A 227,258-nucleotide genomic window follows, 5' to 3' on the forward strand; every position below is an offset into this window, starting at 1 on the left:
GAAGACCAGCTCGGCCATCAGGCCACCACCAGGCAGGGCACGAGCATCTCGTGGCGCGTCAACGACCCGTGCACCCCGACGAGGTCCAGCGACGCGGGCGTCTGGGTCCGCGAGTCGACGACGGTCGCGCGTCCCGCCATCGCCACCACCACGTCCCCGATCACGGGCAGCACGTGCTCCGCGACGTCCCCGAACCACCGGTCGGACCTCGCCTCGTCCCGTGTCACGACGACCGCGGCCGAGCCGAGCGTGTCCCGCCACCGGTCGGCCACCTGCGTCGCGTCGACGTCCGGCTCGAGGTGCAGGTGCAGGGCGCGGGGCTCCCCCGCCACCAGCGCGACGCCCGCGCCGAGGACGGGATCGGTCCCGACGTCCCACCGCTGCGACCGGTCCACGTCGACCATCCCGTGGTCGGCGGTCACGACCAGGACCGTGTCCCGCGGCAGGAGGCGGGCGAGCCGGCCCAGCTCGGCGTCGAGTTCCGCGAGCGCGTCGCCCCACTGCCACGACCCCCACCCGTGGTGGTGGCCCGCCTTGTCGACGTCCCCCCAGTACAGGTAGGCCACACCGGGCCGCCGCAATGCTTCCACGGTGGCGTCGACCCGGGCGGCCAACGACTCGGCCGCCTTGTAGGTGGGGCCGCGCAGTGCGGCCTCGGTGAGTCCCGACCCCGCGAACCGCGCCGGACCGACGCTCGTCACGCTGGTCCCGGCCGCGACCAGGCGCTCGAACACGGTCGTCTCGCGCTGCCACTGCCGCGCGGGCGGCAGCCCGGTCCAGCTGACCAGGTTGCCCAGCTCGCCCGTCGCGGGGTCACGGACGGTGTACCCGAGCATGCCCGTGCGCCCCGGTGGCAGGGCGACCCCGAACGTGCCCATCGCTGTGGCCGTCGTGGAGGGGAACGTGCTGGTCAGCGGCGTGGAGTCGGTGAGCCGACGGCGCAGGAACGGTGCGTGACCGGCGCGCTCGGCGAGATTCGTGTGGCCGAGCCCGTCGACGAGCACCACGCAGACTCGCGTCGCGTCGGGGAGCCCGAGCAGGCGCTGCGAGTCGGACGCCTCGGGGACGTCGAGCACGCCGATCGCGCCGGCGACGGCCGGCAGCACGCGACCCAGGCACGCGTGGGCCGAGCCGGGCGCGAGGAGGTCCGCCGCCTCGACCTCGGCACGCACCCCGGTCGAGACCCTCGACGCCGGCGCCTCGAGGCCGGTCATCGGGCCCGGGCGCTCGCTGCGGACAGCTGCCGGGCGAACGCCGTGGCGGCACGCACCGAGTCGAGTCCCTCAGCCGCCGCACTGACCCGCACGACCACGTCGTCGGGCGCGAGGGTGCCGGTCAGCCCGTGGTCGGCGTCGCAGTTCGGGTCGCCGCACGTGGCCGGCTCCAGGTCCACCCGGGAGACCGCACCCCAGCCGATCACCAGGGTGAGCTCCTGCGCGGGCCGACCGCGCTCGTGCTTCTCCGGCAGCGGCACGACGTGGGTCAGCGCGACCGAGGTGAGCTCCGCGATCGGCACCGCCTCGGTCGTCGCCGACGCGGAGGCCGACGGGTGCTCGGAGTCCGCCGGGTGGTCGTCGACGTGGGCGACGATCAGCCGCGTCGGCGTCAGCACCAGCACGGTGACGTGGCGGCGCACCTCGGCGGCGTCGAACGTCGTCTCGGGGTGGACCAGGTGAGCCACGACCTCTTCGTCGGCGAGGGCCACGTCGAGCACGTCGACGACGAGCTCGGGGTAGTAGCCGGCACGGTGGAGGTCGTGGTGCAGGGCGGGAGCAGCAGCAGGCACACGCCCATCCTCCCACCTCGACGGCCGTGTCCCGCGAGCGTGCACAGGGTCACACCCTCGGCAGTCGTCGCGTCGCGTCCGCACGGTCCGCGCGGGAGACCGCGGCGCGGGCACCGAGGACCACCGCACCGTGCTCGGAGACGACCACGGGGTTGAGCTCCAGCGAACGCAGCTCCGGCAGGTCGTCGGCGAGCACGGAGACCCTCGCGATGAGGTCCTCCAGCGCGGCGACGTCGAGCGCCGGGAGCCCCCGGTAGCCGAACAGCCGGGGCGCTGCCCGTGCCGTGCGGACCAGCTCGGAGACGTCCACGTCGGTCAGCGGCGGCACGCCGTACGCGATGTCGCCCAGCAGGTCGGAGGCGTCCCCGGCCAGCCCGAAGCTGATGATCGGGCCGAACAGGGGGTCCTCGACGGAACGCACCACGCACGCGGAGCCGTGCGGCGCCATCGCCTGCACCTCGAGGGGTTCGTCGCCGTCCGGCGTCTCGAATCCCGCGGCGAGCGCGAGCACCTGCGCCACGTCCGCCCGCAGCTCGGCCTCGTCCGCGACGTCCAGGCGCACCCCGCCGAGGTCGGCACGGTGGCGCAGCGCCGGCACGGTCGTCTTGAGCGCGACCGGCCACCCGATGCGTTCCGCGGCGGCAACCGCCTCGTCGGCGTCGTGCACGCGCGTCGACGGCAGCGGCCGCACGCCGACCGTGGCCAGCAGCTGCGCGGTCTGCTCGGAGTCGAGCGCGAGCGCCCCGTCGCCCGGGGCCTCCGCGGCGAGCCACCCCGCGACGAGCCGCCGGGCCGACCGTGTCTCGGCGCCCTCGGGGTGCAGGGGCTGCCCGCGGTCCCCGGCCCGCCAGCGCGCGTAGCGAGCCGCGTGGCCGAGCGCCAGCGCCGCGTCCTCGGGCGTGCTGTACGCGGGGACCGTCCACTCCCGGCCGTCGTCGTCGCGGGCGGTCAGCTCCGGGGTCAGGCCGTGCAGGTCGTAGATGCACGCCACGGTCGTCCGCCGGGAGCGGGCGGCCCGCTGCGCGACGGCGTCCTGCAGGACGGCGTCCGGCCCGCCGACCGTCGGGATGCGGACCACGACCACGACGTCGCTGTCCGCGTCGTCGTAGAGCGCGTCGACGGCCGCACGGACCCGGTCGGGCGAGGCGTCCTCGGCGAGCAGCTGCACGTGCCCGCTGACCACGAGGCCCGCCGCCGCGACCGCCTCGGCGACGAGGGCCGCCACGGACGCGGAGCTGGCCAGGATCGCGGTGCGACGGCCGGTCGGCAGCGGCTGGTGCGCGAGCACCTGGGCGACGTCGAGCAGCTGGTGCGTGTTCTCCACGCGCACCACGCCGGACTGGCGCAGCACCTCGGCGAGCGTGCGCGGCGGGGCGTGGGTCGGTCGGACGGCGTGGCCCGGCGGCACCACCTGGCCGGACCGGCCGGCGGTCACGACGATCACCGGCTTGAGCAGCGACAGGCGCCGCGCCACCCGGGAGAACTTGCGCGGGTTGCCCAGCGACTCGAGGTACAGCCCCACGACGTCGGTGCCGTCGTCGTCCGCCCAGAACTGCATGAGGTCGTTGCCGGAGACGTCGGCGCGGTGCCCGGCGGACACGAACTGCGAGACCCCGATCCCCCGGCGCCGGACCGCGGCGAGCATCGCGACCGACAACGGGGCCGACTGACAGAACAGGCCGACCCGCCCGGGCGGCGGAGGCACCTCCGCGAGGGACGCGTTGAGCTGGAGCCCGCCCTCCCGTGTCGAGACGATCCCGTACGAGCTCGGTCCGACCACACGCATCCCCGCACCGTGCGCCGCGCGCAGCACCGCGCGCTGCCGGTCCCGCCCGTCCGGACCCTCCTCGGCGTACCCGGCGGTGAGCACGACGATGCCGTGCACGTCCAGGCGCGCGAGGTCGCGGGTCACGTCGGTCGCGGCAGCGGCCGGGACGGCGACGACGGCGAGCCCGACCGGTCCGGGCACGTCCGCCAGCCGGTCGTGGACCGGGGTCGGCGGGTCGCCCGGGACGCCGACCGCGTGCACGACCACTGACGGGTCGCCGACCAGGAGGTTGGCCAGCACGCGCGCGGCCAGCCGACCGGCGAACGTGTCCGCCGCGTCCTTCCCGGGCCCGACGACCACCACCGACGACGCGTGCAGGACCCCCCGCATCGACCGTGCCTCGGCACGGTGCTCGCGGTCGGCCATCACCGCGAGCGACCGGTCCGTCGGGTCGATGTCGAACCCCACGGCCACGATGCCGTCCTCCGTGCGCTGCCGGACCTCGTACCCGGCCTGCTTGAAGACGGAGATCATGCGGCCGTTCTGCGGCAGGACCTCCGCGACGAACCGTCGCACGCCCCGCTCGCGTGCCGCCGCCGCGAGGTGCTCCAGCAGCACGGACCCCAGGCCGCGGCCCTGGTGGGCGTCCGCGATGTTGAACGCGACCTCGGCCTCGTCCGAGCCGATGCGGTCGTACCGGGCGACGCCGATGATCTGGTCGGCGCCTGTGGGTCCTGTCCCGCTCGACACCGCAACCAACGCCACCCGGTCGACGTGGTCGACGTTGACCAGCCGGGTCAGGTCGCGCTCGGACAGCCGCTCGAGCGGGGCGAAGAACCGCAGGTAGGTCGACCTCTCCGACTGCCCGACGTGGAACGCCTGCAGGGCGTCGGCGTCGTCGGGCCGCAGCGGTCGCACGTGCGTCGTCGAGCCGTCGTGCAGCACGACATCGGCCTCCCACGCAGCCGGGTACGGGAGACCCGGGTGCGGGCGGCCGTCAGCCGTGACGTCTGCCATGACGGTCACGGTAGTGCGGAGAGCAGCGCGCCGCGCCCGTCGAAGGTCCCGGACGGTCCACAATGGTCGCCGCACAGCCGTACCGGCCCCGAGGAGCAAGCAGCATGGCGCGTCGCCCCGCGACACCCGACCTCCCACCCGAGGACCTCGTCGAGCGCATCGTCGACATCGACGTCGCGACCGAGATGGAGGGCTCGTTCCTCGAGTACGCCTACTCCGTCATCTACTCGCGGGCACTGCCCGACGCCCGCGACGGACTGAAGCCGGTGCAACGCAGGATCCTCTACCAGATGTCGGACATGGGTCTGCGCCCCGACCGCCCGTACGTGAAGTCGGCGCGCGTCGTCGGCGAGGTCATGGGAAAGCTCCACCCGCACGGCGACGCCGCGATCTACGACGCCATGGTGCGGCTGGCCCAGCCTTTCTCCCTGCGCCTGCCGCTGGTCGACGGTCACGGCAACTTCGGCTCGCTCGACGACGGTCCGGCCGCGCCCCGGTACACCGAGGCGCGCATGGCGCCGGCCGCGCTCGCGATGACGACAGGGCTCGACGAGGACGTCGTCGACTTCGTGCCCAACTACGACAACAAGCTCACGCAGCCCGAGGTCCTCCCCGCGGCGATCCCGAACCTACTGGTCAACGGCGCGTCGGGCATCGCGGTCGGCATGGCGACCAACATGGCACCGCACAACCTCGTCGAGGTCGTCGCCGCCGCGCGCCACCTGGTCCTGCACCCCGACGCCACCCTCGAGGACCTGCTGCGCTTCGTCCCAGGCCCCGACCTGCCCTCGGGCGGCAAGATCGTCGGCCTGGAAGGCGTCCGGGACGCGTACCGGACCGGCCGCGGCGCCTTCCGCACCCGCGCGACCGCCCGCATCGAGAACGTCACGCCCAAGCGCAAGGGCATCGTCATCACCGAGCTGCCCTACACGGTGGGCCCGGAGAAGGTCATCGAGAAGATCAAGGAGGGCGTGCAGAGCAAGAAGCTCTCGGGCATCTCCGACGCGGTCGACCTGACCGACCGGGCGCACGGCCTGCGCCTGGTCATCGAGATCAAGACGGGCTTCGTCCCGGAGGCCGTGCTCGAGCAGCTCTACCGCTACACGCCGCTCGAGGACTCGTTCTCGATCAACAACGTCGCCCTCGTCGACGGTCAGCCGCGCACCCTCGGGCTGCGCGAGCTGCTGGTCGTCTGGGTCGAGCACCGCCTCGTCGTGGTGCGCCGGCGCTCGCAGCACCGCCTGGCCAAGCGGCTCGAGCGCCTGCACCTGGTGGAGGGTCTGCTCGTCGCGATCCTCGACATCGACGAGGTCATCCAGGTGATCCGCACGTCCGACGACGCCGACACGGCCCGGGCACGGCTGCGCAGCGTCTTCGACCTGTCGGAGCCGCAGGCGGAGTACATCCTCGAGCTGCGCCTGCGCCGACTCACGCGATTCTCCCGGATCGAGCTGGAGAAGGAGCAGCAGCAGCTCGTCGAGGAGATCGCCGAGCTGCAGGCGATCCTCGCCGACGAGGCCCGGCTGCGCGGTCTGGTCTCCGACGAGATGGCCGAGGTCGCCGCGACGTACGGCACCCCGCGGCGCACGATCCTGCTCGAGTCGGCGGGCGGGACGTCGATCACCGGAGCACCTGCGGCACGCGGTGCGGCGGCTCCGCTCGAGATCGCCGACACGCCCTGCTGGGTACTGCTGTCGGGGACCGGGCTCCTCGCGCGGACCGCGTCGGAGGACCTGCCGGCACGCGGCGACGGAGCACGCCGGGCCAAGCACGACGTCGTGGCCGCGTCGATCCCCGCCACCGCGCGTGCCGAGATCGGCGTCGTGACATCGCAGGGCCGGATCGTGCGGGTCTCCGTGCTCGACCTGCCCGGGCTGCCGCCGACGGACGGTGCCCCGTCGTTGTCGGGCGGCGTCCCGCTCGGGGAGGTGGTGACCCTCCTGCCGCGCGAGCGGGTGGTGGGCCTCGCCTCGCTCGCGACCGACGCGCCGACGCTCGCGCTCGCCACCGTCCAGGGCACCGTGAAGCGCGTGACGTCCGGCGACGTCCCGGGCAACCGTGACGCCTGGGAGGCGATCTCGCTGAAGGACGGCGACGAGGTGGTCGGCGCGGTCGCCGTGCGCGACACCGACGAGCTCGTCCTGCTGTCCTCCGACGCGTCGCTCCTGCACTTCCCCGCGTCGGCGGTCCGGCCGCAGGGGCGTTCCGCGGGGGGCATGGCGGGCATCAAGCTCGCGGCCGGGCAGCGTGTGGTCGCGTTCGGCAGCGTCCCGGCCGACTCGATCGCCGAGTCGGTCGTCGTCACGGTCGCGGGCGCGTCCGGCGCCCTGCCGGGCACGCAGGAGGGCTCCGCGAAGGTCACCCCGTTCGAGGTGTACCCCGGTAAGGGGCGCGCGACGGGTGGGGTCCGGGCGCACCGGTTCCTGCGCAACGAGGACGCGCTCCTGCTCGGCTGGGTCGGTGCTGCGCCGGCGTGGGCGACGGGCTCGGCGGGTCAGCCGATCGACCTGCCCCCCGTCGACCAGCGTCGCGACATGTCGGGCACCCCGCTGTCCGCACCCGTGCACGCCATCGGCTGAGAGTCCTCAGACGAGCGCGACCACGTTGTCGGGCACCGGCGGCCGCTGGGCGTAGGTGCGCGCGGGCCGCGGCTCGGGCGCCCGACGCTCGGCCACGTTGCGTCCGATCACGGCCGCGGCGAGGAGCCCCTGTCCGACCGTGTAGGTGAGCATCACCCAGAAGCCCTGCCCGGCGAGGTTCCACCAGGGCACGAACGCCTCGAGCGCGATCAGGGCGTCGCTCACCAGGAACACGGCGCCTCCGACCGCCGCGAGCCTGCCCAGACCGGTCGCGAGGACGGCCATGGCGACGAGCACGCCGCCGTACAGGGCGACGGGCACGAGCAGGGCGTCCGCACCCGGCGCGCACAGAGCGACCAGCACGACCAGCACCGCCGCGTACGGCAGCAGCAGGACCGGGCGGGTGTGCACCACGGACCGGCGGACCAGGGGCGCGAACGCCACGACGTACGCGACCTGCGCGAGCAGGAAGAACCCGACCATGACCAGGAACGCGGCGTCCTCGCCCACCAGGGACGGCACGAGGTCACCGAGCCAGGAGAACCCGAGACCCACCAGGGTCCACGTCACGACGTGACCACGCGGCCAGCGCGTCGCGGTCAGGACGACGGCGGCCAGCGCCGGCATGAGCGTCCACTGGCTGACGCGGGCGACGCCCTCCGCCCCGACGAGCTGAGCCACCAGGTGCACGAGCACCAGCACGACGGTGACCGCGACCCACACCCGCGCGGCCATGGACAGCGAGCGCCCCACGACGACCTCCTCGACGGCGGACGTCCTCGTCCGGCGACAGCGACGGCAGGACGTCGTCGTCCTGCCGCGCCGATGCTAACCCGGGACGGGCGTCGTCCGGCGCGGTTCAGAGCTCGATCGAGTACATCGTCGAGCTGTGGAACACGGCGTACCCCAGGCCCTCGTACAGCCGGTGCGCGCCGGACTGGTTCGCGGTGTCGACGCCGAGCTCGGCCATGTCCATCCCGTCCGCACGGTAGGCGGCCATCACGGTGGCCAGCAGCGCCGACCCGAGCCGACGACCGCGCCACGCGCGACGCACGCCGAGCAGGTCGGTGTAGCCCGCCTTGTAGCCGAGCAGCGGCCAGTCGTGCTCGAACCGGGCGGACAGGAGGTACCCCGCGACCTCGCCGGTGGCGTCGTCGATCGCGGCGAAGCTCCAGGTCGGGGCGAACATGCTCCGCCCCTGCACCCACTCCTGCGCGGTGCGCGGCTCGCTCCCCCAGTGGTCGGCGAACGCCTCGTTGTGCGCGAGCCGCACCTGCTCGTCCAGCTCGGTCGTCCACGGGACGATCCGGAGGCCGTCGGGCACCTCGATCCGGGGGAGCTCGATGTCCAGGGGGCGTCGCATCTCGGCGTAGAACCGGGCCGGGGTGAAGCCGCCCGCGCGCACCAGCCGGATCGCGGAGTCGGCGTTGTCGTGGAGGAACACCGCGAGCCGTGCCGGCAGCTCCTTGCCCGAGGCCGCCAGCAGCTGACGACCACGGGCCGTCTCCCACGCGAGCACCTGGCGTCCGATCCCCCGACCGCGCCACTGCGGGTCCACGGTGCCGTCGAGGAAGACCCTGACCACCCGCGTGTCACCCGGCGGCTGGTTCGCGCGCGCGTAGGCGCGGATCACCCCGTCGGCGTCGACGCCTGCGAGCGTGTCGCGGGTGTGGTCCTTCCAGTCACCATCGAACTCGTCGTCGATCTCCTCGGCCGAGGTCCGGTACGGCGCCTCGTCGGCGTCCTCCGCCGCCGTGACGAGCCGGGCGAGTGCCGGGACGTCGTCGCGTGTCAGTGGACGCCAGGTCAGGCTCTCGGTGCCGGTGGGCAGCGGCACGTCGGCGGGTGCCGCGGCGCGGACGGCGATGGGAGCGAGGTCGGTGGCGGTCACGTCGTCCACGATCCCCGCCGCCACACCCCGACGGCAACCGGTTTGTGATCAGGCGTCGATGCGGCTGCGGTCCAGCCCGTCGGCACCGGCGACGATGAAGTCCTTGCGCGGTGCCACGTCGGAGCCCATCAGCAGCTCGAAGATCTCCTCGGCCCGCTGCGCACCCTCGACCGTCACCCGGCGCAGCGTGCGGTGCCGCGGGTCCATGGTCGTCTCCGCCAGCTGGTCCGCGTCCATCTCCCCCAGACCCTTGTACCGCTGGATGTCGTCCTTGTACCGCTTGCCTGCCCGGTCCAGCTTCTTCAGCGTCGCGACGAGCTCGGCCTCGGAGTACGTGTAGACGTACTCGTTCTTGCGCCCTCCGCCCCCGATGACCTCGATCCGGTGCAGCGGCGGGACGGCGGCGTAGACGCGTCCTGCCTCGACGAGCGGTCGCATGTAGCGGAACAGCAGGGTGAGCAGCAGGGTGCGGATGTGCGCGCCGTCGACGTCGGCGTCGGTCATCAGCACGATCTTCCCGTAGCGCGCACCCTCGAGGTCGAACGAGCGACCGGAGCCTGCACCGACCACCTGGATGATCGCGGCGCACTCGGCGTTCTTCAGCATGTCCGTGACGGACGCCTTCTGGACGTTGAGGATCTTCCCGCGGATGGGCAGCAGCGCCTGGAAGTCCGAGCTGCGCGCCAGCTTCGCGGTGCCCAGTGCGCTGTCGCCCTCGACGATGAACAGCTCGCTGCGCTCGACGTCGTCGCTGCGGCAGTCAGCCAGCTTGGCGGGCAGCGAGGACGTCTCGAGCGCGTTCTTGCGCCGCGAGATCTCCTTCTGCTTGCGCGCCGACAACCGGGCGCGCATCTCGCCCACGACCTTGTCCAGCAGCAACGAGGACTGCGCCTTGTGGTCGCGCTTGGGTGAGGCGAAGATCGCGGCGAGCTCGGTGTCCATCACCTTGCCGACGATCGCGCGGACCGGTCCGGTGCCCAGCACCTCCTTGGTCTGCCCCTCGAACTGCGGCTCGGCCAGCCGGACGGTGACGACCGCGGTCATCCCGGCGAGCACGTCCTCCTTCTCGATCCGCTCCGACGTGTCCCGCGACGAGATCTTCAGCCGTCGCGCGTTGGCGTCGACCGCCTTGCGCATCGTGCGCAGCAGCCCTGCCTCGAACCCGGCCAGGTGGGTGCCACCCTTGGGCGTCGAGATGATGTTGACGAAGCTGCGGACCTCGGTCTCGTACCCGGTCCCCCACCGCAGCGCGATGTCCACGTCGCAGGTCCGCGACACCTCCTGCGCCGTCATGTGCCCGCGCTCGTCGAGCACCGGCACCGTCTCGGTGAAGGCCCCCGAGCCGGTGAGGTGCCACGTGTCCGTGACCGCGGTGTCGGGCGCCAGGTGGTCCACGAAGTCGACGACGCCGCCGCTGTGCAGGAACGTCTCCTCGTGCGGACCGTCGGCGCCGGGGGTGCCCGCGATGCCGCGCTCGTCGCGCACCGTCAGCGTGAGCCCGGGGACCAGGAAGCTCGTCTGGCGGGCGCGCGTGACCAGCTCGTCGTAAGCGAACACGGCCGTCTTGGGGAAGATCTGCGGGTCCGCCCAGTACCGCACGCGCGTGCCGGCCCGCGCCTTGGCCACCTTGCCGCTCACCGTGAGCTCGGACCCGGAGACGAACGGTTCGAAGGGGTTGTCCGGCCCGATGCCGGCGCGGTCGTCGAAGATGCCGGGCTCGCCGCGGTGGAACGTCATCCGGTGTGTCCGACCACCCCGGTCGACCTCGACGTCGAGGCGCGCCGACAGGGCGTTCACGACGGACGCGCCGACGCCGTGCAGGCCACCGGACGCACCGTAGGAGCCGCCGCCGAACTTGCCGCCCGCGTGCAGCTTGGTGAACACGACCTCGACACCGGTCAGTCCGGTCTTCGGCTCGATGTCGACGGGGATGCCGCGGGCGTTGTCGCGCACCTCGACGGAGGAGTCCGCGTGCAGCACGATCTCGATGCGGTCGCCGTGGCCGCCGAGGGCCTCGTCGACCGAGTTGTCGATGATCTCCCAGAGGCAGTGCATGAGCCCACGGCTGTCCGTTGTGCCGATGTACATGCCGGGGCGCTTGCGCACCGCCTCGAGCCCTTCCAGCACCGACAGGTGCCGGGCGGTGTAACCGGACTGGGGGGAGGTCGTCGTCACGGGGTGATGGTAGTCGCCGGGCCCCGTGGGCCGCGGGAACCAGGCCGTCGGCAACGAGCATGTTTCAGGTGTGTCACGGTCTGCTACGCGGTGAGCGAACCACCCGGTCCTGGTGCCGTGGATCTGGCGCGGGGATGGTTCTATTGATCTGTGACCGGGACCATGACGCATCCACTGACCGCGGCCGACCGCTGCGACCGCTGCGGCGCACAGGCCTATGTCCGAGTTGTCCTCGCGGTGGGAGAGCTGCTGTTCTGTGCGCACCACGCGCGCGAGCACGCACCGAAGTTCGCCGAGCTGGCGACCCACGTGCAGGACGAGACCGACCGCCTCCTCGCCGAGCACGGCGCGGGAGCCGGCGCCGCGATCTGACGCCGCACACCACCCTCTGACGCCACGAGGCCCGGACCTGATGGTCCGGGCCTCGTGCTGTCCCTATGCTCGGCGGCGACGGGCTCTGCCGCCCGTCGTTCCCCGACCGAGCAGGAGCCGTCCCGTGACCGAACCCGACGTCGACAAGGCCGAACAGCTCGAGCTGGTCAGCCGTGGTCTCCTGCAGGGCGAGGAGGTGCTCGCCGTCTACGACTGCATCGGGACCGGTACCGGCTTCGTCGGGCTCACGACGCTGCGGATCGTCATGCAGGACAAGAGCTTCGTCGGCAAGCGGGTCGCGATCACGTCGATCCCGTACCGCCACGTGCGCTCCGTCTCGGTCGTGAGCAACACGTCGTTCGCCGGCAAGTTCACGTCCAGCAGCAGCATCGCCATCGACGTCGGCGGCGTGGTGCACGAGGCCGACTTCCGCGGCGTGGACAAGGCGCACAAGGCGCACGACCTGATCCTCTGGTACATCACGCGCTGACCGTCAGGCCAGCACGTCGCTCCACGCGTGCACGCGGTACGCCCGGACGACGCCGTGCACGACGAACGGGTCGGTCGCCGCGAACGCCTCCGCGGCCGCCCGCGTGGTCAGCACGCACATCGACCCGTTCACCTCCGGCTGCTCGAACGTGCCGATGGCCGAGAGCAGACCCCGGGCGGCGAAGCCCTCGTAGTGGGTGACGTGTGCCGCCATGTGCACCGGGGCGAGCTCCAGCACGTCCGGCCCCGACTCGTAGAGCACCACGTACCGCACCCGGGTCACGGGGCACCGTCCTGCGCGTGCGCGGCCAGCCGGTCGAGGATCGTCGCCCACCCCCGGACGTACGAGCCGCCGCGGTAGCCCTCCGGCAGCGCGCACGCACCGCCCAGCTGCTCCTCGGTCATCCTCTCCCAGCCCCGGTGCTCGACGCTGACCCGCGTGAGCGCGGCGCCGAGCGGACGGAACGTCAGCTCGACCTCCGTCGGCTCCTGGGTGAGCAGCCACGACATCGTGAACCCGTGCGGCGGGTCCCAGGCCACGAGCTCACCCCACACGTGCGCGGTGCCGTCGTCCCAGGTCTCGATGACCTTCCCGCCGGGCCGACGCTCCACCGAGACGTCACGCACCCGGTCGCCGCCGGTCGAGAACGGCTCGACCGGCCACCAGAGGCCGATCTCACGGACGAACACGTCGAACGTCCTCGGCACGTCCGCGCGCACGGTCGTCGCCTGGCGGACCGGCGGCGCAGCAAGCGCGACGACCTCACGCCGTGGCCCGGTCATCGGTCTCACCGCCGTCCGGCACCAGGACTCCGACCTCGGTCTCGACGAGGCGACGGGCGATGTCGAGCGACGCGGCCCACGTCTCGTCGAGGTACGCGCGCAACCCGGCTAGACCTTCGGGTCGAACGCGGTAGAAGTTGCGCGTGCCCTCGGTGCGCCGGGTGACCAGGCCCGCGTCCTCGAGCACACGCAGGTGCTGGCTCACGGCGCTGCGTGTCACGTCGAACTCGGCGGCCAGACGCCCGACGGGCACCTCGTGGTGCGCGAGCAGCGTGAGGATCTCCCGTCGGCGCGGTTCGGCCAGTGCCCGCAGCACGGTGTCCGTGCGCGAGCCCACGGTGCTCGCGTCGCTCATGCCCACAGCCCGTCCGGGTCCGCGGCGCCGATCCCCGCGCTCACGGCCTCCAGCCGTGACCCGGTGTCCAGCAACGCGTAGCCGCCGCGCCGGGGTGGAGCATCCGCCGTCCGGCCGAACAGGCTGGTGCAGAGCTCGCGCGTACGCCCCTGGTCGGTGCTGCTGCTCTTGCACCACATGACGGGAGTCCCCACCACGCACCTCCGGGTGTCTTGTTCGAAGGATCTATCGTCAGCCTCTACTAACCGTTAGTCAAGCCTTACCGTCTAGCAGGTCGCGAGCATCGTCTCGAGCGCATCCAGCTCCGACTGCGTGACGGTGAGGGCGCTGTCCTGCTTCACCGTGGCCCAGGCTGTCGCGTAACCGCACCAGGCGTCCTCCGCCGGCGGCTTCCACTCGTCCGGACCGCGCGAGCCCTTCGACTGGTTGAGACCGTCCTCCACCGCCACGAGCGCGTCGGGGTTGGTCAGGTCGTTCGCGTAGGTCTCCTTCGTCGTCGCCCCCCAGGACCAGGCTCCCGAGTCGTGCGCATTCTTCAGCGGGACGAGGTGGTCGATGTCCAGGTCCGACGCCTGGTGCCACGTCAGGCCGCTGAACGGGTCGACCCACGTCCCCGAGACGACGGAGCAGCCGTCGGCCGTGAGGACGACGGGACCGGTCGACTCCGCGATCAGCACCTCGGCCCTCGTGTCCTGACAGTCCCCGTCCGCATCGGTCCAGTGGTTCCAGGTCGCCCGGTCGTAGGTGACCGAGGGCTCACCGGCTCCGCGGACCTGCAGGCCCTCGAGAACCGGGTCGACGGACGACTCGCTCGTGAAGTAGCCGAGGACGTCCACGAGCATGTGGGCGCGGGTCGACGTGTAGAGCGTCACCCGATCGCCGTCACCGAGCGCACCGATCGACGCGTTCGCGACCGTCTCTCCCGCGCCCGTGAAGTTCACGCTGGACGAGGCTCCGGCGACCCCCCGCCCCTCGGGGAACAGCTGGAGGTAGCCGGCGCCCGTCGTCTGCGTCGCCGTGGCGTTCACGAACACCGCCGACACGCCACTCGTCGGGACGCCGAGCTGACCCGATGGGCTGAGCGCGGCCTGAGACCCGCCCGCCGGCGCGGGACCCGTGCGGCTGTCGAGCAGCCGTCCCGGGGTCACCGGCACGAACAGCCCGGTCGAGCTGGCGGTCGCGTTCTGGTCGGTGAAGTAGCCGACCACGTCGACGATGACGTGGGCGCCGCTCGACGTGTAGAACGAGACGTTCCCGCCTGCCCCGAGAGGCACGACCACGAGGTTGGCCACCGTCTGCCCGGCACTCGTCAGATTGACGTTCGACGTGGTCCCGAGCGGGGTTCCGCCGCCCGTCGGTATCACCTGGATGAAGCCCGCTGACCGGGACTGGGTCGCCGTCACGGTCATCGCGACCGAGGAGACGTCGGACGACGGCACGCCGCCACGGCCCGTGAGCTGCACGGTGAGCGTCTCGGCCGGAGCCGGCCGGGGATTCGGGTCGAACGGCGGCGGCCCGGGCGGAGCAGGCGGCGGCTGCGGGGACGACGGCTTCCCCGAGAGCGACTCGCACGGGATCAGGTCATTGTTGCCGTCGAGCCGGAAGACGTCTCCGTAGTGCGGGTAGTACTCCCAGAACGCTGCGTTCGCGGCCGCCCATGTGGAGAAGTCGCCGCAGTTGTACACGTCGCCGGGGTACGGGGGTGCCGTCGGCCCAGGCGGTGGTGTGAGAGCCGGCAGACCCGTACGGTCGCGCGAGTCCACGACACGCACCGGGCTGAGCGCGTGATAGCGACCGTCCGCGCTCTGTGCCGTGTGGGCGAAGTATCCCGACACGTCGACGACAAGGTCGCCGCCCGCCACGTCGTACAGGGAGATGCTGCCCCCGTCACCGACCGGGACCGTGATGAGGTTGGACGCGGTCTGGCCGGGATAGAACACGTTGATGTTCGACGACGCGCCCGGAGTGCCTCGGCCCGTCGGCAGCGCCTGGACGTAGCCGAGCTGGCGCGGGTTGGTCACCACGACGTTGAGCGCGACCGCGGCGACTCCGGTCTCCGGCACTCCTCCGCGCCCCGTGATCTGCACCTCCACCAGCGCACCGGCGGCAGGTCGCGCCAGCGGCGCGCCCAGACCCACCCTGGTGTCCAGGATCCGCGTCGGCGCGAGCGGCACGTACTTGCTCGTTACCGCGGGCTCCGCCGCCCCCGCGACCGTCGGCAGGGCGACCACCCCGCCGGCGAGGGTCAGGGCAACGACTGTCGCGCGCGCGAGCAGCCGCGCCCATCCGAGGTGGCGCATCGTGGAGGCTCCAGGCATCGAGGGGCGGTAACTCTGCACCATCGACGGATCCAGGGCCGACCTTGAGCCGGAAGGCGACGGCGCGACCCTGTCGCCGCAGGTCACACACCCCGTGCATCCTGAGACGCGACGAGGCCCGGACCATCCGGTCCGGGCCTCGTCGTCGTTCGGCTGCTGCCTGTCAGTCGAGGTAGTCGCGCAGGACCTGCGAGCGCGACGGGTGCCGCAGCTTCGACATGGTCTTCGACTCGATCTGACGGATCCGCTCACGCGTGACGCCGTACACCTTGCCGATCTCGTCGAGCGTCTTCGGCTGACCGTCCGTGAGGCCGAACCGCATCGAGACGACGCCCGCCTCGCGCTCGGAGAGCGTGTCGAGCACCTGGTGCAGCTGCTCCTGCAGGAGCGTGAAGCTCACGGCGTCCGCGGGGACGACCGCCTCGGAGTCCTCGATGAGGTCGCCGAACTCGCTGTCGCCGTCCTCGCCGAGCGGGGTGTGCAGCGAGATGGGCTCGCGACCGTACTTCTGGACCTCGACGACCTTCTCGGGCGTCATGTCCAGCTCCTTGGCCAGCTCCTCCGGCGTGGGCTCACGGCCCAGGTCCTGGAGCATCTGGCGCTGGACGCGGGCGAGCTTGTTGATGACCTCGACCATGTGCACCGGGATACGGATGGTGCGGGCCTGGTCGGCCATGGCGCGTGTGATGGCCTGACGGATCCACCAGGTCGCGTAGGTCGAGAACTTGTAGCCCTTGGTGTAGTCGAACTTCTCGACCGCACGGATCAGACCGAGGTTGCCCTCCTGGATCAGGTCCAGGAAGAGCATGCCGCGACCGGTGTAGCGCTTGGCCAGGGAGACGACGAGGCGAAGGTTGGCCTCGAGCAGGTGGTTCTTGGCCCGCCGACCGTCGTTCGCGATCCACTCGAGCTCGCGCTTGATCTTGGGCTCCATGGTGATGCCCGCGTTCAGCCGCTCCTCGGCGAACAGCCCCGCCTCGATGCGCTTGGCGAGGTCGACCTCCTGCTCGGCGTTCAGCAGGGCGACCTTGCCGATCTGCTTGAGGTAGTCCTTGACCGGGTCAGCCGTCGCGCCGGCCGTGACGACCTGCTGGGCGGGAGCGTCGTCGTCGTCGGCGTCGGAGTAGACGAAGCCGCTGTCCTCGCTCTCCTCCTCCTTCGCGGCGGGCTTCTTCTCGCCGTCCTCCGAGTCCTCGTCGTCCGAGTCGGCGGCGTCATCGACGACCTCGACGACCTCGACCGCCTCGACGACGACCTCCTCGATCGACTCGATGTCGGGCTCGTCGCCCTCGACGACCTCGACCTCGTCGTCCGTGGCCTTCTTCGCGGCGGCGGACTTGGCCGCGGGCTTGGCTGCGGCGGTCTTGGCCGCCGCGGTCTTGGCTGCGGTGGCCTTCGCCGGCGCCTTGGCACGTGCGGGCGCGGCGGGCGCCGCAGCACCCTCCGCGGGGGTCACGACGGCCTTGGTCGACGGGCGAGCCTTCGCGCTGGTCGCAGCGACCGCACGGGCGGGCGCCGCCGGGGCGGCGGGCTCACGGACGCCGATGCCGGCGGTCGACAAGCCGCGGACGACGGCACGCAGGCGCTTGGCGTCCTGGACGTCCGCCTGCTCGCACGCGGTGCGCAGCTCCTCGGCGCCCACGGTGCCGTGAGTACGCCCACGCAGGACGAGGTCCTGCAGGGCGGGGTGCTCGAACTCACGCGGAAGAGCGGGATGCGGGGTCTGGGACGACACGAACGACCTTTCGGCAGCGCGACACCCGGAACGGGGCCGGGAGGTAGATGGATATTGTACCGACCCCACGGGCAGGTCGGCGCGATCACGGGCACGACGAGTCGGCCGTCGCGGACGGCGGTCATGGGGTTCTTGTGCTCAACGAGCGGCGGGCGCAAGAGATTCCCGCGCCGAAGGACACGTTCGGCCGAGCAGACGATCAGCCGTCCGGGGTGTGTCGGCGGTGGCAGAACCGGTCGCGTCAGCCCGGGCCGGGCTTGACGGTGAGCACCGGGCACGGGGCGTCGAAGAGCACCCGCTGCGCATTGGCCCCGAGGATGAGCTTGCCGACGGGGCTGCGGCGCCGCAGGCCCAGGACGACCAGCTGCGCACCGACCTCCTCCGCGGTCAGGATGAGGTCGTCCGCGACGTCGCCGCCGCTGAGCAGCCGCACCTCGTGGTCGACGCCTGCAGATCCGAGCTCCGCCCGGACCCGGTCGAGGTCCGCCTCCAGGGCGCTGCGCTGCTCCTCCGGAGCATCGGGACGTGTGCTCACGACGACCACGACACGCGTGTCGCGCTGCCGTGCCTCCTCGATCGCCGCCCCGAGGGCCGCCCGACCTTCCGGAGTGGCCAGATAGCCGACCACGATGCCCATCGGTCCTCCCCTCGTCCCGCGGCAACACCGCCGTGACCGTGACGCTACCGGAGGCGACGGGCCGCGACGACCGCACCGGCGGGATCTCCTTGCAGGTCAGTCACTGTGCCGGACCCATCCGGGCGGGATCGCTGCCGTCAACGCGTCGTCGAGGAGCTCCGCGAGGTGGTACTCGGCGTCGGCGTCGAGCGCCCCGTCCAGCAGCAGACGCGCCCGCGCGCCGTCGCCGCGCCACCACGCCAGAAGCGCCAGGAGGGTCAGCGCAGGAGCCTGCGCCCCCGTCCTGCCCCGCGCTACGACCGCCTCGAGCACCGCCTCGTGCACCGCGGTCGCGTGCGCGGGAGGCACGACACCGCGGCGCGGGTCGAGGATGAGCGCCATCGCACCGCCGAGGGCCGCGTCGAGCTCGGGCGTCGAGGGCACGGTGCGGACGCACCGCTCGGGCAGGTCGGCCGTGCCGGGGACCAGTGCGACCAGCACACCGTCACGCACGCGGCGGTCGGTGAGCCCGGCCTCGATGCGCCCCCACGGCGATCCCCCGGAACCGGGCTGACCCGCACCGACGATCGCCACGGCCTGACGCCAGGCCGCGAGCGAGTCCTCCCTCCACCGGCCCACGGCGTCGTCGCCCGCGACCACGGCCTGGGCGCACCGGTCCTCCCACCGACGCCGGACCCGCGCCGCGGACCGACGGACGTCGGCCCGCTGCGGGCGGATCCGCGCGATGTCCTCCCGCGAGTCCGCGACGGCGGACCCCGCCAGCACGAGCGTGGCGCCCACCTGGGTGGAGTCGAGGTCCCGCAGCGGCCTGCCACCAGGAGGGCAGCAGTCCTCGACGCAGTCCAGGGAGAGGTAGCCGGTCGGGGTGACCACCCACGCGAGCACGTCGCCGAGCGCGTCCTGCGCCGCCTCGCGGACGTGCCGGGCCGCCATCTGGGCGGGGCCTTCCTCCCCGCGCGGGTCCCGGTCGGTGTAGAGCACGAGAATGCCGCGGCGCGCCCCGTCACGGCCGAGGTGCGCGACGAGCGTCCGGGCGAGCAGGGGTCCGTCGGTCGGGTCGGCGAGGTGCGGCAGGTCGACGCGCACGACGAGCCCGACCGCGCCCCGCGGTGGTCGCAGGCTGACGGCGACCGCACTGTCCCGGGGCCGGAAGCCGAGCCGATGAGGGACGAGCGCGAGGATCTCCTGGGGTTCGCTCACCCGGAGCGTGGTGGTCTGCATGGCGCCAGCCCACCCCACCGCCGTCCGACCACGGACACCTCTCGGCGGATCTGTGCACGGTGTCTCCCGACGAGGGGCATGTGGGCGTCTCGGCGCCGGGCGTGCGGCTAACCTGTCGCGATGCCCCGTCCCGCCCTCCGCTCAGCGCGCGCCCGGTCCGGCCTCGTGGCCGCCGGCGTCGCGCTGACGGTCGGTGTGTCCGCGGCTGCGTGCTCGACGAGCGCTCCCGGCCAGACGTCCCCCACCGGCAGCGCCGCCGCTCTGGCCACCCCTCGGCCCGCTCCCTCGGAGACGCTGCTCCCCGAGACGGCCGACGACGCGCACTCCGCGGTCGGTGAGCTCGTCCCCGGCTTCCCTGCCACCCTCGTCCCGGTGCCCGACGGTGCCGAGGTGCTGCTGTCGTCCGCGGAGCCCGTGGACGGCACCGACCTCACCGAGATCAGCCTGAACCTGCGCACGGCACAGGACGCCGTCGGCCTGCTCGACGCGGTGCGGGCGCCGCTCGTCGCAGCCGGCTTCGTCGAGAATGCTCCGCCTGCCGCCGAGCCGGGTCTGGCAGCGCAGTCCACGTTCTCCCGGGGCGACGGCTCGGAGCTGCTCGTCGTCGGCGTCCTCGACCGGGACGACGAGCGCACCCTCACCCTCGGCGGGCGGGTCCGCGCGGCAGCGCCGTAGGCTGCCCGCGTGAGCCCCGCGACCCCGTCCCTCGTCGACGTCGAGGACGTCCGACCCCGCATCGACGAGCTGCTGACCAGGCACGTCGCGAGCCTGCGCTCCGTGCTCTCGGCGGCGAGCGGCGACGCGGACGTGCTCGCCGACGCGGTCGCCCAGATCCTCACGGGCGGGAAGCGGCTCCGGGCGGCGTTCTGCTACTGGTCCTGGCGAGCGCACGGAGGTCAGGCGGGGACACCCGAGGCGGACGCGGTGCTGCGCGTCGGCGCAGCGCTCGAGCTGTTCCAGGCGGCCGCGCTGTTCCACGACGACGTGATGGACGACTCCGACACCCGCCGCGGGTTCCCCGCCGCGCACCGGGCGTTCGCCGGTCTGCACGCCCGGCACGGCCTGACCGGCGACGCCGAGCGCTTCGGGATGTCGGCCGCGATCCTGCTCGGCGACCTGACCCTCATCGCGAGCGAGCAGGAGTTCGCGGGAGCACTGGCCCTGCAACCGCTCGCCCGGGCCGAGCGCGCCCGCGCCGTGTTCGACCTGATGCGGACCGAGGTCACCGTCGGGCAGTACCTGGACGTGCTGGCGCAGGCGCTCCCGTGGGGTGACGACCCGGTGGCCGACGAGGCCCGGGCGCGCGAGGTCATCCGCGCGAAGGCCGCCCGCTACAGCGTCGAGCACCCGATCGTCCTGGGCGCCTCGCTCGCGGACGCCGGCGAGGAGGAGCTCCAGGCGTGCCGCGCGCTCGGCCTGCCGCTCGGCGAGGCCTTCCAGCTCCGTGACGACCTGCTCGGCGTGTTCGGGGACCCGCAGACGACCGGCAAGCCTGCAGGTGACGACCTGCGAGAGGGCAAGCGCACGATCCTGGCGGCCCGGGCGGTGGCCCGAGCCCGAGCTGCAGGCGACGAGGCCACCGTGGACCTGCTGCGTGCACGACTCGGTGACCGCGCGCTCACGGACGCCGACGTCGCCACGCTCGCGGCGGCCATCCGAGACACCGGTGCCCCCGACGACGTCGAAGGGCTCATCGACGACCTGGCGGGCAGCGCGTTCGCCCGCATGGACGAGCGCCCGTGGGGCGAGCCTGCGCGCACCCAGCTGATCGGGCTCGCGCACGCCGCGGTCGACCGGCACGCCTGAGCCGCGCCGCCGTCAGAGCTCGGCAGCGGCCCTGCGCCGGATCTCGGTCTTGCGCCCCGTGCGGAGAGCCTCGATCGGCGTCCCCGGGAGGGAGTCGTCGGGGGTGAAGAGCCACTCGATCGCTGCCTCGTCGGTGAACCCCGCGTCGGTCAGGACCGTCAGCGTGCCCTGCAACGAGGCGAGCACGGTCCACGGCTGCCCCGCGTCGGGCGTGGTGGGCTGAGCCGGGTTGGCGAGATGTCCCGGCACGAGGAACGCAGCGGGGACGACGAAGACGCGCGGATCGCCGCGGCGGACGCCGATGATGCGGCGCTCCTGCACGATGCGGCGCACCTTCGAGGCGTCGAGGCCGAGCCGGTCGGCGACATCAGGGACGGTGAGCCACTCGTCGACCAGCCGGTCGAGGGTCTCTGCAGAATCGTTCACCCGACAAGAGTACGCATCGTTGAATTACACCCGGACAATTCCCTCGCGCGCTTTCCCCTGGTGCCGTATTCGGATACGTTCGCATTCTGTCACTTCAGTCACACAGGCACCATCCGTTCACTTCCGCACCACGAGGTAGGCATCATGTCGCACCAGCACGCCACCGCCCGCCGCGTCGCCACAGGCACCGGCGCCACGCTCGCGCTGGCCGTCGTGGGGGTGACCGCGACCGCCGGTGCGGCCCACGCCGACGAGTCCTACACGGTGCGCAGCGGGGACACCGTCAGCCACATCGCCACCCGCAGCGGCACCACCGTGGCGGCGATCGCCCGCGCCAACGCGCTCGCGGACGTCTCCCGGATCCGCATCGGCCAGGTGCTGACCATCCCGACGGCGTCCGCCCCAGCTCCCGCGGCGGCGGCCCCGGCTCCGGTCGCGGCCACCTACACGGTCGTCCCGGGTGACACGGTCAGCGCCATCGCCGCGAAGCACGGCACGACGGTCGCCACCGTCGTCGCCGCGAACGGGCTCGACTCCCGCGCCTTCATCCGCATCGGCCAGAAGCTGTCGATCCCGGGTTCCGGCGGCTCCGCGACGGCTGCGCCCGCTCCTGCTGCCGCGGCGCAGGCCGCCGGCTCCGTGTCCCACACCGTGCGGTCCGGGGACACGGTCACGGCCATCGCCGCCAAGCACGGCGCCACCGTCGCCGCCGTCGTCGCGGCGAACGGGCTCGACTCCCGCGCCATGATCCGCATCGGGCAGACCCTCACCGTCCCGGTACCCGTCGCCGCACCGTCCCCGGCGACGGTCGGCAACACGTTCGCAGGGCGCACGTACGCCGACTCCGTCGTCGCCGCCGCGAACGCGAACCTCACGACCCTGCGCAGCTCCCCGACGCCGTCGAAGGCGGAGATGCAGGCCAAGATCGTCGCGACGGCCCGGGCCATGGGGGTCGACCCGGCGCTCGCGCAGGCGGTCGCGTTCCAGGAGTCGGGGTTCAAGCACGCGGTCGTCTCCCCCGCCAACGCGATCGGCACCATGCAGGTCATCCCGACGTCGGGACAGTGGGCGTCGGACCTGGTGGGTCGGCAGCTCAACCTCGTGAACCCGGACGACAACGTGACGGCGGGCGTCGCCATCCTGCGCGCCCTCGTCGGCAACGCCCCGGACCTGCCGACGGCGATCGCCGGGTACTACCAGGGCGCGTCCTCCGTGAAGAAGAACGGCATGTTCGCGGACACGCGGCGCTATGTCGCCAATGTCCAGACGCACATGACGCGGTTCCGCTGAGGCCCTGCCTGCGGCATCTGGGGCGGCGGCGACCGTAGACTCCCTGGCGTGGGAGCCACCATCACCGATCCGTTCGTCGGCCGCCTGGTCGACAGCCGGTACGAGGTCGTGTCCCGCATCGCGCGCGGAGGCATGGCGACCGTGTACCTGGCGGTCGACCGGCGTCTGGACCGGGACGTGGCGCTGAAGGTCATGCACGCCCACCTCGCCGAGGGCACGTCCGGCTCCGACTTCGTCGCCCGGTTCCGGCGCGAGGCCAGGACGGCCGCCCGCCTCACTCACCCCGGGCTCGTCGGGGTGTACGACCAGGGCGTCGACGGTGAGACCAGCTACCTGACGATGGAGTACATCGACGGGTGCAACCTGCGTCGGCACATCGGCGAGCGCGGCGCCCTGACCGTCGGGGATGCGCTGCGCATCGGCGAGAGCGTGCTCGACGCGCTGGCGGCTGCGCACCGGGTGGGCCTGGTGCACCGCGACATCAAGCCCGAGAACGTGCTGCTCGCCACCGACGGACGCGTGAAGCTCGCGGACTTCGGCCTGGCGCGCGCCGTCACCGAGGTCACCTCCACCACCACCGGGACCGTGCTCGGCACGGTCGCGTACCTCGCCCCCGAGCTCGTCGTCCGTGGCGACAGCGATGCCCGCACCGACGTGTACGCCTGCGGGATCCTGCTGTACGAGATGCTCACCGGGCGCCAGCCGTTCACCGGCGAGACCCCGATCCAGGTGGCGTTCCAGCACGTCAACAACGACGTCCCCGCGCCTTCGGAGCTGGTCCGCTGGCTCCCCATCGAGATCGACGACACCGTGCGCGCGCTCGCCGCCCGCGACCCGGACGACCGGCCGGTCGACGCCGCGGCCGCGCTCTCGCTCCTGCGTCGTACCCGCGCGGCACTGGACGACGAGACCCTCGCGCGCCACGCCGCCGTCTCCCCGTCGATCGTGCTCCCCACGGCGACCGACCCGGCCGAGACCGACCTCGACGCCGACGAACCGGACGACGCCGACGCCTCGCCCGACGAGGAGTCGGCGACCGACGGCGACGAGACCGCCCTCATCGAGACCGGCGACGCCCGCGGGACGACGGTCGCGCTGCCGATCGGCCTCGGCGTCGGCGTCGAGGTGCTGACCGCTCCCCCGGCCGAACCGCCGCGCACCCGGCACCGCGCCCGCTGGATCGTCCTGGTCGCCGTGCTCGCGGCCCTGATCGGCGCCGGCACCTGGTGGTACCTCCAGGTCGGGCCGGGCGCCTACACGACGGTCCCGACGATCCTCGGCCAGAGCGAGGCGGAGGCGATCACCATCCTCGACCGCGCCGGGCTCGCGGCCGACCCGACCTCCGCGTTCCACGCCGAGGCACCCATCGGCGAGGTCTTCGCGACGACCCCCGGCCAGGGCGACCGGATCCGCAAGGACGGCGCGGTCGCGTTCACGATCTCCAAGGGCCCCGACTACGTGCCCTTCCCCGAGGGGGTCGTCGGAATCGAGCAGGCCACCGCGGAGGCGACGCTCGTCGCCTCCGGACTCAAGGCCGCGTACGCCGAGGCCGAGTACAGCGACACGGTGGGCAACACCTTGATCATCAGCGCGACGCTTCCCGACGGGACACCCGCCGAGCCCGGGGCTCAGACGATCCGGGACACCGAGATCCGGCTCACGGTCTCCAAGGGCCCGGAGCCGGTCACGATCACCTCCGTCGTCGGCATGACCGTCGCGGACGCCACCGCCCAGCTCGAGCCCGACAGGCTCACGCTCGCACCCACCGAGGTCTTCAGCGACACCGTCGCCGCGGGCCTGATCGTCGACCAGAGCCCCGTCGCGGGCGCTGAGGGCCACCGAGGCGACACGATCGCGGTCAACGTGTCCAAGGGCCCGGAGATGCTTCCTCTGCCCAGCACGTACGGCCAGAACGTGAAGACGGCTGAGGCCGCTCTTCAGGCGGCCGGGTTCATCGTGAAGGTCGAGCACCCGCAGGGGATCTCCCCGCTCAACATCGTGTACTCCCAGAAGCCCGAGGGTGGCGAGGGCAAGACGGCCCCCAAGGGCAGCACGATCGTCATCAACGTCTTCTGACAGCGCTGCCGCCCCGCCCGCGTGAGCGGGACCAGGGCAGCAGCGGACTTGCGAGCCGTCAGGACGCGCGGAGCAGCTCCACGACCTGGAACGCCATCTCCAGCGACTGCTGGTGGTTCAGCCGCGGGTCGACGAGCGTCTCGTACCGGCGCGCCAGCCCCTCGTCGTCGATCTCCTCGGACCCGCCGAGCACCTCGGTGACGTCGTCGCCGGTGAGCTCGATGTGCAGTCCGCCGGGCACGGTCCCGAGGCCGCGATGCACCTCGAAGAACCCGGCGACCTCGTCCATCACGTCAGAGAAGCGACGCGTCTTGTAGCCGGACGCCGACGTGATGCCGTTGCCGTGCATCGGGTCGCACACCCACGTCACCGGCCGACCGTCGGCCGTCACCTTCTCGACGAGCGCGGGCAGCAGGTCGCGGACCTTGCCGGCGCCCATGCGCGTGATGAAGGTGATGCGCCCGGCCTCGCCCTGCGGGTTCAGCTTGTCGATGAGCGCCAGCGCGTCGTCGCCCGTCGTGGTCGGCCCCAGCTTGATACCCAGCGGGTTCTGCACGCGCGAGAAGTAGTCGACGTGCGCGCCACCGAGCTGACGGGTCCGCTCGCCGATCCACACGAAGTGCGCCGAGCAGTCGTACGGCAGCCCGGTGCGCGAGTCGATGCGGGTCAGCGGACGCTCGTAGTCGAGCAGCAGACCCTCGTGGCTGGAGAAGAAGTCGACGGACCGCAGGGCGTCGAAGTCGGCGCCGCACGCAGCCATGAAGCGGATGGCCCGGTCGATCTCCGCCGCGATCTCCTCGTAGCGCGAGTACGACGGGTTGGCCATGAAGCCGCGGTTCCACTCGTGCACGCGCAGCAGGGACGCGAAGCCGCCCGTGGTGAACGCCCGGATGAGGTTCAGCGTCGACGCGGACGTGTGGTACGCCTCGAGCAGCCGCTGCGGGTCCGGCGTGCGGGCCTCGGGCGTGAACTCGTAGTCGTTGATGATGTCGCCGCGGAACGCGGGCAGGGTCACGCCGTCGCGGGTCTCGGTGTCCGAGCTGCGGGGCTTGGCGTACTGCCCGGCCATCCGGCCCATCTTGATGACGGGCAGGCTGGCGCCGTACGTCAGCACGACGGCCATCTGCAGGATCGTCTTGATCTTGTTGCGGATGTTGTCCGCGGTCGCCGTGCTGAACGTCTCCGCGCAGTCGCCACCCTGGAGCAGGAAGGCCTCGCCCCGACCGGCGGCGGCCAGCTGCGCGCGCAGGTGGTCGGCCTCCCCCGCGAACACGAGCGGCGGCAACGTCGACAACCGGGACGTCACCGCGTCGAGCGCGGACGCGTCCGGCCACTGCGGCTGCTGGAGCGCCCCCATCGACCGCCAGGCGTCCAGCCCGGCGACGACCTGCGGGTCCGGCTCGACGCTCATGAGTGGCTCGCCGGGACGAGGGGCTGACCGATGTCCTGCAGGAGCGCGCCGAACCAGGGCTGCGAGACGTCGAACGCCTTGCCGCCCGCGATGCGCGGGAACTCGATGGCACGCAGCACGTCGCCCTGCTCCTCGTCGTGACCGATCACGCCGGACTCGCCGCGCAGGGCGGAATCGACGGCGAGGTCGGTCATCGACTTGATGAGCCGGAGGTCCTCGGCGTTCGCGGCCGCGGCGCGCGAGTAGTACCCGGACTTCTGCACCATCGTCTTCTCCGCGCCCAGCTTCTCGCCGAACTGCTTGGCGAACCACTGCCCCGGGTTCACGGTGTCGAGCTTCACGTGCCCGAACGGGTCACGCTCCACCGGCGTGCCGGCTGCCTCGAGCTGGTCGACGATCTCGTGCATGCCGGCGCCCTCGGACAGGAAGATGTTCACGTTGCCCTGCTCGTCCATGATCGCCTTGAGGCGTGCGGCCTCGGCGTCGATGTCGAGCGCGAGCTCGGGCACGAAGACGGCGTGGATGTCCCAGCGCTCACGCGTGAGACCGATGCCGGGCACCCACTCCTGCGTGTCGAGCCACTTGCGGTACTCGGCCGCGGCGGCGGCGGTGAGCCACCCGCAGTGCCGGCCCATGACCTCGTGCACGATGAGCATGCGCGGACCGGAGCGGTGCTCGCCAATGATGTTCGCGGCGAACCCCGCGGCCTCCTCGGCAGCCGTCCAGGCACCGAGCGACTGCTTGATGGGCACCACGTCGTTGTCGATCGTCTTGGGCAGACCGACGACGGTCAGGTCGTAGCCGTTCTCGTGCAGGTACGCGGCGAGGTCCGCGGCGGTCGTGTTCGTGTCGTCGCCACCGATGGTGTGCAGCACGTCGACGCCGTCGGCCTTGAGCTGCTCGGCCGCCACCTGCAGCGGGTCCTGGCCCTCCTGGACGAGCCCGCGCTTCACGCAGTCCTTCGCGTTCGTGAGCTTGACGCGGGAGTTGCCGATCGGCGAGCCGCCGAACTTGTGCAGCAGACCGGCCTTCGCGCGCGTCTCGTCGTCGACCACGATCTTGTCGCCGCGCAGCAGGCCGTAGTACCCGTGCTGGTACGCGATGATCTCGATGTCGGGAGCGATCTCCGTGTACCGCTCGATGAGCCCGCCGACGGCGGACGACAGGCACGGGGCGAAGCCACCTGCGGTCAGGAGGGCGACGCGACGAACCGACATGAGACACACCTCTCGTAGACAACCTTCGGCGCACCGGCAACAGGGGCACGCCACGACGTCGGCGCTGCGGCCGACCGCGTCATCCTACTGACGTCCCGCTCTCGTCCTGCGGCGGTACCGGCACCTGGACGTCCGGCACGGGACGCCCGCCCGGAGCGGCCGGCAGGTGGTCGGCGGCGTCGCCCGCGACGGCCGGGTGACCGGTCGCGATGCGGGCCTTCTGCGTGGCCGCGTAGACGTCGACGTACTCCTGCCCGGACAGGCTCATCACGGCGTACATGATCTCGTCGGTGACGGACCGCAGGATGAACCGGTCGTTCTCCATGCCCTGGTAGCGGCTGAAGTCGAGCGGCTCACCGATGACGACGCCGATGCGCATGACCTTCGGGATCCGTCGGCCCGGGGGCTGCGCCTCGTCGGTGCCCACCATGGCGACCGGGATCACCGGGGCGCCGGACTCCAGCGCCAGCCGCGCGATGCCCGTCTTGCCGCGGTACAGGCGACCGTCGGGGCTGCGGGTGCCCTCCGGGTAGATGCCGAAGAGGTCCCCGTCCGCCAGGCGGCGCAGACCGGTGCGCAGGGCTGCCTCGCTCGCCTTGCCGCCCCCACGGTCCACGGGGATGGTGCCGACGCCGCGCATGAACCCCGCGGTCAGCCGGCCCTTGACCCCGGCACCGGTGAAGTACTCCTGCTTGCCGATGAACACGAGCTCACGGTCCAGGACCAGGGGCAGGAAGAACGAGTCGATCACCGCGAGGTGGTTGCTCGCCATGATGGCGGCACCCTCCTCCGGCACGTTCTCGGCGCCGCGCACCCACGGCCGGTAGACCAGGTGCAGCAGCGGGCCCACGAACACCCGCTTCATCAACCAGTAGAACAACGGCTCACCTCTCGACCCGACACACGGACTGTCCGTCCACCCGAGCCTGGTGCTCGCTCCCGACGACCTCTCGCGGCAACCGGAGCGGAGCGCGAACCACCCCGACTGCTCGGTCCGACTCTAGAGTGCTCCTATGGCACCTCGCCCCGACGACTCCGACGACGGCGTCCAGCCGACGGACGCGGACGTCCCGCCGCCGTCGCCCGACGCGTCCGACGAGCTGCCCGATCATGCCGCACCACCGGAGCCCACCGACGACGAGGTCTGGGCCGCGATCGTCGCCGAGCTGGGCGAGCTCGACGGGTACGACGGCGTCGAGCAGACGCCCGAGAGCGTGCCGCCGGCGGGTGCGGGCACGGAACCGACGTCGGGGCTGTCGTTCCCGGTCGCGCCCTGGGTCGCGGACCGTCGTGTCGTGCGTCCGGCCGCGGACGCGTCGCCGGAGCTGAGCGGTCGCGACTGGGACGGCACCTCGCAGATCGACGACGCCGAGGCGAGCATCGACGCCGAGGAGCACTTCGTGCCGCCCGACCCCGGACCCGTCCTCGGCGGCGACCCGCTGCTCACGATGGCGTGGTGCGCCGCCGCGGGCGTGCCGATCTTCCTGCTCGTCGTGCTCGTGGTCTGGCGTGACGCTCCCCCCGCCCTCGTGCAGGCGGCCGCAGCGGTCTTCGTCATCGGGGTCGGCGTGCTGCTGTGGCGGATGCCGCACCGGCGGGACCCGGACGACGACGACACCGGCGCGGTGGTCTGACGGGCTCTGGTGACCGTCGTGACCGGCACCCCGTCGTCAGCCGCGTGCGAGGTCGGCCGCGCCGACCAGGCCCGCGTCATTGCCCATCGACGCCACGACGATCGTCGCCTCCGGTCGGTGGCCGCGGCCCGAGAGCTGCTCGGCGAAGGCCTTCCGGGCGGGGGCCAGGAGCAGCTCGCCCGCGTCGGCGACCCCGCCGCCGACGACGATCAGCGCGGGGTCGAGGAGCGCCGTGGCCGAGGCGGCACCCTCGCCGACCCACCGGCCCAGCTCCGTGAGCAGCTCGACGGCGAGCGGGTCGCCCTCCTGCGCCGCCTGCGTGACCTGCGGACCGGTCAGCTTGTCGACGTTGCCCCCGGCGAGCTCGAGCAGTCGTGTCGCGCGCTCGGGGTGGATGATCACGGTGGCCTGCGCGTCCCGGACCAGCGCGCTGCCCGAGGCGTACTGCTCCCAGCAGCCCTCGTGACCGCAGCCGCAGTAGTGCCCCCCGGGGACCACGCGCATGTGACCGATCTCGGCGGCGACACCCCACGCCCCCCGGACGAGCTTCCCGTTGGACACGATGGCACCGCCCAGACCTGTGCCCACCGTGAGCATGAGCATGTCGTCGACGTCGCGCGCCGCACCGAACTGGAACTCGGCCCAGCCGGCCGCGTTCGCGTCGTTCTCGACGACGATCAGGACGTCCTCGTCACCGAGGATCGCCTGGACCTTCTGGCGCAGCGGATAGTCACGCCACGCGATGTTCGGCGCGAAGAGCACCGAGGAGCGGTCCGCGGACACGAACCCGGCAGCTGCCACGCCGACGGCGCCGACCTCGTAGGACCCGCTGAGCTCGAGGTAGACCTCGGCGATCGCCTTGTCGATGCCCGCCACGTCGTCCGGAGACGTGTCGCGGCGCGTCTGCGCAAGGATCGTGCCGTCCTCGTCGACGACACCCGCCGCGATCTTCGTCCCGCCGATGTCCACACCGATGGCGTGCATGTTCGTGTGTGCTCCTACGCGCTCGTACCCGTGCTCGCTACCGTCCGGTGCGGGCTCCCACGCTATCCGCCTGCGCGGCCCCGGGCTCACACGCCCGTCGACACCGCCTCCTGCCCGCCGCAGAGCGTACCCATTCGGGTGCTCCCTGCGTCGGGCCGCACGTCCCGTATCCTCAGGGCACACTTCGCCCCTCTGTCACTGGAGCCAGCATGGACGAGTTCCACCTCCCGTTGCGCGTCGAGGTCGACCCCTCGAAGAACCTCAACGACCTGTTCGCCGAGCGCGTCACCAGCACGCCCGACGGAGTGCTCGTCGAGCACAAGTCGCAGCAGGACGGCCCCTGGATCCCGCTGACCGCGCGGGAGTTCGACGCCGAGATCGTCTCCGTCGCCAAAGGCCTGGTCGCGCGCGGCGTGCAGCCCGGCGACCGCGTCGGCATCATGTCGCGCACCCGCTACGAGTGGTCGCTGCTCGACTGGGCCGTCTGGGCCGCCGGCGCGGTGCCGGTCCCGCTCTACGAGACGTCGTCGGCCGAGCAGGTCCTCTGGATCCTGACGGACGCGGACGTCTCGCTGCTGGTCGTCGAGTCCGCCGCGCACGCGGCCGTCGTCGACGAGGTCCGCGCCGAGGCGCCCCACCTGCGCGAGCTGCTCGTCATTGACGACGGCGCCATCGACGCGCTCGTCACCGGCGGCGCCGACGTGACGGACGACGAGATCGCACGACGCCGCGCGCTCGCGTCGCTGACCGACGTGTCGACGATCATCTACACGTCGGGCACCACCGGTCGGCCGAAGGGCGTCGAGCTCACGCACGGCAACTTCTACGAGCTGACGGTCAACGCGGTCGCCGACCTGCACGAGGTGTTCAGCGAGCCCGGTGCCCGCACCCTGCTCTTCATGCCTCTCGCGCACGTCTTCGCGAGGTTCATCGAGGTCTTGTGCATCCCCGCCGGCGCGGTCCTCGGGCACAGCCCGAGCACGGTCACGCTGCTGGAGGACCTCGGCACGTTCCGGCCGACGTTCATCCTCGCGGTCCCCCGGGTGTTCGAGAAGGTCTACAACTCCGCCGAGCAGAAGGCTGCCGCGGCGGGCAAGGGATCGATCTTCCAGCGAGCCGCCAAGACGTCGATCGTCTATTCGCGCGCCCTCGACAACCCCCGCGGACCCAGCCCGTGGCTCCGCCTCCAGCACAAGGTGGCGGACGCCCTCGTGCTGCACAAGCTGCGCAACGCGCTCGGCGGCCAGGCGCGCTGGGCGGTCTCGGGGGGCGCACCTCTCGGCGAGCGGCTGGGTCACTTCTACCGCGGCCTCGGCCTGAACGTGCTCGAGGGCTACGGCCTCACGGAGACCACGGCGCCCGCGACGGTCAACCGGCCCGGCCGGGGGACCAAGATCGGGACCGTCGGGCTCCCGCTGCCCGGCAGCGGGGTCCGGATCGCCGCGGACGGTGAGATCGAGCTCCAGGGAGTCCAGGTCTTCCGCGGCTACCACAACAACGACGCCGCGACCGCGGAGGCCATGCACGACGGCTGGTTCCGCACCGGTGACCTCGGCTCGCTCGACGACGAGGGCTACCTGCGGATCACGGGACGCAAGAAGGAGATCATCGTCACGGCAGGCGGCAAGAACGTCGCGCCTGCGGTGCTCGAGGACCGCATCCGCGCGCACCCGCTGGTCAGCCAGGTGGTCGTGGTCGGCGACCAGCGCCCGTACATCGGTGCGCTCATCACGCTCGACCCCGAGGGTGTCCCGGGCTGGCTCGCGGCGCACGGCAAGTCGGAGATGACGCTCGCGGAGGCCAGCAAGGACGCCGACGTCCTCGCGTCGCTCGACAAGGCCGTCGAGAAGGCCAACAAGGCGGTGTCCCGGGCCGAGTCGGTGCGCAAGTACCGGATCCTCGACACGGACCTCACCATTGCCAACGGCTACCTCACCCCGAAGCTCAGCATCCGGCGCAGCGAGGTGCTGAAGGACTACGCGGGCGAGGTCGACGCCCTGTACGAGGGGCCCGCGCAGGACTGACGGCTCACACCGCACGCACCAGCCGCAGGGGCGGGACGAGACCCGAGGCCGCGAGCACGCCGATGGCGTGCTGCTCCGCGGCATCGAGCTCGACCGCCCCTGCGGCTGCGCCCGGCTCCGTCCCCGCGGAGACGGGCACGGGCGGCGCCGCGCGCACGGGGATGGTCAGGAACGTCACGACGCAGTCCGCGCACGCCGTGGCGCGCGCCGTGCAGGTGTCGCAGTCGATGATCATGGGTCGGACGCTAACGACGACCACCGACAGCCGGACGTCAGAGGCGCTGCAGGCGGGAGACCAGGGTGCTCGAGGGAACCACCCAGGCGCCCGCGGTCTCGACGTCCCGGACGACCTCCCGGTCGCTCGTCACGACGACGAGCACCCGTCCCGGCGGCTCCGCCTGGACGAGCCGGCGGATGAGGTCGTCGGCGATCTCGCCCACCGCGAACAGCACCCGCACACCCCGTGCGTGCCCCCCGGACGGCTGCGCCTGACCTTCCTGCCCGTCGAAGCAGCACGTCACCTCGGCGCCCGTGCGCGCCGCGATCCCCGCGAGCCCGTCGACGAGGCGGCGACGCTGCTCCGCCAGGGACAGCTCGCCGAACCCCGACTTGGAGACGTTGTAGCCGTCGACCACGAGGTGCGCCCACGGCTGGCGCAGCAGCTCGTCGAGCAGGGCGGGGTCGTCCACCGAGCGCCCGCGCGAGCCCGGCCGGACCGCGGCACGCTCCGTCGGCGGGCTGACCAGATCGGCCGGCAGGTCCGCCACGGGCGGCAGCGCGAGCTCGGACCGCAGTCCGCTCGCGGCGTCGACGATGGTGTCGAGCAGCAGGCGCACCCGGACGTCGGCGAGCTTGCGGGCCGCTCGCAGCTCGGCACGGGCCGCCGTGCGCTCCGCGTTCGCGGAGCGTCGCTCGTCGAGCGCCTGCCTCAGGTCCGCCTCGGCGCGCGACCGTGCGAGCTCGGCGGCGTCGAGCGACGCCCGGGCGTCGTCGGCCGCCCGCCGCCCCTCGCTGCGTGCGCGGTCCGCGTCGGACCGCAGCCGCCGGAGCTCGCGCTGGAGCGCCGCGAGCTGGTCCTGGGCGGCGCGCGCCTCCTCCCGGGCCGCGGCGGCATCGGACCGGAGCCGTTCGGCCTCGGCCTGGGCACGCGCGAGCCTGGCCTGCACCTGGGCGGCGTCGGCGCCACCGTCGACGTCGTCCGCCGGGAGGAGGTCACGCCAGGCCGTCGTCCCGAGGAGCCAGGCGCCCACGGCGGCCCGCAGAGCCGGCCGGGCAGGATGCTCGGCGTCGGCGGCGAGGCTCCCGGCGAGCTCAGGGTTGTTCTGCGCCCAGACGCGGGCCACCCGGGCGCGGAAGGCGTCGTCCTGCAGCGCCAGCCAGAGCGGGCCGGCGCCCGCGGTCGCGCGCCGTCGGGGGGCGAACTTGTGCACCGCGCGCAGCGACTGCGGGACCTCGGACGGTTCGGCGGCCCCGAGCACGTCGGCCGCCACCTGCACGAGCGCTCCGCGCAGCGCAGCCGGCACCTCGCCGGCATCGTCGACCGTCGCGTCCGCACCACCCATGCCCTGCACCCTAGGTCGCGACGCGACGCGACGCGGCCCGACGACCTCCCCGCGAAGGGTGGACGTCGGGCCGCGCCCGTGTGCCGACGTCAGGGGGTCGTGGCGCCCAGGACGTACGAGCCGGAACCGGAGTACGCCAGCACGACGTACCGGTAGGTGCCGGACGTGCCGTTGTACGTGACCGCCTCGTTGTTCGACGAGGTGGTGCCCTGTGCGACGGTCGACCACGACGAGCCGCTGCGCTTCTGCAGGTAGAGGTCGAAGTCCGCTCCCGACGGACCTGCGAGGCACAGTCGGAAGGTGCCGCTGCGCGTCACGGTCACGGACCCGCCGGACGGCTGGGCGACCGCTGCGCCCGAGCTGAGCGAGCCCTGATAGCTGGCGCCGTAGCCCGAGCACGAGGTCGTCGGCGGCGGCGTCGTGCCTCCACCAGTGGTCAGCGTGAGGCCGTACGCGGAGAGGATCTCGTTCACGGGCTGGAAGTAGGTCGTGCCACCCGACGAGCAGTTGCCGGACCCGCCGGACGTCACGCCCTGCGCCTGCGTGCCTGCGATGAGCGAGCCGCCCGAGTCACCCGGCTCGGCGCACACGTTCGTGCGGATCAGGCCGCTGACCGTGCCCTGCGAGTAGGTGACGCTCGCGCCCCGGGCCTGGATGGTGCCGCAGCGCCACCCTGTGGTCGACCCGGACCGGCAGACCGAGGCGCCGATCGCCGCGTCGGTCGACCCGGCCACGCTGACCCGGGAGCCGTCGTAGCGGTTCACCGCACCGACGGGTGTGTTGCCCGAGGCGGCCCGCACCCACGCGTAGTCGTTGCCGGGGAAGCTCGACCCGGCGAACGTCCCGCTCGGCGACGTCGTCGTCGCGCCCGACCGTCCGCAGTGTCCTGCGGTGACGAACCCACCGGTCACGGCGAACCCGACCGAGCACCGTGAGCCGCTGCCGATGTAGTACGCGTTGCCGCCGACGATGTCGATGTACGTCTGCGGCGCCTCCTGCGTGGCCTCGAACGTCACCGAGGCGGCCGGCACACCCGCACGCTCGACCAGCGCCTGGGCGGCCGCCTCACCGCCGGCCCGCACCGAGACGACGACGGAGTTCGTGGCGACGTCCACGTACCAGCTGGGGATCTGGTCGGGCGCGTCCGAGCCCGCCGCGTCGAGCGACGCCTGCCAGCCCTGAAGATCGGCGAGCGTGTCGTCGACGACGACTGCCTTCGCTCCCCGCGCCTGGACCGCGACGGCGGCGCTCGCATCGGCGACGCCGACGTACAGGACGTTCTTCGTGGGGTCGACCCAGGCGCCGGCGAAGGCCGCGCCGAGCTTGCGTTGCAGGTCGACCTCGATCCCGGCAGCCCGGGACTGGAAGGTCAGCCGCGCTGCAGCGTCCGACCGACTGATCCCGAGGTCCCGTTCCAGGGCGCGCGCGATGCCGGGGTCGACCTTCTGCACGATGCCGAGGTCGTGGGGGCTGGTGGATCCGGGGTCGGACGCTGCGGCAGTCGATCCGACCGCCAGCGGTCCGGCGACGAGCGCACCGGCCGCACAGGCCGTGACTAACGCTCGCCAGGTGTGTCGCGTCATCTCTTGTCGTCCCTCCGTCGTCACATCGGCCGGGTAGGCCGGTTGTCACACTAGGGATGACAGGTGTTGGAGCAACAGATCACTCCCGGGGCATAGCACCACGGTTATGGCCCGGCGCCAGCCAGTCGACGAACCGCGGGCTGCTCCGGCTCACCGCCTCGGCGTGCGCACCAGCAGCGGCCTCGACGATGCCCTCGACCGGCAGTGCCGCGCTCTCGTCGCGCCATCCGACGTGGTGCGCCCAGTGCAACGGGGCACCCGCGAGCGGGACCACCGAGACCCCCGGGGTGTCCGGGAACGTCGGCTGCACCAGCGCGACACCGTGCCCGGCACGCACCAGGTCGACGCACGCCGCACGGTCCGCCTCGCTGACCTTGCCCGGCGTGAACCCCGCCCGCGCGCACGCCGTGACGAAGCACCGCTGGAAGCAGCCCGCGCCGGTCACCCCGAACCACTCCGCGTCCGCGAGGTCGCCCAGCGTGACCACCGGGCGCACAGCGAGCGGGTGGTCGTCGGGAACCAGGACGAACACCGGGTCGGTGCTGACCCGTGACCACCGGACCCCGTCCGCCGCCGGCGGCTCCGCTGTCCCGCACAGCCCGACGAGCGCGATGTCGAGTGCCCCCGACGCCAGCTGGTCCGTGACACCGTCGACGTCGGGCAGCGTCACGCTCGTCACCTCGACCTCGAGCTCCGAGATCAGCCGGTTGACGAAGAGACCTCCGAGCGCGGTGCTCGCGGTGCCCACCCGCACCGAGCTCGCCCGCACCTGCGTCCCGGACACGATCGTGTGCGCGTCCTCGACCAGCGCCGCCATCGCGGGGAGCAGGACCTTGGCCCGGGCCAGGACGAACTCGCCCAGCGCGGTCGGTCGCGCGCCCCGCTGGTCGCGGGTGAACACCGCGGCCCCGAACGTGTTGTCGATCCGGTTCAGCTGAGCGGTCAGGGCCGGCTGCGTGAGCCCGAGAGCGGTGGCCGCACGCGTCACCGAGCCCTGCTCCGCGACGGTGACGATCAGGCGCAGGTGACGCAGCTCGAGCTCCATCGGTCGAAACTATCGACCTGTCACCCCCGGGGGGAGGTCAGGCAGCGACCCACCGCGTCCGGATCCCGGCCGTGTCGGTGGCCGTGGGTACCGTCCGGGTCATGTCGACCGTCCGCCGCCTGCGCCCCGTCTGGGCGGACGCCACCCCCGACCCGGCCGGGCACCCCGTCCAGCTCAGCCTCGAGGACCTGGGGACGCCGCTGTCCGACGTCACCTTCGTCGTCGTCGACCTGGAGACCACGGGTGGCACCCCTGCGGACTGCGCGATCACCGAGATCGGGGCGGTCAAGGTGCGCGGCGGCGAGGTCCTCGGCGAGTTCCAGACGCTCGTGGACCCCGGAGGCCCCGTCCCGGCGTTCATCCAGGTGCTCACCGGGATCACCACCACCATGCTGATCGGCGCCCCACCGATCGAGCAGGTGCTGCCCAGCTTCCTCGAGTTCTCCCGCGGAGCCGTGCTCGTCGCGCACAACGCCCCGTTCGACATCAGCTTCCTCAAGGCGGCCGCGGCCCGGACCGGCCACGCGTGGCCCGGCAACCAGGTGGTGGACACGGTCCGGCTGGCCCGGCGGGTCGTCACGCGCGACGAGGCGCCGAACCACAAGCTCTCGACCCTCGCCGGGCTCTTCCACGCCACCGTGACGCCCAACCACCGGGCCCTGTCGGACGCGCAGGCGACCGTCGACGTGCTGCACGCCCTCCTGTCCCGGCTCGCGCCCCTCGGCGTCACGCACCTGGAGGACCTCGCCACCGCGACGGACCCCGTACCGCAGGACGTGCGACGCAAGCGCACCCTCGCCGACGGGCTCCCGGACACCCCGGGCGTCTACCTGTTCCGCGGACCCGGAGACGAGGTCCTGTACGTCGGCACGTCCACCACGTCGCTGCGTCAGCGCGTCCGGTCCTACTTCACCTCCGCCGAGAAGCGCAGCCGGATGATCGAGATGGTCCGGGTCGCCCACCGCGTCGACCCGATCCCGTGCGCCACGCCCCTCGAGGCCCGCATCCGGGAGCTGCGGCTCATCGCCGCCCACTCCCCCCGGTACAACCGCCGCTCCCGGTTCCCCGAGCGGATGCCGTGGGTCAGGCTGACCTCCGAGCCGTACCCGCGCCTCTCCGTCGTCCGGGAGGTCAAGGACGAGGTCGGCGCCACCTACATCGGGCCGTTCACCTCGGCGTCGACCGCGCAGCTGGCCGTCGACGCCCTGCACGAGAGCTTCCCGATCCGGCAGTGCACCCGGCGGCTCCCCCTGGTGGCGCCGGCCGGCTCCTCCGCCTGCGTGCTCGCCGGGCTGGGCCGGTGCGGGGCGCCCTGCACCGGTCACCAGAGCGCTCCGGACTACTCCGACGTCGTCGACCGCGTGCGGCACGCGATGCTCGCCGACGCCGCACCGGTGGTCGAGGCCCACGCCGACCGGATCGCCCTGCTCTCGGCGCAGGAACGGTTCGAGGAGGCCGCGACGGTCCGGGACCGGCTCGGCGGGTTCCTGCGCGGCGCGGCACGGGCCCAGCGGTTCGCGCCGCTCGCCTCCTGTGCCGAGCTGGTCGCAGCTCGCCGGTCCGACGACGGCGGGTGGGAGGTCGTGCTGGTGCGCTACGGGCGCCTCGCCGGGACGGCGCGCGTCGACCGTCGCACCGACCCCCGGCCGACGATCGCCACCCTGCAGGCCACCGGCGAGCAGGTCGAGCCCGCCGTCGCACCCGCGACGGCAGCCCACCCCGAGGAGACCGACCTGATCCTCGCGTGGCTGGAGAAGCCCGGCGTCCGGCTCGTCGCCGTCGACACCCCCTGGGCGTGCCCCGTGCGCTCCGCCGAGGCGCTGGGCGACCCCGCCGCGGCGGTCGGCTCCCTGGTCAGACCCCGTCTCGCGACCACCGAGGACGGTCGCGTCGTCCAGCTGGTGCCGGCATCCGACGGTGCACCCGGAGAGCGGGAGCTGGACGTCACCGAGGCACGGCCCGTGTCGCTCGACCTGGACGACGCGCGGGTCATCCCGATCAGCGCCCGTCCGCCGCGCACGGCATGATGACGAGCATGCTGACCGCCATCGTTCTCATCGACTCGGACGCCGCGAGGATCCCCGAGGTCGCCGCCGCCATCGCGGACCTGCCCGGGGTCAGCGAGGTCTACTCCGTGACCGGGGAGGTCGACCTCATCGCCATGGTCCGGGTGCGTGAGCACGACGACCTCGCGGACGTCATCGCGGACAAGGTGAGCAAGATCGAGGGCGTCCTGCGCACCCAGACGTACATCGCGTTCCGCACGTACTCGCAGCACGACCTGGAGCAGGCGTTCGCCCTCGGTCTGGAGGACTGAGCCGGAGCGCAGCGCAGGGTGAGGGGCGCGGAGCGTCACTCGCCCGGAGCGGAGCGCAGGCTCAGTCCGACCAYCAGCACYGGAGGACTGAGCCGGAGCGCAGCGCAGGGTGAGGGGCGCGGAGCGTCACTCGCCCGGAGCGCGTCAGCGCGCGCTCGCCTCGCGCCAGCGCGCCAGCGCCGCCGCCGCCGCGCCGCTGTCCAGGGCGGCCCGGGCGTGCTCGCTGCCCGCCGCCAGCCGCTCGACGAGCGTGCCGTCCGCGGTGCCCGGCAGGGTGCCGTCCGCGACGAGCGCCGCCGCGACGTTGAGCAGCACGGTCTCGCGCACGGGGCCGGTCTGACCGTCGAGCAACCGCCGTGCGACGTCGGCGTTGTAGTCCGCCTTCGCCCCGCGCAGCGACTCGAGGGTGATCCGTGCGACCCCGAGGTCGGTCTCCCAGTCGATCACCGACTCGGTGACGCCACCGTCCCGGACCTCCCAGAGGCGCGTGGGCCCGGTCGGGGCGATCTCGTCGAGCCCGTCCTCGCCGCGGAACACGAGCGCACCGGCACCTCGCCTGGCGAGCACGCCGGCCAGGAGTGGTGCCATCCGCGCCTCCGCGACACCGATCGCGGCGGACCGTGGCTGGGCGGGGTTGGTGAGCGGCCCGAGGAAGTTGAAGGCGGTCCCGATGCCCAGCTCGGTGCGCGCCGCGGCGGTGTGCCGGAACGAGGGGTGGAACACCTGCGCGAAGCAGAAGGTGATGCCCACCTCGGTGGCGAGCTCGGCGATGCGGGCGGGTGTGTGGTCGAGCCGGATGCCCAGCTCCTCGAGCACGTCGGCCGAGCCGGACGACGACGACGCGGCACGGTTGCCGTGCTTGACGACCGTGATCCCGGCGCCCGCGATGACGAGCGCGGACATCGTGGAGATGTTGACCGTGTGGGACCGGTCGCCGCCGGTGCCGACGATGTCGAGCGTCCGCCCCGGGACCTCGATGCGGACGGCGTGCCCGAGCATCGTGTCGGCCAGCGCCATGAGCTCGTCCACGGACTCGCCCTTGGTCTTCAGCCCGAGCAGGAACGCCGCGATCTTCGGGGTCGACGCGGCGCCGCTCATGATCTCGGACATCGCCCACGACGTCTGCGCCGTCGAGAGGTCCTGCCGTGACGCCAGCGTGGCGAAGAGATCGGGCCACGTGGGCGGGGCCGGTGCGGTGGGACCGTCCGTCATCGGGTGACGGCCGACGGCTCGACGATCGCCGCGACGGCCCCGTGCAGCTCGACCGGGTCGAGGGGCCGGCTCACGACGGCATCGGCGTTCGACCAGGACGCGAGCCACGCGTCCTGCGGGCGTCCGGTGAGGACCAGGGTCGGCGGGCACCGGAAGATCTCGTCCTTGAGCTGGCGCGCGAGCCCGAGGCCCCCGACCTTGTCGGCCTCGCCGTCGAGGATCAGGAGGTCGAGCCCGCCCGACTCGGCCTGCGCGATGACGGCCGCGGCGGTGGCTACCTCGACCCACTCGATGTCGGGTGCGCCACGCCGGAGACGACGACCGACCGCGAGCCGCACCTGCGCACGGGCGTCGACGTCGTCGCTGTACAGAAGGATCCGCGGACCGGGGGTGGCCGCTCCTGCGTTCTCGGGCTGCGCCGTGCTCATGGAAGGTCCTCACTCGTCGTCGACGTGCGTCCGTTGGGGATTCTGGCACGGCTCGTCCCACCAGCGCGGGCAGGACCGTGGACGGGTCGCCCGGACGCATATCACGCGGCGCGCGACGCGCCCGCGCACGACGGGACGGCGAACCCGTGAGCACCGGTTCACGCCCCGTCGTGCAGGGCGAAGATCCGCATGATCTCCGGGCCGCTCCTCGCGCGCGAGGCTCCGGATCATGACGGTGTGACATTTCCCTGTGGCCACGCTGAGGGTCCGACGTCCCATGTACGGGTGTCATCAGCCATAATGGCGATCGTGTCGACCGCAACGGCTGCCCCGCGCACCAGCCCCCACGTGAGCGTCAACCGACCGAACCCTGTCTCGGTGGGGACGATCGTCTGGCTGGCCAGCGAGCTCATGTTCTTCGCCGGCCTCTTCGCCATGTACTTCACGCTCCGTGGCGCCGATCCGGCGGCCTGGGCGGAGAACACGCCCAAGCTCAACATCACCTTCGCCGCGATCAACACGACGGTGCTGGTGCTGTCGTCGGTGACGTGCCAGATGGGTGTGTGGGCCGCGGAGCGGTTCCAGCCGGTGCGCACGGGTTCGCTGTTCCAGGTGAACCGGTGGGGCATGAACGAGTGGATGGCCCTCACGTACATCATGGGCGCCGTGTTCATCGGCGGCCAGATCTACGAGTACGCCGAGCTCGTCCACGAGGGCCTCACGATCTCGTCGAGCCCCTACGGCTCGGTGTTCTACCTGACGACCGGGTTCCACGGTCTGCACGTCGTCGGCGGTCTGCTCGCCTTCCTCTTCCTGCTCGGTCGCTCGTTCAGCGCCAAGCGCTTCGGTCATCACGAGGCCACGACCGCGATCGTGACGTCGTACTACTGGCACTTCGTCGACGTCGTGTGGATCGCGCTGTTCGCCGTCATCTACCTCCTGAAGTAGGGGCGGCGGGCGCCCCCGCCCGACGCCTCGTAGTCCCTATCCCCCATGTGCGAGACGAGGATCGATCCGTGAAGGCACTCGCAGCCCGCAGGCAGGATCGGCGTGCGCCGATCGTGCTGCTCCTGCTGGCGCTGCTGCTCACCGGTGGCCTGTACGCGGTGCTGGCACCGACGTCGGCCGACGCGGCGCCCGTGCAGGCGAGCACGAACGACATCGCGACCGGCGAGAAGCTGTTCCAGGCCAACTGCGCCTCCTGCCACGGGCCGGCCGCGTCCGGCACGGCGAGCGGCCCGTCCCTCATCGGGGTGGGCGCCGCGGCTGTCGACTTCCAGGTCGGTACCGGTCGCATGCCCATGCAGATGAGTGGTCCGCAGGCGCTCCCGAAGCCGGTCCAGTTCGACCAGGAGCAGATCAACGCCCTTGCGGCGTTCGTCGCCTCCTTGGGTGCAGGACCGGCCATCCCCACGCCTGAGCAGGTCGATCCCGCCCTCGGTGACGTCGCCAACGGCATGCTGATCTTCCGCACCAACTGCGCGATGTGCCACAACGCCGTCGGCGCCGGTGGTGCGCTCTCCCAGGGCAAGTTCGCGCCCAACCTGTGGGAGACCACCCCCACCCACCTGTACGAGGCCATGCTGACCGGCCCGCAGTCGATGCCCGTCTTCAACGACGCGAACATCACGCCCGAGGAGAAGCGCGACATCATCGCGTTCATCGACCAGCAGGGTGGTACCTCACCCGGCGGGCTCGACCTCGGCTCCCTCGGACCGGTGAGCGAGGGCCTGTGGGCCTGGGTCGTCGGCATGGGCCTGCTCATCGGCGCAGCCGTCTGGATCGGAGCGAAGTCCTCGTGACCAACCACGACACCGGCCACGAGGCCAGCAACGAGATCGTCACGCACGAGCCGGGCGCGCTGCCCGACCGGTTCGAGGACCCGGGGCACCCGGAGCACCACGACCGCATGGGCGACAACGACCCGAAGGCCAACAAGCGGGCCGAACGTCAGGTCGTCGCCCTGTTCGCCGTCTCCGTGCTCGCCTCGATCGGCTTCCTGGTCGCCTACTTCGCCGTCCCGCCCGGTGAGACGCCCGAGTCGATGCTCCGATCGAACCTCGCGCTCGGCCTCGGCCTCGCACTGAGCCTCCTCGGCATCGGCTTCGCGGCCGTCCACTGGGCGAAGGCGCTCATGAACGACCACGAGAAGTCCGAGGACCGGCACCTGCAGCGCAGCTCGGACGAGAACCGAGAGGCTGCAGTCGTCGCCCTCAAGGACGGCGCCAGCGACTCGGCCATCGGTCGTCGCGGGGTGCTGCAGGGCGCGATGATCTCGGCCCTCGCGCTCTTCCCGGTCGCACTGCTCGTCCCGTTCATCGGCAACACGGGCGGTGACTGGAACGTCTCGAAGTTCCGTCACACGATGTGGAAGAAGGGCACCAAGCTCGCGACGGACCCGTCGGGCCGGCCGATCAAGGCCGCCGACGTGACCATCGGCTCGGTGTTCCACGTGATCCCCGAGAACCTCGACGAGGCGGAGCACCCGCTCGACGAGAAGGCCAAGGCCGTCGTCCTGCTGGTCCGCCTCGACCCTGCAGACCTCACCGAGGCTGAGGACCGCAAGGGGTGGTCGTACGACGGGATCGTCGCCTACTCCAAGATCTGCACCCATGTGGGTTGTCCGGTCGCGCTGTACGAGCAGCAGACCCACCACCTCCTGTGCCCGTGCCACCAGTCGACGTTCGACGTGGCGGACGGAGCGAAGGTCGTGTTCGGACCGGCGAAGCGGCCTCTGCCGCAGCTGCCGATCACCGTCGATGACGAGGGCTACCTGATCGCTCAGAGCGACTTCACCGAGCCCGTCGGCCCGAGCTATTGGGAGCGTCTGGCCAGATGACGACCACAGCCACCCCCACCCCTGTCGAGAAGGTCGCCGCGGGAACCGCGGACTACCTCGACCAGCGCACCGGAGTCGGGACGTTCGTCAAGACGTTCGCCCGCAAGATCTTCCCGGACCACTGGTCGTTCCTGCTCGGTGAGATCGCCCTGTTCAGCTTCATCACGATCCTGATCTCGGGCGTGTTCCTCACGCTGTTCTTCGTGCCGAGCATGAACGAGGTCCACTACGAGGGCCCCTGGGCCGCGATGAACGGCGTCGAGATGTCCGAGGCGTTCGCCTCGACGCTCCGCCTGTCGTTCGAGGTCCGCGGTGGGCTGCTCATGCGGCAGATCCACCACTGGGCCGCCCTGATCTTCATGGCCGCGATCGTCACGCACATGATGCGGGTGTTCTTCACGGGCGCGTTCCGCAAGCCCCGCGAGGTCAACTGGGTGGTCGGCTTCCTGCTGCTCATCCTCGGCCTCGCCGCCGGCTTCTCGGGCTACTCGCTCCCGGACGACGTCCTGTCGGGCAACGGTCTGCGCATCACCGACGGTGTCGTGCGCGCCATCCCGATCATCGGCAGCTACATGTCGTTCTACATCTTCGGTGGAGAGTTCCCCGGGACGGACCTCATCCCCCGCCTCTTCACCGTGCACATCCTGCTGGTGCCCGGCATCATCCTGGCGCTCATCGGCCTGCACCTGTTCTTCGTCGTCCTGCACAAGCACACCCAGTACCCGGGCTCAGGTCGGTCGGACAAGAACGTCGTCGGCTACCCGCTGTTCCCGATCTACGTGGCGAAGGCGGGCGGCTACTTCTTCACCGTCTTCGGCGTCATCGCGCTCATGGCGGCGACGATGTCGATCAACCCGGTGTGGAACTACGGCCCGTACGACCCGTCACCGATCTCGGCGGGAGCTCAACCGGACTGGTACATGCTCTTCCTCGAAGGCTCCCTACGTCTGATGCCAGGGTTCACCGAGGTCGTCATCGGGCACTACACGCTGTCCCTCAACGTGATCATCCCGGCGATGGTCGTGCCGGGCATCCTGTTCACGCTGCTCGCGGCGTACCCGTTCATCGAGGCGTTCGCGACGGGCGACAAGCGTGAGCACCACGTCCTGGACCGCCCCCGCAACCGGCCGTTCCGGACCGCGTTCGGCGTCTCGCTCCTGACGGCCTTCTTCATCCTGGTGCTGGCCGGGTCCAACGACCTGATCGCGACGCACTTCCACATGTCGCTCAACGACATCACGTGGGCGTTCCGTGTCCTGATCTTCGTCGGTCCCTGGTTCGCCTTCTGGGTGACCAAGCGCATCTGCCTCGGTCTGCAGCGCAAGGACCGCGAGCTGGTCCTGCACGGTCACGAGACGGGTCGCATCGTGCGGTTCGCCAACGGTGAGTACATCGAGGTGCACAAGCCTCTGGACGCCCATGAGCGCTGGCTGCGGGTGCAGCACGACGCGATCCGCCCGCTGGAGATCGAGCCGGCGGAGGACTCGCGTGGCGTCCGCCGCAAGGGCTACCGGCTGGACCGGATGCGCCAGCGTCTCTCGCAGACGTTCTACGAGGACCGCATCGAACCGGTGACGCCCGCCGAGCTGGCCGCGTCGCACTCGCACGGCCAGCACGACGCGATCGAGCCCACCGGTGAGCACGCGCCGGCCGAGCTGACCGGCGCCGTGGGCGGCGGGCAGCACCTGGTGGATCCGCAGGATGAGACGGCGCCCGACAGGCGGAATCGCTGATCCTGGACGAGAGTTGACCGTGGAGTCGGGCGGCTCGCCGTAACGGCGGGCCGCCCGTTCCTTTTGTACAGAGCGGACCGCGACATGTGGTCCCAGACCGACGCAGGAGAGGTGTACTCACGCATGGCTGACTACTCGCTTCCGGATCTGCCCTACGACTACGCGGCCCTCGAGCCGCACATCTCGGGCCGGATCATGGAGCTGCACCATGACAAGCACCACGCCGCGTACGTGACGGGCGCGAACACGGCGCTCGAGAAGCTCGCGGCGGCCCGTGCCGCCGACGACTTCGCCGCCGTGAACCTGCACGAGAAGAACCTCGCGTTCAACCTCGGCGGTCACGTCAACCACTCCGTGTTCTGGCAGAACCTCTCCCCGGACGGCGGCGACAAGCCGACCGGTGAGCTGGGTGCCGCGATCGACGAGTTCTTCGGCTCGTTCGAGGCCTTCCAGAAGCACTTCGCCGCGAACGCGCTCGGCATCCAGGGCTCCGGCTGGTCGATCCTCGCGTGGGACTCCATCGGTCAGAAGCTCGTGATCGTGCAGCTGTACGACCAGCAGAGCAACATCGCGCTGGGCCTGGTTCCCGTCGTCGTCCTCGACATGTGGGAGCACGCCTTCTACCTCGACTACGTCAACGTCAAGGCGGACTACGTCAAGGCGTGGTGGAACATCGTCAGCTGGGCTGACGCGGCCGCGCGCTTCGACCGCGCACGGACGCAGACCGCGGGCCTCATCGTCCCCGTCTGACCGTCGTCACGCCTGAGGGCCGCCACCCGTTCGGGAGGCGGCCCTCAGGCACGTACGGGCAGCTCAGGAGTTCGGCTGCAGCGTCCCGATCTCGATGCCGTTCTCGTCGGCGAAGATCAGGTTCTCGCCCTCGACGGTGGCCTTCACCGCGAGCGACAGCCAGGTGTCGACGCTCTGGCACGCCATCCGCGTCGTGGCCCACTCCCCGAAGGCGACCTGGGTGCCGTGCTGCTCCCAGGTGCCCGACATCCGGTTGCACCCGTCGGTCCCGGTGGCGGTGCCGTCCTCGGCAAGCTCGAGCGAGGCGATCCCCTCCGTGTCCTGCATCCCCCAGAGGCCGGTGACGTCGTCGACGGGGTCGCTGCTCGGGGATCCGTCGGCGCACGCGACGAGCGCCGCACCCGCGAGGGTGAGGGCGATCACCGACGTGGTCACCCGGGACCGGTTCACTCAGACTTCTCCAAGGTCCCGATCTCCTTGTCGCCCTCACCGAGCACGGTCATCTCGCCACCGTCGATCGTGGCGGACTCGGCGCCGACGAGCCACGTGTCGACGTCCTCGCAGGCCATCATCGTCGCCGCCAGGTCGCTGAAGTCGACCTCGGTCCCGTCGACCTCCCACGTCCCCGTGAGCTGGTTGCAGCCGTCGCTGCCGGTCAGGGCACCGTCCTCGCCGAGCTCCAGGTAGACGCGTGGTTCGGAGTCCGGCTGAGACCACTCACCGGCGACGTCGGAGTCGGCGAGCGCCGCACCCGACCCGGAGCTGCTCGCACATCCCGCGAGCACACCTCCTGCGACGACGAGGAGCGCGAAGGAACGGGCCGCAGATCGACGCGAATGCCTCATACCGCCGACGCTAGCGCAGAGGACGCGAGAAGGCCCTCACCGGGACGGTGAGGGCCTTCTCGGGCATGTCGGTCAGTGGGCGTGCTGCCCGCGGGAGAACTCGAACACCCAGCCGACCAGGCCGATGACGCCGAGGGCGATACCGATGTACGACAGCCACCAGCCGACCGCGAGGCCGGCGAACGTGATCGCACCGGAGATGCCGAGCACCAGCGGCCACCAGCTCCACGGGCTGAACACGCCCTGGTCGCCGGCGCCCTGCTCGATCTCGCCCAGCGGGTCGTCCTCGGGACGGTCGTCGATCCGGCGCGACAGGAGAGCGAAGTAAGCGCCGATCATGCCGACGAGCCCACCGACGAGCGGGATCCCGACGGTACCGACCGCCTCGCCGCCGCTCCACCAGGCGTAGATCAGTCCGACGGGGACGAAGAACAGGACGCCGTAGAGGAAGAGCTTGGTCTCGAGCTTCATCGGGTGCCCTCCTCCTCGGCGCCCGGGCGGTCGTCGACGATCGTCGCGGACGACTGCTCCGGCTCACCCTTGTCATTGACGACGCGGTCGGCCGCGACCTCGCTCTCACCGCGGCGGTCCGCCTCCCAGTCCAGCGGACCGGGGTTGGGTTCGACGTGGTCCATGGCGGCGACCTCGGGGTGGTGCAGGTCGAACGCGGGACGCTCGGACCGGATCCGTGGCAGCGACGTGAAGTTGTGCCGCGGGGGCGGGCAGCTGGTGGCCCACTCGAGCGACGCGCCGTAGCCCCACGGGTCGTCGACGGTGACCAGGGGTGCGTTGCGCCACGTCGTGTAGACGTTCCAGAGGAACGGCAGCGTCGAGGCGGCGAGGATGACGGCACCGATGGTGGAGAGCTGGTTCATCCATGTGAAGCCGTCGTCGGGCGAGTAGTCCGCGTACCGCCGCGGCATGCCCTTGACGCCCAACCAGTGCTGGATGAGGAAGGTGGTGTGGAAGCCGATGAACAAGAGCCAGAAGTGGATCTTGCCCAGCTTCTCGTCGAGCATCCGGCCCGTCATCTTGGGCCACCAGAAGTAGAAGCCCGCGAACATCGCGAACACGACCGTGCCGAAGACGACGTAGTGGAAGTGCGCGACGACGAAGTAGGAGTCCGACAGGGGGAAGTCGAGCGCCGGGCTGGACAGGATGATGCCCGTCAGGCCACCGAACAGGAACGTGACGAGGAAGCCGATCGTCCAGAGCATCGGCGTCTCGAAGGTGAGCTTGCCGCGCCACATCGTGCCGATCCAGTTGAAGAACTTCACACCGGTCGGGACGGCGATGAGCATCGTCATGAACGCGAAGAACGGCAGGAGCACGGCGCCGGTGACGTACATGTGGTGCGCCCACACGGTCACGGACAGCGCGGCGATCGCGATCGTCGCGTAGACCAGGCCCTTGTACCCGAAGATCGGCTTGCGGCTGAAGACCGGAAGGATCTCCGTGATGATGCCGAAGAACGGCAGCGCGATGATGTAGACCTCGGGGTGACCGAAGAACCAGAACAGGTGCTGCCACAGGATGGCTCCCCCGTTCTCGGGGTTGAACACCTGGGCTCCGAGGCGCCGGTCCGCACCGAGCGCGAACAGCGCGGCGGCCAGCGGCGGGAACGCCATGAGCACCAGCAGCGACGTCACCAGGGTGTTCCAGGTGAAGATCGGCATCCGGAACATCGTCATGCCGGGCGCACGCATGGTGACGATCGTGGTGATGAAGTTGACGGCACCGAGGATGGTGCCGAAGCCGGCGAGCGCGAGCCCGAAGACCCACAGGTCACCACCGACACCCGGCGAGTACACGGTGTTCGACAGGGGCGCGTACGCGAACCAGCCGAACGACGCGGCACCCTGCGGCGTGAAGAAGCCGGCCCCCGCGATCGAGCCGCCGAAGAAGAACATCCAGTACGCCAGCATGTTCAACCGCGGGAACGCCACGTCGGGCGCGCCGATCTGCAGCGGCATGATCACGTTGGCGAACCCGGCGAACAGCGGCGTCGCGAACAGCAGCAGCATGATCGTGCCGTGCATCGTGAACGCCTGGTTGTACTGCTCACGCGACTGGAAGACGTCCATGCCCGGCGCGAAGAGCTCGGCGCGGATGAGCAGCGCCAGGATGCCGCCGATGGCGAACCAGACGAACGACGTGATCAGGTACAGGTAGCCGATCGTCTTGTGGTCGGTCGAGGTGATCCACTTGATCACCGTGCGCCCGAGGGTCTGACGCGAGGGCGCCAGGCCGGGGATGTGCTCCGCGACGGCGGCCATCAGTTCTCACCCTCCTGCGGAGTGCTGTCCAGGTCCTGCTGGCGGCTGTACTCGAGACCGAGCGAGCCTTCCTGACCCTTGGCCTTCAGCTCCTCGATGTGCGCGTCGTACTCCTCGCGCGAGACCACCTTGACGTTGAAGAGCATCGACGAGTGGTACTCGCCGCAGAGCTCGGCGCACTTGCCCAGGTACTCGCCCTCCTCGGTCGGAGTCACCTGGAACGTGTTCGTCTTGCCCGGGATCATGTCCATCTTGAAGAGGAACGCGGGGACCCAGAACGAGTGGATGACGTCGCGGGAGTCGAGCGTGAACTCGACCCGCTCGTCCACCGGCAGGTACAGGGTGACCTGGTCGCGGAGCACGCCGGTCCCGGCGGAGCCGACGTCCTGCGCGTGCTGACCGGTGTCGTACGCGTCGTCGTCGAGGTAGTTGAAGTCCCAGCTCCACTGCTTGCCGATGACCTGCACGTGGACGTCCGCCTCGGCGTCGGTGGCGACGATCGCGGAGGTGTCACGGTTGGTGTAGTAGAAGAGCACCCCGACCATGATGATCGGCAGGATCACGTACATGACCTCGAGCGGCACGTGGTACCGCAGCTGCACGGGGAGGGTGTCGTCACCCTTGCGCTTCCGGTAGACGGCGACGCACCACAGGATCAGGCCCCAGGTGATGAGGCCGACGATGAGCGCGGCGATCCAGGAGCCGACCCACAGGTTGGTGATGCGACCTGTCTGGTCGGTGATCTCGGCGTCGGAGTTGCCGGGGAGCCAGCCGCGCTGCACCTCGGCGGAACAACCGCTGAGTGCGACGGCGACGACGCCAAGCAGACCGGCCAGCAACGCGGCTGGTCGCCGCGTGCGACGGGGGGTGTCCGGGTGCAACGGGGGGACCTCTCACTCGCGTCCCGTCGACACCCCTGCATTGCGGAAGGGCACCGTGCGGGACCTTCGTCCTCGACCTGTGCAGCCTAGCGCGCCGTCCAGATCCTTTCGTGCTGACGACACCCGTTGACGACACCGTGTCAGCACCATCACACCGCGCCGCCTTCACGAGACCCGACGTCCGTCCCGGCGCCGATCCCGGTGGTCCCGCGCCTGGTCGCGGCTCTGCGGGGTTACGGTGCCCCCGTGAGCAGCCCGTCCGACCGCGACCGCGCCGACAGCTCGGCAGCACCTCCTGTGACGCACGCCACTGCCCGCCGGGTCGTCCTCGACGCCGGCGGCCGGGCTCCCCTCCTGCCCGAGGCACGCACGGCGTTCCTCGAGGCCCTCGACCAGGGCTGGGCCGACCCTCGGCGCCTGCACGCCGAGGGCAGGCGGGCGCGGATGCTGCTCGACGGTGCGCGCGAGGCGATCGCCGCGTCTGTGGGTGCGCGGACGCCCGAGGTCGACCTGGCCCCGTCGCACACCGCCGCGCTGCACGGTGCCGTCCGGTCGGTCGCCCGGGGGCGTCGCCGGGTCGGCCCGCAGGTCGTCGTCGGTGCCGTCGAGCGCGCCGCGGTGCTGAACGCGGCGGACTTCGCCGGGGACCGCGCCACCGTCCCGGTCGACCGCTACGGGCGGGTGGATCCCGAGGAGTTCGCGGCCGCGCTCGCTCGTCCGGGCGTCGCGCTCGCCGCGCTGCAGCACGCCAACGGTGAGGTGGGCACCCTGCAACCCGTCGGGGCAGTGCACCCCGCGGCCCGGGCGGCGGGCGTCCCGCTGCTGGTCGACGCGGGCGCGAGCCTCGGCCACGTCGACGTCGGTGACGACTGGGACCTGCTCGCGGCAGACGCCGGCGACTGGGGCGGACCCGGTGGTCTCGGGGTCCTCGTGTCGAGGTCCGGGGTCCGTCGCTCCCCCGACTGGCCGGAGGACGAGGACCGGTGGTTCCCGGGCGGGGTCGGCGTGCCCGCGGCACTGGCCGCGGCGGTCGCGCTCCAGGTGGCGGTCTCGACCAGGAGCGCGGACGACGCCTCCCGTCGCCGGCTCGTCGACACCGTCCGCACGCGGGTCGTCGCCGACGTGCCGGACGTCGACGTGGTCGGTCACCCCGTCGAGCGACTCCCCCACGTGCTGACGTTCTCGTGCCTGTACGTCGAGGGCGAGGCGCTCCTGGCGGCGCTGGACGCGCGCGGCTTCGCGGTCGGCTCCGGGTCCGCCTGCACGTCGAGCGCACTGGAGCCGAGCCACGTGCTGGCCGCGATGGGAGCGCTGACGCACGGCAACGTCCGCCTGGCGCTCCCGCGCGGGACGACCGCACAGGATGTCGACCGCTTCCTGGCCGAGCTGCCCGGCATCGTCGCGGGCGTCCGGCAGGCGTGGGGGGTCGGCGGGCTGTGACGACCGTCGACGCGCGGGGCCTGCGCTGCCCGGCACCGGTGATCCGCCTCGCCCGGGCCGCCGCCGACGCGCCGCCCGGGACGGAGCTCACCGTGCTCGCCACCGACCCGGCTGCCGTGCACGACGTACCCGCGTGGGCACGCATGCGCGGTCACGAGATGGTCGGCGCGACCGAGCAGGACGGCGTGCACTCCCTCACCGTGCGGACGCACCCATGACGACGGCCCGGTCCCCGAGGGAGACCGGGCCGTCGTGGCTCAGATCAGCTGAACGAGCCGCCGCACGCGCACGCGCTGCCCGCGTTCGGGTTGTCGATGGTGAAGCCCTGCTTCTCGATCGAGTCGGCGAAGTCGATCGTCGCGCCGTCGAGGTACGGCACGCTCATGCGGTCCACGACGACCTCGACACCGTCGTAGTCCTTGACGACGTCGCCGTCGAGGACCCGCTCGTCGAAGTAGAGCTGGTAGATCAGGCCGGAGCAGCCACCGGGCTGGACGGCGACCCGCAGACGGAGGTCGTCGCGGCCCTCCTGCTCGAGCAGGCTGCGGACCTTCGACGCGGCGAAGTCGGTGAGGAGGACGCCGTGCGTCTCGGTCGCGTTCTGCGTCGCGGTGGTCTCGCTCATGGGTCTCTCCTGGGTGCTCGCTGGACAGCAGATCTGGTGCGTCAACCTCGGCAACAGCACCGAACGCGAGGTTGTTCCCGTCCAGGGTACGACCCCGACGCCGGACTTCCGCTCAACGTGACCAGGTTCTCGCCACGCGGGTGACGCGCGCGGCGAGGGTCTGCCCGGGCGCGGCGAGCGCGGCGGCCACCTGCTCCGGGTTCTCACCGACCGCGTAGGCGGCCGTGATCCCCGCGGCGGACAGCTCGCGACGGCCGACCAGCACCTCCCCCGCGACGACCACGGTGGGGACCGCGTGGGCGAGCGCGCGCGACGCCACCTCGGAGACGACCTTCCCGTGCAGCGACTGCCAGTCGAACCGGCCCTCACCGGTGACGACGACGTCGTGGTCGCCGATGAGGTCGCCCAGCCCGACGGCGTCCGCGACGAACACCGAGCCCGGCACGAGCCGAGCGCCGAGCAGGGCGAGCCCGAAGCCCAGCCCGCCGGCCGCACCGGCCCCGGGCGCGGCGGTGAGCCGCGACGCCGTCGACGACGGTCGCGCGCCGGCGAGCAGGTCCGGGCGCACCGTGTCACCGAGCGCCGCCGTGGCGGCGTGCGCGAAGTGGCCGAGCGCCCGCTCCAGGTCCTGCGCCTGCTCGGGCGTCGCTCCCTTCTGCGCGGCGAACCCGGCGCTCGCGCCGTGCAGGCCCAGCAGCGGGACGTCGACATCGGTCGCGACGACGAGCTCGACGCCGCGCAGGCGGTCCCGCAGCTCCCGCAGGCCGCTGAGGTCGTCGGCAGTCACGTCTCCGAGCGTCCCGCCGCCGGCGGCGAGGACGTCCGCCGGTCCCGGCAGCCCGAGAGCCCGGGCCAGACCGACCAGGGCGCCCGCGCCGGCGTCGTTCGTCGCCGAGCCACCCAGCCCGACGACGACCCGTCGAGCGCCCGACCCCAGGGCGGCGGCGAGCAGCTCGCCCACCCCTCGGCTCGTCGTGCGGGTCGGATCGCGCAGCCCCTCCGGCACCAGCGGGAGGCCGACGGCCTGCGCCGACTCGACGTACGCGGTCGTCCCGACGAGCAGGACCACGGCGGGTACGGGCGTCCCGACGGGCGACGCGACGGTCACAGGGAGCAGCTCGCCGCCGAGCGCCGACTGCAGCGTGGCGACGAAGCCGGGGCCGCCGTCCGAGAGCGGGCACTCGGTCACGTCGTCGTGCGGAACGGTCGTCCGCCAGGCTCCGGCGATGGTCTCGGCGGCCTCGGCGGCCGTCAGGCTCGAGCCGAAGCTGTCGGGGGCGATGAGCACGCGCACGGCCGCATCGTGGCACGGTCTCGCGCCGAGATCGTGCAGCCGCCCGTGTGCGAGGATCGCCGCGTGAGCACGAGCACCTTCTCCGAGCCTGCCCCGTCGGCACTCCTGCTGCTGGGCCGCGGTGTCGACCTGGCCTCCGAGCGCGGCGTCGAGTGCGTGGGCGGCCTTCCCGCCCCGAGCGACCCGGACCTCGTCGAGCGCGCCCGCGCTGCCCGTGCCGCCCTCGGTTCCCGCGCGTTCGTGCTGGGCCACCACTACCAGCGCGACGAGGTCATCGAGTTCGCCGACGTCACCGGCGACTCGTTCAAGCTCGCACGCGAGGCGGCTGCCCGGCCCGAGGCCGAGTTCATCATCTTCTGCGGCGTGCACTTCATGGCCGAGTCCGCCGACATCCTCACCTCCGACCAGCAGCAGGTGATCCTGCCGGACCTCGCCGCGGGCTGCTCGATGGCGGACATGGCGGCGATCGACCAGGTCGAGGACGCGTGGGACGTGCTGGCCGACGCCGGTGTCGCGGAGTCGACCGTGCCCGTGACGTACATGAACTCGGCGGCGTCGATCAAGGCGTTCACCGGCCGGCACGGCGGCACCATCTGCACGTCGTCCAACGCGCACGTCGCGCTGCGGTGGGCCTTCGACAAGGTGGGCGGCCTCGGCGGCACCGGCAAGGTCCTCTTCATGCCGGACCAGCACCTGGGCCGCAACACCGCCGTCCAGCAGCTCGGCCTGTCGCTCGACGAGTGCGTCGTGTTCGACCCGCGCAAGCCCGGTGGCGGCCTGACCGTCGAGCAGCTGCGCGACGCGCGCATGATCCTGTGGCGCGGCCACTGCTCGGTGCACGGCCGGTTCTCGGTCCGGAACGTGACCGACATCCGCGCGGCGGTCCCCGACGTGACCGTGATCGTGCACCCGGAGTGCCAGCACGAGGTGGTCCTCGCGGCCGACCTCGTGGGCTCGACGGAGTACATCGTCAAGGCGCTCGACGCCGCGGCTCCGGGCAGCTCCTGGGCCGTCGGCACCGAGCTCAACCTGGTCCGCCGGCTCGCGGCCGCGCACCCGGACAAGAACATCCACTACCTCGACTCGACGGTGTGCTTCTGCTCGACCATGAACCGCATCGACCTGCCGCACCTGGTGTGGGCGATGGAGTCCCTGGTGGCGGGGCGGCCGGTGAACCGGATCGTCGTGGACGCGGACGACGCCCACTGGGCGCGCGTGGCGCTCGACCAGATGCTCGCCCTGCCGGGGTACTGATCGTGCCGACGGGACACCACCTGCGGGTGGGAATTTTCGTGTTCGACGACGCCGAGGAGCTCGACGTCGTCGGCCCGTACGAGGTGCTCGCCTACTGGGCACGGCACTCGGAGCTGCGGCCCGAGGTGGTGACCTTCTCGCTCGACGGCAGCGGGATCCGCTGCGCCAAGGGACTGCGGCTGGTCCCCGATCTGGCCGCGGACGATGCCGGTCCGCTGCACGTGCTGGTCTACCCGGGCGGGTTCGGCACCCGCGCGCTCCTGCGCGACCCGGCCCACCTGGAGTGGGTCCGCCGGATGCGGGCGTCGACGCCGCTCCTGACCAGCGTCTGCACGGGAGCGCTGGTGTACGCCGCGGCAGGTCTGCTGTCCGGTCGTCCGGCGACCACCCACTGGCAGGCCTTCGACGAGCTGGCCGTGCTGGACCCGAGCGTCCTGGCGGACACCGAGGCACGGTTCGTCGACGACGGCGACATCGTCACCTCGGCCGGGGTCTCCGCGGGGATCGACATGGCCCTGCACCTGGTCGCCCGGCTGGAGTCCGTCGACGCGGCCCGCGCGGTGCGCCGCGGGATCCAGTACGACCCCGAGCCGCCCGTATGACGGGGCTGCTCGACGCCCCGGTGCTCGAGCACGCCCTCCTGCCGGTGCGCGCGGGCGAGCAGGACGCGTTCGAGGCGGCGATGACCGAGGCGGTCCCGCTCGTGTCCAGCATCCCCGGCTTCCGCGGCATCCGCGTCTCGCGGGGCGTCGAGCAGCCGGGGACGTACCTGCTGCTGATCGGGTGGGACTCGGTCGAGGCGCACGAGGTCGGCTTCCGCGGGTCGCCGCAGTACGTGCGGTGGCGCGAGCTCCTGCACCACTTCTACGAGCCGTTCCCGGTGGTCGAGCACTTCGTCCCGGTTCCGGTCGAACCTACTCGCGAGTAACATCGCGGGAATGACCCGGATGATCCAGCTCGCGCTGGCGACCACCCGTCCCCGCCGTGCCGTCCCCGGCCGGGGGGTGCTCGACCCGTCGGTCACGCAGCTGCGGGTGCGCATCGGCGACCTGGACTTCTACCGCCACGTGAACAACGGCGTGTACCTGCAGATGATGGACGTCGCTCGGAGCAACTACCTCGCGGACCTCGGGGCGTTCGAGCTGCTGAACGAGCGTGGCTGGTACCCGGTCGTCGCCTCGTCGACCATGTCGTACCGCCGCTCGTTGACCCTCGGCCAGCGGTTCGAGATCACCACCCGACTGCTCGGCTGGGACCCTCGCTGCGCGTACCTCGAGCAGGTCTTCACACGCGCCGGTGAGCACGTCGCCCGCGGGGTCATCGCCGGCCGGTTCCTCAGCCGCGACGGTGCGCGCGTACCCGCCCCGGACGTCATCGACCTGCTCGGGACACACGACGGCCCGTCGCCCGAGCTCCCCGCCGAGGTCATCGCCTGGGCCGAGGCGGTCGGGGTGGCGCACCGGGAGCAGCCCGCCGGCTGAGACGCCTGGTTGGATGAGGGGATGGCCCGTGCTGTCCCGATGCTCCCCTGTGGCCCGCTGGGTGAGACCGTCGACTTCTACGGTGCCCTCGGCTTCGAGGTCATGGAACGCCAGGAGCGGCCGTACGCCTACGCCGCGATGCGTCGCGAGGACATCGACCTGCACGTCTACGGCATGCCCGACTGGGACCCGGAGACGTCGCACTCGACCTGTCTGATCATCGTCGACGACACCGAGGCGCTCTGGGCCAAGTGGGCGGCGGGCCTGCGGAAGAGGTACGGACGCGTGCCCCTGACCGGTCTGCCCCGGATGACCCGGCCGCGCCGCCGGGCCAACGCCGGCGGCGCCAGCGGGTTCTCCGTCGTCGACCCGAACGGCAACTGGATCCGCGTCTTCCCGGACCGCGCCCCACCCGCGGTCGAGCCGGGCAGCCGCCTGGCTCGCGCCGTCGAGAACGCGGTGGTCCTGGCCGACTCGAAGGACGACCTGGTCCAGGCGCTCAAGGTGCTCGTCGGCGCCGAGCGCAGGGCCGACGACAGCACCCCACCGCAGGACCGCCTCGCCGCGCTCGCCCTGCTGGCCGAGCTCCAGGTCCGCGCCGGCACCCCCGACGACGCGCGTGCCACGCTCGCCCGCCTCGACGCCCTGCCCGTCGAGGACGGACCGGAGGTGGCAGCCGTGCGTGCGCAGGCGCGCGAGCTGGCCCGCGACCTCAGCTAGTCGCCAGCCGCTCCAGCAGCAGCGCCTCGGCGAGCACGACCTTCTCCAGCTCCCCCAGGTGCACCGACTCGTTGGCACCGTGCGCGCGACCGTCGGGGTCCTCGACGCCCGTGACCAGGATCGCGGCGTCCGGGTAGACCTCCAGCAGGTCCGCGATGAACGGGATGGACCCGCCGACCCCGGTGTCCACGGGCTCGGTCCCCCACGACTGAGCGAACGCCCACCGCGCCGCCTGCATCGCCGTCGAGTCGGTCGGCGCCTGGAACGGCTTGCCCTTCTCACCGTCGGTCACGGTGACGCGCGCGCCGAAGGGCGCATGGTCGACGAGGTGCGTCCGCAGGGCGTCCATCGCGGCGTCCGGGTCCTGGCCGGGCGCGAGCCGGACGGAGAGCTTGGCCGATGCGCGCGGCGCGATCGTGTTCGACGCGCTCGCGACCCGAGGGGCGTCGAGCCCGATGACGCCGATCGCCGGGCGCGTCCACAGGCGCGCGGTGATGGGTCCCGTGCCCGCGAGACGGACCCCGTCGAGCACGCTCGCGTCGGTGCGGAACGTCGCCTCGTCGTAGTCGACCGCGGGGTCCGGCGCCTGCACGAGCCCGGCGACGGCGACGTCGCCCTCGTCGTCGTGCAGCGTGGTGATGAGGCGCGCCAGCAAGGTGGGCGCGTCGAGGATCGCGCCGCCGAACATGCCGGAGTGCACGGCGTGCTCCAGCACCGCCACCTCGACCACGCAGTCCACGAGCCCGCGCAGGGACGTGGTCAGACCGGGGACACCGATCGCCCAGTTGGAGGAGTCCGCGACGACGATGACGTCCGCGCGCAGCAGGTCACGGTAGGTGTGCAGGAACTGCGTGAACGTCGGCGACCCGATCTCCTCCTCGCCCTCGATGAAGACCGTGACGCCCACGCCCAGCTCGTCGCCCAGCACGCGCAGGGCGCCCACGTGCGCGATCACGCCTGCCTTGTCGTCCGCGGCACCGCGCCCGTAGAGGCGTCCGCCGCGCTCGGTCGGCTCGAACGGCGGGCTGTCCCAGTCGGCGTCGTCCCCGGGCGGCTGCACGTCGTGGTGCGCGTACAGGAGCACGATCGGTGCGCCCTCCGGGGCGGGCCGACGGCCGACGACCGCGGGAGCGCCCCCCGGCACCGAGAGGACCTGGACGTCGTCGAGACCCGCACCGCGCAGCAGCGCGACGACGGCGTCCGCGCTCGCGACGACGTGCGCCTGGTCGAACTCGGCGTTGGACACGCTCGGGATGCGGACGAGGTCCTCCAGGTCGGCGCGCAGGGCGTCGAAGGCGGCCGCGGTCCGCGCACGCAGCGCGTCCGTCCGGTCACCGGGGAGGAGGGACGAGGAGGAGGAGGCGTCGGTCACGGACCAGCACGCTACTCGACTACCCTGGCGGGGTGTTCGGACGCAGCAACGACCCCCAGCCCGTGACTCCCGCACTGACGGAGAGCACGCCCCCGCCGACCGACGCCGGCAAGGGCCGCCCGACGCCGAAGCGGAAGGTCTCCGAGGCGGCGAACAAGCGCCCCCTCGTGGCACCCGCCACCAAGAAGGCCAGCCGCGAGCGGGCGAAGGCGCAGCGGGACATCGAGTACCGGGCGATGCAGACCGGCGACGAGCGCAACATGCCGGCCAAGGACCGCGGACCCGTGCGTCGCTTCATCCGCGACTCGGTCGACGCTCGTTGGAACCTCGGGGAGTTCTTCCTGCCGGTGGCTGCGGTCTTCCTGGTGCTGCAGTTCGCCCTGTCGCAGACCACCATCGCCATCTACGCGATCCTCGCGCTCTACGTCTACATCATCGCGGCGGTGCTCGACGCGTGGCTGATGTGGCGCGGACTGAAGAAGCGGCTCGTCGCCAAGTTCGGGATCGAGCAGATGCCCCGTGGCGCCGCGATGTACGCGGTCCTGCGGGCGTTCCAGATCCGTCCGTCGCGCATGCCCAAGCCGCAGGTCAAGCACGGGCAGCGGCCCGTCTGACCCCGCCGTAGGGTGGCGGGCATGGTTTCCTACCGCTCCCTGGGCCGCTCCGGCCTGAAGATCACCGAGATCACGTACGGCAACTGGCTCACGCACGGCTCGCAGGTGGAGAACGACACCGCGAAGGCCTGTGTGCGCGCCGCGCTCGACGCGGGCATCACGAGCTTCGACACCGCCGACGTGTACGCGAACACGAAGGCCGAGACCGTCCTCGGCGAGGCGTTGAAGGGTGAGCGTCGCCAGTCGCTCGAGATCTTCACGAAGGTCTACTGGCCGACCGGACCCGGCGGCGCGAACGACTCCGGCCTGTCGCGCAAGCACATCCTCGAGTCGATCGACGGCTCGCTGCAGCGCCTGCAGACGGACTACGTCGACCTCTACCAGGCGCACCGCTACGACCTGTCGACCCCGCTCGAGGAGACGATGCAGGCGTTCGCCGACGTCGTGCGGTCGGGCAAGGCGCTCTACATCGGCGTCAGCGAGTGGACCGCCGAGCAGATCCGTGCGGGTCACGCTCTCGCGCAGGAGCTGAACATCCAGCTCATCTCGAACCAGCCGCAGTACTCGGCCTTGTGGCGGGTCATCGAGGGCGAGGTCGTCCCCACCTCCGCCGAGCTCGGGGTGTCGCAGATCGTCTGGTCGCCGGTGGCCCAGGGCGTGCTGACCGGCAAGTACAAGCCGGGCGAGGCGCCGCCGACCGGGTCCCGCGCGACCGACGAGAAGGGTGGCGCCCGGTTCATCGGCCGGTTCCTCGAGCAGCCGGACGTGCTGCAGCGGGTGCAGGACCTGACGCCGGTCGCCGACGAGCTCGGCCTGTCCCTCGCGCAGCTGGCCGTGGCGTGGGTGCTCCAGAACGAGAACGTCGCCGCGGCGATCATCGGCGCCTCACGGCCCGAGCAGGTCACGGAGAACGTCAAGGCCTCCGGGGTGACGATCCCGGCCGAGCTGCTCGCGCGGATCGACACGATCCTGGGCGACTCCGTCGTCTCCGACCCGGGCGAGACCGCGAAGAACGCGCCGCCGGCCCGCTGAGTGCAGGACCCGGCCCCGGTGACGGGGCCGGGTCACCTCAGACCGTGACGGGTTCGTCGGCCACGGTCGGGACCGTCAGTCGCGGCAGGAACAGGTGCACGAGAGGACCGATCGCCACGGCGTAGGCGAGGGTCGCGAACCCGACGGTGCCGCCGAGCGCCCAGCCGACCGACACGACCGCCACCTCGATGCTCGTGCGGACCAGCCGCACCGAACGGCCGGTCCGACGCACGAGCCCGGTCATGAGCCCGTCACGCGGACCCGGCCCGAGGCGGGCACCGACGTAGAGGCCCGTCGCCAGCCCGTTGAGCACGATGCCGGTGGCCGCCAGCGCGATGCGCACGCCGATCGCGTCGGGGAGCGCGTCGAGGAGCACGAGGAACGGGTCCACGAGCGCACTGATCACGACGACGTTCGCGACGGTGCCGACGCCGGGGCGCTGGCGGAGCGGGATCCAGCACGCCAGGACCACCAGGCCGGTCAGCAGGGTGACGACGCCGAACGACAGCCCCGTGCGCGCCACGATCCCCTGCGTGAGCACGTCCCACGGCATGCTCCCCAGTCCGGCGTCGACGAGCATCGCGATCGACGCCGCGTACAGGACGAGACCCGTGAGCAGCTGCACGGCCCGGCGCGCAGGGCGTGCGTCGGGACGCATCCAGGACGACACCGCGCGAGCATACGTGCGCTCGTCGGCGGTGCTCACGTGAGCTGCTCGAACGACGTCGGGCGCGACGCCGGCGGTGGGCGGTGCCCCAGTCCGTCCCGCCGGATCGCCCGCCACAACGGCACGAGCAGGCCCGCGAGCAGGACGACCGCTATCCCTGACCACAACCACATCTCCATGAGCAGCAACATTGGCCTCTAACTGGCATCACTTCCAATAGCCACTTCTGGCATAGTGGCCTCATGCCCGCCGACGACCTTCCCGCCGACCGCCGGATCAGTGGCCTGCGCCTGGACGCCGTCCTGGGTGCGTGGCAGCGCCCCGGTCCGGCCTACGTCGCACTCGCCGACGCACTGCGCGCCGCGATCCTGTCCGGAGCCGTCCCGTTGAGCACCCGCCTGCCCAGCGAGCGCGAGCTCGCCGACGCATCCGGCGTGTCCCGGACGACCACCACCGCGACGTACGGGCTGCTGCGCGACGAGGGCTACCTCGTGAGCCGACGCGGCTCCGGCACGGTCACCACCCTGCCGTCGGGCCCGGGCGCGCGCGTCTCGATGGCGGAGTCCGTCGGGCACGAACCCGGTGTCGTCGACCTCGCGATGGCGGCACCGTCGGCCCCCTCGTCGCTGCACGGCGCGTACCTCGCGGCGCTCGACGCACTCCCCCGGCACCTGTCCGGCACGGGCTACTCCCCCCTCGGGCTGCCGGTGCTGCGCGAGGCCGTCGCACGCTGGTACACGGCCCGCGGCACACCCACGAACCCGGACCAGGTGCTCGTCACGACCGGTGCGCAGCAGGCGATCCACCTGCTGGTCACGGCGCACGCAGGCCCGGGCGACCGCGTGGTCGTCGAGCACCCGACCTACCCGCACGCGATCGACGTCGTCCGCGCCGCGGGTGCCCGGCCCGTCCCCGTGCCGTCGGGTGGTTCCGGCCTGGACATCGACCTGCTCGAGTCGACGCTGCGGCAGGTGTCACCGCGGCTCGTGTACCTGATCCCCGACCACCGCAACCCGACCGGGACCAGCCTCGACGACGAGGAGCGCGCGCAGGTCCGCGCCCTGGCCCGGCGGTACCGGACGGCGATCGTCGGAGACGAGGTCCTCACCGAGCTGACCCTCGACGGTCCGGCGCCCAGCTCGTCCGCGGGCGACGGCACGGCGTCGGCCTACGTGATCTCGATCGGCTCGGCGTCGAAGAGCTACTGGGGCGGGCTGCGGGTCGGCTGGGTCCGCGCCCACCCCGACCTGGTCGCGCGGCTGGCCAGCACCCGCGCGCACACCGACATCGGGACCGCGGTGCTGGAGCAGCTGGTCGTAGCCGAGCTGCTCGCTCAGCCGACGGACCTGCTGGACCGTCGACGCACCGAGCTGCGAGCCCGGCGGGACCTCCTCGTCGGCCTGCTGCTCGACCAGCTGCCGTCGTGGCGCTTCGACGTGCCCGCCGGCGGGCTCTCGCTGTGGGCGGACCTCGGCGCACCGGTGTCCAGCGCGCTCGCCGCCATCTCGACCCGGCACGGGGTCCGGGTGGTCCCCGGGACGGCGTTCGGGGTGGACGGCAGCTTCGAGCGCAACCTGCGGCTGCCGTTCACCACGTCACCCGACGACCTGCGCCGGGCCGTGGCCGGCCTCGCGGCGGCGTGGGCCGGGCTGGGGATCACCGCACCAGTCACGGGACCCGAGCGGGTGCACGCGCTGGTGTGAGGTCAGATGAGCGGCAGCGTGAGGGTCGGCGTCGCCTGAGCACCTTCGTGCAGGAGCCCCACCGCCTGGACTCCCTGCGCGGCGAGCGTGCGCCAGTGCTCGCCGAGCCACTGCTCGGCGTCGTACTGCGTCGTGAACACGGGACTGACCGGCCGGTCGAGCACGGACCCGTCCGCACCGTCGAACCGCCACTCCCACTGCGGTCGCACCACCATCACGCGACCGCCTTGCGCCGGGCCGGACCACGCAGCGCCTCGTCGGACGCGAGCGCGCGGGCGATGCGCGACGCGTACGCCGGACCCTCGTAGACCAGGCCCGTGTAGCCCTGCACGAGGGTCGCGCCGACGGCCACGTACTCGCGGGCGTCGGCGGGGGTCGTGATGCCGCCGACACCGATGATCACCGCGTCGGGACCCAGCTGGTTGCGCAGGCGTGCCACCACGTCGAGGCCGCGCGCGAGCACCGGCGGGCCGGACAGGCCGCCCGGTCCCAGGTCGTGCCCGATGGTGGTGTTGACCGCGACGATCCCGTCGAGACCCAGCTCGGCGGCGAGCTCGGCCACCGCGTCCACGTCGTCGTCGGACAGGTCGGGGGCGATCTTGACCAGCAAAGGCACGGGAGCGTGGCCGGCCGACGCGGTGGCCTCGTCGGCCGCCACGCGGGTGGCCTCCAGGATCGGGCGCAGCGCCTCGACCGACTGCAGGTCACGCAGGCCCGGGGTGTTCGGCGACGACACGTTCACCACCAGGTAGTCGGCGTACGGCGCGAGGCGGCCTGCGCTGGTGGCGTAGTCGCCGGGCGCCTGCTCCGCAGGGGTCGCCTTCGTCTTGCCGATGTTCACGCCCACCACGAGCCGTCGGCCCGCCGGCGTCGCACGCAGACGTCGCAGCCGGTCCGCCACGGCCGCCGAGCCCTCGTTGTTGAAACCCATCCGGTTGCGCAGCGCCCGCTGCTCCAGGACGCGCCAGAGCCGCGGCGGCTCGTTGCCCGGCTGCGCGTGCGCGGTGACCGTGCCCACCTCCACGAAGCCGAAGCCGAGCATCGTCAGGCCGGCCACCCCGACGGCGTTCTTGTCGAACCCGGCCGCCAGCCCGAACCGCGAGGGGAACTGCCGACCCCAGACCTCCACGGTGCCCTCGTCGGACGCCCGGAAGACCCGGTGCACCGCGCCACGCAGGAGCGGGACCTGGGCCACCACCCGGATGAGCCGGAACGCGACCTCGTGGGCACGCTCCGGATCCATGCGACGGAACACGAGGTCGAACAGCAGTCGGTACACGTTCTTCACCCTAGGTCGTCCGGCGCGGGCGGCACGTCGGGTGTCCGCCCCGTGCGCCACAGCCACACCAGGCCCAGGAAGGGGAGCACCAGCGGGACGTAGCCGTAGCCCTGACCGAACGCGGACCACACGGTCTCGTCGGGGAAGTCACCCACGTCGACCAACGACAGCACCCCGACCGTCAGCACCCCGAGCATCTCGATCGACACGGCCCACCAGGCGAGCGTGCGCCGGTCCGTGGCCAGGGCGACGGTCGCGACGACGTACACGAGACCCGCGCCGAGCGAGAGCAGGTACGCGACCGGTGCCTCGTCGAGCTTGGTGGCCACCTGGTAGATCCCACGGGCCGTCGCGGCGAGCGCGAGGATCCCGTAGACCGCCACGAGGAGCCGGCCGGGACCGCTCCCCGTCCGTCGCTGGCTCATACGGTCCCCCAGATCTGGAGCAGTCGGAACTCGAGGAACGCGACGGTCACCGCCGCGACGAGCAGGACCACCGAGCTCCACCGGGTGCGCTCGGCGAACGCCCAGGCGGCAGCGATCGGCAGGACCAGCGCCTGGGTGAGGACGTAGCCCCAGAGCAGGACGCCGTCGACGTCGGGCGAGCCGGTCGCGGCCAGGACGCCCGCGATCACGGCCTGCAGGACGAGCACACCCTCGATCACGGCGGCACCCCACAGCTGCCGCAGCACCACGGCACGGTCCCGGGCGACGAACCAGGCGGCCCACGCGCCGAGCGCCAGGCAGAGGGCGCCGACGAGCAGCGCGAGGGGGACGATCACGATGCCCCACCGTACCGGCGCAGCGAGACGGAGCGGACCGCCCCGACAGGGCTCGCGCCTATCATCGACGCGTGACCGTCTCGCTGACCGCCCAGGACCCTGCCCGCCTCGCCGTCGACGCCCTCGTAGTCGCGGTCGCCCAGCAGGACGGCGTACCGGCTGTCCTCGGGCTCGAGCGGCTCCCCAAGGAGCTGCGCGCCCAACTCGCCGACGCCTCCGCGCTCGGCATCACCGGGGCGGCCGACGAGGTGCGACGGCTCCCCGGCACCGGGCTGAGCGCCACGATCCTCGTGCTCACGGGCGTCGGAGCATCGGACACGATCACCGCCGAGGCGCTGCGTCGGGCTGCGGGTGCCGCGACGCGCGAGCTCGCCGGCACCGCGAGCGTCGGTCTCGCGCTGCCCGCCGACGACGCCGAGTCGGTCGCGGCCGTCGCAGAGGGCGCCCTCCTCGGCGCGTACTCCTACACGCGCTACCGCGCCTCCGAGGCCGCCAAGCAGGCACCCGTCGGCGCGATCCAGATCGTCACCGCACACCCGAAGGACCGCACGACCCTGGCAGCGGTCGCCCGTGCCGAGGTCGTCGCCGCCGCGGTGCACGGCACGCGCGACCTGGTGAACGCCGCACCGAACGACCTCTACCCGGCCGCGTTCGCCGAGGCCGCGAAGGCCGCGCTCAAGGACTCCGGCGCCAAGGGCCTGAAGATCACGGTGCTCGACGACAAGGCGCTCGCCGCCGGCGGCTACGGCGGCCTGATCGGCGTGGGCCAGGGCTCGGTCCGCGGGCCCCGGCTCGTCAAGGTCTCCTACTCGCCGTCGCGACCGAAGGCGAAGGTCGCCCTGGTGGGCAAGGGCATCACGTTCGACTCGGGCGGCATCTCGATCAAGCCCGCCGCCGGGATGGAGGCGATGAAGTCCGACATGGCCGGTGCGGCCGCGGTGCTGCACACCGTCGTCGCGGCTGCGCGACTCGAGCTGCCCGTCGCGGTCACCGGTTGGTTGTGCCTCGCGGAGAACATGCCGTCCGGGACGGCTCAGCGCCCCTCGGACGTGCTGACCATCCGCGGCGGGAAGACCGTCGAGGTGCTGAACACCGACGCCGAGGGCCGGCTCGTGATGGCCGACGGGCTCGTCGCGGCCATCGAGGAGAAGCCCGACGTCGTCATCGACATCGCCACCCTGACCGGCGCGCAGCTCGTGGCGCTCGGGCACCGCGTGTCCGCCGTGATGGGCACCGACGCCGTGCGCGGCGAGGTCGTGGCCGCCGCCGACGTCAGCGGCGAGCAGTTCTGGCCGATGCCGCTGCCCGCGGACCTGCGCGCCTCGCTCAAGTCGAAGGTCGCGGACATCGCCAACATCGGCGACCGGTTCGGCGGCATGCTCACCGCGGGGATCTTCCTGCAGGAGTTCGTCGGGCAGACGCCCTGGGCGCACCTCGACATCGCCGGACCCGCCTACAACGAGCGGACCGCGCACGGGTACACGCCCGTGGGCGGCACGGGCGTCGGCGTGCGGACGCTCCTGGCCCTGCTCGAGGGACGGGCGCCGACGGCCGCGTGAGCTAGGCGTGCTTGCGCTTGCGCGCGAGCCGCTGCCGCGAGTTCCAGTCCCGGACGCGCTGCGGGTAGCCGGTCCGCTGCACGTCGTACACGGGGATGCCCATGTCGCGCGCCAGCTCCCAGGCGGTCTTCGGGTCCGGCACCCGGCGCCGGGTCCACTCCCCGTCCGTGGCGACGAGCATCATCGTCGTCGGCGTGGAGTTGGTCTGCGGCTCGACATACGCCTCGACCCCCACGCGGGTGGCGACGAAGTCCTTCAGGTGGGCGAGCGTCGCCTCGCGCGCGGCCCGGTCCGTCGGCGCGTCGGTGGCGGCCGGCTTGCGGCGTGAGAACAGGCCCATGGCGCACGAGGGTAACCTGCGAACCTGTCGAACTGCGGGGTGAGACCCGCACGAGACGCAGAAGACGGAACAGCAGTCATGGGACGACTGTTCTGAGTGTCACATGGTCGCGCGCGCCGTCCGGGTCGTTCCATGCCCGCCGGGATGACAGGATGGTCGGCGAGCTCGAGACCACCAAGTCTGCGTATGAGGAGTCTGCACGTGGCCGACACGAACGGCACCGCTTTCGACATCGTCGTCCTGGGCGGAGGCAGCGGCGGCTACGCGGCTGCACTGCGCGCCGCACAGCTGGGCAAGACCGTCGCCCTCATCGAGGCCGACAAGGTGGGCGGTACCTGCCTGCACGTCGGCTGCGTGCCCACCAAGGCGCTGCTGCATGCCGCCGAGCTGGCGGACAACGCCCGCGACGGCGCCCACTTCGGCGTCCACACCAGCCTCGACCACATCGACATGAACGGTGTGAACGAGTACAAGGCCACGGTCATCGGCCGCCTGTACAAGGGCCTGCAGGGACTGATCAAGTCCCGCAAGATCACCGTCTTCGAGGGCTACGGCAAGCTCGTCGCGAAGGACACGGTCGAGGTCAACGGCGAGCGGGTCACGGGTGAGTACATCGTGCTCGGCACCGGGTCGTACGCGCGCTCGCTGCCCGGTCTGGAGATCGGGGGCCGCGTCATCACCTCCGACCAGGCCCTCCAGCTCGACTGGGTCCCGAAGTCCGTCATCGTGCTCGGTGGTGGCGTCATCGGGTCGGAGTTCGCGAGCGTCTGGAAGTCCTTCGGCGCGGACGTCACGATCATCGAGGCGCTCCCCCACCTCATCGCCAACGAGGACGAAGCGCTGTCGAGGGCGTTCGAGCGGCAGTTCCGCAAGCGCGGCATCAACTTCAACCTGGGCGTCCGGTTCGCCGGCGTGACGCAGGACGACAACGGCGTGCACGTCTCGCTCGAGGACGGCAAGACGTTCGACGCCGACCTCCTGCTCGTCGCCGTGGGGCGCGGACCGCGCACCTCCGGCGTCGGCTACGAGGAGCAGGGCATCACGCTCGACCGCGGCTTCGTCATCACCGACGAGCGCCTGCACACCGGTGTCGGCAACATCTACGCCGTGGGAGACATCGTCCCCGGGCTCCAGCTCGCGCACCGCGGGTTCGCCCAGGGCATCTTCGTCGCCGAGGAGATCGCCGGGCTCAAGCCCGCCGGCATCGTCGAGTCGGGGATCCCGCGCGTGACCTACTCCGACCCCGAGGTCGCCTCGGTCGGTCTCACGGAGGCACGCGCCAAGGAGGTCCACGGGGCCGACGGCGTCGAGACGCTCGAGTACAACCTCGGCGGCAACGGCAAGAGCCAGATCCTCGGCACCCAGGGGTTCGTCAAGCTCGTGCGCCAGAAGGACGGACCGGTCATCGGTGTCCACATGATCGGTGCACGTGTCGGCGAGCTCATCGGCGAGGGTCAGCTCATCGTGAACTGGGAGGCCTACCCCGAGGACGTCGCCTCGCTCGTGCACGCCCACCCCACGCAGAACGAGGCCCTCGGGGAGGCGCACCTCGCGCTCGCCGGCAAGCCGCTGCACGCCCACAACTGACCTCACGATTCGAAGGAGACACGAGCGGTCATGTCCGACAACGTGCAGCTGCCCGCACTCGGTGAGTCCGTCACCGAGGGGACCGTCACCCGCTGGCTGAAGAACGTGGGCGACACGGTGGAGGTCGACGAGCCGCTGCTCGAGATCTCGACCGACAAGGTCGACACCGAGATCCCGTCGCCGTTCGCCGGCGTGCTCGAGCAGATCCTCGTCCAGGAGGACGAGACCGTCGAGGTCGGCGCCACGCTCGCCGTCATCGGGTCCGGGGAGGGCTCGTCCGCGCAGGACTCGACGGACGACGCCGCCGCGGCCGAGCCGGCCGAGGCCGAGCCGGCAGAGGCCGAGCCGGCTGAGGAGCCCGCTGCCGAGCAGGCTCCTGCCGAGGAGCCGGCCGCCGAGGCGGCCCCAGCCGAGCAGCCGGTCGAGGAGCACGAGGAGCCCGCCGCCGCGCCGGCCGCAGCCGCCGAGGAGGGTGGTGGCACCGGCGAGGACGTGAAGCTCCCCGCGCTGGGCGAGTCCGTCACCGAGGGCACCGTCACCCGCTGGCTCAAGGCCGTCGGCGACGAGGTCGCGGTCGACGAGCCGCTCCTGGAGATCTCCACCGACAAGGTCGACACGGAGATCCCGTCGCCGTTCGCCGGCACGCTGCAGCAGATCCTCGTCCAGGAGGACGAGACCGTCGAGGTCGGTGCGGTCCTCGCCGTGATCGGCTCGGGGTCAGCCCCCGCGGCCGCCCCGAAGGAGTCGGCACCGGCCGAGGAGAAGGCACCCGAGCCGGCACCGGCGGAGGAGTCGAAGCCTGAGCCGCAGACCGCCCCCGAGCCGTCGGCCGAGCAGGAGTCGGCCGCGGCCACCCCTGCACCGGTCCCGGCGACACCGACTCCGGCACCGGTCCCAGCCACCCCCGCCGCAGCTCCGGCCGCATCCCCCTCGGTCTCGGGCACCTACCTGACGCCCCTCGTCCGCAAGCTCGCGGCCGAGAAGGGCGTCGACGTGTCGTCGCTCGTGGGCACCGGGGTGGGCGGTCGGATCCGCAAGGAGGACGTCCTCGACGCCGCCGCCAAGGCTGAGGCCGAGAAGGCTGCCGCCGAGGCCGCCAAGGCGCAGCCCGCTGCCGCGGCACCGGCCGCGCCCGCCAAGCCCGCCGCCGCCGTCCCGGCGGTCTCGCCGCTGCGGGGCACGACGGAGAAGGCAAGCCGGCTGCGGCAGATCATCGCCGAGCGCATGGTCGACGCCCTGCACTCGCAGGCGCAGCTGACCACCGTCGTCGAGGTCGACGTGACCCGGGTCGCCCGGCTGCGCGCCAAGGCCAAGGAGGACTTCAAGGCACGCGAGGGCGTCAACCTCACGTTCCTGCCGTTCTTCGTGCTGGCTGCCGTCGAGGCGCTCAAGGCGTTCCCGAAGATCAACGGCGTGCTCGAGGGCAACCAGATCACGTACCACGCGCAGGAGAACGTCGGCATCGCCGTGGACACCGAGAAGGGCCTCCTCGTCCCAGTGATCCGCGACGCGGGCGACCTGAACCTCGCCGGCATCTCGCGCAAGATCGTCGACCTGGCGGGCCGCACCCGGCAGAACAAGGTCACCCCGGACGAGCTGAGCGGTGCCACGTTCACGGTGACGAACACGGGCTCCGGTGGCGCGATCATCGACACCCCGATCGTCCCCGGCGGCACGTCCGCGATCCTCGGCACCGGTGCGATCGTCAAGCGTCCCGTCGTCATCCAGGACGCCGACGGCGCCGAGGTGATCGCCATCCGGTCGATGTGCTACCTGTCGCTCTCGTACGACCACCGCCTGGTCGACGGTGCCGACGCGTCGCGCTACCTCACCGCGGTCAAGAACCGCATCGAGGAGGGCTCGTTCGAGTCCGAGGTCGGCCTCTGACCCGCAGCACCTGAGACACCACGACGGCCCGGTACCCCGCGAGGGGCACCGGGCCGTCGTGCGACGGTAGCCGGTGGCCCTGCCGGGCCGGTTGTGCGGGGCGACCGTAGGGTGAGCGCCATGCAGGTCGTCATCGCCGGGTCGCACGGCTTCATCGGGTCCGCTCTCGTCCCCCACCTGCGGCGCGGAGGGCACGACGTCCGTGTGCTGGTGCGTGGCCCCGCGCACGGGCGGGACCAGATCTCCTGGGACCCGGCCGCGGGTCGACTGGACCCTGACGACGTTGCCGGCGCGGACGCCGTCATCAACCTCGCGGGGGTCAACCCCGGCTCCCGGCCGCTCACGACGGCCCGCAAGCGCGAGGTCCTGTCGTCCCGTCTGAACACGACCGGGCTGCTCTCGCGGACCCTCGCCACGCTGGACGACGGACCGCAGGTGCTGCTCCAGGCGTCGGGGATCGGGGCGTACGGCTCCCGCGGGGACGACGTGCTGGACGAGGACGAGCCGATCGGCACCACGTTCTTCGCGAACGTCGTCCGGCACTGGGAGGCGGCGACGGCGCCGGCGCAGGACGCCGGGGTGCGGGTGGTCCACCTGCGGACCGGGATCGTGCTGGGCCAGGGTGGCGGGGCCTTGGGTCGGCTGCTCCCGCTGATCCGGCTGGGCGTCGGGGGGCGGCTGGGGTCGGGTCGGCAGTTCTGGCCGTGGATCACGCTCCTCGACCACGTCCGTGCCGTCGAGCACCTGCTGACCGCCTCGGTGGAGGGGCCTGTCAACCTGGTGACCGCTTCGGCGCGCAACGCCGACGTGGTCGCCGCGCTCGCTCGCGCCTACCACCGGCCCGCCGTCGTACCGGTGCCCGCGTTCGCGCTGCGTGCCGTCCTCGGCGACTTCTCGTCGGAGGTGCTCGGGTCGATCCGCGCGGTCCCGGCCGTGCTCGACGCCAGCGGCTTCGTCCCGGTCCACGCGGACCTCGCGACCGCCGCGGAGTGGGTCGCGCACCGCGACTGAGGTGGTCAGGGGTCGACGACGTCCCAGACGCGCCAGCCGGCGGCGGTCCACCGCAGGCCCAGCACCACGGTCCGCGCCTCGGAGGCCGCCACAGGGACCGCGGCTCCCCCGTCGGCGGGAACCCGGGAGTGCGCGGACATGGCGGACGTCACGGCCACGTCCGTCGTGTCACCGCGGTCACCGTCCTCCTCGACGAGCCAGGCGTCCTGCACGTCGACGGTGAGTCCGTCGACGCGCGCACCGTCGAGCCCGGCGAGCAGCTCTGCGTCCGCCGCGGCAGCCGGACCGTCGGCGACGTCGACCGTCCCGAGACGGGACACGTCGCCCGCGCTGATGATCTGCGCCCGCACCTGGCTGAGGTCGATGGCGGCCTGCACGGGGTCGTCCACCCGCGGGACCGCGGCGGGTTGGTCGAGGAGACGCCAGCCTCCGACGGCGGCCCCCAGCGCCACCACAGCGACCACCAGGCCCGCTCCGGCAGGGGATGCGCGGCGACGGCGACGCTGCCGGTCCTCCCGACGGGTCGTTCCCGGCACCCGCAGGAGTTCGCCCTCCCGGGCCATGGCCGTCAGCGCCGAGGAGGCGCGGGCGCCCGCGTCGGGAAGCCGGACCGGTTCGGGGTCCGTCGTGTCGTAGCACGCGTCGACCACGCGACCGGCGTCGAGCCCGGGCACGACCAGGAGCGCGGTGAGCGCCTCCCGCAGGCTCCCCTCGTCGGCCTGGTCGGACACGAGGTGCACGTCCGCGCCGGGCATCTGGTCGAGCACGGTCGCGACCAGGCGTCGCACGTCCGCCTCGACGTCGGCCGCGCCGCTGAGGGCTCCGCGCAGGTCGGTCAGCGCGGGCCGGCCGTCGGGCCGGACGACGATCGTCGACTCGCTCACGGCGCCGTGGGACAGGCCGGCACCCCGCAGCGCGTCGAGAGCGCCCGCCACGGGGATCGCCACCGTGGCGGCCTCGCCGTCCGTCAGAGGCGCCCGCGCCGCGCGGATCTGCGCGAGGGACAGCCCGTCGACGTGCTCGACGACGAGCCCGAGCCGACCCGAGGACAGCCCGACCACGTCGAGGACCTCCGGCAGGTGCTCGTGCCGGACCGCGCGGAGACGGGCGGCGCGCTCGGCCGTCCCGGCGTCGGCGACGGCGGGCACCACGTGCAGCTCGAGCCGTCGGTCGGACCCGTCCAGGGCCACGGCCAGCCATCCGGACCCGGCGACGTCGACGGGGTGGAACCCGGCGTCCGCGAGGGCGGTCTCGACGTCGGTCGGCACCACGAACCTGTCCATCGGGACATCCAAGCCCGGTCGGCGTCGGCCCGTCGGCGGCCGTCCACAGGCTCGGGTCAGGGCAGGGCGACCACCCGTCGTTCCGCGGCGGACACGAGGGCGGCGTCGAGCACCCGGGCGGTGCGGGCCGCGTCGGCCGGGTCGACCGGCGGCGGACCCCCGTCGACGACCCACCGCACGACCTCGCGGTACAGGTCGACGTGACCTCCGGGGGCCTGCGGCACCGGCTGCCGGTCCGCCCCACGCACCAACCATCCTTCGTGCACGGGCTCGCCGGGCCGTCGGGTCTCCTCGTACGCGTCGTCGAGCGCGGCGAACGGGGTCGGTTCGCCCTCGAAGCTGGTCACGAGATACGCGCCTCCGTCGCCGAGCACGCGCGTGCGCGGACCGGGAGCACCCACGACGGCGCCCGCCTGCAGGTGGCTCACGACCCCGTTGCCGGCGTGCACGAGCGCGAGGAACACGTCGTCGACGGCGGGGGTGGTGCGGGCGTGCAGCTCGGCGTAGACCTGCGTGACGGGCCCGAACAGCTGGACCGCGGAGTCGACCAGGTGGGCCCCGAGGTCGAGCAGGAGCCCGCCCGAGTCGGGGTCGTTCTCCTTCCAGCGGTCCTGCGGCACGGGACGGAACCTCTCCCACCGCCGCTCGAACCGGTGCACGGTGCCCAGCTCTCCGCTCGCGAGGACGCCGAGCAACGTGAGCTGTTCGGGGTCCCAGCGGCGGTTCTGGAACACCGTGAGCCGCCCGTCGCCGCGCGACGCCAGCAGCTCCGCGTCGTCGGCGGTGGTCGCCAGGGGCTTGTCGACCAGGACGTGCAGCCCGGCGTCGAGCGACGCCTGGACGTGCGCCACGTGCTCGCCGGTCGGGCTCGCGATCACGACGAGGTCGAGCTCGGCGGCGTGCGCGAGCAGGGCGTCCACGTCGGGGACGACGCGAGCGCCCGGCCAGTCGGTCTCGACCTGCTGCGCGCGGCTCCGGGTGACCACGCACGTCACCCGCTGACCCGCCTCCCGCAGCAGCCGGGCGTGGATCCCCCGGCCCGCTCCCCCGTACCCGACCAGCCCGACCCGCAGCGCCTCCATGCGCCTCACTCTAGGTCGGGGGCGACCTTGTGCAGCCCGTGCTCCTGGTGCCGCGACAGGGCGCTGGGCCACCACGTCCGGCGCCCGAGGTCGTGCACCAGTGCCGGGACGAGCAGGCTGCGCACGACGAGCGTGTCCAGCAGGACGCCGAACGCGACGATGAACGCGATCTGCGCGAGGAACAGCAGCGGGATGACCCCGAGCGCGGCGAACGTGACGGCCAGCACCACGCCCGCGGAGGTGATCACGCCACCCGTCACGGCGAGCCCGCGGACCACGCCCGCACGCGTCCCGATCTTCAGCGACTCCTCGCGGACGCGCGTCATCAGGAAGATCGAGTAGTCGACCCCGAGGGCGACGAGGAACACGAACGCGAACAGCGGGACGACCGGGTCGGCGCCGGCGAAGCCGAGGACGTGGTTGAAGACGATCGCCGAGACGCCGAGCGCAGCGGCGAACGAGAGCACGTTGGCGGCGAGCAGGAGGCCGGCGGCGACGACCGACCGCAGCAGGAACATCAGGATCACGCCGATGACGAGGAGCACGACGGGGACGATCACGCGCAGGTCCCGCTCGCTGGCGAGGTTCGTGTCGAGCGTCTCCGCGGCGGCGCCTCCGACGAGCGCGGTCGGGCTGGCCCCGTGGACGGCCGTGCGCAGCTCCTCGACGGTGGCCACGGCGTCCTGCGTGTCCGCGGACGCCGTGGTGGCGACGTCGAGCCGCACCCGCCCGTCGACGACGACGACCGCTGCGGTGTCACCCTCGACGCCCGCGGGAGCGCCGGTGTACGGCGTCACGGACTCCACGCCGTCGACGCCCTCGGCCGCGGTCGTGACCGCGTCCACGTCGGCCTCGTCGACGATGACGATCGCGGGCTGGACCGACCCGGCGGGGAAGTGCTCGGCCAGCACCTCCTCGCCGGCGACCGCGTCGACGTCGGTGAGGAAGATGTCGACCTGGTTGGTCCCGGACGCGTTGAGCGTGGGCAGGAACGCCGCACCGACGGCCAGGGCCAGCGCGGTGACGATCCACACCGGCCGGGCCTTGCGTCCGACGAACCGTGCGAGCCGCGGCCACAGCCCTGTCCCGTCGGCCGGGTCCGGCTCGACGGTCGTGTCGACGTGCGCGTGGTCAGCCTCGTGCGCGACGACCGGCACCGGACGCGGCGCGCGCGGCCAGAAGAGGATGCGCGACCGCTTGCCGAAGACGAGCAGGAGCGCGGGCAGCAGCGTGAGAGCACCGAGCAGGGCGGAGGCGATGCCGATGGCGGCCACCGGGCCGAGGCTGCGGTTCGAGCCGAGGTCCGACAGCAGGAGGCACAGGACGCCGGCGATGACGGTCCCCGCGCTGGCGGCGATCGGCTCGACGCACGCCCGCAGAGCGCGCTTCATGGCCTCGGCCGGGTGCTCCACGTGCGCGAGCTCCTCCCGGTAGCGCGCGACGAGCAGCAGCGCGTAGTCGACGGACGCACCGACCACGAGGATCGACAGGATGCCCTGCGACTGCCCGTTGAGCACGAGGGTGCCGTTCGCGGCGAGGTTGTAGACGACCAGGCCGGCCAGGCAGAGCGCGAAGACCGCGGTGAGGATCACGACGAACGGCAGGAACGGCGAGCGGTAGACCAGGACGAGGATGAGCAGGACGGCACCGAGGGCGACGAGGAGCAGGACGCCGTCGATCCCGCCGAACGCGGTGACCAGGTCGGCGACGAACCCGGCGGGGCCGGTGACCCAGGCCTGCAGCCCGAGCTCCCCGGCGGAGGTCGCGGTGGCTCCGAGCTCGGACTCCAGCGACTCGCGCAGCGCCAGCACGAAGGAGTCGGTCACACCCTCCTCGTCGGCGAGCAGCTCCTCCGACGACGCCCCGTCCAGCGAGTACGCGACGAGGATCGCCTCGCCGTCCTGCGACGGCACGACCGCCACCTCGCCGACGAGGTAGTCGGACCACGTTCCCTCGTTGCCGGGCGGCAGCGCCTCGTCGGGGAACGCCTCCGCCCAGTCCTGCACGGCGGCCAGCTGGTCGGGGGTGACCTCGCTCCCGTCGGCGGGCTGGAGGACGACGAGCGCGGGTAGTGTCTCGGTGTCGACGAAGCCCTTGCTCTCCTCGGCGGCCCGGGTGGACTCGGCCGACGAGGGCAGGAACGCCGAGGCGTCGTTCGTCTGGACCTGCGACAGCTTGCCCTGCGCCATCCCGCCGACCGATCCGATGCCGAGCCACACGACCAGGGCGACGCCGACGAGCACGGCGCGGAGAAGGGTGGACCGGCGATTACTCAGCATGCTGAGTATCATTGGGCTTGTTCGACGAAACAGCAAACGGAGGCGTGACCGTGGACCAGGAGAGCAGGACGAGCCCCACGCTCGATCCCGCCTCCCCCGATCCTGCGCACTGGCCCGTCGGGCGGCTGCTCTCGTCGGCCGCACGCCGCGTCGAACGGGACTGGAACGCCCACCTCGCTGCATGGGACCTGAACCACGCCAGCCAAGCGGTCCTCGCCCACCTGCTGCGCGCGCCCATGTCGCAGCGCGAGCTGGCGGCCGCCAGCGGTGTCACCGAGCAGACGATGAGCCGCGTCCTCGCCCGCATGGAGCGCAGCGGCTACGTCACACGGACGCCCCACGACGACGACCGGCGCCGGCACGTGATCACCATCACGGACGCGGGACGCTCAGCCTTCGTCGTCGCGTCCGACCGCAAGCTCGCCGAGACGATGGTCACCCGCGGGCTCACGCTCGCCGAGGCCGAGGAGCTGCGGCGGCTGCTCGCCGTCGTCGCGGGCGACCCGCACACGGACGACTCGTCCGCGTCGCAGGGTTAGCCTGACGGGCATGCGGTTCGACGAGCTCGACCTCGGTACGCGTCTGCTCCCCTACGAGCCCACGTGGCAGCTGCAGCGGGAGGTCCAGGCGGCGGTCGCGGACGGGACACGTGAGGACACCGTCCTGCTGTGCGAGCACGAGGACGTGTACACGGCCGGCCGGCGCACCGCGCGGTGGGACCGCCCCGTCGACGGCACACCCGTCATCGACGTCGACCGTGGTGGCCGCATCACGTGGCACGGACCCGGTCAGCTCGTCGGCTACCCCATCGTGAAGCTGGCCACCCCCATCGACGTCATCCGCTACGTCCGCGCCCTGGAGGAAGCCCTCATCCGGACGTGCGCGGACCTGGGCCTGACCGCGGTCCGCAGCGACATCGACGGGCGCAGCGGGGTGTGGTTCGCCGCCGACGACGACCGCCGCGAGCGGAAGGTCGCGGCCATCGGCGTGCGCGTCTCGCGCGGCGTCACGATGCACGGGTTCGCGCTGAACTGCGAGCCCGACCTGACGGCGTTCGACCGCATCGTGCCCTGTGGGATCGAGGACGCCGACGTGACGTCGCTCTCCGTGGAGACCGGTCGGCGCGTGACGATCGCCGAGGCGCTGCCCCTGGTCCGCGGCCACCTGGCCGACACCCTGGTCCCGCTGCTGGCCGTGCGACCCGTCGCCGCGGTGTGACGCGCGACTCCCCCGCAGCCGACGCCGGAACGGCGGGTTAGTCTGACCGACGTGACGATCGCAGCCGATGGCCGACGCATGCTCCGCATCGAGGCGCGCAACTCCGAGACGCCCATCGAACGCAAGCCGGAGTGGATCCGCACCCGCGCGACGATGGGCCCCGAGTACACCGAGCTCAAGGGCCTGGTGAAGCGCGAAGGCCTGAACACGGTGTGCGAGGAAGCCGGGTGCCCCAACATCTTCGAGTGCTGGGAGGACCGCGAGGCGACGTTCCTCATCGGCGGTGACCAGTGCACGCGGCGCTGCGACTTCTGCCAGATCGACACCGGCAAGCCGGCCGCGTTCGACGCCGACGAGCCGCGCCGCGTGGCCGCGTCCGTGCAGGCGATGGGCCTGAAGTACTCGACCGTGACCGGCGTGGCCCGGGACGACCTGCCCGACGGCGGCGCCTGGCTCTACGCGGAGACGGTCCGCCAGATCCACGCGGTCAACCCCGGCACCGGCGTCGAGCTGCTCATCCCCGACTTCAACGCGACGCCCGAGCTGCTCGACGAGGTCTTCTCGTCGCAGCCCGAGGTGCTGGCCCACAACCTCGAGACCGTCCCGCGCATCTTCAAGACGATCCGCCCCGGCTTCCGCTACGACCGGTCGCTCTCGGTGATCACCCGCGCGCACGAGCAGGGACTCGTCACCAAGTCGAACCTCATCCTCGGCATGGGCGAGACCACCGAGGAGGTCGTCGAGGCGCTCGCCGAGCTGCACGAGGCCGGCTGCGACCTCATCACGATCACGCAGTACCTGCGCCCGTCCGTGCGACACCACCCCGTGTCCCGCTGGGTCCGCCCCGAGGAGTTCGTCGAGCTGTCGACCGAGGCCGAGCGCCTCGGGTTCCTCGGCGTCATGAGCGGTCCCCTGGTCCGGTCGTCGTACCGCGCCGGCCGGCTGTGGGGCCAGGCCATGCGCCGCTACGGCCGGCCGATCCCCGAGGCGCTCGCGCACCTCGCGGAGCCGACCACGTCGCGCCAGGAGGCCGCGAGCCTGCTCGCCCGCTGAGGGTCAGGAGGGCCCCGATCCGTCGGTAGACTTCGGGCCCATGGCCCGCGACAAGACCTCCGACGCTGCACCGACGCCCAAGGTGAAGAAGACCCGCTGGTACCACCAGGTGTGGCAGGCGTACCAGATGACCCGGAAGAACGATCCGGCGGTCACCTGGATCATCCTGGCGGTGTTCTTCGGGACCATCGCGGTCGGCGTCGTCATCGGGTTCCTGGTGAACGCGCTGGTCTACGTCCTGCTGCTCAGCATCCCGTTCGCGCTGCTCGCGGCGATGTTCGTGCTCGCCCGGCGCGCCGAGACGGCCGCGTACACGCAGATCGAGGGCCAGCCCGGCGCGGCCTACGCCGCCCTCGGGACCATCCGACGCGGCTGGACCTTCACGCAGGAGCCGGTCGCCATCGACCCCCGCTCGCAGGACCTCGTCTTCCGGGGCGTGGGCCGCCCGGGCGTCGTGCTCGTCGGCGAAGGTCCGGCACCCCGCATCGCCAAGCTCCTGGAGTCGGAGCGCAAGCGCACCGCCCGCGTCATCTCCGGTGCGCCGATCACCCTCATCCAGGTCGGCGACGGCGACGGCCAGGTCCCGCTGCGCAAGCTGCCGCGCGCCGTCCAGAAGCTCCGCCCGAAGCTGAGCAAGCAGGAGGTCGCCGAGGTGAACAAGCGGCTCACCGCGCTCGGTGGCGTCAAGCTCCCCGTGCCGAAGGGCGTCGACCCCATGCGCGCGCGCCCCGACCGTAAGGGCATGCGCGGGCGCTGACCCGCCGATGAGCGACCGGCGCTGGAACCACAACACGCACTACCACCCGCTCACCCTGCGTCTCGCGGGAAGCGCGTCGAGCGCGCTCGACGTCGGCTGCGGAGAAGGGCTGCTGACGCGCAAGCTGCGCTCAGCCGGGTTCGTGCGCGTCACCGGGCGGCGGCGACGACACCTCTACTGGCGGTACAGCCTCACGTCGCAAGCACCCGCCTGAGCGGTCAGCGTCGGACGATCGCCGTCCCGGCCACCCGGTCGTGCAGTCCCCGCCCGTCCGAGTCCCAGACGACGGCCGGGACGACCAGGCACAGGAGAACGGTGCGGGCCAGCGCGCTGAGGAACCCGGGCGCCATGGTCGCCCACGCCGCGTCGTCCCGCTTCTGGCCCGGGAACACCCGACGCACCCGCAGGCCCACGATCCGGTGCCCCAGGGTGTGACCGATCGAGCCGACCAGCAGCACGTTCTCCAGAGCGAAGATCCCGAGGGTCGCCAAGGGGTTGCCACGGCTCAGCAAGAAGGCGTCCGGGACGCTCGCGAAGAACGCCCCCGAGATGGCCAGGCAGGCCACCCAGTCGATGACGAGCGCGACGACCCGTCGGCCGAGCGGCGCGAGCGACCCGGGTCCGGCGTCGGGCAGACCCAGCCGAACCCCCCGGCCGCCGCCGGGTTCCGGTGCCGGTCCGCCGCCGAGCCAGGAGCTGAGGTCGCCTCGATCTGCCACCTCAGAAGGGTAGGTGACAGCAACGTCCCGGAAACATCCGCGGTACCCGACCTTCGTACGGTGACCCCACCTGCTCCGCTGACCACACCGGGGCGTCAGTCCTGCCTGAGGGGTCTTCATGAGCGGAAACGCCGTGCGTCGCGAGGCGATCTGGAACGTCGAGGCCTACGTGCCGCCTGCGATCAGCTTCAACGTGGCCGAGGCACCGGGCGAGATCTTCGGCCTCAACGTGTTCAGCAAGACGGTGATGCAGAAGCGACTGCCGAAGTCGGTCTACAAGTCCGTGGTCGCCACGATCGAGCACGGCGCCATGCTGGACCCCGACGTGGCCGACGCCGTCGCGTCCGCGATGAAGGACTGGGCCCTGGAGAAGGGGGCGACGCACTACGCGCACGTCTTCTACCCGCTCACCGGTCTGACCGCCGAGAAGCACGACAGCTTCTTCGAGCCGGTCGGCGACGGGTCCTCGCTGGCTGAGTTCGCAGGCAAGACCCTCGTCCAGGGCGAGCCGGACGCATCGAGCTTCCCCAACGGTGGTCTGCGCAACACGTTCGAGGCGCGCGGGTACACCGGCTGGGACGTCACGAGCCCGGCGTACATCCTGGAGAACCCCAACGGGAACACCCTGTGCATCCCGACGGTGTTCGTGTCGATGACCGGTGAGGCCCTCGACCACAAGACCCCGCTGCTGCGCTCGCAGCAGGCGATGGGCGAGCACGCGGCGCGCATCCTCGCGCTCTTCGGGCACGAGGACCAGAAGGTCGTGGCGTTCTGCGGGCCCGAGCAGGAGTACTTCCTGGTGGACCGGCACTTCTTCCTCGCCCGCCCGGACCTGCTCAACGCGGGCCGCACGCTGTTCGGCACCAAGCCGCCGAAGGGGCAGGAGTTCGACGACCACTACTTCGGCGCCATCCCCGACCGCGTGCTCGGCTTCATGATGGACACCGAGCGGGAGCTGTTCAAGCTCGGCATCCCGGCCAAGACCCGGCACAACGAGGTGGCTCCCGGCCAGTTCGAGATCGCGCCGATGTTCGAGCGCGGCAACCTCGCCGCCGACCACCAGCAGCTGCTCATGACCACGTTCAAGGCGATCGCCAAGAAGCACGGCATGGAGTGCCTGTTCCACGAGAAGCCGTTCGCGGGCGTCAACGGCTCCGGCAAGCACGTGAACTTCTCCCTGGGCAACGCCGAGCTGGGCTCCCTGCTGGTGCCGGGCGACACCCCGCACGACAACGCCCAGTTCCTCGTCTTCTGCGCGGCCGTCATCCGTGCCGTGCACAAGTACGCCGGCCTGCTGCGCGCGTCGGTCGCGTCCGCCACGAACGACCACCGGCTGGGTGCCAACGAGGCTCCCCCGGCGATCATCTCGATCTTCCTCGGCGACCAGCTGGCCGACGTGTTCGAGCAGATCGCCAAGGGAGCCGCCTCGTCGTCGAAGGGCAAGGGCGTCATGCACATCGGCGTCGACACGCTGCCCGTGCTGCCCACCGACCCGGGCGACCGCAACCGCACCAGCCCGTTCGCCTTCACCGGCAACCGGTTCGAGTTCCGCGCACCGGGCTCGATGCAGACCGTCGCGGGACCGATGACCACGATCAACACGATCATGGCCGACTCGCTCGACTACGCCGCCGGGGTGCTCGAGACCGCGGTCGCGGCCGGGACGGACTTCGACACGGCGGTGCAGGACCTGCTCACGCAGATCATCACCGACCACGGCAACATCGTCTTCAACGGCGACGGCTACTCCGACCAGTGGCCCGTCGAGGCGGAGCAGCGCGGCCTGGCCAACCTCAAGACCACGCTCGACGCCCTGCCGGAGCTCGTCACGGAGTCCGCGATGGAGCTGTTCGAGCGCTACGGCGTCTTCAACCACCGCGAGATGCACAGCCGCTACGAGATCGGCCTGGAGCAGTACGCGCTCACGATCGGGGTCGAGGCCCGCCTCACCCTGGAGATCGGGACCACCGCGATCCTGCCCGCGGCGGTCAAGCACCAGACGGAGATCGCGCTGAACATCGGGGCGCTCAAGGCCGCCGGCGTCGAGACCGACACCGCGCCGCTCGACGAGGTGAGCACACCGCTCGCCGCCCTCCGCGCCGGGCTGTCCTCGTTGCGGGTGGCGCTCAAGTCCGACGTCGGCCACTCGGCGCTCGCCGAGGCGGAGCACGCCCGGGACGTGCTGCTGCCGGCGATGACCGAGGTCCGGTCCGCCGCCGACGCGCTCGAGGAGCTCGTCGCCGACGACCTCTGGCCGCTGCCGACGTACCAGGAGATGCTCTTCATCCTGTGATGAGACGGGCCGCGACCGACCCGGGCCCAGGGCATAGTGTCGACATTCGTTACACGAGGGACGGCCCCGTAACGCTGTCGAAACACTTGGTACACGACAGAGAAACCAGGCGCTCGTAGCCTCGCCTTGCCCGACCCCACGGGTACCACCGACCGAGGAGCAGCGGATGTTCAGCAAGCCAGAGGAAGTCCTGGCGTTCATCAAGAGCGAGGACGTGAAGTTCGTCGACGTCCGGTTCTGTGACCTGCCCGGCACGATGCAGCACTTCAACGTCCCCGCCTACTCGCTGGAGCTGGACTTCTTCACCGAGGGCCAGATGTTCGACGGGTCCTCGATCCGCGGCTTCCAGGCGATCCACGAGTCGGACATGAAGCTCATCCCCGACATCAGCACCGCCTACCTCGACCCGTTCCGGGTCGAGAAGACGCTGAACATCAACTTCCACATCGTCGACCCGTACACCGACGAGCCCTACAGCCGCGACCCGCGTCAGGTCGCCGCGAAGGCCGAGGCGTACCTGAAGTCGACCGGCATCGCCGACACGGCCTTCTTCGCCCCCGAGGCCGAGTTCTACATCTTCGACGACGTCCGCTTCCACACGAAGCAGAACGAGTCCTTCTACTCGATCGACTCCTTCGAGGCGGCCTGGAACACCGGCCGCGAGGAGGAGGGTGGCAACCTCGGCCACAAGATCCCCTACAAGGGCGGCTACTTCCCCGTGCCCCCGGTGGACGGGTTCTCGGACATCCGCGACCAGATCAGCCTGCAGCTGGACGCCCTCGGCCTCGGTGTCGAGCGCGCCCACCACGAGGTCGGCACCGCCGGCCAGCAGGAGATCAACTACCGCTTCGACAAGCTCGCGATCTCCGGCGACAAGGTCATGCTCTTCAAGTACGTCGTGAAGAACGTGGCCCACGAGAACGGCAAGACGGCGACCTTCATGCCGAAGCCGCTCTTCGGTGACAACGGCTCCGGCATGCACGTCCACCAGTCCCTCTGGAAGGACGGCGAGCCGCTGTTCTTCGACGAGAAGGGCTACGGCGGCCTGTCCGACCTCGCGCGCTGGTACATCGGCGGCCTGCTCAAGCACGCCCCCTCGCTGCTGGCGTTCACCAACCCGACGGTGAACTCCTACCACCGCCTGGTCCCCGGCTTCGAGGCCCCCGTCAACCTGGTCTACTCGGCCCGCAACCGCTCCGCGTGCATCCGCATCCCGGTCACCGGTTCGAACCCGAAGGCCAAGCGCATCGAGTTCCGCGTGCCGGACCCGTCCTCGAACCCGTACCTGGCGTTCGCGGCCATGCTCATGGCCGGCATCGACGGCATCCAGAACCGGATCGAGCCGCCGGACCCGGTGGACAAGGACCTGTACGAGCTGCCCCCCGAGGAGCACGCCGCCATCCAGCAGGTCCCCGGCTCGCTCGGCGAGGTCCTCGACCACCTCGAGGCCGACCACGACTTCCTCACGGCGGGCAACGTCTTCACGCCCGACCTGATCTCGACGTGGATCGACTACAAGCGCAACGCCGAGGTCGACCCGATCCGTCTGCGCCCGCACCCGCACGAGTTCGAGCTCTACTACGACGTGTAAAGATCAGCGCCCACGGCTGCTCCCGTGACGCTCTGACCTGCACTGACGGCACCCCCGTCGCCCTCGTGGCGGCGGGGGTGCCCCACGTCTGCCACAGAAGCGGTGCGGCGAGCGCACCACCCGGACCTTGATCACCGACACGGCGCGGGCCCGCCCGATGACCCGCCGCGACGGTCCGGGCGCGTCCGCTGCGTCCGGCCGGCTGACGGAGCACGTGGGCGCCGGACGGCGCCTTATCACGCATCCGGCACCCGGGCCAAACCGGGACGTATCTCCCACCGGGCGACCGCGCTCCTGATCTTCAGCAAGCACACAGAGGTGCTCGCACTCATCAGGGGGCAGAAGACGATGGCATACGAGATCCGCGGATCCCTGTGGGGAACGCTGTGTCACGACGCCCGGGAGCCGCTCACCGGCCTCGAGCTGCGCGCGTACCGGTCGACGGGTGACCGCGCCACCGAGCAGGCGGTCGCGGCCGACAAGGAGACCTTCCACGAGATAGCCGACGACGAGCGCGCGGGAGCGCCTCTCGCCGTCGCCCGCGTCGAGAGCTCAGGGGCGTACGTCCTGACGATCGACGACAAGGAGTACGACGGCGGCGCCCTGGACCTCGACCTGTACGTCGAGAAGCCACCCCGACCGCGGCACGACCCGAACGCGAAGCCGCGCCAGTTCGCGCTGACCACGGTGCAGCCGCGCTGGCGGCAGACCGCGGACACCATCGTCGCCGTCTGGGAGTACGCCGTCCCGAACCGGTTCTGGTGCCACGTCCTGGCGCTCTTCGGCATCTGGACGATCAGCGGCCGCATCACCACGTGCGACGACGGGAGCCCGATCCCCGGTGCTGTCGTCTCCGCGTTCGACGCCGACTGGCTGCAGGACGACTCGCTGGGCAGTGCGACGACCGACAGCACCGGCCACTACGTCCTGACGTACCTCGCGTCCGACTTCCGGCGCACGCCGTTCTCCCCGTTCATCAACGTCGAGCTCACCGAGGGTCCGGACGTCTACGCGAAGGTGACGCTCGGTGGCCAGCCGATCATCACCGAGACGCAGGCCGACGGTCGTCGGCCGGGCCGGCAGAACGTGGGGCACTGCTTCTGCCTGGACCTGTGCACCGACCAGGTGGTGGGCGACCCCCCGAACACGCCGCACTGGCAGCAGGTCGAGGTGTTCGACATCCACCCGGGCAACGGTCAGCCGGGCTCCACGTTCGACGCCCTGGGCTACGCGGACCCGGCGGGCGGCGCGTACGTCTTCGGGGGCACCGTCACGCTTCGCGGCAACTGCCCGCTGACGGACGTCGGTACCGGGCATCCGCTGAAGTACCGGTTCCTCGTCGGCGAGTACACGTGGATGGGTGACCCGGACGACCCGGCGAGCCCGCCGACCGTGCCCCCGGTGAGCCTGACCCCGGTCCGGACGCAGGTGGGCGCGACCCACATCGGTTACGTGTTCTACACCGACGGCAACAGCGTCGCGCAGTCCGCGCCCGTGTTCGTGGAGGCCGGCAACCTCGACGCCGACGGGTTCGTTCGGGTGGCGGGCATGCCCGTCACGGTGCCGATGTTCAACCCGCCGGGCTCGACCGCGGTGGTCAACGTGAGCGCGTCGAACTTCCTGCGCACCTTCGACCTGATCGAGCTCAACACGCACGCCATCACCTCGACGCACCCGCCGAAGAAGCCGGGCGGGCTCCCGAAGGCGCAGGCGGGCGAGACGCTCCCGGCGAACGAGCAGGAGCCGGTGCGCCGGTACCGCGTCGGCTTCGAGGTGCGCGACGCCACCACGGACACGGTGACGCACCTGGACCAGCTCGACTCGATCATCTTCGACAACTCGGCGGTCGTCGCGACCCTCGACCTCGAGGAGCTGCGGCTCAACGGCTGCAACCCGCTGTCCGGCGCGACGACGATCCACCTGCTCCACACGGTGGACCACCCGCACCTGAGGAGCTTCACCGTGACGATCAACAACAACGGCGGCACCGTGCACTCGCCACCGCAGACCCCCGCGGGGGCGTTCGTCGCGGGGGGTTACGGGTTCCGTGGCGGTGCCTCGGGTCCGCACAACGGCACGAGCACCGGTGGCATCCCGATCAACGTCGCCGCCGACCCTGCCTGCGCCTACTCGGTCAACCTCAGCTATGTGACGCGTCGGTACCTGGACACGACGCAGACGCTTCAGCGGCTGTACTGCCACTGACGCACACCTCGGGGGCGCCCTTGCGCGCGGAGCGCCCCCGAGCAGCTCCCTCCCGTCGCGCGCAGCCCGGCACCGGTGTGCCGGGCTCAGCGGATACGTCATCCGTGCATCTCGAGGAGCTCGTCATGGCCGCCATCCCTCCCGTCCCCGTCCCTGGATCCGCACCCCCACGTCCTGCCGTCGGCGCGACGACGCACGGGACGGCGTGACCGTGGGTCTCGTCAACGGCGCCCTCGACGGTGTCCTGCTCGTGCCGGTCGCCGGCGAGTCCGGCGCCAAGCTGCGTCTGGGTTCGGCGCGGCGGTGGGCCGCGATCCGCGACGAGGTGCACGAGCGGTTCGGCTGGTGGCCGGATGTCACGTCGGCGGGCGACGGCTACCGGGACGAAGCCCGTCAACGGCTCCTGTTCAGCAGGAACTACACCACCGAGAGGACCGGACATGGCCCGGCCAAGAAGTGGGGGCCGAACACGTTCTGGCGCCGGACCTCGCAGACACCTTCGGCGGCGGTGCCCGGGAAGTCCAACCACGGTCTCGGTACCACGGTCGACGTCGTGAACGTGGGCCACTACCGGCAGTTCAGACCCACCACCGTCAGGTACGACCAGTTCGCGGACGTCGCCGTCCGCCACTCGTTCTCGAACGCCGAGGGCAGATCCATCGGGGAGCCGTGGCACTGGTCGGACACGTCCGACCCGGACGACGGCATCCTCATCCCGCTCGTGTCGGAGGCTGACATGCCATTGAACCAAGCAGACCTCGAGGCGATCGACCGCCTCATCATCGGACGCGTCACCACGGTCGTGGACCAGCTGCTCACCCAGCACCAGGGGAACGGCGTGCTGACGCAGATCGACAAGGAGGCCGTCGACAAGCTGATCATCGACCGTCTGGCGCAGGGCCTCGGGCCGCTGTCGCAGGCCGTCGGTGCTCTGCAGGCCTCGCTCGCGGCACCGCCTCCGCGTCGCCCCCGGCGCTGACGACGGGACGTTCGGCCCGACCGTCCGGCCTCCGCGAGGAGGACGATGGTCGTGCCGGCCATCCCGGCTGCCCGGTCCGCGTGCACCCACAGGAGCTCCCCATGTCTGCCGTCCACCCGTCCCCCGCCGTCCACGACCGCGTCCGGCACCTGGTGGGTACCGTCCGGTGGGCACCCGCTCCGGTGTGGGGCGAGTCGGCCGACGAGCACCGGCGCTTCGCGCTGTACGTGGCGGGGAGCATGCTCGCATGGGCGGTGGCAGGTCTGGTGTCGGCCGCGCTGATCGGGGCGGTGCTCGACCTGGTCCTCTGACGCGGGTCAGGTGATCCGGCGCAGGGCGATCGCCGCGTACATCAGCGCGGCCACCGTCTCGCCGTCGGTGATCGTGCCGTCCGCGACCATGGCGACGACGTCGCTCCACGGGACCGTCCGGACGCCGGTGATCCCTTCGACGGCGTGCTCGGTGGGTTCGTCGGAGAGGTGCAGGCCGCGCGCGAGGAAGACGTGCTCCGGGGCGTTGCTGATCCCGTTGAGCGCGAACATCGATCCCACGTGCTCCCACGAGTCCGCGACGAGACCGGTCTCCTCCCGCAGCTCACGCTGCGCGGCGAGCAGCAGGTCCTCGCCGTCGGAGCCACCGGCGGGGACCTCGAGCGACACCCCGGTGGTGTAGCGGTCCACCTCGACGAGCACCACCTCGTCGTCGGCGGTCACCGGTACGACGAAGACCGCGGGGTTGCGGACCTCCACCACGCCGTAGATCCCGGCGCTGCCGTCGGGACGCTCGACCGAGTCCTCCCGCACCCGGATCCAGGGGTTCTCGTACACGGTCGTCGAGCTGCGCGTGCGCCAGAGCGTCATGAGAGGACCCTTTCAGACCACCCGAGGGATTGCGCTTACCGGACATTCTGTGACACGGTACGGAAACCGGTTTCTCACCCCCCTGTCGGAGACAAGGACGTCTCATGCGAGCTCGTCACACCCTCGTCGTCACCCTCGCCGCAGGAGCACTCCTGCTCCCCTCGACGAGCGCAGGTGCAGCCCCCCCGCCCCCCGCCGTCGACCTCGGCCGTGAGGTCCTCCCACCCGGCGACGGATGGGCATCGTTCGAAGGCCCGACCGTCCCCGACGGCAAGCCCACGGTCGCCACCGGCACCACCGGAGGAGCCGCCGCCGAGGCCTCCCAGGTGTATGTCGTCGACACGTGGCAGGAGCTCCGCGACGCCCTCGCGGGCAAGGCGGGCGGCAGCCAGACGGATGCGCGACGCAACGTCGTGCCGCGGATCATCTACGTGACCGGGACCATCACCGCCTTCGAGCCGAGCGCCTGCGACGGCTTCGGCGCGCAGGTCGTCGTCTCCGACACGGGTCAGCCGTTCCGGATGGCCGACTACATCGACCACTTCGACCCCGAAGGCCCGTGGGGCCGTGCCGACCCGAGCGGCCCGATGGAGACCGCCCGCGTCGCCGCCGCTGCCGTGCAGGCAGCCCAGTCCCTCCAGCACATCGGCTCCAACGTGACCCTCGTGGGCGTCGGCGACGACGCCCGCATCGTGGGGGCCAGCCTGCGGATCCGCGACGCCCACAACGTGATCCTGCGCAACCTCACGGTGTCCGACGCCTACGACTGCTTCCCCGCGTGGGACCCGGGCGACACGAACGAGGGCAACTGGAACTCGGCCTACGACAACGTGTCGGTCTGGACGTCGACCAGCGTGTGGGTGGACCACAACACGTTCGACGACGGCGCCCACCCGGCGGAGGCGCTCCCCACCGTCTACGGCCGGCCGTACGAGGTCCACGACGGGCTGCTCGACATCACGCACGGCTCGGACCTGGTGACCGCGTCCTACAACCGGTTCGACGAGCACGACAAGACCGAGCTCATCGGCTCCTCCGACTCCCGGGCGCAGGACCGCGGCCAGCACCGCGTCACGCTGCACCACAACCTGTGGACGGACATCGGCCAGCGCGCGCCCCGCGTGCGGTTCGGCGACGTGCACCTCTACAACAACCTCTACACGCAGACGAAGGAAGGGCTGTTCCAGTACTACTGGGGCGCGGGCGTCGAGTCGAGCATCTACGCGGAGAGCAACGCCTTCGAGCTGGCTGACGGGGTCGACCCGGCGCGCGTCATCACACGGTGGGGCGGCACGCAGCTGTTCGAGACGGGCTCGACGGTGAACGGCGAACCGGCCGACCTCCTCGCCGCGTTCAACGCGACGGCGCCGGTCCCGCTGGCACCGACGGCACGGTGGAACCCGGCCGACGTGTACGACTACACGCTCGACGCGGTCGAGGACGTGCCCGCAATCGTCCGTGCCGAGGCCGGTGCGGGCCTGCTCCTCTCAGGTACGCCGGTCGCCACCGCTGCACCCGCCGTCGCCGTCCTGTCCGACGACAACGGCCAGGGCACCGGCCTGTTCGACGGGTCCTACAAGATCACCGCGAACCTCTACTGGGGCCAGAACGCGACGGTCGCCAAGCTCTACGAGAACGGCGTGCTCGTCGACTCGGCGTGGCTCACGGGCACGACGCCCCGCCGCCAGACCGTCGCGTTCCCGATCACCGGAAACGTGAACGGGTCGTACACCTACGTGGTCGAGCTGCTCAACCCGTACGGCACCAGCACGTCACGCCCGCACACCGTCGTGGTCAAGGACGCGTCGCCGGCCCTCGCGGTCCTGTCCGACGACAACCGCGACGGTGACGGCTCGTTCACCGTGACCACCAACCTGTGGTGGGGCACCAACGCGACGCACTACGCGCTGTACCGCGACGGCGTGCTGGTCGACGAGCAGGACCTCACGGCCGCGACGCCCCGGCGCCAGACCGTCCGGACCGCGGTGACCGGCCTCGAGCCCGGCGCCTACGGGTTCGTCGCGGTGCTGAGCAACGCCGCCGGAAGCACGTCGACGGCCGAGCGGGTGGTGACCGTGCGGCGCTGACCTGTGCGCGCGCTGGGAGTCAGTTGTGCAGGGACCTGCCGGCACCGCACACAACGTGCACGGGTCCCTCGCCCAAGTCCCTGACGTGCGGGGATGCCGGGTCCTACGGTGTCGTCCATGAGCGACACCGGAGCACCGACGCCCCCGACTCCCCCTGCTCTCCCCGGCCCGTCACCCTCCTGGGTGGCGGGCCGGGGCGGGCTCGTCCTGCGCGAGCCCGGCCCGCTCGCCCGGACGCTCGCCGAGTTCTGGGCGGAGCGCAGCCGGCCGGTCGCCGTGAGCACGCTCGTCGTGTGCGCCGTGGTCGGGGTGCTCGGTGGTGTCCTGCTCGTCGGGCACGAGCCGGGGCTCGGTGCCGCGCTCATCGGCCTGGTCGTGTGGGTGGCGGCTGCCCCGGCGCTGATCAAGCGACGCGACGTCAACGACCTGATCACCGCAGCTCTGTCGATCACCCTGTTCGCCGTCGTCGCCCTCCGGGACGCGGGGTGGGTCGTCGTGCTCTGCGCGCTCGTCGCGGCGTGGACCGGCGTCGTCGCCGTGACGTCGGCCCGGTCGGCACCGGCGGCCGCGCTCGCGCCGTTGACCTGGGCGGCGGGCACCGTCCGGGCGCTGCCGTGGGTGGCGAAGGGCGTCGAGTCCCTCGCCGGCTCGCGGCGCGGTCAGCTGCTGGTCGCGCTGCGCAGCGTCGCGATCACCATCGGCCTGCTCCTGGTGTTCGGGTTCCTGTTCGCCAGCTCCGACCGTGTCTTCGCCCGGCTCATGCCGCGCATCGAGGCGGACCTCGTGCCGGGCCAGGTCGTGGTCGGCGTGCTCGTGGCCGTCGTCGCGGCGGCTCTCGCCCACCTCGCGCTCGCGCCGCCCAGCTGGTCCGACGCCCGGCTGGCCCCGCGGCCCGCCGCCAAGCGTGGAGAGTGGCTCCTCCCGGTGCTCGCGCTCGACGCGCTGGTCCTGCTGTTCGTGATGGTCCAGGTCGGTGCCCTGCTCGGCGGGCACCGCCACGTGCTGGAGACCGAGGGTCTGACGTACGCCGAGTACGCACGAGAGGGTTTCGCCCAGCTGGTGGTGGTCACGGCCCTCACGCTCGTCGTCGTCGCGGTCGCCGCCCGGCGCGCACCCCGCGAGACCCCGCGGGACCTGCTGGTGTCCCGGCTGGCCCTCGGCACCCTGTGCCTGGGCACCCTGGGCGTCGTCGCGTCCGCCCTGCGTCGCATGGACCTGTACGTCGAGGCGTTCGGGCTCACCCGGCTGCGCATCTTCGTGTCCGTCACGGAGATCGCCCTCGCCGCGATCTTCGTGCTCCTGCTCGTCGCGGGGATCCGCTGGCGCGGTGGGTGGCTGCCCAGGGCCGCGCTCCAGGTGGTGGGCGTCGCGATGCTCGGCCTCGCCCTGATCAACCCGGACGCGCAGATCGTCCGCCACAACACCACGGCCGACCTGGAGTCGAGCCTCGACGCCGACTACCTCGCGGGGTTGTCCGCGGACGCGGTCCCGGCCTTCGACGAGATCGAGGGTGAACCGGCGCTGCGCCGGTGCCTGCTCGCGACGGCCGGCGTCCCGACGTCGACGGGCATCGGCGACTGGAACCTCGGCCGGGAGCGCGCCGCACAGGTCCTCGCGACCGAGCAGCCCGACAGCGACCGGTGGTGCACGTCCGACCGGTGAGCCGCAGTCAGACGAGGACGGGTTCCTCCTCCTCGACGGGCGCGGCAGCCCGCGGTCGGGCGGCCAGGGTCGCCAGGCCGAGCACGACCAGCGCGACGACGAACACACCCACCACGTATGCGGGGGTGAGCCGGTCCGCCAGAACGAGGGCGAGAGCCGCCAGGGAGATCACCACGACGCGCACGAGGGTGCGCTGCTCGTCGAGCCACACGCCGACCGGTCCGGTGCTGAAGCCTCGGCGCTCCCCCGCGGTCCGCACCCAGGCGGAGGCGTGGGACGACGACGCCCGCAGCTGCCGGGCCGCCGTCGTGCCGCCCGCGACGAACGCGATGATCGCCAGCAGCAGACCGAGCACCAGGCCGACCCGCAGCTCGATGCGCAGCAGCGACACGAACTGGTCGTAGATCGCGACGGCCGTGTCGACGCGTTGGACGGTCGGTGGCAGCGAGCTCGCGTACAAGGACCTGCCGAGCGTCAGCGCGATGCCGAGCAGAAGCATCGCGCCTGCCAACGACAGTCCCGCCACGACGAGCGCCCGCGACCTGTGCTGGGCGGCGAGGACACCCGCGGCGAGCAGCGCCAGGGACAGGTACGGCAGCAGCCCGCCGACGATGTCGATGAGCCGGTACGCGCTCTGCAACCGCACGAGGTCGGCGCTCGACGCGATCGGGAAGGTCACGTTGATCGTCGGGATCCTGCTCACCAGCGTGAAGCCGGCCTGTTCCAGCGACGTCTTGACCTGCTCGATGATCGGTGTCACGTCGAGCGTCAGGGTGCCGGTGTCGCTGATCTGGGCGAGCGCGTCGGGATCGCCGCGCAGCGTCGCGACGATCTGCTCGTGGGCGGCCCGGTTGGCTTCCTCCCAGACGTTCTCGAAAGCGTCCGAGCTGACGATCTTGGTGACGTTCTTGCGGATGAACCCGGTGATCGCCTCCTGCAGCGGCGCCTGCAACGAGGTGACCGCCTGACCGACCAGGGGCGGCAGGTCCAGGCCCGCCACCGCGTCGGTCGCCTGCGTGGTCAGCTGCTCGACGTTCAGCGCGTCCACGACCGCCACGGTGATCCGGTTCGCGACCGCGGACTGCACCAGCGGGTCCTCGGCGATCGGCGCGACGGTGTCGACGTAGTTGTCGGTCGAGACGACCAGCCCGCGAGCCCAGCTGCCCACGACCGCGACCGGGGCGAGCAGGGCGCCGATCAGGATCAGCACCACGGCGGCGGTCGAGCGGCCCACCTTGCGCCGCGGACGCGTCGCGACGGGCGCGGGTGGCGGGACGGTCGCGGTCGCTCGCAGGCGCGCGTTCTCCGTCTCCAGGAGCTGCAGGCGCGCGAGCAGGACGGCACGGTCCTCGGTCGGCGAGGACGGGGGCACCTCCACGTCGATGCTCGTCGGGATCTCGGCGGTGTCGTGGAGGGAGCCGGTCGGGATCTCCTCCGTGTCCTGCTGCGGTGTCTCCGCGTCGGCCGGCCCGGTGTCGTCCGGGGTCTCCTCGTCGGGCGTCACGTACGGCGACGACGTGTCTGGCGTCTCCGCCGACGGGTCCGGGGCGCCCGGCGGGGGCTCGGCTCCGGATCGACGCGGCTTGCGGGGCGACGGCTTGTTCTCGACCACGGAGTGCCCTCCCGACATGTCCGACATGTAGCGACCTGCCGAGCATGGCAGTTGCGCTGCTCAGAGCGCGAGAGGCGGCCCGCACCGGCTCGGCGCGGGATCACCGTCGCGGGCCACGACGACGGGTACCGTGCCACCCGAGACGAACGCTGCCCGCGAGCCCGCTCGCCTGCCCGCACGGGGGAACCCATGTCCGACAGCCCTGCGACACGCACGATCGGCGTGGGTCGTCCCGATCCCCGCAAGCCACCGGCATGGCTCCCTCGTGCGCTGCTGATGACGGGGATCGCGGTGTTCCTCGGGCTCGCGGCGTGGCGGGCGCTGTCACTGCTCGGCAACGTCATCTTCATCGTGGTGATCTCGTGGTTCCTCGCCCTGGCCATGGAGCCCCTGATCCGCTGGCTGGTGGCCCGTGGCCTGAAGCGCACGCGCGCCACGGGCCTGGTGATGATCGCCTCGCTCGTGGGGATCCTCGCCGTGGTCGCGCTCTTCGGCGGCCTCTTCGTCACGCAGGTCATCGAGCTCGTCCAGTCCCTCCCGGAGTACTACGCGCAGCTCGCCGACTGGGTCACGCAGAGGTTCCCCGTCGAGATGCCGGAGGCCGACGACCTGCTCATCGGGCTCAGCGAGAACTGGCAGCAGCTGGCCCCCGGCCTCATCGGCCTCGGGTCGTCCATCGTCGGCGGGCTGTTCACCGCCAGCGCGGTCCTGCTCGTCGTGTACTACATGGCGAGCGCCGGCCCGAAGTTGCGGGCCGCGATCTGCCGGATGCTGGCCCCCGCCCGGCAGCGCGAGGTGCTGCGCCTGTGGGAGGTCTCGCAGGAGAAGGTCGCGGACTTCATCAACTCGCGCATCGTGCTCGCGGCCCTGTCGACGTTCTTCACGTTCATCTTCCTGACGATCCTGAGCATCCCGTACGCGCTCCCGCTCGCGGCGTTCACCGGTGTGGTCTCGCAGTTCGTCCCGACCATCGGCACGTACATCGGCGGCGCGCTGCCGATCGCGGTGGCGCTCGCCGTCGACCCGGTCAAGGGTCTGCTCACGCTGGCGTTCATCGTCGGGTACCAGCAGGTCGAGAACCTGCTCTTCTCCCCCAAGGTCTCGTCGCGGTCGCTCGAGATCAACCCCGCGATCTCCTTCCTGGCGGTGATCGCGTTCGGTGCGGTCTTCGGGCCGATCGGCGCGTTCCTCGCGCTGCCGGTCGCCGCGACGATCCAGGCGGTCTCCTCGACGTACATCCGCCGGCACGACCTGGTCGACGACGAGCTGCTCCGGGAGGACGCGCAGGCCATGCGACGGCAGCGCGGCTGGGTCGACGTCCCCGAGGACGAGGACGAGGACCAGCCGACCGGACGCCCCGCCGATCAGCCGTAGAAGACGCGCTCGACCACGGCGCGCGCCCGTCGCGCGGTCCGCAGGTAGTCCTGCTCCAGCTCGCCGCCGGACCCCGCGGGGTACCCGACGACGCGCGCCAGGCCCGCGAGAGCCTGCCGGTCGTGCGGCAGGACGTCCGCGTGCGCTCCCCCGCGACCGCTCCAGAGGACGTTCGCGTCCCGCAGCCGGCTCGCCAGGTGCCACGCCTCGCTCAGCACCCGCGCGTCGTCGGCGTCGAGGAGGCCCGCCGTGGTGGCGGCGTCGAGGGCCGCGAGCGTCGCGGTCGTGCGCAGCGCAGGCACCTCGTGGGCGTGCTGGAGCTGGAGGAGCTGGACGGTCCACTCGACGTCCGAGATGCCCCCGCGTCCCAGCTTGAGGTGCCGGGCCGGCTCCACGCCCCGCGGGAGCCGCTCGGACTCGACGCGGGCCTTGATGCGGCGCACCTCGCGCTCCACCGCGGGCTCGACACCCCCGACCGGGTACCGCAACGGGTCGATCAGGCGCAGGAACCGCTCGCCGAGCTCGTCGTCGCCGGCCACGGGGCGGGCACGCAGCAGCGCCTGGCTCTCCCACGGCGAGGACCAGCGGTCGTAGTACTCGGCGTACGAGTCGAACGACCGCACGAGCGGGCCGTTGCGGCCCTCCGGTCGGAGGTCGGCGTCCACCTCGAGGGTCGGCTCCGGCCCGACGCTCCCCAGCAGCGTGCGGAGCTTCGTCGTCACGTGGAGCGCGAACTCCTGCGCCGCCCGCGGGTCCGCACCCTCGACGGGGTCGTGCACGAACAGCACGTCGGCATCGGAGGAGTAGCCCATCTCGCCGCCGCCCCACCGGCCCATCGCGACGACGAGCAGCCGCGTCGGGCTCGTCTCCAGGCCCTTGTCCGCACGCGCCTCCCACTCCGACACCCGCAGGGCACCGACCAGGACGACGTCCGCCGCGACGCTCAGGCTGCGCGACGCGCGCTCGCCGGTGACGACACCGAGCACGTCGGCGGCGGCGGTGCGCGCCAGCTCCCGTCGCCGGAGCCCGCGCAGGGCGGTGACCGCCGGCACCGGCTCGTCGGACCGCGTGAGGATCGCGTCCGCCTCGGCGGTCAGCCGCTCGAACGTGCGCGGCACCAGGTCGGCGTCGTCGGCCAGCCACGTGACGGACTCCGGCGACCTGGTGAGGGCGTCGGCGACGTAGCGGGACGTCGACAGCACCTGGGCGAGCCGACGAGCGGCCGTGCCCGAGTCCCGGAGCAGCTTGAGGTACCAGTGCGTGGTGCCCAGCTCGTCGGACAACCGACGGAACGCCAGCAGGCCGCCGTCCGGGTCGGCGCCGTCCGCGAACCAGCCGAGCATCACCGGGAGCAGCTGCCGCTGGATGGACGCGCGCCGGGACACCCCCTCGGTCAGCGCCGCGATGTGGCGCATGGCGCCCGTCGGGTCGGTGTACCCGATGGCTGCCAGACGGGCCTTGGCGGCCTCCGGGGCGAGGCTCGCCTCCGCGGTCGACAGCTGGGCGGTCGCGGGCAGCAGCGGGCGGTAGAACAGCTCCTCGTGCAGGCCCCGGACCTCGCGGCGCGTGGCACGCCAGCGGTCGAGCAGCCCGTCGGCGCCCTCGGCCCGCATGCCGATCGAGCGTGCGAGCCGGCGCAGGTCCTGCTCGGCCGTCGGCAGGAGGTGCGTGCGGCGCAGCCGGTGGAGCTGGATCCGGTGCTCCAGCACGCGCAGGAGGCGGTAGCAGACCGCGAGCTGCGCCGCGTGGTTGCGCCCGACGTACCCGCCCGCAGCCAGTGCGGCGAGCGCGGTCAGCGTGCTCGAGCTGCGGATCGACTCGTCCGCGCGCCCGTGCACGAGCTGGAGGAGCTGCACGGTGAACTCGACGTCCCGCAGACCGCCGACGCCCAGCTTGAGCTGCCGGTCCGCCTCCGCGGCGGGCACGTGCCCCTCGACCCGCCGGCGCATCGCCTGCGAGTCCTCCACGAAGTGCTCGCGCGTCACCGCGCTCCAGACGAACGGCTGCGTCATCGCGACGTACTCCAGGCCGAGCGCCTCGTCGCCCGCCAGCGGCCGCGCCTTGAGCAGCGCCTGGAACTCCCAGGTCTTGGCCCAGCGCTCGTAGTACGCCTTGTGGCTCGCGATCGTGCGGACCAGCGGCCCGTCCTTGCCCTCGGGACGCAGCGCGGCGTCGACGGGCCACAGCGCCGGCTCGCCCGACGGCGTCGAGCACACCCGCGCGAGGCCCGCCGCGAGCCGCGACGCCGCAGCGAGCGCCTCGGCCTCGTCGACTCCGTCGACGGGCTCCGCCACGTAGATCACGTCGACGTCGCTGACGTAGTTGAGCTCGCGGCCCCCGCCCTTGCCCATGCCGATGACCGCGAGCCGGACGCCGAGACCGTGGTCGTCGAGGTCGGCGCGGGCCAGCGCCAGCGCGGACTCCAGCGCGGCACCCGCCAGGTCGGCCAGCGCCGCCGCGACGCCCGGGAGGCGGCTCAGCGGGTCGGAGCTCGTGAGGTCGGTCGCCGCGATGCGCAGCAGGCGCGTCCGGTAGGCCAGCCGCATCGCATCCGTGCCCGCGGCGCCGGCGAGCGTCGCCACCGGCACGGCCGCCTCGGCGTCGGCACCGACCGCACGCAGGAGCTCGGCCCGGACCTCGGCCACGGGCACACCCGTCCCGAGGGTGTCGTCGAGGAGCACCCGCAAGGTCTCCGGGTGCGCGACGAGCGTGTCTCCCAGCGCAACTGACGCACCGACGACGGCGAGCAGCCGCGCGCGGGGCGCCTCGTCGTCCTCGAGGATGCCCCGCAGCACGCTGACCAGCTCGGGGTCACCGACGACCGATCCGGCGAGCTTCGCGAGCGCGAGGAGCGCCTGGTCGGGGTCCGCCACCTCCGCGAGGGGCGCGATGAGCACGTCCGCCGGCTCGGCGATCACCTGCACCAGCGCGGCGTCCGCGAGCAGCCGCTCGGCGCGGACGGCGTCGGACACCCCGACCCGCGTGAGCCGACCGGCGAGCGACGAACCGCGCCCGGCAGAGCTCACGCTCACAGCACCGGGAGGAACCGCCGCAGCTCGTACGGCGTCACCTGCGAGCGGTAGGCCTCCCACTCCTGGCGCTTGTTGCGCAGGAAGTAGTCGAACACGTGCTCGCCCAGGGTCTCCGCGACGAGCTCGGACTTCTCCATGATCGAGATCGCGGCGTCCAGCGACGTCGGCAGCGGCTCGATGCCGAGCGCGCGGCGCTCCGAGTCTGTGAGCTCCCAGACGTCGTCCTCGGCGCCCTCGGGCAGCTCGTAGCCCTCTTCGACACCCTTGAGACCGGCGGTGAGCAGCAGCGCGTACGCGAGGTACGGGTTGGTGGCGGAGTCGACGGCGCGGTACTCGATGCGGCTCGAGTTGCCCTTGCCGGGCTTGTACATGGGCACGCGGACCAGCGCGGAGCGGTTGTTGTGCCCCCAGCAGACGTAGCTCGGCGCCTCGGCGCCGCCCCACAGCCGCTTGTAGGAGTTGACGAACTGGTTGGTCACCGCCGTGATCTCAGCGGCGTGCCTGAGCAGCCCCGCGATGAACGAGCGTGCGGTCTTCGACAGCTCCAGGTGCCCGCCGGGCTCGTGGAACGCGTTGCGGTCGCCCTGGAACAACGACAGGTGCGTGTGCATGCCGGAGCCGGGCTGGTCGGCCAGCGGCTTGGGCATGAAGCTCGCGAAGACGCCCTGCTCGAGCGCGACCTCCTTGACGACGGTGCGGAACGTCATGATGTTGTCCGCGGTGGTCAGGGCGTCGGCGTAGCGCAGGTCGATCTCGTTCTGGCCCGGTCCGGCCTCGTGGTGGGAGAACTCCACCGAGATGCCCATCGACTCGAGCATGGTGATCGCGGCGCGGCGGAAGTCGTGCGCGGTGCCGCGCGGCACGTGGTCGAAGTAGCCGCCCTGGTCGACGGGCACCAGCGGCAGCGTCGGGTCGGCCGGGGCGTCGAACAGGTAGAACTCGACCTCGGGGTGCGTGTAGAAGGTGAACCCCTGGTCGGCGGCCTTCGACAGCGCGCGCTTGAGCACCGTGCGGGAGTCCGCGAGCGACGGCTCGCCGTCGGGCGTCAGCAGGTCGCAGAACATCCGGGCGGTCCCGTGCCGCTCCCCGCGCCAGGGCAGGATCTGGAACGTCGACGGGTCGGGCTTGGCGATCATGTCCGCCTCGTACACCCGCGTCAGGCCCTCGATGGCGCTGCCGTCGAACCCGATCCCCTCCGAGAACGCAGCCTCGAGCTCGGCGGGTGCCACCGCCACCGACTTCAGGATCCCGAGCACGTCGGTGAACCAGAGACGGATGAAGCGGATGTCCCGCTCCTCGACCGTGCGGAGCACGAACTCCTGCTGCCTGTCCATGCGGTACATCCTGCCTGATGAACGGTCCGGCACACGGCCACTGGGGAAGGTGGGTCGCACGAGATGGTTAGGCTCGTCCACATGCCTTCCCCCCGCATCGCCCTCGCGCAGATCGACACGCGTGTGGGTGACGTCGACGCGAACGCCCGCGCCGTCCTCGACTGGGCCCGGACGGCCGCCCAGGCGGGCGCCGACCTGGTGGTCTTCCCTGAGATGACCCTGACCGGGTACCCCATCGAGGACCTCGCGCTGCGCGCGTCGTTCCGCCGAGGTGCCGAGGCCGCGCTGCAGCGCACGGCGGTCGCGCTGGCCGACGAAGGGCTCGGGGACCTCGCCGTCCTCGTCGGCACGGTCGGTGAGAAGTCGGTGACCCCGGTGCACGAGCCCGGTGCGCCCGAGGGCCCGAAGCGCCCGACCAACCAGGCGGTCCTGCTCCAGCACGGGCAGGTGCAGGTTCGCTACGACAAGCACCACCTGCCCAACTACGGCGTCTTCGACGAGTACCGGATCTTCGCGGCCGGCGACGACGTCTGCGTGATCGACGTCCTGGGACGGCGGGTCGGTGTCGTGGTCTGCGAGGACATCTGGCAGGACGGCGGACCCGTCTCGCAGATGGACGAGAACGAGGTCTCGCTGCTGGTGGTGCTCAACGCGTCTCCCTACGAGGAGGGCAAGGGGCACCGGCGCGTCGAGCTGGCCGCCCGCCGCGCGCACGAGGTCGAGGCACCCGTCGCGTACGTGAACCTCGTGGGAGCGCAGGACGACCTCGTGTTCGACGGCGGGTCGTTCGTCATCGCCACCGACGGCACCGTGCTGACGAGCGCGCCGCAGTTCGTGGAGCACCTGCTGGTGTGGGACCTGCTGGGCGACGACGACGCCCCTGCCACCGGCCCGATCGCCCCGCCGCTGGAGCCCGACGAGGAGGTCTACCGCGCCCTGGTCATGGGGCTGCACGGGTACGTGACCAAGAACGGGTTCCGCTCGGTCGTCCTCGGCATGTCCGGTGGCATCGACTCCGCGCTGGTGGCGACGATCGCCGCGGACGCCCTCGGCGGTGAGAACGTCGTCGGCGTGTCGATGCCGTCGGTGCACTCCTCCGACCACAGCAAGGACGACGCCCAGGACCTGGCCAAGCGCCTCGGGGCCGACTACCGCGTCCAGCCGATCAAGGCGATGGTCGACGCGTTCGAGGCGGAGATCCCGCTCGAGGGTGTGGCCGCGGAGAACCTGCAGGCCCGGGTCCGCGGCGTCATCCTCATGGCGATCTCGAACCGCGAGGGCCACCTGGTGATCGCACCGGGCAACAAGTCCGAGCTCGCGGTCGGGTACACGACGATCTACGACGCGGGCAGCATCGGCGGCTTCGCCCCCATCAAGGACGTCGACAAGTCGCGCGTCTGGAAACTCGCCCGCTGGCGGAACAACGCCGCGATCGACGGCGTGTTCGGTGTCGACGAGATCCCCCCGATCCCCGAGTCGTCCATCACCAAGCCGCCGTCCGCCGAGCTGCGCCCCGGCCAGGTCGACCAGGACTCGCTCCCGCCGTACGACCTGCTCGACGAGGTCCTCGACGCCTACGTGGAGCACGCGGAGGGCCGCGCGGAGCTGCTCGCCCGCGGGTTCGACCCCGCCGTCGTCGACAAGGTCGTGACGCTCGTCGACCGCGCCGAGTGGAAGCGACGCCAGTACCCGCCGGGCACCAAGGTGACCGCACTGGCGTTCGGCCGCGACCGTCGGCTGCCCATCACCACCCGCTGGCGCGAGCCGTGACCACCCCGACAGGAGCCCCACGAATGGCCCCCACCCCGAAGCGCGTCCGCGTCCACCACCTGCGCGAGGCGAAGGAGCGCGGCGAACGCCTGACCATGCTCACGGCCTACGACGCCGTGACCGCGCGGATCTTCGACGACGCCGGGATCGACATGCTGCTCGTCGGCGACTCGATCGGGAACACCATGCACGGTCACACCACGACCCTGCCGGTGACGGTCGACGACCTGATCCCCCCGGCGCGGGCCGTCGCCGGTGCCGCCAGGCGCGCCTTCGTCGTCGCCGACCTGCCGTTCGGCTCGTACGAGGCCGGTCCCGAGCAGGCTCTCGCGACCTCGGTGCGCATGATGAAGGAGACCGGCGTCGCCGCGGTGAAGTTCGAGGGCGGCAAGCGCGTCGCCGCGCAGATCAGGGCGATCACCGATGCGGGGATCCCCGTCGTCGGGCACCTCGGGTACACGCCGCAGTCGGAGAACCTGCTCGGCGGCCCGCGCGTGCAGGGCCGGGGCGACATCGAGGCCGAGCTGCTCTGCGAGGACGCCGTGGCCATCCAGGAAGCCGGTGCGGTCGCCGTGGTCCTCGAGATGGTGCCGGCCCCGGTGGCCGCGCGGGTCACGGAGATCCTGCACATCCCCACGATCGGCATCGGCGCCGGGACGCAGTGCGACGGCCAGGTGCTGGTCTGGGTCGACATGGCCGGGATGACGGACTGGTCGCCGCGGTTCGCCAAGCGGTTCGGCGAGGTGGGTGCGGCCCTCAAGGCAGCAGCGTCCGCCTACGCCGACGAGGTGCGCGGCGGCACGTTCCCGGACGCGGACCACCAGTTCGACAAGTGAGGACGCGGACCCGCGTCCTCGTCTGGGTCCTGGCGGCCGTCGTCGGTGCGGCTCTCCTCGCTCTGGCCGTTCCCGTCGCGTCGGGCGTCTTCCCCGTCGCGCAGGTGGTCTCGTTCCGTGCCGTGCTCGGGGTGGGCGCCGCGGCCGCGGTCACCGTGCTGGTGGCGATCCCGTGGTCACGTCGTCGGCTGCTCCCGGTTGCCCTGGCGTTCGCGCTCGGTGCTGCCGCACAGGCCGCCGTGCTCGTCGCCCGGTCGTACCCGCAGGAGACAGCGACGACCGGGTCGCGCGACGAGGTCGTGGTCCTGTCCTTCAACACCCTCGACACGGTCGGCGCCGAGGTCGTGGCCGACCTCGTCCTCGCACAGCGCGCCGACGTCGTCGCGCTGCCCGAGACGTCCGGGACCGTCGCCAGGTCGACCGCCGAACGGCTCGCTGCCGCGGGCCGGCCGATGCAGGTGCTGACCACCGACGGGCACAGCTCGTTCATCGCCGGCACGGCGCTGCTGGTCTCTCTCGACGTCGGCACCTACCCGGTCGCCGAGCCGTTGCCGACGCGCCTCGGGTCCCTGCGCGCGGAACCTGAGGAGCCGACGGGCTCACCGGTGCTCGTGGCCGCGCACCCGATGGCCCCCATCAGCCGAGGCGTGATGTCGTCCTGGCGCTCGGAGACCGGACTGATCGCCGACGCCTGCGCGTCGACACCCGGGGCGATCGTCGCGGGTGACCTGAACGCGACGCTCGACCACCCGGGCCTCCGGGACCTCGGGCCGTGCGTCGATGCCGCGCGCGCCGCCGGCACCGCCTCGTCGGGCACGTGGCCGGCCACCGTCCCCACGCTGTTCGCGGCGCCCATCGACCACGTCCTGGTGGACGCGCGCGTCTGGCAGGTGACCGGCTTCCAGGTCCTCCCGCCGACCGGCAGCAGCGACCACCGGCCGATCGTCGCGACGCTCGTGCGCCGCTGACCTCGCTACGTGCCGACGAACCCCGGCCCGACCTCGCGATTGCACTTCGGGTCCTCGCTCGCAGCCTCGTCCCCCACGCTTGCGCCGCCCTTCGACCGGTTGTGCTTCTCGCACATCACCTCGAGGTTCGCGATGTCGCTGTACCAGTCCTTACGGTCGCTCGGTCCGGTGGACCGGCCCGAGGAGTTCCAGTGCGCGGACACGCTCATCCTGTGGTCCTTCTCGATCGGCTCGTAGTTCCGGTTCGCGAGGTGGTGTGACGCGTAGTCGGGGCCGGGGCAGGTGTACCAGTCGCCGATCTCGCCGCCGGCTGTGCGCCGGGCGATGTCCGCGGCGAACCGGGTCCGCGCGTCGGCCATGGCCGCCGAGATCTTCGGGGCGAACTTGGCCGGGACGTCCGAGTCGAACTTCTTCGGGTAGTAGGTCTCGCGGATCGAGACTCCCGCCACGACCCTGCCGTCGACGATGTTGAGGTCGCCGAGAGCGACCCCCGCCGCCGCCGCCAGCTCCTCGAGCGCGGTCTTCGCGTCGGCCGCCAGGTTCCCCAGCTGGACGGTGAACCTCTGGCGCTCCTCCTTCACCTTCCACTGGACGTCCGTCGTCCACAGGTTGTCGAGGGCGGCGATCCGGTCGCGCATCCCGAGCAGCTTCTTGCGCTTGGCCGGGATCCCGGGATCCTTGTTCGACTCCGTGAGCGTCAGGAGCTCATCGATCTGGGCGAAGAACTCCCGACGGTTCGCCGACGCCATCTCCAGGAGCACGTGGCCGTCCTTCACGACGGCGAAGATCTCGTGGCCCGCGCCCTCGTACTGGACGCCGACCTCGGCCTCGAGCTTGTCGTCGGCCGGTGTCTCCTCACCGCCGAGCCCGAGTGCGGAGAGCGCCGACTGCGCCAGTGCGACGGCCTTGTCGATCAGCCAGTCGATCGCCTCGATGATCTTGGCGCGCAGGTCGATGATGATCTGCTTGACCTGCTCCGGGACGTCGCCGAGACCGGCCTGGTTGGCGAGGAAGCCGATGGCGACGGGGACGGCGTTGGCCAGGCCGGTCTCGAGCATCGCGGCGCCCGGTCCGACGTTGCCCTTCGCGATCTGCGCGACCGTCGAGACGTAGGAGTCGATGAGCTCGAGCAGCTCGCGCATGTAGTCGAGGACCGACTGGACGGCCTTGAAGAACGCGATGCACGAGTTGACGACCGCCATGATGCCGGTGGGGTCGAGCATCGAGAGGACCTTCGCGATCGCCTTGTTGACGATCTCCTTCATGATCCACGACTTCGCGGCGTCGAAGATCAGGTCCCAGAGGTTGGTCAGCTGCTCGCTGATCTTGTCCCAGATCGCCTCGATGCCACGTTCCTGGACGTCCTTGATGAAGTCGAAGGCCTGACCGGCGAGCTCGAGCGCCTGCCGGATCTTGTCGACCTTCTCCTGGCCGATCTTCGCCGCGAGCCGTTGCCAGAGGAGCTCGACCGTCACGCCGGACACCTGGATGACCAGGGTGATCGCGGCTTCGAGCGTCAGCTCGGTCGGGGTCTCGATGCCGAGCGACTTCAGGCCGCGGAACATCCACGCGGCGAGCCCCTTGAGCAGGTGCTCGAGGATGTTGTCGAAGAACCGGCTGAAGCCCTGCTTCATCGCCTCGACGACGTTCAGCAGGAACTCGACGGGGTCCCGCTTGATGTCCTCGATCGCCGACTCGACCTGGCTGAGGATGTGCCCGAAGATCTCGGGCGGGAAGTTCATGAGGCGCAGGATCAGCTCGACGACGACCTGGACCACGACGGCCGCGAACCGGATGATCCGGGAGAGCGGGTCCCCGAACTGGTCGAGGATCTTGTCGAACGTCTCGATCGGCGACAGCAGCGACTCGAGGGTGACGAGGTTCCACAGCCCCAGGAACGTGTCCGTGATGAGCGCCCAGGAGATGTTCAGCTCGGTCATCGCCGACGTGATCCGGCCGGCGGCGTTCGCGATGACGCCCGACTCGGCCAGCTTGGCGTACATGTCCTCGCCGCCGGGCAGCAGGAGGATGAACCCCTTGATCAGGTTCTCGGCCGTGCGCGGCACCGCGTCGCCGGTGAACGGGTCCTTCTCCAGGATCACGGTCAGGAGCTCGTAGCCGGGGATCTTCTTCGCGTACGACGAGAGCCACGCCAGCAGCGAGTCCTTCACCAGCACGAGCACCTGCGCGATGACGTCCTGCGCGAAGTCACCGATCTGCTTGATGATCGAGAACGCCTGGTCGGCCAGCGCGGGCAGCGTGTCCAGGAGGTTCGGCAGGTTCGCCGGGCTCAGCGCCGCGCCCGCCTGCTCGAGCAGCGCCGCGACCTGGCCGACGATGCTCTTGAACTGGTCGATCTTCGAGTCGACCCAGTCGGCGGTCTTCTGCAGGGTGCCGCGCTCGATCATCTGGTCCAGCACCTTCTGCTGGCCGATGACCTTGAGGAACTCGGTGAGGATCTCGACGGTGGTGGCCGGCACGTCCTCGCCGGTCAGGGGGTTGGTGTGCAGGACCTTCTTCGCGAGGTTCCAGTACGGGGCGATGCTGTCCTTCTCCAGCAACGGCTCCGCGACGGCCGCGAGCACCGACCGGACCTTCGCGATGACGGCATCGGCGATCTCGCTCAGGAACGCCTTGACGTCGTTGACGATCGCCGAGAGGTACCGGCGGGCGATCGCGAGGTTGAACTCGACGCCCTCGGTGATCGACATCTCGTCCCAGGCGCTGTCGAGGTCGGCGAGCACCCGGTCGAACGTGAGGTTGTGGCGCTTGAGCCCCTCGTCGAGCATCGTGAAGACGTCGTCGAGCACCTTCGCGGCCTGCAGGACCGGGCCCGACGCGGCACCGAACGGGCCGAACGTGAGGAGCTTCTCGACGAACCCCTGCCGGCTCTCCGTGGCCGACTCCCCCGTGATCGGGTCGCTGCCGACGACGGTGCTGACGACGGAGTACCCGGGGATCGACTGGATGTCCGCGATGAGCCAGTCGGGCATCACCGTGCCGAGCGCGAGGCGGGCGACCTCGGCGCGGTAGACGCCGACCGCCTGCTGCTGCACGACGTGCGTGGACTCGTGCGCCATGAGCTCGAGGTCGGTGGCCGACTCCCCCTCGCCCAGGAAGATGTCGGCGCCGACGGTGAAGGCGCGTGCCTGCAGCGCTGCGGCGGCGGCGCTGGCGTCAGGACCCTGGTGCACGCGGACAGCGCTGAGGTCGGCACCGAGGACGGGTGCGACTCGGGCCTGGACGCCGGGTTCCAGCGGCACGCCGGTGCCCGGGCTCGCGATGAGCGACGCCACAGCCTGGGGGACCTCGACCTGCCCGCCCTCGGCGATCTCCTCGGCGTGCTCCGCGACGGATCCGAGCTCCACCGCCGGCGCCGGTCCGGTGTCGGAGTCACGGGCGCCACCGGACCGGCCGGCCGGCGGCACGGTCGGGGCCGACGGGGCAGCGACCGCTGCCGGGGCGGTCCGTCGGTGCACGACGTCGGAGGCGACCCGCTCGGCCTCCCGCTCCACCGGGTCGTCGGGGTGCGTCACGGCCAGGCTCGCCCGGGCGACGCGGTTGCTCGACGCGGTCAGCGCGGCGGTCGGCGGTGATCCTCCGGCGCGCGCGAGCCGGGCGAGCTCCCCGTTCGAGTGCAGCGCGCCCACCGGCTGCCGCGCAGCGGGGCTCCCTGCCGAGGTCGTCCGGTGGCGCCGCTCGGGCTCCTGGACCACCTCGCGCGCGAGCGGCGTCGGCACGACCTCACCCGCCCAGGAGGCCGCAGCCGGCGCGCTCGAGAGGCTGCCCGGTCATCCACCCGTCATAACCCATCAGCGCCCGGCACCGGCCGCGCGACCGGCATCACCGCGCGCGCGGCCGCCCTTCGGGGCAGCTCACGCTGCCCGGTGGTGCACGGTGCTCAGGACTCCGCCTCGTCCTGGGCCTCCCAGTCCTGGTTGCGCCTGCGCGCCTTCTCCAGGGCCTGGGCGGCCTCCTCGCGGGTCGTGTACGGGCCCATGAGCTTGGTCCAGTCGCTCTGCCGACCCTCCTCGACCTCGTGCGTCTCGGTGTTGAACCAGTACTTGTCCGCCACGGCGGTCTCCCTTCGTCCGGGCCCCGTGCCGATGGCTGCTGACCGGCCGCGATGCCCTCCTGTCCGTAGACTGCCAGGTATGCCGCCCGTCCACGCGCCACGATCCGCCTTGGTCCCGGGCACGCTCAGCCCCCGCCGCCCCGTCCCGTCCGCGATCGCCCGGCCCGAGTACGTCGGCCGGCCGGGCCCCGCACGGTGGACGGGCAGCGACGTCCTCGACGCCGACATGATCGAGCGCGTCCGGGTCGCCGCCCGCCTCGCCGCGCAGGCCCTCGAGCTCGTCGGCAGCCACGTCGCTCCCGGCGTCACCACCGACGAGCTGGACGCGGTGGGGCACGACTTCCTGGTCGAGCACGGCGCCTACCCGTCGACCCTCGGCTACCGGGGGTTCCCCAAGTCGCTGTGCACGTCCGTCAACGAGGTCATCTGCCACGGCATCCCCGACTCGACCGTCGTCGAGGACGGCGACATCGTGAACATCGACGTCACGGCGTACATCGGCGGCGTGCACGGCGACAACAACGCGACGTTCCTCGCGGGCGACGTCGACGAGGAGTCACGGCTGCTCGTCGAGCGCACGCAGGAGGCCCTGGCCCGCGCCATCAAGGCCGTCGTCCCCGGGCGCGAGATCAACGTGGTCGGGCGGGTCATCGAGAAGTACGCGGCACGCTTCGGGTACGGCGTCGTCCGCGACTACACCGGGCACGGCGTCGGCCCCGCCTTCCACACCGGGCTCGTCGTCCCTCACTACGACGCCGCACCCGCCTACGACACGCTCATCGAGCCGGGGATGGTGTTCACCATCGAGCCCATGCTCAACCTCGGCACGCCCGACTGGGTCATGTGGGACGACGACTGGACCGTCCTGACAGCCGACGGCCGACGCAGCGCGCAGTTCGAGCACACCCTGCTGGTCACCGACACCGGAGCGGAGATCCTGACCCTGCCATGAGCGACCACAAGCACAAGAAGTCCCCCGACACGGCGTTCGGCGTCGACATCGGCGGGAGCGGGATCAAGGGCGCCCCGGTGTCGCTGGCCGACGGGCAGTTCGCCGCCGACCGGCTGCGCATCCCGACCCCGCAGCCGTCCACCCCGGACGCCGTCGCGGCGACCGTCGCGAAGGTCGTCGACTCGTTCCACCTGGGCAAGGACGTGCCGATCGGAGTCACGTTCCCCGCGGTGATCCTGCACGGCGTCGCACAGTCCGCGGCGAACGTCGACAAGTCGTGGATCGGCACGGACGTCGAGAAGGCCGTGCACGACGCGACGGGCCGCCGGGTCCTCGCGGTCAACGACGCCGACGCGGCCGGGTACGCCGAGGTCCTCTACGGGGCTGCCAAGGGTGTGCAGGGCGTGGTGCTCGTCGTGACGCTCGGCACCGGGATCGGTTCCGCGCTGATCGTGGACGGGCACCTGGTGCCGAACACCGAGCTCGGCCACCTGGAGATCGACGGGTACGACGCCGAGACGCGGGCCGCCGAGAGCGTGCGGGACAGGGACGACCTCGACTGGGCGCAGTGGGCCGAGCGCCTGCAGCGCTACTTCACCGTGGTCGAGAACCTGTTCTGGCCGGACCTGTTCGTCGTCGGCGGTGGGGTGAGCAAGCACCACAAGGACTTCCTGCCGCTGCTCGACATCCGCACGAAGATCGTCCCGGCCGAGCTGCGCAACGCGGCGGGCATCGTCGGCGCTGCCGCGCTGGCGGCACAGGCTCACGGCTGACGACCTGCGCGACCTCGTCGAGGTCGCACCGGGGGTCCACGTCGCGACGAGCGCGGTCTACACGACGACGTCGACCGTCGTCGTCGGACCCGACGGGACCTGTCTGGTGATCGACCCCGCGGTGACCGCCCGGGAGGTGGACGGCCTCACGGCGGCGATCCGGTCGCGCGGGTGGACGCCGGTGGCCGTCTGGTCGACGCACGCCCACTGGGACCACGTGCTCGACGGTCCCGCCCTCGCCCACCTGCCCCGGTGGTCGGCCGGCGTCCCGGCCACGGACCGCGAGACGCTCGCGGCGGAACGTGACGCCGACCCCGAGCTCGCCCGGAGCGGCGAGCCGCCGGCGCCGGTCGCCGCGGCTGCGACGGACTTCCCCCGGCGCTCCCCCGGCGCGCTCGACTGGCCGGGTCCGACCGTCCAGGTCCTGGTGCACGCCGCTCACGCGCGGCCCCACACCGCCCTCTTCCTGCCCGACGCCGGCGCGCTCGTCGCGGGCGACATGCTCTCCGACGTCGAGATCCCGCTGCTGGACCTGTCGGCGGACGACCCCGTCGGTGACTACCTGAGCGCCCTCGGGCTGCTGGAGGCCACCGGGGCCTCCGTCGTCGTCCCCGGGCACGGGCACGTCGGGAGCGACCTCGGCCGACGGCTCGCAGCCGACCGGGCCTACCTGTCCGCACTCGTCGACGGCGTCGAGACGACCGACGACCGCTGCGCGCTCCCGTGGACCGCGGCCGCCCACGCCGCTCACCGGGACGCCGTGGGACGATGACCGGCATGGGATGGCTCGTCGCCGGCGGGGTGGTCACGCTCGCGCTCCTGCTCGTCGCGGTCGACCGCATGACGGCCCGCGGGTGGTTCGACCGCCGACGTCCCCGCGAGCGGCGCCAGACCGGGGGCGGCGTGGGTGGCGCCGGGGCGTTCGGTGCGCTCGTCGACGTGTTCCAGCCCAACCACGAGTACCTCACCGCCGAGCAGGACCGCCAGCAGCTCGACATCAAGCAGACCGGGGACGCTGCCGGGCGGCTCGACCTCGACTCCGGCGTCGTCCGCCTCGACCCGCAGTAACGGGTCGCGCGTGTCAGCGGTCGCCCCTAACCTGCGACGCATGACGCCTGTGGTCTCGCACCTGACGATCGACGCTGCCGACCCGCACGCCCTCGCCCGCTGGTGGCGCGACGTCCTGGGGTGGTCCTACGTCTGGGAGCCGGCCGTGGACGACGACGAGATCGCCATCGAACCGACCGACGGCGCCGCGACCGGATGGCTGTTCATCAAGGTCCCCGACGCGAAGGTCGCCAAGAACCGCCTGCACGCCGACCTACGCCCACCCAACGGCTCCGACCAGTCCATCGAGCTCGACCGCCTGCTCTCGCTCGGCGCCACGCGGGTCGACATCGGCCAGGGCGACGTCCCCTGGCACGTGCTCGCCGACCCCGAGGGGAACGAGTTCTGCCTCCTGCGGAGCACCCCCGACCAGCTGGCCGCAGCACTCGCCGCGCAGGCCTCCGGCGCCTGATCGTTCCCCCACACGGGTGACGGAGACGTGACGGGGTCGAATTCGGACGAATCGGTCGGTACCTTCCCTGAATGATCAGCGTCGAACTACCGCTCGTGGGGGACGTCGCCTGGCAGGACTGGGAACAGTGGGCCCCGCTCGCCCTCTCCGTCCTGACACTCATCGCCGCTCTCGGCGCCTGGATCGTCGCCGGCAGAGCTGCGCGCCGCTCCAAGCGACTGGCTGAGGCAACCACCAAGCAGACGAAGGTCTTCGACGAGCAGGTCGGGATCGCCCGGGACGCGATCGCGCTCGCCCAGCAGGAGGCCCAGAGCGCACGCGCCGACGCCGACCGGCAGCGCGCCGAGGCCTACCGCATGCGCCGGATGCTCGAGGAGGCGCGGCTCGACGTGCTCGCCCCGACGATCGTCGCGCGGGCCTTCCCGGAGGGCTCCGGCACCCCCGGTCGGCCCACGCTCGAGTACTGCCAGCTCACCAGCGGCGGCCAGGACCGGTGGCGCGCGCTCACCGGCCAGCTCCAGGTCGGGCGCGACGAGACGTACGCGTTCCGCACCGCCCTGACCATCTGGTTCGAGAACGTGTCCGACGGCGTGGCCCAGGTCAACGTCATCGAACCCGCCGGCGGCGAGCTCGACCTGCTGCCCGGGCACCCGCTCGTCGTGCCCGCCCGCGAGTCCCGCAGCGTCACCTGGATGCGGCTGTGGACGTCCCGGGACCTCGACAGCGACGCCCGGATCCAGGACCCCGCCGCGTGGCTGTTCAACCTGACGTTCACGGTGACCGACCTCGGCGTGCACGTGCGTGACACCTACGCGTTCGACGGCGACCTGCGGTTCTTCGACCGGGACGGCTCGTGGCTCGTCGTCATGCCCGAGCCGCCCCTGCCGTGGACCTCCGACGTCGCGTCGATGCTGTCGGGCCGCACCTACGAGTCGCTCCCCGCCTCCGTCAGCTGAGCGCGGCGCGCACCAGCGTCGACAGCTTCTTGCCGTCCGCGGACGCACCGGCGCGCGCCGACGCCTCCTTCATCACGGCACCCATGTCCCGCACCGAGGTGGCGCCGACATCCGCAATCACCGCGGTCACCAGCGCCTGGAGTTCGTCGTCCGACAGCTGCGCCGGCAGGTACGTCTCGATGAGGTCCGCCTCAGCGGTCTCCGTCGCGGCCCGCTCCGGCGCACCCGCGTCCGTGTAGATCTGCGCCGAGTCGCGGCGCTTCTTGACCTCGCGCGCGAGGATCTTCAGCACGTCGTCCTCCGACAGCTCCTTCTCGACCGTGCCCGCCTTCGCCTCGAAGCGCACCGCCCCGATGATCTGGCGCAGGACACCCGTGCGCTCCGTGTCGCGGGCCTTCATGGCGGTGGTCAGGTCGGACGTCAGCTGGTCGAGGGTGCTCATGGAGCCATCGTGCCCTGCAGGCGCCATCCGACGCAGTCGGAATCCGCGGGGTCGGTGCGTTCAGTGCCGGTCGATCGATGCCGAGTCGCACACGTCACCCGGTCGGGGTGGTCGTCCCGGGGCCAGCGTGAGGGCCACGATCCCGACCCAGGCACCCGCTGAGCCAAACCGACCACGCCGCGTGCGCCCTCCTGCCATGCTCGCGCTCATGGCCACACCTCAGCCCATCGCGCACGCTGCCGCTACCCTCTCGTTCGGCGTCGTCCTGGTCGTCCTCTCGGCGGCCTTGCTCCTGACGTCGGCGTACCTCGGCCTCACCACCCCCTCGTCCGCGGAGGGCAATGGCTCGGTCCCGCTGGCCGTTGTCGGGTGGATCATCTTGGTGATCGGGCTGCCCCTGCTCCGCGTAGGCATCTACCGCCTGGTGGACCATGCGGACGACGCCGCCGTGCAGCGGGAGCACCGTCGGGCCGACGGCTGACCCGGGAGTCCACCGAGCCCACGCCCCAGCCCGAGGGGGCCCGGACGATGCCGGTATGGGGCAGGCCACGGCGGCCGAGAAGCGGATGAGTCAGTCGATACGCCGGGTTCTGTCCTCGCGCGCGGTTGCCCGCACTGCGCGAGTGGCGGCCATCCCTCTACGACGCACGTTGCCGTACGCCTCCAGCGGCCTACCCGGGAGCTCGGGCGAGCAGCCCTCGAACGCTCCCTGTCTGACCTTGCTCCGGGTGGGGTTTACCTAGCCGCACCGGTCGCCCGGCACGCTGGTGGTCTCTTACACCACCGTTTCACCCTTACCCGACCGGCGGACCGGTCGGGCGGTCTGTTCTCTGTGGCACTGTCCCGCGGGTCACCCCGGGTGGGTGTTACCCACCACCCTGCTCTGCGGAGCCCGGACGTTCCTCGGCGAGCCCGAGGGCTCGACGCGGCCGCCTGACTGACTCATCCGCGCCGACAGCCTAGCCGCCCGCCCAGGTCAGGGGCACCGGCCGGTCAGCGTGAAGCGGGTGTCGGTGGCCGAGTCGTCCGCGGCGGCGCCCGAGCCGGAGGCGTCCACGTCGCCCGCATCGCCGATCGTCACGTCGGAGATCGTGCCCTCGAAGCCGTTGTCGCCCGTCACGACGAGGCTGCCCTTGCCGCCGGCGACCGTGACGGTCACGGTCGCCCCGTCGCCCGTGAACGTGACGGTCAGGTTCGCCTCGTCCGGGTTCTCGCAGGTTGATGCCGTGCCGGTCACGGAGAGCTTGCCGTCGGCCGTGGTGAGGGAGAACTGTCCGCCGCCGGCATCGTCACTCGAGGACGACATGGCCGACGGTGTCGCGGTGCTCGCCGACGAGTCGTTCGTGCCGTCGCCGCACGCCGTGAGTGTCGCGGCCAGGACCGCGGTCAGGGCGATGGTGACGAGTCGACGGGGCATGACGGGCTCCTACCACGGCGGGATCCGGATGATTCGGACCCTACTCGCGACTGCGTCGGTCTCGCTCGGAGACTTCACCCATCCCCTGGCACGTCGGCGCCGAACCAGGGTCATGGAGACCGCACAAGGACTGACCCGGCGCGAGCGTGTGATCCTCGCGCACCTGGCCCTGCCCCTGACGCTGAGCGAGATCGCAGCATCCCTGTACGTCACCCGGAACACGGTGAAGTCGCAGGTCCGCTCGATCTACATGAAGCTCGACGTCACCGACCGCGACGCGGCCCTCACTGCCGGCCGGTCGCGGGGACTCGTGCCGGCCGACCTCGGGCTGCCGGAGATCGACGACCTCCGTCGGCGCACGGGCGACCTGCCGGTTCAGACGTCGACGCGGGTTCAGACGTCCACGCGGCAGGTCAGGGACAGCTCGTCGCCGGAGACTCCACGGATCCCCCAGTTCTCCGGGGGACTCTCGATGATGATCACCTCGAGGTCGTCCAGGGCGAGCCCGAGGGTGGGAGCGACGTCGTCGTAGAACGCGGCGATCAGTGCGCGGCGGGCCTCGCGGGAGCGGCCGGTGAAGCAGAGGATCTCGACGACGAGGTAGTCCTTGCTGCGCGGTGCCACGAGGTCGTCGGCGTCGAGGAGCAGGAAGCGGTGGAACCGCTTGTCCTCGGGGAGGCCCCACGTGCCGACGATCGCGCGGTGGACGGCGTCGGACACGGATCCGCGACGGTCCTGCCAGACGTCGCGCCGGCCGTAGATCTTCACGTGCGCCATCTGGTCCTCCTCGCGCTGCACCGTCGCGCGGAGCCTACAGTTCAGGCGTGCTCGTGCTCCTGCCGCCCTCCGAGGGCAAGACGCCGCCGCGCGCCCGCGGCCCCCAGCTCGACCTCGACAGCCTCTCCTCCCCCGGTCTGAACCCGGTGCGGGAGAAGGTGCTGGACGCGTTGATCGAGCTCAGCGCGTCGCCCGAGGCGATGCAGGTGCTGGGCGTCGGGGCGAGCCTCGACGCCGAGGTCGCGCGGAACGTGCACCTGCGCAGCCTGCCGACGGGCGCGGCGAAGCATGTCTACACCGGCGTGCTGTACGCGGCGGCCGGCCTGGACCGGCTCACCCCGACCGGGCGGGTGCGGGCCGCGGACACCGTGCGGATCGTGTCCGGCCTCTGGGGGCTCGTCGCCCCCGACGACCACATCCCCGCGTACCGGCTGTCCATGGCCACGCACCTGCCGGGTCTGGGGCACCTGCCCGGGGTGTGGCGAGGTCCTCTCGGGGTCGAGCTCGAGGCGCGTGCCGACGGTGAGCTGGTGGTCGACTGCCGGTCCGCGACGTACCTCGCGGCGTGGCACCCGCCGCGGTCCGCCGACTGGGTGCAGGTGCGGGTGCTGCGTGAGCTCGACGGGACGAGGTCGGTCGTCTCGCACAACGCCAAGCACACGCGCGGGGTGCTCACGCGCCACCTGGTGACTCGTCGCGGTCGTGCACCGCAGGACGCGGAGTCGCTCGCTCGGGTAGCCGGTGAGCTCGTCGGCTCGGCCCTGCTCGCCGTCGAGCTGGGTCCGCCGACGCGGGGTGCCCGGACGCTCGAGCTCGTCGTGGCCTGAGGTGGCACGCCGTCGGCACGTGCCGTGGTGGCTGGTCGCGCTCGCGGTGATCGCGCTGGTGCTGGCCACCGGCGCGCTGCCTCTGGAGGACGCCCGGGCGCTTGCCGACCGGACGCTGCCCGTCCTGGTCTTCGTCGCGGCGCTGACGGTCGTCGCCGAGATGTGCGCGGGTGCGGGCCTCTTCGATGCCGCCGCGGGTCTGGCCTCGCGGCTGGCCGGCGGGCGCCGGTGGGCGCTGTGGGGGCTCGTCGTCGTGCTGGCGACCGTGAGCACGGCTGTCCTGTCGCTCGACACGACCGCCGTGCTGCTCACGCCCGTCGTCATCGCCCTCGCCCGGCACACCCGCACGCCCCCCTTGCCGTTCGCGCTCGCCGTCCTTGCGCTGGCGAACACCGCCTCGCTCGTCCTGCCGGTCTCCAACCTGACCAACCTGCTGGCCGACCACCTCCTGCGCGCGGACGGCGTCGGCTACCTCGGCCTGATGTGGGCACCGGCGCTGGCGGCGATCCTGGTCACCGTCGCCGTCCTGGCGGTGCGTGACCGGCGGTCGCTGAGCGGCTCCTACGACCCGAGCCCGCCGCTCCCGGTGCGCGACCGTCCGCTGCTCGTCGTCAGCGCCGTCGCGGTCGGCGTGCTGGCGATCGCGTTCGTCGTCGGCGCACCGACCGCCCCCACCGCGATCGTGGTGGCCCTCGTCCTGCTCGCCGTGACGCTCGCCCGGCACCAGAAGCTCCCCGTGCCCGCCCGCGACCTGGTCCCGTGGCGGACGCTGCTCGTGGTCCTCGGCCTGTTCGTCGTCGTCGCGACCGCGCACGCCCGAGGGCTCGGCACGGTGCTCGCGCAGGCGGCCGGCACCGGCAACGGTCCGGGTGCGCTCCTGCAGGTGGCCGCCACGGGCGCGCTCGCGGCGAACGCGATGAACAACCTGCCCGCCTATCTCGCCCTCGAGCCAGCAGTCGGGACGGACCCGTTGCGGCTCGCGGCGCTGCTGATCGGAACAGGGGTCGGCCCCCTCGTCACGCCGTGGGGCTCGCTGGCGACCGTCCTGTGGTGGCAGCGGTGCCGCACGGTGATGCTCGACGTCCCGGCGGGGACGATCGTGCGTCAGGGCCTGCTGCTCGCGCCGCTGGCCGTCGTGGCAGCCACGCTCGCGCTCGTCGCGACGAGCTGACCGGTCAGGACGACCAGCCCTCGGTCGGCACACCCACCACGGCGATCTCGTCGCGACGGTCCGCGAACAGACGCACGATGCTCACCGACGCGGGCGCGACCCGCAGCTGGCTCCACGAGGACGGCTGCGCGCCCATGGTCACCCCGAGCGCCGCTCGGATGGAGACGGCGTGACTCACGACGACGACCGTGCGGTCGATGCCTTCCGCCAACAGCCTGTCCAGGCCGCCCTGCAGCCGCCGACCGACGTCCTCGATCGACTCGCCGCCCGGCGGCCGGAGGTCAGCCTTCGTGTGCCACGGCTCGAGCTGCCCGGGCCACCGCTCCTCGATCTGCTCGGCGGTGAGCCCCTGCCACTCGCCGAAGTTCGCCTCCTGGAACGTCGCGTCGGTGCGGACGGTCAGCCCGAGCTTCTCGGCGATAATCGCGCTGGTCTGCTGCGTGCGGACCATGGGCGAGGCGATGATCTCGCTCGGGTACGGGATGTCGCCCCAGAGGTCCCGGCCGACGCGGTCGACCAGGTCGGCGGCGTCGCGCGCCTGCCGCAGACCGGTCTCGTCGAGGGGCGGACCCGGCTCGCCGGACCCGGAGTACCCGCGCGAGACCGTCATCGTCGTCTGGCCGTGCCGGACGAGGACGACGGTGACGGGCTGCTCCTCGTCGAACCGGACACCGGCGCCCGATGGTCGCGGGGCCCGTGCCGACGGGGAGCCGACGGGGTCGACGTGCGTGTTCTCGCTCACGACTCGCAGTCTGTCCCTCCCTCGCCGGACACGCGACCCGCAGGTCAGCCCTTCGCGGGCTCCGGGAGCCGCACGAGGATGCGGCCGCACTCCTCGCACCGGGCCACCTGGTCCTCCGGCGACTTCACGATGGCCTCGACGTCGAGCGGGTTCAGCTCGAGGCGGCAGCTCTCGCACCGGCGGCCGCGCAACGCACCGGCACCCTTGCCACCGAGCTGGCCGCGCAGGCGCTCGTAGAGCACCACGAGCCCGGCGTCGAGCCCGTCGGCAGCCTTCGCGCGCTCCGCCCGGACCGTCTCCGCCTCGGCGTCCAGCGCGGCGTACGCGGCGTCGCGCTCCGCCTCCACCCCCGCGCGCTTCTCCGCGAGCGACTCGTGCGCGGTCGTGACCTCGGCGAGCGCCTTCTCGTGGGCCTCGAGCCGCTCCATGACGTCGAGCTCGACCTCCTCGAGCTCGGACTGGCGGCGCCCGAGGGTGCCCAGCTCGCTCTGCAGTGCCTGGAGGTCCTTCGGGCTGCCGGTGCCGGAGTCCAGCCGGGCCTGGTCACGAGCCGCACGCACCCGCACCTGCTCGACGTCCGCCTCCGCCTTGCGCAGCTCCCGCTGGAGGTCGCTGACCGCCGTCTGGGACGTCACCAGAGCGGTGTGCAGGTCGGTGACCTGCGAGGCCAGCTCGGTGAGCCGCGCGAGCTCCGGCAGGGTGCGCTTCTTGTGGGCGATCTGGTCCAGACGGGTGTCGAGAGCCTGGACGTCGAGCAGTCGGCGCTGGTCCGCTGCGGGTGCAGTCGTCACGGGTGTCCTTCCGGCGGTTCACGAGGTTCAGGGGGTGTCACACAAGACTGGGCGGTTCCCGGGCTCGCGACGCGTCCCGTCCACGGGTCGGTGCTCACCGTGCTGACGCGGGTCTCCACCGTAGTGCCCGCCGCGGCCACGTCGCCCTCCAGGGCTCGGGCCGCGTGGGCGAGCCACGGCCACTCGGAGGCGAAGTGGGCGACGTCGACGAGATAGGGCGTGGACGAGCCCTCGTGGTCCGCGCGCTCGCGGAGCTCGGAGACCGGATGGTGGCGCAGGTCGGCGGTCACGTAGGCGTCCACGCCGGACGCGCGGACCGCGTCGAAGAACGAGTCGCCCGACCCGCCGACGACGGCAACCCGCTCGACCCGACCGTCGGGGTCGCCCGCGAACCGCACGCCCTGGACGGTCGCCGGCAGCGCCGCGGCAACGGTGGCCGCGAACGCACGCAGGGTCGTCGGCTCCCCCAGCGTCCCGACGCGCCCCGCGCCGGTCGAGCCGGGCCACGTGGCGAGCTCGAGGACGTCGAACGCCGGCTCCTCGTACGGGTGGGCGGCGCGCAACGCGGCGACGACCGACGTGCGCAGCCGACGGCGCACCACCATCTCGACGCGGGCCTCGACCACCCGCGACGCCTCACGAGCGGAACCGATCGTGGGCGACGCGGCGTCCGACGGCGTGAACGTCCCCTCACCTGTCGACGTCCACGCGCACCGCGTGTACTCGCCGATCGCCCCCGCACCCGCCTCGGCGAGCGCGTCGACCAGGCGTTCCGCGTCCGCGACGGGGACGAACACGACGAGCTTGTCGAGCGCCTCGGCGGGCGCCGGGTCCAGCGGGACCGTGCCGACGAGCCCGAGGGCCGCGGCCAGGGCATCGTTGACGCCCCCGGCCGCCACGTCCGCGTTGGTGTGCGCCGTGTAGAGGGCGGTGCCGGAGCGGACGAGCCCGTGCAGGAGCGCACCCTTGAAGGTCGTGGCCGCGACCGAGTGCACGGGCCGTAGCAGCAGCGGGTGGTGCGTCACGACGAGGTCGGCGCCCCAGTCGGCCGCCTCCGCGACGACGGCCGCCACGGGGTCGACCGCGAACAGCACGCGACGCACCGGCTGGGACGGGTCTCCGGTGACAAGGCCCACCGCGTCCCACGACTCGGCCGTGGACGGCGGGTAGCGACGCTCGAGGATCCGGACGACGTCAGCCAGCGAGCTCGCAGTCACGCCCCGCACGCTACCGGTCCGTCGTCTCGACACGGTCGCCGACCGCGACCCGGCCGGTCCGCACCGGCACCATCTGGATACCGAACCACACCTCGCCGTCGCCACGCCGGTGCCGGGCGAGCGAGGCGAGCGGCTCCTTGCCCTTGACCTGGGTGTCCGGGTCGATCGTCGTCAGCACGCACCGGCCGCAGCGGCTGCCGAACCGGAGCTCCACGTCGCCCACCGCCACCCGGCCCCAGCGGTCCTCGGCGAAGGGTTCGAGGTCCCCGTCGACCACGAGGTTCGGGCGGAACCGTCGCATGTCCAGCGGGTGCCACGGCTCCGGTGCCGGCTTGCCCGCGGCCAGGGCGCGGTCCACGCGCTCGTCGTGGAGCTCGGCCGCCCAGGCGTCCAGGCGACGCAGCGAGGCGGTGGTCGTGACGTGGACGGGGGACGTGTCGACGAGGGCCAGCGGGTCCGCGAGCGAGCCGCCGAACCTCTCCGCCATGCCGCGCCGCGCCGGGTCGTCGAGGTGCACGAGGCGGACGGCCTGCCCGAGGAGCTCCGAGCACCAGGCGTCGGCCTCGTCACCGGCCCTCGTGGCGGTGTCGAGGCGGCTGAGCTGGACGGGGACGTCGGGAGGGCCGGACGGTTCGGCCACGTCGAGCGTGGGCAGGCCGTCGGCCTGGAGCCGGACCCCGCCGACGGACGACGTCGCCCGGGCGGCGAGCATGCGGGGGTGGCTGCGCGCGGTGAGCGTCGAGCCGTGCTGGTCGACGACCATCCACCGACGGTCCCCTCGTGGGCCGGCGACCTCGATCTCCATCGACGTCATCGGGGTGCCGGCGAACGACTTCACCGGGAAGACGGTGAGCGCCGAGGCGACGAGGGCGGGCTCCGACATGCTCGGACCCTAACAACCGAGGTGCACGGACAGGCGCCGACCCCCGCACGTGTCGACTGGTGGGCCCGGCCGGTTTCGAACCGGCGACCTCCGCGGTGTAAGCGCGGCGCTCTGACCAGCTGAGCTACAGGCCCCACGGCCGCCCGAGGTGCGGGCGGCTGACGGTCGCCAAGGATACCGGCGTGCGCCGAGGTCAGGCGGCGAGGTCCGCCAGGGCGGCGCGGTACGCGGAGAAGTCCCGTGCCCGCCCGGGAGGGTTGATGACGCTCCACTGCAGCACGCCGTCGGCGTCGACCAGGAAGCTGCCGCGCACCGCGAATCCCCGCGTCTCGTCGAAGACGCCGTAGGCGCGTGCCACCTCGCCGTGCGGCCAGAAGTCGGAGATCAGGTCGAAGCCGAAGCCCTCCTGGGCCGCCCACGCACGCAACGCGTGCCCCGGGTCGCACGAGATGACCACGACGTGCACACCTGCATGCTCGAACTCCTTGATGTTGTCCCGGAGCTGGCAGAGCTCACCGGTGCACGTGGCGGAGAACGCGAAGGGGACGAACACGAGGACGGCCGGACCGCCGCGCAGCCCGCTCAGGGTCACGGGGGTGCCGTGCGTGTCGGGGAGGGAGAAGTCCGGGGCGAGCTCGCCGAGCGGAGGCGTGGTGCGTTCGGTGGCGTCCATGGCGCGGACTGTAACAACGAAGGCCATGCCGTGCGAGGTGCGGTGATCCGGAGTTCAGCGACCGCGTCCGCGCGCTCCGAGCCGGGTGGCGGACCAGTCGGGCGCGATCGAGAACGTGCTCATCGCGTGCAGCCCGGAGGTCGTCGCGGCCTCCTCGATGTCGCTGTGCGACACGTGCCCGGGACGGCCCGCCTTCGGTGTGAGGACCCAGATGGGACCGCCGTCGTCCAGCACCGTCATGGCGTCGACGAGCGCGTCCGTGAGGTCCCCGTCGCCGTCCCGGAACCAGATGACGGCGCCGTCGGTGACGTCGTCGTACTCCTCGTCGACCAGCTCTGTGCCGGTGACGCTCTCCAGGCTGGTGCGCAGCTCGTCGTCGACGTCGTCGTCGTAGCCGAACTCCTGGACCACCTGGCCCGAGGTGAAGCCCAAGCGGGCGGCCGTCTGCGACGCGCCTTCGTCCGCGGTGGATGACACGTCCGGACCGCTCCCTCCGTCTCGGCGACCCCGTCCGGGGAGCGCCTGCTCAATGCCGCACACGCTAGCCCACCGCACCCGGACGGGCGCACGCAAGACCTGCACGGATGATGGTGTCGTGTCCTCGCAGAACCCGAGCGGGCGCCACTGTCACGGACGTCACGTGGTCGTTCCTGCTACTCGGTGTGACTTTCGGGCCCTCGGGGTCCGAGAATGGGTCGACTACCCGCACCCGTCGTCGCCGCCCCAACCGGCGCGCGCCCCAGGTTCGGGCCAGATGCGCCGCCGATGCCGACCGGGCTCGTGCGCGCGGACGAGAGGCAAGGAGCGCTGGTGGCTTCGATCGACGAGACAGGACCGCTCATCGGTGGCCTGCTCAGCCAGGTGCCGGACATCGATCCGGACGAGACCGGCGAGTGGGTGGAGTCCCTCGACGGACTCATCGACGAGAAGGGCGGGCCTCGCGCGCGCTACGTGCTGCTGAGCATGCTGCGGCACGCGCGACAGCGGAACGTGGCCATCCCGGCCTCGCTCAACACGCCCTACGTCAACACCATCGCGGTGCACGACGAGCCCTACTTCCCGGGCGACGAGGCGCTCGAGCGCCGCTACCGCTCGTGGATCCGCTGGAACGCCGCGGTGATGGTCACGCGGGCGCAGCGACCCGGGATCGGCGTGGGAGGCCACATCTCCTCGTACGCGTCCGTGGCGACGCTCACCGAGGTGGGCCTCAACCACTTCTTCCGCGGCAAGGACCACCCGGGCGGCGGTGACCAGGTCTACTTCCAGGGCCACGCCTCCCCCGGCGTGTACGCCCGCGCCTACCTCGAGGGTCGGCTGTCCGCCCACCAGCTCGACGGGTTCCGCCAGGAGCTCTCGCACCCCGGTGGTGGCCTGCCGTCCTACCCGCACCCGCGCCTCGCGCCGGACCTGTGGGAGTTCCCGACCGTCTCGATGGGCCTCGGTCCGGCCTCCGCGATCTACCAGGCGTGGACCAACCGGTACCTGCACCTGCGGGGCATCAAGGACACCAGCCAGCAGGACGTCTGGGCGTTCCTCGGCGACGGGGAGATGGACGAGCCCGAGTCCCGCGGCATGCTCCAGCTGGCCGGTCAGCAGGGCCTGGACAACCTCACGTTCGTCGTCAACTGCAACCTGCAGCGGCTCGACGGACCGGTGCGCGGCAACGGCAAGATCATCCAGGAGCTCGAGGCGCAGTTCCGGGGCGCCGGCTGGAACGTCATCAAGGTGATCTGGGGCCGCGAGTGGGACGCCCTGCTCAACGCCGACAAGGACCGCTCGCTCGTCAACCTGATGAACACGACGCCCGACGGCGACTTCCAGACCTACCGGGCCGAGAGCGGCGCCTTCATCCGCGAGCACTTCTTCGGCCGCGACCCGCGGACCAAGCAGCTCGTCGAGAAGATGTCGGACGACGAGATCTGGGCGCTCAAGCGCGGCGGGCACGACTACCGCAAGATCTACGCAGCGTACAAGTCCGCGCGCGAGCACACGGGGCAGCCGACCGTCATCCTGGCCCACACGATCAAGGGCTACGGCCTGGGATCCGGGTTCGCTGGCCGCAACGCCACGCACCAGATGAAGAAGCTCAAGTCCGACGACCTCAAGACGCTGCGCGACTCGCTGCACATCCCGATCACGGACGAGCAGATCGACGAGAACCCGTACGTCCCGCCGTACTTCCACCCCGGCGCCGAGGACGAGGGCATCCAGTACATGCTGGACCGCCGCCGTCAGCTCGGGGGCTTCGTGCCCGAGCGTCGCACGACGCACAAGCCGCTGGTCCTGCCGGAGGCCAAGGTCTACGAGGGCCTGGCCAAGGGCTCGGGGCACCAGGAGGTCGCCACGACGATGGCGCTCGTGCGCCTGTTCAAGGACCTGGTGCGGGACAAGGAGTTCGGCCACCGCCTGGTGCCGATCATCCCCGACGAGGCCCGCACGTTCGGCCTGGACTCGATCTTCCCGAGCGCCAAGATCTTCAACACGAACGGCCAGAACTACATGGCCGTCGACCGCGAGCTCATGCTCTCCTACAAGGAGTCCGAGTCCGGCCAGATCATGCACACGGGAATCAACGAGGCCGGTTCGGCGTCGGCGTTCCAGGCCGTCGGCACGTCCTACGCGACGCACGGCGAGCCGCTGATCCCGTTCTACTTCTACTACTCGATGTTCGGGTTCCAGCGCACCGGCGACCAGTTCTGGGCCGCCGGGGACCAGATGGCCCGCGGGTTCCTGATCGGCGCCACCGCCGGCCGCACCACCCTCACGGGTGAGGGCCTGCAGCACGCCGACGGCCACTCGCCCCTGCTGGCCGGCACGATGTCCCACGTCGTGCACTACGACCCTGCGTACGGGTACGAGATCCGGCACATCGTCAAGGACGGGATCGAGCGGATGTACGGCGAGGGTCACGACCGTGACCGCGACGTCATCTACTACCTCACCGTCTACAACGAGCCGATGCAGCAGCCGGCCGAGCCCGAGGGTGTCGACGTCGAGGGCATCCTGCGCGGGATCCACCTGGTCGCACCGGCCGAGGGTGACGGGCCCCGTGCCCAGATCCTCGCGTCGGGCGTCGCGGTGCCGTGGGCGCTCGAGGCCAAGAAGCTCCTGGCCGAGGACTGGGGCGTCCAGGCCGCGGTGTGGTCGGTGACCAGCTGGAACGAGCTGCGTCGCGACGGCCTCGCCGCGGACCAGCACGCGTACCTGCACCCCGGCGAGGAGGAGCGCGTGCCGTACCTGACGGCCAAGCTCCAGGGGGCGGAGGGTCCGTTCGTCGCGACGACGGACTTCGACCACCTCGTCGCCGACCAGGTGCGCGCATGGGTCCCGGGCACGTACGCCACGCTGGGCGCCGACGGCTTCGGCTTCTCGGACACCCGCGCGGCGGCCCGTCGGCACTTCAAGATCGACGGCCCGTCGACGGTGGTCCGCGTGCTGCAGCAGCTCGCCCGCACCGGCGCGGTGGCACCCGAGGCGCCGGCGCAGGCCATCGAGCGCTACCGGCTGTACGACGTCACGGCCGGCACGTCCGGAAACACCGGCGGCGACAGCTGACCTGACCACAGGCACGGAACGAGAACGGCCCGGACCCCCCTGGGGGTCCGGGCCGTTCTCGTTCAGTACGTCAGGTGCCGGGGATCGTCTGCTCGGCGTGGGCGACGTCGCGGGCGAGCTCGCCCTTGAGGTCGGCGACCGCCCGCTGGTTCGGGTACAGGTCGAGGGCGGCGATGTGCTGCTTGGCCTCGAGCGGCCGACCGGCCTCGATGGACGCCAGCACCAGGTGGCGGGCGACCTCCGGGTCGTGCTCGCGAGGCCGCCAGTGGCCGACCCCGAGACCGAGCGCATCCACCGGCAGCCCGGCCTCACGCAGGAGGGCCAGGGCCTCGACCAGCGCCTTGCCCGACGGATCGCGCTCCGCGGCCGTGGTCAACCGGCGCACCGTGCCCTCGTTATCGTCGTGCACCGACAGGCGGGCAACCTCGATGAGCGGGTACCAGGCGCGCGGGTTCCCGGCGAGCTCCTCGCCGAGAGCCCAGACGGCGAGGTCCGCAGCACGCTGACGCTCCGTGTCGGTCGTCTCGGCGGAGAGCGGGTCGTGGTCGGGGCTGGCCTCGGCGGCCCGGCGACGGACGATCTCCGCGAGGGCCACGAAGGCGCGCTCGTTGTTCGGGTCGTCGCTGAGCATGGAGCGCAGCGCGTCCTCGTGGAGCGTGTCGCCGCGCCGCGCAGCCTTCGTCGGTCGGCGCGCGCCGACCCGCGAGGCCGAGGACGGCCGTCGCATGAGCTGACGCAAACGGGGCAGAAGAGCCATGACGCGACCCTATCCGCTGGGGGCGGACCACACCCTTTCGAGGACGAACCTCACACTCCGGCGTCGCCGCGGCGACGGTCGCACCCGAACTGCTTTTGTCGACTTCCCACAAGGCCGGACCTTATGCTCGGCCCCATGTCCAGCACCCTGCGCGGGAAGGGCTCCGCCCCCGCCGATGCCGCCGACCGGCCCGACCAGGCGGATCCGCCGCCGCCGGCGACCCGGGCCCGCCGCTCGGCGCCGGCCCGCCTGCGCGCGCCCGTGCTCGAGGCGCGCGGCGGCCCGGAGACCCAGCGCCGGGTGCGGGACAGCGCCGGGTTGCTGTCCGCCGCCGCGATGCGCCGGCTCGACGACGACCTCGAGTGGTACCGCGCGCTGCCCGCGGAGGACCGCTCCTGGGTAGGCCTGGTGGCACAGGCGGGCATCACGGCGTTCGTCACCTGGTTCGCGGAACCCACCCGCCCGCCGCACGGGGTCGGCGACATCTTCGCCGCCGCCCCGCCCGAGCTCACGCGGTCCATCTCGTTGCAGCACACGCTCCAGCTGGTCCGCGTCGTCGTGGACGTGGTCGAGTCCCACAGCGACCGGCTGGCCGCTCCCGGCGACGAGCGTGAGGTCCGCGAGGCGGTGCTCCGGTACTCCCGCGAGGTCGCGTTCTCCGCCGCCGAGGTCTACGCCCGCGCGGCTGAGGTCCGCGGCGCCTGGGACGCCCGTCTCGAGGCGCTCGTGGTCGACGCGCTGGTGCGGGGGGACGTCGACGACGCCCTGCGCTCCCGGATCGCCGCTCTGGGGTGGAGCGGTCGGGGATCCACGCTGGTCATGGTCGGGACGACGACCTCGGCCCTCGACGACGTCCGCGCCGCGGAGCTGCGTCGCGCCACCCGCCGGGCGGCCGACGACGCCCTCGTCGGCATCCAGGGCGACCGGCTCGTGGTCTTCCTGGGCGGTGAGGGCGACCTGCTCGCGGCGGCCGGCACGCTCCTGCCGCGGTTCGGCCCCGGACCCGTCGTCGTCGGACCGGTGGTCGGCGACCTGACCGACTCCGCCCGGTCCGCGCGAGCCGCCCTGTCGGGGCTCCTCGCCGCTCCCGCGTGGGAGCAGGCCCCGCGCCCGGTCCAGGCCGACGAGCTGCTGCCCGAGCGTGTGCTCGTCGGGGACGTCACCGCGCGCCGCACGCTCGTCGCGCAGGCCTACGCGCCGCTCGCCGCCAGCCAGGGGTCCCTGCTCGAGACCCTGTCGGCCTATCTGGGCACCGGTCGCTCGCTCGAGGCAGCCGCCCGCACGCTGTACGTGCACCCCAACACGGTGCGCTACCGCCTGCGGCGGGTGGCCGACGTGACCGGCTGGGACCCGCTGGACGCCCGCGAGTCGTACGTGCTGCAGACGGCGCTCGCCCTCGGCCGGCTCGATGCCGTGGAGCCCGCGCCGACGGTCGGCGGCCGCTGACCCATGCACGTCGCCGCTCCCGGCGCGTTGTAGGAGTCGCACAAGGGCACCCGAGAAGGTTGGTGCACGCCGTGAGGCAGGTGCGCGCGCTGCGCCAGGCAGAGTGGTCGGGTGCTCGTCGTCGTCTGCCCCGGTCAGGGCGCCCAGTCCCCCGGCATGCTCGCCCCGTGGCTCGAGCTGCCGTCCGTCGCCGAGTCGGTCGCGCGGGCCTCCCGCACGACCGGCCTCGATCTCGTCGCCCACGGCACCACGTCGGACGCCGACACCATCCGGGACACCGCCGTGGCGCAGCCGCTGCTCGTCGCGACCGCGCTGGCGAGCCTGCGGGCCGTCCTCGACCTCGGTCCCGACGACGCCCTCGCCCTCGCCGCCCAGCGGGTGGTCGGCGTGACCGCGGGGCACTCCGTCGGCGAGCTCGCCGCGGCCGCGATCGCCGGCGTCCTGACCGACGACGAGGCCCTGCGCCTCGTGGCGGTGCGCGGCGCTGCGATGGCCCGGGCCGCGGCCACGACGCCCACCGGGATGTGCGCGGTGCTCGGCGGAGACCCCGACGAGGTGCTGGCCGCCCTCGCCGAGCACGGCCTGGTCCCCGCGAACGTGAACGGCGGCGGCCAGGTGGTCGCGGCGGGCACGCTCGACGCCCTCGCGGCGTTCGCGGCTGCTCCCCCGACCCGTGCCCGGGTCGTCACCCTGCAGGTGGCGGGCGCGTTCCACACCGAGCACATGGCGCCGGCCGTCGCCGAGCTGCGGGCCGCGGCCGACGACGTCACCCCGGGTGAGCCGATGGTCCCGCTGCTGACCAACGCCGACGGGTCGGTCGCAGCGTCCGGCGCGCGGGCGCTCGAGCTGATCGTGGCCCAGGTGGCCAACCCCGTCCGCTGGGACCTGTGCCAGTCCGCGCTCCAGGCGATGGGAGTCACGGGGATGCTCGAGGTCGCCCCGGGAGGGGTGCTCACCGGGCTGGCCCGGCGTACGCTGCCCGGGGTCGAGACGGTCGCCGTCAAGACCCCCGCCGACCTGGACGCCGCGCGCGACCTCGTCCGTCGGCACGCCGGAACCCCCGAGAGCCACCAGGAGAAGTCGTCGTGACCCGTCCCACTCTCACGCAGGCCACCGGCCCCGCTCACACCCGCATCCTGGGCGTCGGAGGCGTCCGCGGCGAGCGGGTCGTCACGAACGACGAGCTGGTCGGCCCCATCGACTCCTCGGACGAGTGGATCCGCCAGCGGACCGGGATCATCACGCGCCGTCGTGCCGAGGCGGGCACCGACGTGCTCGACCTCGCGGAGGGCGCTGCGCGGGCCGCGCTCGAGAACGCCGGCCTCACGGGTGCCGACATCGACGCCGTGATCCTCTCCACGGTCACCTACTTCCACCAGACGCCCGCCGCTGCGGCGATCATCGCGGACCGCATCGGTGCCACGCCCGCGGCCGCGTTCGACATCTCGGCCGCGTGCGCCGGGTACTGCTACGGCATCGGGCAGGCCGACGCGCTGGTCCGCGCGGGCACCGCCCGCAACGTGCTGGTGATCGGCGCCGAGAAGATGAGCGAGCTCGTCGACCCGACGGACCGGTCGATCTCGTTCCTGCTCGGTGACGGCGCCGGAGCGGTCGTCATCGGCCCCTCCGACACCCCCGGCATCGGCCCGACCATCTGGGGCTCCGACGGCAGCCAGTCGCAGGCGATCCGGCAGACGCACTCGTGGCTCGCCACCCGCGACGAGGGTCTCGGCTGGCCCACGCTCCGCCAGGAGGGCCAGAGCGTCTACAAGTGGGCTGTCTGGCAGATGGCCCCGGTCGCGCAGAAGGCGATGGACGCGGCGGGCGTGACGGCCGACGAGATCGAGGCCTTCATCCCGCACCAGGCGAACATGCGGATCATCGACCAGATGATCAAGACCCTCAAGCTCCCCGACACGGTCGTCGTCGGCCGTGACATCGCGGAGACCGGCAACACGTCGGCCGCGTCGATCCCCCTGGCGACCGAACGGCTCCTGCGCGAGGGCCAGGTGCCGAGCGGTGCGCTCGCCCTGCAGATCGGCTTCGGAGCCGGTCTGGTCTACGCGGCGCAGGTCGTGGTCCTGCCCTGAAACACCTGAGGTACGACCCCCCGGTTGTACCGTTCGTCCGACCCCACACCGCAGAAACACCGAACGAGGAGAAACCGATGGCGTACAGCGAGCAGGAGATCCTGGCCGGACTGGCCGAGATCGTCAGCGAGGAGACCGGTCTGCCCACGGACTCCGTCCTGCCCGAGAAGTCCTTCACCGACGACCTCGACATCGACTCGCTGTCGATGATGACGATCGTCACGCTCGCCGAGGAGAAGTTCGACGTGCGTATCCCCGACGACGAGGTCAAGAACCTCGCCACCGTCGGCGACGCCGTCTCGTTCATCACGGGCGCGCAGGCCTGATCCTGCGCGAACGGGTCGGTCCCGGGCGGTACGCCCGGGACCGACTCCCCCTCACTGCATCTCGACCGCAGATCTGGAGCACCGATGAGCCACGTACCCGACGTCGTCGTCACCGGACTGGGAGCCACCACGCCTCTCGGCGGTGACGTTCCCAGCACCTGGGCCGCTGCGCTGAACGGCGAGTCCGGTGCCCGGCACTTCGAGAACGACTGGGTCGAGAGGTTCGGCCTGCCCGTCGGGTTCGCGGCGACCATCAAGGTCGACCCCTCCGAGGCCATGGCCCGGCCCGAGATGAAGCGGATGGACCCGTCCGCGCAGTACGCGGTCATCGCGGCGCGCGAGGCCTGGGCCGACGCGGGCTCGCCCGAGGTGGACGGTGCCCGGCTGGGCTCCGTCGTGTCCTCCGGCATCGGCGGCATCCGCACGATCCTGGACGCGTGGGAGGGCCTGCTGGCGAGCGGCAACGCGCGTCGGGTCCTGCCGATGACGGTGCCGATGCTCATGCCCAACTCCCCGACGGCCTACGTGTCGCTGGAGTTCGGCGCCCGCGCCGGTGCCCACGCCGTCGTGTCCGCCTGCGCGTCCGGCGCGGAGGCCATCGGCTACGGCGTCGAGATGATCCGCACCGGCCGCGCCGACGTCGTCATCGCCGGCGGCACCGAGGCGTCGATCCACCCGATGAACGTCGCCGCGTTCGCCGCGTCGCGCACGCTCTCGCTGCGCAACGACGACCCCGAGCGCGCCTCGCGCCCCTATGACGTCGACCGCGACGGCTTCGTGATGGGCGACGGCGCCGGTGTGGTCGTCCTGGAGAGCGCCGAGCACGCTGCCGCCCGCGGCGCCCGCGTGTACGCCCGCATCGCGGGCGTCGGTCTCTCCGCCGACGGCTACCACATGACGTCTCCCGAGCCGTCCGGCGAAGGCCAGATCCGCGCGATGCGCGCCGCCCTCGAGGAGTCGGGGATCGCCCGCATCGACGTGGTGCACGTCAACGCGCACGCCACGTCGACCGTGGTGGGTGACCTCATCGAGGCACGGTCGATCCGTGGCCTGCTGGGCGACGAGGCCGACCACGTGGCGCTCTCCGCCACCAAGTCGATGACCGGTCACCTGCTCGGCGGTGCCGGCGCGCTGGAGACGATCTTCACGATCCTCGCCCTGCACGACCGGCAGGCCCCGCCCACGATCAACGTCGACAACCCGGACCCCGAGCTGGTCCTCGACCTGGTCCGCGACAAGCCCCGCGCCCTGCGCGACGGCGACATCGCCGCGATCAACAACTCGTTCGGCTTCGGCGGCCACAACGTCGCGCTGGTCGTGGCGTCCGTCTGACGACGCGACGGTGTCCTGACGTCCCTCGCTTCCGTGATCGCCGGTTCGGTCAGTAGCCGGTGAACGCGTCCGTGCGGATGCGGCGGACGCCCGAGCGGCGCAGGACGCGGCGCGAGTGGTCCACCATGCCGGGACCCCCGGAGACGTACGCGACGCGCCGGCCGGCGTCGGGCACCGTCGCGTGCAGGATCGTCGCGTCGATCGTCGGTCCGGTCGCGAACAGCCACGACTCCGGCATCGCGGGCGGTGGCTCCGGGCTCACGACGACCACGCGCGCCCCGGCGGCGAGGAGCACGTCGGCGTACGGTGCCTCGTCGCCCGGGCCGAGCAGCAGGACCACCACGACGTCCCGCCGCAGGCCCGACCGCGAGAGGTCGGCGAGCTGGCTCACGAACGGGGTGATGCCGATGCCGCCCGCGAGGAGCAGCAGCGGGACAGCCGGGTCCTTGGGGAGCACGAAGTCGCCGCCGACGCCGGTCGCGCGGACGAGACCACCCTCGGGCAGCTCGCTGAGCGCCTGCTTGAACGAGCTGAGCGATCCGGTCACCCGGAACGCGACGGCGACCCCGTCGGCGTGGTCGGGCGGGGTGGCCAGCGAGAACACCCGGCGGGACCCGCGCGAGTCAGGGCCCTGGTGCGGGACGTGGAGCTCGATCCACTGCCCGGGCCGGAACCGCACGGCGGAGTCGGTGGCGAACGCGACCTCGCGGATGCCGGGCGTGACCATCCGCTGGGCGCGCACCCGCAGCGAGACTCCGCGCCGCTGCCCCAGCGTGAAGGCCAGGACGTTGCCGACGACGAGTGCGAGCTCGGGTGACGCGTACATGATGCCGAGGCTGAACGGCACGACCGTCAGCGCGCCCACCAGGGCCGCCTCGGACAGCTGTTGCCGCCGGCGCGGCGGCAGCGTGAGCGGCTCGGTGAGCATGAAGCCCGCTGCGAACACCAGCGGGTAGGACTGCAGGGCGGTCAGCAGCGCGTCGACCGGAGTGGCTCCTGCGGCGACGAGCCGGGGCAGGAGCACGGCCAGCGCGACGGCGAGGTACGTGCCCACGAGCGCGAACCTGCGGGTGCGCGCGACGACGGCCAGGGCGGCGAGCGCGACGACGGGCAGCAGGGCGGGTGTCGCCACCCACCACATCGCCCCGAAGCCGCCGAACAGCGGCGCCAGCAGGCCCGCGGCGAGCGCACCGGCCGCGGCGGGGTTGAGCACGTGCCTCGCGCGGACAGCCACGACGAACTTGGACAGCGCGGCCAGGGCGGCTGCCAGCGCGACGACGCCGAGCCCGGTGGGGGTGGTCTCCGGCCAGAACAGGAGCGCCAGGATCAGGCCGGTGATGACCGCCGACTCGGTGTGCACGCGGGTGCGCCAGAGGGCGCCGCACACCCGACCGGCGAGGACGCTGACGCCCACGGCGACCGCGGTGCTGACCAGCACGGCGACGGGGTCCTGCTGCACCGGTCCGAGGACCGACAGGACCAGCGCCGCCAGCAGCACGCCGCCGAGGGCGATCGTGACCAGCCGGTACATCGTCACCCGGCCGAGAACTCCGTCGACGGCGCTCACGCGAACAGATCTCCAGGTAGCCCGAGCGAGTAGCGGACCCCACCGTCCGCCTGCACCCGCACGTAGGTGTGGTCGAACGCCGCCTCGAGCCGGTCGGGGTCGGCGAAGAAGTGCGCGGTGCTCAGACCGTCCGCGACCATGGCGGTCCCGGCGACCACCCAGGTGGCGACGACGTCCCGCGTCGGCAGGCCTGTGCGGGCGTCGACGACGTGGTGCAGCCCGTCTCCCCACGCCCGGCGGTCCACCGCCGACCCGCACAGCGCGGCGTCGTCGAGCTCGACGACGCCGATCGCCCGCGTCGGGTCGCCGGGCTGCTGCAGGGCCACGCGGAACGCGGCTCCGCCCCGGTGCACCAGGTCTCCACCGGCGTCGACGACGTACTGCTCGATGCCGCAGTCCCGCAGCTCGGCCGCGACGAGGTCCACCAGCTGCCCCTTTCCCGCGGCGCCGACGTCCAGCAGGACGGGCTCACGGACGACGAGCGTGGTGCCGTCGCGTCCGAGGACGTCGTCCCACGCCGGTGCCGGCTCGGGCCCCCCTGCCGGTCTCAGCGTGTAGCCGGCGTCGTACCCGAGCCGGACGAGGCTGCGTGCGACCAGCGGCGACACGGCGCCGTCCGTGCAGCGACCGAGCGCCGCGTAGAGGTCGAGCAGCGGTCCGGCCTCCGCGGGCAGCCGGTAGGTCCCGGCCTCGCGGGACATCCGGGCGACCACGGAGTCGTCGCGGAACCGCGACCAGACCGCGTCGTACGACGCGATCCGGGACCGCACCCGCGCGAGCGTCACGACGTCCAGCGGCCCGTCGACGTGCACGGACCACCGGGTACCGATCGCGTCGAAGGAGGCCTCAGGCCTGCGCATCCGCAGCGATCTCCACCAGGGCCGCGTTGAAGCCCTCCGGGGTCAGGGACGAGCCGGAGACCGCGTCGACGGTGAGGCCCTCGATCGGCTGCCCCATCACGACGTCCGCGACGCCCGAGGCGAACTGGTTCTGGAACTTCTGCGACGCGGGGTTGGTCGCCTCCGGAGTGACGGCGACGGCAGTCACCATCCCGTCCGCGAGGGTGATCGAGACACCGACCGTCTCCGGTCCCGCCGGCGACTCGTACGAGCCGGTCGCGGTGTAGGTGCCATCGGCGTACGCCGGCTCCTCGACGGCTGCCGCGGATGGCTGCTCGGCGGCCTCGTCCGCGGTGTCCGGGCTCGCGGCTCCGTTGCTGCAGGCGGTGAGCGCAGCAACTGCGGACACCCCCGAGACGAGCGCGATCGTGGTCCTGCGTGGCGTCCTCATGTGTGGTGTCCCCTCATCGTGTCCCCCTGTGCCCGACCTGCAGCGGACGTATTGCAACAGGTCAGGACGCTAGGGTCCACGGCTGGGCGCACGCTGTGAACGTCCAGGGGGTGAGCGAAGCGATTAAGCCAGCGCGTCAGCCGACACGGTGCAGCCAGCGGACCGGGGCACCCGCGCCCGCGTACCGGAACGGCTCCAGCTCGTCGTCCCACGCCTGCCCGAGCGCGAGATCGAGCTCGGTGCGCAGGCGGAGCGGGTCGGCAGCGTGCTCGAGGGCGGCGCGGATGCGGTCCTCCGGCACGACGATGTTGCCGTGCACGTCGGTCGCGGCGTGAAAGATCCCGAGCTCGGGCGTGTGGCTCCAGCGGGACCCGTCGACGCCGTGGCTGGCCTCTTCGGTGATTTCGTAGCGCAGGTGGGCCCAGCCGCGCAGCGCGGACGCCAGGCGCGCTCCCGTGCCCTGCGCGCCCTGCCACGAGTACTCAGCGCGGTAGAACCCCGGACCGGCCGGCTGCGCCGTCCAGTCGAACGTGGTGCGTGAGCCCAGCACGTTGCCTGCCGCCCACTCCACGTGGGGGCACAGCGCGCGCGGTGCAGAGTGCACGAAAAGTACACCGCGGGTGATCGCACCAGCCATGTCGTCCTCCTGAACGGGCTCGAGGTTCGCCTTCCCCAACGACCTCAGTCACGTTCCCAGGAGTACGCATGCGATACGGACAGCTTCGCGGCGTGCTGGGGACAGCATGCCGGACGTTCCCCCAGCACGCCAGCGAACTACAGCGTGTCGCGGATGGCGCGCATGGCTTTCTTGCGCACGGACCGCTCCAGGCGGTCGAGGTAGAGCATGCCGTCGAGGTGGTCGACCTCGTGCTGGAGGCAGCGGGCCATGAGCTCGACGCCCTCGACGACGACCTCCTTGCCGTCCAGGTCCGTGCCGACGACCCGCGCGTACCAGGACCGGTGCGTCGGGAACCAGAGGCCCGGGACCGACAGGCAACCCTCGTCGCCGTCCTGGTACTCGTCCTCGGACAGCTCGACGATCACCGGGTTGAGGACGTAGCCGACCTCGTCGTCGATGTTCCAGGAGAAGGCCCGCAGGCTGACGCCGATCTGGTTCGCGGCCAAGCCGGCGCGCCCGTCGGTGTCGACCGTCTCCAGCAGGTCGTCGACGAGACCGCGCACACGGTCGTCGATCGTCGTGATCGGGTCGCACGGGGTGCGCAGGACGGGGTCCCCGACGGTCCGGATCTCTCGCATGGCCATGCGGAAGATCCTCGCACGGCGGGCCGGTCGGCGAGGCGGGGACGCGTGCCGGCGGGCCGGACCGGTGCCGAGTGTGAGCAGGGCGACAGCGTCGACGGGAGCGGTCGGGCGTATCGTTTGTACTGACCGGTCAGTTTAAGGAGTCGTCATGAACACCCCAGCCGTCACAGCACTCGACCTCCAGCTGCACGGCGACCGCGGACCGGTCTTCGGGCCCGTCGACCTCGAGATCGCCGCCGGCACCCTCACGCTCGTCCAGGGGCCGCAGGGCGCCGGGCGCACCAGCCTGCTGCTGACGCTCGCGGGCCGCATGGTGCCCGACCCGACGTCCGACCTCGTCGTGCTGGGTCACCGGCTGCCGACGCAGCGGGCGCTCGCGCAGCGCGAGGTCGCGCTCGCCGGCTTCACGGGCATCGACGAGCTCGACGACTCGGTGACCGTCGGTGACCACGTGCGGGAACGGCTCGCGTGGCTCTCCCCCTGGTACCGGCGTGCACCCCGCGCCGACCAGCCGGTGGTGGACGCCGTGCTCGCCCCCGTCTTCGGCGAGCTTCCTCTCCCCGGCGCCCAGACGGTCGTCTGGCACCTCGACGAGGTCGACGCCCTCCTGCTGCGGATCGCCCTGGCCATGGCCCAGCGACCTCGGCTGCTCGTCGTCGACGACGTGGACCAGGTGCACGACCGCGCTCGTCGTCGGATCGTCTGGGACCGGCTCGACGCGCTCGCCGGCACCGGCGTCACCGTCGTCGCGTCCTGCGCCGACCCCGACGAGGCCGTCGGCACCCGCTGGACCGTCCTGCCCGTCGCCACCCCCACCCTCTGAAGGACGCCATGCTCTCGCTCACCTCCGGCACCGAGCTGCGCCGATTCGGCCGCGGACGCCTCCCCCGGCTCGCCGTAGCCGCGATGCTGCTGGTCCCGCTCCTGTACGGCGCCCTGTACCTCTGGGCGTTCTGGGACCCGACGGGGCACCTGGACGCCGTGCCCGTCGCGCTGGTGAACGCCGACACCGGCGCCGACCGGGACGGGAGCCGGGTCACCGCAGGCCAGGACCTCGCCGACGAGCTCACCGACGGCGACGCACTCGACTGGGTGGTCACGGACGCCGCGGACGCGGCTGCCGGGGTGCGCGCCGGCGACTACTACTTCGCGGTGACCATCCCCGCCGACTTCTCGGCCGACCTCGTCTCGGCGGGCGGGGACGAGCCGACCGCGGCGCAGATCGACGTCACCTACAACGACGCGAACTCGTTCATCGGCACCACTCTGGGCCGCTCCGCCATGGACCACGTGCGCGACGGTGTCGCCGCGACCGCGGGCGAGCGGGCCGTGGACCAGGTCCTGATCGGTCTCGGGTCGGCGCGCGACGGCATGCTGCAGGCCGCGGACGGCGCCGTCTCGCTGCGCGACGCGTCCGAGCAGCTGGGGTCCGGCGCGCAGCAGGTGGCCGACGGCGCGGTCGACACCCGGGACGGTGCAGCGCAGCTCGCGGCTGGGGCCACCACGCTCGACGACGGGGTGCACGAGCTGGCGGGGGGTGCGGACCGACTCTCCTCGGGGGCCGCGCAGCTGGCCGACGGCGCGCGCGACGCGGCGGACGCGAGCGGCTCGCTGAGCGCCGGCACGCAGGCCGTCGCCGACGGTGTCCACGCCGCCACCGAGCAGGTGGACTCCCTGACCGGCCTCTCGGACGGGCTCACGCAGGTGGGCGCCTACCTCGCCGCACGCGCCGCCGCCGGCGACCCCGACGCCGCGGCGCTCCTGGCGGGAGCGGGCGGCTCCGACCTCCCGGACGCGACGACGATCGCGGCGATGACCGACCGGCTCCACGCGCTCGACGCGGGTGCCGCGCAGGCCGCCGCCGGCGCCCGGACGCTCAGGACCGGGCTCGGCACGCTCGCCGACTCGTCGGCCACGGTGGCATCCGGTGCGTCGACCCTCGCCTCCGGGGCCGACAGCGCCACAGCCGGTGCCGACGCCCTCGCGGCGGGGTCGGCGTCGCTGGCGACGGGCGCCGCCGCGCTCGCCGACGGTGCCGCGCAGGTGGCCGACGGGACCGGCGCGCTCGGCGGCGGCGCCCAACAGCTCGCCGACGGGCTGACCGACGGCGCGTCGACGATCCCCGACGACAGCGCCGCACAGCGCACCGCCCGCGCCGACGCGCTGGCGACTCCCGTGGCGATCGACGACGACGACATCGCCCCCGCCGCGAGCCTCGGCGAAGGGTTCGCTCCCCTGTTCATCCCGCTCGCCCTCTTCGTCGGCGGCCTCATCACGTGGCTGCTCCTGCGCCCGCTGCCGACGCGGGCGCTCGCCACGCCCGCGTCCGGGTGGCGGGTCGCGCTCGCCGGCTACCTGCCGTCGCTGGTCGTCGGCGCAGGTCAGGTGGCGCTGCTGCTCGGCGTCGTCGGCCTCGGGCTGGGTCTGGGCATCGGTCACCCCGTCGGGACGGTCGCGTTCCTGCTCCTCGTCGCCGCGAGCTTCCTGGCCGTCCAGCAGATGCTCCTGTCGGTGCTCGGCTCCGCCGCGGGCAAGGTGGCGACGATCGCCCTGCTGATGCTGCAGATCACCTCAGCGAGCGGTACCTACCCCGTGGAGACGACGCCGGCGTTCTTCCAGGCGATCCACCACGTGCTGCCGATGACCTACGCGGTCGGCGGGCTGCGCAGCCTGATCACGGGGACACCGGACGCTCGGCTCTGGACCGCCGTGGTCTACCTCGTGGGCGTCGCGGTCGCGTCGCTGGCGGTGACCGCGTGGAAGGCGGGCCGCCTGCGGACGTGGACGGTGGCGCGCCTGCACCCCGCCCTGAGCATCTGAGAGGGTGGCGAGCATGCGCGCGACGGCCACCCGGGACCACATCGTCGAGGCCGCGCTCTCCCTCGTCGCCGACCGGGGGTTCACGGCCACGTCCGTCGACGACATCGCGTCGGCCGCCGGGGTGGCCAAGGGCAGCGTCTTCTACAACTTCGGCTCCAAGTCGGGACTGTTCGAGGCGATCATCACCGAGGGCGTCGCACGGCTCACCGCGGCACTGCGCACCGCCACCGACGGGCTGAGCGGACGCGACGCGCTCGAGGCGCTGGTCACCGAGCTGCTCACCCAGATCCGGGCGCACCCCGACTTCGCGAAGCTCATGGTCGCCGAGACGTTCCGGACGGGCCGCAGCTGGCAGGACTCCATCCGGCTGGTGCGCGACGAGTCGATGGGTGCGTTCGCCTCCGTCGTCGCCGAGACGTGGCCGGACCGCGACCCGTCCCTGACGGCAGCCGCCCTGTTCGGCGCCACCCTCCTGGCCGGGCTCGAGTGGCTGGTCTTCCAGCCCGAGCGCACGCTGGACGATGTCAGGGCAGCCGTACTCGCCACCGTGCACTGAGCCGACCGGAGCCGCCGACATGCCCACCGACGCACCGAACGGCGTGCACTCCGAGGTGGGCCGCCTGCGCAGGGTGCTGGTCTGCGAGCCCGGGCTGGCGCACCGTCGGCTCACCCCGACGAACGCCTCCGACCTCCTGTTCGACGACGTGCTCTGGGTCGACAACGCGATCAGCGACCACCGCGCGTTCGTGGCGGAGCTGCGGGCGCGCGACGTCGAGGTGCTCGAGCTGCACGACGTGCTCGCCGAGACCATGGCGGTGCCGGGTGCCCGCGACTGGCTGCTGGACCGCAAGATCGTGCCCGAGGACGTCGGGCTGGAGCTGATCGACGACACCCGTGAGTTCCTGGAGCGGCTCGACCCCCGCCGGCTCGCCGAGTTCCTGGTCGGTGGCCTGGCCACCGTCGACATCACCGGCGGGTTCGACGACGACCACTTCGCCCTCGCCGAGTACTCCCCCGACGCCCGCGAGTACGTCATGCCGCCGCTGCCCAACACGCTCTACACGCGCGACACCACGTGCTGGCTGTACGGGGGCGTCACCCTCAACCCGCTCTACTTCTCGGCCCGGCAGGACGAGACGCTGCTGATGAAGGCCGTCTACCGGTTCCATCCGGCGTTCGTCGGCTCGACGGTCTGGTGGGGTGACCCGGAGCAGCACTGGGGTCGCTCGACCGTCGAGGGCGGCGACGTCATGCCCATCGGGAACGGCACGGTGCTGGTCGGGATGAGCGAACGGACGTCACGGCAGGGCATCACCCAGCTGGCAACGGCGCTGTTCGCGCAGGGGGCCGCCGACCGCGTCGTCGTCGCGGGGATGCCCCGGCTGCGCTCCGCGATGCACCTCGACACGGTGTTCACGTTCGCGGACCGCGACGTCGTGACCCTGTACCCGAAGATCGTCGACGCGATCCACTCGTTCACCCTGCGCCCCGCCGACGGCGACCGCGTGCACCTCACCGACGAGGGCACCACGCCCTTCGTCGACGTGGTCGCCACCGCCCTGGGGCTCCCGGGGCTGCGCGTCATCGAGACCGGCGGCGACGTGTACGCGTCCGAGCGTCAGCAGTGGGACTCCGGCAACAACGCGGTCGCCGTCGAGCCGGGCGTCGTGTTCACGTACGACCGCAACACGACGACCAACGCGCTGCTGCGCGCGGCGGGCGTCGAGGTGCTGGAGATCCGCGGGGCGGAGCTGGGACGCGGCCGCGGCGGCGGCCACTGCATGACCTGTCCGATCAGCCGCGACCCGGTGTGAAGAATGCAGAAAGCCCTCCGTGCTCAATGAGCTCGGAGGGCTTTCTTCAATGCTGTGGAGAGTGAGTTCACTCCGCCGCGCGCTGCGTGGGAACGCCGGTGAGGAGCGAACGCACCTCGGACTCGTGGAAACGGCGGTGGCCGCCGAGGGTGCGGACGGCGGAGAGCTTGCCGGCCTGGGCCCAGCGGGTGACCGTCTTGGGGTCCACGCGGAACAGAACGGCGACCTCGCCCGGCGTGAGCAGGGCACCCTGCGAGAGGGGGGCGTCCGTGGTGGTAACAGCCATGATGGATCTCCTGTCGTTCGGTAGCTCGGCTGGCCCTGTAGGCCCCGTGGCTTTGCGTCCCCGCCTTGCAGCGGGTTTGCCGTTGTCGCTGACAAAGAGAACTATGCCCGTATCTGGACGCTTGTGCAACAACCCGCGCCGCACGATTCGCGCGCAAACGGGTGATTTATATGCGGCCAAATCGGGCACGGACGAACGAGTAGACCCCGTAGGCGACGAACCCCAGTGCCACGATGACCAGCAGGAGGACGCCCGCGGGCTGGTCGCGCAGGGTGTGCAGGGCACCGTCCAGCCCTGTCGACTTCGACGGGTCGGCCGTCACCGCTGCCGTGACGAAGAGCACACCGACGATGCCGAGGGCCACCCCCTTGGCCACGTACCCGAGCACGCCGAGCCGCCGGACGACCGGCCCCGCCGTCCCCGACGGCAGCCGCTGCAGGTCCTCCAGGAACTTCTTCTTCCACCCCTTGTAGACGTGGTAGATGCCGACGCCGATGATCGCGAGCCCGACGGCACCGACGAGCACCCGACCGAACGGCGCGCCCATCAGCTTCGCCGTCATGTCCGCCGTCTGCGTCGACGCGTCGGAACCGCCCCCGCGCGCGAAGCTGAGGGCCGCGAACGCGAGCGCGAGGTAGACCGCCGCACGGCCGACGGACTTCGCACGCTCCCCCGTGTCGTTCGAGCCGAAGCGCCCGTGGATCGCCCGCGCCACCTGCCACGCACTGAGCGCGAGGAACGCGACCACCGAGAACCACAGGACCAGCGCACCGAACGGGGTGCTCGCGATCGTGCTCAGCGCCCCGGACTGGTCCGCCTGCTCCCCGCCACTTCCCAGGGCCACCCGCAGGGCGAGCACACCGATGAGGATGTGGAGCACACCACTGACCGCGTACCCCGCGCGCGCCGCCAGCTCCCAGGACCTCTGTGCGTTCGCCGTACCGCTCGTCGTCACCACGTCGTCTCCTCGTCTCGATCCCCCGGCGCCGATCGTGGCAGGAGAGGACTGGTCCGGCGACCGGAGAGATCACGAGGTGGTGGGGCAGGTGGGGCTTGAACCCACGACCGACGGATTATGAGTCCGCTGCTCTGACCGGCTGAGCTACTGCCCCCGAGGCACCGCACACCCTACCGACGCCCGCGGGTACCGTGAGGCGGTGGCCCTGTTCTCACGTCATCGACTGCCCGCGACCGACCGGACCCGGCTCGACCTGCGGCCGGGCGACACCGTCCTGGTGAGCACCGAGCTCGCCGACGGTCGGTGGGCCGTCGCGACCCGTCGCGCCCTGCACCTCGTCCCCGTAGAGGGTCCCGTCGTCCGGCACCCGTGGTCGGACGTCGACCACGGCTCCCTCGACCCCGCGACGCGAACGATGGCGTTGCGCTGGGTGTGGGGAGAGTCGGAGCGGCTGACCTTCGCGGAGGTGCCCGGGTCGTTCGCGTTCTCGCAGACCTTCCGTGAGCGCGTGCAGCAGTCCGTGGTCCACGCGGTGTCCGTCACACTCCCCCGCGGCCAGCGCGCCCGGGTCGTCCTGCGCCGCGACGAGGTCGGGACGATGTTCACGCAGGTGCTCGGGGACGCGTCGATCGACCTGACCGACCCGGCCGTGGCGGCGGTCGTGGACGCCGCCGAGGACGAGGTCCGCGACGCCGTCGGCCTGCCCCGCTGACCTGTCCGGGGCACCCGTCGACGGCTGCTAGAGTTTCTTCCCGCACGATCCCTCGTAGCTCAATTGGCAGAGCATCCGACTGTTAATCGGACGGTTACTGGTTCGAGTCCAGTCGAGGGAGCCAGTATCACCGCAGGTCAGGCCCCCTCTCGAGGGGGCCTTCGTGCGTCCGGGCCAGCAGCGTGCAGGGCACGACCGCCCCGCGCCCGCGGCTCTCAGCCGTTCGGGCTGCCGGTCCCTCGGTTGCCGTCGACGCCTGCCCCGCCGTTCGTGCTTCCCCTGCCCGTGGTGCGGTTCACCCCGTCGGCGTCGTCGGGCGACGGCGCCGCGACCGGCGGCAGGGCCGGGAGGGCGGCGGGCGGGTCGGGTCCTGGCTTCGCTGTGCCCGACCTGGCCGGCGACGGAGCCACCAGCGGCTCGTCGGCCAGGCCCGGCGGCGACGTCGGCTCGGCCGCAGGGACCGGGGCGCTGCTCGCGTCCGGCGGCGACGCCGGCACGGCCGCAGGGACCGGGGCGCTGCTCGCGTCCGGCGGCGACGTCGGCACGGCCACAGGGACCGGAGCGGTGCTCGCGTCCGCCTCGGGTCGTGGCACGGCGACCTCGGACGTGTCGCTCGGCGGCAGGTCCGGCGGTGCGGCACCGTCCGCCAGGGCGCCACCGGCGATCGTCGCCGACAGGACGACGCCGATCGCGCCCGCGCTCTGGAGGGCCCCTGCGGTGCTCAGCCGCTGCACGGCAGCGGGGAGGTCGGCGGCGGAGATCGGAAGACCGGGCAGCGCCGAGAGCAGGCCCATCGGCCCGGCGACCCGTCGTAGGCTGCCGAGCCCGATCGCGAGGAAGGCCCGGACCACCTGCGGGTCGAACTGCTGACCGGCGCACCGCGCGAGCTCGGCGCGCGCCGCGGCTGCGGGCAAGGGCTTCTTGTACGACCGCGCCGAGGTGATCACGTCATAGGCGTCGGCGACCGCGACGATGCGGGCGCCGAGACTGATCCGGGTGCCGGCGAGTCCGGCGGGGTAGCCGGCGCCGTCCCACCGCTCGTGGTGCTGACCTATCACGTCGAGCCAGGGACCGAGCCACCCGCGCAAGGGCTCGGCGATCTCCATCCCGGCCTCGGGGTGGCCCGCCAGGACGCTCCACTCGCTCGCCGTCGGCTCCCCCGGCTTGCTCAGGACACCTGCCGGCACGCGCAGCTTGCCGATGTCGTGCAGGAGGGCCGCCCAGCTCAGGTTGGCGGCGTCCTCGTCGGACAGGCCCAGCTCCGTGCCGATCAGCGCCGAGTAGGCCTGGACGCGCTCGGAGTGGCCGCGGGTGAGCGGGTCGTGAACGCTGATGGCGGCGACGAGGCTCAGGATCTGCGTGGCGTGCTCGCTGTCCGGAGGCACACCACGCGTGCGTCCGCCTCGATCCGCCCGCCCGTGCAGCACGTGGGGCGAGTAGTGGCTCATCGCGACGGCGAGCCGCGACGGAGCACGGTCGGGGAAGTACAAGGTCAGCCGAAGCAGAGTCGTCAGCGGCACCAGCGTGCGCACCAGCCGGGTGGCGACAACCAGCACCACCGTCGCACAGGCGAGCTCGGCCAGCAGCCAGACCCACGGGTTCACGCCGAGACGGGCCGGTGGGATCCAGTGCACCGCGGCGATGCCCACACCCAAGGACAGCGCGACGGGTACGGCGACGATCAGCGCGCGGACGACCCCCGCGAGGATCGGGCGGCCCTTCCACACGCTGAGGCTGACGTCGTCGTAGTTCTGGGTTGGACCGAAGGCCACGTCTGTCCATCGACGTCGCACTCGTCCACCTTGATGCGGCGGCCGTGTGACGTCCCGTCACCCGCACGGGCGACGGCGCTCCCACCGGGAGGGCCTGGTGGCCGACCGGTTTGTCGATCAGCGGCCCAGCAGGGGCCGCGGGTTCACGGTCGAGCCGTTCACGTAGACCTCGAAGTGCAGGTGGCACGCACCGGACAGGCCGGTGTTCCCGGCGTACCCGATCAGCTGGCCCTGGCCGACGGCCTGTCCTGCCCGGACGACCGAGCGGGTCAGGTGGTTGGAGCTGCTCATCACCGAGCTCCCGCCGACCGTGCCGTGGTCGAGCATGACCTGGTTGCCGAACCCGTTGCGCCACTGCGACCAGAGGACCGTCGCGTCGCGCGGCGCGTACAGGGGCGTGTTGCACCAGGTGCGCAGGTCGATGCCGGCGTGCAGGCGCGTGTAGCCCAGGATCGGGTGCAGACGCATGCCGTACTCCGAGGTCACGACCATCGGGTTGATCGAGGTCGGGTTGCCGAACAGGGCTCCGGACACCGATCCCGACGGGGGCCGCACGGGGGGCGGAGGTGGCGGTGGCGGTGGGGGCTCCTGTCCGGCCGCTTCCGCGGCCGCACGCGCGGCGGCTTCGGCGGCCGCACGTGCCGCTGCCTCGGCGGCTCGTGCTGCGGCCTCGGCCGCCTCACGCGCAGCTCGTTGCTCGGCGATGATCGCGACGAGCTCGCGTTCGATGGTCGCCCGCTCGGCGTCGATCTGCGCCTGCTCGGCCTCGGCCTGGCCCTTGAGCGAGGCGATCGCGTCCTGCTTGGCGCTCTGGTCGGCGATGAGCCGGACGATCTCGTCCTCGCGCGCCTGGGCGACCCGTCGGGCCTCGTCGGCCGCGACGACGTTGGCCTCGGCCTGCTCCTTCAGCTGGGTGACGCGATCGGTGACCGCGCCGAGCCGGGTCTCGCTGTTGCGGTTGTTCGCGTCGACCTGGCGCAGCTCGTCGAGGACGCGCGCCTGGCTGCGGAGCGCCGCGTCGACGAGCCGGGCGTTGTCGAGGAACTCGGTGGCGTCCTCGGCGTCGAGCACCACGTCCAGGGCGGAGATCCCGGGTCCACCCCGGTAGGCCTCCCGCGCCATCGCCCCCACCGCGGCACGCAGGACCTTCTCGTCGGCACGGTCGGCGGCGATGGTCGCGACGAGGCTGCCGCGCAGGTCGGTGGCGTCCTGGAGCCGGCCCGCGACGATGGCCGCCTCGCGCCGGGTGGCCTCCAGGGCGGCCCGGGCGTCCTCGAGCTCGGCCTCGGCCGCGGGCAGGCGCGCCTGGGTGGTCTGCAGGTCGAGCGCCGCTCGGCTCAGCTCGGCGCTGAGACCCTCGATGGAGGCTTCCAGCTCCTCGGCGCGTCGGTCGGCTGCGCTGCTGCGCTGTTCGGCCTCGGCCCGACGGTCGTCGATGCCGTCGGCGAACCCGGCCTCTGCCGTACCCGTCAGGGCGATCACCCCGACGAGGAGGACGGCACCCGCCCGGTGGCGCAGCCGAGCGGAGGGCACGGCCCGGAACCGGGACCGTCTACCGCGAGCAGGCGTCGACATGTGGCGTGATGGCCGGGTTCGGGGACAGGTGGGCGGGCACGGCCGGGGGCAGGTTACGTGCGGGGCGCCTCGTCGAACGGTCCTGACACGCGACGCCGACCCCGGTTCACCCGGGGTGCGCCGCTACTCCCCCTGGGTCTCGGCGGCCACCGTGATCGAGGCGGCCTCCGTCTCGACGTACCGCCTGGTGAGGGATCGCGTCAGCAGCCAGCCGATCCCGGCCATCGGACCGGACACGGTCAGGGCGAGGGTGAGCCGACTCCCGTCGGCGTGCGGCTCGACGAGGTGGGTGGCGGTGACCGTGACGCCGGGCGACCTCGACTCCCAGGTGTACGACGTCCCGTCGACCATCTCGGTGACCGTCCACACCTCTGCGGAGAGCCGTGGTTGCTGCAACCGGGTCCGGGATCCGACGGCCAGCGGTCCGGCGTCCAGACGCTCCACGGCGTCGACCGTCGGGATCCGCTCGGGCCAGCGCTCGACGTCGACGAGCACCGCCCACACCCGCTCGGGCGGGGCCGCGATGGTGACCGTGTGCTGCAGACCGGGCATGCGTCGAGCGTAGTGACGGCGCCCCGGGCGATCGACCCGGCGGTCCCGGCGTGGGCCGCCTCGTCGCACTAGCCTCGGGAAGGCGGACGCCCGACGCGCGACGGGCGTGCAGAGGAGGGCCGGTGCCCGACACCCATGGGCCGCACGACCACGTGCCGGGATCCACGACGACCGGCGCGTCGGCGCGCGCGGCCGAGCTCGCCGCTGCCACGCCCGCGCACCGGGACCGCTACGTCGACCTGCTCCGCGCCGTCGCGATCGTCGTGGTGGTCCTCGGCCACTGGACGGTCTCGGCGGTCACCGTCGACCGCGGGCGGCTGGGCTGGACGAACGTCATCGCGACCCTCCCGTGGACCCACCCGCTGACCTGGTTGTTCCAGGTGATGCCGGTGGTGTTCCTCGTCGGGGGGTACGCGAACGCCGCGTCCTGGAGCTCCCACCGCAGCAGGGGCGTGAGCGCGGCCGGCTGGGTCCGGAGCCGGGCCCTGCGGCTGCTGCGCCCCGCTGCGGCCTTCCTCACCGTCCTCGTCGCCGGCTACGGGGCTGCGATCGCGCTGGGAGCCGACGTCCGGGTCGCCCGCACGGCGGTCTGGGCGGCCGCGATCTCGCTGTGGTTCCTGGTGGTCTACCTCGCCGTGGTGAGTCTGGCGCCGCTGCTTCTCGCCGCGGACCGGAGGTGGGGTCTGAGCAGCGTCCTCGTCGGTGTCGTCGCCGCGGGCGACGCCGCCCGGCTCGCCACCGGAGAGGCGGCGGCGGCCGGGGCGAGCTACCTCGCGGCGTGGGCTGCGATCCACCAGCTCGGCGTGGCCTGGTACCGGGGCGCCCTCACCCGGACCCGCTGGCCGGCCTACGTCCTGACCGGTGGGGGGCTTGCCGCGCTCGTCGTGCTGACGGGGTGGGGTCCCTACGCGGTCACCATGGTGGGCGGCGCCGCACCACCGGACCTGGAGAACACGGCACCGCCGACGCTCGCCCTGCTCGCCCTGGCGTGCGCCCAGACCGGTGTGGTGCTCCTGCTGCGGCCCGTCGCCGACAGGGCGCTGCAGCGACCGCGGCTGTGGTTCGTCGTCGTCGGCGTCAACGCGGTCGTGCTGACCGTGTACCTGTGGCACATGGTCCCCGTCGTGATCGCCGGGACCACGCTCGTGGCCCACGGCGCGCTCGGGCAGCGCGAGATCGGCACGGCCGCGTGGTTCGCCTGGCGCGTGCCGTGGATCGCGATCCTCGCGGTGATGCTCGTCGGGATCGTCGCGGTGACCGCCCGCTGGGAGCGCCGCGCGCCGTCCGTCGACCGCACCGAGCCGCCCGCGCCGGTGGTCGGCGTCGGGGTCGTCGCATGCCTCGCCGGTCTCGCGGGGCTGGGTGTCGGAGGTCCTGAGGGGCTGCTGCCGACGATCGCCGGGGTCCCCGTGGGCGAGCTCCTGCTCTTCGCCCTCGGGCTCGTCCTCCTGACCGGACGACGGCGCTCGTCGGGCTCGTCACCAGCGACCGGTCCGTGATGGGCGGCGTCCTCGCCGACCAGCAGTGCGAGCGGGCGACCGACGGTCCGTGGACCGAACCCGTGGCCGCGTCGACCAGCCTGGCGTTCGTCGTGTGCGCCCTGGTCATCGTCCTCCTTGCCCGCAGGACGGGGTCGGTCGGACGCGTCCTCCCGTTCGCGATGCTGGTGGCGGGGGTCGGGATCGGGTCGTTCGTCGAGCACGGTCCCGACCCGGTGTGGTCCGACGTCGCCCACGACCTGCCGTTGCTGGCCACGCTGGCGTTCCTCGGCGCCGACGCGGTGGCGGACCTCAGCGGCCGGAGCAGATCGTGGTGGTGGTGGGCGGTGCCCACGATCGCGCTGGTCCCGCTCGTCGTGCTGGCCCCGCGCCCGGGAGACCTCGCGCAGGGCGTCGTGGCCGTCGCGGCGGTCCTCCTGACCGTCGAGCGGGCACGCGCGTTCCCCGAGCTGCGTCCGCGCACCGCGTGGGCCCTCGGACTGCTCGTGGTGGGGGCCACGGCGGGGACGATGGCACGGGAGGGCTGGCCGTTATGCGACCCGTCCTCGCCCTGGCAGGGGCACGGCCTCTGGCACCTGCTGGCGGCCGTCGCGCTCCTCGTGCTGGCACCCACGGTGGGTCACGTCGGACGCGCCGTCACCGGCTGAGGGGCACGCGGGCCGCGAAGCGCCGCTGCCACGGAGTCTCGACCGCTCGCGGACGGTAGTTCGCCCGCACCCACCGGACCGCCTCGTCGCCCGGGACACCGGCGAGCCGAGCGAGGACGGCGATGGCCGTGCCCGTCCGGCCGGTGCCACCGTCGCACGCGATCTCCACCTTCGACGAGGCCGCGCGCTCGTACGCCGCCTCGATCGCGGCGATCGCGTCCGCCGACGACCGCGGCAGCCGGAAGTCGGGCCAGCAGACCCAGTGACACTCCCACGCCAGGTCGACCGGTGGTGTCGCGATCAGGTACAGGCCGTACTCGGGCAGCTCGTCGCCGTGCGGAGGACCGGCGCCCAAGCCCCGCCCACGCACGCGGCGCCCGTCGGGCAAGGTGACGACGCCCTCGACCCGTGCACTCCAGACGCTCATCCGGCCATCCTCGCCGATGGACGGGACCGCACCCGAGGGTCCGCCTCACGGCTGATCTGTCGTGGTCCGTGCAGCGGTTGGATACGGACATGCGAACCCGACGCCGCATGGTCCTCGGCGCACTGCTGACCGCCGTCGTCCTCGTGCTCACCGCGTGCAGCGGGGACCAGCCCGAGCCCGTGCCCGGGCCCGCGATCGTCGCGACGCCGGCCGACGGCTCGTTCGCGCCGCTCGAGCTCCGCGTCACCGGGCTGTCCCCGGGAGCGCAGGTCACGCTCACCGCGACGACGCTCGTCGACGACGTGCGTTACACCTCCGAGGCCGACTTCTCTGCGGACGCCGACGGGAGCATCGACCTGTCGACGACCGCGCCGACGAGCGGGTCGTGGTCGACGGCGGACCCCATGGGGCCGTTCTGGTCGATGACCGGCAGCAGCCGTCGCCCACCGTTGTCGGTCTTCGACGAGCCCTACGACGTCGACCTCGCGGTGACCGACCCGGCGGGCACGGACCTCGCCCGGCTGACGACCACCCGGCCGGGGACCGCGCCCGGCGTCGAGACGCGCCCCGTCGCCGACGGCGGGTTCGTCGGCGCGTACGTCGTCCCGGCGGACGACGGGGGCGCCCCGCTGCCCGCGGCTCTCGTCCTGGGCGGGTCCGAGGGTGGCCTGGAGTCGGCGACCACGACCGCGCGCTGGATCGCGGGCCTCGGGTACCCGGCGCTCGCCGTGGCGTACTTCGACGAGCCGGGTCAGCCGACGGAGCTCGAGAACGTGCCGGTCGAACCGGTGCTCGCCGCGCTCCAGTGGTTGCACGAGCAGGCCGAGGTCGAACCCGACGCACTCTTCGCCTTCGGCGTCTCGCGTGGCGGGGAGCTCGCACTGTGGCTCGCGGCGCAGCACCCGGAGCTCGTCGCAGGGGCGTTCGCCCCGGTCGGGTCGGGCTACCTCGTCTGCGGGTACCCGGACGACGGCGTCCCGGCGTGGACGCTCGGGGGGCAACCGCTCAGCCCCGCGTGCGTACGCGCGGCCGACGGCGAGCCACCTGCCGCGTCAGCCGTCGACGTGGCGGCGATCGCGGGTCCGGTGGTCCTCGCGTGCGGCACCGACGACGAGCTGTGGCCGTCGTGCTCCTTCATGGACGACATCGTGCGGCGACGCGGTGCGGCACCGACGATCGCGGTGCCCGGCGACGGTGCCAGCCACTACGTCGCGGTGGCGCCGGGCGTTCCCGGGTTCGACCAGGACCTCCCCGTGGAGGTCCGGTCCGCCACCCACGTGGTGCGGAGAGCGTTCTGGGACGCCGCGGCGGACGTCTTCGCGTCCGCCGCGGACGACCAATAGCGCGCTCGCAGAAGATTGGTCGCCGATCTTCGTCATATTCACCCGTTCGCGTGCCGATACAGGGGGTGAGGTCGCCTCAGGCGCCTCCGTCGGGGGGACGGCCTCCCGAGCTGAACCGACGTCACACCGCAGGAGGCACCCCGTGACCAGCCAGCAGACCATCGCCATGCCCACCGTCGGCCTGAGCGCCCTGACCCAGCGCGAGCGCGTCGTCATGGGTGAGCTCGGTGAGGACATCACGCTCGAGGACATCGCCGCGCGCCTGTGGGTCACCCGGAACACGGTGAAGACCCAGCTGCGCAGCGCCTACCGCAAGATCGGCGTGTCCACCCGGGCCGAGGCGGTCGCCTGGGCGCGGGCGCACGGCCTCTGACGGTCGAGCACTAGGCAGGTTCGGCGCGGCGCTCGAGCGGGTCGAGGACGTCCCGCTCGTCGCCCGGTCGGGCCGGCGGGTGCGGTCCGGGCTGGGTCCCGGTCCGCCCCTGCAGCAGCACCTCCGCCGCATGGTCGGCGAGCGCGAACCCGGCCGACCCGTACAGGTGGAACACGGCGTCCGCGCCGTGGCGCTCCAGCTCCGCGACGTCGTCGTCGTACCGCGCGACGGCGGCCACCTTGCCGGTGAAGCCGGCTGCCTGGAGCCGGGCCAGGGCGATGAGGTTCGCGTTGTGGAACGGCATCGCGAGGACGGCCATCTTCACGCGTCCGGCGCGCTGCACACGGTTCCAGAACTCCAGGTCGGTGGCGTCGGCGCGCACCACCTCGTAACCCTCGTCCTCGAGCGCGAGGACGCGCGTCTGGTCGTGCTCGACGCCGACCACGGACAGCCCGTACTCGTCACGCAGCCGCGCGTACGTCGCGGAGCCGACGCGGCCGAGCCCGAGCACGAGCGCGTCGGCGTCGCCGATGTCGACCAGCCGGTCGTCCGGGTGCAGCCGGTCGCTGTCCCGTGCGGGCAGCAGTCGGGACATCCGGGAGGCGAGCTCGACCCCGCGGCGGTTGACGATCGCGGACAGGCCGAAGCTGAACGCAACGGCGAGCGAGACGACGACGACCCACTGGTCGTCGAGCAGCCCGGTGCTCGCACCGACGGCGACGACGATGATCCCGAACTCGGAGTAGTTCGACAGGACCAGACCCGCGAGGAACGACGTGCGCCGACGCAGGCGCATCATCCAGAGCACGACCGCGTAGGCCGCGACCTGGATCGGCAGGAGCAGCAGCAGGAGCAGGGCCAGGCCGATCTCGAGCGCGTGCGGGGTCCCGTGCAGACCGATCTGCACGAAGAACGCCACGAGCATCAGGTCCTTGAACGTCATGAGGGACCGCGACAGCTCGCCCGCCTGCGGGTGCGACGCGAGGAGCACCCCGACGACGAGCGCCCCGACGTCGCCCGCGATGCCGACGAGCTCGAACAACCCGTACCCGAGCACGACGGCCACGCAGACCCCGAACAGCGCCTGCAGCTCGCCGTGGCCGACGCGGTCCCAGATCCGGTACAGGATCCGTCGGCCGGGGACCAGCAGGACCAGCAGCAACGCCCAGGGGCTCGGTGGTTCGCCGCTGGACAGCGACAGGAAGATCACGGCGGCGACGTCCTGCATGACGAGCACGCCGACGGCGATCCGCCCGTAGAGGGAGGTGGTGTCGGAGCGGTCGTCGAGCACCTTGACGACGAACACGGTCGACGAGAACGACAGCGCGAACCCGACGAGCGCGAGCGCCCCGAACGACTCGGCAGCGAGGAAGCCGAACCCGATCACGGCGAGCAGGCCGAGGAACCCGACCCCGATCGCGACGCTGATCCCCAGGTGCACGAGCGTGGTGAGCCAGATCTCGCGGCGCAGCAGCGTGCGGACGTCGAGCTTCAGGCCGATCGCGAACAGCAGCAGGACGACGCCGAAGTTCGCGATCGGCTCGAGGTAGGGCAGGTCCGGCGCGCCCACGGCACCGAGGGCGAAGCCGGCGGCGAGGAAGCCGACGAGGGGCGGCAGGCGAAGGAGCACCGCGATGAGCCCGCCGAGCAGAGCGGCGCCGAGGTACAGGGCCGCTGCTGCCATGAGGTTCCTCTCGCGCGGTGGTCGGGCCACCATCTTCCCCCAGCATCGGGCGGATGCCGGTACACGGATGGCATAACCTAGGAGGCACCGTCGACGGCGACGCGACGAGGGTCCTGGAGGTTCAGGAGCGAGCCTCGTCCGCAGCTCTTCTCGCGGCGCCACCTCTGGGGGTTCCGATGACGGCGACGAGCACACAGGTGGGTCGTTTCCGGTTCGGGGTGGCCACCGACCGTTGGTGGTGGTCGGACCACATGTACCTCATCCACGGCATGCAGCCGGGCGAGGTCGTCCCCACTCGCGACCTGCTGCTGACCCACGTCCAGCGCGACGCGCGGCCGATCGTGGCCGAGACGCTCGACCGCTGCGCGGACGAGCCCGACCCGCGGGCGTGCGAGTACTGCCTCGTGGACATGTCGGGCACGGTGCGTCGCGTGGTCCTGGCGGTGGCCGTCGACGGTGACCGTGACGTGACCGGCTTCCTCGTCGACATCACCGCGGCCCACGCTGCGGTGCTGGCCGACCGGGTGAACGCCGAGCTGGCGCTCGCGCTGGAGTCGCACGCGGCCATCGACCAGGCCAAGGGCATCCTCATGGTGACCTACGGCGTCGACGAGGCCGCCGCTTTCGGCATCCTCAAGCAGAGCTCGCAGCGGAACAACACCCGCCTCCGTGAGCTCGCCGGCAGGGTGGTGACGGTCGCGGCCGGCGGGCGGGAGTCCACGACGTGCGAGCTGCTCGACGAGACGCTGTGCGGGGTATCGGTCGTGCCGACGCCGCCGACGACGAGCCGCCGCCGTCACCTCGACCTACGCACCGAGCACGGCGACCGCGAGTCGGTGCTGCGCGTCTCGGGGGTGGTCGACCTGTCCACCCGGGACGAGCTGGCGGACGCGATCACGCTCGCGATGCTCGGGGCGGCGGGCGTCGGGCGGGTCACCGTGGACCTGCGTGGGGTGGGCCGGGTCGGGCCCGCCGTCGTCGACGTGCTGGCAGCGGCACTGCGCCGGAGCGCCGCGCACGGGATCACCCTGACGATCGTCGGGGGCGGTCCTGGCGACACCGCGGCACTACGGACCGCCGTGCACCGGCAGTCGATGGCCTCGCGCAGCTGACGACGTCCTTCGTCGTCCATCAGTCCGACGGGGGTGCTGCTCGACCCCGCGGGGCACCCGTCCTGCCTGTGCCTCAGCTGCCGCTGACCCGGTCCAGCCGCTGCAGCAGGTCGTGCGCGGCGAGCTCGACGTCCTTGTGCCGCCACTCGGACGCGCGGTACACGCACGCGATGAGGGCCGTGCGGTGCACCCGGCGGAAGTCGCCCGCGACGAACGCGTACCGCGCCTTCGTCTCGTCGGTGGCGCCGACGGTCAGGCCGAGGTGCCACGCGGCGTACTGCTCCCACGTGTGCTTCTCGAGGTACTCGTTCTGTGCGGCGGCGTCGGGCTGCGTCTCACCCCAGTCGCTGTCCAGGACGTACTGCCGCGCGTCGATGAGCTCGCGCAGGTGCCGTACGGCCGCCGCGTTCAGCTCGTACTCCGCCATGGGTCGATCCTGCACCCAGCGTCACACGGTGCGCAGCACGAGCAGGAACTGACCGCCGCCCGGTTCGACGTCGGCCGCGACGCGCAGGCCGGGCGCGAACCGCGAGAGTCGGTCGACCAGCCAGGCCGCGGCTGCGTCTCCGTCGGCACGCGTCGGGCAGCGTCCGACCACCTCACGGCCGCCCTTGCGCCCCAGCCGCTCGGCGGTCGCGACGATCGGGGCCGGGTCGACGACGAAGAGGTCCGGCGACCAGGCGACGACGGGCTTGACGGCCCCCTTCTTGGTGTTGCAGGCACGGTGCGCGAGCCGCTCGGAACCCGCAGTCGGCTTCTTGCCCTTGGGGGTCGCGCCGCCGTCGATGCTCGGGCCGCGGTCGGCGTTGACGGAGGCGTCCGGGTCGACGGGCTCGTCGCACAGCCAGCAGCGCCAGCCGTCGCGTTCGCCGACCTCGTGAAGGGTGGTCATGGCCGGAGACTACGGCGCTACGGTCGGTGGATGGGTTTCGAGGTCACCCCCGAGGTGTACTTCCGGTTCATGGGTCGGTTCTCCGAGCCGCTCGCCGCGAGGTTCGCCGCGGCGCTGGAGATCCCCGCCGGTGCGCGGGCGCTCGACGTCGGCTGCGGACCGGGTGCCCTGACCGCGCAGCTCGTCGCACGCCTGGGGGTCGACGCCGTCAGTGCCGTCGAGCCGTCCGAGTCGTTCGTCGCGGCGGTGCGCACCCGGTTCCCCGGCCTGCGGGTCCTGGCGGGCGTCGCCGCGTCGCTCCCCCTGCCCGACGATGCCGTCGACCTGACGGTCGCGCAGCTCGTCGTCCACTTCCTGCCCGACCCGGTGGCGGGGCTGACGGAGATGGCCCGGGTGACCCGGCCCGGCGGCGTGGTCGCCGCGAACGTGTGGGACCACGCGGGCAACGGTGGGCCGCTCGACGCGTTCTGGCGTGCGGCGCACGACCTCGACCCGGACGCACCCGGCGAGGCGGCCCTGCCGGGGACGCGGGAGGGGCACCTCGCCGAGCTCTTCCGCGCGGCGGGCCTGCGCGCCGTCGGGTCCTGGAGCGAGTCCGTCGGGGCGCGTTACGAGACGGTCGACGAGTGGTGGGCCACGTTCACCCTCGGCGTCGGACCGGCGGGTGCCTACGTCGCCGCGCTCGGGGACGCCGAGCGCGACGCCCTCCGGGCCCGGTGCGTCGAGCTGCTGCCGGCGGCGCCGTTCGAGATCCCTGCAGTCGCGTGGTGCGCGCGCGGGACCGTCGCATGAGCACGCTCGAGGGTCGCGCCGAGGAGTCGCTGTGGCCGGTCGTCGAGCACGTCGTCCGGACGCACGGCCTGGCTGGTCTGGCCGTCGGCGTCGTGCAGGACGGCAAGGTCGCGCTCGCCCGGGGGTTCGGGACGCGTGACGTGCGCACCGGAGCCCCGGTCACCCCCGAGACCCTGTTCCACGTGGCGTCGGTGTCCAAGACGTTCGTCGCGGCCGCCGTCGTCGGGACCGAGCCGGCGCTGGACCTCGACGCCCCCGTCGTGCGGTGGCTGCCCGACCTGACGCTGGCCGACGGACGCCAGGAGGAGGTCACCCTCCGGCACCTGCTCACACACACGAGCGGCATCCCCGACGTCGTGGACTACGGGTGGCACGACCCGCAGCTGGGCGACGACGCGCTGGACGTGCTGGTCCGTGGGCTGTCGGCCGTCCGTCTGACGACGGCCCCGGGGACGCAGTTCGCGTACTGCAACCTGGGGTACGAGGTGCTCGGGCACGCGCTGGCCACGCTCCGTGGGACGACGTTCGAGGCGGCGATGACCGACCTCGTCCTCGATCCCGCGGGCATGCACCACAGCACGTTCCTGCGTGCGGACGTCGCACCCGACCTCGCCGCGGCACCGCACGTCGGCGTGCCGCTGGTCGTGCCGGGCGACGCCTACCCGTACACGCGGCGGCACGCCCCGAGCTCCACCCTGCACTCCAGCGTCGCGGACCTGTCGCTCTGGATGGTCGCCACCCTGGACGACAGGGCGGCCGCGCGCAGGTGGCAGCCGGAGGCCGACGTCGGCGACCCGCCCTGGGACGAGGCCGTGGGTCTCGGCTGGTTCCTGGGCACCTACCGCGGCGAGCGGACGGTCGGGCACTCCGGTGCCGACCCGGGCTTCGGCTCCCGCCTGGTGCTCGTACCCGAACGCCGGACGGGGGTGGTGGTGCTCGCCAACTCCAACACCGTGCCGACGAGCGCCGTCCTGCGGGCGGTGCTCGACACCGTGCTCGACCTCCCGCAGCACGCGGCCGGCACCGACGAGCCTCACCTCGGCGCGCTGCTGCCACCGATCACGGTCCCGCTGGGTCAGGCGCTCGCGGGGTCCGGCACCGCGGCCGCCGTCGACGTGTACCACCGGCTGACGTCCGCCGTCCCGCCGACCGTCGACGACGACGACGAGTGCTTCGCCGACGGCGTCTGGGGGGCCATCGAGCTGCACCGGCCCGACCTCGTCCGCCCGCTGCTGGACGTGTGGACGGCGGTCCGTCCGGGGTCGTCGCAGGCGTGGGCGATGACCGGCTGGGCGCACCTGGTCGACGGGGACACCGGACCGGCGGCCGAGCTCCTGCAGCGGGGCCTCGACCTCGACGCCGGGAACGAGGACGCGGCGACGCTGCTCCGCGGCCTCGTCTGACCGGTCAGGCCGCGCGCGCGAGGTCCCCGACCTCGCGCGCGACCGTCGGCCAGAGCTCGGCCGGCAGGTCGTGCCCGACACCGGGGAGGGTGACCAGACGTGCGCCGTCGATGGCCGCCGCGGTGGCCCGTCCGGCGGCGACCCGCAGGATCGGGTCCGCCTCGCCGTGGAGCACGAGGGTCGGCCGGCGCAGGTCCCGGAGCCTCGGGCCGTGCCACTGCGCACCGATCTGGCGGCTCTGCGCCTTGGTGTCGCGCGGGCCGCTGTCGACCGCGCGCTCGATCCACTCCCGGGCCGCGGTCTCGTCGAACGGGTAGGCGGGCGAGGCCACCCCGCGGGCGACCGCGAGGCTCGCCTCGATGTCGCCGTCGCGGCCGTCGGGGAACGTCGTGCGCGCGAGCCTCGCGAGCAGCCCGACGCGCAGGTAGCGGGCGACCCCGAGGCCCGAGACGTCGCTCGGCAGGGCCGCCGACGACACCACGCTGAGCACCCGGTCGGGGTGGCGGAGGGCGAGGCGCTGGGCGACGACGCCGCCCATGGAGTGGCCGAAGACGTGCGCCTGCGGCCAGCCCAGCTCGTCGAGCACCGCGACGGCGTCGTCGACCATGTCCTCGGCGGTGTAGGCGTCGCCCTTCTTCGCGAACAGCGCCCGGAACGGGTTCGACTCCGCGACGTCGGGCAGCCGGGTGGACTCCCCCGCGTCGCGCTGGTCGTACCGGGCCACGGCGAAGCCCTGGCGGGCGAACTCGTCGGCGAGGCCCGTCGGCCACCAGAACCGGGAGGTCGCGAGCCCCATGACGAGCAGCAGCGGCATGCCGTCGGAGCCGGGGAGGCGGTCGTAGGCGATCTCGACGTCACCGTTGCGGGCGCGCTGCGTGGGGGTCCAGGTGGTCATCGGGGTGCTCCTCGATTAATTGCGATCAGTGTTCGCTATTCTAGCGCACCGGTGAGAGGGTGAGCGCATGGAGACGGAACCCACGAGCATCTGGCTGCGCCCCGCACGCGGCAGCCGCGGCCGGGCCCCGGAGCACACCCGCGACGGCATCGCGACGGTCGCGGTGCACCTGGCCGACGCCGACGGGCTCGGCGCCGTCACGATGCGCTCCGTCGCGCAGGCGCTCGGGGGCGGATCCGCCTCCCTCTACCGGTACGTCGAGTCCCGCGACGAGCTCGTCGCGCTCATGGTCGACCAGGTCAACGGCGAGATCGACTACACCGTCCTCGACCACGCCGACTGGCTCGCGGACCTGCTCGCACTCGGCGGGCAGAGCCGAGGCGTCTACCTGCGGCACCCGTGGCTGACCGACACCCCCGCCGCGACCGGCGACCTCGGCCCGCACGCCGTCGCGTACCTGGAGCACGCCCTGCGCGCGCTGCGCGACCTCGACGTCGACGGCCACCGCAAGCTCGAGGCCATCGGCGTCTTCACCGCCGTCGTCCGGCTCCTGGCCCGCACCGAGATCGAGCAGCGGGGCGTCGAGCTGCAGGACCGGCGCCGCCAGCTCGCAGCCGCCGCCCACCTCGGGCACCTCCTGCAGGACGGCGCCCACCCGCACCTCGCCGCCGCGCTGTCGGCACCGCCCGTGGAGGCCGACGAGGACCAGACCGAGCGGCTGCTCACGCGCGTCCTGCGCGGACTGCTCGAGCGCTAGGTGTACTGCCCAGGGACGTTGGTTGAACGAGTGTGACGACACGCTCTGATTGAGCGTGGACAGGCGAAGACCTCCCGGCGTGGAGTGGGACTGCTGAAGGTTCCGCTCGAGACCAGGAGGTCTTCGTGTCTCACGCTAATGCTGCTTTGACCCCGGTGATGCGCCTGCGCATCGCGCGTCTGATCGTCGATGAGGGGTGGCCGGTCGCTCGGGCGGCCGAGTGGTTCCACGTGTCCTGGCCGACCGCGAAGCGGTGGGCCGAGCGCTACGCCGCGATGCCCGACGACACGATGGGTGACCGTTCGAGCCGCCCGCACCGGATCGCCAGCAAGACCCCACAGCGCCGGGTGCGCCAGGTCGTGCACCTGCGGTGGAAGAAGCGGCTCTCACCGATCGAGATCGGTGCCCGCCTGGGGATGCCGGCCTCGACCGTGCACGCCGTGCTGACCCGCTGCCGGCTCAACCGGCTCTCCCATGTCGACATCCGCACCGGCGAGCCGATCCGCCGCTACGAGCACCCCTACGCGGGGGCGATGATCCACGTGGACGTCAAGAAGCTCGGCAACATCCCGGACGGTGGTGGGTGGCGGTTCGTCGGACGGCAGCAAGGCAAGAAGAACCGCTCTGCGACGCCGGGCACGCAGAAGAGCACCTGGTCCCAGCCAAAGCTCGGCACCGCGTTCGTGCACACGGTCATCGATGACCACTCCCGGGTCGCCTACGCCGAGATCCACAACGACGAGACCGCTGCGACCGCGGTCGGTGTGCTGCGCCGGGCGGTGTCCTGGTTCGCCGCCCGCGGCGTCACCGTCGAACGAGTCCTGTCCGACAACGGGTCGGCCTACCGGTCCCACGCGTGGCGCGACGCCTGCACCGCGCTGGGCATCAGCGTGAAGAAGACCCGGCCCTACCGCCCACAGACCAACGGCAAGATCGAACGGTTCCACCGCACCATGGCCGCCGGCTGGGCGTTCGCCGAGCACTACAAGTCCGAGACCACCCGCCGTAAAGCCCTGCCAGGATGGCTCCACCAGTACAACCACCACCGGCCCCACTCAGCCATCGGCAAAGTCCCGCCCATCACCCGGTTGACCAACCTGCCTGGGCAGTACAGCTAGGCCACCGGCTCCCGGAGCGGTCCGTACGTCGCCGCGAAGGTCCGAGGTCCGAGCACCGGCGCCAGCACGTCGCGCAGCAGCCCGGGCAGCCCCGCGAGGCGGCTCATGCGGTCCGTCATGGACTGCACGTGAGCCACCCGCTCCCCGCGCAGCCGGCGAAGCCCGTCGCCGACGCCTGACCAGTCGTCGCCGTCCAGCAGACCCGCGAGCACCACCGCGTCCTCGAGCGCGAGCGCGGCACCCTGCGCCCACACCGGACCGGTCGCGTGGACCGCGTCGCCGACGAGCACGACCCTCCCCCGGCCCCAGCGCTCGCACCGGACCTCGTCGACGGGCGCCGGGTACAGCGCCCCGCCGCCGTCGAGCGCAGCGTCCACCGCCGCCCGCGCGGTCGCGGGGAAGCCGGCGAACGCGGTCCGGAGCCAGGACTCGCCCGTCGCATCCGTGCCGCGCCGGGTGCTCGACGCGTACCCGTACACCCGCTCGGTGTCGACGGGGATCAGCAGGAGCGTGCCGCCCGCCCCGGACCACGCCGTCCAGCACTCGACACCGGGGTTGGGGACCACGAACCGCCAGCTCGACCGGGTCATCGCCGACGGACGCGGGACCTCCGCGCCCACCGCGCCGCGTACCCGGGACCGGACCCCGTCGGCACCCACGACCAGGCCGTACGTCCCGACGTCCCCGGACGCGAACGTGACCCGGGCGTCCGCCACGCCGCCCTGTACCGACTCCACCGCGTCGCCCCAGCGCACGTCGCCGTCGACCCCGGCGCGCAGGACCTCGAGGAGATCGCCGCGGTGGACGCACACCGACGGGTGCCCGGCGGCCCAGAACCTCTCCTCGTCCACGGCGAACAGCAGGCGGCCGGACGCGGTCCGGTACTCGCGTCGCCGGACGCGGACGCCGCGAGCCAGGACCTCGTCGGCCAGCCCCAGAGCAGCCAGCGCGGCCACCGCGTTGCCCGGCAGGTTCAGCCCGAGGCCCTCGTCGTCCGCCGGCGCCGCGCGTCGCTCGACGAGCGTCCACGGCCGTCCCCGCAGCGCCAGCGCCCTCGCGAGCGCCAGACCCGCGACGCCCGCCCCGACCACCAGCAGGTCCTCAGCCATGGGTCCGTGGCCGGATGTTGCGGTTGCAGCGGAACAGGTTGCCCGGGTCGTAGGCCTCCTTGATGCGTTGCAGGCGGTCGGCGTTCGGGCCGTACGAGTCGAGGACCCGGTCCTCGCCCTCGTCGGCGGTCTGGAAGTTCACGTAGCTGCGACCCGTCCCCAGTGCCTCGATCCGGCGTCCGGCGTCGCTGACCCAGCGGCGGAACTCGTGCGCGCGAGGCTCGTCGGGCGCCCACATCCCGTTGGCGCCGCTCACGTACCGCGCGTCCCTGTTGCCCACCGCCCCGTCGTCCCAGGCCCGCTCGTTGAGCGCACCGCCCAGGTGCAGGAACCCGAGCTCGGCGCCGGGGATCTCGCACTGCGCGAACAGCTCGCGTGACACGTCCAGGAGCTCGTCGCTGAGCGTCGCGTGGTAGCTGGTCTTCCAGTAGTAGTGCATCCCCGCGGGCTCGCTGTCGTCGAGGTACGACTGCACGCCGGTGTACGGCACGGGGCCGACGAGGTCGACCACCGGGTCGCGCAGGGCACGGATCGGGGCCAGCGCCTCGTCCGGTGCGGAGCCGGTGTAGCAGACGGCCATCGCGCAGACCTTGCGCCCGTGCCACGACGGGGGCACGAAGGGTTCGGGCGGGGCGTGGATGAGCATGAGCCACACCGCCAGCTCGCGGGGCGCCTCGCTGGTGAGCGCCCGGTAGGCGCGCAGGATCTCGTCGGCACGCTCGAACGGCCAGGCGACGAGGCCGCCGTGGACCAGCGGACCCACCTCGTGCAGCCGGACCGTGAGGCGCGTGACCACGCCCAGGTTCGCGCCGGCACCCCGGACCGCCCAGAACAGGTCGGGGTTCTCGTCGGCGGCCGCCCGGCGTACCTGACCGTCGGCGGTGACGATCTCGACCTCGAGCAGGTTGTCGACCGCCCAGCCGAAGCGCCGCGTGAGGTAACCCAGCCCGCCACCGAGGGTCAGCCCCGCGACGCCGACACCGGAGACGAAGCCGAGGACCGCGGCCAGCCCGTGCTCCTGCGTCGCGGCGTCCACGTCGCGGAGCAGGCACCCGGGCCCGACGACCGCGGTGCGCGCGACCGGGTCCACGGTGACCTCGTCCATCCGGGACATGTCGAGCACCAGACCGCCCGCAGCGATCGACGTGCCGGCGATGTGGTGGCCACCGCCCTTGATCGCCAGCAGCAGCCGGTGCGTGCGCGCGAACCCCACCAGGGCCGCGACCTGCTGCGACGTGCTCGGTTGGGCGACGACGGCCGGTCTGGTGCTCACCATCCCGTTCCACACCGCGACCGCGCCGGCCCAGCCGTCGTCACCGGGGCGCAGGACCCGCCCGTCAGCCAGCGCCGACAGGGTCCGCAGGTCCGCGTCCGTCAGCCGGACCGTCGCGTCGTCCAGCCCGGCCAGCTCGAGTGCCGTGATCGTCATGGTGCGCCTCCCCCGTCCGTCCGAACGCTAGGACGCGGGGGCACCGTGGCACATCGGCAGAACTGCCTATCGGTCCGGCCCGACGAGACCGTGCTCGTACGCGTACGCCGTCGCGGCGGCGCGGGACGGGAGCCCCAGCTTCCGCAGGATGTGGCCGACGTGGTGGGCGACGGTCCGCTCGCTGATCACCAGCTCGGCGGCGACCGCCCGGTTCGTCCGGCCGGCCGCCACCAGCCGCAGCACCTGGTGCTCCCGCTCGGACAGCGGTGCAGGGCGCTCCGTGGTGAGCCGCTCGGCGTCGGGCTGCGCGCCGAGGCCCCGGAACAGCGCACGGGCGGCGTCCCGCTCCAGCGCCGCGGCGTCCGCGTCCCCCAGCGCGGTGCACGCGCAGCCGGCGAGCTCACGGGACCGCGCCTCCTCGAACGGGACCGCGAGGGCCCGCCAGGCGTCCGCCGCCCGGTGCGCCCAGGAGAGGGAGGCAGCGGCGTCCGCCTCGGCGAGCAGCACCGCACCGACGGCGTGGGCCGCGCGGGCGCGCACCAGGTCGGACCCGAGGCTCTCGGCCATGGCCACGAGCTCGTCGGCCGCCGCACGGGCGCCTGCCACGTCGCCGGCCGCCAGCGCGACGTCCACCCAGGCGGGCAGGAGCCGGAACCTCGCGACGGGGTCCACCGCCTCGGCGAGCGCGCCCCGGATCGACGTCGCGGCGACCTCCACCCGGCCCTGCGCCAGGCGGACGAGCGCCCAGCCCGGCTGTGGGGAGCGGCCCCGTCTGCTGGCCTCGCGGTAGCACTTGAGCGCGGCGGCGTGGCGGCCGCACAGGCGGTGGATCTCACCCTCGACGTAGCAGGCGGCGCCCAGCGCCGGCTGGCCGGGTGGGTCGGAGAGCCGCACGCGCGCCCGGCCCGCGTCCACGAGGGCGGAGGGCCAGTCGCCGTCGAGCTCCAGGATCTCGGCCCGGTGCACCAGGCACTGCCCCCGGAACGCCACCAGGTCCGGCCGGCCGGCGCACCAGTCGTCGAGCGCACGGGTCCACTGCCGGGCCCGCGGCAGGTCGAAGGCGTCGTGGCAGGCGCCGACGACCGCGCAGTACACGAGGCCGGACACGAACGGCGACACCTCGCCCGCGGTCACCGCGACCATCGCCTCGTCGAGCAGGGCGGTGCCCTCCTGCGCCCGCAACGCCGCGATCAGCACCTCGCCCCGCCCGAGCAGCCCCAGCGCCTGCAGGTCCGCGTCACGGAACCGCACGCCCAGCGCCTCGACCGCCTCGTAGGCGCGGTTCGCAGCGGGCAGGTCACCCGACCCGGCGGCCTGCAACGCCCGCACGACGAGGACGTACCCCTGCTCGGGGCAGTCACGGGTGCTCTGCGCGAGCAGGGACGAGGCCCGACCGAGCCAGCCGCCGCTCCGGGCGGGCTCCCCGCGCAGGAGCAGGTCGAGCGCCAGCCACGCCGCGTTGCGCGCCGCCCCGACCAGGTCACCGCGCTCCTGGAGCCGGGCGTGCAGCTGCTCGCGGAGGCGCGCCGCCTCACGCTCGTGTCCCGCCAGGTACTCCGACGTCGCGAGCTCGTCCAGGTCCGCGTCCGCCGCAGCCGGCTGCCCGACCGCCCCTGCCTCGCGTCCTCCAGCGCCCATCCGCCCAGCTCCCCGTGCCTGCACCGGGCTCCCCGACCACCGGGCGCCCGACGACCCTTCACGGTACTGCGGCCCCCGCAGACGAGACGCGGGGCCGCCGCCCGTGGCAGCACGGACGACGACCCCTCACCTCACCTCAGCGACGGGCCTCGATGACCAGGTTGAACTGGGTCGTGGCCGCCACGCGGGCCGTGCCGAAACCCGCCTCCCGGAACAGCTCGAGCAGACGAGCACCGCCCGCCTGCGCACCCAGGGCGGCACCGCCGGCCTGCGACAGGCTGCCCGGCACGCACATGGTGGCGCTCGCCGCGTACCAGCTCAGCCCGAGCGGGTGGAGGTTGTCCTCCAGCCGGTCGGCCGCCGCCGGCTCGACCACGAGGAGCACGCCGTCGTCCGACAGCGCCGCGCGGGCGTGCCGCAGCGCACCGAGCGGGTCACCCATGTCGTGCAGGGCGTCAAACATGCAGATCACGTCGTACGAGCCCGGGTACGTGTCCGCAGCGGCGTCCGCGAACGCGACCCGGTCGGTCGCCCCCGCTCGCTGGGCCGCCGCCGTCGCCCGACGGATCGACTCCGCGTGGTTGTCGACGCCGAGGAACGTCGACGCCGGGAACGCCTCCGCCATCAGCAGGGTCGCGGACCCGAGGCCGCAGCCGACGTCGAGCACGCGGGCACCCGACGTCAGGCGGTCGGTCAGACCGTCGACGGCCGGGATCCACGCGTCCACGAGCGACCCGGCGTAGAGCGGACGGAAGAACCGCTCGACCCCGCTGAACAGGCGGTCGTCGTGCTCGTGCCAGCCGACGCCCTCCCCGGTGGTGTAGGCGTGGGCGAGCCGGTCGACGCCGGCCCACACCGCCGCGGTGATCTCGAACGCCCCGACGAGGGCCGCCGGGCTGTCGTCGTCGGCGAGGACCGCGGCGTGCTCGGCGGGCAGCGTGAACCGCTGCGTGGCCGGGTCGTACGTGACGTAGCCCGCGGCGGCCTGCGCCGAGACCCACTCCCGCACGTAGCGCTCCGCGAGCCCGGAGCGCTCCGCCAGCTCTGTGCTGGTCACGGGCCCGACGGACGCGAGGGTCCGCCAGAGGCCGAGCCGGTCCCCGAGGTAGGTCAGGACGCCGTTGCTCGCGATGGCGTGGTTCTGCGCGATCTGCCCGGCGAACGCCAGGACGCGGTCGAGGTCGAGCTCCGCGCCGGCAAGCACCTGGTCGGTCTCGGTCTGCTGGTCGATGGTCATGGGGTGTCCTCTCGTCGTGCGACGGCTCCGTGCCGCCTCGTGACCGACGATGGACGGCGCCGCTGGCACGGCGCTGGCACCGTGCTGGCCCCGTGCTGACCCCGTGCTGGCCCCGTGCTGGCCCCGTCCGGCACAGTGGCCACCGGGACCGGATGCGGGAGGAGACCTGGTGGCGCTGCGTGTCGAGCTGCTCGGACCGCTGCGCCTCCTCGTCGACGGCGTGCCGGTCGACGTCCCCGGCGGCCGGCGGCGCGCGGTCCTGGCGGTCCTGGCGCTGGCGCAGGGCCGCGAGGTGAGCCGCACCGCGCTCGTCGACGAGCTGTGGCCGGACGACCCGCCGCGGGACGCGACGCAGGCGGTGCAGAGCCACGTGTCCCGGCTGCGCCGCCACCTCGGTCCGTACGCGGACCGGCTGCGGCACGGCGACGGCGGGTACGTCCTGGACCTCGGCGACGGCGGGCTCGACGTGGCCGACGTCCGGCAGGTCGCCGACGCGGACGCGGCCGGCGCCCTGCGCCACTGGCGGGGCGGCGCGCTCGAGGAGTTCGCCGACTGTCCGGGCCTGGCGGTGGAGAAGGTCGCCCTCGACGAGCTCCGCCTGCGCCTGCGTGACGACGCGACCGAGGCCACGATCGCCGCCGGGACCAGCCGGTCCGCCGACGCCGCGTCCGCCGTGGCTTCGTCCCCGCTGCGGGAGCGCACGGTGATCCTGCTCATGCGGTCCTACGCCGTGGAGGGCCGGACCGCCGACGCGATGCACACCGCCGCGGCGTACCGGCGGCGGCTCGTCGAGGAGACGGGACTGGACCCGTCGCCCGAGCTCGGCACGTGGGAACGCCTCGTGGCGGCCGGGTCCTTGGCGCCCAGCCGGGCTCGCACGACGTCCGCGGTCCGCACACCGGCCGGACCGCTGGTGGGCCGCGACCAGGACCTGGCGGAGCTCCTGCGGCTGCTGGACAGCCAGCCCGTGCTCACCGTGACCGGCCCGGGCGGGGTGGGCAAGACGCGGCTCACGCTCCAGGCGGCGGCCGAGCACAGCGAGCGCACGGGTGCCGAGAGCGTCGCGGTGCGGTTGGCGGCTGTCACGGACGGGGGGCGGGTGCCCGAGGCGGTCGCCGCCGCGCTGGGGCTGCGGCTCGTCGGTGAGGCGCGACCCGCGACGGTCGCCGGGATGCTGACCGGGCGCGCCGTGCTGCTCGTGCTGGACAACTGCGAGCACGTGGTCGACGCGGTGCGGGACCTCGTCGTCGCGCTGCAGGAGCGTGCGCCGACGGTGCGGTTGCTGACGACGTCCCGCGTGACCCTGCACGTGCCGGGAGAGTTCGTGGTCCGGCTGCAACCGCTGGCCCTGCCCCGCGACGGGGACGTGGCGCGACTGGCCCACCAGCCGAGCGTGCAGGCGTTCCTCGAGCACGCCCGGCTGCGCGTCCGCGACTTCACGCCCGCGCCCGGCGACGCAGCGGTGCTCGTCGACGTCGTCCGCCGGCTCGACGGTCTCCCGCTGGCGATCGAGCTCGCGGCCGGGCAGCTGGGCGCGGTGCCGCTCTCGGCGCTGCACGAGCGGCTCGGGCGGACGCTCGACGCGCTGTCCGCCCGACGACCCACCGCCGACGCCCGCCACGAGACGCTGCGGACGACCATCGACTGGTCGTACCGCCTCCTCGAGCCTGCCGACCGTGCCGTGCTGCGCAGCCTCGCGCCGTTCCCGGCTGGCGTCGACCTGGAGACGTTCGAGCAGCTCTCCGCCGAGGCAGCCCCGGCAGCCGACCCCATCGCGGTGCTGGCCCGGCTCGTCGACCACTCCTTCGTCGACGCGGCCCACGACGACCTGCCCCGGTACCGGCTCCTGGAGACGATCCGGGCGTTCCTGCTGGACGACCTGGACGCGCGCGACGAGCGCGACGCGGCGGAGACCACGTTCCTGCGGTGGGCGTCCCGGGCCGCCGCCGAGATCGGCACCGCCGTCCGTGGTGACGGCGAGGCGGCGGCGGACCGGCGCTTGCGGGCCGAGCTGGCCAACCTGCGCGCCGCCCGCGACCTGTCGCGCGGGCGCGGCGACGTGGAGCTCCGCATCGACGTCACGCTCGCGCTGGACGACGCCGCGACCTGGCGGGACCTGACCGAGCTGTGGGCCTGGGCCGTCGAGCTCGAACAGGACCCGCTGCTGCTGCGGGGGAACCGTCGCGAGGTCGCGGTCCGGGCCTCGGCAGCGGAGGCGTCGTGGCTGCTCGGCGACCTGACCGGCGCCGCACAGTTGGCTCGCACCGCGATCGAGGCCGCAGGGGACGACCCCGGTGCCGTCAGCGCGTGGAGCGCGTCCGCAGCCGTCGCCCTCTTCCGCGGCGACCACGCACGGGCGGCGCAGGACTGGGCGGTCGCGGCCGCGCTCGCCGTCCAGCCGTCGCCGTACCTGGCGTCCGGCGCGCTGGCCCTCGGATACGCGGGCGACCGGTCCGGGGCGGCCGCCCTCCTCGACGACGCCGACCGCGCGCTGGGCGTCCGACCGTGCCCGTCGCACCGCGCCTGGCTCCGGTACGTCGCCGGCGAGGTGACCGCCGCAGACGATCCCGGCGCCGCGGTCGTGCACTACACCGCGGCGGTCGACCTCGCGCGGGGCTGCGGTGCCGGGTTCATCGAGGGGGTGGCGGCCGTCGGGCTGGCGGCGGCACGGGCGGCCCAGGGTGACGTCCGGGCGTCCGCCGAGGACTACGTCGGCCTGCTGCGCTACTGGTCGGCCGCCGGGAACCTGACACAGCTGTGGACGACGGTGCGCGACGCGGCGGTGCTGCTCGACGCGCACGGGTCCTCGGACGCGGCGGGTGTCCTGCTCCTGGCCGCCGGGTCGGCCGACGCGGCGTCCGCCCTCGTCGGCCAGGCCGCGCGGCGGGCGCGCGGGATCCTGGACCGGATCGGCGCGGACCGGGTCGCCGCGCTCGACGCCCGGGCACGGTCGATGACCGCGGCCGAGGTCGTCGAGATGGCGGTCGACGCGCTGCGGTCGGGTCTAGGCAGCCCGTCCGTAACCTGAGCGGCGCCCCGGGCCCGACCCGGTGACCGTGCTGTCGTCCGGGACGACCTGGTCCGCCTCCACCGCGGCTCGCTGCTCGACCACGACCCGCTCGCCGACGCGCGCGCCCGAGGCGATGCGCGCACCGGCGCCCACGCGCGTCCCGGCGCCCAGGTGCACGTTGCTCCCGACGACCGCTGCGGTGCCGACCACGACGTCCACGTCGATCCAGCTGCCCGCTCCGACGCGTGCTCCGTCGTGGACCACCGCGCCCGCCTCGACGTACGACGTCTCGGCCAGCCACGCCCCCTCGTGCACGTGCGCGGCAGGCGACACCAACCCGCCGCCGTGCGCGTGCCGGACGTAGCGCACGACCGTCCCGAGGTCGTCCTCGAACTCCACCAGACCCTTGATCCGTCGCGACATGCCTCTCCTTCGTCGATGCTCCTGCCCGGCATAACGATGTTGCGGCCCGGAGGTTTCCCGGAACCGCTCCGCCCGCGGCGAACACCCTGTGACAGGCTGCCCGCCATGATCGAACGGGTGCTTCCGGTCGGCGTGGAGGCGGCCGAGCACGCCGGTCCCCCGCTCCCCGTCCCCCTGCACCCGTCGGAGGAGGCGGGGGTCGAGAACGCGGTGCCCGCCCGCCGCGCCGAGTACGCCGCCGTCCGCGGGTGCGCGCGCACCGCCCTGCGGAGGCTGGGCCTGGCCGATGCGGCCGTGCCCGCCGGACCCGACCGCGCACCGGTGTGGCCCGCAGGGGTCGTCGGGAGCATGACGCACGTCGACGGGTACCGCGCCGCCGCGGTCGGGAGTGCGCAGACCTGGGCGGGCCTGGGGATCGACGCGGAGCTGCACGCGCCGCTGCCGCCCGAGGTCGTGTCCCTGGTGATGAGCGACGACGAGCGGGCCGCGCTCGCCCGCACCGACCCGGCACTGTGCCCGGACCGCGTGCTGTTCTCGGCCAAGGAGTCCGTGTACAAGGTCTGGTACCCGGTGACGCGGTCGTGGCTCGGGTTCGAGGAGGTGGACGTCCGCCTCGGCGACGGCACGTTCGTGGCACGGCTCGCCCGCTCCGGGCTCGGGACCGACGTGCTGCACGGTCGGTGGGCCGTCGGCGACGGCCTGGTGGTCACCGCGGTCGCGCTGGCTCGGGGCTGAGCGGGCGCACCCCACCGTCCTCGACCACGAGGACCTCGCCCCAGCGCGCGACGGTGTCCGCGCGGTGGGCGACGACGACGACGGCCCGGTCGGCGGCGAGCCGGTCGACCGCGGTCTCGACGAGGTGCGCGGTGTCCGGGTCGACGTCGGAGGTGACCTCGTCGAGCACGAGGACCGCGCTGTCGAGCAGCGCCACGCGCAGCAGCCCGACGAGCTGCCGCTCCCCGGCGGACAGCGCCGACGTCGCCGTCGCCAGGCCGGTGGGCAGCCGGGCCAGCCACGGGCCGAGGTCGAGGGCGTCCACCGCGCGCGCGAGCTCGGCGTCCGTCGCCCCCGGACGGACCAGGCGCAGGTCGTCGGCCACGGTCCCGGCCGCGAGGTGCACCGACTGGGGGACCAGGGCGACGAGCCGGACGCGGTCCTCCGGCGCGAGCGGGTGCAGGTCGACGCCGCCGCACGTGACCGTCCCCGAGTCCGGGGCGTACAGCCCGGTGAGGAGCTTGACCAGCGTCGACTTCCCCGCCCCGGTCCGGCCCACGAGCACGACCCGGTGGCCGGGCGACACCCCCAGGGTGACGTCCCGCAGGACGGGGTCGCCGTCGTAGCCGAAGGTCACGCGGTCGAGGACGAGCTCGGGCCCGGCAGCCACCGGCACCGGGGCGGATGCGTTGGTCGGGGCCGTCGCCCGCAGGAGGTCCGCCGTGCGGGCGACGTCCGTGCGGGCGGCCTCCACGTCGGCGACCAGCGACGACAGGTCCGCGAAGCCCGTGAACAGGGTGCGGCCCGCCAGGACGAACGTGACGACGACGCCGACACTGACCGAGCCCCGTGCCACGAGCGCAGTCCCCGACAGGACCAGCGCCGCGAGGGTCAGCGCCTCGACGAGGTCCATCCCGTGGATCCAGCGGGTGAGGACCACGGTGCGCAGCTGCGCCCGCACGGCCGTCCCGCCCGCCTCGTCCACCGGATCCGTGACCAGCCGGCGTGCCCGCAGTGGTGCACCGGCCAGCAGGGGGCGGACCCGCACGACCTCGGCCATCTCGGCGCTGACGCGGGCCTCCGCCTGGGCCTCCGCCGCGAACGCCGCCGGGGCGCCGCGCCGGAAGCGGTGCAGCATCGCGGCGGCGGCGGGCGTGAACACGACGACGAGCACGGCGAGCATCGCCCACGACTGCGTGGCCAGGACGACGACCGTCACCAGCACCGTGCCGCCCGTGAGGACGAGCTCGGGCAGCACGTCACGCACGAACCCCGACAGCGACGCGACCTGCGCGGTCGCACGCTGCATCAGGTCACCGGTGCGGTGCCGTTCCAGGAACCGCAGCGGTGCGGTCGTGAGCTGGTCGAGCACCCGGTCGCGCAGGTCGCGCACGACGCGCTCCCCCGCGCGGACCAGGCGTTCCCGACCGACCGCCGCGGCGCCGACCTGCACGACCGCGCACCCGAGCGCGAGGAGGGCCGCGCGGACCGCCGCCTGACCGTCGTCGGCGAGCAGCGCGTCGACCACCTGGCCGAGCAGGACGGGCACCGCGACGACGAGCAACCCCGCGACCGTGCTCGCCACCAGCCCCGTGAGCAGCACGCCGAGGTGCGGCCGGGCCGTGCGGGCCACGAGCGCTCCCACGCCACGGCGCGACGGGTCGTCGCTGAGCAGGACGATCATGAGCCCAGCCCTGCCCCGACACCGAGGAGCACCGTTGCGTCCGCCGCGGCGAGCACCGCCGGGCGCGTGCTCGCCACGACGACCGTGCGCCGACGCGACTCCCGCAGGATCGCGGCGACGACCGCGGCCTCGGTGTCCGCGTCGAGCGCCGACGTGACGTCGTCGAGCAGCAGGACGGGCGCGTCGCTGACCAGCGCGCGGGCCAGCGCCAGCCGCTGGAGCTGGCCACCGGACAGGGACGCCCCACCGTCGGCGACGAGCGTGTCGAGGTCGACCTCGTCGTCGAGCAGGACGTCCTGCAACGCAGCGTGGAGGGACGCGTCCGGGATCGGCGCACCCAGGGCGAGATTGTCGCGGACGGTGCGTGCGAGCACGAGCGGGCGCTGCGGCACGAGCACGACGGCACCGCCGGTCACCTCCCCGGCGCTCGGGACGGCGGTGCCCGCCAGGACGCGCAGCAGGGTCGACTTGCCGCTGCCGACGGGTCCGCCGACCACGAGCAGCCGGCCCGGGACCGCATGCAGGTCCACCGGCTCGGCGCCCGGGACGGCGACGACTCCCCGCGCCCGCAGTCCGACGCGCGGCGCAGCCGGGTCCGGCACGTCGTCGGGGACGTCCCGGAGCACCTCGACGAGCCGCGCGGCGCCGACCCGGGCGTCGACGGTCTGCATCACGCGCGCCAGCCCCACCTGGACCGCGACCCCGACCGTGCCCATCCAGGCGCTGAACGCGACCAGGCCCCCGACGCTGAGCCGACCGTCCGCCGCCGCACCGACGCCGACGAGCACACCGACCGCGAGAGCGACCCGCGGCACGCCCTCGCCGAGCGCCGACCACCCGGCCATGAGCGCACCGGCACGGAGCGTGTGCCGGGTGACCTCGTCGGACCGTTCGCGGTGCGTGGCGCGCAGGGCCGGTCCGCTGCCGGCGCCACGGCTGGTCAGAGCGGCGCGCAGCACGTACTCGACGACGTCGGCGCGCTGCCCGTGCGCGTGCGCGACCGCCTCGCCGGCCTTCCGGTACGCGCGTGGGTAGACGGTGTTGAGGAGCACGAGCGCGGGGACGGTGGCGACGACGACGAGCAGCAGCGCGGGGTCGAGCTGCGCGATGCCGGGCACGAGGACCGCGACGGTGACCCCGATGACGACCCAGGTCGCCAGGCCGTGCACCCAGACGCGGACGGCGTCCACGTCCCGGCTGGCGCGCAGCACGAGGTCCCCGTCCCCGGGCAGCGCCGGTCCGTCGGTGCTGAGCAGCCCGCCCGCGAGGCGCGCGCGCAGGCGGACGCCCGCCCGGGCGTCCGCGACGTTGGAGCCCTGGTCCCACGCGCACATGCCGAGGACCTGCACGAGACCGGCTCCGGCGAGGGCCAGGGCCCACCACGCCGCCGCGCCGAGGTCGCCCTGCTCGACGCCGCGGTCGACGGCGAGCCCGAGGCAGGCCGGGACCGCGAGGAACCCGAGCTGGCGCACGAGGGCGCCGAGCCCGGCGAGGGCGAGCGGTCCGCGCTGCTCGCGCGCCGCCCGCCACAGGAGCCGGCGCTCCGGCCGGCTCATGCGCCGCCCCCGAGGACGGGTCCGATGACGGCCCAGCCCTCGGGCGCGACCACCTCGGCGTGGGTGCCGGGCAGGGCGACGTGCCGGACGTCGGTCCCCAGCAGCCCGTCCCACGCCGACGGCCCGTCCGAGTCGGCCGCGGTGACCAGCAGGGTCGGGACGGCGGTGACGGGTGACCCGGAGGCGGCCATGAGGACCGACGACCAGCGGTGGCACTCGACGATCGCCTCCACCGTGCCGTCGTCGAGGAGCCCGAGGACCCCGCGGGACGCGCGGATCGCGTCGAGGGCCTCCTCGCGCTCGTCGTCACGATCGTCCACGCCCACGGCGACCTGGGCGAGGAACGCCGTCTGCTCGTCGCGGACGGCGGTCGCGTCGTCGTCGTCGAAGCCGGCAGCGCCGAGCGGGGCCGGGTCCAGCAGCGCCAGCAGGTCGACCCGCTCCCCCGCCGCGACCAGGTCCGCCGCGACCTGGTGGGCGACGTTCCCGCCGAACGAGTAGCCCACCAGCCGGTAGGGGCCGGTCGGCTGCACGGAGCGGATGGTGCGCAGGTACACCGCGGCGAGACCCGCCACGTCGGTCACGTCGGGGTGCGGGCCGGACAGGCCGGGCGCCTGCAGGCCGACCACCCCGACGCCCGCCGGCAGGTGCCGCACGAGCCCGGCGAACTGCCACGCGAACCCACCGGCGGGGTGGAGGCAGAACACGGGTCGGTCACCGGGTCGCAGGGTGAGCACGGGTGCGAGACCGGCGGACCGGGACGGCTCCGCGAGCGCCGCGGCCAGCCCGGCGACGGTCGGCGCAGCCATGAACGCCCCGACGCTCACGGGCACGCCGAGCTCGTCGCTCACGGCCGCGACGACGCGCATCGCGGCGAGCGAGTGCCCGCCGAGGTCGAAGAACGATGCGTCCCGCGTGGTCAGCTCGGTGCCGAGCACGCCGCCCACGATCCGGCAGAGCTCGTGCTCCAGACGGGTGGCCGGGGGCGCCCCCTCGTGCCGTGCGACGAGGGGTGAAAGGGCCGTGCGGTCGCGCTTGCCGTTGACGGTCAGCGGCAGGTGGGTCACCGTGCCGACGGCCGTCGGCACCGCGTGGGCGGGCAGGTGGTCGGCCAGGTGCGCGCGCAGCGCGGTCTCGTCGTACCCGGTCTGCGGCACCACGTGCAGCTGGAGGACACCGCCGTGGACCGACGCCGTCGCCTCCGCCACGCCCGCAGCACCCTGGGCGACGGCCTCGATCTCGGCGAGCTCCAGCCGGAACCCGCGCACCTTGACCTGGTCGTCGTTGCGGCCGCGGTACTCGATGCCGCCGTCCCAGCGGCGGTGCACGAGGTCGCCGGTGCGGTACAGCCGCGACCCGGCCGGGCCGGCGACGAACCGGGACGCCGTGGCCCCCGGTGCGTCGCCGTAGCCGCGGGCGAGCCCGTCGCCGGTCAGGTAGAGCTCCCCGGTGCCGCCCGGAGGGACCTCGCGCAGGCTCGTGTCCAGGACGTACGCGCGCGACCCGAGCACCGGTCGGCCCAGGCACGGCTGCTCGCTCATGGCCAGGTCGGCGCCGAGGGCGTTGATCGTGAACTCCGTCGGCCCGTACAGGTCGTAGCCGCGGGCGGACGGGTGCTCGCGCAGCAGCGTCCACAGGTCCGGCGGCACCGCCTCGCCACCGAGCAGCACGAGGCCGGGCGGCCGGTCGTCGAGCAGCCCCGCACGGACGAGCTCGCGGGCGTAGGACGGTGTCACGTTCACCACGTCGATCCCCGTGCGGTGGTAGTCCTCGACGAGCTCGGCGACGTCGAGGCGGCGCTCCTCGTCGACCACGTGCACCTCGTGCCCGTCGAGCAGCCAGAACAGTTCCTCCCAGGACATGTCGAACGCGAACGACACCGTGTGCGCGACCCGGAACGCCTCCGCACCCGCACGCTCCAGCGCGGGTCGGAAGATCTCCTGGAGGTGGTTGCGGAACATGGTGACCAGCCCGCGGTGGGGCACGACGACACCCTTGGGCTCCCCCGTCGAGCCGGACGTGAAGATCACGTAGGCGGCCTGGTCGGGGTGCACGGCCGCGCGGACCGGAGGAACGCCCGGCTCGGCGGCCAGCGCGAGGGCCGCGGGAACGTCGTCGACCGTCAGGACGAGCGGAGCCGACCCGGCCAGCAACGACGCCTGCTCGGTCGTGGTGAGCAGCACGGCCGTGCCCGCCGCGGCGATCGTGCGACGGAGCCGGCCGGACGGGTGCGACAGGTCCAGCGGGAGGTAGGCGTGCCCGGCGCGCATCACGGCGAAGATCGCAGCCACGTGCTCGACCGTGCGCGGGAGCGCGAGCGCCACCACCGACTCCGGGGGCAGGTGTCGCAGCAGCGCGGCGAGGGCGTCGACCCGTGCGTCGAGGTGCGCGAAGCACCAGCCGACGTGCGCACCGGTCAGGTCGCGGCCGACGAGCGCAGTGCGCTGCGGACGTCGCGCGGCCTGCAGCGCGAGGAGCTCCGGGACGGAACGCCAGCTCTCGGCCTCGGGCGCCTGCGTCGCCTCCGCGTTGACCCGGGCGACGGCCGGTGCGTCGGCCGCGATCGCCAGGTCCAGGCGGGCGACCGGGGCGTCGGGGTGCGCCGCGAGCTGCTCCAGGACCCGGCGGTAGCGGGTCAGGTAGCGGTCGGCGCGGTCACGGTCCACGACGTCGGGGCGGTACGCGAGCGCCAGCTCGAGCCGGTCGCCCGGGTTCACCGTCATCGCCAGGCTGTAGTGCGTGCCGTCGTACGCCTCCGCCTCGACGATCCGGTGCCGGGCGAACGTGCTGTCCCGGTCGTCGACGTCCACGGGGAGGTTGCGGAACACGTAGAGCGTGTCGAACAGGACCGGGAAGCCGGCCGCCTGGTGGATGTGCCCCAGGCCCAGGTGGTGGGCGTCGATGACGTCGCCCTGGCGGCTCAGGTGCGCGACGAGCTCGTCCCGGACGGTCGCGGCAGGTCGCACCGGGACACGCACGGGGACGGTGTTCATGAGCAGGCCGACCATGCGGTCGACGTGCTCGACCTCCGGCGGGCGCCCGGAGACGGTCGTCCCGAACACCACGTCGTCGGAGCCCGTCACCGACCGCAGGACGTGCGCCCACGCGTAGCCGAGCACCGTCGACAACGTCACACCCGTGCTGCGCGCGAGGTGCGTCAGGTCCGCGCTGAGGCCGGCGTCCAGCAGGTCGACGACCGAGTCCGACAACACCGGCGGGCGACCCACCGACGACGGCTCGACCAGGGTCGGCCCCGGCAGCCCGGCGAGGTGCTCGCGCCAGGTCCGCGTCGCAGCGTCCGGGTCCTGCGCGGCGACCCAGCGCAGGTACTCGCCGAAGTCCGCCGTCGGCGTGTCCAGCACCCGACCGTCCAGCGCCGCCTCGTACAGGTCGAACAGGTCCTCCAGCAGGATCGTCTGCGACCAGCCGTCGGTGAGGACGTGGTGGTGCACGAGGGAGACGAGCCAGCGCTCCGCACCCGTCCGGGCCAGCACCAGCCGGACCAGCGGCGGGTCGGCCAGGTCGAAGCCGTCGACCACCTGGCGCTCCGTGAGCACCTCGAGCGCCCGCGCCTGCTCCGCGTCGGACAGGTGCCGCCAGTCGAGCTCCTCGACGGGCATCGGACGCGGTGACGTCACGACCGACACCGGCTCCGGCAGGCCGTCGTGCACGAACGCGGCCCGCAGGCTCGGGTGCCGCACCAGCAGGGCGTCGGCGGCGGCGCGCATCGCGACCGGGTCCAGCGCCGACTCCATGACGAGCCGGTGCTGCACGACGTACACGTCGGTGCCGCCCAGCTGCGCGTGGAGGTACAGCCCCTCCTGGAGCGGACCCAGGGGCAGGACGCGCTCGCGGTCCGGGAAGCGGGCGTCGAGGAGGCGCAGGTGCCGGTCGGTCAGGTGGACCAGCTCTCCACGCGCGGTCCGCTCCTCGTCGAGGCGGACGAGCCGCTGCGCCAGCAGGCGGACCGTGCGGGTGGCGAACACGTCGACGAGGGTGGTGCCCCAGCCCTGCCGTCGCAGCCGGGCAACGAACCGGATCGCCGAGATGCTGTCCAGCCCGGCGGCGAACAGGTCGTCGCCCGGACCGACCGCGCGTCCGAGCACCTCCGCGGCGACGTCCACGACCACGCGCTCGGTCGGGGTGGTGGGACCCGTCGCGTGCTCCGTCGCGGGTGCGCGCAGCGCCGCACGGTCCAGCTTGCCGTTCGCGGTGGTCGGGAGCGCGTCGACGAGGACGAACCGCGCGGGCACCATCGTGGCGGGCAGGTGCTCGGCCAGCGCGGACCGCAGGTCGGCGCCGGGTGCACCCACCACGTAGGCGACGAGCGCGTCGTCCTGCACGAGCACGACCGCGGCGGTCACGCCCGGCTGCGCGAGCAGCACCGCCTCGACCTCCGCGGGCTCGATCCGCACGCCGTGGAGCTTGACCTGCTGGTCCACGCGCCCCCGGTGCACGAGCCCGTCGACCGTCACCGTGACCAGGTCGCCCGTGCGGTACATGCGCTCCCCCGAAGCCGCCGCGACGAACCGCTCGGCGGTCAGTGCAGCCCGGCCGGCGTAGCCGCGTGCGAGCTGGACGCCCGCGAGGTAGAGCTCCCCCGTCCCGCCCACCGGCACGGGACGAAGGGCGTGGTCCAGGACGCGCAGGCGCGTGCCGGGCACCGCCGCACCGATGGGCGCCGACACGCCGCGCGCACGCTCGGCGTGGTCGCCCGCGGTCACGTCGATCGCCGCCTCGGCGGGACCGTAGAGGTTGTGCACGGGGACGCCCGTCGCGTCGTGCGCCCGGCCGGCGAGCGCCGTCGGCAGGCTCTCGCCCGAGCACAGCAGGTGCCGCACGGACGACCACGACGGCTCCGGCACCAGGTCGAGGTAGCCCGCCAGCATCGACGGGACGAGGTGCAGGACCGTCACCCGCTGCGCCGCGACGAGCGCGTCGATCCGCTCGGGGTCGCGGTGCGCTCCGGGCGGCGCCAGGACGATCGCCGAGCCCGTGAGCAACGGCAGGACCAGCTCCCAGACGGAGACGTCGAAGCTCGTCGGGGTCTTGTGCAGCACACGGTCGCCGGGGCCGATCCCGTACCGCTGCGCCATCCAGAGCACGCGGTTGACCAGGCCGTCGCGCGTGTTCACGCAGCCCTTCGGCCGGCCCGTGGTGCCCGACGTGAACACGACGTAGGCGGCGTCGAGCCCGAGCCGGTGGGCGGCAGGGACCGGTGCTGCGCCGGGGAGGTCGTCCGTGACGACGACCGGGACGCCGGTGACGAGGTGGGCGTGCCGGGTCGGCGTGACGACGACGTCCGCCGCACCGTCCGCCAGCAGGGTCGCGAGCCGCGCGACGGGCTGGTCGATGTCCAGCGCCAGGAACGCCGCCCCCGCACGCAGCGCCGCCAGGACTCCGACGACGAGGTCGACCGACCGCTCCGCCAGCACGGCGACCACCGACGGCGTCCCGAGCGCCGCCACGATCGCGTCCGCCCGCCGGTGCAGGTCGGCGAACGTCAGCTCGACGCCGGCGTCGACCACGGCGACCCGGGAACCGTGCTCGGCGCGCGCTGCGTCGAGCAGGTCCGACAGTGCCGGCGGCGCGACGTCGGCACCGGTCAGCAGGGCGTCGAGCGCGGCGCGGTCGGCGGCCGGGACCGTCGGCAGCGCACCGACCGTGACGGTCGGGTCGGCCAGGACCGCGTCGAGCACGAGGTCGAGGAGCGCGACGGCGCGTGCGGGGCCACCCGGACCCGCCGTGACCTCGAGCCGGCACGTCGGACCGAGGTCCGCGAGCAGCGCGAGGGGGTAGTGCGTCGCGTCGTGCGACCGTCGGCCCACCACCCGCAGCAGCCCGTCGGCCGAGCTCCAGCCCGCCACGTCGCCCGGGTAGTTCTCGACCACGACGAGGGTGTCGAACAAGGGTGCGACGCCGAGGTCGGCCTGCACCGCGCGCAGGTCGGTGCCCGCGGTCTGCAGGAGCTCGGCGTGGGTGCGGTGCGTCGCGGCGACGACGTCGAGCACCCGGTCGTCCGGGGTGCAGCGGACCCGGACCGGGACGGTCGACGTGAGCATGCCGATGACCCGGTCGATCCCGGGGACGCCGCCCGCACGCCCGGAGACGGTCGCGCCGAACGTCACGTCCGCCCGGTCGAGCAGCATGCCCAGCACCAGACCCCACGCGGTGTGCAGGACGGTCGCCGGGGTGGATCCCGCGCGTCGCGCGACCGCGTGCAGCGCGGCGGTCCGAGCCTCGTCGAGGAGCAGGACCGAGGTGGTCGTCGGGCCCTCGGACCCGTCAGCGACCTGCGTCGGGGTGTCCACACCGTCGAGCCCGGCCAGGAGCCGCGCGTGCGCCGCGTCGGTGTCCTCGTCCTCCAGCGCGTCCAGGTGGTCGACGAAGCCGGCCTGCGGTTCGGGCAGGCCCGAGCCGGACACGCGCGCGAGCAGCTCGGTGAGCAGCAGCGGGACCGACCAGCCGTCGAGCAGCAGGTGGTGGGCGGTCACCAGCAGCCAGTGCCGGTCGGGTGCCGTGCGTGCCAGCACCACGCGCCACAGCGGCGGCGCGACCAGGTCGAAGCCGAGGTCCCACTCGTGGCCGGCGAGCAGGTCGAGCGCGGCCGCCGGGTCGTCGGCGTCGCTCAGGTCGACCTCGCGCACCCGGGGCACCGCCGACTCCGGCACCACCTGCACGGGCTCCGCGTCGCCGGGAGTCACGAACGCGGCGCGCAGGTTCTCGTGGGTGGCCAGCACCTCGGCGACCGCGTCCCGCAGCCGGTCGGCGGGCCACGGACCGGCCACCTCGACGCCCGCCTGCAGCTGGTAGGTGGGCGCGTCCCCGGCCTCCCGCTCCCACACCGAGTGGAAGTACATGCCCTGCTGCAGCGGCGTCAGCGGCCACACGTCGAGCACGGCGGGCTGCACGGCGGGCTGCACGGCGGGCTGCACAGAGCGCAGATCGGTCGTGGTCATCGTTCCTCCTGGCCGGCCCCGAGGAGGGCCGAGATGGTGGACAGGTCGGCCGCGGATAGCGCGACGCGCGCGCGGCGGGCGGGCCGGGCAGCGGGCGGTGCCTCGACCAGCGGCCGGGCGGCCGCCGCGAGGTCGGCGAGCACGGGATGGGCGAAGACGTCGCGCGGCGCGAGGGCCAGACCGCGGGTGCGCAGTGACGCGACCACACGGATGGCGGTGATCGAGTCGCCGCCCAGCTCGAAGAACCGGTCGTCCGGACCCGCCGGCACACCGAGCGTCTCGGCCACGACGTCACAGACCGCCCGCTCGGCGTCGGTCGCCGGTCCACGGCCCTGTACCGCCGTCGTGGCGACCGGGTCCGGGAGCGCCGCCCGGTCGACCTTGCCGTTCAGCGTGAGCGGCAGGGCGTCGACGACGGTCACGAGGTGCGGCACCAGCTGGTGCGGGACCCGCGCCTCCAGGGCGGCACGCACCCGTGCAGGGTCCAGCGTGGCGCGCTCGGCCGCGACCACGTATCCGAGCAGCCGGTCGGCACGGACGACAGCAGCCGCCCGGTGCACGTCCGGCACGCCGCGGAGGGCGGCCTCCACCTCGCCGAGCTCGATCCGGAACCCGTTGACCTTGACCTGGTCGTCGGTACGGCGCAGGAAGTGCAGCCGACCGTCGGCCCCCCGGCGCACGAGGTCCCCCGTCCGGTACCACCGCTCGCCGGACGGCCCTGCGACGAAGCGCGTCGCCGTGAGCGACGGGCGCCCGTGGTACCCGCGGGCCAGCTGCGCGCCGACGAGGTAGAGCTCCCCCGCGACGCCCGGCGGGACCGGCTGGAGGTCGGCGTCGAGCACATGTGTGCCGACGTCCACGAACGCGCGGCCGATCGTCGTCGGCTCGTCGGCACGGACCGTGTCGCTGGTCGCCCAGACGGTGACCTCGGTGGGGCCGTACACGTTGGTGACCTCCGCGCACGAGCGCGCGAGCGTGACCGCCAGGTCGGGCGGCAGCGCCTCCCCGCCGACGAGCGCGTGCACCCCCGCGAACGCCTCCGGGTGCGCCTCCACCAGGGGCCGCCACAGCGACGGCGTGGCCTGCAGGTGCGTGCAGCCGGTCCGCCGCGCCAGGCCGACGAGCAGGTCCGGGTCGCGCACCTGGTCACGGTCGGCCAGGACGACCGCTGCGCCGCTGACCAGCGGGACGAAGAGCTCCAGCACCGCGATGTCGAACGACAGCGTCGTGACGGCGACGAGCCGGTCGGTGGGGACCAGCTGCATCGTCGTCGCCAGGTGGTCGACGAACGCGGCGAGCGCGTCCGTCGGGATCACGACCCCCTTCGGCCGCCCGGTCGAGCCCGACGTGTAGATCGTGTACGCCGCGTGCGGTCCGGCGGGAGCGCGCAGGGCGTCCGCGACCTGCTGCGGGGTTCGTGCCGGGACGTCCAGCGCGTCCACGTCCAGCTCCGGGCGTCCCACGCCGAGACCGGCGGTGTCCCGGTCGGTGAGGACCAGCAGCGGCGCGGCGTCGTCGAGCATGAACGCCAGCCGTTCGGCCGGGTACTCGACGTCGAGCGGCAGGTACGTCGCGCCGACGGCGAGGATGCCGAGCAGACCCGCGACCAGGCCGCTGCGGCGGCTGAGCGCGACCGCGACGACGTCCTCCCGGCCGATCCCCTGCGCGCGCAGGGCGTCGGCCATCGCGGCCGCACGGGACCCGACAGCCAGCAGGTCGAGCGTCCCGTCGGCGGCGACGACCGCGGTCGCGTGCGGCGCGCGCAGGACCTGGTCGGCCACGCGGTCGCTGACCGACGCCGGTGGCCGGTCGCGGCGGACGTGGTCGGTGCCGTGCTCGTCGGGCAGCAGCGCGTGGATCTGTGTCAGCGGACCGTCGACGTCGGACAGCACGCGCTCGAGCCACGCCAGGAGGCGGTCCGCCCAGCGCTGCGCGGAGGGTTCGTCCAGGAGGGCCGCGTCGACGGTCAGGACGAGCCGGGGCTGCCCCGCCGCGACCCAGCGCACCGCGACGTCGAGGCGCGCCGCACCCTGCCCGCCGGACGACGAGCGGACGGTGATGCCCGGCAGGTCGAGCGCGTGCGGGACGTCGTCCTCGACCGCGACCATGGTCTGGAAGACCGGGTGACGTGCCAGCGAGCGCTCGGGCGACGCCGCCTCGACGATCCGCTCGAACGGCACCCAGGCGTGCTCCAGCGCGTCGAGCACCCGGTCGCGGGTCCTGCCGAGGAGCGCACCGAAGGTGGTGGCCCCGGACACGTCCAGGCGCACCGGCACGGTGTCGACGAGGTAGCCGACGGCGCGTGCCAGGCGGGGGTCGTCGCGGCGCGCGACCGCCATGCCGAGACACACGTCGGTGCCGGCACCGAGCCGGCGGTACAGGGTCGCGACCGCGGTCTGGAGCACCATCACCGGCGTGACGCCGTGGCGCGCGCACACCGCGGCCATCGCCCGCTCGGCGTCGGCGGGCACGTCACGGCTGACGGTGTGCCCGCGGTGCTCGGCCCGCTGGGGACGGGCGTGGTCGAACGAGAGGTCCAGCTCGGCGGGCAGCCCGGCCAGGCGGTCCCGCCATGCCGCGATCCCGTCGCGCTCGTCGGAGACCTCGGCGAGCACCGCCGCGGCGAACTGCTCATCTGGATGCAACGGGGTGAGCACGCCGCCCCCGTAGGCCGCCGAGAGGTCCTCCAGGAGCGGCGCCACCGACCAGTCGTCGATGGCCAGGTGGTGGAAGGCCAGCACGAGCGCGCACCGGTCCGGTGCCGCCTGGAGCAGCGACGCGCGGACGGGCACCTCGGCCAGCACGTCCGGCGCCCAGCGCTCACGCTCGGCGATCGCCGTGGGCAGGTCGTCGACGTGCGCGTGCTCGAACGTCGCCGGCGTCCCGACCGGCAGCACGCGCGCCGCGAAGTCCCCCCCGTTCTGCACGTACCCGGTGCGCAGCACGGCGTGCCGGTCCACGACGGCCTGCCAGGCCGTCCGCAGCCGGTCCGCGTCCACCGGCCCGTCGAGCAGGAGCGTGACCGGCACGGTCCAGGTGTCCCCCGGCCCGTCGATGGCCTCCAGCACGAGCAGGCGCCGCTGTGCGGCGGAGACCGGCAGGTCGCCGCCGTCGCGCAGCACGGCGTCGTCGAGCGTGGCCGTCCCCTGCTCGGCGGTGACCGGACGCGCCGCCGACGCGAGCCGGTCGAGCGTGCGGCCCTCGAAGACGTCCCTGATGGTCAGGCGGTAGCCCTCGGTCCGCAGGGCTCCCAGCACCCGCAGCGCGGTCAGGGAGTGCCCGCCGAGCGCGAAGAAGTCGTCCCGCACCGAGACGTGCGGCAGGCCCAGGACGGCGGCGACCGCCGCGACGACGGCCCGCTCGGCGTCGGTGGCGGGCGCGACGAGGTCGTCCCGTGCGGAGGTCGTCGGCGCCAGGCGGCGCAGGGCCTCGCGGTCGACCTTCCCGGTCACGGTGGTGGGGATCCGGTCCACCACGGCGATCACGGCAGGGACCCACGGCCGCGGGAGGCCCTGCCCCAGAGCCGTCCGCAGGCCGTCGACGAACGCTACGTCGTCGTCGGCAGGCTGCTCCCGCGTCACCGCCGCCACCAGCCGTGCCGCCGACGTGTGCGCCCCGTCGACGACCACGGTCGCCGCGAGCACCCCGTCGCACGCCTGCAGCGCCGCGGCGACCTCGCCGGTCTCGACGCGGTGGCCACCCACCTTGACCTGGTCGTCCAGCCGACCGACGTACTCGACCAACCCGTCGGGCAGGACCCGGACGGCGTCGCCGGTCCGGTAGGCGCGGTCACCGGGCGCACCGTCGGGGTCGGCGACGAACCGCTCGGCCGTCGTCCCGGGCTGCCCCAGGTAGCCGCGGGCCAGCTGCGGGCCGGACAGGTACAGCTCCCCGACGACGCCCACGGGGACCGGCCGCAGCCACGGGTCCCGCACCCGGGCGGTGACCCCCGCGACGGGCCGGCCGACCACGGGACCGTCGGCGTCGTCGGCGAACGCACCGAGCGCGTCGACCGTGGCCTCGGTCGGTCCGTACAGGTTCACGGTGCGGGTGCCGGGGTGGGCGCGCAGCGTGGTCCACAGCGCGGGCGGCACGGCCTCGCCGCCGAGGAACAGCTCCGGCAGGGGCCACGGACCGTCCAGGACACCCTCGGCCACCAGCTGCTCGGCCAGCACGGGCGCGACGTCGACGACGTCCACCCGGTGCTGCACGATGCGGGCGACCACCACGGCGGGGTCGCGGCGCTCGTCGTCGTCGAGCAGGACCAGCTCGTGGCCCGCGAACAGCCAGTGCAGCTGGATGAGCGACGTGTCGAACGCGAACGAGGCGGTGTGCAGGGCGCGCACCCGGCGCCGCCCCGTCCGCGCGACCAGCTCGGCGTGCCGGCCGGTCAGCAGCCCGGTGAAGTGCCGGTCGAGCGCGTCGCGGGTCAGGACGGTGCCCTTGGGCCGCCCGGTCGACCCGGACGTGAAGATCACGTAGGCCGCCGCGGCGCCCGGCACCGGACGCGCGCGCAAGGGACCGCTCGCCGGGGGCAGCAGGTCCGGGTCGACGACGGACCGTCCGGCGCCGAGGGACGGGTCGCCGGTCACGACGCAGCGCGCGTCGGCGTCCCGCACGGCCGCCTGCAGCCGGTCGGCCGGGTGCGCGAGGTCCAGCGGCAGGTACGCGACCCCGTGCACGAGGCACGCGACCACCGCCGCGACCAGGTCCGTGCCCCGCGGCAGGGCGAGCGCGACGACGTCGTCCGGCTCGAGCGCGGCGAACGCACCCTGGAACGCCGCGGCCCGCTCGGCGAGCTCCGCGAACGTCACGGTGGAGGCGCCGAACCGCACCGCGACGGCGTCCGGGTCCCGCGCGACGGCGGCCAGGAACGCGGGCACGACGTGCGTCAGGACGGGATCGGGCCCGACGAGCACCGCCGCCGGCACCCCGACCGGCAGTGCGAGCGGGGTGACGGACGGGTCGTCGCCGAGCGCGACGAGGGTCGCGAGGACCGCCTCGCCGAGCCGTCGGGCGTCTGCCGACGTCACGCGGGCGTGGTCGTGCTCGACCACGAGACGCAGCTCCGCGCCGGGCAGGACCGTCAGCGTGAACGGGTAGTGCGTCCCGCCCGCGTTGGTCACGCCGACCACGTCGAGGGCGCGACCGGAGGTGCGTTCCGGGTAGTTCTCGACGACGACCAGCGTGTCGAACAGGCCGGAGCGCCCGCTCGTCGCCTCGATGTCGGCCAGCCCCAGCGCCTCGTGCTCCTGCAGCGCCGCCCGCTGCGCCTGGTGCGCCGCGAGCTGCTCGACCAGGGGCCGGTCCGGCGCGAGGGCGACCCGCACGGGCACCGTCGTGGAGAGCAGGCCGAGCACACGGTCGATGCCGTCGACCTCCGCCGCACGCCCCGACACCGTGGTGCCGAACACCACGTCGGTGCGGCCCGTCTCCCGCGCCAGCACCAGCGACCAGGCGCCGTTCACCAGCGAGCCGAGGGTCAGCCCCGCCCGGCGGGCGCCACCGACGAGCCGGCGGGTCCGGGACTCGTCGAGGCGGAGCTCCACCGTGCCCGCGTCCGCACCGCCGCGCGACCCGGGGGCCAGCAGGCACGGCTCGGCGTCGGCGAGGTGCGCCGCCCAGGTGGCCAGCGAACGCTCCCGGTCCTGGTCGGCGACCCAGCGCAGGTAGTCGCGGTAGGCCGGGTACCCGTCGGCGGGCTGGGCGTCGGTGGCGTAGGCGTCCACGAGGGCGGCGACCAGCAGCGGTGTGGACCAGCCGTCGAGCACGAGGTGGTGCGCGGTCAGCACGACGCTCACGGCGTCCGGTGCGGTGCGCACGAGCACAGCCCGCAGCAGCGGCGCGGCGGACACGTCGAAGGGCCGCGCGAGCGCCTCCCGCTCGATGCTCGCCAGGTCGGACCCCGCCCCGTCCACGGTCGCGATCTCGGGACCCGGCGCCGCCCCCACGAGCTGCGCGGGTGCGCCGAACCGGTCCGCGCTGAACGCGGCGAGCAGCTGCGGGTTCGCCGCGCACACCCGCCGCAGCGCCCGGGCCAGCCGCTCGACGTCGAGCGCCGCGCCGACGGGCGCCTCCAGGTAGACGGTGGTCAGGGTCCGGTAGACGTCGCCGGCACCGTCGCGCAGGGCGTGGAACAGCAGCCCTTCCTGCAGCGGCGACAGTGGTGCGACGTCGACCACCGACGACGGGACGCCCGCGAGCGCCTCGGTGGTCACCCCGGGCAGGGTGCAGCGCGCGGGCCGACGGTCGACGCCGGCCCGCACGGTCTCCACGGCGTGCACCGCGACGTCGTCGAACGCGGCCCACAGCGCGTCCGCCAGGTCCTCGGTCCCCGCGAACGTCCACTCCACGGCGAGCGCTCCGTCCTGCCCGAGCAGCGCGTTGACCTCGAGCGCGTGAGCGGGTCGCAACGCGTCGGGCACGTGGACCGCGAACCCGTCGGCACCCAGCCGGCCCAGGTAGTTCACGAGGAGCTGCGGCCGGTGCGGACCGTGTGCGCCTTCCTCGGACACCGCGTCCCGCGCGTCCGCGGTCGCGCGGGCGGCGTCCACGAGATCACCCGACCCGGGCAGGTCCACGGCGACCGGGAACTCGGTCGTGAACCAGCCGACCGTGCGGGTCTGGTCCTCCCCCGGGGTCACCGGGTCGCGCCCGTGCGTCTCCCAGGTCAGCAGCAGCCGGGAGCCTCCGCGAACCCGCTGGAGCGCGACGCCGACCGCCGCGGCCAGCACCACGTCCGGGGTGGTGCCCAGCGCACGCGGGAGGTCCTCGACCAGCGCGCGGGTCGCGACGGGTGCGACGGTCCGCCACGTGCGCGTCGGCGGTCCGGCGGCCGTGCGGTCGCCGAGCAGGTCGCACGGCTGCGCGAGGACACCGTCGGGGTGGTCCTGCGGCACCCGGCCGGCCAGCGCGAGCGCACGTCCCCGCCAGGACGAGACCTCCGGCGCGGGCCGGACACCGCGCAGCAGGTCCGTGAGGTCGGCGAGGAGGACCCGCCAGGAGACCCCGTCGACGGCGAGGTGGTGGATCACGAGCAGCAGCTCGTCCCCCGCGCGGGCCGCGACGAGGACCGTGCCCGTCGCCGGGTCGAGCAGGTCGAGCAGGTCGTCGACACGGGCGCCGACGTGCAGCGGCGGTGCACCTGCCGTCGCGGGGACCACCAGCAGCGGCGTGCCCGCGTCGACCCCGGTGAGCCGGACCCGCAGCGCGGGGTGCAGGTCCACGAGGTCGGCGAGCGCGCGACGCACCGCGGCGTCGTCGACCGGCGGCAGCGGCACGCGGACGCTGTGCGCGTACCGGCGCAGGGCTGCCGCGTCGGGTGCGGCGGCGAGCAGGTCCGCGACGACGGGCGGCAGAGGCACCTCGCCGGTCGGTGCGACGTGCTCGACCGCGACGGTCTCCACCAGCGGCGCGAGCAGCGGCGCCAGGTCGCGGGGCGTGCGGGCGCCGAACACGTCCCGGGGACGCAGCCGCCAGCCGGCCGCGCGCAGGTGCGCGGCCACGCCGATCGCGGAGATCGAGTCGCCCGCGAGCAGGAAGAAGTCGTCGTCGGCGGCGACGTCCGCCACGCCGAGGACGGCCGCGAACGCGTCGCACACCAGGCGCTCGACGGTGGTCGCGGGTCGCACCGTCCCGCGCAGGACGGTCCCGACGCCCGGCACGGGGAGCGCCGCGACGTCGAGCTTGCCGTGCACGGTCGTCGGGAACTCATCGAGCACGACGACCGCCGACGGCACGAGGTGGTGCGGCAGCAGGGCCGCGAGCGCCGCCTGCACGTCCTGCCCCGAGACCCCCGACGCCACGACGTACCCGACCAGCCGGGCCGGCTCGTCCCGGACGACCGCGTGGGCCTGCCGGACGCCGGGCACGGCCGCGAGCGCGGCGCGGACCTCGCCCAGCTCGATCCGGTACCCGCGGACCTTGACCTGCTCGTCGCCGCGGCCGAGGTAGCTCACGGACCCGTCCGCCTCGACGCGGACGCGGTCGCCCGTGCGGTACATCCGGTCTCCTGGTGCACCCCACGGGTCGGCGACGAACCGCTCGGCGGTCAGGCCCGGCCGGTCGCGGTACCCGCGGGCCAGGTGGGGGCCGGCCAGGTACAGCTCGCCCGTCGTGACCGGCTGGAGCGCCGCGTCGAGGACGCGGATCGCGGTGCCCTCCAGGGGCACGCCGATCGTGGGCGTCTCGCCGGTGACGGGTGCACCCAGGGCGTCGACCGTCGCCTCGGTCGGCCCGTAGAGGTTGTGGCTGGGCACGTCGGAGTCCGCGAGCCGCTGCCAGAGCTCCGTGGGAGCCGCCTCGCCGCCGATGAGCAGGAGCGCGAGCCGGTGCGTCGACCCCAGGAGGCCCGCGTCCACGAGGGCGGCCGCCATCGACGGGGTGACGTCGAGGGTGTCCACGCGCTCGCGCTCGACGAGGGCGACGATCTCGTGCGCGTCGCGACGGTCCGCCTCGTCGAGGACGAGGAGCTCGTGCCCGAGCAGCAGCCAGAGCAGCTGCTCCCACGACGAGTCGAACGCGAACGACGCGGTGTGCGCGGCGAGCAGCTGCCGGCCCGCGGCGTCGGCGACCGGGCCGTGCAGGGTGCGGCGGTGGTGGTCGAGCAGGAACGCGAGCGAGCGGCGGCTGACCGCGACCCCCTTGGGCTTCCCCGTCGAGCCGGACGTGTAGACGACGTAGGCGGTCTGGTCGGGATGCGGCACGCGCGCGGTGGCCGGTGCGCGGCCGGTGGTGGGGACCGTGAGCCGGCCGTCGCGGACCAGGACGGCGTCGGGGCGGGCGGACTGCGGTCCGTCGGAGGTGGTGAGCACCAGGGCGGGCCGGGCGTCGGTGAGCAGGTCCGCGATGCGGGCCGGCGGGTAGTCCAGGTCGACGACGAGGACCGCCGCGCCGGCCTCGAGCACGGCCAGCAACCCGACCACCAGGTCGACGCCCCGCGGCAGGGCGAGTGCCACGACGTCCTCGGCCCCCACCCCGGCGGTGCGCAGGTCGGCGGCCCAGTCCCGGACCCGGGTGTGCAGGGCCGTCAGGTCCAGGGCCTCGGCGGCGTCCCGCACGGCGGGTGCGTCCGGGTGGGCGGCGGCGGTCGCGGCGAGCACCGCGGTGACGTCCGCCGGCTCCGTCGACGGGCTGGGGGCGACGGGTGCCCCGACCGAGTCGACGGGGATGCGGCCGAGCGGGAGGTCCGGCGCCGCCAGGACCGCAGCGGCGAAGTCGGCGAACGCGACCGCCAGTCCTGCCAGGGCGTCCTCGTCGTAGACGTCCGGGTTGGCCTCCAGGCTCAGGTGCACCCCGCCGGACCCGTCGGGCATCACCGTCAGGTCGACGTCGTCGACGGGTCCCGCCGTCAGCGTGCGCAGCCGGCCCACGGCGTCACCGAGCCGGACGGTCTCCACGAACGGCTTGATGTTCAGCCCAGGGCCGCGCAGCAGCCACGACCCGGACGCGTCGGCGAACCGTGCCGCCAGGTCCTCCCCCCGCGCGCGCTGGTGGCGACGGACCCCGGCCAGCGTGCCGGCGATCTCGTGCGCGAGCGCCCGCAGCGTCGTCGCCCGCGCCGGGGCGCACCGCAGCGGCACGACGTTCACGGACAGCGAGACGGTGCGCAGCGCCTCGGGGGTGAGGCGCGCGGACACCGGCAGGCCGAGCACGACGTCGTCGCGACCGGTGCGTCGCCCGACGAACGCGGCCCACGCCGCGGCGTACACGTCTGCCCAGGTCAGGCGCCTCTCGTCGGCGAGGATCGCGGCCGGAGCGGAGACCGTGACCCGCCGCGCGCGCCGGAGCGCAGGCGACGACCGGTCGGACAGCTGCGTCCGCGGCGGCTCGTCGCCCAGCATCGCGAGGAAGAACGCGGTGTCCTCCGCGGAGTCGTACGCGTGCTCCTGCGCCCAGAGCGCCGCCAGGTCCCCCGGCACGGGCGGCACAGGCTCGCCCCGGTAGCGCGCGGCCACGCGACGGGTCAGGGCAGCCACCCCATACCCGTCGACGAGCAGGTGGTGGTAGCGCTGATACCACCACGTCTCGTCGGCGCCGAGCACCAGCACCGCGTGCCGCTGCGCGAGCGTGCCGTCGGCGCCCGCCAGGTCCGCGTCGACCCAGGCGGTCGCCGCCGCGCGCGGGTCGGCGTGCGCGGACAGGTCCACCACGACGACGTCCGCCTGCGCGGGGCCACCCAGCCGCACCCGGTCACCGTCCAGGACGACGCGCAGCGCCTCGGTCTCGGCGACCACCTGCCGGACCGCTCCGACGAGCGCGGCCACATCGACCCCGCCGGCGACCTCGAGCACGTCCGCGACCACGAACGCGGACGACGACGGGTCCAGCCGCTGCGCCGCGACGATCGCGCGCTGGGCGTCGGTCAGCGGCCACCACCCGTCGGCGGGCGGATCGGTCTGCGTGGCCGGGTCGAGCGTGGTGGAGCTCATCGGGTGCTGTCCTTCGTGGTCTGCGGGCAGGGCTGCGCCCCGGGAGCGCGGTCGGCGGCGCGCCCGGGCGGGCGTGGGTGCGTCAGTGAGAGGTGGCGAGCTCCTCGACGAGGTCGGCGTCGTCCTCGTCCTCGTCGTCGTCGTCCAGGTGCTCGTGGGTGTCGGCCAGGCCGCGCTTCCAGTACCCGGTGATCGAGCTGTGCTCCTTGCCGACCGCCAGCTCTCCGCGCACCCAGCGCCGCACGGGCTTGATGGCACCGGCCTCGCCGGCGAGCCACACGTACACGTCCTCGGCGCCGGACACGTCGGTCCCCATCACGGCCAGCCCCCACGCGTCGCTCGCCCGTCCGTGCGCGTGCACCCACGTCACGACGACACCCTCGGGTGCGTCGAGCTCCTGCCGGGACGACTCGTCGTGCACCTCCACGACCACGTGCCCGCGTGCGGCCCGCGGCAGCTCGGCGACGATCCGCGCGACCGCCGGCAGCGCCGTCTCGTCGCCGGCGACGAGCCAGAAGTCGTAGTCGTCGGCCGGGACGAACCCGCCAGGCGGACCGGCCACGTGCACGCGGCCGCCGGGCTCGACGGTCTCCGCCCAGGTGGACGCCAGGCCCTCGCCGTGCACCACGAAGTCGATGTCGATCTCGTGCACGTCACGGCGGTGCGCGCGGACCGTGTACTCCCGGCTGGTCGGCATGGGTCGCGGCCACACGAGCTCGTCCGGGTCGTCGGGGTCCTGCACGGGGACGCGCAGCTCACCGGTGTCGGGGTCCGGGAAGATCAGCTTGACGTGCTCGTCGGCGATCCCGCTCTCGAAGCCCGCGGCGCCGGGTCCGCCGAGCGTGATCCGGATCATCGTCGGCGTCAGGTGCGTGCGGCGCAGGACCTCGACCTCGCGGATGCGGACCGGGTAGTCGCGGTAGGTGACGGGCGTGGGCATGGTGGCTCCGATCAGGACGAGAAGAGGGCGTCGCGCAGCGACTTCGGGCGCAGGTCGGTCCAGTGCTCCTCGACGTAGGCGAGGGCATCGGCGCGGCTGGCGTCGTCGAGCGCGACGGTCCAGCCGCTCGGCACGACCGCGAACGCGGGCCACAGCGAGTGCTGCAGCTCGTGGTTGACCAGGACGAGGAAGCGGCCGTCCTCGTCGTCGAACGGGTTGGTGCTCATGAGGTCCTCCGGATGCTGGTGGGCGGTCAGGGCAGGAGTGCGGCGATGCGCTCGAGGGTCGGCTCGGCGGCCAGGTCCATCAGGTCGACGTCCGCGCCGCGCGAGCGCAGCGTGTCCACGAGCCCGACGAGCCGGATCGAGTCGAGGCCGAAGTCGCGCAGGTCCTCGGCCGGTCCGGCGTCGGCGACGTCGTCGGGGATCACCGCGGCGACGAGATCGCGGGCGAGGGTCAGGGTGGCGGTGTCAGACATGGGTGGGCTCCGGTTGGTCGACGAGGTGCGCGGTCAGGAGCGAGTCGGCGATCTCCCCCGCGCGCACCGCGACTGTGGACAGCAGGGTCGTGGCGACCCCGTGCTGGTGCTCGCTCTGGCCGACGAGGTAGAGGCCGGCCGGACCGTCGACGCGCAGCCGCGCCCGGCAGTCCCGGTCGACCAGCACGCGGCCGGCGTCGTCCCGCACGAGCAGGTCGGCGTCCGGCCCGAGCAGCGACGCGCCGTCGAACGCGCGGTAGCCGGTGGCCAGCACGACCGCGTCCGCGTGCACCGTCGACACGTCGCCGGTGAGACCGTCGACGACGCGGACGACCACCTCGTCGGCGGACTCGACGACGCCGGTGACGCGGCTGGTGCGGTGCAGCACGAGCCGCTCGACGCCGAGCCACCGGTCGCGGTAGATCACGTCGAACACCTCGCGCACCAGGTCCGCGTTGACCACGCCGTAGTTCGTGTTGGCGTGCAGGCGGGCCAGGTGGTCGCGTGCCGCGGGGTCGGCGTCGAACACGAGGTCGACGGTCGCCGGGTCGAACACCTGGTTGACCAGCGGCCCCTGGTCGGCGGGCGCGAGCCCGAACCGCGTGCTCACCAGGTGCACGGTCGCCTCCGGGAACCGGCGGTACAGGTGCATGGCGACCTCGGCCGCGCTCTGGCCGGACCCGACGACGACGAACTCCGAACCGCCGCCGAGCGCCTCGACGCGGGGCAGGAACGCCGCCGAGTGCCAGGTCCGCGGACCGGCGACGACACCGTCGGGAAGCCGGGGCTGCAGGCCCGCGGCCATGACGACGTGGCGTGCGCGCAGGACCTCACGGTGGCCGTCGCGCTCGACGAGGACGTCGTGCCGGACCACCACGCCGTCGGCCACCACGGGGGTGACCCGGACGACGCGCGTGCCGTACCGGACCAGGTGGGAGAGCTGGTCGGCCACCCACCGCAGGTACGCGACGAACTCGACGCGCAGCGGGGTCATCGACCCGCGGTTGGTGAAGTCGACGAGCCGGTCCACGGCCTTGAGGAAGCTGACGAACGTGTACGGCGACGCGGGGTTGCGGAAGGTGGCCAGGTCCTTGAGGAACGACACCTGCATGCTCGCGTCGTCGAACAGCATCCCCTCGTGCCAGCTCAGCCGCGGGCTCTGCTCGACGAACAGCGTGCGCAGCGCGGGACCGTCACCGCGTGCGTACTCGTCGAGCGCGATGGCCAGCGCGATGTTCGCCGGCCCGAACCCGACGCCGAGCACGTCGAGGTCCACGTCGTCGGTCACCACGTCGACTCCCCCGCCGCCGCCAGCCGCGTGCGGTCGACCTTGCCCACACCCGTCCCCGGCAGGGCCACCACGAGCCGGAACACGTCCGGCACCTTGTACGTCGCCAGCCCGCGCGCGGCGAGGTGCCGGCGCAGCTCGACCGGCCGCGGCTCGGCGTGGCCACCGCGGGCGACGACGTAGGCGAGGACGCGCTCACCGAGGACCTCGTCGGGCTCCGCCACGACCGAGACGTCGTGCACGGCGGGGTGCGTGAGCAGGTGCTCCTCGACCTCCTGCGGCGCGATCTTCTCCCCGCCGCGGTTGATCTGGTCCTTGGCCCGCCCGACGACGGTCAGCGCGCCGTCGCCGCGAGCGACCACCACGTCACCGGTCCGGTAGAAGCCGTCGACGGTGAACGCCCGGGCGTCGTGCTCGGGCTCGCGGTAGTAGCCGCGGATCGTGTACGGGCCACGGACGAGCAGGTGACCGGGAGCGCCGGGCGGGACCGGACGGTCGTCGTCGTCGACCACGAGGACCTCGTCGTCCGCAGAGATCGGGCGGCCCTGCGTGGTCAGCACGGTCTGCTCGTCGTCGTCGTCGCGGGTGTAGCAGACCAACCCCTCGGCCATCCCGAACACCTGCTGCAGCCGGCAGCCGAGCTCGGGCTGCACGCGCGCGGCGACCGTCCTGGCCAGGGGTGCGCCGCCCACCTGGACGAGCTCGAGGCTGGACAGGTCGGCTGCCGGCCGGTCGGGCGAGTTCAACCAGCTCAGCAGCAGCGGCGGGACCGCGGGAACGATCGTGACGCCGTGCTCCGCCACGAGCCGGAAGGTCGCCGCCGGGCTGGCGTCCGCTGACAGCACGAGGGTGCCGCGAGCGTGCACGACCCCGAGGAACCCGGGCGAGCTCATCGGGAAGTTGTGCACGGCGGGCAGCACGGCGAGCAGCACCGAGCGGTCGGTGAGCCCGCAGATCCGCGCGCTCTCGCGGACCGAGTAGAGGTAGTCCGCGTGCGTCCGCGGGATCAGCTTGGGGCGGCCGGTGCTGCCGCCCGAGAGCTGCAGGAACGCCACGTCCGACGCGTCGGCGGCCCCCGGCGGGACGTCCCCGTCGGCCTCCGGCAGGTCCTCGGCGAGCACCACCCGCAGCCCGGGGACGAGCGCGGCCACCTCGGTGGCGAGCGCGGCGTGGTCGAACCCGGCGTGCGTCGCGCAGGTGACGATCGCGACCGCACGGGTGTGCCGGCTGAAGTGCTCGATCTCGGACCGGCGGTGCGCGGGCAGCGCCAGCACGGGCACCGCGCCGAGGCGGAAGAGCGCGAAGAGCACGACGACCAGCTCGGCCCGGTTGGGCAGCTGGACCACGACGCGGTCCCCGCGGCCGAGGCCGCGCGCTCGCAGCCCGCACGCCACCCGCGTGACCCAGTCGTCGAGCTCGGCGTACGAGAGCGTGCGCACCGCGTCCACGACGGCGGTCGCGCCCGGTGCATCGGCGACCGCGGACCGCAGCAGGTCGTCGAGCGTCTCGTCCGTCCAGTACCCGGCTGCGCGGTACCGCGCAGCGGCCGCCGGCGGGTACGGCACGACACCGGTCAGCGTCAGCGGCCGGGTCACGCGCCGACCCCCGCGAGCCGCGCGTCACGCAGTCCGGGGACCGCGGACAGCGCCGCGAGGAACGTCCGGAGCTTGACCTCGGTCTCGCGCAGCTCGCTCTCCGCGGTCGACGCCGCCACCACCCCGGCGCCCGCGTGCGCGCGCAGCGTCCGGCCCCGCACCACGCCGCACCGCAGCGCGATGACCCACTCACCGTCGCCGCGCGCGTCCATCCACCCGACCAGACCCGCGTAGAACCCGCGGTCCACGGGTTCGAGGATGCGCACCAGGTCGGCCGCCGTCGACGTCGGCACCCCGCAGACCGCGGGCGTCGGGTGCAGCGCGTAGGCGAGCTCGAGCGACGTCACGCCCGTGCGGACCCGGCCGGTGATCGTGGTGCCCAGGTGCCACAGGTGCGGGGTCGCGACGATCCCCGGGTGCTCGGGCACGTCGAGCTGGGACACGTACGGCGCGAGCGCCTCGCGCATCGCGTCGACCACGAGCCGGTGCTCCCCCAGGTCCTTGGCCGACGTCAGCAGCGCGTCGCGCGCCGCCCGGTCGGCCACGTCGTCGGCGTGCCGGGCGGTCGAGCCCGCGAGCGGCTGACTGCGCAGCAGCCCGTCGGTCACGGAGATGAGCAGCTCGGGCGACGACCCCACCAGCCGGCCCGTGCCCGGACCCAGGTCGACGTCGAAGGTGTAGCCGAGCGTCGTGCGGCGGTCGAGCTCGTCGCGCACGGCGACCACGTCGATGTCGTCGTCCGCGACCAGGTCCACGGCCCGTGCCAGCACGAGCTTGCGGAGCAGCCCGGACTCGATGCCGCGCAGGGCAGCCCGCACGGCCGACCGGTACTGCGGGTCGTCGCCGGGCCGCCACGCTGCCTCCTCGTCGTGCGGGGCACCGCCGGGGTGCGGGGCGTCCCACGCGACGTGCGCCGGGACCGAGAACCGTCCCGGCAGGTTCGCGTCGAACGGGACGGCGCCGACGACGACCGGACCACCGGTCTCCCGGACCAGCCGCAGGGCGTGCGCCGCAGCGGTGGGTCCGGCCGCGAGCTCCGTGGGCAGGGTGGCGAGGTGACCGCTCGCCTGCACGCGGTGGTGCGGGCCCAGCAGGGCAAATCCAGGGTTCGACACGTCGACTCCTTCGGTAGGGAGGGCGGGCGGGCGCGCGCGCTCAGCGCAGCGACGCCCCGCCGTCCACGTACAGCTCGTGCATGGTCAGGTGGCGGGCCTCGTCGGAGACCAGGAAGCCCACGGCGTGCGCGACGTCCTCGGGCTCGGCGACGCGACCCAGCGGGATGCCGACCTTGAACCGGGCGGGATCCCCGGCCACCGCGGCGGCCACGACCGCGTCCTGGTCGCCGAGGCCCGCGAGCATCGGCGTGCGGGTGGTGCCCGGCTGGACGACGTTGCAGCGGATGCCGTGCTGCGCGAGCTCGAGCCCGAGCGCCTTGGTCCACGACGTCGCCGCCGCCTTCGACGCGCCGTAGGCGGCCATGCCGGCGCGCGGCACCCCCGCCGCGTTCGACGCGACCGTGACGATGACCCCCCGGCCGCGCGGGACCATCGCCCGGGCGACCGCCCGGGAGACGTGCGCGACGCCGACGACGTTCACGGCGACCAGCGCCTCGAGGTCGTCCCCGTCGTCGAGGGCCGGCCCGGACCGCAGCAGACCCGCCGCGTTGACGAGCACCTCGATGGGTCCGACGCTCGCCTCCACGTCGGCCACCAGGGCGTCGACGTCCCTCTGCCGGGTCACGTCGACCACCCGCGCACCGGCACGCTGCGTCGCCACCCGGTCCACGGCGACCACCCGCAGACCGCGCTCCTCGAGCAGCCGCACGACGGCTGCTCCGATCCCCCCCGCGGCCCCGGTCACGAGGGCCACCGTCGTCATCGGGCTCCCGTGGCGCCCGCAAGGGCCCGGTCACCCGTGAGCTGACCGACCACGTCGGCCGTGGTGAGCACGCGGGCGCACCGCGTCGCCGCGTACTCCAGCGCCTGCTCGTGGTGCGTGCGGGAGAAGTCCGCGACGGCGTCGCTGACCAGGAACGGCTGGATGTCGTGCATGAACGCGTGGCTGGCCGTGAGCAGGCAGCCCAGGTGCGCGTACACCCCGACGATGACCAGTTGGTCGCGCCCCTGCTCCTGGAGCACGTCGAGCAGGGGCGTGCGGACGAACGCGTTGTACCGCCACTTGGTCAGCACGCGGTCCCCCGGGGCCGGCGCGAGGGCGTCGACCACCCGGGCGCTGTGGCTGCCCGAGAGCCCCGGACCCCAGAACTCCCCGAGCAGACCGCGCTCGGCGGGATCCTGGTCGGGCGGCTGGACGGTGTAGACGACGGGCACTCCCGCGCCGGCCGCAGCCTGCCGGAGCCGGCTGATCTGCGCGATCGCGGAGTCGACGGGTCCCCTCGGCACGAAGGCGTCCACGAAGTACGCCTGCATGTCGTGCACGAGGAGCGCCGCCCGGTCGGGGTCGACCCGCCAGTCGACCCGGCCGGCCGGGAGCTCGTCGGCCGTGGGCACGACGTACGGCTCGATGCGCGGGAGTGCCATGGTCGTTCCTCTCGTCAGGCGCCGGCGACGGCGCCGTCGAGCACGGGCAGCAGGCGCTCGAGCGCCCACGTCTGGCTCAGCGGCGTCGGGTAGGCCAGCGGGGAGGCGACGTCGTCGCCGATGACCGCGTAGTGACCGGACGCGACCGCGGGGACCTTCAGGAACAGCGCGTCGGCCTCGAGCGCGTCGCGGCCGATCAGGCCCTCGTCACCGAACGGGTAGCCGACGAGCAGGACGTCGGCGTCGAGCAGGTCGATGTTCTCCTTGCTCACCGCGCTGTCGGTCTCGTCGAACTGCGACGCCGTCTCGGGCAGCGTGAAGCCCAGGTCCGTGAAGAAGCTGACGTCGCTGCCCTCGGCCGAGATGTAGGTGATCTGGTCGGGGTGGATGACGGCGTAGGTGTAGCTCTTGCCCTCGAACTGCGGGTGGGCGGCGCGTGCGTCGGCGAACGCCTTCTCGACGTCCGCCACGACGGCGGCCCCCTCGTCGGACAGGCCCAGCGCGTCGGCCGCGACGACGGTCCGCTCGGCCCACGTCATCGCGGACAGGCCGTCCTCGCCCTGGAACGACACGATCGGCGCGATCTTGGCGAGCTGGTCGTAGTCCTCGTCGAGGGTCCAGCCGCTGGTCGCGAGGATGACGTCGGGCTCGGCCGCGGCGATCGCGGCGTAGTCGGTGCCGTCGGTCGAGTCGTAGAACTCGACCTCGCCGTCGACGTCGGCCAGCGCGTCCTGCGTCCACGGGTCCGGCGGGTAGTCGCCGAACTTCGGCGCGCTGACGGGGACGATCCCGAGGGCGAGCGCGATGTCGAGGTCCACGGCGGAGACCACCGCGACACGCTCGGGCTGCGCGGTCAGCTCGGTCGTGCCGAACGGGCTGTCCAGCGTGATCGGGTAGGCGCCGTCCGCCGCGGTCGCGGCCGGGGGCTCCGGGGTGGTCGCCGCGTCGCTGCAGGCAGCGAGGGTGACGGCGAGCGCCACTGCGCCGACCGTGGCGAGCGCGCGGAGGGGTCGGGAGGTCATGAGTCGTCCTTCGTGTCGGTGCGGGTGCTCAGACCCGCGAGGAGGGGAACCGGCTGGAGCGTCGTCGCGACGTCGGGGCGGTCGTGCTTGCGGTGCTGGTCGTTGGCGCGGGGCACGTCGTGCCGGCCGCGTGCGAGGACGAGGGGCGCGCCGGTGTCCGGGTCGGGGATCACGCGCGCGGTGACGCCGAAGACGTGCTCGACGACCTCGGCGGTGACGACCTCGCGCGGCGGTCCGCTCGCCACGACGGCACCGTCCTTGACCGCCACCACCGTCGAGGCGTACCGGGCGGCGTGGTTGAGGTCGTGCAGGACCATGACGACCGTCGTGCCCTGGTCCCGGTTGAGGTCCACCAGGAGGTCGAGCACCTCGATCTGGTGCGCGATGTCGAGGTAGCTCGTCGGCTCGTCGAGCAGCAGGAGGGAGGTCTCCTGCGCGAGAGCCATCGCGATCCACACGCGCTGCCGCTGGCCTCCGGAGAGCTCGTCGACCGGCCGTGCCGCCAGGTCCGCGACACCCGTGCGGAGCATCGCGGTGGCGACCACCTCGTCGTCGTGCGCGGTGCGCCGGGCCAGCAGCCCCTGGTGCGGGTGCCGGCCCCGCGAGACCAGCTCCGCGACGGTGATGCCCTCGGGGGCGACCGGCGACTGCGGCAGCACCCCGAGCCGCCGCGCGACCTCGCGCGTGGGCAGCCGGTGGATGTCTGCCCCGTCGAGCAGGACGACGCCGCCGCGGACGGGCAGGACCCGGCCGAGCGCGCCGAGCAGCGTGGACTTGCCGCACGCGTTGGGCCCGATGAGCGCCGTGATCTCACCCATGGGGAGGTCGAGGTCGAGCCCGTCGACGACGAGCCGGCGGTCGTAGCCGACGCTGATCCGGGACGCCTGCAGGCTCATGTCGTACTCCGTCGTCGCAGCAGCAGGAACACGAGCACCGGTGCCCCGACGAGCGCGGTGACCACACCCGTCGGGACCGGGCTGATCACGGGGGCGTTCTGCGCCACCAGGTCGGCGACCATCAGCAGGTCCGCGCCGACCAGCCCGGCGAGCAGGAGCCCGGAACCGGGCGACAGCCGCTGCGCCACGGGCCCGGCGACGAGGGCGACGAACGCGATCGCTCCGGTCACGGACGTGGCGATCGCGGCCAGCACCGCGCCGAGCAGCAGCGCACCGAGCCGCACCCGGCCCACCCGCGTGCCCAGCCCGGTGGCGACCCGGTCGCCGAGGCGCACGAGCTCGAGGCGCGGTCCGAGGACCACCAGGACGGCGGCCGCGAGGAGCACGGTGAGCACGAGTGCGCGGACGTCGGGCCAGGCGACCCCGGACAGCGACCCGACGAGCCATCGCGTGGCCCGCAGCTGGGTCGCACCGTCGGCTCGCGAGAGCAGGTAGCTGATGACCGCGGAGAAGCCGGCGGCGACGCCGATGCCGACCAGCACCAGCCGGTACGTGCCCTCCCCCGGCCGCTGCCCCAGCAGCATCACGAGGGCGGCGGCGAGCCCTGCGCCGACCAGCGCCCCGGCCTGGACGGCGACGCCTCCGGTGCCGAGCAGGACCAGCACGACGACGGCTCCCGCCCCGGCGCCCGCGGAGATGCCGATGACGTCAGGTGTCGCCAGGGGGTTGCCGACGATCCGCTGGTACAGCGAGCCGGCCACCCCGAACGCGGCACCGGCGAGGAGCGCGACGAGAACGCGCGGGACGCGGTTCTCCATGACGACGAACTGCGCGAGCGCGGTGCCCCGGCCGACGAGCGACGCGGGGATGTCGGCGAGCGGCACCTGCACGGACCCGCCGACGGCGATGCCGAGCAGCGCCGCGAGCAGCCCGACGCCGGCGACCAGGGCGCCTGTGCGCAGTCCTGCGCCGGTACGGGCGTGCCGGTCGGCGCGGAGCTGGTCCGCGACCCGGGCGACCTCGAGCGTCGTCATGCCTCCACCAGCCGTCGGGAGCGGGCCAGGACGACGAACACGGGCGTGCCGACGAGCGCGGTCATGACCCCGACCGCGATCTCACCGTCGCCGGGCACCAGGCGACCGGCCACGTCGGCGACGAGCAGCAGGAGCGCACCGACGGCCATCCCGGCGGGGACGACACGACGGAGGTCCGCACCGAGGAGCAGCCGGGCACCGTGCGCGCCGACGAGCCCGACGAACGCGACCGGCCCGACGGCGGCGGTGGCGACCGCGCACAGGAGCACCGCGACCACCGAGGCGCCGAGGCTCGCCCGCCGGACGTCGACCCCGAGGCCGGCCGCGGTCGTCTCGCCGAGCGCGAGCACGTTGAGCCGACCGCCGAGGAACAGGGCCGCGACCAGCCCGACGACGACGAACGGCCAGAGCTCGTCGAGCGTGTCGCCGCGCCCGTTCAGCTGACCGATCACCCAGAACCGGTAGTGGGCGTTGACGGCCTCGTCGCGGATGATGACCAGGTTGATGAGGGCGGCCAGCAGCGCGGAGACTGCCGCGCCGCAGATGACCAGCCCGATGGCCGGCGACGTGTGCGTGGTGAGCCGTGCGAGCACCCAGACCGCCGCCGCTGTCAGGCCGGCTCCGGCGAGGGCGAACCAGAACGTGGTCGTGACGTCTGCGACGCCGAGGAACAGCATCGAGCAGACGACCGCGCAGGCGGCACCGAGCTCGATGCCGAGGATGCCGCCGTCGACCAGCGGGTTGCGGGTGACGGCCTGCATCACGACGCCCGCGGCACCGAGGCACGCGCCGACCAGGAGTCCGAGGACGGTGCGCGGCAGCCGCTCGGAGAGCACGACGACGGAGTTGTAGTGGTCCGCCGGCAGGGTCCCGGTGAGCGCGCCCACGACGTCCGCGACGGGGACGTCCCGCGCGCCGAGGGCGAGTGACGCGAGAGTGGCGACGACGAGCCCGGCGACGAGGCCGACCGTCACGAGCACGGCGCGTGCCGCGCTGGGCGGGCGCGGTGCGGGCGGCGCCTGCGGGGGTGCGACGAGGACGGCGGACATGCGTCGCTCCCCCTTTGCTGGATCCTGGTGCTCTGCAGCCGGTGCCACCGGTACGACCGGAATGCGAACTTCCCGCCCGGCACCGAAGTGAGGTTAGGCTTACCTGCGTCTGGCTGCTCACACTCAGCGATCGAGGTCTCCCATGCAGCGCTCAGCGTCCGTCACACTCGACGCGTCGGTCTCACCTGTCGGGACGATCGATCCCGACCGGTGGCCCGAGGGCGTCGACACGTGGCCCCCGGACGCCACATGGGGGCCCTGGGGGCACGGCCGGCACGCCCACTCCTACGGGCAGCTGGTCTATGCCGCGTCGGGGACCTGCACGCTGGAGACGCCGGCCGGGTCGGTGACGGTCGACGACGCGCACGCCGTGTGGATCCCCCGGGGCGTCGAGCACAGCGCGCGCTTCGACGCGGAGTTCTGCCCGGTCGTGCTCTCGGCACCGACCCGCACGACCGGGGGCGTCCGGACGATCGTCGTCGACCCGGCTGCGCGCGCGAGCCTGCTGGCCTGCCGGCGGGACCCCCGCTCCACGCCGGACGCCCTGCGCGCCCTCGTCGGTCCGTCGGCGGGCGGCGTCGCGCCGGAGACAGCCCGCACCCCGCACGGCCCGCTCACCGCACCCATCGCAGCCGCGCTGGCCGCCGATCCCGCCCACCCGTGCACCCTGGAGACCTGGGCGCAGCGCCTGCACGTCAGCTCCGTCTCGATCCGGCGCGCGTTCCTCGCCGAGACCGGGCTGCCGTTCTCGCAGTGGCGCACCCGCGTCCGCCTGGACGCGGCCGTCACCCGCCTGCGGCTCGGCGAACCCGTCACCGCCGTCGCCCATGCCGTCGGCCTGAGCCACAACGGGCTCCTCGCCGCCTGCCGCAGGCACCTCGGCCTGCCGCCGTCGGCGCTGCACCCGGTCGACGACGAACCGCCGCGCTCCTAGGGGACTTGTCCGGCTTCTCTTGACGACCCCGCCCGGCAGGTGCATGCTCTGCAGAGTTGTTTAATCGATTTAGCATCACTCACGAGGAAGTGGGGTGTGACATGGCGCGGGTGCGGATCTCCGACGTCGCGGCGGCAGCGGGCGTCTCGACCGCCACGGTCTCGCTGGTGCTGAACGACCGGACCGCGCGGATCTCGGACGTGACCGCCGACCGCGTCCGACGCGCGGCGGCGGACGTCGGGTACACGCCCAACTCCGTGGCACGGGGTCTGCGGACCCAGCGCAGCCGCACCATCGGCCTGATCTCCGACCGGATCGCCACGACCCCCTTCGCCGGGCGGATGCTGTCGGGCGCACAGGACGTCGCCCGTGAGCACGGCTACCTCGTCTTCCTCGTGGACACCGACGCCGACGAGACCGTGGAGCGCGAGGCGATCCGCGCGCTGGCCGACCAGCAGGTCGACGCGATGATCTACGCCTGCATGTGGCACCGCGTGGTCGACGCCCCGGCGTCGCTCCCCCGCGGCACGGTGTTCCTCGACTGCCGCCCGACCGACGGCGGCTTCCCGGCGGTCGTCCCCGACGACCGCGCGGGCGGGGTCGCCGCGGCACGCGCGCTCGTCGCCGCGGGGCACCGGCGGATCGCCTACCTCGACGTGGACGAACCCCACCCGCCCGTCGCCTCCGGTCTGCGCCACGAGGGCTATCTCCAGGTGCTCTCCGAGACCGGGATCGTGCCGGACCCGGCGTGGCACGTCCGCGGCGACACCTCGTCCGCCGGCGGGCGCGAGGCCACGGACCGGCTGCTCGACCTACCGGAGGAGCGTCGGCCCACGGCGATCTTCTGCTTCAACGACCGCATGGCCGCCGGTGCGTACGTCGCGGCCCACCGGCGCGGCCTGCGGATCCCCCAGGACCTCTCGATCGTCGGGTACGACGACCAGCAGCTCGTCGCGGCGGAGCTCGACCCCCCGCTGACCACGGTCGCGCTGCCGCACTACGAGATGGGCCGGTGGGCGATGCAGGTCGCCCTCGGCATCCGGGCTCCGGACGACCCCGGCGCCCCGCACCTCATGCCCTGCCCGATCGTCGATCGGGACTCGGTGGGTCCGCCGCCGGCCACAGCTGCGAGCGACAGCCGGCGACGGACCTGACACGCAATCCCCAGCGGCCACCGTCGGTGGCCGTGGAGCGGTGACCCGACATGCCGGTCGGGCACCAGGAAAGGAACCCCCGATGAAGCGCAGGTCCCTTGTCACGATCGTAACGGTGTCCACGGCGTCAGCCCTGGCACTCTCCGCCTGCGGACAGGCAGGTCAGGGCGACAGCGGGTCCGGTGACGGACCCCAGGAGCTCACCATGTGGACGCACTCGGCGGGCAACCCGGCCGAGCTCGAGGTCTACAGCAAGATCATCGACGAGTTCAACGCGTCGCAGGACCAGTACACGGTGGTCGAGGAGTCGTTCCCCCAGGGCGCCTACAACGACGCGATCGTGGCCGCGGCCGCCGCGGGCGATCTCCCGTGCCTGCTCGACATGGACGGCCCGATCGTCCCCAACTGGGCGTGGGCGGAGTACATCCAGCCGCTCGGGCTGCCCACGAGCATCACCGACAACCTGCTCCCGACGGCCGTCGGGACGTACCAGGACGAGATCTACGCGGCCGGCTACTGGGACGCGGCGCTGTCGATCTTCGCCCGCAAGTCGGTGCTCGACGCCAACGGCATCCGCATCCCCACGATCGACGAGCCGTGGACGATCGACGAGTTCGACTCCGCGCTGACCACCCTGAAGGCGGCCGGCTACGACACGCCGCTGGACATCGGCGCCGAGGACAAGGGCGAGTGGTGGTCCTACGCCTACTCCCCCATGCTGCAGAGCGCGGGCGGGGACCTCATCGACCGCGACACCATGCGCACGGCGGACGGCGCCCTCAACGGGCCCGAGGCGGTCACGTTCTTCACGTGGTTCCAGGACGCCTTCGCCAACGGGTGGGCCAGCAACTCCGGCACCATCGGCAACCAGGAGTTCAACGACGACGTCGTCGCCATGAGCTACACGGGCGTCTGGAACGCGATGGACTCGCTCGAGGCCGTCGGCGAGGACCTGCTGATCCTCCCGCCGCCGGACTTCGGCGACGGCCCCAAGATCGGTGGCGGGTCCTGGCAGTGGGGCATCTCGTCCAGCTGCGACGCGGTCGAGGGTGCGCGTGAGTACCTGGAGTTCAGCTTCCAGGACAAGTACATCGCCGAGTTCAGCGACAAGCAGGTCGTCATCCCGGCGACCGCGGCTGCGGAGGAGCTCTCCGCCAACTTCGGTGAGGGCGACCCGCTGCGCCCCTTCGTCGAGCTCTCCCAGGCCTACGCGCTCGCCCGTCCCGCCACCCCGGCGTACCCCGTCATCTCGAGCACGTTCGAGAAGGCGGCGAAGGACATCATGAGCGGCGCCGACGTGCAGTCGACCCTCGACGGAGCGGTCCAGGAGATCGACACCAACATCACGTCCAACGACGGCTACGGCTTCTGAGCCGTCCTGACCGGCGGGGGCAGCACCGCTGCTGCCCCCGCCCGATCGGACACGCGCCATGACCTCTTCCACCACGTCCGTCGCGCCTCCGCGACCGCCGGACGCCCCTGTGCGGCGACGTCGGACCTCTGCCGGTGCCCGCGGCGAACGCCGCTCCGGGCTCGCGATGGCCGCACCGGCCGCCGTCCTGCTCGGCCTGTTCCTCATCGTCCCCGTGCTGCTGGCGTTCGGCCTGTCGTTCACCAACGCGCGGCTCATCTCCCCGAACCCGCCCCGGTTCGTCGGTCTCGACAACTTCGTGCGGGCGTTCACGCAGGACCCCGTGTTCCTGCGGTCGGTCCTCAACACGTTCCTGTTCGCGATCGTCGTCGTCCCGGTCCAGGCCGGGCTCGGCCTGCTCCTCGCGGTGCTGGTCAACCAGAAGCTCCGCGGGGTGACGTTCTTCCGGATCGTCTACTTCATCCCGGTGGTCACGTCGATCGTCGTGGTGTCGATCCTCTGGAAGTTCATGTACCAGCCGACCGGGCTGATCAACTCGTTCATCGACACGGTCACGTTCGGGGCGCTGCAGGGCGCCGACTGGCTGAACAACCCCCGCACCGCCATGCCGGCGATCATCGTCCTGTCGATCTGGCAGGCCGTCGGCTTCCACATGCTCATCTGGCTGTCGGGGCTGCAGACCATCCCCGACGAGCTCTACGAGGCCGCGCGCATGGACGGCGCGGACGCCTGGGCGCAGTTCAAGAACGTCACGTGGCCGGGCCTGCGCTCGACCATGATCTTCGTCCTGGTCACCATCACCATCGCGGCTCTCGGCCTGTTCGTGCAGATCGACATCATGACGCAGGGCGGCCCGCAGGACTCCACGACGACGATCGTCTACCACGCCGTGCGCAAGGGGTACCGGGAGCAGGAGACCGGCTACGGCGCCGCGATCTCCCTCATCTTCTTCGTCCTGGTGCTCCTGATCGCCCTCGTGCAGCGCTTCGTGACCCGAGAGAAGGACTGAGCCATGACCGCCGTCACCGTCTCCCGGCAGGGCCGGGTCGATCGCTCGGAGCACCAGCAGCGCCGCCGGCGCCGTGTCCTCTCCTACGTCGCGCTGGCCTTCTTCGCCGTCGTCTTCCTCTTCCCGCTCGTGTTCATGTTCGTGTCCAGCCTCAAGCCGGACGCGCAGATCCTGACCGACGCCCGCTCCCTGGACGCGTTCCTGCCCGTGGGTGACATCAGCATGGACAACTACCGGGACGTGTTCGACCGGGTGCCGGTCGCCCGTTTCATGCTCAACTCCGTGCTGATCACCACGCTGATCGTGGTGCTCGGGCTGGTGGTGAACAGCATGTGCGGGTTCGCACTGTCGCGGCTGGAGTGGAAGGGCCGCGGCGCGGTGCTCGCCGTCGTCATCGCGACCCTCATCGTGCCCTTCGAGACGATCGCGATCCCGATGGTCTACTGGGTGTCCAAGCTGCCGACCCTCGTCTTCGAGGGTGCGGTGCCGAAGTACGACTTCGGCTGGCTGAACACCTACCAGGTGCAGATCATCCCGTTCATCGCGAACGCGTTCTCGATCTTCCTGTTCACCCAGTACTTCTCGACGATCCCGAAGTCGCTCGACGAGGCCGCCCGGATCGACGGGGCCGGCTGGTTCACGATCTACCGCAAGATCGTCGTCCCCCTGGCCGGCCCGGCGTTCGCTACCGTCGCCATCCTCACGTTCCTGCCCGCCTGGAACTCCTACCTGTGGCCGCTCATGGTCGTGCAGGAGGAGAGCCTGCGCCCGGTCATGGTCGGGATGCAGTACTTCTTCCAGCTGAACCCCGCGTGGGGCGAGGTGATGGCCTACACGACCCTCATCACGCTGCCCGTGCTCATCGTGTTCCTCTCGTTCCAGCGGGCCTTCGTCAGCAGCGTCGCCGCCAGCGGCGTCAAGGGCTGACCCCTCGCACACCCTCGAAACCCTCGCCGGCCCCGGCGTGAAAGGCAGACATGTTCACCCTTCCCGAGTCCTGGGTGTGGGACTTCTGGCTCGCTGACGACGGCGAGCGGTACCACCTCTTCTTCCTCTACGCGTCGCGCGCGCTGCACGATCCGGACCGCCGGCACTACCGGGCCTCCATCGGGCACGCGGTGTCGTCGGACCTGCAGGACTGGACCCGCGTCACCGACGCCCTGGTCCGCAGCGACGCCCCGGCGTTCGACGACCTGGCCACCTGGACGGGCTCGGTCGTGCGGCACCCCGACGGCACCTGGTTCCTCTTCTACACGGGCTCGACGCTCACGCCCGCGGGCAACGTGCAGACGATCGGGTACGCCACCTCGGACGACCTGATGACGTGGGACAAGTCCCCGGACAACCCGGTCCTGCGCGCCGACGGCGACTGGTACGAGGTGCTGGCCGACGGGCAGTGGCACGACGAGGCGTTCCGCGACCCGTGGGTGTTCCCCGACCCGGACGGCGACGGCTGGCACATGCTCGTCACCGCCCGGGCACGCACGGGACCCGCCGACGACCGCGGTGTCGTCGGCCACGCGTGGTCCCCGGACCTGCGTACCTGGGAGCTGCGACCACCGCTGTCGGAGCCCCGGCAGGGCTTCGGTCAGCTCGAGGTCATGCAGGTCGAGGTCGTCGACGGCTCGCCCGTCCTCCTGTTCTCCTGCCTGGCGACGGACATGTCCGAGGCCGCGGTCGCCACCGGCGCGACCGGAGGCGTCTGGGCGACCCCGGCGGCGAGCCTGCTCGGTCCCTACGACGTCGCGGACGCCCACCAGGCGACCGACGACACCCTGTACAGCGGGCGGCTGATCCGTCGCAGGTCGGACGACCGGTGGGTGCTGCTCGCCTTCCACCACACCGGCCCCGACGGGGGCTTCGTCGGCGGGGTGAGCGACCCCGTGCAGGTGCACTGGGACGGCCGGCGGATGGCCGTGCCGGACCCCGCGGAGCAGCTCGGCTGACGGACCGGACGGGGACGCGGCGCGGGGGTCGCCTACTGGGCGGTAACCCCCCGCGCCGCGGTCCTCGGCGAGGGCGGCACGCAGGCCCCTGACCTGCAGGTTCATCGGGTTCTGTCCGCGGGCTGGACGGATGGCCCCGCGAGCCTCACACTTGCGCCTGCCCCCCTGATGGTCCGGCCGCCGATGGCCGGGAAAGGACCCCCGGCCGTGCTGCGCACCGTCACCTCGCACCTGTCCCTAGACGTGCGCAACCCGCTCGAGATCCTCCTCTCCGTCGCCGTCGCGGACGGGGCCTACGACCGCTCCGAGATCCTGTCGGTGCGCCACGAGGACGGCCCCCTGGACGTCACCGAGATCAAGATGGCGCACGGGGGTCGCATGCACCGCGTGCTCTCCCCCGCGGGCCGCCTGGTCGTCGACTACCAGGCCACCGTCACGGGCCAGAGCGACCTGCCGGCCATCGAGGACGTCGACCTCGTCGAGTACCGGCGGCCGAGCCGGTACGCCGAGTCAGACCGCCTCCTGGCGTTCGCCCGGGACCAGTTCCGCGGCATCGAGGGCCCCGAGCTCCTCGACGCGGTCGTCGCGTGGGTCACCGGCCACGTCACCTACCTGTCGGGCTCCAGCCTGCCCACCGACGGCGCCACGGACACCCTCCTCAAGCGCCGCGGCGTGTGCCGCGACTTCGCGCACCTCGTCGTCGCCCTGCTGCGGGCCAAGGACGTGCCCGCCCGGCTGGTGTCGGTGTACGCGCCCGGGCTCAAGCCCATGGACTTCCACGCGGTCGCGGAGGCCTACGTCGACGGTGCGTGGCACGTGGTCGACGCGACCCGGCTGGCGCCGCGCGAGTCCCTCGTCCGCATCGCGACCGGGCGGGACGCCACCGACACGGCGTTCCTGTCCTACTACGGCGGCCAGCTCTCGATCCGCGCGATGACCGTGACAGCCGCCGTGCACACCGTGCCCGCTGCGCTCCCCGTCGACGACGGCACCGGGCTCGTCGCCCTGCGCTGACGCTCAGGCGCTCTCGCGCAGGTTGCGGCGGCGGCCCTCGACCTCGACCAGCTCCGCGAACGCGGCCTGGTACGCGGCCGGGTCCGCCTCGGCGTCCATGCGCTGGAGGCGTCCGCGCAGGTCGGCGATGTGCCGGGTGAACCCGATCTCGACGAGTCGCAGGACAACACCCTTGACGTAGCCCTCGAGCGACTCGGGCCGGTCCTCGGGCAGCGGCGCGACGGCGAGCTCGGTGACCAGCGGGCGGACCGGCTCGGCGGCCTCCTCGATGACAGCGCCCACCCAGCCGGTCGAGCCACCGGACGCCTGCACCAGGGGCCGCGCGACGCTGAGCCCGCCGGCCGCCCGGATCGCCTCGTGCACGGCCCGGTAGGCGGGGGCGCCGAACGCGTCGGACGGGAGCTCGTCGAAGTCGGCGGCCACCAGGTCCGGGCGCTGGAGCACCACCTCGAGGGCGGTCCGCTCGATCTGCGCGACGGGGTCCCGGCGGTCGGGGACGGGCATGCGCTGGACGGGCACGGGAGTCGGCTCGGAGGACGGCACGGGACGTTCCTGGCGACCGGATGCCTGCGGGCGCGTGGACGCTCCCTGCACGGCCCGGCGCACGGAGTCCTGGTCGTCGATGCCGAGCCAGCCGGACAGCAGCCGGGTGTACTCGGGGCGCAGCGCGGCGTCGCGGATCCCGGCGACGATCGGCGCGGCGGCGCGCAGGGCACCGATCCGGCCCTCGGCGGTGCGCAGGTCGTAGGACGCGAGGGTCGAGCGGATGACGAACTCGTACAGCGGCGTCCGCCCGGCCACCAGCGCACGGACCGCGTCGGGCCCCTTCGCCTGCCGCAGCTCGCACGGGTCCATGCCGGACTTCTCGACCGCGACGAACGTCTGCGCGGAGAACGACTGGTCCTCCCCGAACGCCCGCAGCGCGGCCTTCTGACCGGCCGCGTCGCCGTCGAACGTGAAGATGATCTCGCCGCCGACCGACGCCCCGGACGCCAGCTGCACGCCGCCGGAGGACCCCGAGTCGCCGATGAGCCGTCGCACGATGCGCGCGTGGTCGGACCCGAACGCCGTGCCGCAGGTGGCCACGGCGGTGCCGACCCCGGACAGGTGCATGGCCATGACGTCGGTGTACCCCTCAACGACGACCACCCGCTTGTCGCGCTGCAGGTCCCGCTTCGCCAGGTCGATGCCGTAGAGCACGTGCGACTTCTTGTAGAGCGGCGTCTCGGGGGTGTTCAGGTACTTGGGCCCCTGGTCCTCGGCGAACAGGTGCCGCGCGCCGAAGCCGACGGTCTCCCCCGTCACCTCACGGATGGGCCACACCAGCCGACCGCGGAACCGGTCGTAGACGCCGCGCTGCCCCTGGCTGACCAGCCCGGACAGCGTCAGCTCGGCCTCGGTGAACCCGCGGCCGCGCAGGTGCCGCATGAGCGAGTCCCAGCCCTGCGGCGCGAACCCGACCCCGAAGTCCGCGGCGGCGGCCCGGTCGAAGCCGCGCTCGGAGAGGAACTGCCGACCCGCCGCGGCGGCGGGAGTGCTCAGCTGCTCCCGGTAGAACTCCTCGGCCACCTTGTGGGCCTCGATGAGCCGACGGCGCTTGCCGGGCTCCTCGCCCGGGCGGGGGCCGCCGCCCTCCTCGTACCGGAGCTGGAGGCCGACCCGGCCGGCCAGGTACTCGACCGCCTCGGAGAACCCCAGCCCGTCGACCTTCTGGACGAAGTCGATGACGTCGCCGCCCTCGCCGCAGCCGAAGCAGTGGTACCGGCCGACCTGGGGGCGCACGTGGAACGAGGGGGAACGCTCGTCGTGGAACGGGCACAGGCCCTTCATGGAGCCGACGCCTGCGGACCTCAGCGTGACGTGCTGGCCGACGATGTCCTCGATGTGGGCGCGCTCGCGGACCGCTTCCACGTCCTCCCGCCGGATGCGTCCTGCCACGCCAGGAGTCTAGGCGTCGCGGGCAGAAGCCAGGACCGACTTCACACCAGGACGGGCGGCCCGCCGTGCCGGGGCGGGTGAACCAGGCGGGCGTGCAGCTCGGCGGCCGAGACGTCGGTGAGCGAGGCCACCTGGTCGATCACGACGCGCAGGCGCGCGGCGTCGTTCTCGGCCTCCACCCAGTCCGCCGCGAACGGCGGTTCGAGCGCGATCGGCGCACGCTCGGACAGCACGTGCACCAGGTCGACGAGCACCTCGCGCTGCCGGTGGTAGAGCGGTTCGAGCTCGCGCGGCGCCATGACGTAGGTGACGGCGAGACCCTTGAGCACCAGGATCTCGGCGAGCGTCTCGTGCGGGACGATGAGGTCGGCCGCGTACCGGGTCAGCGGCCCCGGGCCGTACTCCTCGCGCGTGGCCAGCTGCGAGGCCTTGGCGAACCGGCCGATGAGCTGGCTGGTCGAGTCCTTGAGCGAGGCCAGCGCCGCGCGGGAGCCGTCGAACCCCGGGCGCCACAGCCGGGCGGCGACCAGCCGGTCGATCGCGTCCTGCAGCCCCTGCGCGCTGACTGCGTCGCCGTACCAGGTCTGCACGGCCTCGACCACGCGGTCGCGCTCCCCCGGGACGCCGAGCACCTCGAGGTCCAGGCGCCCGCCGACGACCGCGTCCTCGACGTCGTGCACCGAGTAGGAGATGTCGTCGGCGAGGTCCATGACCTGCGCCTCGAGGCACTTGCGTCCGCCGGGCGCCTGCTCGCGCAGCCACTCGAACACGGGCAGGTCGTCCTCGTAGACGCCGAACTTGTGCGTCGGCTTGCCGCTGGCGGCGCTGACCGGTCCCTGCAGGTGCCGCCACGGGTACTTCACCGAGGCGTCGAGGCTGGCGCGTGTGAGGTTGAGCCCGACCGCGCGGCCGTCGGGTGCGACGACCTTGGGCTCCAGCCGGGTGAGCAGCCGCAGCGTCTGCGCGTTGCCCTCGAACCCGCCGATGCCCTTGGCCAGCTCCGCGAGCGCGCGCTCGCCGTTGTGCCCGAACGGCGGGTGCCCGAGGTCGTGCGCGAGGCACGCGGTGTCGACGATGTCGGGGTCGCAGCCCAGTGCCTTGCCGATCTCCCGGCCCACCTGCGCGACCTCGAGCGTGTGCGTCAGCCGCGTGCGCACGAAGTCGTCCGACGACGGGCCGAGCACCTGCGTCTTGGCGCCGAGGCGCCGCAGCGCCGAGGAGTGCACGAGCCGCGCACGGTCCCGCTCGAACGCGGTCCGCTCGCGCGACTTCACCGGCTCGGGGACCCAGCGCGCCCGGTCGGCGTCGACGTACCCGTCGAGGTCGAGGGACTGATCGAGTTGGGTCACCTGCCCAGCGTAACGATCACGCCAGACGCCAGACCTGCACTCCCGGGCCGTCACCCTGCAGCACCAGCGCGTCCGGCCGCACCCTGAGGTCGCCGCCGCCGTACAGGTTCTCCGGCGACGCCCCCGGCGCGAGCAGGTGCCGCGGCAGGTCCACGCCCTCCCACGGCGCGCGGGCGACGAGGACGAGGACGCGCTCGTGGAGGGTCTCGCGCAGGTACGCGACCGCGTCGGGCGTCACGACGGCCCACCGCATGCCACCCTCGCGCAGCGCGCGCGAACCGCGCCGGACCGCGATGAGCGACCGGTAGATCTCGAACGTCCCGGCGTCCCAGCGCGGTCCCCCGCCCGCGTCGATCTCGCCCCAGGGCATCGGGACGCGGGAGTGCTCACCGTTGGTGCCGGTCAGGCCGCCCTCGTCGCCCGCGAACATCGCGGGCGTCCCCGGGTAGGTGAACAGCAGGCCCGCGGCCAGCTCGACGCGTTCGCGTGTCCCGACGACCGTGCGCAGCCGCGCGGTGTCGTGCGAGCCGAGCATGTTCCACTGGTGGGTCGTCACCGCCCACGGCACGGTCGAGTCGAAGTCGCGCATGGTCTCGACCATGGACACCCCGTCGCGACGTGGGATCGGCACCGGCATCCCGAGGAAGCCGAGCTCGCGGTCGGGGTCCCTGAGCCACGTCCACACGGGGCGCGTGAACGCCGAGTAGTTCATGTTCGCGTGCCAGCCGCCCGCGGCCAGGTCGGTCCCCGCGTCGTGGAAGTGCTCCGAGACCAGCACCGCCTCGGGGTTGAGGGCGTGCATGGTCGACCGGATCGTGCGGGCCACCTGGAGCGTCAGGTCGTCGTCGGCGTACCGGCCGGTCATGTTGGCGACGTCGATCCGCCAGCCGTCCAGCGAGTACGGCTCGACCAGCCAGCGACCGATCACCGAGTCGGGGCCCTCGACCATGCGACCGGCGAGCGCCGGGGCGTTGTAGTTGAGCTTGGGCAGCGACGCGTGCTCGAGCCAGCCGACGTACCCGGGGTCGTCGTCGGTCCAGTAGTAGAAGGACCCCTCCTCGCTGGACCGGTCGGCCTGGGCGCGCCCGAACCACTCGTGGCCGGCGCCCGTGTGGTTGGTCGTGAGGTCACCCAGGATCCGCATGCCCCGCGCGTGCACAGCGCGGCTCAGGGACGCGAGCGCCTCGTCGCCACCCAGCAGCGGGTCCACGCGGTCGAACGTGCTCGCGTCGTAGCGGTGGTTGGACCGGCCCGGGAACACCGGCGTCAGGTAGAGGGTGTCGACGCCGAGGCGCTGCAGGTGGTCGAGCCGCTGCTCGACGCCGGGCAGGTCGCCGCCGAAGTACTGCTGCGCGACACCGGGACCGGACGCGATGGGCTCGTCGTCCCATCGGGCCGGCAGGGCCCAGTCCGGGAGGTCGCCGCTCTGCTGACCGGACCGGGCGAACCGGTCCGGGAACACCTGGTAGACCACCGACGTGTCCATCCAGGCAGGCGCAGGGTCGTGCACGGTCAGCCGGAAGTCACCGGCGTCGGGCACGTCCCGCTCGTGGAGGCCTCGACCGTTCAGCCACCGGTACCCGCCGGGCTCGTCGAGGAGCACCCGATAGCCGGCGACCGGGTTGTGCACCGGGACCTCGCCCACGTACCAGCGCGCGTCGTCGTCGACCCGCTCAAGCCGCGTCGGCACCATCCGCGGCTCCGCGTCGCGGACCGTGCGCAGCCAGACGGCCCGCTCGGTCCCCGACACCGGCACCCGGACGCGCACCGGGACGACGTCTCCCAGCCGCGGCGTGGCCCGCCGGACGTACAGCTCCGAGCCGTCGTGGTGCGGCTGGTCGAGCAGGTGGCGCACGCTCAACCCTTGACCGAACCCGCGGTGAGGCCCGAGACGATGTACTTCTGCAGGAAGAGGAAGAGCAGGATCACCGGGATCGCGGCGAGCACCGCACCGGCCGCGAACCAGCCCCAGCGGGCGTTGCGCTCGTCGGCGGCCCAGAAGTACAGGCCGACAGCCAGCGTGAACTCCTCGGGCCGCTGCAGGACCACCTTGGCGATGATGAACTCACCGAACGTCCCGATGAAGGACAGCAACCCGACGACGGCGAGGATCGGCGCGACGAGGCGCAGGATGATCGTCCAGAAGATCTGTGCGTGCGAGGCCCCGTCGATCTTGGCCGCCTCGTCGAGCTCTCGCGGCACGGTGTTGAAGAACCCGTACATGAGGAACGTGTTCACCCCCAGCGCTCCGCCCAGGTAGACGGCGATGAGCCCGAGCCTGCTGTTCAGACCGAGCATCGGGAACACGTCACCGATGGAGAGCAGCACCAGGAAGATCGCCACGAACGCGAGCATCTGCGGGAACATCTGCACGATCAGCAGCGCCGTCAGGCCGCCGTGACGGCCCTGGAACCGGAACCGCGAGAAGGCGTACGCGGCGGCCCCGCCCATCAGCACGGTGCCGATCGCCGTCACCGTGCAGATGACGATCGAGTTGGCGAACCAGCTGGGGTAGTCCAGGTTGAACAGCTCGCGGTAGTTCTCGAAGTCGATCGTCCGGAACAGCTGGTTCGAGCCGGTCAGCGTCCCGCCGGGGTTCAGCGAGGCGGACAGGACGTACACCAACGGGACGACGCAGACCACGATCGTCACGATGCCCACGACGTGCCGCCAGCCGATCTCGGCCCACCAGCGGCGACCACGGGGTACCCCGTCCCGCTCCACGACGGTGCCCGGCGTCTCCCGGTCCACGACGGTGCTGGCCATCTCAGATCTCCTCGAGCTTGCGGGTCCGGCGGAAGCCGACGTAGCTGATCGCGCCGACCACGATGAAGATGAGGATCGACAGGGCGCTCGCCAGGCCGTACTGCTTGTTCCCGCTCTCGAAGGCCACGGAGTAGACCATCGAGATGAGCAGGTCCGTATGGCCCACCACCACCGGTGTCCCCACGAAGTTGGGGCCTCCGCCGGTGAGCATGTAGATCAGCGTGAAGTTGTTGAAGTTGAACGCGAACGACGCGATCAGCAGCGGTGCGACGGAGATCATGAGCAGGGGCAGCGTCATGGACTTGAAGATCCGCCACGCCCCCGCCCCGTCGATCTTCGCGGCCTCGATGGTGTCGGCCGGGATCGCCTGCAGCGCCCCGGTGCAGACGAGGAACATGTACGGGAAGCCGAGCCAGAGGTTGACGCCCAGGATCGACAGCTTGGCCAGCCACGGGCTGGTGAGCCAGCCGATGTCGGCGCCGCCCAGCAGGACCTCGTTGATGAACCCGAACCGCTGGTTGAGCATGCCCTTCCACACGAGCGCGGACAGGAACCCGGGGAACGCGTACGGGAGGATCAGCAAGGACCGGTAGATCTTGCGGCCGCGGACCCGGGGGTCGTTGAACACGATCGCGAGGAACAGGCCGACCGCGAACGTGGTGAGCACCGAGAGGAACGCGAACGCGAAGGTCCAGACGGTGATCTGGGCGAACGGTCCTGCCAGGCGGGAGTCGGTGAACACGCGCGTGAAGTTGTCGAAGCCGACACCGACCCGCCAGCCGGGGGTCAGGACGTCGCCGTCCTCCGAGACGAAGTTGCCGGACTCGGCCGGGGTGTACGTCTCGCCTGTGGCCGAGTCGGTGAAGGTGTCGGTCGCCTCGTCGTAGACGAGCGTCGACTGGTAGACGTACCCGGTCGAGCCGTCCTGCGTGCGGACCGACCCCTCGGACGGGTCGTCGGAGAACGGCACCCGCAGGACAGTGATCGCCTCCTGCTGCTCGGCGATCTGGGCGAACCCGAGGACCTCCCAGCCGGGCACGGCGGTCACCCGGTCGCTCTCGACCGTGGCGTCGTCGGCGGGGGCGAACGGCTCCTCGGCGGTGCCGACCTCGGCGTCGCCGTCCTGCACGACGGCGAACCCCAGCTCGCCGTCACGCTCCACGACCGTGAGCGGCAGCGTCGGTGAGCCTTCGACCCGGGTCTCGTTCTGGATCGAGATCTGCTCGATCGCATCGGCCTTCGTCGAGTTGTGCCCGTCGCCGTAGTTGGTGAACGCGACGTAGCCCGTGTAGGCCATGACGAACAGCTGGTAGACCAGCAGGAACAGCAGGCCCGGGATCAGGTACTTGCCGGGGATCGCGCGCTTGGAGAAGTAGATCCAGTTGACCGCCACGAGGGCCAGCACGAGGAACGCGAGGATCCCCCACGACTGCACGGCCAGGGCCGAGAGGATCCCGAAGACGCCCAGGGCGTCGACGAGAGCGACGAGGATCAGCTTGACGACGAAGCCCGCCGAGAAGTTCCGGGCGTGTGAGCCGTCGCCTCGCGAGCGACGGGGGGACCCGGGTCCGGGCGCCTCCGGCGGTGCGGGGGGCTCCAGGGTCTGCTGGTCGGTCATGCGGGTCCTCCGGGACGACGGTGTCAGCTACGGGGGTTGCCGGGCTCAGCACGGCGTGCGAGAAGGACGTCCCGCCGGGCAGCTGCGCGCCGCCCGGCGGGACGTCCTCGACCGTCAGACCTTGTCGACGGCGTCCTGCACGTTGGTGACCATCGTGTTCCACGCGCTGACCGGCTCGGCCTGCCCGCTGATGATCTGTGCCTCGGTGGCACCCCAGAAGGCCCACACGGAGCTCATCGCGGGGATGGCCGGCATGGGGGCGCCGGTCGCGCCCGCCTCGCCGAAGCCCTTGAGGATCCCGTTGTCGACCTTCGCGGCGGACGCGGAGTTGGCCGGCATGCGGCCACCCTCGGCGTACAGCGCGTCCTGAGCGGCCTCGGTCGACAGGAAGTTGACGACGAGCTCGTTGGCGAGCACCGGGTTCTTCGACTTCGCCGAGACGAACGCGCCCTGGACGCCGACGAACGGCTGTGCCGGCTGGCCACCGGCGCTGGGGACGGGCAGCACGGCGATGTCCAGGCCGGCCTCCTCGAACGCCGAGGTGTTCCACGGGCCGGTGATCATGTACGGCGCCTGGCCGTCGAGGAACGCCTGCTTGGCCTTCTCGCCGTCGACCGCGAGGTCGAGGACCTTCTCGGTGCCGAGCTTGGCCAGGTACGCGGCGAACGCGTCACCGGCCGGACCGCCCATCTCGAGGGTGTCGGTGTAGGAGCCGTCCGCGGACTGCTCGAACACCGGGGCGCCGAACGACGTCTGCAGCGGGTACAGGTGGTACGGGTCCGAGTCCGGGCCCTGCTGGATGAGGACCGAGAAGGGGGTGCCCGCCGTCTTCGCCTGGGCGATCAGCTCGTCGAACGTCGCCGCGGGGGTGTCCGCCAGCAGCGCGTTGTTGCGGACGAGGGCGATGTTCTCGATGGACAGCGGCGTCCCGTAGACCTTGCCGTCGTACGTGACGCCGGCGATGGCCGAGTCGGAGAAGTCCCCGGCCTTGTCGCCGAGCTCGAGGGGTGCGACGACGCCGTTGTTGACCCACTCACCCAGGCCGTCGTGCGCCGAGATGATGACGTCGGGGCCCTCGCCGGTCGGGACCTGCGCGACGAAGTCCTTGCCGATGTCGCCCGACGCCTTCTGGACGAGCTCGACCTCGATGCCGGTCTCCTCGGTGAACGTGGCGACGACCGGCTCCATCTCCTTGATGCGGGTGTCGTCGACCCACATCGTCAGGGTGCCGGTCGCACCGGCGCTCTCGGTCGGTGCGCTCGACGCGTCGTCGCCCGAGTCGTTCGAGCTCGAGCATGCGGTCAACGCCAGCGCAAGGCCGATCGTCGCCGCGACGACAGGGATGCTCCGTCGCATCGTCATCTCCAAAGTGGGGTGTGTGCCGCGCGGCGGAACCCCACCGACGCTGGCCTGATGAACCAGAAGTTAGCCTCGTTGCCACAGCGCTTGCAAGTCGTTACGGTAACTTTCAGGCAACGGTTTCAGAGGGCGTGCTCGTGGCGTCCCGGTGACCTTCATGAACGATTACGGACGAGGAGGTCCGGTGTCCCCTACGCTGCCGCCTGTGCGCACCCGACTGACGGATCTGGCCGAACAGGCCGGCGTCAGCACGGCAACGGTGTCTCGGGTCCTCAACGGCAAGCACGGCGTGTCGGCCCAGGCGCGGCAAGCCGTGCTGGCGGCTCTCGACGTGCTCGGGTACGAGCGACCCGAGAAGCTGCGCACCCGGTCCGCCGGTCTGGTCGGCCTCGTCGTGCCCGAGCTCTCGAACCCGGTCTTCCCCGCGTTCGCGCAGGTCATCGAGACGATGCTCACCGAGCGCGGGTACACCCCGCTGCTGTGCACCCAGTCCCCCGGCGGGACCACCGAGGACCAGTACGTCGAGATGCTGCTCGAGCACGCCGTCGACGGGATCGTCTTCGTCTCCGGCCTGCACGCCGACACGACCGCGAGCAAGGAGCGGTACCACCGCCTGCGCAGCCGCGGCATGCCGATCGTGCTGGTCAACGGCTTCGCCGAGGGGGTCGACGCGCCGTCCGTCTCGACGGACGACTCCGCCGCCCTGGACCTCGCGTTCCGGCACCTCGTCTCGCTCGGGCACCGCTCGATCGGGCTGGCGATCGGCCCGGAGCGCTTCGTGCCGGCGGCCCGCAAGCGGGTGGAGTTCGCGGTCAACCTGGAGCGCCACCTCGGCGTGACGGACCCCGACGGGCACGTCGTCACGACGCTGTTCACGGTCGAGGGCGGTCAGGCCGCGGCGCTCGAGCTCATCGACTCCGGGCACACCGCGATCATCTGCGGCTCGGACCTCATGGCGCTCGGCGCCATCCGCGCGGCCCGCTCGCGAGGGCTGTCCGTGCCGGGCGACCTGTCGGTGGTCGGCTTCGACGACTCGCCGCTGATCGCGTTCACCGACCCGCCCCTGACCACCGTGCGTCAGCCGGTGCTCTCGATGGGGCACGCCGCGGTCTCCGCGCTCGTGGGTGAGATCAACGGCACCCCGGCGTCCCGGACCGAGCTGAAGTTCCACCCCGAGCTCATCGTGCGCGGCTCCACGGGCGCCGCACCCAGCCTGACCTCGGTCGCTGTGACCACTGAGGCCCCCGCCGTACTCTGATCGGACCGTGAGTCCTCCGGGACCCCTGTTCGGCAACGGCGCCTCCCCCTTCTGACACCCCCCGAAGTGAGGCATGCCCGCATGACGACGATCGACACCCGACCCCTGCGCACCCTGGTGCACACCGCCGGAGCGCCTGAGGGCGAGTGGTGGCGGGACGCCGTGATCTACCAGGTCTATCCGCGCTCGTTCGCCGACGCGTCCGGTGACGGCATCGGGGACCTGCCCGGCGTGACCTCGCGACTGGACCACCTGGCCGAGCTAGGCGTGGACGCCGTGTGGCTCTCGCCGTTCTACCGCTCCCCGCAGGCCGACGCCGGCTACGACGTGGCCGACTACCGCGACGTCGACCCGCTGTTCGGCACGCTCGCCGACTTCGACGAGATGCTCGAGCGCGCGCACGGCCTCGGCCTGCGCGTGATCGTCGACCTGGTGCCCAACCACACCTCCGACGAGCACGTCTGGTTCCAGGCCGCGCTGGCCGCCGCACCCGGCTCGCCGGAGCGTGCCCGCTACCTGTTCCGCGAGGGTCGCGGGATCGACGGGACCGAGCCGCCCAACAACTGGCAGTCGATCTTCGGCGGCCCCGCCTGGACGCGGACGACGGACCCCGACGGCACCCCCGGCGAGTGGTACCTGCACCTGTTCGACTCGCGCCAGCCGGACCTCGACTGGGAGCACCCCGAGGTGCGGTCGGAGTTCGAGGACGTCCTGCGCTTCTGGCTCGACCGAGGCGTCGACGGCTTCCGCATCGACGTGGCGCACGGCATGGTCAAGGCCCCTGGGCTGCCCGACTGGGACGGCCACGTCTCGATGATCGAGGGCTCGGACGACGTGCAGCCCACCGACACCGTCTCCGGCGCCGGCAACCAGGGCCCGATGTTCGACCAGGACGGCGTGCACGACATCTACCGCGCGTGGAACACGGTCCTCGCCGAGTACCCCGGCGACCGCGCACTCGTCGCCGAGGCCTGGGTGGAGCCGCTGTCCCGGCTGAGCCGCTACGTGCGTCCCGACGAGATGCAGCAGGCGTTCAACTTCGCGTTCCTGGCGACGCACTGGGACGCCCCCGCGCTGCGCACCGTCGTCGAGGCCTCCTACCGCGCCTCGGACGCCGTCGGCGCCCCGACGACGTGGGTGCTCTCCAACCACGACGTCGTGCGGCACGCGTCACGTCTCGGTCTGGCGGAGCCGGGCTCGCGCCCGAACGGCATCGGGCACGGCGACGAGCAGCCCGACGAGACCCTCGGCCTTCGGCGTGCACGCTGCGCGTCGCTGCTGATGCTCGGCCTGCCCGGCTCGGCGTACCTGTACCAGGGCGAGGAGCTCGGCCTGCCCGACCACACCTCGCTCGACGACGACCTGCGCCAGGACCCGGCGTTCTTCCGGACCGGCGGCGCGGAGCGCGGTCGTGACGGCTGCCGCGTCCCGCTGCCGTGGGCCTCGGAGGCGGAGGGCTTCGGCTTCTCCCCGACCGGCGTGACGTGGCTCCCGCAGCCCGCGGAGTGGGCCTCGTACGCCCTGGACGCCCAGCGCGGCGTCGCCGGGTCGACCTACGAGACGTACCGGTCGGCGTTGCAGCTGCGCCGGGAGTCCGGTCTGGGCTCCGGCGGGATGGAGTGGCTGCACGGCCTCGGCGACGACGTCATCGCGTTCGTCAACCGGGACGTGCTGGTCGTCGCCAACCTCGGCGCCGAGCCCGTCGCGCTGCCGTCGGGCGCCGAGGTCCTGCTGGCGTCGGTCGACCTGGACGGTCCGCTCGTCCCGTCGGACACGACCGTCTGGGCGCGCATCACGTCCTGACCACCTCCACCGGCCCGTCGAGCCACGCTCGGCGGGGCCGGCGCGTCATCCCGTGCCCCGAGCGCACCCGAACCGTTCGAGCGCCCCCGCTGCAGCGGGGGCGCTGGGACGCTTCGGTAGCGCTCGGCATCGGGGGCGCGTCAGGGGCGGTGCGCGATGTCCCAGGCTGCGGGCGTGTGCGGCGGGATCGTCACCGTGATCGTGCCGTCCCGGACCGTGGCGGACGCGCAGTCGCCCGTCACCAGCACGTCGCAGTAGTCGCCGTCCGGCAGGCTCGTCGCCAGGTCGGTGCGCAGCTCGTCGTCCCCGGCGTTCACGACGACGAACCCGCGCTCGCCGCGCCCGAACGCGACGGCGTCACCCTCGGACCACTCGTCGACGCGGGGAGCGTCGCCGACGACGTTCCGCCAGCCGACCATGCCGGTGATCGCCGGCCAGCGGTGCTGGCAGACCCAGTCGCCGTCCTGCTCACAGCCGGCGTCGAGCACCTTCCCGTCGCCGTCCTGCGGCGGTCCCGCGTCGCGGTCGGAGAACGCGTAGCCGCTGTAGACCACCGGCGTGCCGTAGGACCCCGCGAGCATGAGGACGTTCGCGAGCGCGTACTGCTCACCGTCGGCGTAGCTGAGCGTCGAGCCGTTGCGCTCGGTGTCGTGGTTGTCGACGAACACCACCGCCTGGTCGGACGGCACCCAGGTCGCGGACGTGCCGAGGTCGAGCGCCCGCCCAGGAGAGCCCGCCAGCACGCTCTGGAGCTCCTTGCCGTAGGCGAACTCGTAGACCTGCCCGTTGCCGAGGTACTGCTCGGGCGTGATCGGCTCGCCGCTGCCCCGGATGACCTCCTGCGCGACGCCGGTCCCCTCGGGCAGTCCCGCGACGATCGCGGCGATGTCCTCGGGCGCCATGTGCTTGGCGGCGTCGATGCGGAAGCCGTCGATCCCGAGCGAGAGCAGGTCCTCCAGGTACGCGGCGATCGTCGACCGCACGCGGTCGGTCTCGGTGGCCAGGTCCGCGAGGTTCACCAGCTCGCACGTCTGCACCTGGGCGGCGTCCTGGTAGCTCGCGATGTCGTCGTTCGCCGTCAGGCCGCAGTGGTGGAAGTCCGCGTCCGTCCAGGTGTCCGGGTACTCGTAGTGCTCGTACGGCGAGCCCGCCCAGCCGTTGCCCGGGGTGTCCTGGCCGGTCATGTGGTTGACCACCGCATCGGCCCACACGTCGACGCCCGCGTCGTGGCACGTCTCGACCATGGCCGCGTACTGCTCCCGCGTGCCCAGCCGTGACTCCACCCGGTAGCTCACCGGCTGGTAGGCGGTCCACCACGGCTCACCAACGACGTGCTCCTGCGGCGGGCTCGTGACCACCCGCGCGTAGCCGGCGGGGCCGAGCGTGTCGGTGCACTCCGCGGCGATCGCGTCCCACGTCCACTGGAAGAGCTGGACTCCCACGTCGCGGCGTTCCGGGACGTCGGGCGTCCCGCCGCATGCCGCGAGCAGCAGGAGCGCACCGACCAGGGCGGTCGCACGAGCGAGCAGGCGCGTCATCGTCACCCTCCGGAGCGGGCTGCAACACGTTGCAGCAACTTGCGAGTCACGACACCCTAGCGCCCTAGGGTGAGAACCGTGCCCCGCGTCCTGGTCAATGGTCCCGCCTCCTGGAACATCCTCGTCCGGCTCGCCGCACTGCCGGAACCGCGCTCGCAGACACTCGTCGCGAGCAGCCACCACGACGGGCTCGGCGGGACCTCGGCAGGCAAGGCGCTCACGCTCGCGGCACTGGGCGTCGACGTGACCCTGCGCACCGCGCTCGGGGACGACCGCGAGGGCACGCTGGTCCGCGCCGCGCTCGCACACCCGCGGATCACCCTGGTCGTCCAGGAGGCTGCGGCCACCGAGCGGCACGTCAACCTCATGGCCGACGACGGCTCCCGGGTCTCGCTCTACCTCGAGCTGCCGTCCCCGCCACCCGGTCCGTTTCCGTCGCTCGACGGCATCGCCGCGGCCGTCCTCGACCTGGCCGACCACAGCCGCCCCCTGCTCGGCGCCGCCCACGCGGCCGGCGTCCCGGTGTGGTGCGACGTGCATGACGACGACGGCATCGGCGACTACGCGCGCGACTTCGCCGCGGCCGCCGACGTGCTCCTGGTCAGCGCAGCGCGACTGGCCGACCCGCGCGCCTACCTGGCGGACGCGGTCGCGCGCGGGTGCCGGCTCGCGGTGTGCACGAACGGTGCCGCGGGTGCGCTGGCGCTCGACGCGGACGGCTGGATCGAGGTGCCGGCCGCCTCGGTGGACGAGGTGGTCGACACGAACGGCGCCGGCGACGCGTTCCTGGCGGGCCTGATGAGCGGGACGCTCGACGGTCTTCGGGTCGAGGACGCCTTGGCGCGCGCATCGGCGGCGGGCGCGCTGGCGGTGACCACCCGTGACCTGGGCGCTCCCACCGCCACGATCCCGACCCTCGACCGCCTCGCTGCAACGGTGCCGGTCCGGCGTGCGTGACGCACCGCCCGCACTGCCCGCCATGGGTGCCGCCATCGGGAGATGACGCGGCCCTCAGGGCTCGTTCGGCGGGTTGGCGGCGGGCACGCCTCCGGCCAGCAAGCCATGAGTGCGCTCACCGGGACACCTGGCGGCACCCATGGCTTGATCAGCCGCCCGAGACGCTCAGCTCGGCCTCGTGGAGGGCCTTCGCGAACTCCGGGGACAGGTCGCGCGAGTCGAGCCAGCCGTACGGGAGCAGGGGTCGCTTCGGTGAGCCTGCCCGACCGCGCTGGCCCTCGGCGCCCGCCCCGGGGTAGCCCTGGTCCAGGTCGAGACGAGCGAGGCGCTCGTCGAGCTCGGCCATCGTCGAGACCAGCCCGAGCGCGGCCCGGGTCTCCCCACCGACGACGTAGCCCTTGAAGTACCAGGCCATGTGCTTGCGCATCTCGCGCAGCGCCTTGCCCTCGTCGCCGAAGTGCTCGACCATCAGCTCGGCGTGGCGGCGCACGATCGTCGCGACGTAGCCGAGTCCGGGCCGGATGCGCTCGTCGGAGCCGGCGAACGCGGCGGCGAGGTCGGCGAACAGCCACGGGCGGCCCTGGCAGCCACGTCCGACGACGACGCCGTCGCAGCCGGTCTGCGCGACCATCTCCAGGGCGTCCTCAGCGGACCAGATGTCCCCGTTGCCCAGCACCGGGATGTCGGTGACGGTCGCCTTGAGCTGCGCGATCGCGTCCCAGTCGGCCGTGCCGGAGTAGTAGTCGGCGGCGGTGCGGGCGTGCAGCGCGACGGCAGCGACACCGACCTCCTGCGCGACCAGCCCGGCCTCCAGGTAGGTCAGGTGGTCGTCGTCGATGCCCTTGCGCATCTTCACCGTGACCGGGACGCCGTAGGGACGGGCGGCATCGACGGCGGCGGTGATGATCGCGCGGAACAGGTCCCGCTTCCAGGGCAGCACGGCGCCCCCGCCGCGGCGCGTGACCTTGGGCACCGGGCAGCCGAAGTTGAGGTCGACGTGGTCGGCGCGGTCCTCGCTCGCGATCAGTCGGACCGCGGCACCGACCGTCGCGGGGTCGACGCCGTACACCTGCACGGACCGCGGCCGCTCGTCGGGCTCGTGCGAGATGATCCGCATCGACTCCTCGCCGCGCTCGACCAGAGCGCGGGACGTCACCATCTCGGCGACGTACAGGCCGGCGCCGGACTCGCGGCAGAGGCGCCGGAACGCGGCGTTGGTGACGCCGGCCATAGGCGCCAGGACAACGGGAGTGTCGATCGTCAGCGGACCGATGCGCAACGGCGGCAGCACGGCGCCGGGGCGCGCCGGAACCGCAGGAGTCGTCAGGGTCATGGACCCATTGTCCCTCAGCCGAGCAACCAGCCGTTCTCCTGGGCCAGCCGGACCGCCTCCGCACGCGTCCGGGCACCCGTCTTGCCCATCGCCGCGGACAGGTAGTTGCGCACGGTCCCCTCGGACAGGAACGTCTCCCGGGCGATGTCCGCGACCGTCCCGCCACCCGCCGCCGCGACCAGCACGTCCCGCTCGCGCTCGGTCAGCGGGCTGCTGCCCACGGCCAGCGACTCGACGGCCAGGTCCGGGTCGACCACGCGCAGCCTTCCCTGCGCCGTTCGGGCCGAGGAACGCAACGACCTCCCCGGGACTGATCGCCAGGTCGATCCCGTCGACGGCGTGGACGGTGCCGAACGACTTGTGCAGGCCGCGCAGGTCGATCGCGAGCGGACCCGGACCGGCGGAGGCCGGGGACGGGAGGGTGTCGGTGAAGGTCATGGCTCGATCCTGACCGTCGACCACGGCCCGCTCCCCCGTCGACCGTCACCTCCTCGGGATGACGGATGTCACCTGCGCACTCAACCTTCCCGGGTGGTGCTGCGTCTTCTACGGTGTGAGCCCGATGCCCCACGCGCCGCAGCGCCCCGCCCCTGCCGACGACGTCGGTGACGAGTCGGCGCGTGTCCTGAGCACCGGCGGCCCACCGGACACCGACGCCGAGTTCACCGCGTTCATGCAGGCGCACTCCGCCGACCTGCTGCGCACCGCGTGGCTGCTCGTCGGCGACGCGCACCGCGCCGAGGAGCTCGTCCAGCACGCCCTGGTCCGCACCTACGCCTCGTGGTCGCGCACCCGTGGCGACGACCCGCTGGCGTACACCCGGCGGACGCTGGTGAACCTGCGGATCGACACGTGGCGCCGACGACGCCGGGAGGTCCTGTCCGCGCCGGAGCACCTCCCGGAGGGTTCGTCCGGCGGCACCCTCGGCCCGTCCGACGACCGCGACCAGCTGGTCCGCGCCCTCGCGCTGCTGTCCCCGCGCCAACGCCGGATCGTCGTGCTGCGGCACTTCGTCGGGCTCCCCGAGGCCGAGGTGGCCGCCGAGCTCGGCGTCAGCGTCGGCACCGTGAAGTCCACCGCGTCCCGCAGCCTCGCGACGCTGCGCACCGCCCTGACCTCGAACGACCCGACCGCCCGGAGCACCCGATGAACGCCACCCTGTCCGACGAGGAGCTCGTCCGTACCCTGCGCGCCCGCGCCGATCTCGCCCTGCCGGAGATGTCGCTCGACGCGGGCGAGACCGTCGTCGCGGGTCGACGACACCGACGCCGTCGAGCGGTCGCAGGCTCGGTGTCGGCCGTCGCGGCGCTCGCGCTCGTCGCCGGTGTCGCCCTCGGCGTGATCCCGCTCCCTCGTCCCGCACCGGTCGCGACGCAGGTCCCCCGCACGCTCGGCACCGACCCCTCGATCGAGGCGGCGCACAACATGTGGGCCACCAACGTTCCGATCTCCCGGAGAGGGCCGGACGGAGACTGGCTCGACCTGAACCTGTCGGTCGAGGTCGACACCCGAAGCCCCGCTGGCGGGCGGATGTACATGGTCGGTGTCCAGGCCCTCGACGACCTTCCTGACGACCTCGCGGGCGTCACCGTCGCCGCTCGGGACGGGTTCGACGGCGGGGACGGCTCCTCCCTCGGGACGGCCGCCACCGTGACGTGGAGCACCGACGGGACCGACGACCGCGACGCGCTGTACCCGGCGGCGCAGAGGGCGCTCTTCCAGGTCCCACCCTCCAGCCTAGGCAGCGACTTCCGGAACAACGTCGTGGTTCTCGTCGGGGCAGTCCCGTCCTGGCTGGAGAGCCCCCGGGTGTTCGTGACCTACCCCGAGGGGGTCACCAACCACGAGGAGATGTCGGGCGGTCCGACCACGTTCGAGGTCCCCACGTTCCGGAGTCCTGGCACGGACGGCACGCTCTTGTACGCCCTCCGGGAGAACACCAGCATCGCGAACTACATCGAGCTGCAGGACGTCTCTCCACCGTTCACGACCTTCGTCGGCGCCGACGGCACGACCGTCGCGGGCGAGGGCTGTGTCCGGATCGACGCGTGCACGCTCACGGCGGAGCAGGTGCTCGGCAGCGTCGAGCCCTAGACGAGGCAGGCCCGGAGCATCGCTCCGGGCCTGGGGTCAGGCGCCGACGAGGTGCTGCGCCAGGTAGCCGACGACCTTGTCCAGGGCGACGCGCTCCTGGGTCATGTCGTCACGCTGCCGGATGGTGACGGCCTGGTCGTCGAGGGTGTCGAAGTCGACCGTGATGCAGAACGGCGTACCGACCTCGTCCTGGCGCCGGTAGCGGCGGCCGATGGCGCCGGCGTCGTCGAAGTCGACGTTCCAGCTCCTGCGCAGCTCGGCGGCCAGGTCGCGGGCCTTGGGTGACAGCGACTCGTTGCGGGACAGCGGCAGGACCGCGGCCTTGTAGGGCGCGAGACGCGGGTCGAGCTTGAGCACGACGCGGGTGTCGACGCCGCCCTTGGTGTTGGGGGCCTCGTCCTCGGTGTACGACTCGACGAGGAACGCCATGAGCGACCGGGTCAGGCCGGCGGCGGGCTCGATGACGTACGGCACGTACCGGGTGCCGGTCGCCTGGTCGAAGTACGAGAGGTCCTGGCCGGAGTGCTCGGTGTGCGTCTTGAGGTCGAAGTCGGTGCGGTTGGCGATGCCCTCGAGCTCGCCCCACTCGCTGCCCTGGAACTGGAACCGGTACTCGATGTCGACGGTCCGCTTCGAGTAGTGGGACAGCTTCTCGGCCGGGTGCTCGTAGTGCCGCAGGTTCTCCCGGGCGATGCCGAGGTCGACGTACCAGTCGGTGCGCTGGTCGATCCAGTACTGGTGCCACGTCTCGTCGGTGCCGGGCTCGACGAAGAACTCCATCTCCATCTGCTCGAACTCGCGCGTCCGGAAGATGAAGTTGCCGGGCGTGATCTCGTTGCGGAACGACTTGCCGATCTGGCCGATGCCGAACGGCGGCTTCTTGCGCGACGTGGTGCTCACGTTGGCGAAGTTCACGAAGATGCCCTGCGCGGTCTCGGGCCGCAGGTAGTGCAGGCCGGACTCGTCCTCGACAGGGCCGAGGTAGGTCTTGAGCATCATGTTGAAGTCGCGGGGCTCGGTCCACTGGCCGCGGGTGCCGCAGTTCGGGCAGACGATGTCCGCGAGGCCGTTCTCGGGGGCGCGGCCCTTCTTCTCCTCGAACGCCTCGAGCATGTGGTCCTCGCGGAACCGCTTGTGGCAGGAGAGGCACTCGGTCAGCGGGTCGGTGAAGACGCCGACGTGGCCGGAGGCGACCCAGACCTGGCGGGGCAGGATGACCGAGGAGTCGAGGCCGACGATGTCGTCGCGGCTGGTCACCATCGTGCGCCACCACTGGCGCTTGATGTTCTCCTTGAGCTCGACGCCGAGCGGTCCGTAGTCCCACGCGGAGCGGGTACCGCCGTAGATCTCACCACTCGGGAAGACGAACCCGCGCCGCTTGGCGAGGGAGACGACGGAGTCCAGGCGGGAGGGTGCAGCCACGATCGATCACTCCAGGGTGGTGGCGTCCGCGGCTGGGTGACGCGGACGGGTGGACCGCGGCGCCGGGCGCCCCGGTGACGACAAGAGGGGAACAGAGGTTGAGCAGCCAGGCTACCGGTCGGCGGCGGGACGCGTTTTGACAACCGTTCTCGTCTAACTGAGAATGATCGTCATGTCCATCGCGCGTCGTCACCTCGCCGTCCTGGCTGCCCTTCCGCTGGTCCTGACCGGCTGCGCGAGCGTGTCGGGCTCCGACGACGGGACCGTCGACGTCCTGGCCTCCTTCTACCCGCTGCAGTTCGTCGCCGAGCAGGTGGGCGGCGACCGGGTCAGCGTCGACACGCTCACCCCTCCCGGCGCCGAGCCGCACGACGTCGAGCTCTCCCCCGCGCAGGTCTCCCGGATCGACGGCGCCGACCTGGTGGTCTACCTGTCGGGCTTCCAGGCCGCGGTCGACGACGCCGTCGACCAGACCTCCCCGGCGCACGTCGTGGACGCCGCGACCGAGGCGACCCTCCGCCCCGAGGAGCACGAGGACGAGACCGCGGAGGAGCACGAGGAGCACGAGCACGGCGACCACGACCCGCACTTCTGGCTCGACCCCAGCCGGATGCCGTCGGTCGTCGACGACGTCGCCGCCACGCTCACCGAGATCGACCCCGACGGCGCCGACACGTTCGCCGCCAACGCGGCGGCGCTCACGCAGCGGTTCGAGGAGCTCGACGCGGCCTACGCCGCCGGCCTCGCGCAGTGCGACTCCCGGACCTTCGTCACCTCGCACGAGGCGTTCGGCTACCTCGCCGACCGCTACGACCTGCACCAGGTCGGCATCTCCGGCATCGACCCCGAGGCCGAGCCCTCCCCCGCCCGGCTCGCCGAGGTCTCCGCGATCGTCCGCGACGAGGGCGTCTCGACGATCTTCTTCGAGACGCTGGTCAGCCCGAAGGTGGCCGAGACCCTGGCCGCCGACCTCGGCGTCGACACGGCGGTCCTGGACCCGATCGAAGGCCTCGCCGACCCCGACGCCGACTACTTCTCGATCGCCGAAGCCAACCTCGACGCCCTGCGCATGGCATTGTCCTGCTCGTGAGCACCCCCGTGATCGAGGCCACCGGCCTCGGCGTGACGCTCGGCGGCCAGCCGATCCTCGACGGCATCGACCTCGTCGTGCCCGCCGGGGAGGTCCTCGCGCTGCTCGGCGCCAACGGCTCCGGCAAGTCGACCCTCGTGCGCTCGCTGCTCGGGGTGGTGACGCGCACCGCCGGTGACGTGCGGCTGTTCGGTGCGCAACTCGGCCCGTCGGCTCCGTGGGACCGGATCGGGTACGTGCCGCAGCGGCTGCCCGCCGCGGCGGGTGTGCCGGCGACCGCCTACGAGGTGGTCACGTCCGGGCTGCTGCACGGCCGGACGCTGCGACCGCCGCGCGGCCACAAGCGGCGCGCGCTGGACGCGCTCGCCGACGTGGGTCTCGCCGACCGGGCGTCCCAGCGCGTGCAGGAGCTGTCCGGCGGGCAGCAGCAGCGGGTGCTCATCGCGCGCGCCCTGGTCCGCGACCCCGACCTGCTCGTCCTCGACGAACCCACCTCCGGCATCGACATCCCGACGCAGGCGACGTTCGTCGACACCGTCAGCCGCCTGCACGACGCGGGCACCACCGTGGTCGTGATCCTGCACGAGCTCGGCCCGTTCTCCTCCCTCATCGACCGCGCGGTCGTGCTGCGCCACGGTCGCGTCGCGCACGACGGTCCCCCGCCGCGCGCCCGCGGCGAGCACGCCGGCGAGTGGCACGACCACACCCACGCGCACCCCGACCCGGAACCGCCGCGCAGCGGACCCTCCCTGTCCGTGGAGGTGAACCCGTGACCGCGTGGGAGCAGGTCGTCGAGCTGCTCAGCTCGCCCCTCATGCAGCGCGCCCTCCTCGCGGCCGTCCTCGTCGGCGCCGCGGCCCCCGTCGTCGGTACGTTCCTGGTGCAGCGCCGGATGGCCCTCCTCGGCGACGGCATCGGGCACGTCGCGCTCACCGGCGTGGCGCTCGGCTGGCTGGTCGGCAGCTGGGCCGGTCTGGTGCCGCAGGACACGCTCGCGCTGCCCGGTGCGGTCATCGCGGCGGTGGTCGGCTCGATCGTCATCGAGCTGGTGCGGGAGCGCGGCCGGACCAGCGGCGACCTCGCCCTCGCGCTCATGTTCTACGGCGGCATCGCCGGCGGTGTCCTGCTCATCAAGCTCGCCGGCGGCACGAACGCCAACCTCATCAGCTACCTGTTCGGCTCCATCTCGACGGTGTCCACCGCCGACCTCTGGTGGACGGCCGCCCTGGCCGTCGTCGTGCTCGGCGTCGGCGTCGGTCTGCGCACCGCCCTGTTCGCCGTCAGCCACGACGAGGAGTTCGCCCGCGCCAGCGGGTTACCCGTGCGGCTGCTGTCGATGCTCGTCGCGACCATCGCCGCCCTCACCGTCACCATCGCGATGCGCGTCGTCGGCCTCCTGCTGGTCAGCGCGCTGATGATCGTGCCGGTGGCGATCGCGCAGCTCTTCGCCCGCTCGTTCAGCCGCACGATGACGCTGGCCAGCGTGATCGGCGTGGTCGTCAGCGTCGCGGGGCTCGTGCTCACCTACTGGCAGGACATCCCGCCCGGGGCGACGATCGTCGTGCTGGCGATCGGCGTGTACGCCGTGGCCGCGACCCTGCAGCCGGTCCTGCGCCGGCCCGCACCCCCGCAGGACCCCCACCCGGACATGGTCGACGACGTCCTGCTCGTCGACGACGTCGACGATGCTGACAGCGCGGCAGTTAGGCGACCCTCACCCACGACGTAGGATCGCCCCGTGGACCCCCTCGACGCCTACCACCTCGGCAGCGTGCCGCTCGGCGTCGCCGTCGCGGGCCTGTTCGTGATCGTCATGGCGCGCTCGCACGGCACGTACTGGGCGGGCCGCGGCGTGGTGCGCGGGGCGCAGGCCGTCCACGAGCAAGAGGGTGCACCCGGCTGGTGGCACGCCACCGTCCGGCGTCTGGAGACCTGGACGGACAGGCGCAGCGCGCAGCGTGGGCTCGACCTGGTCCGGCGCTGGGGTCCGATCGCAGTCACGCTGGCGTTCCTGACCGTGGGCCTGCAGACCGCGATCTTCGCGGCCGCGGGACTCGTGAAGATGCCCTACCTGAGGTTCGCGATCGCGTCGGTCCCCGGGGCGCTCGCGTGGGCCGTCATCTGGGCGACCATCGGCTTCGGCGCCGTGTGGGGGGCCTTGTCGCTGTTCGCGACCTTGCCGTGGGCGCTCGCCGGCGCGGTGCTGCTGCTCGTGGCCGCCGTCGGCTGGCTCGTGCGACGCCGCATGCTGCGCCGGGCGGTCGTTCAGGCCGAGGTCTGACCCGGCTTGTCCACGGCCCCGCCGTATCGCCGGTCCCGCCGCGCGTACGTCTCGACAGCACGCCACAGGTGCCTGCGGTCGACGTCGGGCCACGGCTCGTCGAGGAACACCAGCTCGGCGTACGCGGCTTGCCAGATCATGAAGTTCGACGTCCGCTGCTCGCCCGACGACCGCAGGAACAGGTCGACGTCGGGCAGGTCGGGCTCGTCGAGGTACCGCGCGAACAGCTTCTCGTTGACCTTCTCCGGCTTGACCCGACCGGCGGCGACCTCGCGCGCGATCGCCTGCGCGGCGTCGGCGATCTCGGCACGCCCGCCGTAGTTCACGCACATCGTCAGCGTGACGGTCGAGTTCTGCCTGGTGAGCTCCTCCGCCGTCTCGAGCTCCGAGATCACGGAGCGCCACAGCCGCGGTCGCCGGCCGGCCCAGCGGACCCGCACACCCCACGAGTTCATGAGGTCCCGGCGGCGCCGCAGCACGTCCCGGTTGAACCCCATGAGGAAGCGCACCTCGTCGGGTGACCGGGACCAGTTCTCCGTGGAGAACGCGTACGCCGAGACGTACTCCACGCCCACCTCGATGGCGCCGGCGACGACGTCGAGCAGCGACGCCTCC

At 72.8% G+C, this 227,258-nt stretch carries 200 protein-coding genes, 3 tRNA genes, 1 other RNA gene, 2 pseudogenes and 1 riboswitch (2 of these 207 only partly in view); of the genes and pseudogenes, 95 read left to right on the plus strand and 111 right to left on the minus strand.

Features of this window, described 5'->3' with window-relative positions; all coding sequences use genetic code 11:
- The 4 genes in view from ASF78_RS02865 to ASF78_RS02880 are tightly spaced (at most 49 nt apart) and all read right to left on the minus strand, a layout consistent with a single transcriptional unit that may run on beyond the window.
- Positions 1 to 18: the 5' portion of a thymidine kinase gene (locus ASF78_RS02865; protein WP_056584704.1), read on the minus strand. Its footprint begins 642 nt before the window's first position; the window shows 18 of its 660 coding nt (coding positions 1-18); the start codon lies at positions 16 to 18; its stop codon lies off the left edge, out of view.
- Positions 18 to 1,214: an alkaline phosphatase family protein gene (locus ASF78_RS02870; RefSeq protein ID WP_056584707.1), complete on the minus strand. Its 1,197-nt coding sequence runs from the start codon at positions 1,212 to 1,214 to the stop codon at positions 18 to 20. Before ASF78_RS02870 ends, ASF78_RS02865 begins: the two co-directional genes overlap by 1 nt.
- Positions 1,211 to 1,786 carry a DUF5998 family protein gene (locus ASF78_RS02875; protein ID WP_056584709.1) on the minus strand — a complete coding sequence of 192 codons (576 nt, stop codon included), beginning with the start codon at positions 1,784 to 1,786 and terminating at the stop codon, positions 1,211 to 1,213. The genes ASF78_RS02870 and ASF78_RS02875 overlap by 4 nt, the downstream gene beginning before the upstream one ends.
- 49 nt (positions 1,787 to 1,835) lie before the next feature.
- On the minus strand, positions 1,836 to 4,571 hold the full coding sequence (locus ASF78_RS02880) for a GNAT family N-acetyltransferase (protein WP_056588028.1): 2,736 nt from the start codon (positions 4,569 to 4,571) through the stop codon (positions 1,836 to 1,838).
- Between the two features lie 104 nt (positions 4,572 to 4,675).
- Between ASF78_RS02880 and ASF78_RS02885 the strand changes: the two genes are divergently transcribed.
- Positions 4,676 to 7,150, plus strand: coding sequence for a DNA topoisomerase (ATP-hydrolyzing) subunit A (locus tag ASF78_RS02885; RefSeq protein WP_056584711.1), 2,475 nt, complete (start codon positions 4,676 to 4,678; stop codon positions 7,148 to 7,150).
- Positions 7,151 to 7,156: 6 nt separating this feature from the next.
- Here ASF78_RS02885 and ASF78_RS02890 read toward each other — a convergent pair whose 3' ends face one another.
- The 3 genes from ASF78_RS02890 to ASF78_RS02900 form a co-directional block, all read right to left on the minus strand.
- A complete protein-coding gene (locus tag ASF78_RS02890) occupies positions 7,157 to 7,903 on the minus strand; it encodes a lysoplasmalogenase (RefSeq protein WP_082494762.1) in 747 nt (248 codons plus the stop codon).
- 106 nt (positions 7,904 to 8,009) lie between these two features.
- A complete protein-coding gene (locus tag ASF78_RS02895; RefSeq protein ID WP_056588029.1) occupies positions 8,010 to 9,041 on the minus strand; it encodes a GNAT family N-acetyltransferase in 1,032 nt (343 codons plus the stop codon).
- Between the two features lie 48 nt (positions 9,042 to 9,089).
- A complete protein-coding gene (locus ASF78_RS02900; protein ID WP_056584717.1) occupies positions 9,090 to 11,216 on the minus strand; it encodes a type IIA DNA topoisomerase subunit B in 2,127 nt (708 codons plus the stop codon).
- A 162-nt stretch (positions 11,217 to 11,378) separates the two neighbouring features.
- Between ASF78_RS02900 and ASF78_RS02905 the strand changes: the two genes are divergently transcribed.
- A complete protein-coding gene (locus ASF78_RS02905) occupies positions 11,379 to 11,588 on the plus strand; it encodes a hypothetical protein (protein ID WP_055915761.1) in 210 nt (69 codons plus the stop codon).
- Positions 11,589 to 11,712: 124 nt separating this feature from the next.
- Entirely contained in the window at positions 11,713 to 12,078 is a 366-nt protein-coding gene (locus ASF78_RS02910) for a hypothetical protein (RefSeq protein WP_056584720.1), read from the plus strand.
- A gap of 3 nt (positions 12,079 to 12,081) precedes the next feature.
- Here ASF78_RS02910 and ASF78_RS02915 read toward each other — a convergent pair whose 3' ends face one another.
- The 8 genes from ASF78_RS02915 to ASF78_RS02950 form a co-directional block, all read right to left on the minus strand.
- On the minus strand, positions 12,082 to 12,360 hold the full coding sequence (locus ASF78_RS02915; RefSeq protein WP_056584723.1) for a YciI family protein: 279 nt from the start codon (positions 12,358 to 12,360) through the stop codon (positions 12,082 to 12,084).
- Positions 12,357 to 12,860 (minus strand): SRPBCC domain-containing protein, encoded by a 504-nt coding sequence (locus tag ASF78_RS02920; protein ID WP_056584726.1) that lies wholly within the window; start codon positions 12,858 to 12,860, stop codon positions 12,357 to 12,359. The genes ASF78_RS02915 and ASF78_RS02920 overlap by 4 nt, the downstream gene beginning before the upstream one ends.
- Positions 12,841 to 13,215, minus strand: a complete 375-nt coding sequence (locus tag ASF78_RS02925) for a helix-turn-helix transcriptional regulator (protein WP_056588031.1) — start codon at positions 13,213 to 13,215, stop codon at positions 12,841 to 12,843. Before ASF78_RS02925 ends, ASF78_RS02920 begins: the two co-directional genes overlap by 20 nt.
- Positions 13,212 to 13,409 (minus strand): hypothetical protein, encoded by a 198-nt coding sequence (locus tag ASF78_RS02930; RefSeq protein ID WP_156374014.1) that lies wholly within the window; start codon positions 13,407 to 13,409, stop codon positions 13,212 to 13,214. Before ASF78_RS02930 ends, ASF78_RS02925 begins: the two co-directional genes overlap by 4 nt.
- A 72-nt stretch (positions 13,410 to 13,481) precedes the next feature.
- Positions 13,482 to 15,533, minus strand: coding sequence for a DUF1524 domain-containing protein (locus ASF78_RS02935; RefSeq protein ID WP_156374015.1), 2,052 nt, complete (start codon positions 15,531 to 15,533; stop codon positions 13,482 to 13,484).
- A gap of 163 nt (positions 15,534 to 15,696) precedes the next feature.
- A complete protein-coding gene (locus ASF78_RS02940) occupies positions 15,697 to 17,268 on the minus strand; it encodes an RNA polymerase sigma factor (RefSeq protein WP_056584735.1) in 1,572 nt (523 codons plus the stop codon).
- Between the two features lie 241 nt (positions 17,269 to 17,509).
- Positions 17,510 to 17,905, minus strand: a complete 396-nt coding sequence (locus ASF78_RS02945; protein WP_056584738.1) for a universal stress protein — start codon at positions 17,903 to 17,905, stop codon at positions 17,510 to 17,512.
- 96 nt (positions 17,906 to 18,001) lie between these two features.
- Positions 18,002 to 19,126, minus strand: a complete 1,125-nt coding sequence (locus ASF78_RS02950; RefSeq protein ID WP_056584741.1) for a DUF4192 domain-containing protein — start codon at positions 19,124 to 19,126, stop codon at positions 18,002 to 18,004.
- 120 nt (positions 19,127 to 19,246) lie between these two features.
- On the opposite strand from ASF78_RS02950, the gene ASF78_RS02955 reads away from it, so the two are divergent.
- Both ASF78_RS02955 and ASF78_RS02960 read left to right on the plus strand, forming a co-directional pair.
- On the plus strand, positions 19,247 to 19,801 hold the full coding sequence (locus tag ASF78_RS02955) for a hypothetical protein (RefSeq protein WP_056584743.1): 555 nt from the start codon (positions 19,247 to 19,249) through the stop codon (positions 19,799 to 19,801).
- Between the two features lie 9 nt (positions 19,802 to 19,810).
- Complete coding sequence (locus tag ASF78_RS02960; RefSeq protein ID WP_056584746.1) at positions 19,811 to 20,932, plus strand: polyprenyl synthetase family protein; 1,122 nt, start codon at positions 19,811 to 19,813, stop codon at positions 20,930 to 20,932.
- A 12-nt stretch (positions 20,933 to 20,944) separates the two neighbouring features.
- Here the strand turns inward: ASF78_RS02960 and ASF78_RS02965 are convergent, their stop codons facing one another.
- Positions 20,945 to 21,358, minus strand: coding sequence for an Rv2175c family DNA-binding protein (locus ASF78_RS02965; RefSeq protein ID WP_056584749.1), 414 nt, complete (start codon positions 21,356 to 21,358; stop codon positions 20,945 to 20,947).
- Positions 21,359 to 21,502: 144 nt separating this feature from the next.
- On the opposite strand from ASF78_RS02965, the gene ASF78_RS02970 reads away from it, so the two are divergent.
- Both ASF78_RS02970 and pknB read left to right on the plus strand, forming a co-directional pair.
- Positions 21,503 to 22,648: a LysM peptidoglycan-binding domain-containing protein gene (locus ASF78_RS02970; protein WP_056584752.1), complete on the plus strand. Its 1,146-nt coding sequence runs from the start codon at positions 21,503 to 21,505 to the stop codon at positions 22,646 to 22,648.
- 48 nt (positions 22,649 to 22,696) lie between these two features.
- Positions 22,697 to 24,724: a Stk1 family PASTA domain-containing Ser/Thr kinase gene (pknB, locus tag ASF78_RS02975; RefSeq protein ID WP_056584753.1), complete on the plus strand. Its 2,028-nt coding sequence runs from the start codon at positions 22,697 to 22,699 to the stop codon at positions 24,722 to 24,724.
- Positions 24,725 to 24,782: 58 nt separating this feature from the next.
- Here the strand turns inward: pknB and ASF78_RS02980 are convergent, their stop codons facing one another.
- The 3 genes from ASF78_RS02980 to ASF78_RS02990 all read right to left on the minus strand — a co-directional run bounded on the left by ASF78_RS02980 (position 24,783) and on the right by ASF78_RS02990 (position 28,232).
- Complete coding sequence (locus tag ASF78_RS02980) at positions 24,783 to 26,135, minus strand: class II 3-deoxy-7-phosphoheptulonate synthase (RefSeq protein ID WP_056584756.1); 1,353 nt, start codon at positions 26,133 to 26,135, stop codon at positions 24,783 to 24,785.
- Positions 26,132 to 27,352: a pyrophosphate--fructose-6-phosphate 1-phosphotransferase gene (locus ASF78_RS02985; RefSeq protein WP_056584758.1), complete on the minus strand. Its 1,221-nt coding sequence runs from the start codon at positions 27,350 to 27,352 to the stop codon at positions 26,132 to 26,134. The genes ASF78_RS02980 and ASF78_RS02985 overlap by 4 nt, the downstream gene beginning before the upstream one ends.
- A 79-nt stretch (positions 27,353 to 27,431) precedes the next feature.
- A complete protein-coding gene (locus tag ASF78_RS02990) occupies positions 27,432 to 28,232 on the minus strand; it encodes a 1-acyl-sn-glycerol-3-phosphate acyltransferase (RefSeq protein ID WP_235518366.1) in 801 nt (266 codons plus the stop codon).
- A gap of 133 nt (positions 28,233 to 28,365) precedes the next feature.
- Here ASF78_RS02990 and ASF78_RS02995 point away from each other — a divergent pair, with 133 nt between their 5' ends.
- Positions 28,366 to 28,986, plus strand: a complete 621-nt coding sequence (locus ASF78_RS02995; protein WP_056584763.1) for a hypothetical protein — start codon at positions 28,366 to 28,368, stop codon at positions 28,984 to 28,986.
- Between the two features lie 36 nt (positions 28,987 to 29,022).
- Here ASF78_RS02995 and ASF78_RS03000 read toward each other — a convergent pair whose 3' ends face one another.
- On the minus strand, positions 29,023 to 29,970 hold the full coding sequence (locus tag ASF78_RS03000) for an ROK family glucokinase (protein ID WP_056584765.1): 948 nt from the start codon (positions 29,968 to 29,970) through the stop codon (positions 29,023 to 29,025).
- Between the two features lie 209 nt (positions 29,971 to 30,179).
- On the opposite strand from ASF78_RS03000, the gene ASF78_RS03005 reads away from it, so the two are divergent.
- Entirely contained in the window at positions 30,180 to 31,994 is a 1,815-nt protein-coding gene (locus tag ASF78_RS03005; RefSeq protein ID WP_056584767.1) for a long-chain fatty acid--CoA ligase, read from the plus strand.
- A gap of 4 nt (positions 31,995 to 31,998) precedes the next feature.
- Here ASF78_RS03005 and ASF78_RS03010 read toward each other — a convergent pair whose 3' ends face one another.
- From ASF78_RS03010 to ASF78_RS03025, 4 genes are all read right to left on the minus strand, one after another.
- On the minus strand, positions 31,999 to 32,229 hold the full coding sequence (locus ASF78_RS03010) for a hypothetical protein (protein ID WP_056584768.1): 231 nt from the start codon (positions 32,227 to 32,229) through the stop codon (positions 31,999 to 32,001).
- 37 nt (positions 32,230 to 32,266) lie between these two features.
- Positions 32,267 to 33,556 (minus strand): NYN domain-containing protein, encoded by a 1,290-nt coding sequence (locus tag ASF78_RS03015; RefSeq protein ID WP_056588034.1) that lies wholly within the window; start codon positions 33,554 to 33,556, stop codon positions 32,267 to 32,269.
- A gap of 89 nt (positions 33,557 to 33,645) precedes the next feature.
- On the minus strand, positions 33,646 to 35,139 hold the full coding sequence (locus ASF78_RS03020) for a S1 family peptidase (RefSeq protein WP_056584770.1): 1,494 nt from the start codon (positions 35,137 to 35,139) through the stop codon (positions 33,646 to 33,648).
- A 79-nt stretch (positions 35,140 to 35,218) separates the two neighbouring features.
- A complete protein-coding gene (locus tag ASF78_RS03025; RefSeq protein WP_056584772.1) occupies positions 35,219 to 36,184 on the minus strand; it encodes a LysR family transcriptional regulator in 966 nt (321 codons plus the stop codon).
- A 101-nt stretch (positions 36,185 to 36,285) separates the two neighbouring features.
- On the opposite strand from ASF78_RS03025, the gene ASF78_RS03030 reads away from it, so the two are divergent.
- Positions 36,286 to 38,211 (plus strand): DEDD exonuclease domain-containing protein, encoded by a 1,926-nt coding sequence (locus tag ASF78_RS03030; RefSeq protein ID WP_082494930.1) that lies wholly within the window; start codon positions 36,286 to 36,288, stop codon positions 38,209 to 38,211.
- 8 nt (positions 38,212 to 38,219) lie between these two features.
- Positions 38,220 to 38,501 carry an Lrp/AsnC family transcriptional regulator gene (locus ASF78_RS03035; RefSeq protein ID WP_055915755.1) on the plus strand — a complete coding sequence of 94 codons (282 nt, stop codon included), beginning with the start codon at positions 38,220 to 38,222 and terminating at the stop codon, positions 38,499 to 38,501.
- A gap of 144 nt (positions 38,502 to 38,645) precedes the next feature.
- On the opposite strand, the gene trpD is transcribed toward ASF78_RS03035, so the two are convergent.
- Together trpD and ASF78_RS03045 are read right to left on the minus strand one after the other, a co-directional pair.
- A complete protein-coding gene (trpD, locus tag ASF78_RS03040; RefSeq protein WP_056584774.1) occupies positions 38,646 to 39,713 on the minus strand; it encodes an anthranilate phosphoribosyltransferase in 1,068 nt (355 codons plus the stop codon).
- A complete protein-coding gene (locus ASF78_RS03045) occupies positions 39,710 to 40,141 on the minus strand; it encodes a response regulator transcription factor (protein WP_056584775.1) in 432 nt (143 codons plus the stop codon). Before ASF78_RS03045 ends, trpD begins: the two co-directional genes overlap by 4 nt.
- 300 nt (positions 40,142 to 40,441) lie before the next feature.
- Between ASF78_RS03045 and ASF78_RS03050 the strand changes: the two genes are divergently transcribed.
- The 5 genes from ASF78_RS03050 (at position 40,442) to ASF78_RS03070 (ending at position 45,463) form a co-directional block, all read left to right on the plus strand.
- Positions 40,442 to 41,089 carry a heme-copper oxidase subunit III gene (locus ASF78_RS03050; protein WP_082494763.1) on the plus strand — a complete coding sequence of 216 codons (648 nt, stop codon included), beginning with the start codon at positions 40,442 to 40,444 and terminating at the stop codon, positions 41,087 to 41,089.
- A 68-nt stretch (positions 41,090 to 41,157) separates the two neighbouring features.
- A complete protein-coding gene (locus ASF78_RS03055) occupies positions 41,158 to 41,943 on the plus strand; it encodes a cytochrome c (protein WP_056584778.1) in 786 nt (261 codons plus the stop codon).
- Positions 41,940 to 42,980: a Rieske 2Fe-2S domain-containing protein gene (locus ASF78_RS03060; protein ID WP_369816296.1), complete on the plus strand. Its 1,041-nt coding sequence runs from the start codon at positions 41,940 to 41,942 to the stop codon at positions 42,978 to 42,980. The genes ASF78_RS03055 and ASF78_RS03060 overlap by 4 nt, the downstream gene beginning before the upstream one ends.
- Complete coding sequence (locus ASF78_RS03065) at positions 42,977 to 44,713, plus strand: cytochrome bc complex cytochrome b subunit (protein ID WP_056584779.1); 1,737 nt, start codon at positions 42,977 to 42,979, stop codon at positions 44,711 to 44,713. Before ASF78_RS03060 ends, ASF78_RS03065 begins: the two co-directional genes overlap by 4 nt.
- Before the next feature lie 123 nt (positions 44,714 to 44,836).
- Positions 44,837 to 45,463, plus strand: coding sequence for a superoxide dismutase (locus ASF78_RS03070; RefSeq protein ID WP_056588043.1), 627 nt, complete (start codon positions 44,837 to 44,839; stop codon positions 45,461 to 45,463).
- A gap of 63 nt (positions 45,464 to 45,526) precedes the next feature.
- On the opposite strand, the gene ASF78_RS03075 is transcribed toward ASF78_RS03070, so the two are convergent.
- From ASF78_RS03075 to coxB, 5 genes are all read right to left on the minus strand, one after another.
- Positions 45,527 to 45,913, minus strand: a complete 387-nt coding sequence (locus ASF78_RS03075) for an META domain-containing protein (protein ID WP_056584782.1) — start codon at positions 45,911 to 45,913, stop codon at positions 45,527 to 45,529.
- On the minus strand, positions 45,910 to 46,308 hold the full coding sequence (locus ASF78_RS03080; protein ID WP_082494764.1) for an META domain-containing protein: 399 nt from the start codon (positions 46,306 to 46,308) through the stop codon (positions 45,910 to 45,912). The genes ASF78_RS03075 and ASF78_RS03080 overlap by 4 nt, the downstream gene beginning before the upstream one ends.
- 72 nt (positions 46,309 to 46,380) lie before the next feature.
- On the minus strand, positions 46,381 to 46,779 hold the full coding sequence (locus tag ASF78_RS03085) for a cytochrome c oxidase subunit 4 (protein WP_056584786.1): 399 nt from the start codon (positions 46,777 to 46,779) through the stop codon (positions 46,381 to 46,383).
- Positions 46,776 to 48,584 (minus strand): cytochrome c oxidase subunit I, encoded by a 1,809-nt coding sequence (ctaD, locus tag ASF78_RS03090; protein ID WP_056584788.1) that lies wholly within the window; start codon positions 48,582 to 48,584, stop codon positions 46,776 to 46,778. Before ctaD ends, ASF78_RS03085 begins: the two co-directional genes overlap by 4 nt.
- A complete protein-coding gene (gene coxB / locus ASF78_RS03095) occupies positions 48,584 to 49,465 on the minus strand; it encodes a cytochrome c oxidase subunit II (protein ID WP_056584790.1) in 882 nt (293 codons plus the stop codon). Before coxB ends, ctaD begins: the two co-directional genes overlap by 1 nt.
- A gap of 246 nt (positions 49,466 to 49,711) precedes the next feature.
- Here coxB and ASF78_RS03100 point away from each other — a divergent pair, with 246 nt between their 5' ends.
- Both ASF78_RS03100 and ASF78_RS03105 read left to right on the plus strand, forming a co-directional pair.
- Positions 49,712 to 50,905 carry an aminotransferase class V-fold PLP-dependent enzyme gene (locus ASF78_RS03100; protein WP_082494932.1) on the plus strand — a complete coding sequence of 398 codons (1,194 nt, stop codon included), beginning with the start codon at positions 49,712 to 49,714 and terminating at the stop codon, positions 50,903 to 50,905.
- Positions 50,902 to 51,123, plus strand: coding sequence for a sulfurtransferase TusA family protein (locus ASF78_RS03105; RefSeq protein ID WP_235518367.1), 222 nt, complete (start codon positions 50,902 to 50,904; stop codon positions 51,121 to 51,123). Before ASF78_RS03100 ends, ASF78_RS03105 begins: the two co-directional genes overlap by 4 nt.
- 44 nt (positions 51,124 to 51,167) lie before the next feature.
- On the opposite strand, the gene erpA is transcribed toward ASF78_RS03105, so the two are convergent.
- Together erpA and ASF78_RS03115 are read right to left on the minus strand one after the other, a co-directional pair.
- Positions 51,168 to 51,530 carry an iron-sulfur cluster insertion protein ErpA gene (gene erpA, locus ASF78_RS03110; protein ID WP_056026956.1) on the minus strand — a complete coding sequence of 121 codons (363 nt, stop codon included), beginning with the start codon at positions 51,528 to 51,530 and terminating at the stop codon, positions 51,168 to 51,170.
- 112 nt (positions 51,531 to 51,642) lie between these two features.
- Positions 51,643 to 52,824: a glycerate kinase gene (locus ASF78_RS03115; protein WP_056584793.1), complete on the minus strand. Its 1,182-nt coding sequence runs from the start codon at positions 52,822 to 52,824 to the stop codon at positions 51,643 to 51,645.
- A gap of 63 nt (positions 52,825 to 52,887) precedes the next feature.
- Between ASF78_RS03115 and nadA the strand changes: the two genes are divergently transcribed.
- Genes nadA through ASF78_RS03140 form a run of 5 tightly spaced genes read left to right on the plus strand, consistent with a single transcriptional unit; the run spans position 52,888 to position 56,279 of the window.
- Positions 52,888 to 54,078 (plus strand): quinolinate synthase NadA, encoded by a 1,191-nt coding sequence (nadA, locus tag ASF78_RS03120; protein WP_056584794.1) that lies wholly within the window; start codon positions 52,888 to 52,890, stop codon positions 54,076 to 54,078.
- A gap of 2 nt (positions 54,079 to 54,080) precedes the next feature.
- Positions 54,081 to 54,680: a DJ-1/PfpI family protein gene (locus ASF78_RS03125; RefSeq protein ID WP_056584795.1), complete on the plus strand. Its 600-nt coding sequence runs from the start codon at positions 54,081 to 54,083 to the stop codon at positions 54,678 to 54,680.
- Positions 54,677 to 55,006 carry an antibiotic biosynthesis monooxygenase gene (locus tag ASF78_RS03130; RefSeq protein WP_056584796.1) on the plus strand — a complete coding sequence of 110 codons (330 nt, stop codon included), beginning with the start codon at positions 54,677 to 54,679 and terminating at the stop codon, positions 55,004 to 55,006. Before ASF78_RS03125 ends, ASF78_RS03130 begins: the two co-directional genes overlap by 4 nt.
- Positions 55,007 to 55,016: 10 nt before the next feature.
- Complete coding sequence (locus tag ASF78_RS03135; RefSeq protein WP_056584797.1) at positions 55,017 to 55,559, plus strand: thioesterase family protein; 543 nt, start codon at positions 55,017 to 55,019, stop codon at positions 55,557 to 55,559.
- Between the two features lie 21 nt (positions 55,560 to 55,580).
- A complete protein-coding gene (locus ASF78_RS03140) occupies positions 55,581 to 56,279 on the plus strand; it encodes a hypothetical protein (protein WP_056584799.1) in 699 nt (232 codons plus the stop codon).
- Here ASF78_RS03140 and ASF78_RS03145 read toward each other — a convergent pair.
- Positions 56,272 to 57,651: a dipeptidase gene (locus ASF78_RS03145; RefSeq protein ID WP_056584802.1), complete on the minus strand. Its 1,380-nt coding sequence runs from the start codon at positions 57,649 to 57,651 to the stop codon at positions 56,272 to 56,274. The two genes, ASF78_RS03140 and ASF78_RS03145, sit on opposite strands and share 8 nt — an antisense overlap.
- A gap of 32 nt (positions 57,652 to 57,683) precedes the next feature.
- Between ASF78_RS03145 and ASF78_RS03150 the strand changes: the two genes are divergently transcribed.
- Both ASF78_RS03150 and ASF78_RS03155 read left to right on the plus strand, forming a co-directional pair.
- Entirely contained in the window at positions 57,684 to 58,265 is a 582-nt protein-coding gene (locus ASF78_RS03150; RefSeq protein WP_056584803.1) for a DUF3043 domain-containing protein, read from the plus strand.
- A 21-nt stretch (positions 58,266 to 58,286) separates the two neighbouring features.
- Positions 58,287 to 59,297 (plus strand): aldo/keto reductase family protein, encoded by a 1,011-nt coding sequence (locus ASF78_RS03155; protein WP_056584805.1) that lies wholly within the window; start codon positions 58,287 to 58,289, stop codon positions 59,295 to 59,297.
- A gap of 37 nt (positions 59,298 to 59,334) precedes the next feature.
- Here the strand turns inward: ASF78_RS03155 and ASF78_RS03160 are convergent, their stop codons facing one another.
- Positions 59,335 to 60,003 carry a YitT family protein gene (locus ASF78_RS03160; protein ID WP_369816297.1) on the minus strand — a complete coding sequence of 223 codons (669 nt, stop codon included), beginning with the start codon at positions 60,001 to 60,003 and terminating at the stop codon, positions 59,335 to 59,337.
- Positions 60,000 to 60,143, minus strand: a complete 144-nt coding sequence (locus tag ASF78_RS22680; RefSeq protein WP_200940511.1) for a hypothetical protein — start codon at positions 60,141 to 60,143, stop codon at positions 60,000 to 60,002. Before ASF78_RS22680 ends, ASF78_RS03160 begins: the two co-directional genes overlap by 4 nt.
- A 63-nt stretch (positions 60,144 to 60,206) precedes the next feature.
- Between ASF78_RS22680 and ASF78_RS03165 the strand changes: the two genes are divergently transcribed.
- The gene (locus ASF78_RS03165) at positions 60,207 to 61,667 is read left to right on the plus strand and encodes a PLP-dependent aminotransferase family protein (RefSeq protein ID WP_056584807.1); all 1,461 of its coding nucleotides are present in this window, start codon (positions 60,207 to 60,209) and stop codon (positions 61,665 to 61,667) included.
- Positions 61,668 to 61,669: 2 nt separating this feature from the next.
- Here ASF78_RS03165 and ASF78_RS03170 read toward each other — a convergent pair whose 3' ends face one another.
- Genes ASF78_RS03170 through ASF78_RS03185 form a run of 4 tightly spaced genes read right to left on the minus strand, consistent with a single transcriptional unit; the run spans position 61,670 to position 63,727 of the window.
- The gene (locus ASF78_RS03170; protein WP_056584809.1) at positions 61,670 to 61,882 is read right to left on the minus strand and encodes a hypothetical protein; all 213 of its coding nucleotides are present in this window, start codon (positions 61,880 to 61,882) and stop codon (positions 61,670 to 61,672) included.
- Positions 61,882 to 62,946, minus strand: a complete 1,065-nt coding sequence (locus ASF78_RS03175; RefSeq protein ID WP_056588052.1) for a quinone-dependent dihydroorotate dehydrogenase — start codon at positions 62,944 to 62,946, stop codon at positions 61,882 to 61,884. Before ASF78_RS03175 ends, ASF78_RS03170 begins: the two co-directional genes overlap by 1 nt.
- A gap of 5 nt (positions 62,947 to 62,951) precedes the next feature.
- Positions 62,952 to 63,371, minus strand: a complete 420-nt coding sequence (locus ASF78_RS03180) for a hypothetical protein (protein WP_056584811.1) — start codon at positions 63,369 to 63,371, stop codon at positions 62,952 to 62,954.
- On the minus strand, positions 63,368 to 63,727 hold the full coding sequence (locus tag ASF78_RS03185) for a hypothetical protein (protein WP_056584812.1): 360 nt from the start codon (positions 63,725 to 63,727) through the stop codon (positions 63,368 to 63,370). The genes ASF78_RS03180 and ASF78_RS03185 overlap by 4 nt, the downstream gene beginning before the upstream one ends.
- Positions 63,728 to 63,798: 71 nt before the next feature.
- On the opposite strand from ASF78_RS03185, the gene ASF78_RS03190 reads away from it, so the two are divergent.
- Positions 63,799 to 65,286 (plus strand): leucyl aminopeptidase, encoded by a 1,488-nt coding sequence (locus ASF78_RS03190; RefSeq protein ID WP_056584814.1) that lies wholly within the window; start codon positions 63,799 to 63,801, stop codon positions 65,284 to 65,286.
- Position 65,287: 1 nt separating this feature from the next.
- On the opposite strand, the gene ASF78_RS03195 is transcribed toward ASF78_RS03190, so the two are convergent.
- Positions 65,288 to 65,626, minus strand: a complete 339-nt coding sequence (locus ASF78_RS03195) for a hypothetical protein (protein ID WP_056584815.1) — start codon at positions 65,624 to 65,626, stop codon at positions 65,288 to 65,290.
- A gap of 186 nt (positions 65,627 to 65,812) precedes the next feature.
- On the opposite strand from ASF78_RS03195, the gene lpdA reads away from it, so the two are divergent.
- The 3 genes from lpdA (at position 65,813) to ASF78_RS03210 (ending at position 70,111) form a co-directional block, all read left to right on the plus strand.
- Entirely contained in the window at positions 65,813 to 67,213 is a 1,401-nt protein-coding gene (lpdA, locus tag ASF78_RS03200) for a dihydrolipoyl dehydrogenase (protein ID WP_056584818.1), read from the plus strand.
- A gap of 30 nt (positions 67,214 to 67,243) precedes the next feature.
- Positions 67,244 to 69,100 carry a 2-oxoglutarate dehydrogenase, E2 component, dihydrolipoamide succinyltransferase gene (gene sucB / locus ASF78_RS03205; RefSeq protein WP_056584820.1) on the plus strand — a complete coding sequence of 619 codons (1,857 nt, stop codon included), beginning with the start codon at positions 67,244 to 67,246 and terminating at the stop codon, positions 69,098 to 69,100.
- A 120-nt stretch (positions 69,101 to 69,220) separates the two neighbouring features.
- On the plus strand, positions 69,221 to 70,111 hold the full coding sequence (locus ASF78_RS03210) for a TIGR01777 family oxidoreductase (protein WP_056584821.1): 891 nt from the start codon (positions 69,221 to 69,223) through the stop codon (positions 70,109 to 70,111).
- A 5-nt stretch (positions 70,112 to 70,116) separates the two neighbouring features.
- On the opposite strand, the gene ASF78_RS03215 is transcribed toward ASF78_RS03210, so the two are convergent.
- The 3 genes from ASF78_RS03215 to ASF78_RS03225 are packed head-to-tail and all read right to left on the minus strand — an operon-like array spanning position 70,117 to position 74,755.
- The gene (locus tag ASF78_RS03215) at positions 70,117 to 71,394 is read right to left on the minus strand and encodes a hypothetical protein (protein WP_056584822.1); all 1,278 of its coding nucleotides are present in this window, start codon (positions 71,392 to 71,394) and stop codon (positions 70,117 to 70,119) included.
- Positions 71,395 to 71,450: 56 nt separating this feature from the next.
- The gene (locus tag ASF78_RS03220) at positions 71,451 to 72,476 is read right to left on the minus strand and encodes a Gfo/Idh/MocA family protein (RefSeq protein ID WP_056584824.1); all 1,026 of its coding nucleotides are present in this window, start codon (positions 72,474 to 72,476) and stop codon (positions 71,451 to 71,453) included.
- 5 nt (positions 72,477 to 72,481) lie between these two features.
- Complete coding sequence (locus ASF78_RS03225; RefSeq protein WP_235518368.1) at positions 72,482 to 74,755, minus strand: MMPL family transporter; 2,274 nt, start codon at positions 74,753 to 74,755, stop codon at positions 72,482 to 72,484.
- A gap of 44 nt (positions 74,756 to 74,799) precedes the next feature.
- Here ASF78_RS03225 and ASF78_RS03230 point away from each other — a divergent pair, with 44 nt between their 5' ends.
- Genes ASF78_RS03230 through ASF78_RS22685 form a run of 5 tightly spaced genes read left to right on the plus strand, consistent with a single transcriptional unit; the run spans position 74,800 to position 77,997 of the window.
- A complete protein-coding gene (locus ASF78_RS03230) occupies positions 74,800 to 75,294 on the plus strand; it encodes a MarR family winged helix-turn-helix transcriptional regulator (protein ID WP_235518369.1) in 495 nt (164 codons plus the stop codon).
- Positions 75,295 to 75,304: 10 nt separating this feature from the next.
- Positions 75,305 to 75,973 (plus strand): lipoyl(octanoyl) transferase LipB, encoded by a 669-nt coding sequence (gene lipB, locus ASF78_RS03235; protein ID WP_056584828.1) that lies wholly within the window; start codon positions 75,305 to 75,307, stop codon positions 75,971 to 75,973.
- A gap of 51 nt (positions 75,974 to 76,024) precedes the next feature.
- The gene (gene lipA, locus ASF78_RS03240) at positions 76,025 to 77,026 is read left to right on the plus strand and encodes a lipoyl synthase (RefSeq protein ID WP_056584830.1); all 1,002 of its coding nucleotides are present in this window, start codon (positions 76,025 to 76,027) and stop codon (positions 77,024 to 77,026) included.
- A 40-nt stretch (positions 77,027 to 77,066) separates the two neighbouring features.
- The gene (locus ASF78_RS03245) at positions 77,067 to 77,783 is read left to right on the plus strand and encodes a DUF4191 domain-containing protein (RefSeq protein WP_056584832.1); all 717 of its coding nucleotides are present in this window, start codon (positions 77,067 to 77,069) and stop codon (positions 77,781 to 77,783) included.
- 7 nt (positions 77,784 to 77,790) lie between these two features.
- Complete coding sequence (locus tag ASF78_RS22685) at positions 77,791 to 77,997, plus strand: class I SAM-dependent methyltransferase (RefSeq protein ID WP_056584834.1); 207 nt, start codon at positions 77,791 to 77,793, stop codon at positions 77,995 to 77,997.
- Positions 77,998 to 78,001: 4 nt separating this feature from the next.
- Here the strand turns inward: ASF78_RS22685 and ASF78_RS03255 are convergent, their stop codons facing one another.
- The gene (locus tag ASF78_RS03255; RefSeq protein WP_056584836.1) at positions 78,002 to 78,502 is read right to left on the minus strand and encodes an RDD family protein; all 501 of its coding nucleotides are present in this window, start codon (positions 78,500 to 78,502) and stop codon (positions 78,002 to 78,004) included.
- Between the two features lie 118 nt (positions 78,503 to 78,620).
- Here ASF78_RS03255 and ASF78_RS03260 point away from each other — a divergent pair, with 118 nt between their 5' ends.
- The 5 genes from ASF78_RS03260 to ASF78_RS03280 all read left to right on the plus strand — a co-directional run bounded on the left by ASF78_RS03260 (position 78,621) and on the right by ASF78_RS03280 (position 85,881).
- Entirely contained in the window at positions 78,621 to 80,795 is a 2,175-nt protein-coding gene (locus ASF78_RS03260; RefSeq protein WP_056584837.1) for a glutamine synthetase III, read from the plus strand.
- Positions 80,796 to 80,961: 166 nt separating this feature from the next.
- Positions 80,962 to 82,386 (plus strand): type I glutamate--ammonia ligase, encoded by a 1,425-nt coding sequence (gene glnA / locus ASF78_RS03265; protein WP_056584839.1) that lies wholly within the window; start codon positions 80,962 to 80,964, stop codon positions 82,384 to 82,386.
- 348 nt (positions 82,387 to 82,734) lie between these two features.
- Complete coding sequence (locus tag ASF78_RS03270) at positions 82,735 to 84,591, plus strand: carboxypeptidase-like regulatory domain-containing protein (protein ID WP_156374016.1); 1,857 nt, start codon at positions 82,735 to 82,737, stop codon at positions 84,589 to 84,591.
- Between the two features lie 205 nt (positions 84,592 to 84,796).
- Positions 84,797 to 85,570, plus strand: coding sequence for a M15 family metallopeptidase (locus ASF78_RS03275; RefSeq protein ID WP_056584844.1), 774 nt, complete (start codon positions 84,797 to 84,799; stop codon positions 85,568 to 85,570).
- A 101-nt stretch (positions 85,571 to 85,671) separates the two neighbouring features.
- The gene (locus ASF78_RS03280; protein ID WP_056584846.1) at positions 85,672 to 85,881 is read left to right on the plus strand and encodes a hypothetical protein; all 210 of its coding nucleotides are present in this window, start codon (positions 85,672 to 85,674) and stop codon (positions 85,879 to 85,881) included.
- Between the two features lie 6 nt (positions 85,882 to 85,887).
- Here ASF78_RS03280 and ASF78_RS03285 read toward each other — a convergent pair whose 3' ends face one another.
- A complete protein-coding gene (locus ASF78_RS03285) occupies positions 85,888 to 86,430 on the minus strand; it encodes an NUDIX hydrolase (RefSeq protein WP_056584848.1) in 543 nt (180 codons plus the stop codon).
- Positions 86,431 to 86,534: 104 nt separating this feature from the next.
- On the opposite strand from ASF78_RS03285, the gene ASF78_RS03290 reads away from it, so the two are divergent.
- Both ASF78_RS03290 and ASF78_RS03295 read left to right on the plus strand, forming a co-directional pair.
- Positions 86,535 to 88,517, plus strand: a complete 1,983-nt coding sequence (locus ASF78_RS03290; protein WP_056584849.1) for a hypothetical protein — start codon at positions 86,535 to 86,537, stop codon at positions 88,515 to 88,517.
- Positions 88,518 to 88,634: 117 nt separating this feature from the next.
- Positions 88,635 to 90,179: a DUF4153 domain-containing protein gene (locus tag ASF78_RS03295; RefSeq protein ID WP_235518370.1), complete on the plus strand. Its 1,545-nt coding sequence runs from the start codon at positions 88,635 to 88,637 to the stop codon at positions 90,177 to 90,179.
- Between the two features lie 7 nt (positions 90,180 to 90,186).
- Here ASF78_RS03295 and ASF78_RS03300 read toward each other — a convergent pair whose 3' ends face one another.
- The gene (locus ASF78_RS03300; protein ID WP_235518371.1) at positions 90,187 to 91,818 is read right to left on the minus strand and encodes a hypothetical protein; all 1,632 of its coding nucleotides are present in this window, start codon (positions 91,816 to 91,818) and stop codon (positions 90,187 to 90,189) included.
- Positions 91,819 to 91,980: 162 nt separating this feature from the next.
- Here ASF78_RS03300 and ASF78_RS03305 point away from each other — a divergent pair, with 162 nt between their 5' ends.
- A complete protein-coding gene (locus ASF78_RS03305) occupies positions 91,981 to 93,165 on the plus strand; it encodes an AI-2E family transporter (protein ID WP_056584851.1) in 1,185 nt (394 codons plus the stop codon).
- Here the strand turns inward: ASF78_RS03305 and ASF78_RS03310 are convergent.
- Positions 93,156 to 96,191, minus strand: coding sequence for a bifunctional [glutamine synthetase] adenylyltransferase/[glutamine synthetase]-adenylyl-L-tyrosine phosphorylase (locus ASF78_RS03310; RefSeq protein WP_056584853.1), 3,036 nt, complete (start codon positions 96,189 to 96,191; stop codon positions 93,156 to 93,158). The genes ASF78_RS03305 and ASF78_RS03310 overlap by 10 nt on opposite strands.
- A 2-nt stretch (positions 96,192 to 96,193) precedes the next feature.
- Positions 96,194 to 97,531 (minus strand): type I glutamate--ammonia ligase, encoded by a 1,338-nt coding sequence (gene glnA / locus ASF78_RS03315; RefSeq protein WP_055913683.1) that lies wholly within the window; start codon positions 97,529 to 97,531, stop codon positions 96,194 to 96,196.
- Positions 97,532 to 97,612: 81 nt separating this feature from the next.
- On the opposite strand from glnA (ASF78_RS03315), the gene ASF78_RS03320 reads away from it, so the two are divergent.
- The 3 genes from ASF78_RS03320 to ASF78_RS03330 are packed head-to-tail and all read left to right on the plus strand — an operon-like array spanning position 97,613 to position 101,105.
- On the plus strand, positions 97,613 to 99,301 hold the full coding sequence (locus tag ASF78_RS03320; protein ID WP_056584855.1) for an NAD+ synthase: 1,689 nt from the start codon (positions 97,613 to 97,615) through the stop codon (positions 99,299 to 99,301).
- A gap of 23 nt (positions 99,302 to 99,324) precedes the next feature.
- On the plus strand, positions 99,325 to 100,137 hold the full coding sequence (gene panB, locus ASF78_RS03325) for a 3-methyl-2-oxobutanoate hydroxymethyltransferase (RefSeq protein WP_056584857.1): 813 nt from the start codon (positions 99,325 to 99,327) through the stop codon (positions 100,135 to 100,137).
- A complete protein-coding gene (locus tag ASF78_RS03330; RefSeq protein WP_056584859.1) occupies positions 100,134 to 101,105 on the plus strand; it encodes an endonuclease/exonuclease/phosphatase family protein in 972 nt (323 codons plus the stop codon). Before panB ends, ASF78_RS03330 begins: the two co-directional genes overlap by 4 nt.
- Before the next feature lie 5 nt (positions 101,106 to 101,110).
- On the opposite strand, the gene ASF78_RS03335 is transcribed toward ASF78_RS03330, so the two are convergent.
- Both ASF78_RS03335 and ASF78_RS22235 read right to left on the minus strand, forming a co-directional pair.
- Positions 101,111 to 104,845 (minus strand): DUF4157 domain-containing protein, encoded by a 3,735-nt coding sequence (locus ASF78_RS03335; protein WP_056584861.1) that lies wholly within the window; start codon positions 104,843 to 104,845, stop codon positions 101,111 to 101,113.
- Positions 104,846 to 105,006: 161 nt separating this feature from the next.
- The gene (locus ASF78_RS22235) at positions 105,007 to 105,180 is read right to left on the minus strand and encodes an SPOR domain-containing protein (protein ID WP_156374017.1); all 174 of its coding nucleotides are present in this window, start codon (positions 105,178 to 105,180) and stop codon (positions 105,007 to 105,009) included.
- 79 nt (positions 105,181 to 105,259) lie between these two features.
- Here ASF78_RS22235 and map point away from each other — a divergent pair, with 79 nt between their 5' ends.
- The 6 genes from map to ASF78_RS03365 all read left to right on the plus strand — a co-directional run bounded on the left by map (position 105,260) and on the right by ASF78_RS03365 (position 109,380).
- The gene (gene map, locus ASF78_RS03340; protein ID WP_056584862.1) at positions 105,260 to 106,132 is read left to right on the plus strand and encodes a type I methionyl aminopeptidase; all 873 of its coding nucleotides are present in this window, start codon (positions 105,260 to 105,262) and stop codon (positions 106,130 to 106,132) included.
- Complete coding sequence (gene ppgK / locus ASF78_RS03345; RefSeq protein WP_056584864.1) at positions 106,129 to 106,905, plus strand: polyphosphate--glucose phosphotransferase; 777 nt, start codon at positions 106,129 to 106,131, stop codon at positions 106,903 to 106,905. Before map ends, ppgK begins: the two co-directional genes overlap by 4 nt.
- Before the next feature lie 4 nt (positions 106,906 to 106,909).
- Positions 106,910 to 107,677 carry an MBL fold metallo-hydrolase gene (locus ASF78_RS03350; protein WP_304437707.1) on the plus strand — a complete coding sequence of 256 codons (768 nt, stop codon included), beginning with the start codon at positions 106,910 to 106,912 and terminating at the stop codon, positions 107,675 to 107,677.
- A gap of 5 nt (positions 107,678 to 107,682) precedes the next feature.
- On the plus strand, positions 107,683 to 107,973 hold the full coding sequence (locus ASF78_RS03355) for a DUF6191 domain-containing protein (protein ID WP_056584867.1): 291 nt from the start codon (positions 107,683 to 107,685) through the stop codon (positions 107,971 to 107,973).
- A gap of 40 nt (positions 107,974 to 108,013) precedes the next feature.
- On the plus strand, positions 108,014 to 108,424 hold the full coding sequence (locus tag ASF78_RS03360) for a VOC family protein (protein WP_056584869.1): 411 nt from the start codon (positions 108,014 to 108,016) through the stop codon (positions 108,422 to 108,424).
- Between the two features lie 71 nt (positions 108,425 to 108,495).
- Positions 108,496 to 109,380, plus strand: coding sequence for a hypothetical protein (locus tag ASF78_RS03365; RefSeq protein ID WP_156374018.1), 885 nt, complete (start codon positions 108,496 to 108,498; stop codon positions 109,378 to 109,380).
- On the opposite strand, the gene ASF78_RS03370 is transcribed toward ASF78_RS03365, so the two are convergent.
- Positions 109,373 to 109,822 carry a GatB/YqeY domain-containing protein gene (locus tag ASF78_RS03370; RefSeq protein ID WP_056584874.1) on the minus strand — a complete coding sequence of 150 codons (450 nt, stop codon included), beginning with the start codon at positions 109,820 to 109,822 and terminating at the stop codon, positions 109,373 to 109,375. The two genes, ASF78_RS03365 and ASF78_RS03370, sit on opposite strands and share 8 nt — an antisense overlap.
- Positions 109,823 to 110,030: 208 nt before the next feature.
- Between ASF78_RS03370 and ASF78_RS03375 the strand changes: the two genes are divergently transcribed.
- Positions 110,031 to 110,303, plus strand: a complete 273-nt coding sequence (locus ASF78_RS03375) for a hypothetical protein (RefSeq protein ID WP_156374019.1) — start codon at positions 110,031 to 110,033, stop codon at positions 110,301 to 110,303.
- A gap of 82 nt (positions 110,304 to 110,385) precedes the next feature.
- Here the strand turns inward: ASF78_RS03375 and rnpB are convergent.
- Together rnpB and ASF78_RS03380 are read right to left on the minus strand one after the other, a co-directional pair.
- An RNA gene (rnpB, locus tag ASF78_RS10445) (RNase P RNA component class A) lies at positions 110,386 to 110,767 on the minus strand.
- Positions 110,768 to 110,798: 31 nt separating this feature from the next.
- Positions 110,799 to 111,239: a hypothetical protein gene (locus tag ASF78_RS03380; RefSeq protein WP_056584879.1), complete on the minus strand. Its 441-nt coding sequence runs from the start codon at positions 111,237 to 111,239 to the stop codon at positions 110,799 to 110,801.
- A 112-nt stretch (positions 111,240 to 111,351) separates the two neighbouring features.
- Here ASF78_RS03380 and ASF78_RS21820 point away from each other — a divergent pair.
- Positions 111,352 to 111,510 (plus strand): annotated as a pseudogene (locus ASF78_RS21820) (LuxR C-terminal-related transcriptional regulator); the annotation flags it as partial.
- Between the two features lie 122 nt (positions 111,511 to 111,632).
- On the opposite strand, the gene ASF78_RS03385 reads toward ASF78_RS21820, so the two are convergent.
- Positions 111,633 to 112,016, minus strand: coding sequence for a tautomerase family protein (locus ASF78_RS03385; protein ID WP_056588063.1), 384 nt, complete (start codon positions 112,014 to 112,016; stop codon positions 111,633 to 111,635).
- Positions 112,017 to 112,063: 47 nt separating this feature from the next.
- Here ASF78_RS03385 and ASF78_RS03390 point away from each other — a divergent pair, with 47 nt between their 5' ends.
- Positions 112,064 to 112,843: a YaaA family protein gene (locus ASF78_RS03390; RefSeq protein ID WP_056584881.1), complete on the plus strand. Its 780-nt coding sequence runs from the start codon at positions 112,064 to 112,066 to the stop codon at positions 112,841 to 112,843.
- Between the two features lies 1 nt (position 112,844).
- Positions 112,845 to 114,014 carry an SLC13 family permease gene (locus tag ASF78_RS03395; protein WP_056584883.1) on the plus strand — a complete coding sequence of 390 codons (1,170 nt, stop codon included), beginning with the start codon at positions 112,845 to 112,847 and terminating at the stop codon, positions 114,012 to 114,014.
- Positions 114,015 to 114,018: 4 nt separating this feature from the next.
- Here ASF78_RS03395 and ASF78_RS03400 read toward each other — a convergent pair whose 3' ends face one another.
- The 7 genes from ASF78_RS03400 to ASF78_RS03430 all read right to left on the minus strand — a co-directional run bounded on the left by ASF78_RS03400 (position 114,019) and on the right by ASF78_RS03430 (position 118,797).
- Positions 114,019 to 114,756 (minus strand): histidine phosphatase family protein, encoded by a 738-nt coding sequence (locus tag ASF78_RS03400; protein WP_056584885.1) that lies wholly within the window; start codon positions 114,754 to 114,756, stop codon positions 114,019 to 114,021.
- A 44-nt stretch (positions 114,757 to 114,800) separates the two neighbouring features.
- Positions 114,801 to 115,547, minus strand: a complete 747-nt coding sequence (locus tag ASF78_RS03405; protein ID WP_056584886.1) for a zinc ribbon domain-containing protein — start codon at positions 115,545 to 115,547, stop codon at positions 114,801 to 114,803.
- A complete protein-coding gene (locus tag ASF78_RS03410; protein WP_056588066.1) occupies positions 115,544 to 116,764 on the minus strand; it encodes a Nif3-like dinuclear metal center hexameric protein in 1,221 nt (406 codons plus the stop codon). Before ASF78_RS03410 ends, ASF78_RS03405 begins: the two co-directional genes overlap by 4 nt.
- Positions 116,765 to 116,774: 10 nt before the next feature.
- A complete protein-coding gene (locus tag ASF78_RS03415) occupies positions 116,775 to 117,647 on the minus strand; it encodes an MOSC domain-containing protein (RefSeq protein ID WP_056584888.1) in 873 nt (290 codons plus the stop codon).
- A gap of 57 nt (positions 117,648 to 117,704) precedes the next feature.
- Positions 117,705 to 117,781: transfer RNA gene (locus ASF78_RS03420), tRNA-Val, on the minus strand.
- Positions 117,782 to 117,840: 59 nt separating this feature from the next.
- On the minus strand, positions 117,841 to 118,320 hold the full coding sequence (locus tag ASF78_RS03425; RefSeq protein ID WP_156374020.1) for a peroxiredoxin: 480 nt from the start codon (positions 118,318 to 118,320) through the stop codon (positions 117,841 to 117,843).
- 54 nt (positions 118,321 to 118,374) lie between these two features.
- Positions 118,375 to 118,797 carry a DUF3052 domain-containing protein gene (locus tag ASF78_RS03430; RefSeq protein ID WP_056584893.1) on the minus strand — a complete coding sequence of 141 codons (423 nt, stop codon included), beginning with the start codon at positions 118,795 to 118,797 and terminating at the stop codon, positions 118,375 to 118,377.
- A gap of 333 nt (positions 118,798 to 119,130) precedes the next feature.
- Between ASF78_RS03430 and aceE the strand changes: the two genes are divergently transcribed.
- Positions 119,131 to 121,875 (plus strand): pyruvate dehydrogenase (acetyl-transferring), homodimeric type, encoded by a 2,745-nt coding sequence (aceE, locus tag ASF78_RS03435; protein WP_056588070.1) that lies wholly within the window; start codon positions 119,131 to 119,133, stop codon positions 121,873 to 121,875.
- Between the two features lie 70 nt (positions 121,876 to 121,945).
- On the opposite strand, the gene ASF78_RS03440 is transcribed toward aceE, so the two are convergent.
- Positions 121,946 to 122,632 (minus strand): hypothetical protein, encoded by a 687-nt coding sequence (locus tag ASF78_RS03440; protein WP_056584895.1) that lies wholly within the window; start codon positions 122,630 to 122,632, stop codon positions 121,946 to 121,948.
- A gap of 135 nt (positions 122,633 to 122,767) precedes the next feature.
- On the opposite strand from ASF78_RS03440, the gene ASF78_RS03445 reads away from it, so the two are divergent.
- The 5 genes from ASF78_RS03445 (at position 122,768) to ASF78_RS03465 (ending at position 127,826) form a co-directional block, all read left to right on the plus strand.
- Complete coding sequence (locus tag ASF78_RS03445; RefSeq protein WP_156374021.1) at positions 122,768 to 124,078, plus strand: CdaR family transcriptional regulator; 1,311 nt, start codon at positions 122,768 to 122,770, stop codon at positions 124,076 to 124,078.
- Between the two features lie 111 nt (positions 124,079 to 124,189).
- Positions 124,190 to 125,167 (plus strand): ACP S-malonyltransferase, encoded by a 978-nt coding sequence (locus ASF78_RS03450; RefSeq protein WP_056584896.1) that lies wholly within the window; start codon positions 124,190 to 124,192, stop codon positions 125,165 to 125,167.
- Positions 125,164 to 126,168 carry a beta-ketoacyl-ACP synthase III gene (locus tag ASF78_RS03455; protein ID WP_056584897.1) on the plus strand — a complete coding sequence of 335 codons (1,005 nt, stop codon included), beginning with the start codon at positions 125,164 to 125,166 and terminating at the stop codon, positions 126,166 to 126,168. Before ASF78_RS03450 ends, ASF78_RS03455 begins: the two co-directional genes overlap by 4 nt.
- Positions 126,169 to 126,245: 77 nt before the next feature.
- Positions 126,246 to 126,494 carry an acyl carrier protein gene (locus ASF78_RS03460; protein WP_056090400.1) on the plus strand — a complete coding sequence of 83 codons (249 nt, stop codon included), beginning with the start codon at positions 126,246 to 126,248 and terminating at the stop codon, positions 126,492 to 126,494.
- 84 nt (positions 126,495 to 126,578) lie between these two features.
- The gene (locus ASF78_RS03465) at positions 126,579 to 127,826 is read left to right on the plus strand and encodes a beta-ketoacyl synthase (protein ID WP_056584899.1); all 1,248 of its coding nucleotides are present in this window, start codon (positions 126,579 to 126,581) and stop codon (positions 127,824 to 127,826) included.
- 49 nt (positions 127,827 to 127,875) lie between these two features.
- Here the strand turns inward: ASF78_RS03465 and ASF78_RS03470 are convergent, their stop codons facing one another.
- From ASF78_RS03470 to def, 5 genes are all read right to left on the minus strand, one after another.
- Complete coding sequence (locus tag ASF78_RS03470) at positions 127,876 to 129,393, minus strand: FAD-dependent oxidoreductase (RefSeq protein WP_156374022.1); 1,518 nt, start codon at positions 129,391 to 129,393, stop codon at positions 127,876 to 127,878.
- Positions 129,390 to 130,253 carry an FAD:protein FMN transferase gene (locus ASF78_RS03475; RefSeq protein WP_056584903.1) on the minus strand — a complete coding sequence of 288 codons (864 nt, stop codon included), beginning with the start codon at positions 130,251 to 130,253 and terminating at the stop codon, positions 129,390 to 129,392. The genes ASF78_RS03470 and ASF78_RS03475 overlap by 4 nt, the downstream gene beginning before the upstream one ends.
- Complete coding sequence (locus tag ASF78_RS03480; protein ID WP_056584905.1) at positions 130,240 to 130,683, minus strand: FMN-binding protein; 444 nt, start codon at positions 130,681 to 130,683, stop codon at positions 130,240 to 130,242. Before ASF78_RS03480 ends, ASF78_RS03475 begins: the two co-directional genes overlap by 14 nt.
- A 136-nt stretch (positions 130,684 to 130,819) precedes the next feature.
- Positions 130,820 to 131,320 carry a DUF3145 domain-containing protein gene (locus tag ASF78_RS03485; protein WP_056588075.1) on the minus strand — a complete coding sequence of 167 codons (501 nt, stop codon included), beginning with the start codon at positions 131,318 to 131,320 and terminating at the stop codon, positions 130,820 to 130,822.
- A 137-nt stretch (positions 131,321 to 131,457) separates the two neighbouring features.
- Positions 131,458 to 131,946 (minus strand): peptide deformylase, encoded by a 489-nt coding sequence (gene def, locus ASF78_RS03490; RefSeq protein WP_056584907.1) that lies wholly within the window; start codon positions 131,944 to 131,946, stop codon positions 131,458 to 131,460.
- 148 nt (positions 131,947 to 132,094) lie between these two features.
- Here def and ASF78_RS03495 point away from each other — a divergent pair, with 148 nt between their 5' ends.
- Genes ASF78_RS03495 through ASF78_RS03510 form a run of 4 tightly spaced genes read left to right on the plus strand, consistent with a single transcriptional unit; the run spans position 132,095 to position 136,580 of the window.
- Entirely contained in the window at positions 132,095 to 132,769 is a 675-nt protein-coding gene (locus ASF78_RS03495) for an ATP-binding cassette domain-containing protein (RefSeq protein WP_056584909.1), read from the plus strand.
- A gap of 8 nt (positions 132,770 to 132,777) precedes the next feature.
- The gene (locus ASF78_RS03500; RefSeq protein ID WP_056584910.1) at positions 132,778 to 134,766 is read left to right on the plus strand and encodes a YhgE/Pip domain-containing protein; all 1,989 of its coding nucleotides are present in this window, start codon (positions 132,778 to 132,780) and stop codon (positions 134,764 to 134,766) included.
- A gap of 13 nt (positions 134,767 to 134,779) precedes the next feature.
- Positions 134,780 to 135,322 (plus strand): TetR/AcrR family transcriptional regulator, encoded by a 543-nt coding sequence (locus ASF78_RS03505; RefSeq protein WP_056588078.1) that lies wholly within the window; start codon positions 134,780 to 134,782, stop codon positions 135,320 to 135,322.
- A 19-nt stretch (positions 135,323 to 135,341) separates the two neighbouring features.
- Positions 135,342 to 136,580 carry an arginine deiminase gene (locus ASF78_RS03510; protein WP_056584912.1) on the plus strand — a complete coding sequence of 413 codons (1,239 nt, stop codon included), beginning with the start codon at positions 135,342 to 135,344 and terminating at the stop codon, positions 136,578 to 136,580.
- 67 nt (positions 136,581 to 136,647) lie between these two features.
- Here the strand turns inward: ASF78_RS03510 and ASF78_RS03515 are convergent, their stop codons facing one another.
- The 3 genes from ASF78_RS03515 to ASF78_RS03525 form a co-directional block, all read right to left on the minus strand.
- Entirely contained in the window at positions 136,648 to 136,866 is a 219-nt protein-coding gene (locus ASF78_RS03515) for a BldC family transcriptional regulator (protein WP_056026668.1), read from the minus strand.
- Positions 136,867 to 136,882: 16 nt separating this feature from the next.
- Positions 136,883 to 136,957, minus strand: a riboswitch (cyclic di-GMP riboswitch).
- A 75-nt stretch (positions 136,958 to 137,032) separates the two neighbouring features.
- Positions 137,033 to 137,824 carry a DUF1206 domain-containing protein gene (locus tag ASF78_RS03520; protein WP_369816299.1) on the minus strand — a complete coding sequence of 264 codons (792 nt, stop codon included), beginning with the start codon at positions 137,822 to 137,824 and terminating at the stop codon, positions 137,033 to 137,035.
- A 77-nt stretch (positions 137,825 to 137,901) separates the two neighbouring features.
- Positions 137,902 to 137,978: transfer RNA gene (locus tag ASF78_RS03525), tRNA-Ile, on the minus strand.
- A gap of 45 nt (positions 137,979 to 138,023) precedes the next feature.
- Between ASF78_RS03525 and ASF78_RS03530 the strand changes: the two genes are divergently transcribed.
- Both ASF78_RS03530 and ASF78_RS03535 read left to right on the plus strand, forming a co-directional pair.
- Positions 138,024 to 138,536: a hypothetical protein gene (locus tag ASF78_RS03530; RefSeq protein ID WP_056584914.1), complete on the plus strand. Its 513-nt coding sequence runs from the start codon at positions 138,024 to 138,026 to the stop codon at positions 138,534 to 138,536.
- Positions 138,537 to 138,584: 48 nt separating this feature from the next.
- Positions 138,585 to 138,660 (plus strand) — tRNA-Asn (locus tag ASF78_RS03535).
- Positions 138,661 to 138,751: 91 nt separating this feature from the next.
- Here the strand turns inward: ASF78_RS03535 and ASF78_RS03540 are convergent.
- The 3 genes from ASF78_RS03540 to ASF78_RS03550 form a co-directional block, all read right to left on the minus strand.
- Positions 138,752 to 140,308: an HD-GYP domain-containing protein gene (locus ASF78_RS03540; protein WP_056584916.1), complete on the minus strand. Its 1,557-nt coding sequence runs from the start codon at positions 140,306 to 140,308 to the stop codon at positions 138,752 to 138,754.
- 117 nt (positions 140,309 to 140,425) lie between these two features.
- Positions 140,426 to 141,841, minus strand: coding sequence for a M23 family metallopeptidase (locus ASF78_RS03545; RefSeq protein ID WP_056584918.1), 1,416 nt, complete (start codon positions 141,839 to 141,841; stop codon positions 140,426 to 140,428).
- A gap of 165 nt (positions 141,842 to 142,006) precedes the next feature.
- The gene (locus tag ASF78_RS03550) at positions 142,007 to 142,435 is read right to left on the minus strand and encodes an SRPBCC family protein (protein ID WP_056584920.1); all 429 of its coding nucleotides are present in this window, start codon (positions 142,433 to 142,435) and stop codon (positions 142,007 to 142,009) included.
- A gap of 122 nt (positions 142,436 to 142,557) precedes the next feature.
- On the opposite strand from ASF78_RS03550, the gene ASF78_RS03555 reads away from it, so the two are divergent.
- Both ASF78_RS03555 and ASF78_RS03560 read left to right on the plus strand, forming a co-directional pair.
- Positions 142,558 to 143,934, plus strand: a complete 1,377-nt coding sequence (locus ASF78_RS03555; protein ID WP_200940512.1) for an acyltransferase — start codon at positions 142,558 to 142,560, stop codon at positions 143,932 to 143,934.
- Complete coding sequence (locus tag ASF78_RS03560; protein WP_056584924.1) at positions 143,931 to 144,581, plus strand: hypothetical protein; 651 nt, start codon at positions 143,931 to 143,933, stop codon at positions 144,579 to 144,581. The genes ASF78_RS03555 and ASF78_RS03560 overlap by 4 nt, the downstream gene beginning before the upstream one ends.
- Here ASF78_RS03560 and ASF78_RS03565 read toward each other — a convergent pair.
- The gene (locus ASF78_RS03565) at positions 144,571 to 145,008 is read right to left on the minus strand and encodes a protein-tyrosine phosphatase family protein (RefSeq protein WP_056584925.1); all 438 of its coding nucleotides are present in this window, start codon (positions 145,006 to 145,008) and stop codon (positions 144,571 to 144,573) included. The two genes, ASF78_RS03560 and ASF78_RS03565, sit on opposite strands and share 11 nt — an antisense overlap.
- Positions 145,009 to 145,097: 89 nt before the next feature.
- Here ASF78_RS03565 and ASF78_RS03570 point away from each other — a divergent pair, with 89 nt between their 5' ends.
- Both ASF78_RS03570 and ASF78_RS03575 read left to right on the plus strand, forming a co-directional pair.
- The gene (locus ASF78_RS03570; protein WP_082494772.1) at positions 145,098 to 146,351 is read left to right on the plus strand and encodes an acyl-CoA thioesterase/BAAT N-terminal domain-containing protein; all 1,254 of its coding nucleotides are present in this window, start codon (positions 145,098 to 145,100) and stop codon (positions 146,349 to 146,351) included.
- A gap of 166 nt (positions 146,352 to 146,517) precedes the next feature.
- Positions 146,518 to 146,724: a helix-turn-helix transcriptional regulator gene (locus ASF78_RS03575; protein ID WP_056588084.1), complete on the plus strand. Its 207-nt coding sequence runs from the start codon at positions 146,518 to 146,520 to the stop codon at positions 146,722 to 146,724.
- Positions 146,725 to 146,734: 10 nt separating this feature from the next.
- On the opposite strand, the gene ASF78_RS03580 is transcribed toward ASF78_RS03575, so the two are convergent.
- A complete protein-coding gene (locus ASF78_RS03580; RefSeq protein WP_056584928.1) occupies positions 146,735 to 148,408 on the minus strand; it encodes a cation:proton antiporter family protein in 1,674 nt (557 codons plus the stop codon).
- Positions 148,409 to 148,584: 176 nt separating this feature from the next.
- Here ASF78_RS03580 and ASF78_RS03585 point away from each other — a divergent pair, with 176 nt between their 5' ends.
- On the plus strand, positions 148,585 to 149,520 hold the full coding sequence (locus tag ASF78_RS03585) for an ANTAR domain-containing protein (RefSeq protein WP_156374023.1): 936 nt from the start codon (positions 148,585 to 148,587) through the stop codon (positions 149,518 to 149,520).
- Positions 149,521 to 149,593: 73 nt separating this feature from the next.
- Here the strand turns inward: ASF78_RS03585 and ASF78_RS03590 are convergent, their stop codons facing one another.
- Both ASF78_RS03590 and ASF78_RS03595 read right to left on the minus strand, forming a co-directional pair.
- Positions 149,594 to 149,947 (minus strand): hypothetical protein, encoded by a 354-nt coding sequence (locus tag ASF78_RS03590; RefSeq protein WP_056584932.1) that lies wholly within the window; start codon positions 149,945 to 149,947, stop codon positions 149,594 to 149,596.
- A 21-nt stretch (positions 149,948 to 149,968) separates the two neighbouring features.
- Entirely contained in the window at positions 149,969 to 150,412 is a 444-nt protein-coding gene (locus ASF78_RS03595; protein WP_056584934.1) for a hypothetical protein, read from the minus strand.
- A gap of 30 nt (positions 150,413 to 150,442) precedes the next feature.
- Here ASF78_RS03595 and ASF78_RS03600 point away from each other — a divergent pair, with 30 nt between their 5' ends.
- Both ASF78_RS03600 and ASF78_RS03605 read left to right on the plus strand, forming a co-directional pair.
- On the plus strand, positions 150,443 to 151,204 hold the full coding sequence (locus tag ASF78_RS03600; protein ID WP_056584936.1) for a class I SAM-dependent methyltransferase: 762 nt from the start codon (positions 150,443 to 150,445) through the stop codon (positions 151,202 to 151,204).
- Positions 151,201 to 152,607 carry a serine hydrolase gene (locus ASF78_RS03605; RefSeq protein WP_156374024.1) on the plus strand — a complete coding sequence of 469 codons (1,407 nt, stop codon included), beginning with the start codon at positions 151,201 to 151,203 and terminating at the stop codon, positions 152,605 to 152,607. Before ASF78_RS03600 ends, ASF78_RS03605 begins: the two co-directional genes overlap by 4 nt.
- Before the next feature lie 4 nt (positions 152,608 to 152,611).
- On the opposite strand, the gene ASF78_RS03610 is transcribed toward ASF78_RS03605, so the two are convergent.
- Positions 152,612 to 153,502 (minus strand): alpha/beta fold hydrolase, encoded by an 891-nt coding sequence (locus ASF78_RS03610; protein ID WP_056584940.1) that lies wholly within the window; start codon positions 153,500 to 153,502, stop codon positions 152,612 to 152,614.
- A gap of 67 nt (positions 153,503 to 153,569) precedes the next feature.
- Here ASF78_RS03610 and ASF78_RS03615 point away from each other — a divergent pair, with 67 nt between their 5' ends.
- Both ASF78_RS03615 and ASF78_RS03620 read left to right on the plus strand, forming a co-directional pair.
- Positions 153,570 to 154,259 (plus strand): TetR/AcrR family transcriptional regulator, encoded by a 690-nt coding sequence (locus tag ASF78_RS03615; RefSeq protein WP_056584942.1) that lies wholly within the window; start codon positions 153,570 to 153,572, stop codon positions 154,257 to 154,259.
- A gap of 125 nt (positions 154,260 to 154,384) precedes the next feature.
- On the plus strand, positions 154,385 to 155,377 hold the full coding sequence (locus tag ASF78_RS03620) for an IS481 family transposase (RefSeq protein WP_056584943.1): 993 nt from the start codon (positions 154,385 to 154,387) through the stop codon (positions 155,375 to 155,377).
- Here the strand turns inward: ASF78_RS03620 and ASF78_RS03625 are convergent.
- From ASF78_RS03625 to ASF78_RS03640, 4 genes are all read right to left on the minus strand, one after another.
- Entirely contained in the window at positions 155,374 to 156,486 is a 1,113-nt protein-coding gene (locus ASF78_RS03625) for an FAD-dependent monooxygenase (protein WP_056584944.1), read from the minus strand. The two genes, ASF78_RS03620 and ASF78_RS03625, sit on opposite strands and share 4 nt — an antisense overlap.
- A complete protein-coding gene (locus tag ASF78_RS03630; protein WP_082494774.1) occupies positions 156,479 to 157,915 on the minus strand; it encodes an FAD-binding oxidoreductase in 1,437 nt (478 codons plus the stop codon). The genes ASF78_RS03625 and ASF78_RS03630 overlap by 8 nt, the downstream gene beginning before the upstream one ends.
- Before the next feature lie 66 nt (positions 157,916 to 157,981).
- Positions 157,982 to 159,553: a LuxR C-terminal-related transcriptional regulator gene (locus ASF78_RS03635; protein WP_056584946.1), complete on the minus strand. Its 1,572-nt coding sequence runs from the start codon at positions 159,551 to 159,553 to the stop codon at positions 157,982 to 157,984.
- 136 nt (positions 159,554 to 159,689) lie between these two features.
- Entirely contained in the window at positions 159,690 to 160,790 is a 1,101-nt protein-coding gene (locus ASF78_RS03640; protein ID WP_056584948.1) for a trans-aconitate 2-methyltransferase, read from the minus strand.
- A 169-nt stretch (positions 160,791 to 160,959) separates the two neighbouring features.
- Between ASF78_RS03640 and ASF78_RS03645 the strand changes: the two genes are divergently transcribed.
- Complete coding sequence (locus tag ASF78_RS03645; protein WP_056584949.1) at positions 160,960 to 163,818, plus strand: BTAD domain-containing putative transcriptional regulator; 2,859 nt, start codon at positions 160,960 to 160,962, stop codon at positions 163,816 to 163,818.
- Here the strand turns inward: ASF78_RS03645 and ASF78_RS03650 are convergent.
- Positions 163,795 to 164,223: a hypothetical protein gene (locus ASF78_RS03650; RefSeq protein WP_056584951.1), complete on the minus strand. Its 429-nt coding sequence runs from the start codon at positions 164,221 to 164,223 to the stop codon at positions 163,795 to 163,797. The two genes, ASF78_RS03645 and ASF78_RS03650, sit on opposite strands and share 24 nt — an antisense overlap.
- A 105-nt stretch (positions 164,224 to 164,328) precedes the next feature.
- On the opposite strand from ASF78_RS03650, the gene ASF78_RS03655 reads away from it, so the two are divergent.
- The gene (locus ASF78_RS03655; RefSeq protein WP_056584953.1) at positions 164,329 to 164,958 is read left to right on the plus strand and encodes a 4'-phosphopantetheinyl transferase; all 630 of its coding nucleotides are present in this window, start codon (positions 164,329 to 164,331) and stop codon (positions 164,956 to 164,958) included.
- On the opposite strand, the gene ASF78_RS03660 is transcribed toward ASF78_RS03655, so the two are convergent.
- The 16 genes from ASF78_RS03660 to ASF78_RS03735 form a co-directional block, all read right to left on the minus strand.
- Positions 164,930 to 166,621 (minus strand): ABC transporter ATP-binding protein, encoded by a 1,692-nt coding sequence (locus ASF78_RS03660; protein ID WP_056584956.1) that lies wholly within the window; start codon positions 166,619 to 166,621, stop codon positions 164,930 to 164,932. The genes ASF78_RS03655 and ASF78_RS03660 overlap by 29 nt on opposite strands.
- On the minus strand, positions 166,618 to 168,177 hold the full coding sequence (locus tag ASF78_RS03665) for an ABC transporter ATP-binding protein (RefSeq protein ID WP_056584957.1): 1,560 nt from the start codon (positions 168,175 to 168,177) through the stop codon (positions 166,618 to 166,620). Before ASF78_RS03665 ends, ASF78_RS03660 begins: the two co-directional genes overlap by 4 nt.
- A complete protein-coding gene (locus ASF78_RS03670) occupies positions 168,174 to 175,136 on the minus strand; it encodes a non-ribosomal peptide synthetase (RefSeq protein ID WP_056584959.1) in 6,963 nt (2,320 codons plus the stop codon). Before ASF78_RS03670 ends, ASF78_RS03665 begins: the two co-directional genes overlap by 4 nt.
- Positions 175,133 to 185,566 (minus strand): non-ribosomal peptide synthetase, encoded by a 10,434-nt coding sequence (locus tag ASF78_RS03675; protein ID WP_056584960.1) that lies wholly within the window; start codon positions 185,564 to 185,566, stop codon positions 175,133 to 175,135. The genes ASF78_RS03670 and ASF78_RS03675 overlap by 4 nt, the downstream gene beginning before the upstream one ends.
- A gap of 82 nt (positions 185,567 to 185,648) precedes the next feature.
- A complete protein-coding gene (locus ASF78_RS03680) occupies positions 185,649 to 186,506 on the minus strand; it encodes a siderophore-interacting protein (protein ID WP_056584962.1) in 858 nt (285 codons plus the stop codon).
- 11 nt (positions 186,507 to 186,517) lie between these two features.
- Entirely contained in the window at positions 186,518 to 186,733 is a 216-nt protein-coding gene (locus tag ASF78_RS03685) for an MbtH family protein (RefSeq protein ID WP_056584965.1), read from the minus strand.
- A gap of 26 nt (positions 186,734 to 186,759) precedes the next feature.
- Positions 186,760 to 186,984, minus strand: a complete 225-nt coding sequence (locus tag ASF78_RS03690) for a phosphopantetheine-binding protein (protein WP_056584967.1) — start codon at positions 186,982 to 186,984, stop codon at positions 186,760 to 186,762.
- A complete protein-coding gene (locus ASF78_RS03695; RefSeq protein WP_056584968.1) occupies positions 186,977 to 188,275 on the minus strand; it encodes a lysine N(6)-hydroxylase/L-ornithine N(5)-oxygenase family protein in 1,299 nt (432 codons plus the stop codon). The genes ASF78_RS03690 and ASF78_RS03695 overlap by 8 nt, the downstream gene beginning before the upstream one ends.
- A complete protein-coding gene (locus ASF78_RS03700; RefSeq protein ID WP_056584970.1) occupies positions 188,269 to 189,867 on the minus strand; it encodes a (2,3-dihydroxybenzoyl)adenylate synthase in 1,599 nt (532 codons plus the stop codon). Before ASF78_RS03700 ends, ASF78_RS03695 begins: the two co-directional genes overlap by 7 nt.
- Entirely contained in the window at positions 189,864 to 190,982 is a 1,119-nt protein-coding gene (locus tag ASF78_RS03705) for an isochorismate synthase MenF (RefSeq protein ID WP_082494776.1), read from the minus strand. The genes ASF78_RS03700 and ASF78_RS03705 overlap by 4 nt, the downstream gene beginning before the upstream one ends.
- A gap of 40 nt (positions 190,983 to 191,022) precedes the next feature.
- Complete coding sequence (locus tag ASF78_RS03710) at positions 191,023 to 191,745, minus strand: SDR family oxidoreductase (RefSeq protein WP_056584974.1); 723 nt, start codon at positions 191,743 to 191,745, stop codon at positions 191,023 to 191,025.
- Complete coding sequence (locus ASF78_RS03715) at positions 191,742 to 192,407, minus strand: isochorismatase family protein (protein ID WP_056584976.1); 666 nt, start codon at positions 192,405 to 192,407, stop codon at positions 191,742 to 191,744. The genes ASF78_RS03710 and ASF78_RS03715 overlap by 4 nt, the downstream gene beginning before the upstream one ends.
- A gap of 14 nt (positions 192,408 to 192,421) precedes the next feature.
- Entirely contained in the window at positions 192,422 to 193,429 is a 1,008-nt protein-coding gene (locus ASF78_RS03720; protein ID WP_056584978.1) for an ABC transporter substrate-binding protein, read from the minus strand.
- Positions 193,426 to 194,325, minus strand: coding sequence for an ABC transporter ATP-binding protein (locus tag ASF78_RS03725; RefSeq protein ID WP_082494777.1), 900 nt, complete (start codon positions 194,323 to 194,325; stop codon positions 193,426 to 193,428). The genes ASF78_RS03720 and ASF78_RS03725 overlap by 4 nt, the downstream gene beginning before the upstream one ends.
- Entirely contained in the window at positions 194,322 to 195,359 is a 1,038-nt protein-coding gene (locus ASF78_RS03730) for an iron chelate uptake ABC transporter family permease subunit (protein WP_056584980.1), read from the minus strand. Before ASF78_RS03730 ends, ASF78_RS03725 begins: the two co-directional genes overlap by 4 nt.
- The gene (locus ASF78_RS03735; RefSeq protein WP_056584982.1) at positions 195,356 to 196,408 is read right to left on the minus strand and encodes an iron ABC transporter permease; all 1,053 of its coding nucleotides are present in this window, start codon (positions 196,406 to 196,408) and stop codon (positions 195,356 to 195,358) included. Before ASF78_RS03735 ends, ASF78_RS03730 begins: the two co-directional genes overlap by 4 nt.
- Before the next feature lie 142 nt (positions 196,409 to 196,550).
- Between ASF78_RS03735 and ASF78_RS03740 the strand changes: the two genes are divergently transcribed.
- From ASF78_RS03740 to ASF78_RS03770, 7 genes are all read left to right on the plus strand, one after another.
- Positions 196,551 to 197,342 carry an AraC family transcriptional regulator gene (locus ASF78_RS03740; RefSeq protein WP_056584984.1) on the plus strand — a complete coding sequence of 264 codons (792 nt, stop codon included), beginning with the start codon at positions 196,551 to 196,553 and terminating at the stop codon, positions 197,340 to 197,342.
- A 101-nt stretch (positions 197,343 to 197,443) separates the two neighbouring features.
- Positions 197,444 to 198,496 carry a LacI family DNA-binding transcriptional regulator gene (locus ASF78_RS03745; RefSeq protein WP_056584986.1) on the plus strand — a complete coding sequence of 351 codons (1,053 nt, stop codon included), beginning with the start codon at positions 197,444 to 197,446 and terminating at the stop codon, positions 198,494 to 198,496.
- A 205-nt stretch (positions 198,497 to 198,701) separates the two neighbouring features.
- Complete coding sequence (locus ASF78_RS03750) at positions 198,702 to 199,868, plus strand: extracellular solute-binding protein (RefSeq protein WP_235518373.1); 1,167 nt, start codon at positions 198,702 to 198,704, stop codon at positions 199,866 to 199,868.
- Positions 199,869 to 199,926: 58 nt separating this feature from the next.
- Complete coding sequence (locus ASF78_RS03755) at positions 199,927 to 200,877, plus strand: carbohydrate ABC transporter permease (protein ID WP_056584990.1); 951 nt, start codon at positions 199,927 to 199,929, stop codon at positions 200,875 to 200,877.
- A gap of 3 nt (positions 200,878 to 200,880) precedes the next feature.
- Positions 200,881 to 201,804 carry a carbohydrate ABC transporter permease gene (locus tag ASF78_RS03760; RefSeq protein WP_056584992.1) on the plus strand — a complete coding sequence of 308 codons (924 nt, stop codon included), beginning with the start codon at positions 200,881 to 200,883 and terminating at the stop codon, positions 201,802 to 201,804.
- A 50-nt stretch (positions 201,805 to 201,854) separates the two neighbouring features.
- Positions 201,855 to 202,823: a glycoside hydrolase family 68 protein gene (locus ASF78_RS03765; protein WP_056584994.1), complete on the plus strand. Its 969-nt coding sequence runs from the start codon at positions 201,855 to 201,857 to the stop codon at positions 202,821 to 202,823.
- 207 nt (positions 202,824 to 203,030) lie between these two features.
- On the plus strand, positions 203,031 to 203,837 hold the full coding sequence (locus ASF78_RS03770) for a transglutaminase family protein (protein WP_056584997.1): 807 nt from the start codon (positions 203,031 to 203,033) through the stop codon (positions 203,835 to 203,837).
- A 3-nt stretch (positions 203,838 to 203,840) separates the two neighbouring features.
- Here the strand turns inward: ASF78_RS03770 and dnaG are convergent, their stop codons facing one another.
- The 6 genes from dnaG to ASF78_RS03800 all read right to left on the minus strand — a co-directional run bounded on the left by dnaG (position 203,841) and on the right by ASF78_RS03800 (position 212,864).
- Positions 203,841 to 205,775 carry a DNA primase gene (gene dnaG, locus ASF78_RS03775; RefSeq protein ID WP_056584999.1) on the minus strand — a complete coding sequence of 645 codons (1,935 nt, stop codon included), beginning with the start codon at positions 205,773 to 205,775 and terminating at the stop codon, positions 203,841 to 203,843.
- Positions 205,776 to 205,816: 41 nt separating this feature from the next.
- Positions 205,817 to 207,124: a deoxyguanosinetriphosphate triphosphohydrolase gene (locus ASF78_RS03780; RefSeq protein ID WP_056585000.1), complete on the minus strand. Its 1,308-nt coding sequence runs from the start codon at positions 207,122 to 207,124 to the stop codon at positions 205,817 to 205,819.
- Between the two features lie 16 nt (positions 207,125 to 207,140).
- Positions 207,141 to 208,985, minus strand: a complete 1,845-nt coding sequence (locus ASF78_RS03785; RefSeq protein ID WP_056585001.1) for a glycoside hydrolase family 13 protein — start codon at positions 208,983 to 208,985, stop codon at positions 207,141 to 207,143.
- On the minus strand, positions 208,982 to 209,890 hold the full coding sequence (locus ASF78_RS03790) for a sugar ABC transporter permease (protein WP_056585002.1): 909 nt from the start codon (positions 209,888 to 209,890) through the stop codon (positions 208,982 to 208,984). Before ASF78_RS03790 ends, ASF78_RS03785 begins: the two co-directional genes overlap by 4 nt.
- A gap of 1 nt (position 209,891) precedes the next feature.
- Positions 209,892 to 211,508, minus strand: coding sequence for an ABC transporter permease subunit (locus ASF78_RS03795; RefSeq protein WP_056585003.1), 1,617 nt, complete (start codon positions 211,506 to 211,508; stop codon positions 209,892 to 209,894).
- Positions 211,509 to 211,622: 114 nt separating this feature from the next.
- Positions 211,623 to 212,864 carry a maltose ABC transporter substrate-binding protein gene (locus tag ASF78_RS03800; protein WP_056585004.1) on the minus strand — a complete coding sequence of 414 codons (1,242 nt, stop codon included), beginning with the start codon at positions 212,862 to 212,864 and terminating at the stop codon, positions 211,623 to 211,625.
- 160 nt (positions 212,865 to 213,024) lie between these two features.
- Between ASF78_RS03800 and ASF78_RS03805 the strand changes: the two genes are divergently transcribed.
- Positions 213,025 to 214,125, plus strand: coding sequence for a LacI family DNA-binding transcriptional regulator (locus ASF78_RS03805; protein WP_056588091.1), 1,101 nt, complete (start codon positions 213,025 to 213,027; stop codon positions 214,123 to 214,125).
- An 81-nt stretch (positions 214,126 to 214,206) separates the two neighbouring features.
- Positions 214,207 to 215,928, plus strand: a complete 1,722-nt coding sequence (locus ASF78_RS03810; protein WP_056585005.1) for an alpha-amylase family glycosyl hydrolase — start codon at positions 214,207 to 214,209, stop codon at positions 215,926 to 215,928.
- 140 nt (positions 215,929 to 216,068) lie between these two features.
- On the opposite strand, the gene ASF78_RS03815 is transcribed toward ASF78_RS03810, so the two are convergent.
- The gene (locus ASF78_RS03815) at positions 216,069 to 217,466 is read right to left on the minus strand and encodes an alpha-amylase family protein (protein ID WP_056588094.1); all 1,398 of its coding nucleotides are present in this window, start codon (positions 217,464 to 217,466) and stop codon (positions 216,069 to 216,071) included.
- Positions 217,467 to 217,544: 78 nt separating this feature from the next.
- On the opposite strand from ASF78_RS03815, the gene ASF78_RS03820 reads away from it, so the two are divergent.
- Positions 217,545 to 218,423 carry a carbohydrate kinase family protein gene (locus ASF78_RS03820; RefSeq protein WP_056585006.1) on the plus strand — a complete coding sequence of 293 codons (879 nt, stop codon included), beginning with the start codon at positions 217,545 to 217,547 and terminating at the stop codon, positions 218,421 to 218,423.
- A gap of 148 nt (positions 218,424 to 218,571) precedes the next feature.
- Here the strand turns inward: ASF78_RS03820 and dusB are convergent, their stop codons facing one another.
- Both dusB and ASF78_RS03830 read right to left on the minus strand, forming a co-directional pair.
- Positions 218,572 to 219,756 carry a tRNA dihydrouridine synthase DusB gene (dusB, locus tag ASF78_RS03825; RefSeq protein WP_055913422.1) on the minus strand — a complete coding sequence of 395 codons (1,185 nt, stop codon included), beginning with the start codon at positions 219,754 to 219,756 and terminating at the stop codon, positions 218,572 to 218,574.
- A 14-nt stretch (positions 219,757 to 219,770) separates the two neighbouring features.
- Positions 219,771 to 220,022: pseudogene (locus ASF78_RS03830) on the minus strand (response regulator transcription factor); the annotation flags it as partial.
- Between the two features lie 296 nt (positions 220,023 to 220,318).
- On the opposite strand from ASF78_RS03830, the gene ASF78_RS03835 reads away from it, so the two are divergent.
- Positions 220,319 to 220,906, plus strand: a complete 588-nt coding sequence (locus tag ASF78_RS03835; protein ID WP_056588097.1) for a SigE family RNA polymerase sigma factor — start codon at positions 220,319 to 220,321, stop codon at positions 220,904 to 220,906.
- Positions 220,903 to 221,850, plus strand: a complete 948-nt coding sequence (locus ASF78_RS03840) for a hypothetical protein (protein ID WP_056585007.1) — start codon at positions 220,903 to 220,905, stop codon at positions 221,848 to 221,850. Before ASF78_RS03835 ends, ASF78_RS03840 begins: the two co-directional genes overlap by 4 nt.
- A gap of 36 nt (positions 221,851 to 221,886) precedes the next feature.
- On the opposite strand, the gene ASF78_RS03845 is transcribed toward ASF78_RS03840, so the two are convergent.
- Complete coding sequence (locus ASF78_RS03845; protein WP_056585008.1) at positions 221,887 to 223,272, minus strand: glycine--tRNA ligase; 1,386 nt, start codon at positions 223,270 to 223,272, stop codon at positions 221,887 to 221,889.
- Between the two features lie 172 nt (positions 223,273 to 223,444).
- Between ASF78_RS03845 and ASF78_RS03850 the strand changes: the two genes are divergently transcribed.
- From ASF78_RS03850 to ASF78_RS03865, 4 genes are read left to right on the plus strand one after another with little or no spacing between them, the layout of a single operon-like run.
- Positions 223,445 to 224,362, plus strand: a complete 918-nt coding sequence (locus tag ASF78_RS03850) for a metal ABC transporter substrate-binding protein (RefSeq protein WP_056588100.1) — start codon at positions 223,445 to 223,447, stop codon at positions 224,360 to 224,362.
- The gene (locus ASF78_RS03855) at positions 224,359 to 225,135 is read left to right on the plus strand and encodes a metal ABC transporter ATP-binding protein (RefSeq protein WP_056585009.1); all 777 of its coding nucleotides are present in this window, start codon (positions 224,359 to 224,361) and stop codon (positions 225,133 to 225,135) included. Before ASF78_RS03850 ends, ASF78_RS03855 begins: the two co-directional genes overlap by 4 nt.
- The gene (locus tag ASF78_RS03860; RefSeq protein WP_056585010.1) at positions 225,132 to 226,091 is read left to right on the plus strand and encodes a metal ABC transporter permease; all 960 of its coding nucleotides are present in this window, start codon (positions 225,132 to 225,134) and stop codon (positions 226,089 to 226,091) included. Before ASF78_RS03855 ends, ASF78_RS03860 begins: the two co-directional genes overlap by 4 nt.
- Positions 226,092 to 226,100: 9 nt before the next feature.
- Positions 226,101 to 226,643, plus strand: a complete 543-nt coding sequence (locus ASF78_RS03865) for a DedA family protein (RefSeq protein WP_056585011.1) — start codon at positions 226,101 to 226,103, stop codon at positions 226,641 to 226,643.
- Here ASF78_RS03865 and ASF78_RS03870 read toward each other — a convergent pair.
- Positions 226,628 to 227,258 carry the 3' portion of an isoprenyl transferase gene (locus ASF78_RS03870; RefSeq protein ID WP_056585012.1) on the minus strand. Its footprint extends 152 nt past the window's final position, so only the last 631 of its 783 coding nucleotides appear in the window; its start codon lies beyond the right edge, outside the window; the stop codon is at positions 226,628 to 226,630. The two genes, ASF78_RS03865 and ASF78_RS03870, sit on opposite strands and share 16 nt — an antisense overlap.

This window comes from Cellulomonas sp. Leaf334, from assembly GCF_001424195.1.
Lineage (GTDB): Bacteria > Actinomycetota > Actinomycetes > Actinomycetales > Cellulomonadaceae > Cellulomonas.

What these genes read in the sequence shown, in the direction of transcription:
- ASF78_RS03745 (WP_056584986.1), top strand. Translation starts at nt 197,444, where the DNA reads ATGGCGCGGGTGCGGATCTCCGACGTCGCGGCGGCAGCGGGCGTCTCG.
- ASF78_RS03675 (WP_056584960.1), bottom strand. Translation starts at nt 185,566, where the DNA reads ATGAGCTCCACCACGCTCGACCCGGCCACGCAGACCGATCCGCCCGCC.
- ASF78_RS03590 (WP_056584932.1), bottom strand. Translation starts at nt 149,947, where the DNA reads ATGGCGGAGTACGAGCTGAACGCGGCGGCCGTACGGCACCTGCGCGAG.
- glnA (WP_055913683.1), bottom strand. Translation starts at nt 97,531, where the DNA reads ATGGACAGGCAGCAGGAGTTCGTGCTCCGCACGGTCGAGGAGCGGGAC.
- glnA (WP_056584839.1), top strand. Translation starts at nt 80,962, where the DNA reads ATGTTCAGCAAGCCAGAGGAAGTCCTGGCGTTCATCAAGAGCGAGGAC.
- ASF78_RS03585 (WP_156374023.1), top strand. Translation starts at nt 148,585, where the DNA reads ATGACGGCGACGAGCACACAGGTGGGTCGTTTCCGGTTCGGGGTGGCC.
- ASF78_RS03755 (WP_056584990.1), top strand. Translation starts at nt 199,927, where the DNA reads ATGACCTCTTCCACCACGTCCGTCGCGCCTCCGCGACCGCCGGACGCC.
- ASF78_RS03615 (WP_056584942.1), top strand. Translation starts at nt 153,570, where the DNA reads ATGGAGACGGAACCCACGAGCATCTGGCTGCGCCCCGCACGCGGCAGC.
- ASF78_RS03595 (WP_056584934.1), bottom strand. Translation starts at nt 150,412, where the DNA reads ATGACCACCCTTCACGAGGTCGGCGAACGCGACGGCTGGCGCTGCTGG.
- ASF78_RS03140 (WP_056584799.1), top strand. Translation starts at nt 55,581, where the DNA reads ATGGCCCGTGCTGTCCCGATGCTCCCCTGTGGCCCGCTGGGTGAGACC.
- ASF78_RS03070 (WP_056588043.1), top strand. Translation starts at nt 44,837, where the DNA reads ATGGCTGACTACTCGCTTCCGGATCTGCCCTACGACTACGCGGCCCTC.
- ppgK (WP_056584864.1), top strand. Translation starts at nt 106,129, where the DNA reads ATGAGCGACCACAAGCACAAGAAGTCCCCCGACACGGCGTTCGGCGTC.
- ASF78_RS03630 (WP_082494774.1), bottom strand. Translation starts at nt 157,915, where the DNA reads ATGACGATCACGGCACTCGAGCTGGCCGGGCTGGACGACGCGACGGTC.
- ASF78_RS03305 (WP_056584851.1), top strand. Translation starts at nt 91,981, where the DNA reads ATGTCCGACAGCCCTGCGACACGCACGATCGGCGTGGGTCGTCCCGAT.
- ASF78_RS03850 (WP_056588100.1), top strand. Translation starts at nt 223,445, where the DNA reads ATGTCCATCGCGCGTCGTCACCTCGCCGTCCTGGCTGCCCTTCCGCTG.
- ASF78_RS03005 (WP_056584767.1), top strand. Translation starts at nt 30,180, where the DNA reads ATGGACGAGTTCCACCTCCCGTTGCGCGTCGAGGTCGACCCCTCGAAG.
- ASF78_RS03025 (WP_056584772.1), bottom strand. Translation starts at nt 36,184, where the DNA reads ATGGAGCTCGAGCTGCGTCACCTGCGCCTGATCGTCACCGTCGCGGAG.
- ASF78_RS03805 (WP_056588091.1), top strand. Translation starts at nt 213,025, where the DNA reads ATGAACGATTACGGACGAGGAGGTCCGGTGTCCCCTACGCTGCCGCCT.
- ASF78_RS02985 (WP_056584758.1), bottom strand. Translation starts at nt 27,352, where the DNA reads ATGTCGGTTCGTCGCGTCGCCCTCCTGACCGCAGGTGGCTTCGCCCCG.
- ASF78_RS03300 (WP_235518371.1), bottom strand. Translation starts at nt 91,818, where the DNA reads ATGTCGGACATGTCGGGAGGGCACTCCGTGGTCGAGAACAAGCCGTCG.
- ASF78_RS03085 (WP_056584786.1), bottom strand. Translation starts at nt 46,779, where the DNA reads ATGAAGCTCGAGACCAAGCTCTTCCTCTACGGCGTCCTGTTCTTCGTC.
- ASF78_RS22680 (WP_200940511.1), bottom strand. Translation starts at nt 60,143, where the DNA reads ATGGAGATGTGGTTGTGGTCAGGGATAGCGGTCGTCCTGCTCGCGGGC.
- ctaD (WP_056584788.1), bottom strand. Translation starts at nt 48,584, where the DNA reads ATGGCCGCCGTCGCGGAGCACATCCCCGGCCTGGCGCCCTCGCGTCAG.
- def (WP_056584907.1), bottom strand. Translation starts at nt 131,946, where the DNA reads ATGGCCATGCGAGAGATCCGGACCGTCGGGGACCCCGTCCTGCGCACC.
- ASF78_RS03170 (WP_056584809.1), bottom strand. Translation starts at nt 61,882, where the DNA reads ATGGTGGTGCGACCGCAGTGGGAGTGGCGGTTCGACGGTGCGGACGGG.
- ASF78_RS02995 (WP_056584763.1), top strand. Translation starts at nt 28,366, where the DNA reads ATGGCACCTCGCCCCGACGACTCCGACGACGGCGTCCAGCCGACGGAC.
- ASF78_RS03320 (WP_056584855.1), top strand. Translation starts at nt 97,613, where the DNA reads ATGCCTTCCCCCCGCATCGCCCTCGCGCAGATCGACACGCGTGTGGGT.
- ASF78_RS02925 (WP_056588031.1), bottom strand. Translation starts at nt 13,215, where the DNA reads ATGAGCGACGCGAGCACCGTGGGCTCGCGCACGGACACCGTGCTGCGG.
- ASF78_RS03810 (WP_056585005.1), top strand. Translation starts at nt 214,207, where the DNA reads ATGACGACGATCGACACCCGACCCCTGCGCACCCTGGTGCACACCGCC.
- ASF78_RS03730 (WP_056584980.1), bottom strand. Translation starts at nt 195,359, where the DNA reads ATGACGACGCTCGAGGTCGCCCGGGTCGCGGACCAGCTCCGCGCCGAC.
- ASF78_RS03270 (WP_156374016.1), top strand. Translation starts at nt 82,735, where the DNA reads ATGGCATACGAGATCCGCGGATCCCTGTGGGGAACGCTGTGTCACGAC.
- ASF78_RS03215 (WP_056584822.1), bottom strand. Translation starts at nt 71,394, where the DNA reads ATGGACAGGTTCGTGGTGCCGACCGACGTCGAGACCGCCCTCGCGGAC.
- ASF78_RS03575 (WP_056588084.1), top strand. Translation starts at nt 146,518, where the DNA reads ATGCCCACCGTCGGCCTGAGCGCCCTGACCCAGCGCGAGCGCGTCGTC.
- trpD (WP_056584774.1), bottom strand. Translation starts at nt 39,713, where the DNA reads ATGACGGACGGTCCCACCGCACCGGCCCCGCCCACGTGGCCCGATCTC.
- lipB (WP_056584828.1), top strand. Translation starts at nt 75,305, where the DNA reads ATGCGGTTCGACGAGCTCGACCTCGGTACGCGTCTGCTCCCCTACGAG.
- ASF78_RS03625 (WP_056584944.1), bottom strand. Translation starts at nt 156,486, where the DNA reads ATGGCTGAGGACCTGCTGGTGGTCGGGGCGGGCGTCGCGGGTCTGGCG.
- ASF78_RS03680 (WP_056584962.1), bottom strand. Translation starts at nt 186,506, where the DNA reads ATGCCCACGCCCGTCACCTACCGCGACTACCCGGTCCGCATCCGCGAG.
- ASF78_RS03720 (WP_056584978.1), bottom strand. Translation starts at nt 193,429, where the DNA reads ATGACCTCCCGACCCCTCCGCGCGCTCGCCACGGTCGGCGCAGTGGCG.
- dusB (WP_055913422.1), bottom strand. Translation starts at nt 219,756, where the DNA reads ATGACCCTGACGACTCCTGCGGTTCCGGCGCGCCCCGGCGCCGTGCTG.
- ASF78_RS03515 (WP_056026668.1), bottom strand. Translation starts at nt 136,866, where the DNA reads ATGGCTGTTACCACCACGGACGCCCCCCTCTCGCAGGGTGCCCTGCTC.
- ASF78_RS03375 (WP_156374019.1), top strand. Translation starts at nt 110,031, where the DNA reads ATGGCCACACCTCAGCCCATCGCGCACGCTGCCGCTACCCTCTCGTTC.
- ASF78_RS03605 (WP_156374024.1), top strand. Translation starts at nt 151,201, where the DNA reads ATGAGCACGCTCGAGGGTCGCGCCGAGGAGTCGCTGTGGCCGGTCGTC.
- ASF78_RS03660 (WP_056584956.1), bottom strand. Translation starts at nt 166,621, where the DNA reads ATGATCGTCCTGCTCAGCGACGACCCGTCGCGCCGTGGCGTGGGAGCG.
- ASF78_RS03135 (WP_056584797.1), top strand. Translation starts at nt 55,017, where the DNA reads ATGACCCGGATGATCCAGCTCGCGCTGGCGACCACCCGTCCCCGCCGT.
- ASF78_RS03835 (WP_056588097.1), top strand. Translation starts at nt 220,319, where the DNA reads ATGCCCCACGCGCCGCAGCGCCCCGCCCCTGCCGACGACGTCGGTGAC.
- ASF78_RS02955 (WP_056584743.1), top strand. Translation starts at nt 19,247, where the DNA reads ATGCCCCGTCCCGCCCTCCGCTCAGCGCGCGCCCGGTCCGGCCTCGTG.
- ASF78_RS03080 (WP_082494764.1), bottom strand. Translation starts at nt 46,308, where the DNA reads ATGAGGCATTCGCGTCGATCTGCGGCCCGTTCCTTCGCGCTCCTCGTC.
- ASF78_RS03640 (WP_056584948.1), bottom strand. Translation starts at nt 160,790, where the DNA reads ATGACCATCGACCAGCAGACCGAGACCGACCAGGTGCTTGCCGGCGCG.
- ASF78_RS02935 (WP_156374015.1), bottom strand. Translation starts at nt 15,533, where the DNA reads ATGCCTGGAGCCTCCACGATGCGCCACCTCGGATGGGCGCGGCTGCTC.
- ASF78_RS02880 (WP_056588028.1), bottom strand. Translation starts at nt 4,571, where the DNA reads ATGGCAGACGTCACGGCTGACGGCCGCCCGCACCCGGGTCTCCCGTAC.
- ASF78_RS03415 (WP_056584888.1), bottom strand. Translation starts at nt 117,647, where the DNA reads ATGTCGGAGCCCGCCCTCGTCGCCTCGGCGCTCACCGTCTTCCCGGTG.
- ASF78_RS03035 (WP_055915755.1), top strand. Translation starts at nt 38,220, where the DNA reads ATGCTGACCGCCATCGTTCTCATCGACTCGGACGCCGCGAGGATCCCC.
- ASF78_RS03220 (WP_056584824.1), bottom strand. Translation starts at nt 72,476, where the DNA reads ATGGAGGCGCTGCGGGTCGGGCTGGTCGGGTACGGGGGAGCGGGCCGG.
- ASF78_RS03355 (WP_056584867.1), top strand. Translation starts at nt 107,683, where the DNA reads ATGGGATGGCTCGTCGCCGGCGGGGTGGTCACGCTCGCGCTCCTGCTC.
- ASF78_RS03685 (WP_056584965.1), bottom strand. Translation starts at nt 186,733, where the DNA reads ATGAGCACCAACCCGTTCGACGACGAGGACGGCCGCTTCCTCGTCCTG.
- ASF78_RS02905 (WP_055915761.1), top strand. Translation starts at nt 11,379, where the DNA reads ATGACGCATCCACTGACCGCGGCCGACCGCTGCGACCGCTGCGGCGCA.
- ASF78_RS02970 (WP_056584752.1), top strand. Translation starts at nt 21,503, where the DNA reads ATGTCGCACCAGCACGCCACCGCCCGCCGCGTCGCCACAGGCACCGGC.
- ASF78_RS03635 (WP_056584946.1), bottom strand. Translation starts at nt 159,553, where the DNA reads ATGGGCGCTGGAGGACGCGAGGCAGGGGCGGTCGGGCAGCCGGCTGCG.
- ASF78_RS03655 (WP_056584953.1), top strand. Translation starts at nt 164,329, where the DNA reads ATGATCGAACGGGTGCTTCCGGTCGGCGTGGAGGCGGCCGAGCACGCC.
- ASF78_RS03225 (WP_235518368.1), bottom strand. Translation starts at nt 74,755, where the DNA reads ATGCTGAGTAATCGCCGGTCCACCCTTCTCCGCGCCGTGCTCGTCGGC.
- lpdA (WP_056584818.1), top strand. Translation starts at nt 65,813, where the DNA reads ATGAGGAGTCTGCACGTGGCCGACACGAACGGCACCGCTTTCGACATC.
- ASF78_RS03180 (WP_056584811.1), bottom strand. Translation starts at nt 63,371, where the DNA reads ATGAGCCAGCGACGGACGGGGAGCGGTCCCGGCCGGCTCCTCGTGGCG.
- ASF78_RS03725 (WP_082494777.1), bottom strand. Translation starts at nt 194,325, where the DNA reads ATGAGCCTGCAGGCGTCCCGGATCAGCGTCGGCTACGACCGCCGGCTC.
- ASF78_RS03650 (WP_056584951.1), bottom strand. Translation starts at nt 164,223, where the DNA reads ATGTCGCGACGGATCAAGGGTCTGGTGGAGTTCGAGGACGACCTCGGG.
- ASF78_RS03020 (WP_056584770.1), bottom strand. Translation starts at nt 35,139, where the DNA reads ATGACGCGACACACCTGGCGAGCGTTAGTCACGGCCTGTGCGGCCGGT.
- ASF78_RS03565 (WP_056584925.1), bottom strand. Translation starts at nt 145,008, where the DNA reads ATGAGCGTCTGGAGTGCACGGGTCGAGGGCGTCGTCACCTTGCCCGAC.
- ASF78_RS03030 (WP_082494930.1), top strand. Translation starts at nt 36,286, where the DNA reads ATGTCGACCGTCCGCCGCCTGCGCCCCGTCTGGGCGGACGCCACCCCC.
- ASF78_RS03000 (WP_056584765.1), bottom strand. Translation starts at nt 29,970, where the DNA reads ATGCACGCCATCGGTGTGGACATCGGCGGGACGAAGATCGCGGCGGGT.
- ASF78_RS03285 (WP_056584848.1), bottom strand. Translation starts at nt 86,430, where the DNA reads ATGACGCTCTGGCGCACGCGCAGCTCGACGACCGTGTACGAGAACCCC.
- ASF78_RS02945 (WP_056584738.1), bottom strand. Translation starts at nt 17,905, where the DNA reads ATGGGCATCGTGGTCGGCTATCTGGCCACTCCGGAAGGTCGGGCGGCC.
- ASF78_RS03815 (WP_056588094.1), bottom strand. Translation starts at nt 217,466, where the DNA reads ATGACGCGCCTGCTCGCTCGTGCGACCGCCCTGGTCGGTGCGCTCCTG.
- ASF78_RS03460 (WP_056090400.1), top strand. Translation starts at nt 126,246, where the DNA reads ATGGCGTACAGCGAGCAGGAGATCCTGGCCGGACTGGCCGAGATCGTC.
- ASF78_RS03670 (WP_056584959.1), bottom strand. Translation starts at nt 175,136, where the DNA reads ATGACCACGACCGATCTGCGCTCTGTGCAGCCCGCCGTGCAGCCCGCC.
- map (WP_056584862.1), top strand. Translation starts at nt 105,260, where the DNA reads ATGCCGCCCGTCCACGCGCCACGATCCGCCTTGGTCCCGGGCACGCTC.
- ASF78_RS03765 (WP_056584994.1), top strand. Translation starts at nt 201,855, where the DNA reads ATGTTCACCCTTCCCGAGTCCTGGGTGTGGGACTTCTGGCTCGCTGAC.
- ASF78_RS03690 (WP_056584967.1), bottom strand. Translation starts at nt 186,984, where the DNA reads ATGTCTGACACCGCCACCCTGACCCTCGCCCGCGATCTCGTCGCCGCG.
- ASF78_RS03050 (WP_082494763.1), top strand. Translation starts at nt 40,442, where the DNA reads ATGGCGATCGTGTCGACCGCAACGGCTGCCCCGCGCACCAGCCCCCAC.
- ASF78_RS03245 (WP_056584832.1), top strand. Translation starts at nt 77,067, where the DNA reads ATGGCCCGCGACAAGACCTCCGACGCTGCACCGACGCCCAAGGTGAAG.
- ASF78_RS03015 (WP_056588034.1), bottom strand. Translation starts at nt 33,556, where the DNA reads ATGGGTGGTGCGGACGCGACGGTCGACGATGCCGGCGAGGTGCCGGCT.
- ASF78_RS03065 (WP_056584779.1), top strand. Translation starts at nt 42,977, where the DNA reads ATGACGACCACAGCCACCCCCACCCCTGTCGAGAAGGTCGCCGCGGGA.
- ASF78_RS03665 (WP_056584957.1), bottom strand. Translation starts at nt 168,177, where the DNA reads ATGAGCCGGCCGGAGCGCCGGCTCCTGTGGCGGGCGGCGCGCGAGCAG.
- ASF78_RS03260 (WP_056584837.1), top strand. Translation starts at nt 78,621, where the DNA reads ATGAGCGGAAACGCCGTGCGTCGCGAGGCGATCTGGAACGTCGAGGCC.
- ASF78_RS02950 (WP_056584741.1), bottom strand. Translation starts at nt 19,126, where the DNA reads ATGCAGACCACCACGCTCCGGGTGAGCGAACCCCAGGAGATCCTCGCG.
- ASF78_RS03550 (WP_056584920.1), bottom strand. Translation starts at nt 142,435, where the DNA reads ATGCCCGGTCTGCAGCACACGGTCACCATCGCGGCCCCGCCCGAGCGG.
- ASF78_RS03290 (WP_056584849.1), top strand. Translation starts at nt 86,535, where the DNA reads ATGCGAGCTCGTCACACCCTCGTCGTCACCCTCGCCGCAGGAGCACTC.
- ASF78_RS03580 (WP_056584928.1), bottom strand. Translation starts at nt 148,408, where the DNA reads ATGGCAGCAGCGGCCCTGTACCTCGGCGCCGCTCTGCTCGGCGGGCTC.
- ASF78_RS03760 (WP_056584992.1), top strand. Translation starts at nt 200,881, where the DNA reads ATGACCGCCGTCACCGTCTCCCGGCAGGGCCGGGTCGATCGCTCGGAG.
- ASF78_RS22685 (WP_056584834.1), top strand. Translation starts at nt 77,791, where the DNA reads ATGAGCGACCGGCGCTGGAACCACAACACGCACTACCACCCGCTCACC.
- ASF78_RS03735 (WP_056584982.1), bottom strand. Translation starts at nt 196,408, where the DNA reads ATGTCCGCCGTCCTCGTCGCACCCCCGCAGGCGCCGCCCGCACCGCGC.
- ASF78_RS03365 (WP_156374018.1), top strand. Translation starts at nt 108,496, where the DNA reads ATGATCAGCGTCGAACTACCGCTCGTGGGGGACGTCGCCTGGCAGGAC.
- ASF78_RS03380 (WP_056584879.1), bottom strand. Translation starts at nt 111,239, where the DNA reads ATGCCCCGTCGACTCGTCACCATCGCCCTGACCGCGGTCCTGGCCGCG.
- ASF78_RS03610 (WP_056584940.1), bottom strand. Translation starts at nt 153,502, where the DNA reads ATGACCACCTGGACCCCCACGCAGCGCGCCCGCAACGGTGACGTCGAG.
- ASF78_RS03295 (WP_235518370.1), top strand. Translation starts at nt 88,635, where the DNA reads ATGAGCGACACCGGAGCACCGACGCCCCCGACTCCCCCTGCTCTCCCC.
- ASF78_RS03210 (WP_056584821.1), top strand. Translation starts at nt 69,221, where the DNA reads ATGCAGGTCGTCATCGCCGGGTCGCACGGCTTCATCGGGTCCGCTCTC.
- ASF78_RS03010 (WP_056584768.1), bottom strand. Translation starts at nt 32,229, where the DNA reads ATGATCATCGACTGCGACACCTGCACGGCGCGCGCCACGGCGTGCGCG.
- sucB (WP_056584820.1), top strand. Translation starts at nt 67,244, where the DNA reads ATGTCCGACAACGTGCAGCTGCCCGCACTCGGTGAGTCCGTCACCGAG.
- ASF78_RS03165 (WP_056584807.1), top strand. Translation starts at nt 60,207, where the DNA reads ATGCCCGCCGACGACCTTCCCGCCGACCGCCGGATCAGTGGCCTGCGC.
- ASF78_RS03045 (WP_056584775.1), bottom strand. Translation starts at nt 40,141, where the DNA reads ATGAGCACGGCGCAGCCCGAGAACGCAGGAGCGGCCACCCCCGGTCCG.
- ASF78_RS03425 (WP_156374020.1), bottom strand. Translation starts at nt 118,320, where the DNA reads ATGGACGCCACCGAACGCACCACGCCTCCGCTCGGCGAGCTCGCCCCG.
- ASF78_RS03280 (WP_056584846.1), top strand. Translation starts at nt 85,672, where the DNA reads ATGTCTGCCGTCCACCCGTCCCCCGCCGTCCACGACCGCGTCCGGCAC.
- ASF78_RS03790 (WP_056585002.1), bottom strand. Translation starts at nt 209,890, where the DNA reads ATGGCCAGCACCGTCGTGGACCGGGAGACGCCGGGCACCGTCGTGGAG.
- ASF78_RS02885 (WP_056584711.1), top strand. Translation starts at nt 4,676, where the DNA reads ATGGCGCGTCGCCCCGCGACACCCGACCTCCCACCCGAGGACCTCGTC.
- ASF78_RS03440 (WP_056584895.1), bottom strand. Translation starts at nt 122,632, where the DNA reads ATGGCTCTTCTGCCCCGTTTGCGTCAGCTCATGCGACGGCCGTCCTCG.
- ASF78_RS03715 (WP_056584976.1), bottom strand. Translation starts at nt 192,407, where the DNA reads ATGGCACTCCCGCGCATCGAGCCGTACGTCGTGCCCACGGCCGACGAG.
- ASF78_RS03195 (WP_056584815.1), bottom strand. Translation starts at nt 65,626, where the DNA reads ATGGGCCTGTTCTCACGCCGCAAGCCGGCCGCCACCGACGCGCCGACG.
- ASF78_RS03475 (WP_056584903.1), bottom strand. Translation starts at nt 130,253, where the DNA reads ATGCGCAGGCCTGAGGCCTCCTTCGACGCGATCGGTACCCGGTGGTCC.
- ASF78_RS03800 (WP_056585004.1), bottom strand. Translation starts at nt 212,864, where the DNA reads ATGCGACGGAGCATCCCTGTCGTCGCGGCGACGATCGGCCTTGCGCTG.
- ASF78_RS03155 (WP_056584805.1), top strand. Translation starts at nt 58,287, where the DNA reads ATGGTTTCCTACCGCTCCCTGGGCCGCTCCGGCCTGAAGATCACCGAG.
- ASF78_RS03740 (WP_056584984.1), top strand. Translation starts at nt 196,551, where the DNA reads ATGCAGCGCTCAGCGTCCGTCACACTCGACGCGTCGGTCTCACCTGTC.
- ASF78_RS03485 (WP_056588075.1), bottom strand. Translation starts at nt 131,320, where the DNA reads ATGGCTGGTGCGATCACCCGCGGTGTACTTTTCGTGCACTCTGCACCG.
- ASF78_RS03445 (WP_156374021.1), top strand. Translation starts at nt 122,768, where the DNA reads ATGTCCAGCACCCTGCGCGGGAAGGGCTCCGCCCCCGCCGATGCCGCC.
- panB (WP_056584857.1), top strand. Translation starts at nt 99,325, where the DNA reads ATGGCCCCCACCCCGAAGCGCGTCCGCGTCCACCACCTGCGCGAGGCG.
- ASF78_RS03130 (WP_056584796.1), top strand. Translation starts at nt 54,677, where the DNA reads ATGACGGGGCTGCTCGACGCCCCGGTGCTCGAGCACGCCCTCCTGCCG.
- ASF78_RS03360 (WP_056584869.1), top strand. Translation starts at nt 108,014, where the DNA reads ATGACGCCTGTGGTCTCGCACCTGACGATCGACGCTGCCGACCCGCAC.
- ASF78_RS03600 (WP_056584936.1), top strand. Translation starts at nt 150,443, where the DNA reads ATGGGTTTCGAGGTCACCCCCGAGGTGTACTTCCGGTTCATGGGTCGG.
- ASF78_RS03510 (WP_056584912.1), top strand. Translation starts at nt 135,342, where the DNA reads ATGCCCACCGACGCACCGAACGGCGTGCACTCCGAGGTGGGCCGCCTG.
- ASF78_RS03750 (WP_235518373.1), top strand. Translation starts at nt 198,702, where the DNA reads ATGTGGACGCACTCGGCGGGCAACCCGGCCGAGCTCGAGGTCTACAGC.
- ASF78_RS03505 (WP_056588078.1), top strand. Translation starts at nt 134,780, where the DNA reads ATGCGCGCGACGGCCACCCGGGACCACATCGTCGAGGCCGCGCTCTCC.
- ASF78_RS03465 (WP_056584899.1), top strand. Translation starts at nt 126,579, where the DNA reads ATGAGCCACGTACCCGACGTCGTCGTCACCGGACTGGGAGCCACCACG.
- ASF78_RS03480 (WP_056584905.1), bottom strand. Translation starts at nt 130,683, where the DNA reads ATGAGGACGCCACGCAGGACCACGATCGCGCTCGTCTCGGGGGTGTCC.
- ASF78_RS03570 (WP_082494772.1), top strand. Translation starts at nt 145,098, where the DNA reads ATGCGAACCCGACGCCGCATGGTCCTCGGCGCACTGCTGACCGCCGTC.
- ASF78_RS03495 (WP_056584909.1), top strand. Translation starts at nt 132,095, where the DNA reads ATGAACACCCCAGCCGTCACAGCACTCGACCTCCAGCTGCACGGCGAC.
- ASF78_RS03370 (WP_056584874.1), bottom strand. Translation starts at nt 109,822, where the DNA reads ATGAGCACCCTCGACCAGCTGACGTCCGACCTGACCACCGCCATGAAG.
- ASF78_RS03795 (WP_056585003.1), bottom strand. Translation starts at nt 211,508, where the DNA reads ATGACCGACCAGCAGACCCTGGAGCCCCCCGCACCGCCGGAGGCGCCC.
- ASF78_RS03710 (WP_056584974.1), bottom strand. Translation starts at nt 191,745, where the DNA reads ATGACGACGGTGGCCCTCGTGACCGGGGCCGCGGGGGGGATCGGAGCA.
- erpA (WP_056026956.1), bottom strand. Translation starts at nt 51,530, where the DNA reads ATGAGCGAGACCACCGCGACGCAGAACGCGACCGAGACGCACGGCGTC.
- ASF78_RS02920 (WP_056584726.1), bottom strand. Translation starts at nt 12,860, where the DNA reads ATGACCGGGCCACGGCGTGAGGTCGTCGCGCTTGCTGCGCCGCCGGTC.
- ASF78_RS03385 (WP_056588063.1), bottom strand. Translation starts at nt 112,016, where the DNA reads ATGGCGCACGTGAAGATCTACGGCCGGCGCGACGTCTGGCAGGACCGT.
- ASF78_RS02870 (WP_056584707.1), bottom strand. Translation starts at nt 1,214, where the DNA reads ATGACCGGCCTCGAGGCGCCGGCGTCGAGGGTCTCGACCGGGGTGCGT.
- ASF78_RS02980 (WP_056584756.1), bottom strand. Translation starts at nt 26,135, where the DNA reads ATGAGCGTCGAGCCGGACCCGCAGGTCGTCGCCGGGCTGGACGCCTGG.
- ASF78_RS03840 (WP_056585007.1), top strand. Translation starts at nt 220,903, where the DNA reads ATGAACGCCACCCTGTCCGACGAGGAGCTCGTCCGTACCCTGCGCGCC.
- ASF78_RS03500 (WP_056584910.1), top strand. Translation starts at nt 132,778, where the DNA reads ATGCTCTCGCTCACCTCCGGCACCGAGCTGCGCCGATTCGGCCGCGGA.